We start from the raw sequence: 230686 nt of genomic DNA on the forward strand, positions 1-230686 counted from the left end.
CAGTCCGTTACGATTAGTGCGACGGTGACGGGAGCCTCCGGCACGCCGACAGGTACCTTGACCTTCATGGACGGCGGCACGGTGCTGGATACCGTTCCGATGACGGTCGGCGCCGCAACCTACTCGACGACGCAATTCGCGGTAGGGACGCATTCCATCACCGTAACGTACAGTGGAAATGCCGAGTTTGAGGGCAGCGCCTCTGCACCGCTCGCGCAGACGGTAACTGCCGAAGATTCCGGCAGCTCCGACGACGACGGCTCCGGCGGCAGCGGCGGCGGAAGCGAACCGACGACGGGAACGTCGCCGATTCCAACGACACCAACAGCGCCAACGGTGCCGAAGACGCCTGAACAGCCGAGCGCGCCGAAACCGGAAGAGGCCGGGGAAATCCCGCAAGACCCGAACGATATCTTTAGAAGTCAGGTCGTTCGCGCGGACAGCAACGTCATTGCAGGAGTTCAAGCGAGAACGGCGGAAATCTTAGAAAACGGCGGGAGGTTCGCAGCCATCCAATACAATGATATCGGTGAACACTGGTCCATCCCGAACGTCGAAAAGCTGACGAAGCTCGGCGTCATTCACGGGTACCCGAACGGCGGCTTCGAGCCGGATGCGGTCATTACGCGTGCCGAATTCGCCGCGATGATCGACAGAGGCTTCGTGGATATGGCTAGCAGGAACGTTGAGATCAATGAAGAAGATTTCGCGGCATACAGCGATATCGAGGGGCATTGGTCTTCCGATAACTTGAAGCAGCTTGTAGCCGTCGGCGTCATGACAGGTTACGAGGACGGCACGCTCCGCCCGGAACAGACGATCACGCGCCAAGAGATGGCCCTTATGATCACTCGGGTACTGAACGCTTACATTCTGAACCGCGATACATCGGATGTAGCCTTCAGCGACTTGGACGGCGCGTATGGCGCGGAAGCGATTAAGAAGGCTGCGGCATTGGGCATTTTCACAGGGAAAACGGAACAACGCTTCGACCCGCATGCGGGTGCGACGCGCGCCGAATCCCTTCAGACGATCATCAACACGTATACGTTAAGCCCGGCCATCAAGGAAGCGCTGGACAGCTTGAACTGAACGACAGAAAACCACCCATCGGGTGGTTTTCTGCGTTATCAAGTATTGGTTTTGCTGATGCCCCGAACCTGCTCGATATCCATTCCAGTGAGTTCGGCGATCAGTGCAAGCTCGAAACCCTTTTCCAACATGTTCTTCGCTACATCGATCTTACCTTGTTCCACGCCTTTCTCCATGCCCTTCTCCATGCCTTCCTCCAGCCCTTTCGCGACTCCGTCCGCAATAAGGCTGTTTCGTTCCATGAGCGAATGCTCCCGGGCTTCATACAACCGATAGGTCTCTTCGTCGCCGCTTAAGCGGAGCAAGAGTTCTTCGGTTTTCTTCAGGTCGGGGTCTCTCTCGATCAGCTCCCGCCGTTCATGCTCCGGCATGTTTTCCGTCAGATACAGCAGCCAGCGATGCAATGGATTGCTCATATCCTTCGCCATCCTCTCGAATTTAGGAAGTTCCAGAAAATGTACCGGCGGATGCGCCGGCGGAGCAAGGGAGCCCTTTCCTCCAGAACGTGACCGTCAATATTCAATGCGGCGCGACCAAACGAGTGTACACGATCTCGCTCGATCCGAACGCGAACTCGGGCTACAATCCGACGGTGTTCCTCGGCGACTTCACCAAAGACGGCATTAAGGACATCCTGGTCACGATCGACTCCGGGGGCTCGGGGGCGTTCACGTTCGACTACGTCTATTCGTTCGTGCATAATCAGGCTCGCAAGCTGTTCGACTTTAACGCGTACAACGAACAGAACCGGTATGTCGTTAAATTTATAGACGGCTACAGGCTGAGAGTGACGAGCTTGGCGACGAAGACCGACTACCTCATCGACATTAGCGGGCGGGGAGCCAACTACTTGTCGCAGCTGTACGACGCGAACGGCAAGCTGATCAAGCCGGTCCAGGGCGACGCGAACGCAGTGAGCGGCTTTTACCCGGTCGATATGGATCGGGACGGCCGGTATGAAATTCAGGCGTACCAACGTATCACCGGTCTCTACAACGCGGATTCGTTCGGTTACGTGATCAATACGCTGCAGTGGGACGGGAAGCAGTTCGCCATCTGGCAGCAATGGATGGCCATCTTCGGCAGCTCCGCAACCTGACCGCACTAGCGAACCGAGTGCGCTATTAGGGAAGTGCGGCTTCCTTAATAGCGTATTCGCTGCGCTATTTCCGCTTTATCCCTATCGAAAATGGTTGACCCACGCCCAGGGGTTTGAGACAATTATTCCCAAAACCCTCGTTAGCCTGTGGAGGTGGATCATGACGTTCTTGATAATCGCGACGGTGTTAGCCATCGCATATCTACTCATCGCCCGGTGGCTTCGTGCGGATCTGTTCCGCTGCCTGCTTGTCGTCTCGTTGCTCTCCCTGTTCGTCACGCTGCATCTAGGACTCAATTACGTCGGCAGCATGGCGGACAACCCCGAAGGCATCGGATTAACGAGCTCGTATTTGCTCTGGATCTTCGGCGACTCGAATTGGTCGACTTACCGGTTCGGCAACGCGTTCCGCATATCTAGTTGGATCTCGTTCGTGCTTCTCATCGCACTTGCAGGCACCGCCCTCGTCCGAAAACGGGATTAAACGCGACTGTGAACTACTCGTATTCGTAGCTGGTTTTTCGGTACCATTCGATCGCCTTCCGCTTGTAGCAGCCGTCGCGATATCGGCACCACTCGTCCATCAAGCAGAGAAGATTCGCCGTATCCCTAAACCTGCGCAAAGAGATCAAGACGACGGCCGGATCGACTTAAGGTAAGGGAGCGGCGCGTCGTCGGTGAACAGCACGTTCACAACTTGCTCATTGATCCCTAGCTTCAGCATACGTGCGGCCTTCCTTCCCACTATTCTACAGAAAATTTTGGGTCACGATAAAAAAGAAAGAGCTTGCCGCCGGCAGACTCTTCTAATCCTTCCCTCTATGATTTCCCTTAGCCCAAACCCGCCCCTCGCCGCTCATACGCTTCCAACTGCTCGTATACGTCCTTCTTTAGCTTCGCCAACGCCTGATGCTTCAGATGCTCCCTACGCCAGCAAAAGCCGAACAGCTGGTCGCGAAGGTCGTCTTCATCCCGGTACAACCCTTCTAACGTGTCGAGCACCTCTTTCCGCTTCAGGCGGGAGTACATATGGAACTTGCTCGCGACGTCGAACGCGTCACCGTTATGCCTCGAGTAAAAATCTCTTAACCCTAGTACATCGACGTTGTTCCGAATGATGGGTTCCTCCGTGAGCGTAACCGACAGATGCGCCGGATTCGTGAACGCATCCGCAATGTCGATATTGAATCCGAATCGAATGAGCGGATCCAGATCCGTCGAGCTATACGGCGACAAATCGAGTTCGGCGGTCCCCTTCGAATGGTTACAGTTGTAACAGGACGGCACCAAATTATAAAAGGACATCGCTAAAAACGGATACTTCGATTTATGAAAGAAATGGTCGAGCTGGCTCGTCCGTTTCGTCCCGCGGTTCGGCCGCTCCACATTGTCGATGTGATTCCGATTGCAAAACGGGCAGATGCGAATCCTCAACCGTTCCATCAACACGACTGCGTTATAGCCGTGATCGCCGATCGACCGGCCAGCTTCAGCGAAGATGGCGTACATGTTTTTCAGATCCACAATACAATCTGGATAACTATCCTGCTGTTCGCAGGTACGCCGAATTTCATCCAACTGCTCCACTCTCGCCGTAATGACGTATCGGAGGCTGTACCGCGGATCGCAATCCCGGAACCAACGATCGTACTCGTCCTCCGTGTACTCCCCTTTCTTCCGCAGCTGTTCGACGACGGCTTCGTAATGCTGTTGGGCAAATCGGTCCTGAGCCGCTTCATAAATATTAATCATCTCGATCCGCTCCACGACCGCCGCCTGTCGGCAGGTTCTCGTACATGTCCAACAGTCTTCCCGCGATGAGGGGCTCCCCGATCAGCCGGATGATAGATAACAACGACTTTGCCTCTTCTTCGGATAAGGTTACGCTTGGATCTCCCTGTAGTGCTCCCTCCCCGACATGTTCCAACGCTTTGAGCTTCGCGATCACATCGTTAATCTTCTGTCTCGCGAACTCGCCGATCGTCGTGTTCATGAAGAAGCCCGTCGCGAACATATCGTGAATGTTGCCGGCGAACGTGCTCTTCCCTTCCTCTACCCCATCCGTGACGACCGAATGAACGCCTTCGCGTTTCAAATACAACACGCTGGTCCGCGGCAAATCCGAAAGAAGGAAGGGCGAATGAGAAGTTAGGATAATCTGAATCCGGCGAGGATCGCCGTAGATGACGGATACGAACCGGATCAAGTGATCGATGAACCGACGCTGCCATTCCGGGTGCAGGTACAGCTCGCCCTCGTCGATCAGCAGCAGCACGCGGTCGGTCAACCGTTCGTTGCTGCCGTACGGCTGCCCGTCGGCCCGAGAATACAGCCTTGCGAAAAAATTCAAAAATGCCTTCTCCCCCGAGCTAAGCGGCCAATCGAAGTCCAAATACGCATACGCCCGATAGGAACGACGGTAATTCTTAATAAACTCGGACGACTCGCTTGACGCAAGTGCTTCGCTTTGGATCGGGATCATAAACGTAGGATCCGTCCAAAGCGCGTCATCCGTACCTCGATCGACACGGGCGTCGAAGTAATCCAGCATTTTCAGCTTATGGCGCAGCATCGCTTCGACTTCCGCATCTCGATTCCGGTTGATCATCGCCTGGAGGAACGTTCTCGCGAATTGCTGGAACGTCTTCTTGCCCGAATGCAGCGGTTCTAGGCTAAGGATCAGATCGTCGCTCTTCACCAGACGTTCGTCCGAGTAGACCGTCATCTCTTTAAAGAAGCTCCACAGTACAATGCGATAAGCCCGATAATGAAAAATCGTCTCCTTCGTTTCCCGCAGAACCCGATTCTCGTCCCGTCCTTGGATTCGCTGCCGAGACTCGTCAAGCTTGGTTTCGACGTATGCGTCGATCCGCTGGTAGGCGTCCGCGAACCGCCCCAGAGACTTCGCATCCTTGCCGTCGACGTCCCGGATCTTCACGATTAGGTGATTCGGAATTCGCACGGGAAGCGGCACTTTGAATTTCTCTGGGTACTCATGGACGAGCAGCACTTGCCGGTTCAAATCTTCGTCGCGGTGAACGTCGACGAGCGTTTGGCCCGGGACGTCCACGCCTTCGTCCATCCTCCGTTTCTTGTCCCCTCGAATCAAGTAATTCGTGGACAGATTGTAATAATTCGTCAGCCCGTCTTCCTCCGCATGGTCAAAGATGTTGGAGAAAAAGAGAACGGAGCTGTCAGGCAGCCGACGCGAGCTGTCCTGCCGTCGATAGCGCTGTTGGTTCAACAGGAAGCCGGACGGATCCTTGACGTCGTGGAGACGTATGGCCGTATCGTCGTATAAAATGATCGTTTCATCGTGCTCATTCCGAAGAACGACAAGCGCTTCAAAAACATCCTTCCCCTGCGCCCGTACGAGGTAGTTTTTAATGTAATTTAGGAAGCTCGTTTTCCCTGCCCCGTTCTGACCGACAATCGCGGAAATATGTGTCACGATGGCAAGATCCTTATTTTCCTTGTCGATCCGGAAGAAATCCGGTACGTACTCCGGGTTGGGTGACACCGACAGAACCCCGCTCCCCCAATCGAAATGAAACCGGCATTCGGCGGTTAGATGAAACCCTTGATGATGGAACGGTCCGTACCAACGAAACCAAATATATAAAAGCTCCATACGCAGCCTCACTCGCTTCTCATTAATAACAAATGGTATAACCGGCTATTCACTGTAATATGTGGTGATTGAATGTGCAATAGCAAAAGTGATTAAAACCGGTTTTCGTCTATAAATTCAATGTATTCCACTTTATCTTTGGCAATAGAATACTTTCTTTTGCTTTCAGAAGTACTTCTGCTATCTCCTAGTAAAAGATGCTTACTGTTGTTAGACTCTAGTATAAATAAACCATTAAGTATAGCTCCACTGGCAAGCCTGACGTTAACTCTTGTCTTGTTCACGCTTTCTTTTACTAGTGGTATGACAAAACTAAAATATAGACGTAATACAACATAAAAGAGGCAGATCAACCCAAGTAAGAAATAAAAATAAATTGGGTTGGTGTGTACCAATGATCGATAAATGTCAAAGGTTGTATTCTGTTGAGATGCATCAACTAACGACATAAGTTCGTAAGTAATTGAGCTGACGAATAAATAATAAAAAGTGCATAAGGTAGCAGTATGAGTAATTGCCAAAGTATACCGGTAGATCTTAATTTTCTTAAAAACCTTCAATACTTTGTTGTTAATACGGAGTTGGAACTTACTTGTAGGAAAGTGAACAAGATGTGCACCCAGTATAGACGTAATGACCAGAGGGATGAACATAATCCACAACTTATCGATTGTCGCAGTTGGTGTGAAGGCCAATGAGATACTAATAACCAGCAACAATGCTATAGATTCCTTAAAAATTTTTCGAAAAAGCCGTTGTTTGCTACCTTCCAATTCCTTATCAATCTTCGAGGCCCTAAAGAAATCAATCGCCCAGAAAAGAAATAAGATAATAACTATGAATATTGTAAATTTTCCTGAGGGCAACAATTTAAGAATTTCCAACATTATCGGTCTCTCCATTTTGATAAATTAGGTAGCCTCGTACATTTTACAACAGAGTCCGAGGACTCACGAATATTTTCCTAATCATAGAATTCACGAAATGAAACAAAAAAGGACCCGCAGCCGAACCAGATCCTCCAAAGTCGCTATAAAATGATACCCTTCCCGCTTAGTACGCCTGTATACCAAACTTCAGCAGCTTCTTCGGCAGGATATCGTCCAAGTTTTGGATATCCGCATCCTCGATCTCGATCAAGTTGAACCCATACTTGGCGTATATCTCGACCTTTTGGCGTTTACGCTCTTTGTAACGTTCGTCATTTTCCAAACCCCAGTACTCGATGTAAACCTTCCCTACCGGCAAGTAAAAGTCGCAATACACTTCCTCCTCGACCGGAAGCTTCCGTTCGTATGCGTGGACGATCTCGGACATATAGAGCCAGTTATCGATAAGCATCTCCGCTCGAGAACGAACGTAATGTCCATCTGCGGATCGGTGTTTCGCTTCGAATTTCTCCCGAAACCCAACGCTTGCTTGCGGGCTTGGATCCTTCTCCTCCTCTGCCGTCGACTCACCGTTAACGGATTGCATGGTCTCTAGCAGCCGCTTATTCGTAAGGATCCGCTCGTCCCAACAGACATATGGCACGCCGGATTGAGGATGTTCGAATTGTTTACCGCCGATGCTCTCGCCTAGTTTGGTGATGACCCAGCCTTTGACCCCTTTTTGCACTAACCCTAGTTCGGACAGAATCGGGTTCACCCGAAACTTGGATACCTGGAAATGCTTAGCCAAAGCCGTAGCGTTCATCAACTGCCCCTCGATATCCTCGTCGGTAAGGACGATCTCTTTCATTGATTCTTCCCAAGCGATATACACGCCGTGCTGGGGATGCGTCTTCACGACGCCGCCGACCTGCTTTCCATCGTCCGTCAGCGCCCAACTGTCCCCGTCTCTCTGGATATACCCTTTGGCCAACAATCGTTGAAACAAGTCTTTCGTCGGCATGGAGAGTTCTCTCGCAAGCGCAGACGTCGACAAATACTTCACAGACATGACTACATCCTCCGAAATTCATGAACTTGGAAAATGATTCCCACCCTAGTCTATCTTCTTTCCTAGTAGAAATCTACCAGTCATCCCGCCTGAGCTAAGGAAATCACCTTAGAAAGACACCGCGCACACCCACCGACGACTAACCACCCGCAATATGGAAAAAGGACCCGCCTCCCGGCAAGCCCTCCACGTTACTCCCCTATAATCTCAAGCAAATCCGCGGTCGATTCCGCCGACACGCGATAGATGTAGTGCGTCTCCTCCACATTCATGATCGTCGCATGCTCAAACCGCGCATCCAGCCACAGATGGTACGCCTCTGTCGAGCCATCGCGAGACGTTAGCCGCATGTCGTACTTCGGTTCAGCCACATTCACGATGCCGGGCTGCTTCTCCGCCTCATGAATCGCCTTCGCGATCCGCTCGATCGTCGCGGCCGACGACTCCCCTTCGTACGTGACGAACGGCTCCGGATAGAAGCTCCCGAATCCCCGTGACTCGCTGATTTCGACCTTCGCAACGGCCCCCGCCGGCGCGTCGGCCCCGCACCCTGCAAGAGCGACAACGATCAACAGCATACCGATAGAGCTAAGCCACCTGTTCATCCCATCCTTCGCCTCCTCTACATGGAACGAGGCTAAGGATCGATTTGTTGCAGAGCTTGCCCCCTACTTCCCCTCCAACCGCTCGAGCTTCGCCGCCGCCTCCAGCAGGAACACCCCGCTCAGTTGCACGGTCAAGTCGAGCGGCTCCTCATGCGGTCGATCCCATGCGGTGCCGAATAAGCCGACATCCTGTGTGCTGCCCTTCGCGAGCAGCGCGTCCGCGTTGTAGTAGATCGCGTCCCGGATGCGTTCGCTGCCGCCGGCTTCGTACAGGTTCGCAAGGTACCGGATCAGGATGCCCTTGAACAAGCCGCCGTCCCCGGTCCCCTCGCTCTTCATGACGCCCGTGGCGTCGTCCGAATGATGCTTCAGCGCGGCCGCAGCGGTCTTTTCCGCGTCCGCCAAGTAAGCTTCGTCGCCCGTGATCTTGTACAGCTCCACCGCCGCGCCGAGGAACGTCCCGTTGTTATACGTGAAGATCCAATCGCGATTGACGTTCAGCCGCCCGTCGTCCTCCAGCACGAGGCCGTCGTAGACGAGGCCGCTCGCCGGATCGACCAAATACGTCTTCTCCCAGTCGTAAATCTTCTTCGCCCAAGCGAGGTCCGCTTCGTCGCCGAAGCGATCGTACAAGCGAGCCGCGAGAATCGCCGCGGGGCCGTTCGAGCAAGCGTTACGGCTGTGGCGCTGATCCTTCTTCCACGCCATGCCGCCCAGCTCGTCTTCCCACCATGCCGTCTTAATATCGCCCCACAGCTTCAAGACGTACCCCTTCATCGTCTCGTCGCCCGTCGCGTCGTACAGCCGCAGCGCCGACAACGCCAGCCACTCCATGTCGTCGTAAAACCCGTTGTACAGCGACCCGTTGCGCTTGATGATGCTCTTAACAATCAAAGCCGCTTTCTCCGCATACGCCTCGTCGCCGGTGCGCTCGTAGGCGTCCACCATCGCGTCGACGGCATGCGCCTTCCACCAATAGTTAAGATGCCCTTCCCGCTCCTCGGCGTACGGATAGGCGTTGTTCATCCCCGAAGCGCCGTCGTTCCAGTAATGCTTCAGCAGGGCGTCCGCCGCCCATTGCGCGGCCGGTCCGTACCGGTCGTCCTCGCCCGGTTTCGAGCCGCAGCCTGCGAGGAACGCCCCGCCGATCAGGACGATGCTCATCATTTTCATAAGCTTCACTGTACCGTTCCCTTCCTAGAGATTACCCGACGATGCCGCTATGCTCGATCCCTTCGACCAAATACTTCTGCGCGAACAAATACATCACGATGAGCGGCGCGAGCACGAGCAGCGACATCGTGTTCGTCAGCGTCGAGGTGAGCGGCTGGCCCGACTTCAACCCGACGGTCGCCCCCTCCAGCATCAGCCCCTCGAAGCCGACGAGCAGCGAGTTCGACAGCAGCTTGATCTGGCTGAAAAACATGGAGGAGTAGAAGCTGTCCGTCCACTGCCAGGAGAAGGAGAACAACAGCACTGTAATCATCATGGAGGCGGAGAGCGGCAGAAGGATCGTCCCGAACGTGCGGAACAGCCCCGAGCCGTCCACGTACGCGGCCTCTTCCAGCTCCTTCGGAATGCCTTTGAAATATTGCCGCATGATTAAGATATAAAGCCCGTTCTTAAACCCGAAGCCGGTCAGGGACAGAATCGCGAGCGGCCAGATCGAGTCGATCAGGCGCACCGTGCCGCCCGAGATGGCGGACAGAATCCCATACAGATCGAAGAAGCTGAACTTCAAGTACAGCGAGATCATATACGTCTGCGGCGGGATGAGGATCGTAAACACGACGAGCGCGAAGACGAGCCCTCGGCCCTTGAAGCGGAAGCGCGCGAGCCCGTATCCGACGAACGTGCAGACGAGCATCTGCAGGACGCCGCATAGGACGGCGATGCCGAGCGTATTTTTCAACCCTTCGAAGTAGTTCGTATACTCGATCGCCGTACGATAATTGAACAGCGTCGGCTCCCGGGGGATGAATCGCACCGTGCCGTCGATCAAGTCCTGTTGGCTCATGAAACTGTTGGTCAGCTTGAACAGCAGCGGGTACAGGATCAGGAACGCGAGCCCGATCAGCAGCAAATACCGCACGATCGACCACGCGAGTCCGAGCCAGAACGCGGCGCTCGAAGCTTTGCCGCGCCACCGCCGGACCCACGCCGCCGGAACGACGGACGACGCCGTCTTGTTGGTCTGTATGACGCTCATCGCCATCACTCCTTGGATTGATAAAAGACGAATCGACTCGCAACGAGGCCGATGAGGGCGAGGAACACGCCCGCGACCAGGAAATACACCCACGCCATCGCCGACGCCGTGCCGTATTCGCCGATCCGCATGGACGCCGTAATGCCGTTCATGATCGCGTTCGTGCTGCCGGTGAACGAATCGATGACCGAATAGATGATGTTGACCAGGATGAGCGGGCTGAGCAGCGGGAACGTAATTTTCCAGAAGCATTCCCATCCCGAGCAGCCCTCGATCTTGGCCGCCTCGTAGATCGAGGACGAGATCGCCTGCAGGCCCGCCAGGAAAATCAAAATCTGAACGCCCGAGTGGTTGACGACGTTGTAGATGTTTTCCGCGGCGCCGACCGTCAGGTTGACGAGCGCGGGGCTGAAGTCGAACATCTGGTACATGTACCGCCGGAGCTCCAAGCCGCTGAACAGTCCGCCCGACATCGACTGCATCGTCGCGATGCCGTTGTCGATGCCTTGGACGCCTTGATACGCGTTCAGGACGGAGTTGCGCATATCCGCCTTGTCGATGATGCCGGTGGCGAGGATGACCGGAACGAAGAAGATCGCCCGGAACACCCCGCGGCCGCGCATCTTCTGATTGAGCAGCACGGCGATGAACAAGCTGTACATGACGAGAATCGGTATGTCGAACAGCATGTTGCGCACGGCGTCGAACAGCTGCCGGTTGAAGTTCGGGTCGACCCGCAGGATGTGGAAATAGTTATCCAGCCGGACGAATTCGGCCGTGTACCCGCCGAGCGGCTCCACTTTGACGTCCATGAAGCTGAATCGGAAGGAATCGATGAAGATCCCGAGAAACAGCAGAAGAAATCCGACGACGAACGGGCTGACGAACACCCATCCCATGAGATCCCGCTTCTCCGTTACCGTTCGTCTCCGCAGTCTTTGGATTCTTTGCAATCGTAGCATGTCGTGTATCCCTCCTCTCCGCTTACGGCGCCCATACCGCGTAATCGACCGGGCCGATCGTCGCGCCGTCGACCGACACCGCTTCGTCCCGGTAGTTGATGACGATCCGCTTGCCGTTCGCGAACGTCGTCCGGTACACGTCTTCGTCCAGCCGCTCGTGATCGACGATCGGCTCCCCCTGCACGTCGCGCAGCGCCTCGTCGACTTCCGCATAGATCGACGCCGCGTCTTCCTTCCACTCGTCGAAGGAGGATGCGTAGCGTTCGTTGAACAAATTCGCGTGCTTCAGCTCGCGGTTATCCCCCGCGTTCAGCTTGAAGTAGACGCCGCCGCCGGTTTCCAGCGTCTTCAGCACGGCGCGGCGCACGTCGTTCGTCAGATTGAGCGGCTCTCCGGCGTACCCGACGTACCCATGCAGCGCGATCTGCAGGAACGGCACGGCTTCGTCGGCGACGGCGAACGAGCTGTCTTCCGTCGGCAGGCGCAGGATATGGTCCGCATACGGGAACGTGTACGCGTTGCCGAAGTCGGTCATGATCGCGCCGTACTCCGACGACGCCTTCGCGAGAACGCTCGTCTGGTAGCCTTGGGCCTGTTGGCGGTTCGAGTCGCGGTTCGTTTTGAAATTCGAGTGCAGTCCTTCCCCGAGAGTCGACAAGGACATCGCGTCGATCCCCAAGGAGCGATAAGCTTTGGAAAACGATTCGTAATACCCGGGCAGCTTCCTCGGGTCGACGATCCATTCGTTGTTCTCGTACTCGAGCTCCGCCGGATTCAGATAAGCGTTGTAGCCGATCTTCTGAAACAGCGTCCGGATCGAATCCTGCTTCGGCGCAAACCCGTCGAACCAACGGTTGTCGGACACGTACAAGAAGTCGACGTCCGGAAATACTTGCGCGCCCGCGCGGCTCGCCTGCTCCGACAGCCGGCGCAGTCCCGCCGCGCCGCCTAACGCCTTCTCCGTCTTCATGTTCGAAGGCGCCGTATGGAAGAAGCCGCCGTTGTACCAGGCGGTATAGCGCAGCTTGAGGCTGCCGACGCCGCGCGCGGCCAGCTCCTCCAGCATCGTTCCGGCTTCCTCGAACGACGTGATCGCCATGCGGCTGACGACCGGGAAGCCCCACTTCCGCGTCATCGCCTCGACGGCGCCCATCGTCTCCAGGTAGAACGGGACCTGCGCCTCCGGCGACGCCGGCTTCAAGACGCCCCGGTCGACGAGCGTGTCGCGGTACGCCTTCGCCATGCCGACATAATTAGCGTCGTCGCCGGCGAGGAACACGTATCGCAGCGCGATGTCGCCGTCGTAGCCCGCTTTCTCGTAGACGATCCAGGGGGCTTGCTCGAAGGCGTTTTCGGCGATGTACGTATCTTTGTTCCGAATCGTGAAGGCGGCGTAGGCCGTGTTCCACGAATGGACGATACCGCCCGCCATGCCGTTGATTTCCGCGGTCGCGTCCCCTTCTTCGATGACGGCGAGCAGCGCGGCGTCGCCCCTCTTGATGCCGAACACCGGCGCGCGGAATTCCTGCTTGAAGCTGCCCCGGGGAGACTGGGTGAGCGCGCGGTCCGGACCGTACAGCTTGCCCGTCGTTAACAGCGTCGTCTTGCTGCCGTCGTTGTTGAAGCGCATCAAGGTGCCCGACCCGTCCGGGAGGAACAGGTACCCGTCTTCGCCGGTCTTGCCGGCGCCGAAATAACCCAGCAGCGACAGCCGCACGAGCTCGAACCGCTCCGTATCGTACTCAATGTCGCCGACCCGAAGCTTCGCGGTCAGCCCGTTCCCTTCGAGCGCGTAGTCGACGGCGAGCTTGAAGTACGGGAACGCGGCGTCGTCCCCGCTGTACCCGATCTTCTCGTACTCCGCTTCCAGCATCTCGTACGTGTACCCGGCTTCTTGAACGAGTCCCTCCAGCACGCGCTTGTCGCGGTCGTTCAGCGACGTCTTCAGCGAGTACACGCCCGTTCCTTCGTCGAGGATGTAATACGCCTGCGCCTGCCGCTTGCCCCGTTCGCTCTCGATCTTCTCCAAGATGAACATTTCGAAGCTCTCCTTCGTAATGCGCTGCGGCAGCAGCAGCCGCTGTTCCTCGCGGCCGAGCGTCATCTCCACCCGCATGCCGTTCGGCAGCTTCCCCCACTTCACTTGCCCGAGCTGCGCGGCATGCGCGTAGCTGTTCATCTCCGCTTCGCCTTCCTTGCCCTTCGTGCGGTACAGCAGTTCTACCTGCGACATCAGCTTCTGCTTGATGTCGTCGCTCGCCTTCGGATCTTCCGCCGCGTCGAGCGGATTCGAATAGAAGCGATGGCCCGACGCCTTATGCTCCACGGCGATGCCGCCGGTGCGGTTGTCGAAGAACAGGATCAAGTCGTCGTTCTCCGCGGCGGGCGCGAGTCCCGCTTCGGGGGAAGCGGGCTGCAGGGCGGGCGCCGACGCGGCCGGCTCCTCCTCCTCCGACTTCATGAGCGTCGGCTGCCATAGGAACAGGGCCGATCCCATTCCGATGGCGGTCAATAGGGCAACGATCCCTCTGGCTTTCATGCGGCCAACCTCCGATTTTCCCGGCTGTGCTACAGTCGGAACGTGATTTCGTCGACGATCGTCGCGAAGAACGTCTGCATTTTCTGCAAAATGTTAATGAACAACACGACGAGGAAGGCGACGAATCCCATGCCGACGACCGATATGGCGGACGTGTAGAAATTCTTGAACGGCGCGTAATCGTTCGTCACCATGACGCCGACGAAGATGAGCGCGAACGCCCAAGCGTAGGCGATCGTCGACAGCACGTTGACGAACTGCACCTCCTGCAGCGTCAAGACGTTGCTGAACAGCGCGGCGGGTACCTGGATGAGCACGATCGGCGTAAGCGCGTAGGCGGAGGCGATGAAAATATCCTTCAAGCTCCCCTCGCCGTCCATCAGCGTCGTCAGCCCCCAGTTGGCGCAAACCCACAGGACGAACGGGATCAACACCCGCAGCGCCGTGTCGTGCAGCTCGATGACGCGCCAGTCGGTCGGGAACAGCACGTATCCCCCGACCATCGTTCGCCAGACGTCGACGGCCATTACCAACGCTACGATCGTGACGGCCGCGCGGAAGCTGCCCCGCCGTTCGTGCTTCAAATCCCAGAAGCCGTCGAACGGGTGCACGATCAAGTGCAGCGCGTACAGCAGTTCTTCCTTGTACGTGCGCTTCCCCGCCTTCTTCCATCCGGCTGCGTTCACCCTTCGGGCGTACGCGAAAAACCGGGTCGCGAGCCAGATGAGCGCGGCCGCCGCGATCGGAATGAGCAGGATGATATTCCGCGCGACTTCCTTGCGGTACGCCGCGAACGCCTTGAAATATTGATCCCAGTCGTTCGCGAGCTTGTAGTTTTCCATCGCCTCGCGGTATTCCGCCTTGCGCATATGCGACATCGCCACGCCGGAGTAGGCGAGCTCGAAGCTCGGGTGCATCTTCAGCACCTCCCGCCAGGCGGCGATCGACGCGTCGTAGCTGCGCTCCTTCCGGTGGCGGATCGCCTCGGCGATCGCGTCGCCGTACGCCGTCCGCGCGAACACGGTGACCCGCGCCGTATTCGCGTCGAGCGCAAGCAGCTTCGCGCCTTGGTACGCGATCGCGACCGCCGCGCGGAAGACGCCGTTCTGGCTGCCGGTGCCGCCGAATGCGTACAGCAGGTTCCCTTCGCCGTCGTAGGTGAACAGCTTGTTCTGCGTCGCGTCCAGCGCCGTGTAGACGCCGTCCGCCGTCAACGCCGCGTCGATGAAGCGCGACACCGTCTCGGCCGTCTGCAGGTCGCCGGCCGGCGGGTATGCCCCGTTGCGCTTCAACACGTCGATGCCCGTGTTGTTGAGCCGCTTGATCGGTGCGTACTGGCTGCTGCGGTCGCGGTTGCGCATCGCTTGCAGCTGGTTTCTCGCGTTCAGTGCGCTGCTCGTCACGTACGCGAAGCCGAGCTCGTCGATCGCGATGTTGTTGTATTCGGTCGGCACGTTCTTGGCCGACCGGCTCCGCTGCGCGTCGGTCGTCACGAGCTCCCAGAACAGGTCGAGCGCCTTCGGCTCGACCTTCTCGGCGCCGACGAAGCCGTCGAAGCGGCCGTCCGCGTTCAGCGCGATGACCCCCATGTTCGTGCTCTTGGAGATGACGTACATACGGCCGGCCTGATCGACGCCGACGGCGCTCGGCTCGTAGATGAACCCCGCGGGCAGCACGTCCGCGTCAGGCGCCTCGAAGACGTTCAGGAGACTCCCGTCCGGACGGAGCGCCACGATTCTGGCGTTCTTCGCATCCGCGACGTACAGCGTCCCGTCGTCCGTCACGAAGAGGCCCGCCGGCGCGTTGAAGCCGTCCTCCGTTCCGTCCGCGCGCGCGAACGAGCGGATCTCCCGTTGGAACCGGTATTGTTCGTCCAGGACGACGATCCGGTGATTGCCCGTATCGGCGATATACACCCGGCCGTCCGGGCCCGTCACGAGATCCTGGGGCTGGTTGAGCCCCGTCCCGTCGGCGATGCCCATGTCGATCGCGCCGACGACCCGGTCGGGCACGTACGCGTCGGGGGACACGACGTAATTCCCTTCGTAGTCGTACGTGTACGTCTTATACGGCACCATCGCGGAAGCGGAACCGGCGCCGGCGCCGAGGAGCAGGCAGACGGCCGCGCCGGCTAAGATGCGCGTTTTCCACGTTTTCCAAACCATCCGTTCTCCCTCCTTCCCCTCGGCCTATTCCTTCATCCCCGACGCGGACATCGTCTCGATGATTTTCGATTGCGAAATAATGAACACGATGATCGGCACGATCATCATCATGACCGCGGCGGCCGACCCCGTGCCCGTCCGGGCGATGCCGCCGGCGAGAATTTGCGACAGCGCATAGTTCAGCGTCTTCAGCTCTTCGCTCTGGATGAATTGATTCGCGCCGATGCCCCACAGCCCTTGGATCGAGAAAATAATCAGCGTCAGCCACGCCGGCTTCACCATCGGCATCGCGATATGCCAGAAAATCTTCCATTCGCTCGCGCCGTCCATCCGGGCCGACTCGAGCACGGCGTCCGGGATCATCTGGTCCATGAATTGCTTCATTAAATACAACCCCAGAGAGGACGCGAACGCCGGGACGATCAGCGCGCTGTACGAGTCGATCCACCCGAGCGACGCGATAATGATGAAGTTCGGAATTTGCGTGACGGTGCCGCTGAACATGAGCGACAGCACGACGATAGAAAATAGGAACCCCTTGCCGGGAAACGTGTGTTTGGATAACACGTACGCGCATAACGACGCGAGCACGACGTGGCCGGCGGTGCCGACGGCGGTAATGAACGCCGTGTTGAACACGTACCGGCTGAACGGCACCCACGAATCGCTCATGACGACGAACAGATCGCGGAAGTTTTCGAGCGTCGGATGGTTCACCAGAAACCGCGGCGGGAAATACCATAACTCCTCCAGCGGCTTGATCGCGTTGGAGACGGCGTACACCATCGGCAGCACCATGAATAGTCCGAACGCCGTCAGAAATAAGTAGATGCCGAAGTCGGCGAAGTACGATCTACGGATTCCGTTCTTGCTTCGAGACAACTTGATGTGGATCATCGTTTACTCACCGACCTTCGACAGCAGCTTCTGTACGAGCTTGTTGGAGCCGATCATGATCAGGAACAGCACCGTGGCGATCGCGGAGGCGTATCCCATCTCGAACCGGACGGAGCCGTAATCCTCCAGATGGTTCACGATCGTGTGCGCCGCGTAATCGACGCTCGGCATGCCGCACAGCGCGGTCACGATCGCGCCCGAGCTGAACGCGCCGGTGATGCTCATGACCGCGCCGAACATGAGCTGCGGCTTCATGGAAGGCAGCGTCACGTACCACAGCTCCTGCCATCGGTTCCGGATCCCGTCCACCGCCGCGGCCTCGTACAGGCTGCGATCGATCCCCTGCAGGCCGGCGATGAACGACAGGAAGCTCGTGCCGACGCTGGTCCACAGGGCGACGAGGACGACGAGTCCCAGCATGTATTCGGGATTTTCGAACCAGAGAATCGGCGTCGAAATGAAGTTGTACCGGAGTAGCAGCGCGTTGGCGTACCCGTACGCGTCCTTGTTGAACAGCACGCCCCAGACCAGATAGATGTTGCCGGAGATCGACGGGGCGTAGAAAATCAAAGTCAGGAACGTCCGCCACGCTCTCGGCAGCTCGTTGATGAGCCACGCGAACACGAGACACATCGCATACCCGATCGGGCCGACCATGACCGCCATAAGGAACGTGTTGCCGATCGCCTTGACGAAGATGTCGTCGCCGAGAAACAGCCGAATATAATTGTCCATGCCGACGAACATCGGCGCCTCCAGCAGGTTGAACGACGTGAAGCCGAGCACCAGCGACACGAGCACGGGCAAGGCGGTGAACGTGAAAAACAGCAGCATATACGGCGCGGCGAACAAGTAGGATACCTTGTTTTTCTTCGCCGCCTTCCAGCCTTGCGCAAGCTTCCGGCCGAAAGCGCCTCGCGTTCTCCGGACGGCGGCCGGTCCGCCCATCGCGACGTCTCTATTCATCCTCGTCGCCCTCCAGACGGAATTCCTTCCGCTTCCGCGCGATCTCCTCGTCGGTTTCCCTCACGTAATCGAGCAGCGCCTCCGGATCTCCGTCGTTGTATGCCGCGGCGGCCGCGAAGCCGATGCTGCGAGTGACGTAATATCCTCCCGGCACTTCGGGCGTGCCGACGGCGTATGACCATTGCTCCATCAGGATGTCCGCCTCCCTCTCCGTCCACGGCATGCTCGCCAGCGCCTCCAGGTTCGCCGTCGCTTGCTTGGCCGACTTGCCGAGCACCGCTTCCATCTCCCTGCCGAACCGCGACTGGGTGTCGGCGCGCGTCCACCATTCCATAAAGCGCCATGCCGCTTCCTTGTCTTCGACGCCCTTCAGCATCATGACGGCGGTGCCCGTCGCCGGGGTCGCCCGATCGATCGTGCCGTCCGCCCGGACCGTGCCCGGCAGCGGCGCGAATTCCCACAGCCCTCGGATTTCCGGAGCGAAGGCGATCAGCTGGTTGTACGTCGTGTAATCGGCGATGCCGAGCGGCATCTCCCCGGTCCGGAACCGGTTCGCGAAGTCGTAATCTCGCGGGAACCGGTACGTCGTGAACAGCTCCGTCTGCTTCTGGAACGCTTCGACCGTGGCGTCCGCGTCGAGCGTGGATCGCGTGCGTCCCGCGTCGTACAGCTCAGCGCCGGTCTGATACAAGAAAATCTGAAGGCCCGTAATATCTTGGGGAAAGCCGATCTGCAGGTTTTGCTTCTGAATTTCCGGAACGATCCGGTAAAATTCGTCCCACGTCTCCGGCACCTCCAGCCCCAGCTCCAGCAAAATATCTTTCCGATAAAACAGCATCGGGAACGACTGCGTCTCGGGCAGCGCATACGTCTGGCCTTCGAACGTGTAAGGCACCATGGCGCTGGGGTGAAACCGGGAGGCGACCTCCTCGAAGTTCGGCATGTCGTGGATCGGCTGCACCGCGTTCCGCAGCGCGTATTGCACCGGATCCGCCACGGGATTGCCCATCGCGACGTCGGGTCCGGTGCCCGCGAGCACCGAAGGAAGCAGCGTCTGTTCCGGGATCAGCTTGAGCTTCACATGAATTCCGGTTTCGGGGGTGAACGCGTCGTTCAGCATCTCCCGGATGATCTGCGCTTGGTCGCGGCCGGACGTCAGCCACACCTCCACCTCGCGACCGCCGTCGCTCCCCTCCTGCACGGCCAGCGTGTTGTAATCGACGACGAACGACAGGAAGAAAGACTGAACTTCGAACAGAAGACTTGCGAAGAAGCTCGGCTCCGCCTGCGGCAGCGGCGCCGACGTCTGAACGACGCTGACGTAATCGAGCGTGAGCGGCTGCTCGCCGACCGTCAGAATCCACGTGCCGAGCGCGCCGATATTTTCCTTGAACGGAGCGAACGTCTTGGCGATTCGATCCTCGGGGTCCTCGACCATCTGCTCGAGCTGGAAGGCGATCTTGTCGAGCAGCACCGTCTGCTCGCCCTTCTGTCCGGTGAACGCTTCCATCTCGGCGGAGATGCGCCGCAGCTCCTCCGCGTTCTCGGCCATCGTCGCGATCGCGTCCGGAATGAGCTTCTTGAAGTCGTAGTCCCGGTACAAATCCGGCTCGGAGCCGGTAATCATGAGAATTTGCCGGTACGCGGCGTTCAGCTCGAACAAGCTGGCGTCGACCCGCTGCAGCACGTCGGCCAAGTCGCCTAACGTCACCTGGAACGTCAGCTCGTGTTCGCCCGCTTCGAGGTAGAACGCGTACTCCCGCCCGCCGTCGCCCAGCGCCTGCACCTGCCAGCGATTCCCGTAATTAAATCGCACCGCTTCGGCTTCTTCGAACGGCACCTTGCCGTCGATGAGCACTTTCCGGTTGACGTACATACCGGCCAGCAGCTGCTGTTTGAACCTCGTGACGATCTTGTATAAGCCGTCTTCCTCGACCGTGAACCGATACGTCACCCACTGCCCCGGCAGCTTCCACTTGTCGCCGCCGATGCTGTTGAGCCGCAGCTTCGCGGGATCCTGGGGCTCCGTCAGCGGCGACGACCGGTCGGCGATCGGATACAGCGTATTGTCCGACTTCTCGTAAGGGAGCTGCGCTTGGATTTTCACCGGCGCGGCGTCCGCCTCCCGGTAGCCTTGCGCCTCGTAGAACGCCGCCGCTTCCGCGTACGGCTTTGGCTTCTCCGCGGCGTACAGGCGGATGGAACGGATTACAGCCGGTTCTCTGACCGACTCTAGTCCGATCGTGTGCCGCCCCTCTTCGAGATACACCTGAAGCGGATCGTTATAGTAACCTAGCGAATCGTGCAAGAGCGTCGTTCTCCACCGCGGCGCTTCGGCTTGCCGCGGCCGGATGTCGTTCCCGTTCCCGTCTTGCGAGATAGCGCCCGTGTCTTTCCATATTCGCGACAGCCGGATCGTCTTCGCCTCGTCGTACGGGACGGCCCCGTCGACGTAGAGCATCCGCTCGATATCGTTGCCTTTGCCTTCCACGGGGTAGTACAACACTTCGACGTTGTACATGCCGCTCGCGGGAACGTCGACTTCCCATTCGATGATCCCGGTTTCTCCCGTTCGCACGGACTTGCCTTCCATGCCTTCGAACCGCTCAAAGATTTCTGTACTCGTCTCCGCCCGAACGAACGTATGCGCCTCGATCGTGAGGTCCGCTCGTCCGGCGCCTTGCTTCGCGTGCCGCTCGAGATAGTCCCCGTAGCTTTCTAGCTTCAGCAGCATCTCCCCGCTCGCCGCCGTTTCGTTCGCCGTCGCCGCGTTCGGCCATAGCATGAATGCCAATCCGATGGCCAACGCAACCCCCAACCGCCTCGCTATGACGTTTCCTTTCACCGTAACACCCTCCAACCTGCAAGGATTCGCCGCGCCGGAAGAGGCAAGGGGCGTTCCGTCGGTCGAAAACCCGCGTGCCGGACCGCCCCTTGTTCCGCTGCTGCGACTATTCCTTCTTCTCTTCCGGCTTCGGCTCCGGCTCCACGAATTCGCCCTTCAACCGGAGGACGAGCTCTTCGAGTCCGAGATTGACCGCTTCTTCGATTTCCGCCACTTGGGAGGCGGGCTCCAAATTTTGATCGTAGAAGCCGACGTTCGGAATGAGCGCGAGACCTTGGTGAACGTTGCCTTGCATCTGCTGCCCGATGAACGCGAGATCGGACACGCCGTAATTTTTCAGCTGCTTGATGATTTCGAGCGATTCGTCGTCTCTCAGCTGCGTGAAGGCGATTTCATCCAATCGGATTTGTTCCTCTTGTTGGGCTTTCCACGCCAGCGCCTCCAAAATGAGCCCCGTCTTATCCAGGTCTTTGTTCGTGACCGGGACGGCCATCGACGGCGCGTCATGGCTTACCCAGGAGAGATAGTCGTCCGTGTTGTTGCCCATCGGCATCGGCACGAAGCCGAAGTCGGCTTCCATCTCGTAGATCGGGTCGATGACGCCGCGTCCTCTGGAGTATGCGAGGAACAGCGCCTTCCCGTCTACGAACGCCTTCACGTAAGCGTCCATGTCTTCGCCTTCGTTCTTCGGGAAGAACGTGTCGCCGCGCTTCGTCATCTTCTTGATCATGTCGATCGTCTCGAACGCCTTCGGCGTATTGACCGCATACGTCAGCTTGCCGTCGGAAGCGGTTTCGATAATTTTATTGCCGGAGGCGAGGTACAGCGCGACGGCGATATCCCAATCATGTCCCGTTGCGAGGCCGTAGCGGTCGTTGCTGTCCATGACGCCGTCGCCGTTGGCGTCCCGCTTCGCCGCCTGCTCCATCTCCAGCATTTTCTCGAACGTCCATTGTTTATTGGCCACCAAATCGTACGGGTTTTCGAGGCCCAGCTCTTCGATAATGCTCTTGTTGAACGCGAGCACCCACACTTCGTCGCCTTGATTCGCGAACGGAGCGGCGACGCCGAACGTCCGGCCGTCGTACGTGAGCAGGTTCGACGTGTTGTATTCCTTCCAGTACGCGTTATCTAACTGCAAGTTCGGAATGGTGTTCATGTCGACGAGCCGCTTGCCGTTAATATGCCGCCCCAATTCCCAAGTCGGCGTCACGATGATGTCCGCGTACTTGTCGCCCGCCAGCACCGCCGCGCTGAACTCCTCCTCGGAATGCTTGCGCAGCTCGATCTTGACGTTATATGTCTCTTCGACCCAGCGAATCCGTTCGAGGATCGCGTTCGCGAGATCGGAGCTGCCCTCCGGCGGGAACCACCGGTTCGCGTTGTTGTCGGCGACGACGAACTTGTAACCGCCGAGATCCTGCACCGGCGGAGCGCCGTCGCCCTCCGCGGCCGGCTGTTCGGCCGTCTCTCCGGCCGGCTCCGCCGGGGGCTCTTCCGCCGGCTGCGAATCCGCCGGCTCCGGGGCCGGATCGGCTCCCGCGTCTCCCCCTCCGCCTCCCGTGCAACCGCTTGCAAGAACGGAAATCAATAATACCGCCGACAACAGCCACGCCCATTGTTTTTTCTTCGCCATAACCCCGTATCTCCCCTCGATACCAAAATTGTACTTAATTTGAAAATAACTCCATTAACTACACTTCATACACTAGCTCGCACGCAGTGATATGTCAACATATTATTTTTGCCTTTTTCCGCAATCTTCGTGTTGACTCAGGAAGGCCGAAACCCTTATTACACAAGGATTATGCGTAATATGAAGCAGGGCGAAAGCCTCCCCAGTCAATCGAACTTGATATGACAAGACGCTGCGATTACGCCCCTTCGGCTTGCCGAATCCGGCCGGCCGCTTCCAGCGCGGACATCGTCTCCAGCAGGATGATCCCGCTGAGCTGCGTGCTTAACTCCACTTCGCCGGACGTTCGCGCGTCCCATCGTTCCCCGAACAACGCCCCCTCGCCGTCGAACGCGTTGTCCCAAAGCGACGCCGCATTGGCGCCGATAACGCCGGCGATGTCGAGACCGTCCCCCGCCGTCAGCGCGAGCTCGCCGGCATACCGGACGAGAATGCCCTTGAACAGGCCGCCGTCCCCCTTGCCTTCCGCCGGGAACAAGCTCGTTCGATGTTCCGCGAGCTCCGCGACGGCCGCCCGCCAGGTGCGCGCGGCGTCCTCGAGATAGGCCCCGTCGCCCGTCAGACGGTGCAGCTCGACGGCGGCGCCGATAAAGACGCCTTGGCAGTACGTAAATTTCCAATCCTTATCGATTCTGCCATCCCCTAACCGATTCGCCCCGTCCCAGACGAAGCCGGTTTGCGGATCGACGAGGGTGCGCTTCACCCAATCGTAAATGCGCTTCGCCCAGGCCAGGTCGTCCTCGTCGCCGAACGCCGCGTACAGGCGCGCGGCCAATATCGCGGCGGGCGCGTTCGCCGGCGTATTTTTATAGTCGAGCTGCGTCTTCTGCCACGCGATGCCGCCCCCCACATGGTCGTTCCAGCCCGTCTTGATGTCCTCCCACAGCTCCAGCGCGGCAGCCTTGTAGGACTCCTCGCCCGTCGCTAAGAATGCGCGGAGCCAGCCGATCGCCATCCACTCCATGTCGTCGTACAAGTTGTTCGGCCAGGCGCCTCCGTTCCGCCGAAGCAGTCCCCGGTGCAGCGATGCGAGCCGTTCCCGATAGACGGCGGCCCCCGTTCGGTTCCAGCCGTCCGTCAACGTCTCCACCGCATGCGCCATCCACCAGTAATGGAAGATCGTGTTGCACGCGCCGTCCGGACACGGCGTCCGAATGTTGTACATTTCAATGTCTTCGTTCCAAAACTTCTCGTCCAGCTCGCGCTGGGCGCGTTCGGCTCTCGCTCCCCACATTCCCGTCATCCGAACCCTCCTCCTTCGTTACGTTCGAACGCGAACCCCGCAAATATCGAGCGCCAGCTCGCAAAACAGCATATTGGCCCAGGAAAACCATTCGCGCGTGTACCGGCTCGGATCGTCCTTGTGGAAGCCCTCGTGCATCATGCCCTTCCCCGCGTCGGTGCGAACCATCGCGTCGAGCTGCGCTTCTTTCTCCTCCGCCGTCGCGGCGGTCAGTCCCTGCATCGCGAGGCCGATATGCCAAATGTAATCCGTCGGCGTATGCGGACTTCCGACGCCCGCCGCGGCGGCGCCCCGGTAGAAGTACGGGTTCCGATCGCTCAACACGAACTCGCGCGTATTCCGGTAGATCGGGTCGTCCGCCGAGCAGTACCCGAGATACGGAATCGACAGCAGGCTCGGCACATTGGCGTCGTCCATCAGCGCATGCCGGCCCATGCCGTCGGTTTCGTACGCGAACATCTCCCCGAATTCCGGATGACGAACAATGCCGTGCGTTCGGATTCCCTCGTCGATGTCCGCCGCCAGCGCCGCCGCATCCGCCTCGAGCGCGGCATCCCGCAGCACGTCGCGCGCGATTTCCTGCACGTACCGAAGCGCGACGACCGCGAACATGTTCGAAGGGATCAAATAGCCGTACGTGCAAGCGTCGTCGCTCGGCCGAAAGCCGGACCAGGTCATGCCGGTATACGCGGTCGGCGCTCCCTTGCCGTCCCGGGTCAGCGTATCGGTGGCGGGGCAGTTCCGGCGTTGGAACCGGTAAGCCGAATCCGTCTCGTGACGCTGCTCCCTCTTCCACAACGCCAGGATCGTCCGTACGCCCTTTACGAAATCGCCTTGGAAGTGATCGGTTCGACCGCTGTTTTTCCAAAACAAATAACTGAGCTGGATCGGGTAACAGAGCGAATCGATCTCGTATTTTCTCTCCCATACCCAGGGGCTCATCTCGGTTTCGTCCGATTGGTGGCCTCTCCCGTCGGCGGATTCATTGAAAGCGTTCGCATAAGGATCCCGCAGCAAGCACTCGAACTGGCGGTCGATCAAGCCCTTGATCATGTCCGCCACGTCCCGATCGCTGGACGCGAGCAATAAATAAGGCCGCACCTGCGCGGCGGAGTCGCGAAGCCACATGGCGGGGATATCTCCCGTGATGACGAACGTCGTCCCGTCCGGCTTTCTTTGAATCGTCGTTTCCAATGTGTTGCGGATACAGGTTTCGAACATGCGCGCCGCCCTCGGCCGGTCCTTCATCGCGTCGGCAACGACCCTGACGAGGGGCTGCACGACGGCCGAGGCATCTTTCGTTATCTCCATGATCCGAACTCCTCCCTGAATCTTCCATACGACCTACTACACAACATACTATTTGCGATGTATCAATATGTCAATATACTAAATTACGACATGTTGCAGCGCCCTTCCGCAGCCGGAACGCGGTAACCCCGCCGCTTTATGAATTTAGTTGCCGAATCGCGAATAAAGTTTTATAGTTGATATATCAATGCATCGAAGCGAGGCAGGAAAACCTATGGACATCCCTCGGTACGAACGGATCTTCAACCACCTGTATCAGAAAATTAAAGAGGGCGAGCTGAAGGCAGGCGATCGCGTGCCGTCGGAGAAGGAGCTGGCGGTCCAGTTCAACGTCAGCCGCATCACGTCCAAGAAAGCGCTGGAGCTGCTGTCGCAGTATAAGCTCGTCGAGAGAATTCAGGGGAGAGGCTCCTTCGTCGCCGACGCGCCTCCGGATGTGCAGGACGTCGCGTCGGGGCGCCATGCCGACGGCGCGGAAGAGAAGCGCGACGACGACGAGTGGCGAACGGTCGGGCTCGTGCTGCCCGACTTCGCGGATTCGTTCGGGGCCGATCTCGTTCGGGGCATCGAGGAGCAATGCGCGTCGAACGGATGCCGGATGATGATCAAGCTTACGTACGACAACCGGGAGAACGAGCAGGAAGCCATCCGCTCCTTCGTTCGGTGGGGCGTCGACGGCTTGATCGTATTCCCCGGACACGGCGAACATTACAATTCCGAAATATTGCGGCTCGTGCTGGACCGCTTCCCTCTCGTCTTGGTCGACCGATATTTGAAGGGGATTCCCGCCAATGCCGTGTATACCGACAATTGGAAAGCGGCCTTCGACCTTACGAACCTATTGCTGGACAAGGGGTTCCGCGAAGTCGGCTTCTTATCCGTTCCGGCCGAAAACACGACCGCGGTCGAAGACCGGCTGAGGGGCTACACCGACGCCTGCATTCAGCGCGGCTGGACGCCCATGCCCGACCATCTCTTGACGAGCCTGTACAGCTCGTTGCCGCAATCGTTCGATACCGCCAACGTCCAGATCGACCTCGATACCGTGCGCCGGTTCGTGGACATGAATCCGGAGATGTCCGCCTTCGTCGTCGCCGAATACAATCTGGCCCTCGTTCTGCGGGAGGTTCTCCTGTCGAGGGGGAGCCGCATTCCCGACGACTTCCAGATCGTCTGCTTCGATTCGCCCGGACAGCCGCTCGGCCCGCCGCTGTTTACGCATGTGCGGCAGAACGAGCGGGAAATCGGGCGCAGGGCGGTCGAGGTGCTGATCGACCTGTTGAACCGCGAGGACACCGAGCTGCATCATATCGTCGGGCACGATATCGTGCTCGGCTCATCTACGAAGTGACCCCCGGGACGCTCGCGCCGGCGGCAAGAAGCCGGCGCGCGGCGGACTGGGATTCTAGCGAAAATCCCCCCCACTCTCCGTCCACGGCGCCACGGCGCCTCACCGACATTTTCCGACATTTCTCGCGCGTGAAAAACACTTGCCTCCGGGACTTCCGCACCATATAATGCGAATATCTTTTTCGAATACTGTGATAGATGTTTTCGTGCGTCTGGAACCATTTTCCCAATTCACCCCCCACTCATCACACCTCAACGTAAGGACGGGAATCATCATGAAGCTCAGCTCTAGGCGCAAGCGAACCAAGGAGATCAGTCTGCTGCTCAGCGGCGCGCTGCTCGTCACTCTTCCTCTAGGAAACTACCATGCCCATGCATCGTCCGTTTCCCCTCTGAAGAAGATTATCGTTTCGGAAAACGCATCCTGGATGCAACCCGCCCTCCAAGTCGACGGCATGACCGTCCGCGCGGACCTCGCAGGCCGGTTTCCGCTTCTCTCTTCCGCTGCCGTATTTACGGCGGATTCGTCCTCCCAAGACGTGCTGCAAGTTAGCGTCGTCGACGGTCATCTGAAGCTCGCCGTCCTCAAGGAAGGCACGGCGACGGTCACGGTCACCGGCAACGACGGGGTGCACCCGGCGATCGTCGACACGGTGCAGGTAACGATACATAAGCGCGGCGACATTACCGGCGACGGCACGATCGATCAGGCCGATTCGCTGTTCATCCAGCAGGTCGTGAAGGGGCTCGTCACGCCTTCCGCCGAAGATATGGAACGCCTCGACTTGAACGGGGACGGCAAGGTGACGTCGGCGGACGCGACCGCCGCGATGAGCTTGTATTTGTCGCAGAAGAAGGGAACCGTCCCGAACGAATACCATATGACGTTGACGGATGTGAACGATGCGCCGATCGCTTACGGCATCGCGTTCGCGGGCACGGCGGAGGTCGGGCAGACCGTGACCGGCAGCCACCATTACATAGACGCGGAGCAGGATGCCGAAGCGGCGACGGCGGTGCAGTGGTATCGCGGAACGCTCGCGGACGGCTCGGATCGCGAGGCGATCGCCGGCGCGACGTCCGCATCTTATACGCTGCAGATGGCCGACGGCGGCAAGTACTTGTTCTACGGCGTGACGCCGAAGGCTGCGACAGGGGTTCCGGCCGGGACGGCCGCGATCAGCGCGGGTACGCTCGTGCCGATCCCGGACACGACCGCGCCGACGATCCTCGGCGTAACGCCGCTCGACAACGCGACGGGCGTCGCGCTGGACGGCTCGCTCGCGATCGCGTTCGACGAGCCCGTCGCAGCCGTTGCGGGGAAGTACGCGAAGATCTACAAGAGCGCCGATCATACCGAGGTTGCCTCCTATGACGTTTCGGATGCGGCCCATGTCGTCGTGACGGGCGCCGATGTCGAAGTGAAAGGCTTATCGCTCGCAAGCCTTACGGAGTATTACGTGGCGGTCGAAGCCGGCGCGTTCCGGGATCTCGCCGGCAACCCGCACGCCGGGTTAAGCGGCCCGACGACGTGGAGCTTCGCGACGAAGGACGTCGTGGCGCCGACCGCGCTGCAGTTCGCGCCGGTCGGCGGCGACCCGAGCGCGCCGTACGTCGGTGCGCTGACGATCGCGTTCGACGAGCTCGTGACCGGCGTCGCCGGCAAGACCATTGCGGTGCGCCTCGCCGCGACCGACGCCGCGGTCGCGACGTACGACGCCGCCGATGCGGCGAAGGTCGCCGTGAGCGCGACTGTGTCGGGCAGCCGCGCGACGATCGCGAACCCGGGCCTCGCCGCAGGCACGGCGTACTACGTCGAAGTCGAAGCCGGCGCGTTCGTAGATGCCGCGGGCAACGGTTACGCGGGGATCTCGGGCAACACCGGATGGAGCTTCGAGACGGTGGACGACATCGCCCCGACAGTCGCGTCGGTCGCACCGAACGCGAATGCGGCCGGGGTAGCCGCGAACGCGCCGCTGACGATCGCGTTCGACGAAGCGGTCACGCCGGTCAGCGGCAATTCAGTGGTGCTGTACGACGCTTCGAACGACAGCGTCGTCGGTACGTTCGACGTCGGGGACTCCACCGTCGTCTCGCTCGCCGGGAAGACGGCGACGATCGCCGCCCCGGGCTTGTCCGAGAACAAGATGTATTATGTTGAGGTTCCCGCCGGCGCCTTCGTTGATGCAGCAGGCAATCCGTTCGCCGGCTTAATCGGGAAGGCGTCGTGGAGCTTTGCGACGGTGGACACGATCGCGCCGACAGTCGTCTCGACGCTGCCGGTCGATGACGCCGCGTCCGCCTCGGCGGGCATGGTACTCGCGATGATTTTCAGCGAGAAGGTCACCGCAGCGGCGGATAAGACGATTACGGTGTACGACGCGGCCGACGACTCCGTCCTGAAGACGTATCAGGCGAGCGAGATGTCGTTCGTCGGCTTGACCGGCACGCTGCAAAACCCGGGCTTAGCGGTCGGCAAGGACTACTATGTGCAGATGGATGCGGGCGCCTTCGAAGACTCGGCCGGCAATCCGATCGACGCGATCGAGGATAAGACGACGTGGAATTTCTCGACGTCCGTTCCGCTCAGCATCGATGTGACGCTCGACGCGAACAACGATCCGGTGGACGAAATCACTCTCGACGGCGCGGCGTTATATGTGACCGCGACCGGCGGAACGTTCAAGGAAGACTTGTCGGAAGCGGACTTCGCGGTCAACAATGCGCCGCCCGGAACGAGCGTCTTCGCCGCCGGGAAGTTACTTGACGACCAAGCCTTCCTCTTCTTGACGAATGACGGAACGGACTTCGACGTCGACTATAACGGCGTGACGATAACCGCGCTGGCGAGTGCTTTCGAGAACGGCACGGAGTCGGCGACGTCGAATACATTCGCCGTCCAACCTGTCATCGAGCCGAATTCGCTGATCGTCTCCGAAGTATTCGTCGGAAGCAGCAATGATAGATTTGCTATCGAGTTGTATTCGCCTGTCGAACTGACTGGTTACCAAATCGAGGTGTACCAATACGTTCCGAACCCGAGTCGGATCGAAGTTTCCGCGTTGACCGCGCCGACGATCAACGCAAACCGGACGTATCATATCATCAACAGTCTGTTCTACGACTTCATGGATTTATTCGACTATCGGATGAGCTTCATCTATGGCTACAACCTCGAAGTGCCTTCCACGTGGGCGGACGCGACGCTGAATGCGATCGTCGTGAAGAAGGACGGACAAGTCGTCGACATGGTCGGCGATCCTACGGCGACCGGTCCGAGACCGATCGTCGAGATGAACAAAACCAAAGTCCGCAGAGCCGACGTGCCCGGCGGGTCGAACGTCTATCGCCCGAACCAGTGGATCACGTATTCGAGCGCCCAGCTTCTTGAGCAATACGGCAAACACACGCAGCAATAAGCTGCTCCAGGGAGGAACTGATCTTGCTTACGAAGTTACATCATGCCAAGCTCCCGAGCTTGTTGCTCGCGTTATCCCTGTCGGCATCGGCGCTGCTGTCCCCCGCGACGGCTTCCGCCGATGCGGCCGATCTGATCGTTACGATCGGCGATGTCGCGGCGAAGGTCGACGACATGATTGAAGTCCCGGTCTCGATTTCGCAGCCGGCGGCCGGCGTCGCGTCCTACGGCATGGAGCTGAATTACGACGCCGCGGCGCTCGAAGTCGTCGACATCGTCCCGTCGTACGGCAACGCCTCGGATCCGGCCTGCTATGAGGATGCAGAGGGCTGTTTCTTTTCCGATTCCGAAAATGCTTCCGGCTGGCTCCGCGCCGCCTGGTTCGACGCCTCCGGCGGCGACGAGCCGATCGACGCCGCGATGGAGCTGTTCGTCGTCCGCTTCCACGTGAAGAACCCTCTCGCGCTCGGCGATAAACCGGTGACCGCGGCGAGAGGAACGCCCGGGGGCTTCTCGTTCACGGACCGGCACCTGACGTATCTGTATGCCGGCTTGAACGATGGCAACGTCGCCGTCCAGACGTCGAACAACGCCGATCTTGCGGCGCTGACGACGACCGCCGGCACGATCGCCTTCGCGGCGGACAAGACCGCGTACAACGCGAGAGTCGGCGACTCGACGAAATCCGTGACGGTAACGCCGACGACGGCGAATCGGTACGCGAGCGTCACCGTGAACGAGTCGTCCGCAACGAGCGGCCAAGCGGCCGGCGCCATCCCGCTGAAGTACGGCAAGAACGACATCGTCGTCGAGGTGACCGCGGCGGACGGGACGACGAAGAAAGCTTACACGTTGTCCGTCTACCGCGACGAAGACGCCCCGGCGGCAGCCGGAGCGCCGAAGCCGACGACGACCGACGCGACGATTCGCGTCAACGGCAAGGAAGAGTCCGCCGGCGTCGCGACCAAGAAGCAAGAGGGGACGCGCGTCGTCACCACGGTCGCCGTCGATCAGGCGAAGCTGGAGCAGAAGCTTGCCGCCGAAGGGCAGCGCAGCGTCGTGACGATTCCGGTCGCGGACGGCTCCGACGTCGTCGCCGGCGAGCTGAACGGCCAGATGGTCGCGAACATGGAGCAGAAGCAAGCGATTCTCGAAATCAAAACCGGCAGCGCCACCTACACGCTCCCGGCGCAGCAGATCAACATCCGCGCCGTGTCCGACAAGTTCGGTAAGGACGTAGCGTTGCAGGAAATTACCGTACGCATCGAAATCGCGAAGCCGTCGGAAGACACCGCGAAGCGGGTCGAAGCGTCCGCGGCGGCAGGCTCGTTCGAGCTCGTCGCGCCGCCGGTCGACTTCACCGTGCGCGGCACGTACAACGGCGCGACGGTGAACGTGGACCGCTTCAACGCCTACGTCGCGCGCTCGATCGCGATTCCGGAAGGCGTCGACCCGAGCCGCATTACGACCGGCGTCGTCGTCGACCCGGACGGCACGGTCCGCCATGTGCCGACCAAGGTCGAAGAAGTCGACGGCGTCTACTACGCGACGATCAACAGCCTCACGAACAGCACGTACTCCGTCGTCTACCATCCGGTCGCGTTCGCGGACGTCGCGACGCACTGGTCGAAAGACGCGGTGAACGACATCGGCTCCCGGATGGTGATCGAGGGCATCGGCGGCAACCGTTTCGCTCCGGATCGAGACGTCACCCGCGCCGAATTCGCCGCGATTCTGGTGCGCGCGCTCGGCCTCAAGGCCACAGGCGACGCCGAGGCTCCGTTCTCCGACATTGCGGCGTCGGACTGGTACCATGACGCCGTCGCGACGGCGCACGAATACGGCCTCGCGAACGGCTTCGAGGACGGCGCCTTCCGACCCGCGGAGAAGCTGAACCGCGAGCAGGCGATGGCCATGGTCGCGAAGGCGATGTCGATGACCGGCCTGAAGGACAAGCTGAAGCCTGCGGTGCCAGCCACGCTCCTGCTTCCGTTCGCGGACGCGGGCCTCGTCTCCGATTGGGCCAAGGCCGGCATCGCGGACAGCCTGCAAGCGGGCCTCGTCACCGGCCGCGGCGCCGACGAGCTCGCGCCGCAAGCGACTGTCACCCGCGCCGAAGTCGCGGTCCTGATCCGCCGCCTGCTGCAGCAATCCGAGCTGATTTAATTAGCGACATGAAGAAGCCGACGCCTCGCGCGTCGGCTTCTTTTTCCTGCAAAAGTGCATCTAATTCCTTCGCTTTCTCTCCACCGTGGCCGAATACCTGCGGAAATGCATTTATTTCGTCGCCGGAACACCCCAACGACCGAAAATAAATGCATTTTTGCAGCTAAGTCGGTATTTCCGGCCATGTTCCGAAGAAATACCTGCACTTTCGCAGGCAGGGCTTCATCATTACCATTTTCCCAAGAAAGAAATCAATGCCTCATGCATCTGCTCCGAGCCCCTGCCCAACCAGATCAGATGCCCCCAAGTATCCAGCAAGCGCAAGTCCGCACCGGGAATGTGCTTCAGCGCGTAATGCGCGTGGTCGACCGGTACGGCCTTGTCGTGCCGGCTATGGAGAATCAGCGTCGGGCAGGCGATCGATTGCAGATGCGAATCGCGAACCGTCCCGGTGCTTGCGAGGTCGATCATGAAGCCGCGCCCGGAGCGTTGCCGCCGATTCATGTCGCGGAACGACTCGAGATCGCCGTCTTTCATATAAGTTTTCACCTGAGCGTACGGAAGCTTGGTGAAGGAGGAGGCCATCTGCCGGAAAATGAACCCGGGCAACAAGCTGCTGAAAGCGCCGATCAGCTTCCAAGTGTATTTCTCCGTCGAAGGGCGGAATAACGCTTGCGCCGCCTTGTATTCCTTATCCTTAGGCGTCAGCCATTCCTTCGTGACCGCGGACTGGAGCGTCAAGCTTCTTACCCGTTCCGGGTATCGGGAGGCGAAGAGGATGCCGCTCGGTCCGCCGGCGGAGATGGCGATGACGTGAACCTTAACGATGCGGAGATGGTCCAGCAGTTGCACGTAAGCCTCGCACGCGGCTTCCAGATTCCGGCCGATCCCGGCGGAGGTGCGGCCGTACCCGGCTCGGGACGGCGTAATGACGGCATACCCGCTCTCGGCCAGCTCCTTCGTTCCGAACCGCTCGCGGCAATTGGAATACCCGCCGTGGAACACGAGTACCGGTTCCCCCCGGCCGACGACGGTGTACTCGATGCGAATGCCTTCTATGCCGAATAAATCGTAGACGCTATCCATCGACGTATTCATCTCTCCTTCGCTTGCCGCACATGCTCCGCCCGAAGCGCCGGATCGACGATGTTCGCCTGCATCATCGTCTCGCGAATCGCCGCGATCCGCGCCTCGTTCAGGAGCGGCTCTCCGTGGATCGCCTTCATCCGCAGCAGCTTCCGATGGATAAACTCGCTCAGCTCCACGTCGTACACGACGAGCTCGTCCGACTCGATCTTGCGCAGCGTCGGGTCGATGCCGAACCGGCACCGCATCGTGAACGACACCATGGAGATGAAGGTCAGCGGCGCATGAGCGGACAGCACCTGCTCCAGCGCCTTGATGTGCCCGTAGTTCTGCTTCAGCGGGTTGTACATCTTGAACCGCCCGCTCACCGTCCACTGCCGATCGTCGCGTCCGCCTCGGATTTCGCCGTTGTAGTTTTTCGTTTCAATGACGAAAATGCCGTACGGAGAAACGACCGCGTGATCGATCTGCGAATACCCGGTCCGCGACTTCGGATTGCGCACCATCAGGTCGGAAGCGTACCGGCATTCCTTCGGCAGCTGGTCGAGCTGAATGTTGATCTTATGCTCGCCGAGCTCGCCGATGCGCTCCGGCGCCACCTTCGGCTTCGCGGCGGCCCGCGGCCGGATCGCCGGCTTCTTCTGCGTCGCCTGGGCCGGCTTCGGCCCCAATCCCAACGCGCGTAATAACTTCGATAACATGCTTCCCGCTCCTCCGTCGGATCCATTGTAGTTAAGCTAGGAAATTATCCCTAGTCTACCGCTAATCGCTAGTAGAAATCTACCAAAACTGTTTCCTGTACAGCGGGAGCCAATCCGTCCATGACTCGGCGGAACCGCCGAATTCGAAAAAATGGGAGGGTCCACCGCAAGGCAGACCCTCCCCATTTTTCAGTTATTTCGTTGTTGAAACGAGGTAACGCCTTTACTGAACATTACACTGCCCAAGCCCGGGTGATGATGACGAGCAAAATGAAGAGTACCAAGATCGCTCCCGTGCTCGTGAATCCGCCGTAGCCTGCGCCGCCGCAGCCGACGCCTGCGTTTACGTATGCCATGTTCCTCACCTCCCCGCCTGCAGCGTCCGTTCTCATAGCACTAGTAGAACAAGAACGGCAGCAAGAACAGCAGGGCGATCGACGCCCATGCCAATCCGTAGCCGGGGTAGCCGTAACCAGGATATCCGTAGCCTGGATACCCGTAACCGAACGCCTTCGTTTTCGCTTTGGACGCCATGCGCTGCAGCTGCTTCTTCGCTACGGGAGCGCGCGTGGACAGCACGGAAGCGCCGGACCGGCTCCCGTTGATTTCGATGCCGTCCGCGCCGACGCGGCTGATCGTGCCGACGACTTGCGTTCCGTCATGCAGTACTGCGCATACCGTCTTGCCGACATAAGGACTGCACGTTTCAGGAGTGATGGGGTGAAGTCGTTTCAAAAGAGACCTCCTCCTTTCCGCAGTACTTCCCTTATGTATATCGATACGGAGCGCGGATTGACAAGGTACCCGCCCGGCCGAGCGAGAAATCAGCGGACGCCCGGGCGTTCGGGACGACCTCCGCGCATATGCTGTGGCAGGAAGGAGTCGGGTGCCATGGAGTATCATGAAATCATCGCCGCGACCGGCGCGGGCGCGGCACATCCCGGAGGGTTCGGCGGCACGCTGGACTTCCTCGCCGACGCCGAGGTCTCGCCGGGTCAGCGCGTGCTGGAGGTCGGCTGCGGGACGGGGCGGACGTCTTGCGCGCTGGCCGCGATGGGCTGCGCCGTGACGGCGGTCGACCGGAGCGAGGCGATGCTGGAGAAGGCGAAGCGGAGGGCGGCGCTGCTGGGCGCGACCATCGACTTCGTGCAAGGCGATCTTCGCGCGCTGCCGTTCGAGGCGGCCTCGTTCGACATCGTCTTCGCGGAATCGGTGACGGCATTCGCGCCGCCGGCGGAGGCGTACCGCGAGTACGCGCGGGTGCTGCGATCGGGAGGGCGCGTCTGGGATAGAGAGCTGTACAAGATCGAAGCCGACGCTCCGGAGCTGGACGCGGAGATGTACGCGTTATACGGCTCGGCGCCGCTGCCGACGAAGTCGGGCTGGCTCGAGTCGCTCAAGGCCGCGGGGTTCGTGCGCGTGGGCGTCTGGACGCCTCGAGACGGACGGCCGTTCGTCGTCGGCAGCGCGGAGCTGGAGGCGGACCCGTTGCAATTTATCGACCTCGACCGAGTGCTTCGCCCCGACGTCGCGGCGTTCACGGCGCGCAACGCCGCCTTCCTCCGGCGATTCGGCGAAGCGCTGTCGTACGGCGTGTTCATCGGGGAGAATCCGTAAGGGAATGTTTCCGGCGGGGACGTTCTCTCGTCCCTGAACGCGAAGAGGGGAGGATTCGCCGTTCGGCGAACCCTCCCCAGATATTCCTGTCACTTTTCTCTTATCTTATGAAGTTCCATATCATGCTTAGAAACCTGGTTGCGCAAATAATCGACGTCCGCGTTCGCGTTCCGGAGCTGACCCATGACCTCGAGATGCCTCAGCCGGTTCGCCTCGCTCTCCGATGCGACCCGCTGCTCCAGCCCGTCGAAGCGCTGTTCCAGTCCGTCGAAGCGCTGTTCCAGTCCGTCGAACCGCTGCTCCAATCCCAGAACAGCTTTATTATTTTGAGCAACCATCTGAATCAACTGAACGATGTGGTTCTCGATGCGCTCCAACCGCTCTTCGCTCATCCGAACGCCCCCCGGCCCGTAGTACTGGTATTATACCACCGGCCTCGGACGGGAACAACCGTTTGCATTTTGCAAAATAACCGTTACTGCTTGCTCATGAACGATGCTTCAAGCATTCGACGAGCATCAGCAGCGTCATCGACTGGCCGTACGGCATCGGGCAGACCGGGATGCCGCGGTAATAGTCGAGGTCGCGGCCAAGGCCGGTGCCATAGGAGACGCCTTGCACGGTGCCGTTCTCATCGATTTGGCCCATGACGCCTTGCGCCGCCTTCCAGCCGACGGCGGCGTAGATCTCCGGCAAGTAGCCGAGGCGCACCGCCTTTAGGATTCCATACGCGAAGGCTGCCGTCGCGGACGTCTCCTCGTACGTAGTCGGGTCCGTCAGCAGCGTATGCCACAGTCCGCTGTCCGCTTGAAGCGCCGATAGCGTCTTCGCCTGCCGCTCGAGCGAGCCGAGCAGGAACTGCTTGACGCCGAGCGGCAGATCGACGATGTCGAGGTAATCGACCAAGCCCGCCGTATACCAAGCGTTGCCGCGGCCCCAGAGCGCCCCGGCGTAGTAGCTCTTGTCCGCGAACGACCAGCCGTGGAAGAACAGCCCCGTCACCGGATCGGTCAAATATTTCAGATGGACGAGAAATTGGCGAACGCTCTCCTGCACGCAATCGTCGCGGCCGAGCAGCACCCCCATACGCGCCGTGAACAGCACGGTCATGTACAGCGTATCGTCCCACAGCTCTCCTTCGTTCGTCCGCCCCGAGACGATGTGCTGGAAGCCGCCTTCCTCCGTGCGGGGCAGCTCGTTCATCGCGTAATCGAGCCACTCCAGGCAGAGCTCCCGGAAATCCTCCCGCCCCGTCTCCTCGACGAGAAAGCTCAGCGTCAGCATCGGACACATCGTATTGATGTTCTTCTCCGGCACCGTCCCGGCCGCCAGATGGCGGTCGAACCAGGAGGTCAAGAAGTCGAGCAGCTCGGGCTTGCCGCTTTCTTTGTAGTACAAGTATAGCGAGAACAGGGCGACCCCCTGCGGCCACTCCCAGTTCTCCATGGAGATGATGCCGATCGGGATCCCGTCTTCGTTCCGGTCCGACTTCAGATGCTGCAGCTGATGGACGATTCTATCGATCCGCTCTTGTACGTCCGCGACTTGGAGCTGCAAGGGCGCGCTCATGGCGTCACCTCCGTCTGCCCCGTCGCCGCGATGCTGCGTTCCGTCAGCTCGCGAATCGGCGCGGGACGGACCGGCGCGGCGATGCGCATGCCGTCCGCCTCGAGCGTGCACGTCTCGCCGTCCGTCGCGGCGACGTACGGCGCCGTCGACGCGCCGAGCGCGAACTGACCGGCGACGATCGCCCGCTCGAGCGCCGCGAGGCGAATGTCCTGCGCCTCCCCTTCGTACAAGATCACGTCGACGCCGATCGTGCCGTTCTCCCGCGCGATCTCATATCGGATCGCATGCCCTCCGAACGCGGCCGCACCCAGATCGACCGTAATCGGCAGCTCGCCGATTCGGCCGACGCAGCGCGGAAGCGCCCCGTCCCGCGGGAGCCAATCCGCCTCGACCGACTCGATCGCGCCGCCGATTTCGAAGCGCAGCCGCAGGTCCTTCGCGCGGATCGTCCCGTCCCGGATGAGATGCAGGTTCGGATGCCGGTCGCCGCCGTCGGTAGCGAAGTGCACCGCGAACAGCGCGCGACCGTCCCGCTGGGCGGCGAGCAGCCAAGCGCCGGTGTAATCGTAGCCGTCATGCAGCGCGCGCAGATGCACGTAGACCGGGCCGGACGGCGTCGCGGCGTACGCCAACAGGCTCCGGCGCTGGTTCCATAGATCGCCGTGACTGACCGTCGCGAGGCTGTAGTCCTCGGTCGCGTACGTGACGGCGTATCGCTGCTTGCCGCCCGCGTCTACGAGCAGCGGCTGAACTAAGCTCGAGGTGCGCGGCTCGACGAAGCGAGAGACGAACTTGTCCGGGCAGCGAATCCGATTCCCGTACCACATCGTGTGGTAGTGGAACGCTTCTTCGGGCAGCCACGTCACCCGGCCCTCTAGCGCATGCTGCAGAAACGACAGCACGTGCGGCTGCAGCAGCTCCGAGTACGCGCGCGCGTGCGGGCCGGACCACTGTCCGGTGCGCGGATGAAACCGCTCGGCTACAATCGCCCACGCGACGTCGAGCAGCTCTTCCGCCAATCGACGCGCAACGGGACTGCCGGTCTCCGTGAGGATGCTCGACAGCTCCTCGATCGCGACCGTCGTGTACGTCGGACTGTTGAACTCTTGGAACGTCCCGCTCTCCATCGTGTAGTCGTAGAAGCGCTGAAGCCGCGCGAGCCCGTACGCCTCCACGTCGGCGTCGCCGAGCCATTCGCCCGCGCACAGCGTCACGAACGCGCCCATGATGGCGATGTTCGTGTAATGCGGGCCGACGTTGCGCCGGATGATCGCCTGGCAGGCGTTGCGCACCGCCTGCTCGATCGAACCGCGAAGCGCCTCCGGCAGCGTGCCGCTATGGCGCTTCAGCGTTAACAACAACGGCTTGCCGATGAAGTCCGCCCAGTTCCAATCCGGCGGCGCCATCTGCGTCAGCGGCTCTTCGTAAAACCAAGACCAGATGCCGAACGTCTTGTTCTCGGGATTCGTGTCCTGCGCCTCCACGAGCCGCGTCAATACCTCGAACGCGCGCTCCCGATGTTGCGGAAGACCGCCGTCCAGCAGCGCGAGGGCGTAATACGCCGCCGTCCGCGTTCGATGGACTTCGCCGATGTCCTCCGTAAGCGTCGTATGGTAGCCCGGACTGGTAAACGGCTCCGTCACCGCCCGCATCGCGGCGTTATACGCCGCCTCTTGTCGCTCCAGTTCCCGCAGCAGCAGATCGTGTTCGTTCATTCGTCGTCCCCTCCGTCGGTGTCCAAAATCCGAAACAAGCGAGCGTCTCCCGCCTCGACCCGCATCCGGCTTGCATTCGCTTCCCGATGCTCCTCCGTCCCAAGCTCCGACAACAACCCGCTCCCGTAAGGCAGCCGCAGCTCCGTCTCGACCGCTTCGTCCGCGACATTCCAGACGAACAAGTACCCCGCGCCGTCCGCGCCCCGGACCGCGACCGCCCGCAGCGCGGCGGCGCCGCACCGAACCGCGACCGCCCCGCCGCCCGCGGCGAACGCCCGGGTGACGTCATGCGTCTCGCTGGATCGGACGACCGCGCCGACGTCGAAGTACGGCTCGCCGGCTTCCCGCCGCGTCAACCCCAGCTCCGCGTCGATGCACAGCGCGTCCGCGTACAGCGTGCCGAGCCCGTCGTCATGCCCCCGATCGGCGTATCGCTTCGGGGCGATATTGCGCCGGCCCGGGCGATACAGCGTAAGCCCGCCGCCGTAGACGGCGACGACGCCGATCGCGTCCTCGACGTTCGCCCACGCCGAATCGAGCGACAGCGTCTCCTCCCGCGAATGACCTGCCCCCTCTACGACTCGCGTCCCGCTCTCCGCGTGCAGCGTCCGCCGCCCGCCGTTGAACAGGTCGTTCGGAATTTGCAGATGCAGGCTCATCACCGCCTCGGCATAGCTGCGCACCGGCGAGACGGCATGCTGCAGCACGATCATCGTCGTATCGTCCGGCAGCGCGGCGACCGCGGTTCGCTGCGCCGCGAGCCGCTCGCGCGGCATCCCTTCGCCGAGCAGCTTCTCGGTAAAGATATGATGCACGCCGCAGGTAAGAAATCCGCCGGGAAACTCGCGCTCCCGATGCGCGGCCACCTCGTGCACGGGATGATTGCCCAGCCCATGGATTCGCCCGGCCAAATTCCAGCGCCACTCCGCGAGGCTGCTGTCGCCCGGCGGCAGGCACAGCCCCTGCGGCTTCTCCGCCGCCTTCCACACCCAAGACGCGATCCGCTTCGGACTGCGGTGGAACGCCGCGCCGTGGAACGCGTCCGACCAGGCGAAGCGCTCCTCTCCCGCGGCATCCCCGACCGAGGCCGACGCCTCCCTTCCCCAGTACGCCCCCATCGAAAGCGTCACCGCCCGGTCCGACTCCAGCCGCGTATAATAGTAAGGCGACCGCCGGGCCAGCGTCCGGCAGCGCACGGACAAGTACGAACCGTCGCCGTTCGCCGCCTGCTCCCGCTCCACGAGCGAAAGCCAGCCCGACATCCAGCCTTTGCACCGTTCGCCCCATAGATCCTCCGCGAGCAGCCACGTCGGGATCATGTAATCTTGGCAGTACGTATACGGCACGCGCGTATCTCCTCCGATCCGGAGCAGCCTCCCGTCGGGGAACAACAATCGCTTCACCAGCTCCCACAGTTCGCGGGCCCGGTGGTACAGCGCCTCCGGCGGCCGCAAGCCCCGGCGCTTGAAGTCGAAATGCAGCATCGCGACGTTCGACAAGCAGATGACCATGTATCCGACGTTCAAATAGCCGTGATGATGGAGCGCGTACGAGGGGAAGAAGTTGTCCCCGACGAACCGGTCCATCACGCGCTTCCCGTCGACGACCGCTTCGTTCGACGCGTCCGCCGCGACGGAGATCGAGTTGATCAGCAGCCGCGAGCCCTGCTCCCGGTACGCCTCCGCCTGCGACAGGTCCGGATACAAGCTCGCGACGCGATGCAGCAGCGCTCCGTTCCACAGATTGCTCTCCGGCTTGTTCTTCCCGCTCGCGTTGTCCGGATGGCCGACGACCGGATACGACGAGAGCACCCAGTCCGCCTCCGAGACGAGCACGCGCCGAAGCATCGCGCGGTCGTCGTCCGTCAGCCGGTCCGCGATCGCCTCGACGCCGTGCATCATGCGCTCCACCCCGAGCGCGCTGATCCACGTATGCCCCCACTTCGTGCCGTCCGTGCAATGGAAGTCCCCCTCCAGATGCGACGCCAGCGAAAACCGGAGCGTCCCGAGCGCCAACGCGTGCAGCCGCTCCCGATCAAGCCCGCCCTCGATCTCCGGCAGCTCGGGCGCCGCGGCCAACGCCGCGAACGCCCCGAACGCCTTCTGATTCGTCTGGACGCCCCAGCTGCCGAACCCGGTGCCGTAGCACGTCAATTCCTCCCGCCCCGGCAGCCGAGTTGCGTCGCGGACCGCCGAAGCGGCCCAGCGCGCGAGCGACGAGACGCACCGTTCCGTCAAGCTACTCGATCTTGAACTCATAGATGTCCTTCGTCAAAATCCAATCCTCGGCATGATTCGCATACCAGTCGACGTACCAGTCGTCGACCTGCTTGCCGCCGGCCTTTTCCCAGAACGCTTGGGAATCCGCCGCCGCTTGCTCGACGGTAACCTTGCTACCGCCGATCAGCGCCTGCTGCATGAAGCTCTTCATCTGCTCCGCCGTGTTCGTCACGATCAGCTGCAGATCCTTCGGCAGCGTCGGCATCTGCTCGACGTGCGTCAGATCCGCCATCGGCGTCTCCGGATTCAGGTAAGCCGCATCCGCTTGTTTAATGATTTCAAGGTATTCCGCATCGACCGGATCTTCCGGATTCAGCTGATTTTTGAAATGCGCGCATTCGCCGAACAACGCGGCGGACACCAGCATCCGATAGTCGGCCGTCCAACTTTGCTCTTTCTTGTTCTTCTCCGTATCGATCGGCGTCGGACAGCCGTTGTCGCCCGCCTTGTAATGCTCGCCTTCGATACCGTATTGCAGGGTCGTCATCGTCGATTCGCGGACGAGGAAGTCGACGTACTTCATGACCGCGACCGGATCCTTCGCGTTCGCGTTGATCGCCGCCGTCGCCTGCACCGGGTTGCCGATGACCGGACTGAATCGGCCGAATTCGCTCGCCGGCAGCGGGATCGCCATGACCTTCGCGTCCGGGAAATTCGCCTTGAGCGCCGTGAACGTCGCGTACGCCTCGCCGCCGTTCGCCCCGTAGAAGCCAAGCTTTCCGTTGATGAAGTCCTGCTTCGCCTTCTCGCTGTTCTTATCCGTGAGGAAGTCCTTGTCGATCAGGCCGTTGTCGTACAGCTTCTTCACGAAATTGTGTTTCGCGATGTTGTTTTCCGTCGTCTTGACCAGGCCGCCGTCTACCGCCTTATAGCCGACGTTCTGGAATATCTCGTTGAGGATCGCGTCGCCGACCGCCGTAACGCCCATCGCGAGCGTATCCGCTTGGCCGTTGCCGTCCGGATCCCGCTTCACGAACGCTTCCGCCGCCGCGTACAGCTCCTCCGTCGTTTGCGGAATGCCGAGTCCGAGCTTGTCGAGCCAATCCTTGCGCACGAAGAAAATATGGTTCGTAAGCAGGCCGTTCAGCCGCCCGAATTCGTACATGTTGCCGTCCTCGCGCGTCGCGACTTTCCTTAGGAGCGGATACTTCTCGAGCAGCGCCTTATACTCGACGCTGTGCTCTTCGATCAGATCGTTGAGCGGCATCAGCTGCTTCTGGCTGATCAATTCGTTCCGATACGCCGTATCGTATTCGAAGATGAGATCCGGCGCGGAGCCGGAGGCGAACATGACGTTGAACTTCTCTTTGGATTCCCAGCGCGGGACGGGGACGAACTTCACGTCCGCCGGCCCGTTCTCGACCAGCCACTTCGTCCAACGATTGTTGTCCGCCGTGCCTTCCTCCGGCGGAATCGATCCCCGGTCGTAGATCGACGCCGTAATGCTGCCTCGCGCCTCCGGCGCCGCATCTCCCGTCTTGCCTTCGCCGGCCGTCGACGTTCCGCCGCTCTCCTTCGGAGGAGCCGCCTCCCCGCCGCCCCCGTTGGAGCAGCCCGCCGCGAGCAAAGACGCCGTTATTACAAGCGCTGTCGCCGTTACCCATCTCGCACGTGTTTCCATAGAAATCCCCCTAATCCATATTGAAGTGCCTTCCCGTTACCCTTTGATCGCGCCGATCATGACGCCCTTGACGAAGTATTTCTGCAGGAACGGATAGATGACGAGCATCGGCACGAGCATGACGATGACGCCCGCGGATTTGATCGTCTCCGGCGTCATGTTCATGATGTCCTCCGGCTGCAGGTTCGCAAGCTCCTGCAGCATGGACTGGCTTCGAATCATCTGCTGCACCATGACGGTCAAGTTGTACTTCGACGGATCGTTCATGAACAGCAGCACGTTCATGAACTGATTCCAGAAGCCGACCGCGTAAAACAACGTCAATGCGGCGAGCACCGGCAGCGACAGCGGCAGCACGATGCGCAGCAGCAGCCGCCACTCGTTGCAGCCGTCGATGCGGGCGGCCTCCTCCATCTCGAGCGGCATGCTCTCGAAGTACGTTTTCAACACCAGCATATTGAATACGCTTACCAATCCCGGCAGCCATATCGCGCCGTACGAGTTCAGCAGGCCGAGCGACTTGATGACGAGGTAATGCGGAATGATGCCGCCCGAGAACAGCATCGTAAAGACGATCGCCAAGGTGAAGAAGCGCCTGCCGTACATGTCCCGGCGCGACAGCGGATACGCGGCGATGATCGTACACGCCATACTCAGCGCCGTACCGACGACGGTAAGGATGACGTTGTTCTTGAAGGCGTTCACGACATCGGTGCCGACGATGAGATTGCGATACGACTCGATCGTTACGTTGACCGGCCAAAATACGACGCGTCCGGACACGACGGCCTGCGCGTCGCTGAGCGACAGCGCCAAAATATGAATCATCGGCAGGATGCAGCTGAGCCCGATCAAGGCTAGGATCGCGTAGTTGACGCCGTAAAACACCTTTTCCCCGAATGTAGCTTTCATGTTGCCGCCCCTCCTACCATAAGCCCTGCCCGAACCGGCGGGCTACGGCGTTCGTCATGAGCACCAGAATGAGGCCGATGATCGATTCGAAGAAGCCCATCGCCGCGGTCAAGCTGAATTGCAAGCGCTGCAAGCCGATTTTGTACGTGTACGTACTGATGACTTCGGACATCGAGAAGACGGCCGAGTTTTGAAGCGTATACACCTGGTCGAACCCGACCTCCATCACGTTGCCGACCGATAGGATGAAGACGATGACGATCGTCGGCGCGATGCCCGGCAGCGTAATGTGCGCGATCTGCCGGAACTTGTTCGCTCCGTCGATGCTCGCGGATTCGTACAGGCTCGGGTCGATCGACGACAGCGCCGCGAGATAGATGATCGCGCCCCAGCCTGCTCCCTTCCAGATGCCCGATCCGATGAAGATCGTCAGCCACGAGCCCTGCTCGTACAAGAAGGCGATCGGCTCGCCCAGCCATGGGGCCAACAGGTCGTTAATGACGCCCTCGGTCGCGAAGATCGTGATCACCATGCCGGAGACGATGACCCAAGATAAGAAATGCGGCAAATACACGAACGTCTGCACCCACCGCTTGAACCACATCCGCCGCGCTTCGTTCAGAAGAATGGCCAGGATAATCGGGAACGGGAAGCCGATCAGCAAGCTTAACACGCTGAGCACGAACGTATTGCGGATGATTTGCAGCGTCTGCGGATTGCTGAACAGCGTCTCGAATTGCCCGAACCCGACCCAAGGACTTCCGAACACGCCGTCCGCGAAGTTGTAGTCCTTGAACGCGATGACGAGGCCTCCCATCGGCGCGTATTTGAATATGGCGAAATACGCGATCACGGGGATGAACATGAGAAAATAAGGAATGTTTTGTTGAAGCCGTTTCCGGTCGACCTTACGCTCTAGCTGCAATGGGGTGCGACGTCCAGCGGTCTCCTCGGCCGTATCCAAGCGCATGTCACCTCTCTTCGGGAAGATGGAATGTCGATCGATCTGGTTCCCACTATAGCCCCGGGCTCCGTCGACCGGCAATCCGCATCTTTCTCGGCGGTTGCACAATATTCGGATCACGCCGGATGCACCATTTTCTTATGCTGCGCACTTTTCGGCTCAGGACGGCGGCGCCGCCTGCTTCCGGTAATCTCCCGGCGTGAGGCCGACGATCTTCTTAAACATGCGGATGAACGAAAAGGAATGCGTATATCCGACCCGCAGCGCGATCTCCTGAATCGACAGCGTCGTCGCGGCGAGCAGCTCCTTCGCTTGCTCCATGCGGACGCCCGCCAAGTACTCGACGAACTTCTCGCCGAATTCCTCCTTGAATAAGTGGCTCACGTATTTGGGGTTTAAATCGAACGCATCGCTTAAATGGTTAAGAGACAAATCCGGATTGCTGAAGTTGTCCGCGATATACCGCCGAACCTCCTTCATCGTCGACGAGTACGTGCGCTCCTCCCGCAGCGCGGCCATCCGGCGCTGCGCGTCGGTCAAGATGCCGCCAAGCCCCGTTCGCAGCTCCTCGAACGTATCGAAATGCTTCAGCAGCCGATGAATCCGCGGCGCCGCCTCCTCCGACCAGATGCGCTGGTAATCGGCGTTCAGCTCCGACAGCTCGCGGGACAGCTGATACACCAAGTAGTTGACCTGATGCAGCAGTTCCTCCTTCGGCGACGCGCCGGTTCGCAGCTCTTCGACGAAGCGCTCGTAATGCGTCTCCCACTCCGGCTCCCCGAGCTTGAACGATTGGGTCAGCCCGCGGAAGTCCGCCATGCCGCCGCGGCTCGCGGCGTCCGACGGATCGGGCGCCTCCCAATGGCCGATGACCCGGCAGTTGCCGAGCGTCATCTTATACTGCAGCGCATGGAGCGCTTGCTCGTATGACGCGCTGATGTCCTCGGCGCGGGCGACGACGTCCCCGAGTCCGATCGTCACCTGGAAATCCACGTTGCTCTGAATCCACGTCACGATGCCCTGCGCGAGCATCGCCACGTCCTCCGTCGTCTGTCCTTCCTTCAGCTGCAGGAACGCGCTCCACTTGTTCGCCGTCAGCCATTCGCCGAAGATGTGCGCCCCATGCTGCAGCGCGATTTCGTGCGCGACGTTGCCGAGCAGAAATTTCAGCAGCGATTGGTCCCGCTTCGTGTACCGCTCGCAAAATTCCATATATCGATCGATCTCGACGACGAGGACGGCCGCCCTGACGCGGGGCGCGTTCCAGCCGTACCGCTCGGCTTTGTCCGGCCACGCCCGCTCCGACACCGTGTCGTAGTCGCCTTCGAGCGTATCCTTCACCCACTGCCGCTTGCTCGACTGCAGATGCTCTTCCCGCTGGCCGAGCAGCTCGTCGGATTGCTCGATCATCTGGTCGAGCGCCGTCTCGATGAACGCGAACTCGTCCTTCCCGCCGTTCCTTAGCAGCTGTTCCGCCTTCAACTGCGCATACCCGTGCACCCGTTCGGTCAGCGAAGCGAGCGGGCGGTAATTGCGCTTGGAAATATAGGTAATGTAGAAGACGGCCGCGATAATCGCCGCGAGACCGCTCGACAGAAGCACGTTATTAAAGGAAGACGCGAATCGGTAAAACGCGCCGCCCCGAATCTGGCTCTTCATAATCCACCCGGTATAATCGGACTGCGCCTCGGTGAACGTTCGCCCCGTCGGCAGCGGCTCCAAGCCGGTCGCGAACAGCGTGTCGCCCGCACGGTCCACGAGCAAAGCCTGCAGGAAGCCGGAGTCGAACATCTCCTGCACGAGCTGCCGCACCGATTGGCCCCGCACGTTGACGACGAGCACGCCCTGATCGCCCGCCGGCACCGGGTACGGCTTAACGAGCGTAACGACGTCGGTCGCGTTCTGATTCGTTAACTCCTTATAAGGACGGAGGCTCGTCCATCGCGAGCCGTCGCCCGTCTCGAGATACGATTCGACGAACGCCCGATCCTCGAAGCGCGAGAGCGGCAGTGCCGCGTCGACGCTCAGCACCGTCTCGTCCTCCCATCGGACCATGTACATGGAGTGAATCATCGGGAATTGGGTGACGATGTCCCGCAGCTTGTCCGAAGGACGAACCATCCGGTGGAACGGCTCGTCCCAGAGCGTCTCGTTATAGAAATTCTGTATGCCGTCGGTCGTCATCAATTCCTTGATCATCATCTGTTCGATCGACCGCAGCGAGTGGTCTACGACCTCGAGCGTATGCGCCGCCGCCCCGCGGTTCACCGTCACCGCCGCCTCGCGGGTAATTTCGCCCACGCTGAAGAAGAACACCGCGATGAGGAAGGAGATGACGATGAAGAAGACCGGCAGGTAGGAGAACAACAGCTTATAGAACCACGATTTTCGCATTCCGATTCCTCCGTCGAGCGATTGTCCCCCAAGTGTACCATGGGAGAAGCTGGATGCCATCCGCTTCCGTATGCACACTTTTCCGATCCATGCACATCATTCCCTTCCGTCCGCGAAAAACGAGAAAGGCCCGCCTCTCGGCGGACCCTCGCGTATGATTCCCCTATTATCGCTTTATACGCCCCATTCCTTCCGGGCTTCGCTCAGCGGCTTGGGCGGCGTCTTCCCCCACGCGTAATGCGCCTTCGGCTTCCGGCCGACCCACCGCTCGTCTACGGGCTCGGAAGCGCGCTGGTACCGCGTATCGCTGCTGATCCGGTACCGGTTCGTCTCGTTGTTGAACGACGCGTGCATCAGAAACATGCCGAAGATAAGCGCGTCCCCCGCGCGGAACGACGTCGACGCCCAGACGCCTCCGAACTTCTCGATCAACTCGACCGGATCCTCCGTGAAGAAGCCGGTCGCCACGTTGTCCCGATCGACGTCCATCCGGCCGTAGCTTTGCTTGACGGCTTCGTAATGCTGCGAGCCGAGCAGCAGCGCCAGCGTCCCTTGCTCGGGCGGGATGTCGCCGAACGGCGTCCACATCGTGTAGACGTCCTTCGTGCCTCTGCCCATATAGACGATATCGTAATGCGCGCCCGTGTTGGCGCCGTTCGCGATGGCCCGCGGCCACTTGTAGTCGTACGTCAGCGCCTTCTCTCCGAACAGCTCGTCGAAAAACCGCATCGTCCGCTCGCTGCTCACGACGTCGATGAACGTAGGAAAGCGTTCGACAAGCTCCTCCGCGCCGCCGCCCCACATCCCGCTCTTGTTGTCCGGGTGAATGACGCCCTCTTCGACGGGGGCTTGCGGGTCGAGCCGCCCCATCGTCTGCAGCGCCGCAAGAAACTCTCCCCTAGCTTTCAGCACCCGTTCCCGATCGTGGAAGTTCCGAATAAGTAAATACCCGTCCTCCCGCAGCCTCCTCCGCAGCGCTTCGACATCGCCGAGCACGTCGTTCGACTCCTTCAGCTCTACGACGTCGGTCCCCCACGTCAATTCAACCTGGCCCATCTTCGTTTTCATCGCCGCACCCCTTCGCGTGTTCCTGCCTCTATCATAAGCGTATGGGGAAGAGACGTCTTTGCGGGAAAGTCGATACCTTTTACTCGAAAATGGACCGGTCCGCCCCGCCCGACCGGTTCAGCGTCAGCGTCGCCTTCCATTCCGTCGGCGCCAGGCCGGTCTCCTTCTTGAACCAAGCGGAGAAGGCGTGGACGGTCGCGTAGCCGACGGCTTCGCCGACCTCCTGCACGCTGTGGCTCGTCGAGCTGAGCATCCATTTCGCCTCCGACACTCTACACTGCTGTTGGAACTGCTTCGGCGTCATGCCGTACGCCCGATAGAATTGCCTGCGGAAGCCGTCCTCGCTCAAGCCGCACAGGCTCGCCAGCATCCCTACGGACAGCCGGTCCCGGAAGCGCTGTCGAATCGATTCCGCCGCCCGCGCGACCGACAGCACCTCCCGCCCGGCGGCGCCGTCGCTTTCGGACAAGAACACCAAGAACAGCTGCAGCCATGTCGAATACACCGCCTCGGGGTCTTTCGCCGGAGCCGACAAGACGCGGAGCCATAGGCGAAACAACGCTTCGTACCGCTCCCGATGCGCGGGCGACAGCCGAATGTCGGCGTACGGCTTCCCCGCGAGCAGCGCTTCGAACATCGCCAGCTGGACGCCTTCGGCCCCCTCCGTCAAGATGACGCCGAAGCGGATCGGCGTGACGGCATGGAAGGAATGCAGCGTGCCGGGCCGGATGCACACGACCTGCCCGCCTTCGACGGACATCTCCTCGGCCTCCGTGCGAAACCGGCCGCTCCCCTCCATAATGAACGTGATTTCCAAGCTGTCGTGACGGTACATGCGATCGTCCTGCCACCGCTCGTCATGCGTGCCTATGAAACTCTTCATCCGGATCGGCACTTCGCATCGCCCCTTCAAGCCGGCGCCGCGGGGAACGACAGCGTCGCCGCGGTCCCCTGCGGGCTCGACTCGATCTGAATGTCTCCGTTCATATCCTGCACGATCTGCTTGCAGATGAACAGCCCGAGTCCGTTGCCCGTCGGCTTCGTCGTCAGGAAGGGCGTGAACAGCTGCCCTTGCAGCTCGGCCGGGATTCCGGGTCCCGTATCGCGAATGCCGACGAACACCTTCCCGCCGGCCGACCAGGAAGAGAGATGCAGGCTGCCGCCCTCGTTCATCGCCTCGATCCCGTTCTTGCATAGATTCAAGACGACTTGCTTCAGCAGATCGCTCTTGGCCATTATGTCGGGAACGTCTTCCATATGCAGCAGCACTTGAATCGACTTGATGTTCGCCTCGACATGCAGGAGCGGGACCATCTCCTGCAGCAGCTTCGGGACTGAGACGGGCTCGTAACGGATTTCCTTCGGCTTCCGCAGCCATAACATCTCGGTGACGAGCCCGTTCACGCGAGACAGCTCCGCCATCGCCATGTCGATGTATTCGCGGCCCTTGGCGTTGCCGCTTCGATCGAACAGTTCGCCCGCGAGCTGAACGAAGCCCTTGATCGCCGTAAGCGGATTCCGGATTTCGTGCGCGGCTCCCGCGGCGAGCTGGCCCAAGACCGAGCTCATCTCGGAACGTTGGAGCAGCGTCTCCAGCTTTCGCTTCTCGGTGATGTCGATGGCGGCGCCGACGACGCCTTTGATGCGGTCGTTTTCGTAATAGGGAGACATAAGCTTGTGGAGGACGACGCCGCCGACCTCGATTTCGAACTCGGTATGCTCTCCGTTCAGCGCCCTCCGGATATGCGGCTCCGCGACGGCGTAAATCTCGGGAGGGAACAGCTCCGGTACGGTTCGCCCATAGATCGCTTCCGTCGTCAGTCCCATCGCTTCGGCGATCTTGCCCTCGGACAACGTATAGACGAGCATCCCGTTCTCGTCCTTCTCGAGGCGGAAGACGAGATTCGGCAGCGACTTAAGCGCTTGCCGCAGATCGTCCAGCAGCTCTATATGAAGCGACTCCTTCATCTGTACTCGATCTTTGGTAATGTCTCTGGCGACGGTTAAGATGCACTGCACGCCAAGGATCTCGACGCACTGCAGATTCAGCAGCGCGTGATGGATATTCCCGGCTTCGTCCAAGAAGTCGGATTCGAAATTTCTGACTGTGCCCCGCTCCTTTAACATGAGGACCAGTTCCTTCCGATCGGAAGGGTTCGCCCATAGATCGAACGTCCGGCCGATAATATCTTCTCTGCGAAAGCCGACGACTTCGAAGAACGCATCGTTCGCATAGAGGCAGAGGCCCTCCTCGAACGTGGTGATGCTGATAATTTCCGAACTCAACGTGAAAATCCGGTGTAACAAAGACTCAAACAAAGCGGGATTCTTGGCGACGCGAAACTCCAGCTCGAATGATCGCAGTAAGCTTGCTTGATCCATTGGTCCATCCCCGCAGTCTGTCTGATATGCGATTTTCCTTATGACCTTTTCTACCCCATCGAAAAGGATTCCTGCCCAGCGGCAAAAAAGCGCAGAATCTCGTAGCGAGACGCTGCGCTTGATGTATGTGTTCGCAGAGAATTAGCTGCGGTTCCCCTACTTGTACAACGCCAGCCAGTCCCGCAGCTGATCCCGCATCTTCTCCCGCACCGACTTCGGCTCGAGAATTTCCGCGGACGGGCCGTATTGGAGAATCCAGCGGAGGAATTCCTTTTCGTTATTGACCGTCACTTCGAACGTCATGCTGCCGTCCTTATGATCCTTCATCCGCGGATGGACGAACAGCTCCTCCTCTTTCACGTATCGGGCGATGTCGGCGCTGAAGCGCACCTTGAACGTAATGTTCTTGTCGCCCTGCTCGATCGACCATGTGTTCTTCAGATGCTTCTTGATGCTGAAGTCGCCTTTGTCGAACAGCTCCTCGGTCACTTCGACCTTCCGGAAGCGGCTGATCCGGAACGTGCGAATGCCCTGCTTCGAGTGGCAATACCCGATCAAGTAAAACCGCTGATCCCGCGGCACCAAGTAATACGGGTCGATCCTTCGCTCCGTCGTCTCGTCGCGGGACATCGTGTGGTAGACGGTGTCGATCGTCCGGTGTTCGAGAATGGCGCGGATGATCGGCTGCAGGAAGTTCGGACTCTCCTTCCGGTACGCCGGCGTGCCCATCTGGATAATGTCCGCGATGTCCTCGATGATGTGATGCCGCCGCGACTTCTCCTTGCGGTGCGCGGCCATCACCTTGTCGTATGCGGTCTCGAACCCGGGCGGCAGCTTCTCCTTGTCAAGCAGCGACGGCAGCATCGAGAAGACGAGCGATTCCTGCTCGGTGAAGTTGAGCGGCGTCATCGCGAATCGGCCCATGAACCGATAGCCGGTTCCCTTCCCTTCGTTGGTGACGGGCGCGATCAAGTAAATCAGCTCCATATCCCGGTAGATGGTGCGGACGTCGACCTCGCATTTGAAGGCGAGATCGTTCGCGGAGATGCCCGGATTGGCTTGAATCGCCGTCAGGATGTTGAAGATGCGGATCAGCTTATCGCTCATGCGCGGTCCTCCTTCGCGGTCTGGAATACGATTGTATTCGACGCCGTTGCCGCCCCCTCCTGCTTGGACTGTCGCTCCCCCTCCGGGTAACCGGGCCGGGCTGCAGACGCCGACGCCGTGCGTCCTTAAGATTCAGCTGCTGCCCAAGCGCATCGACGTGTTTCCGCGCATCTTCATGGCGCCGGAAGCGGAGTGGGCGGAATTCGATCCGGATCTCATGATCGGGCCGATGGCGGACAATGACGCTGGCATGATCGTTCGGGATGCGGTAAAGTTAGGGAAAGACGCCGTTAGTTCGGCGACCAGATCGCTAAGAGATCGCCGGGGACGGAAGCTGGACCCGCTGCGGCTCGGCAATCAGGTCGTATTCGCGAACGAACGGCTGGAAGACAGCTTGCGGCTCGTCGGCTATTATCTCCGTTCGGAAGGTAGGTTGAAGTACCATGACAATCAGCACGTACGAAGAGCTTGACCGATTCGGGCAAGGCATGGTGGAGCATCTTGTCGGGCGTCTTCGGTACGGCCCTGACGACGCCGTCCGCCTCCTGCGCGAGTACGCGCCCGTTCTGGAGCTGCTCGGGAAGCATTACAACTGCGAGGATTACGCGGAGCGGATCCACGAGGCGCATGCGAACGGCTTGACGCCGGAACGATGGATCGAGCGCATCCGGGAGCTGGAGCGGCCCGCCTCGCGCAACGCGAAGAAGGCGACGACCAAGAAGGAGACCCGAGGTTTCCTGCAATAAGCTTTGCAGCCCGCCGGATCATGCGTCCGGCGGGCTTTCTTTACTTCGATCGGTTTCGAACAGCCGGCCTTCGTCCGGTATGAACGGGAAAATCTCCCGTCTACTTCGTTTGTGTGCAGACGTTCCCGCAATCGGACGGGAAAAGCTCCCGTTTATTTCGCATCGTTCTGCGAAAATGAACCGAATTGGCTTGATAGAAGGGAGCTTTTCCCGTTCGACGGGCCTAATCGAGTCGATTCGCGCTCATGGACGGGAGGATTTCCCGTCCGCATGAACGTCCCCTACATCGCCTTGCCGCGCCCGCGGCCGGCCTTCGCCGCCCGGCGCCTCCGCACCCACCACCAAGCCGCCAACTCCGCCGCGACCCAACCGACCGCGAGTATCGCGACCAGAACCGACCGGTCGAGGTCCGGGAACGCGTAGCCGTACAGCAGCATCGCGACGACCGCGAACAGCCCGCGAACGAGCTTCGCGACCTGCCGCCCTTCCGCCTTATACGTGCGTGCCAATCAATTCCCCCCTCTCCTCTTGGAACAAGCGCCCCGCCTACGAATTCGGCGCCATCTTATGCAGCTGGTCGTTCTCGTAAATATGCGTCCCAGGCGAGTACATCTGCGCCGCGCGCAGCATGACGGCCGCGACGTCGCGCGCCTCGATCGGGCGGTACTTGACCAGCGACCCGCGGAAGACGAAGGCGAGCGGACGCGACAACAGCGCGGCGACGCGTTCGCCGAACCGGAACTGCCGCCGGTCGCCGAGCAGGAGCGACGGCCGGACGATCGACGTCATCGGCAGCTGCAGCGCGCGAACCGCCGCTTCCGTCTCGCCCTTCACCCGGCTGTAGAAAATCTTCGACGCCGGATCCGCCCCCATCGACGAGACGAGCACGTATCGGCGCGCGCCGGCCGCCTTCGCGAGCCGCGCGGCCGCTACCGGGTAGTCGTAGTCGACTTCGCGGAACCGCGCCTGCGATCCCGCCTGCTTGATCGTCGTCCCGAGCGCGCAGAACACGTCCTCCGCGCCCGCGAACGCCGCGCCGGACATCGCCGCGAAGTCGGCGAGCACGACTTGCTTGAGCTTCGCCCGCTCCGGCAGCGGCCGGCGCACGATCGCCGTCACCTCGCCGTACGCCGGCGACGCGAGCAGCTTGTCCAACAGCTGCGCCCCGACGAGTCCGGTGGCGCCGAGAAGCACTGCCTTTTTCAAATTAGGTTCCATGGTGGGTCGTCCTCCCGCATTTCCGTGTACCCCCATCGTATCGGAAAAAAACGCCGAAAGAAAGAGCCGCCGGCCCCGGCGGCTCTCCCGAAAGTTATCGATGCAGCTCTTCGAACGGCACCGGCAGCTCCCGGCCTTCGGCCGCCGACTTCTCCGTCGTCTCGATGACGGCGATGTTGCGAAGCGATTGCTCCGGCGTCACGATCAGCTTCGCTCCGCGATACAGATGATCCGCGACGTTCGCATAATACGATTCGCCTCGGCTCTTGGCGGTCGCCACCTTCGTCTCCACCTTCACGCCGGAGAGATCGGTATAGAGCGTCAGCTCCCCGTCGAAAATGTTCCCGTCCACGATCCCGCCTTTCGTCCCGAGCAGCCGGACATGCGGCTTGCCCGCGTGCGCGATGCTCGAGATTTGAACGTTGATCGTGGCGCCGTTTTCCATATAGATGGTGCTGTCCACGTGGTCCTCGTTCGTATACTCGTGCCACACGAGGTTCTGCACGACGCCGCGCACCGAACGGATGCCGCCCGGGACGACGCCGAGCGCATAATCGATCAGATGCGCGCCCCAATCGTACAATGCCCCGCCGGAGATCGCCTTCACGGACCGCCACCAATCGTTCGGCTTGCCGTACCCGCCGAACGCCAGCTCGATGTGGAAGACGTCGCCGATGATGCCTCTCCCGATCAGGTCCTTCAGCGTCAAGTACCAGCCGTCCCAACGGCGGTTATGATACACCGACAGCATCTTCCCCTTCTCGCGGGCGAGCATCGTCATCGCGTAGCCGTCCGCCGCGGCGATACACATCGGCTTCTCCAGGATGCAGTGCTTCCCGGCTTGCAAGATGCGCATGCCGAGCTCCGCGTGCGTATTGTGCGGCGTAATGACCGTAATCAGGTCGATGTCGTCCCGCGCCAGCAGGTCGTCGGGATTCGTATACGTATCGATGTCCGGGAAGTCCGCCTTCGCTTGCGCGGCCCGGCCCGCGTCCAGATCGCACGCCGCCGCGAACGCGATCCCGTTCTCCATCATCTGCATCGCATGCTGCTTGCCCATGTTGAATGCGCCGCCGTATCCGATGACCGCTCCTCGAAGCTGCGTTGTCATGGTCGATTGTTCACGCTCCGTTTTTTCGAATGTCGATTTCGTATTGCGTCGTTTCGTTCTTACTGTACCAGAGCGAGGCGCGCCGTTCCATGACTAGGATGGCAACGACTTGTACAATCTTGCTACATGTTCGCAAGAAACCGCAAGTCCGAAACTGTAATAAGTCGGTAAGGTAACTGTACAAACGGGACGCATATACTAATGGAAAGAGGGCAATCGAGGAGGCGGTCTCGCGTGCGAGCGAACTTGTGGCGAGGGTGGAATACGGCGGCGTATGTGGCGGTGCTTCTGGCGAACGGACTTGCGAACGCCATTCCGATCGGGGGAAGGACGACCGGCGAGGTGTCGGCGATGTTCCCGGTTTTGGCGACGCCAGCTTCGTATGCGTTTACAATTTGGGGCGCGATCTATGCGCTGCTGGGCGTCTTCGTGCTGCTCCAATGGCGGCCAGGCTGGCGGGAGCTGTCCGTCTTCCGGCGCATCGGGCCTTGGTTCGTCGTAAGCTGCGCGTTCAATATCGCTTGGCTGCTGTGCTGGCACTACTTGTACATTCGTTCGAGCGTCTTCCTCATCCTCGGGCTGCTGCTTTCGCTGCTCCCGATCTACCTCGCGACGCGACGCGTGGACGGCTCGCCGCGCGACGACGCGGGGCTGACGTCGAAGCTGTTCGTGCAGCTTCCCTTCAGCCTGTATACGGCTTGGATCGCGGTCGCTTCCGGCGTCAACGGAATAGTCGGGCTCAAGGCGTCCGGCGGGAACGGTTGGGGGCTCGAAGCGTATTGGACGATGCTGTTGCTCCTCGTCGCGGCGGGTATCGCGTACGCCGCGTTCCGCCGGTACCGCGACACCCCCTTCGTCCTGACGGTCGTCTGGGCATTCGTCGCGATCGGCGTCGAGCAGCAAGGCGCGGCGCCGATCGTCGCATGGATCGCTTGGCTGCTGGCGGGGGTGCTGCTCTTGCTCGCGCTGCGGATCGTGCCGGCGCGGCGGCGGCGGCGGTAGAGTTGCGGGTCCCGCTCGGGGGCGCACGGCCGGTTGCAATAGCCGGCGCCCCCCAGCCCGTCTCCCCTCTCCCGTGGTTCCTTGTCCTCGGTTTCCTTTCGCTCAGCTGTGGGCCGCCCCCGTCCCTTCTCTCCTGCGGTTCCTTGTCCTCGGTTTCCTTTCGCTCAGCTGTGCGCCGCCTTCGTCCCTTCTCTTCTGCGGTTCCTTGTCCTCGGTTTCCTTTCGCTCAGCTGTGGGCCGCCCCCGTCCCTTCTCTCCTGCGGTTCCTTGTCCTCTGTTTCCTTTCGCTCAGCCGCCGGCAGCCTCTGTCCCTTCTCTCCTGCGGTTCCTTGTCCTCGGTTTCCTTTCGCTCAGCTGTGGGCCGCCCTCGTCCCTTCCTGCGGTTCCTTGTCCTCGGTTTCCTTTCGCTCAGCCGCCGGCCGCCTCCGTCCCTTCTCTCCTGCGGTTCCTTGTCCTCGGTTTCCCTTCGCTCAGCCGCCGGCCGCCTCCGCCCCTTCTCTCCTGCGGTTCCTTGTCCTCGGTTTCCCTTCGCTCAGCTGTGGGCCGCCCCCGTCCCTTCTCTCCTGCGGTTCCTTGTCCTCGGTTTCCTTTCGCTCAGCTGTGCGCCGCCTTCGTCCCTTCTCTCCTGCAGTACCTTGTCCTAGGTTTCTAGCGAAGTCCAGCTGAGCGAAGGGAATCCCAGGAGAAGGAGTCGCAGACCACACACCGCCCACTCCTCCTCCAAAAAAATACGCCCGGTCGCAGGACCGAGCGAAACCTTCCGACTTACGTAAGCTCCGGCCAGCCCTCGCTTAAAGGGAGCAGCCGCGCGGGTTCCGTCGGCGCTCCTTCGGGCAAGCTGCACATGAGCTCGAGGTGGTTGCCGTCGGGATCGTAGAAGTACACCGACGCGTTCTGTTGATGCGGCCGCATGAGCGGCTCGCGGACGTCGACCCCGCCGAAGGCGTCGACGGCGATGCCCCGCTCGGCGAGCCAGCCGACGGCGGCGCGCAAGTCGTCGAAGTCGACGCGGAAGGCGATGTGCCGGCCGTTCGACGGCGCAGTGGACGGCTCCCGGTTCGTGCGGAAATCGTCCTTCGCCCAAAGGCCTAACCAGCTCGACCGCTTCTCGATCCAGAGGAACGCAACGTCGTCGGATTGGACGGCAAGCTCGAGGCCGAGCGATTCGTAGAACGCGATAGAACGCTGCAAGTCCGACACCGGCAGATGCGTCTCGTATAAGCCCTTGATCATCGCGCCGTCACCCCTTTCAGCGCCGTCGTCAGCGCTACGAGCTGGTCGAGCGCCCGCTCGACCCGCGTCCGCATCCCTTCGTCGGCCGGCGAGCCGTCCGCGTTGAACCACTGGCGGCCGCCGATCGATACCCACTCCGGGCTGTTGATGCCGTGCAAGCCGCGTACGATGCCTTGCAGATGCGTCAGCGAGCTGACGCCGACGGCGCCGCCCGACGAGCTGACGGACAATACGGGCTTGCCGCCTATCTCGCTCGCTCCGAGGTAATCGAGCGCATTCTTGAGCGCCCCCGAGACGGAACCGTGATACTCGGGCGTCCCGAACACGAGGCCGTCGGCACCCTGCACGGCGGCGATCAGCCGCCTCGCGTTCGGGTGCGCTTCGGCGTCGTCCGGGGAGAAGATCGGCAGCGGCGACTCGTACACGTCGAACAGCGTCGCCTCGACGCCTCGCGCCTTCAGCCGTTCTTTCATATATCGGAGCAGCTTCGTGCTCGAAGCGTCCTTCCGGTTGCTGCCTGCCAACAATACAATGTTCGTGTTCGTCATTTTCGCTCATTCCTTCGTCATTGGGTTGGTTGAATTTCCTTATCTCCACTATACGAAGGATCCATACTTGCCACATCGGCTGGAAGGCGTAGCCGGCGATCATCCATTGGTCTTAGGACTCTACGAGACCGTTCTTCACGGCGTACAGCGCCGCTTGCGTCCGATCGGCGACGCCGAGCTTGCTCAGCAGGCTGCTGACGTGCGTCTTCACGGTTTTTTCCGCGATGCCGCAGGCGGCCGCAATCTCCTTATTACTATAGCCTCGGGCAAGGAAGGACAAAATTTCCGCCTCCCGCGGCGTGAGCGCGTCCGGGGACGCCGGACCGGTCGGGGCGGCGGCTGGCGCGGCCGGATGATCCTGCGTCGCGGCGACGTGCGACATGAGCTGAGCCGCGGCGGCCGGGTGCAGCTGCGGCCGGCCTGCATGAGCGCCTCGAATCGCGTTCGCGATGTCGGCGGGGTCCGCGTCCTTCAACAAATACCCGTTCGCGCCGGCCTTGATGGCCGACAACACATGATCCTGCTCGGAAAACGACGTCAACACGATAATCCTCGCCTTCGCGTCCATCGCCCGGATGTCCCGCGTCGCCTCGATCCCGTTTTTCTCCGGCATGAACAGGTCCATCAAGATAACATCTGGCTTCAGCTCGGCCGCGCGGCTTACCGCTTCGACGCCGTTCGCCGCTTCGCCGACGATGTCGAGGTCGTTCTGCATGCCCAGATAGAAAACAAGCCCCTGCCGCACGATCGCATGATCGTCGACGAGGAGCACGCGGATGGCGGATTTCGATGCCGCGGCCGCTTCCTTACCCGAATCGTTCGTTCCGCTCATGGCTTCTCCCCTCCTCGTTCCGCCGCCGGCAGCGGCAGTCGGACGCGCACGTCCGTTCCGTATCCCGGTCGGCTGTCGACCGTGGCCGCGCCGCCGGCCGATTCCGCCCGCTCCCGCATCGTCGTCATGCCGAAGCCGTAGCCGTCCGCGTCGTCGTTCCGGAACCCGTTCCCGCGATCCGACACCGTCATGACGACGGCGCCCGGCTCGAACGCGAGCGCGATCGACGCCCGGTCGACGCCGGCGTGCTTCACCACGTTATTGAGCGCCTCCTGCCCGATGCGCCACAGCGCCAGCTCGACGCGTTCCGGCAGCTGTCGCAGCGCGCCCGCGTCGCAGGACACCGTCACGCCGATCGAGGCGCCGTAGCGGGTCAGCCCCGTCAGCAGCCCTTCCTCGAGGCCGGCCGGCCGCAGCTGCCGAATCATGCCGCGCATCTCGGCCAGCGCCTCGCGCGACAGACGGCCGATCTCCGTCGCCGCCCGCCGCACGCCCGCGGGCGATTCCGCCAGCGCGGCCTCGAGCCCTTTGGCGTGCAGCTGCAGCGAAAACAGCATTTGCGACACCGAATCGTGCAGGTCGCGGGCGATCCGGTTGCGCTCCTCCCAACGGGCGAGCGTCTTGCCCTGCTCCTGCAGCCTCGCGTTCTCGTAGGTGAGCGCCGCATGCGCCGACAGCGCGGAGAGCACCTCCGCGTCGACGCCGTCGAACGCCGCTTCGGTCGAGCTGCCCGCGACGAGCACGCCGATCGGCCGCCCCTGCAGCACGAGCGGCACGGCGGCGCCCGCGCGGATCGGCGCGCCCGACGGAAGCAGCCCCGGATCGACCGGCGCCGCGAGCCGCTTCGTCTCCAGCGTCTCGAGGACGTCGTCGAGCAGCGCGCACGAATGGCCGGGCGCCCCGCACGAAGGCACGCGCACCTCTCCCGCGTCGTACGAGGCGTGCAGGAAGAGCCCCTGCGACTCCCGCATCCATAGCGAGACGTTCGACCAGCCGAACGTCTCGCCCGCGACGCGCACGATGCTGGCCGCGATGCGTTCCGGCTTCGGCTCGACGACCGCGCGCAGCTCGCTCGCGGCCGCGCCGAGCCGCTCGAACCGCGCGGCGCGCTTGCGCTCCTCGCCGTACAGCCGGATGCGGTGCGACGCCGTGCCGATCTGCAGCGCGACCGATTGCAGCAGGCTCAGCTCCTCGTCGCTGAACGCCGTCTTGCCCGGCGCGCCGACGTTCAGGATGCCGAACAAGTCGTCGCCCGACCGGAGCGGAATCGTCGCATGATGCGTCAGCCCGCCGGTGTCGCCGCGCTTGTGCAGGATCGCGTCCTCGATGCGCTTGCAGTTCAAAATATTCGCGGCTCGGTGCAAACGCCCGTCGCGGAACCGGTCGACGCACCAGCAGGTGCCGCTCCGCATCGGCCGCTTGGCGTCCCGCGCGAGCGCCGGGGGCAACCCGACGTCGGCCGCGCAGCGCAGCGCTCCGGTCTTCCGAGGTTCGATGAGGAACACCCATCCCGTCGAGAGGCCCGTCAGCTCGAGCACCTTATCCAGCACGGCGTCCAGCATCTGCGTCATATCGTACGTGCCGTTGATCGTCTCCGCGATGTCCCGCAGCAGCTCCGCCTCGCGCACGCGCGCGTCGTCCCGCATCTCCATCCCTCGTCTCCTATGTATCGCAATCGTAACCGAAACTGATGCTACTCGACCCGCGCCTCGCCTCGACGCTCTTGCTCCAAGCACCTCGCGCAAAACGTTCCCCGCGCGCCGAACCACCGCCACGCAAGCGCCGTTACCGCGCTCAGCCGCTCCTCCTCCTGCCGAACCCGAACTTCCGTAACGTAAGCATCAACCATAGCCGTTCTCTCCCCTTCTGTCATCGATGCTTTCAGTATGGGGGAACCCCGTTACATGCGCGTCGGAAAAAGGACGGAGCCCGCCCTCGGCCTTTGGTCTTACGACCGGCTCGACGGCGGGCAGCTACTGTAAGCGCGTATTCGCGCTTAGCCGCGCTCGAACGCGATCCGCAGCCGCTCGATCGCCTGCTCCCGGCTTTCCATGTTGGACCAATACAGCTTCAATTCGTTCCGCATCCGCTCCAGCTCCTTGAGCGGCAAGCCCAAATCCGCGATGTGAGCGAACGTCGGCACGATATCCCGATACATGTGGAAATGCGGCGGCCGATACATCGCTTCCTTCCCCTGCCACTCGGCGGCCTTCTTATGGCTCGGAATCGTGAGCGTGCCGCGCCGAATGCCGAGCTGGACGTCGTACGAGAGCAAGTAGCGAACGAGCGCCATCGCCGCGTCCTTCGCCTTCGAGGCTTTGTTCACGGCGAGGCCGATGCTGAGCAGCAGCGTCTTCGCGTTGCGATGCGCGGGCAGCGGAGCCAGGTCGTAGCGGAAGCCCGCCGCCTTCAGCGAGTTCAAGCTGTAATAGGTCGTCATCATCATCGACACCTTCTGCTGGAGAAACAGCGACTCGGTATCCGAGTCGGTCTCCGACAGGAACGCCGGCAGCGTTCCCGGGTCGTAGTGCAGCCGCCGGCCGAGCTCCAGCCCGTCCCACAGCCTGTCGTCGCCGAAATCCGGCGGCGGAGCGCCGAGGTCGTCCCGGCGGAACGACGCTCCGCTTTGCAGCAGGAAGATCGGCCAACGATTGCCGGACAACAGATGGAAGTGGAAGCCGTATCGCTCCCGGCCGTCGCGGAGCGCCGCCGAATGCGACAGCAGGTCGTCCCACGTCCAGCTGCTGTCCGGCTCCGGCACGCCTCGCTCCTCGAAGTGCTCCTTATTGTAGCAGAGCACCACGGGGGAGGCGACGAACGGCTGTACGTGAAGCTCGCCGCCGCTCCGCTTGAAGGCGCGGGTGAGGAAAGGGTACAGCTCCTTGTTTTCCTCCATCGGCTCGAAGATGCGCTCGCGCCCGCCGTCGAGACAATGCTGGTAATTATGGTTATTGATCGTCACGGCGTCAAGAAGACCATTCTCGAAATATTCGGGAACGGTCTCCAAGAAGCCGCTATAGTAGATAGGCACCATCTGAACGCGAATATGCGGATGCAGCTTATAGAAGCCTTCCAGCATCTCCTGCAAGTTCGTCTCGTGCAGCATCGAAGCGTAATAGCCGAACCGGACGGTGATCGTCCCCGCCTCGTTCGGATCGCGGACGCGGTTGCCGACCCGCGGCACCTTCTCGATCAGCGACTCGCCGACGAGCTGCTCGAGTCCCTGGCGTACGGAGTTCTTGCTTAAGGAAAACTGCTCCGCGAGCGTCAGCTCCGACGGCAAATAATCGCCGGGCGGGCGGCGGCCCGTAATAATGTCTTCGCGCAGCGCCGAAACCATCTCGCCGAGCCGATGACGGAACGTCTTCCGGCTTACCTTGTTGTCCATTGTCCGAATCTCCAACCTTCTAGAGAGTAAGGCCGCGGAACGTCGCTCCGCGGCCTCGAATCCAATACCCTTACGGTTCCAGCAGCGCCGTTGCGACCAACGCCAGATCGGCGATGTCGATGACGCCGTCGCGATTCACGTCCAGCGAGCGATGATCCGCCGCGGGAGCGCCGATGCGGCGAGCGACCGCGACCAGATCGTCCATCGCGACTTTGCCGTCTCCGTTCACGTCTTCCAATCGTTCCACGACTTCGTACGCAGCAACGACATCCGAATCGAGCGCGAACAGCGCGCCGGTCGTCTCCGCGTCGTCCCGCGCGAGCGTCGATTCGCCGCCGAGCAGCGCGAACGAGGTTCCCCCAGTCTTGCCGGTCGGTCGGAACGTCAGGCTCGCGACGACGTCACCGTCGCCGATCGCGCCGGCGCCGAGCTTCGTCGCGACGATCCATGCTTTGCCGCCGTCCTGCTTCCAGGTCAAGTAGCCGCCGCCGTTCGCCAGCCCTTCCCCTTCGACGACCGTATCCAGCGTAAAGTATGCCGGGTCGTACGTCAGCGAAAGCTTCGCGGCATACAGCCGATCCGTCTCCTCCGCGACGATGTCGAGCGTCACCGGCCGCGTCTTCGCGCCGGCCGAATCGTTCAAGACGAGCGCCAGCTTGCCCGGCGCGCCGTCGGCGTCGCCCAAGTCGTCAGGGGACCGCAGCGCGACGTCGTCGTAATAAGCGGTAATTACATTCCATCTAGAGCTGTACAGCATGATGCGGGCCTGAACGGCCTCCGCCGGCGCGACGCCCGTCACCTCGACCTTGTGCCATTGGTTCGGAACATCGCTGCCGAGCAAGCTGAACTCGTACCCGAGCTCCTTGCCGGCCGCGTCGTAGAAATACAGCATCAGCGCCGCATCGTCCGGATCGCCTTCCGTCATATTGATATTAACACTAGCGGTATACGTTTTTCCAGATTTTACTGCAATCGGATCGCTCAGCAATCCGCCCGATGCCTCCCGGGACGCATCCGCGATTTTCGCGCTGCGGGCGCCGGATCGGCTCTTCTCGTCCGTCACGCCGAAGACGAGGCCGTTCGGATACGGATTCGTCCAGCCGGGAATCGTTCCGCCGCTGCCGATCGTCTCGAAGCCGCCGTTCGTCACCGGAAGGTTCCGTTCGACCGGATCCGTCGGGCCGCCGCCGCCGTCGTTCGTCACCGGAATTTTCATCAGATGCGCTCCCGCCGTGTAGTAGATCTGCTCTATGCCGCTTGCGTCCGCAGCGATCGCCATAAAGTTGATTTCCTGCCCGTTCGGCGTCAGCTGCACGAAGTCCATCGTCTCCGGATCGACGACCGTCATCCGGTCCGCGAGGTCGACGTACAAGAGGCCGTCCTCGCCCCAGCGCGGGTGATACGGACGCCAGAAGCCGTAGTTTTTCACGTCCGGATAAATATTTTTGTAGTCGACGATTTCATAAGTGGAAGGATCCATCTTGAAAACGACCCCGTCCGCATTGCCCCACACCATGCCGTCCGGACCGATCGTAAGGCCGGTAATCATCGGCGGCTTGTCGAGCTCCGGGATGTCGAGCGTGAACTCCGCCACCTTCTTTTCCGCGGCGACGTCCCATACGAACATCTTCGCTTCCGTCTCCGTCGGCGTCACGCCGAGGCCGCCGTAGATGTTGGACCCGCCGTAGATAAGGCCGTCCCGATAGACGAGACCCGTGATGCTCTGGTTGTGGATGACGTTCGCATACACCTTCTTCTCGCCGGTCGCCGGATCGTAGATCGTCAGAGCCCCGCCCAGCTTGCCGTACGTCGGGATCGTCCCGACGATCAGCTTGCCGGCCCCCGTCGTCATCATGTACGGACGGTCTTGGTCCGAGCCGATCGCGAACAGCTGCTGAGCGACAGGCGCCCCCGGGCCGATCTTGCTGCGATAAATCAAGCCGCCCGGATACACGCCGTAGTACATGTAGTCGCCGAGCGCGACGATGCCTTCCGCCTGGCCGATCGAGAAGTTCACCTTGCTGTCCGTCACCGGATCGTACACGGCCCCGAGGCCGCCCGGATAACCGCTCATATAGAGCTTGCCGTCCGGCCCCGGCTCCAGCTGATGCAGCGGATTCGGCGCGCCCGCGACGACGGGCGGCCGGTCCTTCCGAATGCCGGCTTCGACATTCAACAGAACCGTCTTGCCGTCGCTCGTCATCGTGACGATCGACTCGCCCGGGAGTTGCGGGTCGTCCGGGAACGCGATCCACTCCGCGCCGCGCAGCGAGCTGCCGAAGCTGATGCCGGTCGAACGCGCCTGGAACGTCGTTAGGTCGAGCTCCGCCAGCTGGCGGTTCACGATCAAGTACAGCTTGCCGTTTCTCGACTCCAGCTCGTTCCAGCCGAACACCGCGCCGCCGAGCTGGCGGCCGATGCGGTGGGGGAGCCAGGTTTCGTTTTCCAAATCGTAAATCAGCAGCTCGTTCAAGTCCCCGGCGAAACGCACCAACAAATAGCCGTCGACCTCGGCCATGTCGTACGCGAACGGCACGTCGGCCGGCGCGACGCCGAGAATGCCCGCCACCGGGTCCGAGATGACCGTCTTCTCGCCGGTGTCGACGTTCAGCTTCACGACCGCCCCGGTCGTGCCGATGCCCGCGTAGATGTGCCCTTCGTAATACGCCATCGAACGCACGTATTCTTGACCCGGCGCCATCGAGCCGTAATCCCGGAACGTCTTCGCGACCGGATCGAACTTAAACACCTTGCCGCTTTGGAACGTACCCCCGTACACATTGCCGCGCTCGTCCGTCGTCATCGCCCACAGCGATTTCTCGCCGGGCGCCGGATCGCCGTGATTCGTCGCCCGCTTCGTGACGGGAGAGTAGCTCCACAGCACCGGCGTATTGCCGGACGTCGTGCCCGCGATATATACCGTGCCGTCGGGCGCGATCGCATGACGCCACGTCGTATGCATCCCGGTCAGCTCGATTGCGCGCAGCAGCGTATTGGTCCGAACGTCGATCACATTGAAAATGGCGTTCTCCGACGTCACCGTCGTATATGCCGTCTCCTTCCCGTCCTCCATGCCGAACACCGCGTCGTTGATCGACACTCTCGTGATCGGAACGCTTACGCTGACCGGCTCGCCGAACCGCTTCCCGCCCAAGGACCCGGCGGCCGCAGCCGCCGAGCCCGCGGACGGAAGCAGCGAGGCCGCGAGCAGCGCGCCGGCGACGAGCGCCGTCGCGAATCGAAACTTGTTTCGCGTCATGCCGCTTCCTCCTTCGTCATTCGAGCGCTCCCATCGCGACGAGCGCAACGTCCGCGACGTCGATCTTCCCGTCCCGATTCACGTCGTACATCGCGTCGTACGCGCCGCCGACGCGCTTCGCCACCGCCACCAAGTCGGCGAGATCGACCTTGCCGTCCCGATTGACGTCGCGGAAGTCCTTCACGATCTTCACCTGCGCCGCGATCGGCTGCTCCGGCGACACCGTCTCGCCCGTCTCGTCGGCGTCGATCTTCGCCAGCTCCGAGGCCGTCGTCAGCGTAATCGCCGAGTCGCCCTCCGTCAACGCGCGGAGCCGGATCGTCGCGATGTCGACGAGATCGCCGCTCACGGAGCGGTCGCCCGTATGCGTCGCGATCAACCGCACGACGCCCGGCGTATCGGCGTCGAGTTGGAAGAACGTCTCTTGGCCGTTCTTGAAGCCGTCGCCGATCGCCGCGTCCTCCACCGCGAAGCGCGCGGGATCGTACGTCACGACCGCTTTCGCCGCGTACAGCTCGTTCGCGTCCTCCGCTTGCACCGTCACCGGGAGGATAGCGCCTTCCTGCACCGTATCCGTCGGAACGGCGAGGCGGAACGCGCCGGCGGCGGCGTTGTCGCCCGGGAACTTGCCGATCACGTTAAAGTGATCGTAGTACGACGTCGTCGTGTACAGCAGCGAGACCGATGCGAACACCCGGATCGTCGCCGCGTTCGCCGGCGCCGTGCCCGTCAGCTTGATCTCCTGCCACTGATCGAGCCCCGTCGTCACGTGCTGGATCAGATCGCCGCCCGTCTGGACGCCGTTCGCGTCGTAGAAGCGCGCGAGGAAGCTGGTCCGACCGGTGTCGATGTACAGCTGCACGGACGCCGTGTACGCCTCGTTCGGCAGCACCGGAATCGGCTCGCTGCCGACGGCGATCGACTCGTTCGTCATCGTATCCGTCACTTTGAGGCTATGGCTGCCGCTGAACGCTTGTTCTTCGCTCAGCGAGAACGAGGTGTTCGCCGAAGGCGTCAAAATATTGCTCCAGCCCGGAATCGCGCCGCCCGAGAGCGGCCGCTCGAAGCTGCCGTTGAAGACGTTCAGCGCCGGCTCCGCCGGCGGCTCGGCGCTTCGCGGCGTCACCGGAATTTTCATCAGTTTCGTCGAGCTCGCGTAATAGATGTCGTTATCGTCGCCGATCGTAAACAGCGGCGTGTTGACACCTAACGCGTCGAATGCCAGCGTCTCCGGGTCGACGACCGTCAGCTTGCCGTACAAATCCGTATACAGCAATCCGTCGGCGCCCCAACGGAGATGAATCGGACGCCACATGCCGTAGTCGACGACGTTCGGATAAATCTCCTTGCTCTTCACGACTTGCTGCGTATCCGGGTTCACCGCGAAGATCGTGCCGTTCGCCGCGGCCCAGAGCAGGCCGTCCGGCCCGAACGTGAGGCCGCTGATCATCGTCGGCGCCTTGCCCGGCAGCGCCGGCGTAAACTCGGCGAGCTTCCGCTTCGTCGCCGCGTCCCACACGAACATCTTGGCCGACGCCGACGTCGGATCGGAGTCGAGTCCGCCCAAGATCGTCGTCGAACCGTAAATCTTCCCGTCCTTATGCGCCAAACCGACGATGCTTTGGTCCTGCACGACGTTGCGGAACACTTGGAACGTCTTCGCGACGGAATCGTATTCCACCAATGCGCCGCCCAGCTTGCCGTAGTCCGGGATCGTGCCGAGATACAGCTTGCTGCCCACCGTCAGGTTTACGTACGGCCGGTCCTGCTCCTCGCCGATCGCAAACAGATGCGCCGGATTGGAAGCGTCGATCGGCTTCGAGATGTCCAGTCCGTAGATGTTCGCCTTCGGGTACGTGTTGAAGAACACTTGATTGCCGATGTGCCCGATGCTTTCCGGTTGGCCCATCGGGAACACGGTCGTTTGACCCGTTGCGGGATCGAAGATCGCCCCGGAGCCGCCCGGATAGCCGCCCATGTAGAGTCGGCCGTCGGGACCCTTTTCGAGCGAGTGAATCGGAATGGCTTGGCCCGCGACGATCGCCGGCTTCTCATAGTACTTCTCCGTCTCGATATTGAAGAAGCCGACCTTGCCGTCGAAGCGCATATTGACGAGCGTCGGTCCCGGCAGGAGCGGATCGTTCGCGATCGTCGCCCAGCCGCCGCCCTTCATCGAGAAGTCCTGCGCCATGGCCGTATCCCGCGTCTGGAACGTCGCGAGGTCGAGCTCGACCAGCTTGTTGCCGCCCGCCGCGTTCCGCTTGAAATACGCCTTGCCGTTCATCGGCGGCGAGACGCGGTTGCCGTGGAAGCCCGGGAACTGCTCGGGACGCCACGTTTCTTGAACCGTGTCGTAGACGATCAACGTGCTGATGCCGCCGCCGCTCAAATGCGCGAACAGGTAGTCGTCCACGACGTCCAGCTGGTACACGAACGGATAATTGTCGTACGTGACGCCCGTGACGGTCGGCAGCGGAATATCCGCCTTCGCGCCCGTCGCCGGATCCAGCTTCACGAGGCCGCCCTTCGTGCCGAGCCCCGCGTACAGCGACCCGTCGTGGTACGCGAGCGAACGCACGTAGTTCGCCGTCTCGGACATGCGCCCGTAGTCGCTGAATCGCTTCGCCGCCGGATCGTACTTCCAGACGATCGCGTTCGGATACGTCCCGCCGTACACGTTGCCGGCTTCGTCGACGCTCAGACCGTAGATCGCGGTTTCGCCGGCGCGAATGAGGCCGAGCGGCTCGATCTCCTTCGTCTGCGGCGAATACCGATACAGCCGGCCGCCGCTCGATGCGACGTAGACGTCGCCGTCCGGCGCGATGACATGGGACCAACTGTCCTTGCCTTCCGGAAGGGAAAGCGCTCTCATCACCTCATACGTGTCGAGGTTAAGGACATAGAACTGCGCCGGCTCGCCGGCGAGCGTCGTATACATCACGTTGGCGCCGTCCTCTTGGCCGACGACGCTGTCGTAAATCGCGATGGACGTCGCCGATTGAATCGGCGTCGCGACTTCGACCGGCGCGCCGTATTCGGTTCCGGTGGCCGCCTTCGCCTTCGGCACGTACAAGACGGAGAGCAGCATGGCGGCGGTCAGTATGATCGCGGAAAATCTAGAAATCCGGAATGAGTTCATCGTCGCGCTCCTTTCATTTTCCATTCCCTTTGCCGTTTCCATTGCCGTTTCCATTTCCGTTGCCGCCTTGTTTCACTTCGATCGTCAGCGGCTCCGACGCTTGCAGCGCGACCGGCACGAGATCGTTGTACCCGGCCTCGTTCGCGTACGTCTCGGTGGACACGCCCTTCAAGCTCCGCAGCTCGATTCGCGCGTCTCCTTCCTCCTTCGCTTCGAAGACGAACGTCATCAATGGAACCCGAGCCTTGTAGCCGATGTCCGCCATCTTCTTACGAAGCAGCGGATAAATCGGGGTTTCCCCTTCCTCGCAAGATTCGCATCCATTCTGAAAATGACTATACGCATCCGACGCCTTGCTCGACAGAAGCTCCAGCTTCTCGGGATCGTACGACAACGCGAACTGCACGCCGTACAAGTCTGTGACGCGCTTGACCGCGACCGTCACCGTCACGGCGTCCCCCGCCTTGACCTTGTCCTTCGACGCCGTCAGCACCGCCTCCGCCGTCTCGGCGCGAGCCGAGGCGACGGCAGCGAACAGCGCGAGGCCGATCGCGATCCAGAGAAGCAGCGCGGGCCATGCCTTCTTCGCCAAAAAAATCCCTCCTTTCCTCTTCGCTTGTCCGTTCGAAGCCATTCCCGTCGATCGATATTGCTTCCTTTGCCCACCTCCTATGGTTCTCTTCTGGTACACAACATATGGGACGACTTGCCACAAAATCATTAATCCCATAAATTGGTTCATATCTGGTTCATATTTATATTACGAACCATCGCAAACGCAGTCAATAACCTGGGATTAATAGACTTATTAAGGATAAAAGGAAAAATATGGCGAATGGGGTCGATATTTCGTACCGCTTGTCGAAGCGGGGAGGGGGAGGCTATCAGGGGAGACGAGCCGCTGGAGTCAGCGGCCGTCCGGTACATGTCCGGAGAGGACGAATTCGAATTGGCGCCGCAATTCGTTCAGCATCTCCGGGTACGATCTTGCATCGTCCATGAGGAAGACGGAGTACGCCGCGAGCGTCAGCCCGCAGACGCACTCCGTCGCGAGCGCGGCGTCGAACGTACGCAGCTCGGCGGGGAGGGCCTCCTTCCGCTTCGCGAAGAACGCCCCGATCCGGTCCGCGAGCCGCCGATCGAACGCCGTCAAGCCGGCGATCTCCTTCGGGCGCCCGCCGTAAAACAGCGACATAAACTCCCGCTGAAGCGGCTTCTCCATCTCCGCGAGCCCTCGTAAATTCGCGTCGACGATGGCCGCCGCCGCCGCCGCCCAACCGGCAGGGTCCTGCCCCGGCGGCGACGCGGGCGTCTCCGGGAGCTCGGACGGAGGCGGCAGCATCGCCGCGAGGAACAGCTCCGCCTTCGTCGGGAAGTAGTTGAACAGCGTCCCTTCCGCGATGCCGACCGCCTTCGCGACGTCCGACGTTTTCGCGGCCGCGTATCCCCGCTCGGCGAAGGCCGACCGCGCCGCCGCCAGCAGTCTCGTTTTCGTCTCTTCCTTTTTCTTCTCGCGTAAGCTCATGCCGGTCGATAAGGCTCCTCTCTCACCATGTGTCCGTATACGATCTTTATAAACAGCAGCGGCGCCAGCCACTCGAAGCCCGGAACGGGGGCGATGCCGTAGAAGTTAATCAGCGTCGCCAGCAGAATCGCCAGGAACGACGCCGGCCGCTGCAAGTAGAGCGGCGTCCGCAGGACGACGGCGACCGAAAGCATCAGCAGCGCATACCAGACAAGGCCGTACGTCGCCCATCGATCCGCATCGAACAGCAGCGCGACTAGAATCGTATGCACGTGCGCCGAGCCGAACCGTACGGGATGCTTCAATACGACGCCCAGCTTTCCTTCGCTCTGCTTCGGCGGCGTATGATAGAACCGCTTGCACGAATTCAGCGCGTTCGAGACGAGTCCGCCGCCGACGTCGAAGGCGAGCGCCAGCGCGACCGCCAGCTGCAGCCAGCTCCACCCGTAATCTCGGGTCGATGCTAATAAAAGCACGACGACCGGAACGATGCAGGCCGAGCCGAGCGCCAGCGTCCGCTCCGCGCGGGTCGCCCCCGTCCCGGAAGAAAAGTCCGGCTTTCCTTCGTATTCCCATTCGATGCGCGACGGCGCATTACGCATCCGCAATCCCTCCCGAAAATAAATGAGTTCACTCATTTATGAGTATACTCATTTTCAAGGCAGCCATCTACCCCCGCCTTGCCGGGACGACCCGTCAAGGGATACAATAAAGTTCGAATACCAATTAGGAGGCAGTCCCATATGAAGAAGCAGATCCAACTGGACCCGCATCGCGGCCAATGGCGCCGCAAACCGATCACGCAAGTACAACCTAATAAGAAAAAGGAACAGCGCCGCACGTTTTGCCGAAAGAGAGGCAATGACGACGGCGCTGTTCGTTTGTTTCGGGAAATGCCCGTGTACCCGGCTCTTAGGGAACACGATGTTGATGTTCCCTACCTAACTCACATACGACCCGCGCCTCCCGTCCCGCCGGATCCCCGCTTGATTCATCCCGCTTCCAATTCGTCGGACAACGTCTCCCAATGCGCTTCGATCCAATGCATCTCCTCGATGAACCGCCCCAAGAGCTGTCGCAGCTCGCTCTGGACGCGAATTTCGGTCCGGTACCACCAAGCGGATTCGATCAAATAAATCATGCGCATCGCGCGGGAGAGCATGCCGAACGGCGCCGCCGTCCATTCGCGATACCCTTCCAGGAACGCCCGAACGGCGTCCGTCCGCATCCGCCCGTCAGACAACGCGCCGGACAGCACCGCCCGGGCCGCGTCGATCTCCGGATAGGCGAACGTCATCCGGTCGAAATCGACGATGCCGGCGAGCTTCGGTCCCCGGAACAATAGGTTATCCGTCCATAAATCCCAATGCAGCCAGCCGACCGGCGCCTCGTCGAACGAGCGGAAATCCAACCGTTCCACGACGGACCGGGACCGACTCAGCCACTCCAGCACCGTCTCGTCTCCCGCCGCCGCCGCGTTCTCTCGATTCGACTCCCACGAAATCAAGTAAGCTTGCTTGTCCGGCGTCCAGACCGGCCGCTCGAGCGGCGGTTCGGACCGCAGCCACGCGTGCATTCGCCCGGCCGCGAGGCCGAGCTCGTACATCTGGGCTTCGCTCATGCACCCGGCCCGCACGGTGGCGCCGTCCGTCCAATCGTGCACCGCGAAGAGCAGGCCGGACGAGGTTTCCTGCAGAAGCCGTCCCTCGTGCGCATGTACCGCCGGGCACGCTCCCTCGGCTTCGTGCAGGCCGCGCTGCAGCCGCAGCGTCGTCTCGATCGCGCTTCTCCGCTCGGGCCGCTCGTGCAGCTTGTACCGGTCCGGGTGGTACACCTTCACGAACAGCGGACCTTCGCTCGTCTCGGCTTTCCATTTGGCGTTGAGCCAGCCCGAATCGATCTCCGTCAGCTCCGTCCCCGTTCGGCCGAAGCGCCGCTTCAGCTCTGCGGTTATCTCCTCGGCCCACCTACGCTTCGTCGCTTCCGTCATCGGATGAGCTCCCCTCCAATTCCTCCGGCGTCGGGGGCTCGAACAACGGAATCCATGACTTCAACATCGCCTCGGGCAAGGCGAACGTAGCCGGAGGAAGCGCGGCGTTCCTCGCCGCCAGACGCGCCAACAGCGTCTCCTCGGACGCCTCGGCGTAATGGATGCGGAAGTCCGCTCCCAACGCCGCCGCGCGCTGCCGCATCTCGTCGCGCTGCGCGCGCGCCCAAAACCCGAAGTCCAAGATAACGTCCACGCCCAGCGCCAAGACGCGCTCCGCGACGTTCCACTGCAGCGCCTCGACCGTATCGTGCCTGGCGTCGTGGTCCAAGTCGTCGAGATCTTGGCCGAACAAGCGCGTGTGCCATTCGTCGGGCGTGAGGCGAAGCGCCGAGTAGGTACGTTCCAGCCGCCGCGCCAGCGTCGTCTTCCCGCTGCACGGAAGCCCGACCATAAGATGCAAAGTCGCCATCGTCCAATCGCCCCCTCGGATTTACGCTACTCTTTCACATGGGCGTCCGGCGCTTTGTCCCCCACCAAGTTCAAGACGACGCCATGCTCCAGCAGCGCCTTCAGCCCGCAAAGCACCATCGTGTATCCGCCCATGGAATCGATCGCTTGGTTCGCGATCTCGTCCCCGTTCCCCGTAAATCCCGAATTCATAATCGTGACGAACGTTTCCCGCTCCGACCGCGGCGCGAACGTCCACTCGGTCGTCGTGCCGTCCGCCGATTCGATCAGGATGCGCCGATTCGGCTCGAGCGCCTTCACCAGAACGTCGTCCCCGACGCCGTACATCTCCCAATCCCACCGAACGCGCTTGCCTTCTTCCAGTCTCCCGCTGCTTTTCGTGAACCAGAACTTGGTCGTGACGTTCGGATCGACGAACGCCTCGAACACCTCTTCCGCCGGCTTTCGAATCAACATCTCCGCCTTCGCGACGGGGTCTTGAATGAGAATAATCATAATCCATTCTCCTTTCGTTTATGAGGACCGAGGAGCCCACAGCATGACGGACACCCCGACGATACATATCGCCGCGCCGATCCAATCGTACAGGTCCGGCGTCTTCTTGTCGATCAACCACCCCCACAACACCGCTGCCACGATGAAAACGCCGCCGTACGCCGCATACACGCGCCCGAAGCTCGGAAAGCTCTGGAACGTCGGGAGCACCCCGTATCCGATCAACACGATGCTGCCTAAGACGCCGTACCATACCGGCTTGGCTTCTCGCAGCCACAGCCACACCAAGTAGCCGCCGCCGATCTCGGCCAACCCGGCCGCCAGGAACAACCCGATCGCCGTTATCGCCGCTCCCCCCTTTCGACGCACTTCCTAATACCAAAATACCCCATATCGCCGCCGGTAGCAAAGCAAAAAAACAGCCGCCGCTTGTCCGTCAGGACCGGCGGGGCTGCTCGCTCTCTTATATAACGAATCGAAATTAACTCCTGCTTTTTCTCCCGTATACGAAATACAGCGTCGCCGCGGACATGATCATCAGCACGACGGAGTAGACCAGGGTCAGCGCCTTCGTATCGCCGAGCGCCTGCGCGTCCGTGCTGTTCTTGATCACGATGCCGAGCGGTTGGTACAACGGGTGGTACAAGAAGACGGTCAGGTCGTAATCCGCCAAGATGCCGTTGAAGTTCAGCGCCAGCACCGCAAGCGTCGAAGGCAGAATGATCGGCAGCAGCACGCGCCGGAACGTATAGAACGCCTTCGCGCCTAGATTTTTCGCCGCATCCTCCAAGTTGCCGTCGATGCTGAAGAACGAGGCTTTCACCATCCGCAGCGTGAACGGGATGTGTACGATGACATAGGCGATGAACAGCAGCCAGACCGAACCGACGAGCACCGCGTTGCCGATGATCCAGCGCGGCACGCCGAAGGTGACGATCAGACCGATCGCGATCAGCGTGGACGGCAGCATCCATGGAATCAGCAGCGCATATTCGAGCAGATTCGTCCAGAAGTTCTTATATTTATGCAGGATCCTCGAGGCGATGAGCGCCACCGCCACGACGCCGACGGATGCGGCCGCCGCATAGCAGATGCTGACCAAATAAGGCTTGAACGCGGCCATGCTCGAGAAGACGGTAACGTAATTGTCGAGCGTGAACTTGTCGAACGACAGCGTCCCCGTCGAGATGCTCTTCGCGTCCGTGAACGAGAAGAGGACGATGAGGATGACCGGGATGACGTAGATCAAGAACAACGCGTACGCCAACACATGCGCGACGACGTTCGCCGCCTTGTTGTTTATTTTCTGCTTGACCATCTCCGATTTCACCTTGGACACCGACATGAAGTTGCCGTTGTTTTCGAATTTGATCATGACGGACAGCAGAACGAGCGTCGCCAGCCCGAGAATGAGCGCAAGCAGCGCGGCCAGATCTCGGGAGGTCATGCTTTTGGAAAAGGTCAGGATCATCGGCGTAATCGTCTGGAACTCGGTTCCGCCTAAGATGAGCGGGGCCGACGTAGCGGCTAACCCCGTCAAGAACAACAGAATCGTCAAGGCGAAGATCGTCGGCTTCAATACCGGCAGCACGACGCGCCGCAAAATGTAGAAAGAAGACGCCCCCATATTTCTGGCGGCTTCGATCGTTTGGAAATCCACCTTGCGGATGGCGTTACTGAGAAAGAGCACGTGATTGGACGTACACGCGAACGTCATGACGAACAAGACGGCCCAATAGCCATGGAACCAGGTCGGATCGAAGGACGGAAACACCGCCGACAACACCTTCGTCATAAAGCCGGTTTCGCCGTAAATCAGCTTATAGCCGGATACCAGGACGACGCCGCTGTAGATCAAGGTCGTGAAGTACCCGAGTCTCAGCAGCTTGGCGCCCTTGATGTCGAAGTATTCCACGATCAACACAAGGAAGACGCCGACGATGTTGACCGTGAAGATCAACGACACCGCCAAAATAAAGCTATTATATAAGCTCCTCATCGCGCGCTGCGAGGACAGCAGCTTCTCGATCGGCTCCAGAGAAAATCTGCCTTCGCCGAAGAAAATTTCATAGTATACGTTCAAATTCGGATAGATCAAGAACGCTGCGACGAACCAAGCGATGACGCCATATAAAATCAGTGTCGACGCACGGACGGACGTTAGAGCTTTTTTCATTTTCTGCACCACGTTCGACGCTTCCCCCCTAGTACTGCAAAATATCCCTAGTGTTTATATAGAGGTCAATCTCGTCACCCACCTTGTGTCGATCCAACCCGCTTTCGGTCCGAACGGTCTTCAGCGTCCCGCCGCCGGCGATTTCGATCGAATACTTGGTGTACAAGCCGTAAAACTCTTGATCCGCGATCTTGCCCTTCAGCCGCACCTCGCCGCCCTTCTCGGGGATCGGGGAGAGGCTCACCTTCTCGTTCCGGATGTAAGCCTTCTTCCCGGGTTCGACGTATTGCTTCAGCGCGCTGTTCTCGACGACTTCCGCCGGAATGCGGTTAATGTCGCCGATGAAGTTGCAGACGAACTCCGTCTTCGACTCGTTGTAGATTTCGCGCGGCGTGCCGACCTGCTCGACGACGCCCTTGTTGAAGACGGCGATTCGGTCGGAGAGCGTCAACGCCTCTTCCTGATCGTGCGTCACGTAGATCGTCGTAATGCCGAACTTCTTCTGCAGCTCCTTCAGCTCGTTACGCAGCTGCACTCTCAGCTTGGCGTCCAGGTTGGATAACGGCTCGTCCAACGCGAGAATGCTCGGCTTCAGCACGAGCGCCCGCGCGATCGCGACGCGCTGCTGCTGCCCGCCGGACAGCTCGGACACCTTCTTCTTCAGCTGCTCGTCGCTCAGGTCCACCTTCCGGGCGATCTCCTTCACCTGCGCGTCGATCTCGCTCTTCGACGCCTTCTTGACCCGAAGGCCGAAGGCGATGTTCTCGTACACGTTGAGCGTCGGGAACAAGGCATAGCTTTGGAACACCATGCTGATATCCCGCTTCTCGATAGGGACGTCGGTAATGTCCTTCCCCTTCAAGAAGATGCCGCCGTCCGTCGGCTTGATGAATCCGACCAGGCTGCGAAGGATCGTCGTCTTCCCGCAGCCGGACGGACCGAGGAACGTGAAGAACTCTCCTTCTTTAATGTTCAAATTCAAGTTTTTGATGGCGTGGAAGTCGCCGAATTTGATTTGAATATCTTTGAATGTAATCATGACAGCTCCCTCGGAAAATGAATTTGCGTTCCTTAACGTAACAGACTGCGGAACGGGACGAACCCGCTCCAGCAGTCTGTTAGTGGCGCCTGCATGCTTATTTCATGATCTCGAGTTCGATCTTCTCGACCCAGCTGCCCACGTTGTCCGAGATGAAGCCCCAATCGAACGCTTGGGCCTTCAACGAGGCGTACAGCGCTTTGACTTCTTCGTTCGCTTGCTCCGCCGCTTTCGTGTTGGCCGGCATCGCGTTGAATTGAGCGGCGAATTCGCCTTGCACTTCCGCCGTGCCCATCCACTCGACGAACCGCTGCGCCGTGTCGATCTTCTTCGTGCCGTTAACGATGCCCGCGTGCTCGACGATCATCGGTACGCCGACTTCCGGGCTTACCGTGCCGGCCGCTACGCCGTACTGCTCCGTCTTCTTCTTGAGCGTGCCGGAGACGATCGTCCCGATCGGCGTCTTGCCGCTGGCGATGTTCGCGTACGTATCTTCGCCTTCGACCGCGCCTACGCCGTTGTCGTACAGCTTCTTGATTTCGTCCCAGCCCGCTTGCGCGATGCCGTATTCGCCGTTCGCGTCTTGGTAGCGCGTCAGGATGCCGGCGACGACGAGCTGCGGCGTAATTTGACCGAGCATCGTAGGCGCTTCGTATTTGCCTTGGAATTCCGGGTTGTTGCCGAGGTCCAGCCAATCTTTCGGCGCCTTGTCCGCCGAGATGATGTCAGGGTTGTACCCGAGCAGGATCGCTTGCTTCACCAGACCGTGGTAGTAGCCTTCCGGATCGTTCAGGCCCGCTTCCACGTCGGCCGCCCATGCCGGCACGTATTGGATCAGAACGTTTTCCTTCTTAAGGTTTTCATACAGCATGTTGTTCAGGCCGAACACGACGTCCGCCACCGGATTGTTCTTTTCGGCGATCAACCGGTTCGTGAGGTCCGCGCCGCCCGCGCCGACGATCTCGATTTCGAAGCCGGCCGCTTTCGCTTTCTCGACGAGCCAATCGCCCCGGCCGTCCGAATTGGCGTTCGTGTACACGATGAGCTTCTCGTTCTTCGCCGGTTGTTCCGCGGCAGGCTGCTCGGCCGGTTGCTGCGCGGCAGGCTGTTCCGCCGATGCGTTGTTCGTATCTTGCTCCTCGTTCGCGTTGCCGCCCCCGCAAGCTGCAAGTACAAGGCTAAGAGTCAAAATGGATGCCGTTAATAAGGACTTTTTCATGATTGTCGTCTCTCCTTTAAATGGTTATATATGTAAAATCAATCCATCGTACGCCGTAATGATCCCGGCTGGATTGAATACTTCCTCGAACTCCCCATGAAGCAGCTTGGAATTATGGCTGAAATGCGTGACGACGATCTTGCCTTCCCGCTGTAAGATGTCGCGATTTCGGAACTCGCGCTGCGCTTCCAGCACCGTTTCGATGCACATATGGTTCCTGTCGCGCGCGTTGCCGGTATAGCCGTGCGTACAATCGAGAATGGCGCAATCCATCTGTTTGCCCTGTAACCAGGTCCAAGTGGCGTCCGGGAACCAGCCCGAATCATGCCCGTACAACAGTCTCTTTCCGTTCTTTTCCACCGCGTACAAATAGCAAGTTTCCATCTTGTCGTGATCCGCGAGCAGCGGCGTCACCAATGCGTCTCCTACGGAAATCGTCTCGAACGGACGAAGCAAATGGAATGCGTATCTCGCCCCTTCGAAGCGTCCGATGGCCTTCCGCGTATGGTACATGACCGCATCGTTCCCGTAGATGTGCATCGGATGCTCCAGGCCGTGCGCGATGCCTTCCCTGCGACACTCGAGATCGGCCGCGTTCAGGTGGTCGGAGTGCGTGTGGGTCACCAGCATATGCTCGATCAAGCTGTAATCGATGTTGTCTCGGAGCGCTTGCATGTACGAATCGGGCGAATAATCGAATTTGATCGTATCGTCGACGATGGCCGAGCTTCGCGTGCGGATGTTTTTCCCGCCCAGCTCCCGCGCTTTGTTGCAATACTGGCAGCGGCAGAACGCATTCGGAAACCCTTCGGCGGCCGCAGTACCTAGAAAATGAATTTTCATCTCGTTGTTTCCCCTTGTCTTCCGGCTCGAGCGATCGGCCTAGCGCACCGACTTTCGCTCTACGATCGTCGTTTGAATTTTGATAGTAAGCGGTTTCTCGTTCGAATGGTGGATGCGCTTCATCAGGAGATCCGTCGCCGCGCGGGCGAGCTTCTCCGTGTCCTGCCTTACGGTCGTAAGCGGAATCGGCGTTAACGCCGATAACTGAATATCGGAGAACCCGACGATGGACAGCCGTTCCGGAACCGAAATCCCCATATGCAATGCCGTAAATAAGGTTGAAATCGCCAAATGGTCATCCCCGCACATCACGGCCGTCATTTGCGGATTGTCCTGAATGAAACGCTCTTGTTCAGGGTCGCTCTCGTTGATCCGGTTCGGGTCGCAGGATACGCTTCTAAAGTGAATGAATTGAGTTTTCACAGGAATCGCATGGTCGAGCATCGCCTGGATATAACCTTGATACCGCTCCTCCCTGCTGGTGATATTATCGATCGCATTGGAGGTGTAACCGATTTCACGATGCCCTTTCTCAATCAAATATTTCGCCATGTGGTAAGATCCCTGATAGTGATCGTGGTACACGCAATCGATCTGAACCTCGCGGAAAATTCGATCGATAATGACGATCGGAATGTTCTGAAGCTTCAATCTCAGCACATGGTCGCTGCAAGTTTTGCGCCCCTGCGGAAACAACACGATGCCGCCGATACCGCCCTCGACAAGCTTCTGCAGGCTGCGATCCTCGTCGTCCTTATCCTTGCTGATGATCAGAACGAGATCGAAGCCGTGCTTCCGCACTTCCGTCTCCGCCGCCGTAATAATTTCCGAAGTGTAATCGGAAATATGAGGCAAGATGAGCGCGACCTGACCGTGTAATTTCCCCTCTTGCGGTACATCCGGTTCTTTCTCCTTCGCGACTTCTCCGGCGTAAGGCGCTCCGTCCTGCCGTCCGGAAAGGAAGGTCCCCCTTCTAGGCAGTCGGTACACAATCCCCTGCTCGGCTAACCGTTCCAGCGCCAGCTTGCTCGTCATGCGGCTTACGCCGAACAGCTTGGCGAGCTCTCCTTCCGAAGGGATCGGATCATGCGGCTGAAGGTTACGGCTCTGGATGATGCCGATGACCTCGTCGGCAACCTTCAGGTACAGTTGATTCGTTTTGGTCGGATGGTTATCTTTGATATGAGACCACCTCTCTTACAACGAATGTAATCTATGTCACTGACATATTCAATGACATATTTTATTGAGTTATTGTAAATGCAGGAGCGCTCGTCTCATCTCGTCCATGGATATGTTAGTGATATGCTTGCGCGTGCGATACTGAAGCGTTACGCCGCGGAGATACTATCATCGGAGGAAATCGGAAAGGGAGGTTCGCGGACCATGTTCGATCCGACGATATTCGATAATTGGAAGGTCGTGCTCGAAGGGGCGCTGTACGATTTGGATCGGGAAGGAGCGGCGGAGGTGATCGGACGGGAGGATCTCGTCGACCTCGCGACGATGTCCCGTTCGTTCCGGATCGGCGTACGACGGACCGGGGGCGGCTGCCGCGCGGAGATTCGATTGACGTCGGGGCTCGCCGACTTCGCCGCGGAGCGATACGAGCTGCGGCTGACGGAGCTCGGGGCCCCCGGCATCCGCCTGGAGCTGCGGTTCACGCTGCCGGGCGAGCGCATTCGCGGGGCGAAGGCGTTGCACGACGCCTTGGTTCCGCTCTGGGGCGCGGAGGCGGAGGTGTGCCACCGCGTCCGCATCGAGCTCGACCCGGCCGCGCCGCCGGACGCCGCCGCCGCGTCCGGCGGCAGCGCCTACGAGATCGACGTCCTCTTCCACGAGAAGCGCGACGAAGATCGTATCGGCGACGTGGACGAGCTGCTGAAGCGTCTGCTCGCCTCGCTCGACGCGATCGAGGACGGCGAAGCGTGACGCGCGGCCGAAATGCGGCCGGCCCTATGCCTTCGCCGAAAAGCCGATATTGCGCAGCCAATCCGCGCAAGCGCCGGTCCAACCGCGCGCGAACGGATGGTCCGTCGCGAGGCCGAGGCCGTGGTTGCCCTTCGCGTAGACGTGCAGGTCGAACGGCACCTTATGCTTATGCAGCGCCGATGCGAACAGAAGACTGTTCTCGACCGGAACGGCGTCTTCGTCGGACGTATGCCAGAGGAACGTCTGCGGCGTATCGTCCGTCACCTGCTCGTCGTTGCAGAGCGAGTCGAGCAGCGCCGGGTCCGGATCGTCCCCGAGCAGGTTGCGGCGGGAGCCCGTATGCGCGGACGGCTCCTTCAGCGTAATGACCGCGTAGCAGAGCACGAGCGCGTCCGGACGGCACGACATCCGCTCGATCGGATCCGTCGCATCCGGCCGGCCGCGGTCGTAATGCGTTCCCGCCGTCGCGGTCAGATGGCCGCCGGCGGAGAAGCCGAGGATGCCGACCCGGTTCGGGTCGATCCCGTAGACGTCCGCGTCGTGGCGGATCGTGCGGATCGCGCGCTGCGCGTCCAACAGCGCCGCCGGGTACCGATACGGGGCGACCCGATACCGAAGCACGAACGCGGAGATGCCGAGGCCGTTCAGCCATCGCGCGATCGGGTCTCCTTCATGCTCCGCGCGCATGCCGTAGCCGCCGCCCGGAACGACGACGACCGCCGCGTTCCCCTTGCCTTCTACGAGGTACGGCGTAATCGCCGGTTTATCCTCGTCCGTGTCGCCCGCCGCAAGCGGCGCGCCTTCCGGCCATAACAATCTGATTTCCATCGGTTCCTGCGTCCGATTCGTTGTCGCTTCTCCCATGCTCGGATCCTCCTGACGAATGTGCAATCGCTTTCCCTTCACCTTACCAAAAGAGCGACGCTTGTTTCAACGAAAGGCAGGCGGTATGGCGTCGAGTTCGCGCAGCATGAGCAAAACCAGCCGCAATCGTTCAGCTGAGCGAAGGTCAATCCAGGAGAAGGAGCGCGGGAACAAGCACCTTCCTCCTCATGGAATGCTTCTAAAAAAAGGAGGGACGCGGGCGTCCCTCCTTCAAACCAATAAGCTTCCTACAAGGCGCTTCCGCCGAAAATGAACCGGTATTCCCAATGCTTATTATCGATGCTGTCGATCCGGACGCCGCCGGAATCTTTGGAATATGTATGCAGCATTTTCCCATTGCCGAGATAGATGCTTACGTGCGTAATGCGCTGCTTGCTTTTCGTCAACCCTTTGTAATCCGATGCGCTAGAGCCTCTGTACGACATGAAGAACATCAGATCGCCCGGCTTCAGCTTGCTCCAGCTCGTCGTCGTCTCGCCGCGCTCCTTCACGTAATCGCCTTGATCCCGCGAATTCGACGGGAGCGCGATGCGCGCGCCGTCCTTGAAGGCTTGTCTGACGAAGTCGGAGCAATCGAACGTCCTGGTCGACGAGCGGCTAGAACCGTACTCGTACGGCGTGCCGAGATATTCCTTGCCCGCGTCGATGATCCGCCGCGCCAGCTTGCTCGCCGAAGCGGGCGAGACGGGAGCGCTCGGCGCCGAGGCGTTCGACGTTCTCATGTCCGCCGAAGACGAATCGACGATGTCGACATATTCGTCGGACGACGAGACGTATCCGACCCGGCCGTCCTCGTCTCTCACCTTGTACCAGTAATCGTTCGGCTCGGACAAGATGACGAGCCGCTCGCCCTCGTCCACGTAGCGGATTCGGTCCGAAGACGTCGACGGACTTTCTCTGAGCGAGACGGAGCTGACCGCTTCCGCCGTCGCCGCATCCGCGACCCCTGCCGATCCGACCGTCCCGCCGACGACCAACCCTGCCGATAAGAGCGCTTGCATAGCAATATGCAGTTTCTTCATAGTATGTATGTACCTCCCGTATATTCTAGTTGCTACTATCGAATGATTTCATGATATACGGAAAGGTTGCACTTTGTATGCCTGTAAATGTTGGAACGAAAAAAAGGCCCCAGGACGCTCAACGTCCCGAGGCTTCGGCGTGCGGGGATTAGTATGCCCCGCCTACGATCGTACGGCTGATGATAACCAACAAAATGAACAAGACCAAGATCGCGCCCGTGGAAGTGAATGCACCGCCAACTGCTGTCATGATCGCCTCACCTCCTTCTGCTTACCCCTTTAGGGTATGCATCCGGCGGAGGCGCCGCACCGGACATTCGCCCGACTTTCACTGGGCGGGCGAAGCGTCGCGGAGGCCCCACAGCCCGAGACCCGCTTCTCGCGCCCGGCGCTCCGCGGCGAGCAGCGCATCCGCGCGACGTACGTTCGGCGGAATCGTCAGCACCGTCGCGTACCCCTCCGCCACGAGCTTCTCATTCACGAACGTGCCGTCCTCGAGGTAGACGTACGCGAGCAGCCGGTCGAATCGATCCCGCTCGGCCGCGTCCAGCTCGAGGCACGCGTTCGCGCCCGTCAGCAGCTTCTTCGCGTACTCGCTCGCTTCCTTCCCGTACGGCTCCACCGGCGAGTCCGGCTTCACCGTCTCGGGCGTGTCGATCCCGAGCATGCGCACGGTATCGTCCCGTTTCGCGCCGACGTCGATCTTGAACGTGTCGCCGTCGACGACCCGCGTCACGGGATAACACGCCCGCTCCGCGGCAGCGTCCGTCCCCGCGTCCTCGGCGCAGCCTCCAAGCGCCAAGCCCAGCGCGGCGATGGCCGCCAGGGCGGCACCCTTTTCCCAAAAACCGAAAGTCTTCCCCATCTACCCCGTCTCGCTCCTCCGGTCGATGCTTTGAACATAATGATACAACGCCAAGGTGAGCAGCTGAAGCGTGAAATAGACGATCGAGGAATAGTCGAAGTCGTACCCGTTCTTATACTCGAAGACGCCGAACCGGGCGCCGACGCCTTCGAGAAACATCCCGAACGCGGTCCAGACGAGCACGTAGAACGGGGCGAATCGCCTCGGGACCTTCAACCAGTCGTACATATATAAGAACAAGTAACCGAACGGACCGTACATAATGTAGGTGACGAAATCGATGAACTCGAAATCTTTCGTATCGTTGATGTCGTAGAAGTCGATGGGCACGCCCGCCAGCGCATGGTCGAACACGACGCCGAAATACGCCCCGAACAGAACGAACAAGATCGTGGCGCTCCGGTCGAACCGTCGAGGCAGCCGCCACGTCAGAAGGACGCCCGCGGTCGTCACTAAGACGACGAACCATTCGTTCGCGCTCCAGTTCATGTTACGAGACCTCCCTCCTAGAACGCGTATAACGCAAGAACCACTGCGCCGCGAGGCAGGCGACGAGAACCAACGCGACGTCCAGTCCGAACATATGCCATGCGTTGACGCGTTTCAGCTCGAGCCAGCCCTGCGACATCGCGATCTGAAGCAGAACGACGCGGGCGAGAACGACGCCAACGACGCCGCTCCACTTCGTCAGACGACTCCGGCCGAGGATCCACCACGTCGCGGCGATCAAGTAGAGGACGGGCCTCAAGACGGTACGGATGAAAATATGATGCATAAACGGTTCCATCCGCTTCGGCAGCGAAATCCAGTCGAGCGACATCGCCGCGGTCGTAAACAACAGCGACTCCAGGATCGACATGAGCAGGAAGACGAATAGGAGAATGTCCGTAGGCAGCCGCCGCTTCTGCGACCAGACGACGGCGAAGACGGTCCAGGAGCCCAGCAACAAGATCGTAAAGTGCATATTTCCAAGCCACTGCACCGGCTATGCCTCGCTTTCTCCGAAAATTTCTCCATTATCATGCCCACTTCCAAGATTCGACAAACGTAATATTCGTTGTGCTGCGGGGGCGGGCCGTTTTATAATCAAGGAATGACTGCGAAACTATGAAAAAAAGGTGCGATCCATGAGCATATTGACCGTAACGAATTTATCCCACGGCTTCGGGGACCGGGCGATCTTCAACGACGTCTCGTTCCGGCTGTTGAAGGGAGAGCATATCGGCCTGATCGGCGCGAACGGCGAAGGCAAGTCGACGTTCATGAACATCGTGACGGGCAAGCTCGAGCCGGACGCGGGCAAGGTCGAATGGGCGCGCAACGTCCGCGTCGGCTATCTCGACCAGCACGCCGCGCTCAACAAAGGCGCGACGATCCGCGATGTGCTGAAGACCGCGTTCAAGTATTTGTTCGACATGGAGGCGGAGATCAACCGGCTGTACGAAGCGATGGCCGAAGCGACGCCGGAAGAGATGGAGCGGATGCTCGAGGACGTCGGCACGTTCCAAGACACGCTGACGACGAACGACTTCTACGTCATCGACGCGAAGATCGAGGAGATCGCCCGCGGCCTCGGGCTCGACGACATCGGGCTCGACCGCGACGTGCACGATCTGTCCGGCGGCCAACGGACGAAGGTGCTGCTCGCGAAGCTGCTGCTCGAGAAGCCGGATATTTTGCTGCTCGACGAGCCGACGAACTACCTGGACGAGAAGCATATCGAATGGCTGAAGCGATACTTGCAAGAATACGAGAATGCCTTCGTGCTCATCTCCCACGACATTCCGTTCCTTAACAGCGTCGTCAACTTGATCTATCACATGGCGAATCAGGAGCTTACCCGCTACGTCGGCGACTACGACCACTTCGTCTCCGTCTACGAAGCGAAGCAGCAGCAGCTCGAGTCGGCCTACAAGCGGCAGCAGCAGGAGATCGAAGATCTCAAGGACTTCGTCGCGCGCAACAAAGCACGGGTGTCGACGCGGAACATGGCGATGTCGCGCCAGAAGAAGCTCGACAAGATGGACGTCATCGAGCTCGCCAAGGAGAAGCCGAAGCCGCAGTTCAACTTCAAGGAAGCCCGTACGTCGGGGAAATTGATTTTCGAGACGCGCGGCCTCGTCATCGGGTACGAAGAGCCGCTATCGCGGCCGCTCGACCTGCGCATGGAGCGCGGGCAGAAGGTCGCTCTCGTCGGCGCCAACGGCATCGGGAAGACGACGCTGCTGCGCAGCATTCTCGGCGAAATCCGCCCGCTGTCCGGCGACGTCGAGAAGGGGGATTACCTGCACATCGGCTATTTCGAGCAGGAGGTTAAGTCGTCGAACGGCAATACGTGCATCGACGAGGTATGGGGCGAGTTTCCGACGATGTCCCAGTTCGAGGTGCGCGCGGCGCTGGCGAAGTGCGGCTTAACGACGAAGCATATCGAGAGCAAGATCGACGTCTTAAGCGGCGGGGAAAAGGCGAAGGTCCGATTGTGCAAGCTGATCAACCGCGAGACGAACGTGCTCGTGCTCGACGAGCCGACGAACCATCTGGACGTCGACGCGAAGGAAGAGCTGAAGCGTGCGTTGATCGCGTATAAGGGCAGCATTTTGCTCATTTCGCACGAACCGGAATTTTACCGCGACGTCGCGACGGACGTTTGGAATTGCGAGTCGTGGACGACGAAGGTGTTCTAATGGAGCCGGGCGAGGTTCGACTCGACGTCGTGCGGCTCGTAGAGGAGCTCGCGGCGAACGCGTGGGCGCCGTATACGGTGCAGGCGCTCGGAGGTTGGCGGCTTCGAGCGACGTTCGGCGTCACGAAGCGGGCCAACAGCGCGTGGACGGTCGGCGCGACGCCGGACGGCGACTGGCTCGACGCCGTCGAGCGGTTTTATCGCCGGCGGGGGATGCCGTCCTGCTTCTACCTCAGCGACGCGACGCCGGACGGCATCGACGACGCGCTCGCGGCGGCCGGATACGAGAAGCTGTTCCCGTGTTTCTTCATGACGGGCTCCGCGTCCGAGACATCGGCGCGCTTCCCGGCGGACGACCGCTTCGAAGCGCGGTACGCGGACGAGGCCGGCGACGATTGGATCGCCGACTTCATCCGGCTCGAAGGCTTCGAGCCGGCCCGCGCCGCCGCGTACGCGCATATCTTCCGCGCGATCGGCCCGGCGAAGACGTTCCTGCGCCTGACGAGCCGGGACGGCGACACCGTCGCCCTCGCCACGGCCGTCGCCGAGCGCGGGCACGCCGGCCTCAGCAACGTCGTCGTCGCCCCCGCGTTCCGGCGGCAGGGCGCCGCGGCGCAGCTGCTGCGGGCGCTCGCCGCGTGGGCGGACGCCGAAGGCGCGCGAACGCTGTGGCTCCAGGTGCTCGAAGACAACGCCCCCGCGATCGCGCTGTACCGCAAGGCCGGCTTCGACGTCCTATCGCGGTGCCATTACCGACAAAAAAAGCTATGATCGAAAATGATCGATCATAGCTTTTTTTACGTCCATATGCTCCCTTGGCCTGCATAAATACAATTATTTCTCCCAATGTTTGCCCGGAATCCCTTAATAGCTGCATGTCTGCATCTATTCTTCGCTTCCGAAGGCAAACACCTCCGGATTACCTGCGCTTTAGCAGGTATTCGGCCATTTCTAGCCTTTTCCCCACCGAATACCTGTACTTTTGCAGCTCATTGGCGCGAGCACGAAGTCTGCTCCCCGCTCCGCGAGTTCAGCCCTTGTTTTCCGCGTCCAGCGCCGCTTGGATCAAAGCGTCGAACGCGACATCGTCCTCCTCGAGGAACGCTTCGACTTCGTCGATTCTCTCCTCGCTCCCCGACTCCGCCGCGAAATGAAGCCCATACTCCCATTCCTTGCCCTTCTTGCTGAACAGCGTAATTTCGTATTCCTGCGGATGCCCTTCCACGCGGAAGCGCACGTTGCCGACGTACCCTTCTTCCGGGTCGTGACGCAGCCCGGCCGCGCCGATGTCGATTTTCATTCGTCGTTCCCTCCTTGTTTTTCGTCGGATGCAGGCGCCGTTACCGGCCTCGGCACGATCGGCAGCCGCACGCTGAACATCGTGCCGAGCGGACCGGACGTGACGCCGATGCTTCCTTGGTGCCGCTCCATGATGCTATAGCATAACGCCAGCCCCAACCCCGTCCCGTGATCCTTCGTCGTGAAGAACGGCGTCCCGAGCCGCTCGAGCACCTCGTCCGGGATGCCCGGGCCTTCGTCGATGACGTCGATGACGGCCGCGCCGTTGTCGGCGTGCGTCCGAATCGTCAACCGGCCGCCGGGCTCCATCGCCTCCAGCCCGTTCTTCGCGAGATTGAGGATGACCTGCCGCATCTCGTTCGCGTCCGCGCGGAGCCAGACGTCGTCCGCGTCGTGACGCACCTCCACCTGCTTCTCCGCCATGACGGCCACCGCCTGCAGCAACGGAGACAACGAATCGACGAGCTCCTGCACGGCCAGCACGTCGAAGTGGCTCGTCTTGTTGCCGGCCAGCGACAAGTATTCCGTAATGATCGTGTTCGCGCGAAGCAGCTCCGACAGCATCAGATCGATATGCTCCTTCGACATCGGCGTCTCGCTTTTGCGCCAAATTTGCAGAAACCCCTGAATCGTCGTCATCGGATTGCGGATTTCATGCGCGATGCCGGCCGCCATCTCCCCGATCAGGTTGAGCCGGTCGAGTCGGTTCAAGTGACGCTGCAGCGCGACCCGCTCCGAGATGTCCGTAATGACGATCAGCTCGCACGCCTCCTCGTTCACCTCGAGCACCTGGGACGACAGCAGCCCGAAGCGCTGCTCCCCGTCGCGCGTCGTGAACTCGATCTGCACGGAATCGCTTTCGCGGCTTTCCGTCGTTCGGATGCGGATCGCTTCGTCGCGCAGCGCGTTCATCCGCTCCACGCCGTAGCCCGTCGCCTTCTCCCATGCGTTGTTCACGTCGAGATACTTGCCGTCGTGCAGCCGACGGATGGCGATCAGATTCGGGTTCGTATAGAAAATGGTCCGAAACCGCCGATGCGACCGGTAAATTTCCTGATTCGCGTCGCGAAGCTGCGCGGTCCGCTCCTCGACCGTCTGCTCCAGCACCCGCTGATGCTGCAGCAGCTTCCGCTCCGCCTCGACGAGCCGTTGATTGACGCGTTCGATCTCCAGGTTGCGGCGCTGCAGCAGCGCGTGCTTCTGCTTCAGCTCCCGCTGGTATCGATGCATGCGAACGAAATTTTCGACCTTCCAGCGCAGGACGTCCGGATCGAACGGCTTGAATACGTAGTCGATCGAGCCCGTCAAATATCCTTGTTTCACATTGGACTTAGATTTATACGTCGCGGTGATGAAGATAATCGGCACCTCGCGGAGTTCCTTCCGCTCCCGCATCAGCATCGCCGTTTCGTACCCGTCCATGCCCGGCATATGCACGTCCATCAAGACGAGGGCCAGCCGGCTCAAGTCCGAATGCAGCACGTGCCGCAGCGCGTCCTCGCCCGACGTTTTGCCGACCAGGCAATACTCGGACGAATCGAGCGCGGCTTTCAGCGCCAATAAATTTTCCGGTCGATCGTCGACCATCAAGATGTCAACCCGGTCGTTCGCGGGGGCGATGCCTTCGTAGTCGTATATCCCTCGTTCGTTCATGCGATTCGTCCCTCAGATCCCTTCCGTAATCGCTCGTTCCTCATACAGCCTTATATAATCGGTGGGCCGCGTCCAGCTCCTCCCAATCGGTTCGTTGGAGCACCGCTTCCCTCATGCCCAGCGCCAGCGTGCCGCCCGGCGTCATGCTTTCGCGGAACAGCCGCAGCGCGCGGGCTTGCAGCTGCGCATTGAAATAAATCAAGACGTTCCGACACAAGATCAAGTGAAATTCGTTAAACGAATGATCCGTCGCCAAGTTATGTCTCGCGAAGACGATATGCTTCCGCAGCGACGGATCGAAGCAAGCGTCGTCTCCGTCCACGGCGTAATATTCGGAGAACGGCTGGCGGCCTTCCGCGCGCAAGTAATTGCTCGTATATTGCTTCATCCGGCCGACCGGATACGAGCCGAGGCGCGCCCGTTCGAGCAGCTCCTCGTTCATGTCGGTCGCATAGATCGTGCCGCGTCCTTCGAGGCCTTCCTCCCGCAGCATGATGGCCATCGAATACGCTTCTTCCCCCGTGGCGCAGCCCGCATGCCAGATTCGGAAGCTCGGCAGCCTCGCGAGCTGCGGCAGGACGCGGCGGCGCAGCTCGCGGAACACGTCCGGATCGCGGAACATCTCCGTCACGGGGATGCTGAAATCCTGGAGCAACCGATCCATCGCGTCCGCATCGCGCAGCACGAGCGACTGCAGCGCCGAGACCGTCCCGAGCCGCTCCGCTTCCATGCGATGCCTCGCCCGCCTCCGGATGGAGCCGAGCGCGTATTGGCGGAAGTCGTAGCCGTACACTCGATAGATGCCCTCGAGCAGCAGCTCGACCTCCACTTTCTCCACCGCGTCGACCGCCGATCCGGGGGTAGCGGCCCCGTCCCGGGCGATCATGCCGTCTCTCCGCCCGAGCCGTCCATCCATACGCGCAGCAGGGATAACAGCTTGTCCAGCTTGACGGGCTTGCTCAGGTAATCGTTCGCGCCGGCTTCGAGACACAGCTCGCGGTCTTGCTTCATCGCCTTCGCCGTCAGCGCGATGACGGGCAGCTTCTCGAATCGGGCGTCGGCGCGAATCGCCCGCGTCGCCTCGTAGCCGTCGATGCCCGGCATCATCATATCCATCAGCACGAGGTCGATGTCCGGTTCCTCGTTCAGCTTGGCCAGCGCGGCGCCGCCGTCTTCGGCGAACGTCACGCGATACCGCTGCTCCAACAGCGCTGCGGAGAGCGCATAGACGTTCCGGATATCGTCGTCGACGAGCAAAATCTTGCCGCGGCAGTTCTCGGCCCCGTCTTCCTCGACGGTCCCCGACGGGACGCGCGGCTCCGCCGAAGCCGTCGCGGCGGCGGCTTCCCGCCGCGCCGCCCGGTCCAGCCGCTTCATCGGGATCGTCGCCGTGAACGCGCTTCCGCTTCCTTCGACGCTCTCCAGACGGATCGCGCCTCCGAGAATCGTCGCCAGCTCCTTCGAGATCGACAGCCCGAGGCCCGTGCCGCCGTATTTGCGCGTCGTCTTGCCGTCCGCCTGCCGGAACGCTTCGAAGATGAGACCGTGCTTGTCGGCCGGAATGCCGATCCCCGTATCGCGCACTTGGAACGAGACGTTCACGGTCTTGGCGCCGTCCGACGTCTCCCCGGAGGACGCCTCTTCCGAGAAGACGCGGAGCGACACGGTGCCGGTCTCCGTAAATTTGAACGCGTTCGAGAGCAGATTGTTCACGATCTGCTGCAGCATTCTCGGATCCCCGACAAATTCGGCGTCGGCCAACGTCGGGTCCGTCCGCACGTCGAACGCGAGCCCTTTCTTCTCGGCCACGCCGCGGAACTGCCGCTCCGCGGCGTTCGCGAATTCATCCAGCGAGAACGATTCCATGGACGGCTCCATCTGACCGGCTTCGATCTTCGACAAGTCGAGCACGTCGTTGATCAACCCGAGCAGCTCGTTGCCCGAATACAGAATCGTCTGCGCGTACTCCCGCTGCTTCCCGGACAGCCTTCCCTCCGCGTCGTCCGCGAGCATCTGCGCCAAGATGAGCAAGCTGTTCATCGGCGTCCGCAGCTCGTGCGAGATGTTGGCGAGGAACTCCGACTTGAATTGCGAGCTCGCCTGCAGCTCTCCCGCTTGCTTCTCCAGCTCCACGCGGATCTGATCGAGCTCGAGGCTTCGCTGCTCGGAGTAGCGGAATTGCTCGGCGAGCTTCTCGTTCAACGAGCGCAGCTCCTCTTGCTGCTGCTGAAGCTCCTCCGACTGCGTCTGAAGCTCCTCGACGTACGTCTGAGATTCGGACAGCAGCGCTTGCACGCGCATGTTACTGGAGAGGGCGCGCAGCGAAACGCCGATCCCGCCGCTCGTCAGCTCGGTCAGGAATTCGCGGACGACGCGCTCGAGCGGCGCGAAGCCGCCGAGCTCCAGCACCGCGACGATGCGATCCTCGAAGCGGATCGGCAGCAGCGTGACGTACGCGGCGTCGCCCTCGCCGAGGCCGGAGACGACCTTCAGGTAGTGCGGCGGCGCCGCCCGCTCGATGACCGCTCCGTCGGCCGCGCATTGTCCGACGAGCCCCTGCCCTCGCTCGAAGACGCGCTCCCGCGCGGCCTCCGCGGGGTCGAGCGCGTATGCGGCGATGCGCGCGAACCGATCCGGCATGCCGTCCGGATCCGCAAAATAGAGCGCGCCCGCCACGGCGCCGGTCGTCGGCACGACGTGGGCCAAGAACCGTTCCCCGAACGCCTTGATCTCCCTAGCGCCTTGCGTGGCGTTCATAACGCCGGCGACGTTCGATTTGACCCAGTTTTGCTCCTCCAGCCATCGGCTGTTCGCCGCTTCTTGCCTCGTGTGCTCCTCGAGCGCATCCGCCATCCGGTTATACGCAGCCGCGATGACCCCCATCTCGTCGGAGGCGCTCGTCTTCATCCGCGGCAGCGCCGCCGCCGAATCGAGCGCTTGCACCTCGTTCATGACGTCGGAGATTTTGCGAATGCTGCGCACCGAACTGCGGACGACGCCGAGCGCCGTCACGCCGCACAGGATCAGCAGCATCGCCACGCCGCCCCACATGACGGCTTGTCCTTGGCGATGCTGCTCGCCCGTCGTCTCGACGCGGCTCATCATAAGCTCTTCTTGGTATTCGATGAATAACGTCAAGCTGGCTTGCAGCGCGGCGCCCTTCGGCTGGATGTCGGCGCGCAGCATCGCCTCCGCGGCCGACGTATCGCCCTCGGAAGCGAGCCGGATATACCGGTCGGTCATCGCCTCGTATTCCGTATATAGACGCGCGGTTTCTCCATAATGCTGCTTCCCCTGAGCCGTCTCGATCATCGGGGCGAGACGCTCGTTAATGGACCGCAACGACTCCCGCGCTCCATAGATCGTCCGCAGCGCCTCGTCCGGCTCCTCGTCCATGAGAAGATTCGTTAACCCTTCGTTCATGGCGCCGAGCGTAAATTGAACTTCATGAGTCAACTGTACCTTCGTATAAAGGTCGTGCCCGATTTCGTTCGTATTGCCGTTCATCTCCATCATAATGCTCGCGACCGCCCCTACGAACAGGGCGATAAAGATGAAGATCGATACGAAGCCCAAATAAATGCGCTGTCGAATATTCAACCGAAGTCCTCCAACACGTTCATATTTCGTCCCTTGCTTCCTTGATTACCATATCATATCTTTCGGACGGTCGGGAGTACGTTCACAGGTTGACTTGGAAGATCTTCGACGCCAGCTCCGAGCCGTTCGCGACGATCGCCGCGACGTGCTCTCCGGGGTAATGCTTGCGCGTCGTCATGTCGCGGAACGACTGGCGGAACGACATGGACGTCTCGCCCGGCGGAAACTCCCGCTCGGACAGCTTGAACAGCTTCCGCGAGCGGGAGCCGTTCGCCTTGACGTAGTCGATGGCGTATTCGACGCGCAGCTTCCGCGGCGCGGGTCCATCGACCGAGAGGACGAAGGACGCTTCGAAGACGCCCCCCGCGGCGACGCCCGTCGACGTCTCGAACCGCTCGACGCGCACGCCGCCCGCGTCGCCGACGCCGAACAGCGCGAGCGCCTCCGGGACGCACTTCTTCAGCAGCGTCCGGCAGGCGTGCTTCGCGATCCAATCCGTATGCGGATGCTCGCCCAGCCAGCTTCTCGCGATGTCGAGCGCCAGCGCCGGGTGATCCTTCGAGACGTCGTTCAGGTTGTTCGCCACGCTGCGGCGCACGTATTCCGACGGGTCGCGCTTCAGCGCCTCCAGTATCGGCACGATCGGCGACGGATCGCGCTTGAACGCCGCGAGCGCCATGCCCCACGGCAGGCGCGGCCGGCAGCCCTCGCTGGCGAGACGGCGCACGTGCTCGTCGTCGCTCTTCGCCCATTCGCGCATCGCCGCCAGCGTCCGTTCCCGGTACTTGACGAGGTACGGCCGCACCGCGAATTCGCTGCTCGAATACTTCGTCAGCCGGGCGAGCGCCGGAATCGACCGCTCCGGGTCGTCCAGTCCGTATACCTCGACGAAATCCGGGAACATCATATACGGGAACCCGCTGCCGCACCGTTCCGCCGCGTCCAAGACGACGTCCAGCGCGTCCTCGTAGGCCGCCGGCAGCCCGGGACGCAGCGCCTCCGCGCCGCGCCGCATCCGCTGCTTCAACGCAAGGGACTCCCAATCGGGGGCGAACACCCGTCCGAGGAACGCCTCGACGTCGAACGGCGGGTACGCCTCCGCCACCTTCGCGGCCATCCCTTCGAAAAATACCCGCGAATACATCTCCTTCAACGCATCCGCCATTCGCCGGACGCCTCCTCTACTCTTCGTACGCGCGTATACACTCCAGGAACGCGCCGCCGTATTTCGCGACCTTGTTTTCGCCGACGCCCTTGATGCCGAGCAGCGCCTCCTCGGTCCGCGGCAGCTTCGCGCACATCTCGCGCAGCGTCGCGTCGTGGAAAATCGTAAACGGCGGCACCTTCGCCTTGTCCGCGAGCGCCTTGCGCACGCGGCGCAGCTCGTCGAACAGATCGCCGCGCCCTTCGAACGACGCGTCGTCGCCCGACGCGGAGGCGGCGTCGACTTTCGTTATTTTCTGGAACACCCGCTCCTGCCCTTCGAGCACCGCGACGGCGCGATTCGTCAGCGCGACGGTCGGGTACTGCCCGTCCGACATGACAAGGTAGCCGTCCGCCACGAACACGTTCAGCAAGTTGACGAGATCTTTCTCTTTGTACTGCTTCAGCGCGCCGTACGTCGGCAGCCGGTCGAAGCCGAACTGGCGCACCTTCGCGTCGTTCGCGCCGCGCAGCACCTTCACGGTCAGGTTAATGCCGAACCGCTGCCGCATCCGAGCGACGCAAGAGAACGTCTTCTGCGCCTCCTCCGTCACGTCGACCGCCTCGCGGTCGTCCGTGCAGACGCCGCAACGTCCGCAGGCCGGGACGTCCTCGCCGCCGAAGTAGCGCACGATATGCCGCTGCAGGCAATCCGTCGTATGGCAGTAGTCGATCATCGCCTTCAGGTTGGAATATTCGATGCGCTTGCGCTCTTCGTCGAATTCGTTCTGCTCGATGAGAAACTTCTGCGTCACGATGTCCTGCGGCCCGTACAGCAGCACGCATTCGCTCGGTTCGCCGTCCCGGCCGGCGCGTCCCGCTTCCTGGTAGTATGACTCTATATTCTTAGGCAGGTTATAGTGAACGACGTACCGGACGTTCGACTTGTCGATGCCCATGCCGAACGCGTTCGTCGCGACCATCCATTTGAGATCGTCGTATTGGAACAACTCCTGATTCCGCTGCCGCTCCTCGTCCGACAAGCCCGCATGATATCGGCCGACCTTCAGGCCCAGCCGTTCGAGGAAGCGCTGCGTCTCCTCGACCTCCTTGCGCGTAGAGGCGTAGACGATGCCGGACTCGTTCTTCCGGCTCCGCACGTACCGCTCCAGATATTCCTTCTTGTTGACGCCTTTGACGACCGAGAAGGTGAGGTTGTCCCGCGAATAGCCCGTCGTCACCCGGAACGGATCGTTCATATGCAGATGCGTCACGATGTCCGCCTTGACGGCGTCGGTCGCCGTCGCGGTGAACGCCGCCACGACCGGCCGCTTCCGGAGCCGGCCGACGAGCCGACCGACGTTCATGTAGCTCGGGCGGAAGTCGTGTCCCCACTGCGACACGCAATGCGCCTCGTCGACGGCGAGCAGCGGGATGGGCAGCTCTTCGAGCAGCGACAAGAACCGCTCCGACTCGAGCCGCTCCGGCGCGACGTAGACGAGCGTGTATTTGCCGGCCTTGATGTCCCGGAACCGCTCCCGCAGCTCCTCCGCGTTCAGCGTGCTGTTGATGAACGTCGTCGGGATGCCGATCTGCTGCAGCGTGTCGACCTGATCCTTCATCAGCGAGATGAGCGGCGACACGACGAGCGTCACGCCGGGCAGCATCGCCGCGGGAATTTGATAACAGACCGACTTCCCCGCGCCGGTCGGCATAACGCCGAGAACGTCCCGGCCCTGCAGGATGCTCGAAATCAGCTCTTCCTGCCCGCTCTTGAACGAGTCGTAGCCGAAATACTTTTTCAAAAATACTGTCGATTGCGTAGCGATCATAATGTCTCCTTATATAACAGATCCGGCTCGAGACGCGCGGCCTCGGCCCGATCCGCCGCTTGCGGTTGATTTCGTACGAAAGCCGTCTCTTTCCGTTCGTCCGACACCTTGCATTATACCGTCCGAACGTATGTGCCGTAAATCGTTTCCCCCGAATTTCCCGACGCGCGGAGCCGCGGATTGGGTTACTCACGGGGGCCGGTTTGCGTTATAATAACGTTTAACGAGGTGATGGTTGATGGAAGAGCAAGAGCTTTGTCCGAGATTCGAGCGCGGCATGCAAATCATCAGCAAGCGATGGTCCGGACTGATCGTCCATCGGCTGATGCAAGGACCGCAGCGCTTCTGCAACATCGAGTCGGGATTGCCCAGCTTAAGCGGCCGCGTGCTGTCCGAACGGTTGAAGGAGCTGGAGCAGGAGGGCATCGTGCATCGGGCCGTGTATCCGGAGACGCCGGTGCGCATCGAATATTCGCTGACGCCGAAGGGACGAGCGCTCGAGCCCATCTTCCGCGAAATCGAGAAGTGGGCCGGAGATTGGGTGGAAGAAGCGCCGGACGACTACGAGCCGTAGGCCTCGGCCAACCGGCGCGTCGCCGTCCGCATCGCTTCGCGCAGCTCGGCCGGTTCGAGCAGCTCCACGCCTTCTCCTCCGAGTCGAAGCAAGCATTCCACGGCGTATTCCATCGTCTCCAGATTCATCGCGACCGCGATCCGCTCCCCCGCCGGTTCCGCTTCCTCCACGCTCGCGTACCGCATCGCCTTCAGCCGTTCGTACGCCGGCCGCGTCAACAGCAGCCGCGCCGCATATTTCGGCAGCCGCTCCCGGAACGTCCGAATCGAAGACGTCCAATACGTCTCCAGATCGAAGTCCGGCGGACGCTCGAACGTCTCCCCCGTCTCCCGCAGCGACTCCACCCGCGACACCCGATACGTTCTCAGCGCTCCGCCCGTCGATCCGACGACGTACCATGCGTTCCCCTTCGCCACGAGCCCGTACGGCAGCAGCTCCCGTTCCGCGTCGTCCCGGCCGTACCGAATGCGCAGCGCCCATCCGTTCCACACGGCGTCGTACAACGCCGGCAGATGCGGCAGCGACTCGAACGATTCGCGCCAGCCCGCGCCGTCGATATGAATCCGCTCCCGCACCGTCGACGCGTTCGATCCGTTCCCGGCGCTCGCCGCGTGCAGCAGCCGGTCCCACGTCTCCCGAAATTCCCGCTCCCGTCCGAGCTCCGCGAACAGCCGCGCCGAGCCCGACTGCGACAAGAGCAGCCGCTCGACGTCGTCCCGCTTCAGCCCGTTGAACCGCGCGCGGAATCCTTCCGCAAGCCGCCATCCGCCGCCGTAGCCGCGTTCCGCGTACACCGGCACGCCCGAGCCCGCGAGCGCTTCGAGATCCCGCGTCACCGTCCGGGTCGACACCTCAAGCTTCGCCGCCAACTCCCGCACCGTCAGCGTTGCCCCCTGCTGCAGCGCGAACAAGATCGACAGCATACGATCCGCTCTCATGACGCGCCACCCTTTCGTTTTCTTTTTATTGTACCACAGGAATAAGACAGAGGTTGACATATTCGTGGCGGTATTCTATCGATCGTAGGATCCATCATAAGAACGAAGGAGTCGATTCGGAAAATGACAACCCGACCGCTGCAAGGACGCGTCGCCGTCGTCGCGGGCGCGACGAGAGGCGCCGGACGCGGCATCGCGATCAAGCTGGGAGAGGCGGGCGCAACCGTCTATGTTACGGGACGTTCGTCCAGGGAAGGAAGCTCCGACGTCGGACGGTCGGAGACGATCGAGGAGACGGCGGAGCTCGTCGCCGCCGCGGGCGGCGTCGGCATCGCGGTCCGGACGGACCACACCGCGCCGGAGCAGGTGGAGGCGCTGTTCCGGCGCGTGGAGAAAGAGCAGGAGGGACGGCTCGACCTGCTCGTGAACGATGTGTGGGGATGCGAGCAGTATATCGACTTCGAGCGCAAGTTTTGGGAGCAGCCGCTGTCGAACGCGCTGATCATGCAGGAGCGCGCCGTTCGCTCGCATCTGATTACGAGCTATTACGGCGTGCCGCTCATGGTCGCGCGCCGAAGCGGTCTCGTCATCGAAATCACGGACGGCGTCGACTACTCGGTCCGCGAAGGGGCCGGCGTCGGGTACAGCGTGGCGAAGGTCGGGAACATCCACTTGGCTGCGGCGCTCGCCTCGGAATTGAAGCCGTACGGCGTAACGGCGATCTCGCTGACGCCCGGCTTCCTTCGCTCCGAGCAGATGCTCGACCACTTCGGCGTGACGGCCGAGACGTGGCGCGACGCGCCGGACCCGCACTTCCGGGTCGTCTCCGAGACGCCGGCGTACATCGGCGCCGCCGTCGTCGCGCTCGCGAGCGATCCCGCCTTGTTCGAGAAGACGGGACAGGCGTTCAGCACGTGGCGCTGCGCCGACGAATACGGCATCCGCGACGCGGACGGCTCCCAGCCGCATTGGGGAAACTACTACGCTAGCATTCGTGATAATACGAAATAAGACCCTTCAACCAACTTAGGTCGACCGCCTCGCCCGTATCCGCCTGCATCGCCCGGCGAAGCTCCTCGGCTTCGCCGGGCGGACGGCGGCCCTCCCGCTTGCCCAGCCAATCGTGGTAGTACAGCAGCCGCTCGTACTGCCCGATGTGCTTCTCCTTAAGATGGTCGTCGATCGCGGCCGTCACTTCCTCCACCATCCGAAGCCAGAAGCCGAACCGGTCCTCCGAGAGACGCATCATCGGCTTCAACTCGATCTGAAGCCCCGTATCGTATTCGTCGGTGCTCCGTCCGAACGCGTGCCCGACGCCGTTGCGCATCTTCCGCAGCTCGTTCAGCTCCTTCGTGTATTCCTTCAGCTTCGCCGGCGCCGTTCCGAACAGCCGCTCGTAATGCTGAATGCGGGTATTCCAATCCCCCTTGGTGAAATGCACCGCATACTCCGAATAATTGTACCCGGGACGCGACTTGAGCAGCGTCACGCCGTCGATGGCGCCCGGCGCCCCGATGATGAGCCCCGGATTCGATTCGATCGCGAGGGCGCTGATATTCCGAAGATAAATTTCCATATACGAGTTCACGGCGACCGACGCGGATAAGCGGACCCAGTTGTTGAAGTCCTTGAAATCCTTTTCCCAACGTTCCAACGTCGGCGCGATTCGCTTCTGATGCTTGCGCGGCACGGTAAACACCGTCGTCGGGCGGAGACGCTTGTCCGCCTTCTTCACGATGTCCGTCGTTCGCTTCGCCGCGAGCATGTGCGACCAATACAAGCTGTTGATTTCGCTGTGATGCTTCGTGAACAACCGATGCGAAAACGTGCTGCCCGGAGCGCTTTGCCATCTGGAGAACATAACCGAATCCTCTTATCCCAGTTAGAAGTGTGTTTTCCAGTATGCCCTGGATTCGTCCGCGTTATTTCCGGCAAGTCGGGCGGACAAGCGGAATATATATGAATGAGAAAGGAGGGAGAAGCATGGAACGCAACTTTACCTTCTATGTGCTGTTGGTCGCGATCGGCGGCGTGTTCGCGTTTTTGCCGCGCAGCGCGTTCGGCTTGTTCGAGCTGTTTTTCGGTTCCGGGGCGGGATTGTTCGTATCGTTCCTCGACTACGGCGTCGGACTGCTCGGCGTCGGCCTCATCGGCTACGTGCTTTACAAGCTCCTGAAGAAGCGCGCTTAAGGGCTCTGCCATATCTTTTTTCCGAATCCGCATGTCGCAACGTACATAAATATGTTACACTCGAATGTAATATGCCACTTTTTTTCGAAGACAAGGACGGAGGAGAGATATAAGCATGGCTAAAGCTAAGATGCGCTCGGACATGATCAAGCGCGGGTTCGACCGTGCGCCGCATAGAAGCTTGCTTCGGGCGGCAGGCGTGAAGGAAGAAGATTTCGACAAACCGTTCATCGCGGTGTGCAATTCATATATCGACATCGTCCCGGGACACGTCCATCTGCAAGAATTCGGCAAGATCGTGAAGGACGCGATTCGCGAAGCGGGCGGCGTTCCGTTCGAATTCAACACGATCGGCGTCGACGACGGCATCGCGATGGGCCATATCGGCATGCGGTACTCGCTGCCGTCCCGCGAAATCATCGCCGATTCGCTCGAGACGGTTGTCTCGGCGCACTGGTTCGACGGCATGGTTTGTATCCCGAACTGCGATAAGATCACGCCCGGAATGATGATGGGCGCGCTTCGCGTCAACATCCCGACCGTATTCGTCTCCGGCGGCCCGATGAAGGCCGGCAAGACGTCCGACGGCCGCTCGATCTCGCTGTCGTCCGTCTTCGAAGGCGTCGGCGCTTATCAAGCGGGCAAGATCGACGAGAAGAGCCTTACCGAGCTCGAGCAATACGGCTGCCCGACGTGCGGCTCCTGCTCCGGCATGTTCACGGCGAACTCCATGAACTGCCTCGCGGAAGCGCTGGGCCTCGCGCTCCCGGGCAACGGCACGATCCTTGCGGTCGCGCCGGAGCGTCGCGAGTTCGTGCGAAAATCCGCCGCGCAGCTTATGGAACTCATTAAGATGGACCTCAAGCCGCGCGACATCGTGACGATCGAGACGATCGACAACGCGTTCGCGCTCGACATGGCGCTCGGCGGCTCCACGAACACCGTCTTGCACACGCTCGCGCTCGCGCAAGAAGCCGGCTTCGACTACCCGATCGAACGCATCAACGAAGTCGCCGAGCGCGTGCCGCATCTGGCGAAGATCGCTCCTGCGTCCGACTGGCACATCGAAGACGTGCATTTGGCCGGCGGCGTCAGCGCCGTGCTGAACGAGCTGCTGAAGAAAGAAGGCGCGCTGCATCCGGATCAGATGACGGTCACGGGGAAGACGCTCCGCGAGAGCGTCGCAGGCTGCGACATCCTGAATAAGGAAGTCATTCGCCCGATCGACAACCCGCACAGCGAGCGCGGCGGCCTCGCCGTCTTGTTCGGCAACCTGGCTCCGGAAGGCGCGATCATCAAGGTCGGCGCGGTCGACAAGTCCGTCGGCGGCTACCATCGCGGCCCGGCCATCTGCTTCGACTCGCAGGAAGACGCGCTTGCCGGCATCGCGAACGGCAAGGTGAAGGAAGGCCATGTCGTCGTTATCCGCTACGAAGGTCCGAAGGGCGGCCCCGGCATGCCGGAGATGCTCGCTCCGACGTCGCAGATCGTCGGCATGGGTCTCGGCGCCAAGGTCGGCCTCATCACCGACGGCCGCTTCTCGGGCGCGTCCCGCGGCATCTCGATCGGCCACATCTCGCCGGAAGCGGCGGAGGGCGGTCCGATCGCGTTCGTCCACGACGGCGACATGATCGAGCTCGACCTGAACAACCGTTCGATCAAGCTCGAAGTAAGCGACGAAGAGCTCGAAGCTCGCCGCCAGTCCGAATGGAAGGAATTCGAGCCGAAAGTGCGCACAGGCTACCTGGCGCGCTACTCCAAGCTCGTCACCAACGCTTCCATGGGCGGCGTTATGAAAATCTAATTACTATGCTCTCTGAACCGTCGACGGCTTCGCGCCTCGGCGGTTCTTTCTTTTTCGATCGCGTCTTACCGGTTCTCTTATTCACGATTCGGTCTCCACCGGCCTCGATCTCACCGTTTCCCACCGCTTCAGCAGCGCCGGACCCCACTCCTCTCCGTGCCGTCTTTATAAGCTGTTTCCTTCTGCACAGGCGCGCGCCGTCCCGTTGCTTCCCGGTCTGTTCTCTCCTGCGTTCCTTTTTAAATTGATGACTCCAACTCAGGTACAAGCTCACTCTTTCTCGTTCCACGTTGGCCTAGCGCTATACTCTCCCCATGCTTCTTTCTAAGTTGATTCCTCCAACTCAGGTACATGCATACTCCTTCCTCGTTACTCCATGTACCTAGCACTATACTCTCCCCATGCTTCTTTCTAAGTTGAATTCCTCCAACTCAGGTACATGCATACCTCTTCCTCGTTCCTCCATGTTCTAGCACTATACTCTCCCCATGCTTCTTTCTAAGTTGATTCCTCCAACTCAGGTACATGCATACTTCTTCCTCGTTCCTCCATGTACTAGCGCTATACTCTCCCCTTGCTTCTTTCTAAGTTGATTCCTCCTGTTCAGGACCCAAACCATTACCTCAAATTACATTTATAGGAATTTTAAATCCCTGACTAAAGGAAATTACCATAGAAAAGACTGCGGACACACTACCTCCCCCATACCTCGACCGGAACCATCCGATCCTGAGCAGAGGAAATCACCTTAGAAAAGAGCGCCGACACACTACCTCCCCCCATACCTCAACCGGAACCATCCGATCCTGAACAGAGGAAATCACCTCAGAAAAGAGCCTCGTCCCCTCTAACCTCCCCCACACCTCAACCGGAAACATCCGATCCTGAGCAGAGGAAATCACTTTAGAAAAGAGCGCGGACCCACTACCTCCCCCACACCTCAACCGGAAACATCCGATCCTGAGCAGAGGAAATCACTTTAGAAAAGAGCGCGGACCCACTACCTCCCCCACACCTCAACCGGAAACATCCGATCCTGAGCAGAGGAAATCACTTTAGAAAAGAGCGCGGACCCACTACCTCCCCCACACCTCAACCGAAACCATCTAATCCTGAGCAGAGGAAATCACCTTAGAAAAGAGCGCCGACACACTACCTCCCCCTATACCTCAACCGGAACCATCCGATCCTGAGCAGAGGAAATCACCTTAGAAAAGACCGCCGACACACTACCTCCCCCATACCTCAACCGGAAACATCCGATCCTGAGCAGAGGAAATCACCTTAGAAAAGACCGCGGACCCACTACCTCCCCCATACCTCAACCGGAACCATCCGATCCTGAGCAGAGGAAATCACCTTAGAAAAGACCGCCGACACACTACCTCCCCCAACAACACGACAAAAGAGAAATCACCTTAGAAAACGGCACAGTCTCTCTACAGCAACAAAAAGAGGCTGCCGCGACCGCGACAGCCTTGGTTCATATATCGCTTACCCCTCTACCGAAACCTCATCCCGCCAACGATGCGCCGGCTCCCAGCCGAGCAGCCGCTTCGCCTTGGAGCTGTCGAGCAGCGTCTCGTACCCTTCGAGCGGCGCGCGGATATCCGTTACTTTCGGGTAACGCGCGGCGAGCAGCTCCCGCGTCTTAACGTCCATGCTCGTCTCGTCGTTCGCCAAGTTCAAGGCCACGGCGCCGAGCCCTTCGGCTTCGACGGCGAGCCGGCAGGCGACGGCCGCGTCTCGCGCGTCGATGTAACTCCACAGGATGACGTCCCGCTCTTCCGGCCGATGGATGAAGCTCGGGAAGTTCGCGTACATCACAGGCGTAATGACGTTGCCGAAGCGGAAGGAGACGACCTGCATCCCCGTCCGGCGCCAGAACATATCGGCGGTTTGCTCGTTCACGATTTTGGACAAGCCGTAGCTGTCCTCCGGCTGCTGCGGATGCGCCTCGTCGATCGGTACGTACAGCGGCTCGCGCCGTTTCAACGGAAATACGAGCCCGTAAGACGACTCCGACGAGGCGAGGACCGCTTTGCGGATACCGAGTCCCGCCGCCGCCTCGAGCACGTTGTACGTCGTCATGACGTTGTTGCGGAACGTGCGCTCGTTCGAATGCGTATACGCCTGCGGGATCGCCGCCAGATGCACGACCGCGTCCGCGCCCTGCAGCGCGCCGTACACTTCCCCTAAGTTTTCCAAGTCGACGACGACGGTCCGCACGCCCGGCTCCTCCGACCGACGAACGTCCGCATTGACGACATCGTATCCTTGCTGCAGAAACTCCTTGACGACCCAGACGCCGAGCAGTCCGCTGCCCCCGGTAACGACGACGCGCTTCTTCATGTCAGCCTCTCCTCTCGCTTAATACGGTCCGCGAATCGCCGGACGCACCGAAGCCTCGTAGAACGCGCGAAGCCGCTCCCGCTCCTGCGGCGTAAAGCCCGGCGCTTCGAGCGCGGACAAGTTTTGCTGCACCTGCCGCGTATCTTTGAAGCCCGGGATGACGCAGCTGATGTCGCCGTTTTCCAAAATCCAACGCAGCGCCGCGCTGGCCATCGATCCGCGCCCTTCCCCGATCCACGCGAGCTCGCGCGCGAGCGCCACGCCCTTCTCGAACGGAAGCCCCGCGAACGTCTCGCCGACGTTGAAGCTGTCGCCGTTCCGGTTGAAGCTGCGATGGTCGTCCGCCGCGAACGTCGAGCTCTCGGTAAACTTGCCGGTAAGCAAGCCGCTCGCCAGAGGCAGACGAACCAAGATGCCCACGCCCTGCGCCTTCGCCTGCGGGAACAGCTCCTCCTCAGGCTTCTGCCGGAACAGGTTATAGATGACCTGCAGCGCCTTCACGCCCGGATATTGCAAGCAGAGCAGGCCTTCTTCCACGCTCTCCACGCTGACGCCGTACTCCCGTACCTTGCCTTCCGCCTTCAATCGATCCAGCGCCTCGAACACGGAACCGTCGCGAAGCACGTCGATCGGCGGGCAATGCACCTGATACAAGTCGATGCGCTCCCGCTCCAGCCGCTTCAGGCTCGCTTCGCAGAACGCGCGGACGGACGCCTCCGAATACGTGTCCGCATCGTGGATATCGCCAGATCGGCAAAACTTCGTCGCGATCAGAACGCGGTCTTCCTTGCCCTTCGTCGCCTGCGCCAGCAGCCGCTCGCTGTGGCCGTCGCCGTACACGTCCGCCGTATCGAAGAAGTTGACGCCGGCTTCCATCGCCGCCTCCAGCGCGCGAAGCGACTCCTCGTCGCTCACGCTGCCCCAAGAGCCGCCGATCGCCCATGTGCCGAAGCTCATCTCGCTCACATGCATGTCCGTGTTTCCGAGTTGCCGATAGTTCATCGGGACTTCACGCTCCTTTTCTACCCTTACTATAACTCATTCCCACAGAACGCGAAAACGCGCCGCCGGAACGAATCCCGTCGGCACGCGAATCGCGGGCGAAGCGGTTAGCCCTTGACGGCGCCCTGCGTCAGACCTGCGATGAACTGCTTGCTGAAGGCGATCGCCGCGGCGAGCAGCGGCAGCGTCGCGAGGAACGTCCCCGCCATAATCATCGCATTGTCGCGATAATACACGCGGTTCAGGTTGCGCAGCGCGATCTGAATCGTCTGGATCTCCGCATCCTTCAGCACGACCGACGGCCAGAGGAAGTCGTTCCACACGCCCATGAACGTCAAGATGCCGAGGGACGCGAGCGCCGGCCGGATCGTCGGCAGCGCGATGCGCGAATACGTCTGGAAGTTCGTGCAGCCGTCCATGCGTGCCGATTCGATCAATTCGTTATGCACCGTCGAATCGATATACTGCTTCAGCCAGAAGATGCCGAACGCGCCGACGAGACCGGGAACGATGACCGCCTTCAGATCGTTGATCCAGCCGAGGTTCGACATGATGATGTACGTCGGCACGAGCCCGAGCTGCCCGGGAATCATCAGCGTCGCGACGATGAACCCGAACAACCAGGAACTCCCTCTAAACTTCAGCTTGGAAAAGGCGAACGCGGCGAGCGAACCGAAGAACAGCGTGGACGCCGTCACGAGCGACGCGACCATGATCGTGTTCCAGAGCGCCAGGAAAAACGGGATTTCGTTGAACACCTTCGTAATGTTCTCGATATACAAGCCGCCCGGCGCGAGCGCCGGCGGAAACCGGTTCGTGTCGGCGGTCGTGCGCGATCCGATGACGAACATCCAATAGAAGGGGAAGATCGACAACAGGAAAAAGATGGTGATCGACACGTATAACGCGATGCGTCCAATAGCTTTCATGAGCCTCTCCCCTCCTTAGTTGGCCGACTGAATCTTGCGCGTCAGATACATGTTGAAGAACGAGAACGCGATGATGATGAGGAACATGAGCCATGCGATCGCGGAGGCGTAGCCGAACGAATTTTTCGTGAAGGCGGTGTCGTACAGGTACAGCACCATCGTCAGCACTTGTCCCTGCGAGCCGCCCTGCGCCCCTTGATACAAGAGCGGTTCGACGAATAGCTGCATGCCCCCGATCGTCGACATGACGACGGTGAACAAGATCATCGGGCGAATCATCGGAATCGTAATGTGGAAAAATTGCTGCGTCTTCGACGCGCCGTCGATCGTCGCGGCTTCGTACAAGTCGCCGGGAATCGACTGCAGCGCCGCCAAATAAATGATTGCGTTATATCCAGTCCAACGCCACATGACCATGATCGACAAGACGAGCTGCGCGCCGTAGTACGATGCGCCCCAGTCGGTATTTTCCAGGCCGAACAACGAATTCAAGGCGTAGTTCAACAGCCCGTAGTTGTACCCGAAGATGCTCGTGAAGACGATCGCGACCGCGACGAGCGAGGTGACGTTCGGAACGAATAAGCCCACTCGGAAAAACTGCTTGAACTTCAAGACGTTCGAGTTCAAGATGTTCGCGATGACGAGCGCGAAGAACAATTGCGGCACGGTCGACAGGATCCAGATGCTGAAGGTGTTGCCGACGGACTTCCAGAAGCGAGGGTCGTCCGTAATCAACCATACGTAGTTTTGAAGCCCGATAAACTCTTTGTCGCCGAGGATGTTCCAAGAGAAGAAGGAGATATACCCGGACCACAGCACCGGAAATACCGTGAATACACCGAAGATGAGGAAAAACGGCGAGATGTACAAATACCCGGACAGATGGTCTTTGAAGCTCTGCGTTCTCCACGGTTTCCGCCGCTCTACGGTCGATGAGGCCAGGGTGGCGTCGGTTTTCAAGGACATCGTCAATGCCTCCTTGTCAGATTCGTCGTCGGAATGGACTCGAACCGACCTCCCCTGAGGTCGGTCGGCTCAAGACCGGAAACCGGTGCGCTAGACCGCGATTATTGTCTCAAGTCGCGCTCGATTTGCTCCATGGCCGTCTTCCAAGCTTCGTCCGGATTCGTGCCGTTCTTCTCGACTTCGCCGATCGCGTTCGTGAGCGGCGTGTCGACGATGATATATTTCGGTCCGTAGTAGACCGGCGTTACTTTCTTCGCGGCGTCGGAGAAAATCTTGCCTACCGGCGCGCCGCTGAAGAAGTCGTCCGTGAAGTCCAGAATCGCCGGGTCGTCGTAGATGCTAGGCGTCGAAGGGAAGTTGCCGTTGCTCTTGAACATCGCGAGCTGGCCTTCCGGCGACAGAATCGTCTTGATGAGATCGAACGCTTCTTGCGGATGCTTGCTTTCCTTCGGAATCGTGAGGAACGAACCGCCCCAGTTGCCGCTGCCTTCCGGCATCGCCGCCGCGTCCCATTTGCCCGCGGAATCCGGCGCGTTCGACTTCATGAAGCCCATCATCCAAGCCGGCGCCATCTGTACCGCGAAGTCGCCGTTGTTCATGCCTGCGCCCCACTCCGGAGACCATTGCGCGATCTTCGCCGTCATGCCTTCTTGCGCCAAGCTCGTCGCGAGCGAGTACGCGCGCTTCACGGCCGGGTTGCTGTCGACGATTAGCTTGCCTTGGTCGTCGAAGTAGTGCTCCGTCGCTTGACCGACGACGACGTCGAATACGGAGTTCGCCGCGTCGACCATCGGCTTGCCGGTTTTCGCTTTGATCGTTCTTCCGACTTCTACGAAATCTTCCCACGTCGAGAACAGCTTCGACACTTCGTCGCGGTTCGTCGGGAGACCCGCTTGCTCGAACAAGTCCGTGCGGTACATCGCGACCATCGGGCCGACGTCCGTCGGGATGCCGTAGATGAAGCTGCCGTCTTGGCTGGAAGCCTGCACCTTTTTCCACTCGAGGTAGTCGCCCATGATATCGTTCGCGCCGAAGTCCGCGAGGTTGTGGAACTTGCTCTCGTCGGCCTTGAACTGGTCGATGTAGCCGATCTCGACGAGCGCGATGTCCGGCGCGCCGCTGCCCGCCGCAAGCGCCGTCACGAGACCGTTATGGTGGTCGGCGTACTCTTGCTGCTGGATATTCAGCTTAATGTTGTGCGCCTTCGCGTACTCTTCCATGTACGGCTCCATGCCCGTACCGGTGAACAACCATACGTTCAGCTCGATCGGTTCGCCGCCGGAGCCGCCGCCCGAGGATGCCGTATCCGTGCCGCCGGAGGAACCCGACGTATTCGTACCGCCGCCGCCCGAGCCGGACGAGCACGCGGCCATCGTAACGACCGTGGTCAAAGACAAAAGAAGAATAGCCCAACGTTTCATTCTCAAATCCCCCTGTGTCATATGGTTAGACCGTTTCGCCAGGTCCGCTTGTAAGCGGTTGCGTTGGCCTTGACTTAAAGATACGGGAAAGGAGTCGAGAAACCCATGGGGCCATTCTTCTTTTTCTTGTCGGATTTTCAGATGTTCGCTTTCGTACGATAATCGTAGGGGCTCATGCCCTCGAGCGTCTTGAACATGCGGCTGAAGTGGGCTTGATCCGCGTACCCGACCTGCTCGCAGATCGCGTAAATTTTCAAATTCGTCTCGCGGAGCAGCTGCTTCGCCTTCGTCATGCGCGCCTTCGTCAGATGATGCGTGAACGTCGAGCCCGTCTGGGACTTAAACAAGCTGCTTAAATAATTCGGGCTCACGTAGAGCGACTCCGCGATCGAGGTCAACGTCAGATCCTCGGCGTAACGGTCCTGGATGAGCTCGAGCGCGCTCCGTACGATCCGATGCACCTGCTCCTCGGGCGGAGGCGACGGCTCGGGTTCGGGCTCGAATTCGGGCTCCTGCGGCGCGCCTAACGTCTTTAAGCTCGCAAGATACAGCGCCTTAATGTCTTGCAGCTGCGCGGAGACGCCGCCGAACGAGCCGACGACGTCGAGCTTGACGACGCGCTTCGCGACGTCCGGCACCGTGTCCGCCAGCGCTTCGAGCGCCGCGTCCTCGATCAAGGGCTCCCCGTCCTTGCCGGACACGAACAGCACGGCCGTCACCGCTTGATCCGAGACGACGACGACGGGAGCGCCGAACGGCGCGAAGACGTCCTCGATCACGTTCTTCAGCGAGAACCGCGCCGTCCGCTCCCGGTCGCCTTCCGCCGAGACGGAGAACGACAACAACGCGAAGCGATCGAACGGAGGGAATAACGATTCGTCGTAATACGGCAGCGGCAGCTCGTAGAACAAGTCTTGCACCCGCTTCTCGAGCAGGCTTCTCGAACGGAGCTTGTCGACGACCTTGGACGCGTTCCGCCGCCCGAGCTCCTCCTCCACTTGCGCGATGACGCGCCGCAGATGATCGATCGAGACGGGCTTGAGCAAATACTCCTTGACGTTATAGCGTATCGCTTCCTGCGCGTATTGGAAGTCGGCGTATCCGGTCAGCATGACGACGATCGTCTCCGGCCAGCGCTCCTGTATCGTATGGGACAGCTCCAGACCGTTCACCGCCGGCATGCGAATGTCGGTGACGACGAGATCGTACGCCTCCGCTTCGAGCATGTGAATCGCGTCCTCGCCGTCCTCGGCTTCGAAGATCGAGTGGCTCGGCTCCAGGTGCGCGATCATTCGCGCCATCGAGGTGCGGACGAGCGGTTCGTCGTCGACGAGCATGATTTTCATTTCGTCATCCTTACTCCCTTCTCCCATGGCTCCAGCCTCAGCTGCTTCTGGATCAGCGACATCGCCTCGTTCCACGCTTCGTCCGGCGTCGATCTCTGCTCCTCCACCGCGTCCAGCGCCGCCTCCATGATTTGCGTCACGACGTGCTGCTTGGAGCCTTCGTACATCGGGCGCACCTCCTTCGCGATGTCCGAGAAGATGCGACCGACCGGCGCGTCCTTGAAGAACGGGTCCGTCTTGTTTCGGATCGCCGGATCTTCGTAGATGCCCGGCGTGGACGGGAAGTTGTTCAGCGTCTTGTATAGCGTCAGCTGCTGCCGCGGGTCCGTCAGCCAGCGGATGAACGCGAACGCTTCCTCCTTGTGCAGGCTCATCTTCGGAATCGTCAGGTACGAGCCGCCCCAATTCCCGCTGCCTTCGGGCAAGTACGTAATATCCCAGGCGCCCTCCGCGCCGGGCGCGTTCGTCTTGATGTCGTTGAGCATCCACGACGGGGACAGGATCGTCGCGAACTCTCCTCCGGCGATCCCGCGCGCCCACTCCGGCGACCACGTCGTCTCGTACGCGGACAGCCCGAGCTCGGAAGCGCGCACGGCGACGTTCCAGGCCTCCTTCACGGCGGGGTTCGTCTCGATGATGAGCTCGCCGGTGTCCGGATCGAAGTATTGGACGTCCGCTTGGAACAACACCATGCGGTATAACGTCCGAATCTGATCGATCATCGGCTTTCCGGTCTTCTCCTTAATGCGCTTGCCGACTTCGAGGAAGTCCTCCCACGTGGACATCGCCTCGGCCAACCGCTCCCGCTCCGTCGGGAGGCCCGCCGCCTCGTACAGCTTCGGATTGTAGACGACGGCGACGGGGCCGATGTCGGTCGGCAGGCCGTACACGAACGAGCCGTCGGCGTTCGTCGCCTGCTTCCACTTCCAGCTCAAATATTCGCCCGCGATATCGAAGGCGCCGAGCGGCCCGAGATTTTCGAAGTAATCCGGGAATTTCTTGAACCGCTCCATGAAGCTGACCTCGATCAAGCTGACGTCGGGCGCTCCGTACCCGCTGGCGAACGCCGTCTGGAGATTATTATGCACATCCTCGTACGTGGAATGGATCAGATTGATGTTCACGTTCGGGTGTTGTTCCTCGTACTGCTCGACCAACGACTCGAGGCCGGTGGAGCCGTACAGCCACATGTTCAGTTCGAGGGTCTCCTCCGACTGCCGGTTCTCGGGCAGCTCGGAGACGTTAATGCGCGGCTGCAGCGACACGCAGCCCGCCAGAGCCGCGCACGTCAGCAGCGCGCCGATCCCATGCAAGCTACGACGGCGAATCGTTCGCATCTTCCGCTCCTCCTTCTCTCGGCAGCTCGCTTAAAGCCGGGACGACGATGTCGACGCGCAGGCCGCCCAGCTCGCCCGCGCTAAGCTTCAGCCCGTAGTCCGTGCCGTACGTGAGGCCGATCCGATGCCGCAGGTTGGACAGGCCGATGCCGCTGTGCATCAGCTCGTTCGCTTCCAGCCGAGCATTCTGGGACATGACCTCTTCGATCGTCTCCGGCGACATGCCGATGCCGTTGTCCTCGACCGTGAAGCGCAGCTGCGTCCCTTCCCGGAAGCCCCGGATCCGGATCATCCACGGACGTCCCTTGACCTGTTCGAGACCGTGCGTGATCGCGTTTTCGACGAGCGGCTGAAGCAGCATCTTCATCACGCGTTCCTTCAGAATGGACGGATCGACGTCCACCTCCGTCTGCAGCTTGTCGCCGTATCTCGCGCGCGAGATCATGATGAATCGGTTCAGCTGGGCGACGTCGTCCTCGACGGAGACGAGATCGGACCCCGGCTGGATACTGTACCGGAGCAGGTCGCTCAGCTGCAGCACCATGTCGGCGATCTTGAACTGCCCTTCGTTCATGAGCGTCCAGTATATCGTATTTAACGAGTTATATAGAAAATGGGGCCGGAACTGCGCCTTCAACGCGACGATCTGGGCTTGCTTCTCGCTGATCTGCTTCTCGGACAAGTCCTTGATCGTCTGATCGAGCCGCCCGATCATCTGGTTATAGCTGTCGTACAGCATCGCGGTTTCCCGATTGCCGCTGACGCGGCCGAAGGGACGGACGAACCCTTTCTCCAGGCGCGTCAGCCGCTTCGCGAGAATCGCGATCGGCCGCGCGAGCGTCCAGGCGAAGATCGAGGTGAACAGGAACGCCGCAAGCAGCCCCGCGGCCCCGATGACCGTAATGCTGCGTTGAATGCTGCGCAGGTCGGCGACCGCTTCGTCCGCGCCGATGAACGCCGCCACGCGCCACCCGCTGTACTCGGAATGCGCATGCGACACGTAGACGCTCTCGCCGTCCGACTCCCACTCGAACATGCTCTTCGGGTGGTCCTGCAGCTGACCGAGGAGCGACGGTTCCATCTTGACGCCGATTTCCGTCTCGTCCGAGGAATAGACGATCGTCCCGAACGCGTCGACGATGACGATCTTTCCCGACGTGCCGAGGTTGATCTCCCCGACGAGCCGCTCCAAGGAATCGACGGGCAGCACGATGAATAAGTTGCCGAGCTTCTCGAGCCGTTCCCAATCGTTGATTTGGCGCGCGCCGACGAAGACGGGGAATTCCCCGTACCGCCAAGCGGTAGAGGCGACCCAGATCATACGCCCTTTGTTCGGCGCGAGACGGTCGAACCACGGCAGCGCGTCGGCCATCTGCGCTTCCGTCTGTTGGAGCATGGAGATGATTGTATTAGAGGTATAGAAGTCGCCGGTCAGATTCGTCACGTGAAGCACGGAGTCGACCGCGATATACCGGATTTGCTGGCTCATGAACTGCGTGAGCTCCAGCTCGCTGATTTCCCCGGGCAAGCCGTTGTTGGCGCGGAGCAGGTAGTTTTGCAGCGTCGGACTGAACGCGATCAGCTGCGTCGCCTTATCGTATTCCTGCAGATTGACGTCGACCTTGCCGCTTAATTGGTTGACCGATTCGTTCAAGTAGATCGCCGTCTTCCCGAGCACGACCTCCGCCGAATTCCGGTAGGAGTAGTAGCCCGTCACCGACAAAACGATGAGCAAGATCGCGGAAAATCCGACGATCAGCTGTACGACGATCGGCACTCTTGCGTTCATGGGAACCCCTGCCTCTCGATGATTCCGCTTACATAGCGTCTCGAGACCTTATCATAGCAGGACGCGAAGATAAAAAAAAGACCGCCGGTCGGCGATCCTTGTGAATGAATAGGGATTAACGGTTGATATAGTCCATGATCAGTCCGGCGGTTTCCTCGATCGCCCGATTCGAGACGTCGATAATATGACAGCCGTAGTTTCGCATGACGTCGTTCGCGTAACGCAGCTCCGCCGCGACCCGGGCGGGATCGGCGTACAGCGCGCCGAACGGCAGCCCGACGACCTTCAGACGCTCCTGCCGGATCTTCGCGATCGCTTCGGCCTCCATCGTCAGCCCGATCAACCGGCCCGGCGGCACCCGGCGCAGCTCGTCGGGCAGCCGCGCCTCGGGCACGAGCGGCAAATTCGCCACCTTGTAGCCCTTATGCGCAAGGTAGATGCTGAGCGGCGTCTTGGACGTGCGGGAGACGCCGAGAATGACGATGTCCGCCGCGCGCATCGACTCCGGCTCCCGGCCGTCGTCGCACCGGACGGCGAACTCGATCGCTTCGACGCGTCTGAAATATTCGTCGTCGAGCACGTGCAGCAGGCCCGGCACCCGCTTCGGCGCGTCGTTGAACGTATCGACGTACGCCTGAATCATCGGCCCCATAATGTCCACCGTCCGCACGCCGAGCCGCAGCGATTCGGTCCGCATCGCCTCCCGCAGCTCCGGCTGCACGAGCGTGTACGCGACGAACCCGCGCGACGCCGCCGCCTCCGCCAGCAAGGCGACGATTTCGCCCTCCGTCCGGACGTTGCCGACCCGCTTGATCTTCGCCTGCTCCCGTTGGAATTGGCGGAACGTCGCGCGGGCGACCGCCTCCGCCGTCTCGCCGACGGAATCCGAGCAGACGTATACCCAGCCTTCGTTCTGTTCGTTCAACCGGACTCCCCCCGCTTATGTAGGTTACCGCTGCAAATTCGCCTTGGCGACGGCCCACTCGTGGATTTCATACGTGCGGGCGTTGTGCACGATATACGGATCGTTAACCGCCCACGCCTTGACCTCTTCCTCGGACTCCGCCTCGTACACGAGCATGCCGCCCCAGCCGTCCACGAACCGGCCGTATGCCGTCAATACGCCTTCGTTATACTTCCGCTCCAAGTAATCGAGATGCGCCTGTCGATGCTCCGCGCTCTTCTCCGCGTCCAGCATCGGCAAAAATACGACGTACAGCTTCTTCATAAGTCGAATCTCCCTTTCGTTATATAAGCTATTCTCGTTCCTAATTGGACTATACCTGAACCCGCCACGAAAAAAAAGACGAACCGCGGAACGCATCGCTTTGGCGGCGCGTTCCGCGGTTCGTTCGGCGGTTCGTTATCGTTAATGGACCGGATCGGTTTCGAACAGGAGCTCGTCGATCTTCACGTTCTCGTGCATCACGGACAAGTTAAGGGATTTGTACTCCTTCTCCTTGTCCAACTCGCGCATGAGCAGCGTCGCGACGATCTCGCGTTCCTCTTCCTCTACCGGATCGCGGAAGTCGATGAAGCCGGACAGCTGCCGATTCGCGATGTCGACCGTGGCGGTGCCGATCGGCAGTCCGCCGTGGCGCTGATTATAAATTTCGTACGTCAGCATGTCGCCGTCGTCTCTCGCGAGCGTCACGGTATAGTCGCTCTCGTCGTCCCTCATGGCGGCATCTTCTTCGTACGCGTCGTCGTCGGCCAAATCCTCGTGCGTCAGCTCGATGCGCTCCAGCTCCTCGCCGGCGTGCAGCACCCGGATATCGAACGTATCGATCTCGTCCTCGTCGAAATCCGACACGATGAGGTCGGTGACCGCTTCGATCTCGTCCTCGCCCGGAAGGAACATAAACCGGATTTCTCCGAAGCAGTCCGTTCCGTGCGTGCTGAACACCGCCTCGGCCAACCATTCCATCTCTTGATCGTACACGTGGTACTCTATTTTATTGCGGGTTTCGTTCACGACGACGAGCTCGTAATACGCGGCCTTCCGGCCGGCCGGCGTCCGCATCTCGATATGATCGAGATTGTCCGCGTCCTCGTCGCCTAGCGGCTCGTATTCGTCGGCGTCGAACCCTGCGACGTCTTCGTACGCGTCCTCGTCTTCCTCGGCGTCCGCCAGCAGGTCGTAATCCTCGGCGTCGTCCATCTCTTTCCAGCGCCCCGCCTCGTCGCGGCTCGTCGCGATGATATGATCGTAGGCGCTGTTCGTAACGACGACGTCGCAATCGACGGCGCGCACCGCGAGAATGAGGTCCTGGATGTAATTCCGGACGAACTGCACCACCTCGCGCTTGTCCGATTCGGTCATGGACGCTCGGTCGAGCTGCACGGCCCCGCCGATGCGATCGCGCTCGCGGTAGACGAGGGTCATATTGCCGGCGTACCGTCCGTTCAATAATATGTCGTGGATCTCTCCTCCCGACGTCTTCAGATCGGGCCTCAGCATGATCGTGGTCATGGCGCATTCCCTCCGGGATACAGGTATTGGCAGCGACTGCTTATGCAATCATTGTGTAGATTGTCCTGTTTGCGGCGACCCCATACGGAGATTTTCCAATTCCTCGTCCGTCAGCTCCCGGACCGCCCCGAGCGGCAGCTCCGGATCGAGCGACAGACTTCCCATCGACAATCGCTTAAGGTAGACGACCTTCTTGCCCACCGCTTCGAACATCCGCTTCACCTGATGGAATTTCCCTTCGGTGATCGTCAGCTCGATCCGCGACGTCGGCCCGCTCTCCAGTACGACCAGCTTCGCCGGAAGCGTGACGTAGCCGTCGTCGAGCGTCACCCCGCGGGCGAACGCCTCGCCGTCCTCGGACTTGACGACGCCCGCCACGTCCGCGTAATACGTCTTCGGCACGTGCTTCTTCGGCGACAGCAGCCGATGCGCCAGTTGGCCGTCGTTCGTCAGGAGCAGCAGCCCTTCCGTATCTTTGTCGAGGCGGCCGACCGGGAACGGCTCGAACGCCGCCTGTTCGGGAGACAGCAGGTCGACCACCGTGCGGTCGCGATTGTCCTCCGTCGCGGAGACGACGCCCGCCGGCTTGTGCAGCATCAGGTAGATGAACTCCCGATATCGGACGACGGCGCCGTCGAAGACGACTTCGTCCTTCGCCGGATCCACGGTCTCCCCGCTGTCCTTCGCCTTCCGTCCGTTGACCGCGATGCGGCCTTCCTTCGCGTATTTCCGGATTTCGCTTCTCGACCCGTATCCCAGATGGCTTAACATTTTATCCAGCCGCAGCTTCGTGCCCATAGCTTCCCGTTCCCTTCTTTTGTCACCGAACGGTCGATAGTGGTCCGTCCGCGAATATAGTATAATGGTTTCTAAATAACTCTCAAATTTGAAGAGGTGACCTTAATGAGCAAGAAAGCATCCGCTTCCCGAGGGGGCGGACCGAAACAGAAGAACGTATCCCGCAAGCTGATTTTGTACTTTACGGTGTTCGCCGTCTTGATCGTCGCGCTCGTCGTCGTCAATCAGCAAGCGAACAAGGCGAGCAGCGACAACGTGTACGGCATCCCGACGTCGCAGCTGTCGCCGCAGACGGTCGATCTGCTGGACGATCCGAATTACCAGAACATCATCCTGCCGGACGAGCTGGATCGGAAAATCGCCGATAAGGAATCGTTCTTCCTTTATTATTTCTCCTCCACGTGCCCGTATTGCATGCAGACGACGCCGCTGCTCAACCCGATCATCGAGGATGCCGGGGTGAACGTCCCGCAGTTCAACCTCGACGTATACAACGACGGCTTCGGCAAGTACAACATCGTCTATACGCCGACGTTGATCTATTACGAGAACGGCGTGGAGAAGGAACGCATCGAAGGCGGCTTCGGCGCCGAAAACAACGAAGCGAAGTTCGCAGACTTCTTCGCTCGGAATAAAGGTGCGGCTCAGTCATGATGACGCGGCTGCTCCCGGTCTTCCGGCTGCCGCGGCGAGCGCTCCCGCTGACGGCGCTCGCGCTGCTCCTGTTCGTCGTCTTGTCCGGCTGCGCGTCGACGGCGGGCGAGGAGCACGCGGATCATAGCGGCGGACATGCCGCCCACGGTCTCCCGGACAATATCGAGGTCACGGCGTCGCCGGACGTCCTTCCGGCGTTCCTCGACGATTATACCGATACGACAAGGGACTTCTACTCGCAGGTGTACGACCACATGGACGTCCTGAAGGAACTGAACTGCTATTGCGGATGCATGGAATATAACGACCCGCACGACTCGTTGTTCCGCTGCTTCATCGCCGGCGTCGACGACGACGGCGTGCATTGGACCGACCACGGCGGCTCCTGCGGCATCTGCCTGATGGAAGTTCGCGACGCCATGAAGATGGCGGACGAAGGCAAGTCGATCGACGAAATCCGCCAGTTTATCGATTCGACGTACGGCGAAACCGCCGCCTCCACGTAAGAAGAGAGCCCCCGTTGCGCTGCTGGAAAGCGGCGACGGGGGCTTTTTCCATACCCATAAGTTATGCGTGCTCCTCTTCCTCGCCCGGTACGAACGCTTCGACCGCCGCGACGAGCGCGGGATCGACGATGTCGATATCCAAGTCTCGAAAAGGGAACGGCGTCTCCTCATGCCGCAGCAGCCTCTCCAAGTGCGATTTCGCGTCCGCGAGGAGCCGATCGAGACGAATGCCGAGCACGATCGCTTCGTTGCCTTCCAGCTTGCGAATCGCCGCCGACAGCAGCTTGACGCCGCCGTCGATGTTGCCGTTGCGGTGATGGTATAAGCCGACCGCGACCTGGAGCAGTCCTTGGTACAGCGGGTCCCGCGCCTCCTCGAGCCACAGCTGCTCCATGACCTCGTGGCACTCGAAGTAGTCCCGCTCCCGGTTGAAGTACGCGACGAAGGCGACGTATAACGGGTCGTAGGCCGGGGATGCGCCGCCTCCCGCTCCGGTCCCCGCCGTCGTCACGATCGATTCTCCTTCTTCGCCAGCAGCAACGCGGCCTGGACTTGCTCCGACAGCTCCCGCAGCCGCCAAGGATCGTCCTCGACGCCCCACAGCTCGCTGAAGCGGTTTTGGAATTGCTGCGCTTCCTTCGCCCGGTTATAGAAGTACAGCTGCTGGATGTCGTTCAGCACCTGGCTGACGCGCGACGATTGATCCTCGAACAGCTTCTGCGCTTCGACGATTTCCTCGCGGATTTGCGACATCTCTTCGTCCAGCTTGAACGCCGCTTCGGCGGCGCTCTGCAGCCGGTCTCGAATGTGCTCGGGCAGGTTGCCCCGGAACTTGTAGCTGAGCGAATGCTCGATCGTCGCCCAGAAATTCATCGCGAGCGTGCGGATTTGCAGCTCCGCCAAGATCGCCTTCATGCCGAGCGCCGTCTGCACCGGGTATTCGACGATGATATGGTAGCTGCGGTATCCGCTCGGTTTATTGTTCTTGATGTAATCCTTCTCGTAGAGCACCCGCATATCCTTGCGAGCCCGAATCAACTCCGCCAACTGATCGATGTCGGCGACGAACTGGCACATGATGCGGATGCCCGCGATATCCTCGATGCCCGTCTCCAGCTTATCCATCGGCACGTTCAGCCGCTTCGCCTTCTCCAAGATGCTGGAGACCCGCTTCACGCGTCCCGTCACGAATTCGATCGGCGAATATTCCTCGCGCTTCTTCATCTCGACGCGCATCGTCTTGAACTTTACTTTCAACTCTTCCACGGCTTGATCGTAGGGGATCAGAAATTTACCCCAGTCTCTTCCGTCCATCCGTCGCCACCTCCTGTCGCCGTCCGGGCGTACGTTCGCCCCTCGTTATCGGCCTACCGCTTCGGAGACGCTTCGAAACCCGTCCGCCAGCGCCAGCGTCCGCACGCCTTCGGCCAACCGGCGAACCAAGCCCGGGCCTTCGTAAATGAGCGCCGTGTACACTTGCACCAACGAGGCGCCGGCCCGTATCTTTTCATATGCGTCCTCGGGGGTAAAAATGCCGCCCGACCCGATGATCGGGAGTCCTCCTTGCGTCTCGCGATAGACGTCCCGGATGACTTCCGTGGAGCGCTGACGGAGGGGCTTGCCGCTGAGGCCTCCCGCTTCGTTCCCATGCGGATGCGATGCGACCGGTTCGCGGGCCAACGTCGTATTCGTCGCCACCAAGCCGTCGACCCCAGACGCGACGACCGCCGCCACCGTATCGGCGAGCTGCTCGTCCGTCAGGTCCGGCGCGATCTTGACGAGCACCGGCTTCTTCGCCGCGCCGGGCCGCGCCGTCGACAGCGTATCGCGGGCCGCCGCCACCGCCTGCAGCAGCGCGCGCATCTCGTCGCCCTGCTGCAAGCTGCGCAGGCCGGGCGTATTCGGCGAGCTGACGTTCACCACGAACGCGTCGCCATGCTCGTACAACGTCTTCAGATTGCTGACGTAATCGTCCGCCGCCATCTCGTTCGGCGTCGTCTTGTTCTTGCCGATATTGACGAACAGCGGCACCGGCATCCGGGCGCGAGCGAGACTCGCCGCCATCGCCTCCGCGCCGACGTTATTGAAGCCCATCCGATTGATGAGCGCTTCGTGCTCCTTCAGACGGAACAACCGCGGCTGTTCGTTGCCGGGCTGTCCGACGGGCGTCACCGTTCCGACTTCCACGAAGCCGAAGCCCATGGCCGCGAACGCTTCCGCCGCGGTGCCGTTCTTGTCGAGTCCGGCGGACAAGCCGATCGGATTCGGAAACTTCAGACCGCATACTTCGGTCGCTAGCTCGGCGAATTTCGGCACGCCGTACATCGCGTGCAACGCCCCCAAGGCGCCCGGCACGCGCGTCGCCGCCGTCAGTCCGCCGATAGTCAGATGATGCGCCCGCTCCGGATCGAGACGAAACAGCACCGATTTGGCGATGGAATATAACATATGGCTTCTACCCGCTTTCTCCGACTCTTTTCCCTATCTTCTTAGTGTAAAAGTTTTTCCAAGAAAAAGAAAGCGGCGCGTTCCCCTCGTTGAAAAGGTAGTCGAAACCGTTTACAATGAGAGTACAGTACAACCTACCACCCATCCGAAGGAGAGAAGAGGCTATGGCCAAGCGCAAGACGCTCCAGCCGCTGCGGAAACCGAAGAAGGAAGAAGGCAATCCCAAGGCGCTTAAGATTGCCGGCATCTCGCTCGGCGTACTGCTCGTACTCTTGATCGCGCTTATCATTTTCGTGAACAATTAATTTCGGCTATATAGAGCCGCCGCCAGGCGGGACACGGTCCGTCGAACGGGTTTCGTTCGGCGGACTTTTTTTTGCGTTCGAGGGAGCGGCGACTTCGGCCGTCGCATGGCGCCCCTCCCCCCTCCCTGCACGTCGTCTGCATCTGCGTCCCCCGCCTCGCTCCCCGGCCTACATTTGCACCCCTTTTAACCTCAAAAAGTGAGACATGACTTCATCCTGCGTCATTCCTCCCCACCTTGGCCTACGGCAGGCGGCGGGGGATCGAGCATTGTTACGTCATAGTGCTAATTCTGCATCGGCATGGTGCAAAATCTGCACCACAATGCAGCATTTTAGGCCGTTCATGTGCCTGACGGGCGGCGGGGGATCGAGCATTGTTGCGTCATAGTGCTAATTCTGCATCGGTATGGTGCAAAATCTGCACCCCATTGCAGCATTTTAGGTCGTTCATGTACCTAGCGGGCAGCGGTGGTTCGAGCATTGTTGCGTCATAGTGCTAATTCTGCATCGGTATGGTGCAAAATCTGCACCACATTGCAGTATTTTGGTCGTTCAAGTGTCTGGCGGGCGGCGGGGGATCGAGCATTGTTGCGTCATAGTGCTAATTCTGCATCGGTATGGTGCAAAATCTGCACCACAATGCAGCATTTTAGGCCGTTCATGTGACTGGCGGGCGGCGGGGGATCGAGCATTGTTGCGTCATAGTGCTAATTCTGCATCGGTATGGTGCAAAATCTGCACCACAATGCAGCATTTTAGGACGTTCATGTGACTGGCGAGCGGCGGTGGTTCGAGCATTGTTGCGTCATAGTGCAAATTCTGCATCGGTATGGTGCAAAATCTGCACCACAATGCAGCAAGTAAGACTGTTCATGTCTCTGGCGGCCGCTGTGGCGCTTGCCGCCTCGACGCCGCCTCCCGCCGAACAACAAAAAGAGGCCGCCCCATCCGCTAGGGGCGACCCTCTCGCTTGCTACTCTCTCAAGATGACCGTCGTCGACGCGCCGTGCCAATCGACGTCGACGCCGACCTGCTCGGCGAAAAATCGAACCGGCACGTACGTGCGGCCGTCCGCGACGTACGGCGCCGCGTCGATCTCCGTCGTCGTCGTCACGCCGTCCGCCGTCTGCCGCACTTCGAGGGCGCCGATCGTAAGTCGAATCGTGCCGTTCGCGCCGGACAAGACGATATCGTTGCCTTCGAACGCGACTTCATAGCCCATCGCTTCCGCGATCGCCCGCACCGGCACCATCGTCCGGTTCGAACGAAGCTCCGGCTTCGCATCGAACGCGACCGTTTCGTTGTTGTACAACACGCGGATATCGCCGTTCGCCGCCCAGCCGTTCGGAAGCTCGTAAAACTCGATTTTACGAATCTTGTTATTGTACGTGTCCGAAACGTACAAGCTGCCGTCCGCGCCGATCGCGACGTCGGACGGATAATCGACCATCGCTCTCTGATCGATGCCGTTCGCGACGCCGTAATCTCCGTCGACGTTGCCGACGACCGTAACGACCTTGCCGTCCTTCAAATATCGGATGCTGTGGTTTAAGCTGTCCGCGATGTACAGACCGCCTTCCGCGTCCACCGCCAGCCCCTTCGGGCTGTAGAATCTGGCGTCGGCGGCCGCTCCGTCGACGTAGAAGCCTTCAACGTACAACGCGTCCTTCGCATACCGGCCGCCGCCGGCGACCGTCGTCACCGTACCCGCGGCGAAGTCGATATACCGAATGCGCTGATTGCCGGTGTCGCTCACATACAGATTCCCTTGGGCGTCCAGCGCCAGACCCGTCGGTTCGTTGAACAACGCCTCCGCGATCGGTCCGTCCTTGAAGTCGCCCGCATCCTCGACGACGCCTTCGAACGCCTCGATCGCCCGCTTGGACAGCGCGTTCAGCGTCGTCACGTTGCCTGACGCGTCGATCTTGCGGATCGCATGATTCAGCGTATCCGCTACATAGACGGCGCCGTCTCTCGCGACCGCGACGTCCGACGGCGAATCGAACGCCGCTTCCGCTCCCGCGCCGTCCTTATAGCCGAGCACGCCTTGGCCCGCGACGGTCGACACTGCGCCGTTCGCGGCGATCTTCCGTATCGCGTGATTGCCCTTGTCCGCCACGTAGACGTTGCCGCTCGCGTCGGCCGCCAGCCCCGCCGGACTCGAGAAGAAGCTCAGATCGCGAGCGCCGTCTTGCAGCGCGCCCGCCGGCAAGCCCGCGTCGTCGAACAAGACCGTAACCTCCACGCCGGCGTAGCCGGACACGCTCCCGCCTTTAATCTGGCGGATGCGGTGGTTGCCGGTATCGGCGACGAGCAAAGATCCGTCTCTTAGCGCCAACACCGCGCCCGGATGCCGGAACGACGCTTCCGCGGCCGCCCCGTTCAGCTCGTCGAATTCCCCGCTTCCCGCGACGTCGAACGACTCGATCAAGGGCCGGCCTTCCGGCGAATAGATCGCCGCGCTCGCGCCGGCCGCCCCTCCGAAGAGAAGCGCCGCCGCCAGGCTGCTAAGACTTAAGGTTCGAATGATTTTCATATGATCTCCTTATGAGTCCTTAGTAAGAGAAAGAAAACGTTTCTGCAGGCACGTAAGACGTCCCGTCTTCGAACACGAATTGCGCATAGACGAATTGGAACATCTCCGGATCGCCGATGCCGGACGGTTTCGTAAACCTGAGCGTCGCCATCGTCTCTTCGTTGTCGAACTCGACGGCGGCTCCGGTGCCGAACAACGTTAAGGAATAAATTTGCTCGCGCAGTTCCTTCCCGGTACCGTCCACGCCGTCGACGTAACGGAGCACTTCGGCCGTCTGGGCGGCAGGGAATTTCGTCGCATGATACGTTGCGTTCGTCGAAAGCGCCGGGCTTACGGTTCTTCCGCTGACGAAATGAAGCTGCATGCCGTACAGCTTCTTCGTCCCCGTGAAGTTGTCGAGCTTCACGGCGATATCGAAGCCGTTCGTCGTATCCGTCTTCGCCAGCGTCAACTCCGGAGAAGCCGGCGTCGGCGAGACGATGTTGTGCGTAAACGTCTTTTCGTTCCCGACGTATAGCGCCGATTCACTAGGTTTATAGACCGCTCTATACGTCTTCGTCGTCGGCGCCGTCGCGTTCGGCGTCAATGTGAACGAAGTCGCTCCCGAGACAAGCGTATTCTCGCCGATCTTCAAGGAACTATCGTACAACTCGACCGTTCCTACCGGCGTTCCGGTGCCCGGCGAAGTCGCGGCGACGGTAACGCCGAGCGTGAACGTCGCGCCGATCTCGGACGAAGTCGGCGCATCGACAGTCACCGTCGTCGCGCTCTTCACCTTCAGCGTCTGCGAGAAGGACGTGCTCCTCTCAAGCGAGCTCGTTCCCGGATAGATGGCGTTCACTGCGTACGTGCCCATCGGGAACGCCGTCAAGCTTTGCGCCGCCGTCAAGGTCAGCACGGCCTTGCCGCCGGACGTCGTCGCCGTCCCGATCGACGTCGAGCCCTTGCGGAACGTCACCGTAGCGCCGTCCGGAACCGCCGAACCGTTGCTGTTATTTTTCACGTTGGCGGTAATCGTAATGGCCTCTCCTACGACCAGCTCGCTCTTGCTCAGCTCGACCGTCGTCGTCGTCGCGGTCCGGTCGTCCGACGACGAGCCCGACTGCGTAGGCTGCGTCGGCGTCGTCGGGGCTTTCCCGGTCTCTTGCTGCTGCTTCTCTTGCTCCTTCTGTTCCAAGCGCTGCTGAAGCGCATCGCGCTGCTGCTGGGACAACTGCTCCAGAAGACGGTCCGCGGCTTCCTGCTTCTTCTGCTCTTGCGCTTGTTGGTTCGCTTGCTGCAGCTGCTGCGCCGCTTGTTGAATTTGTTGAATCAGCGATGCGTTATTGTTCGTGACTTCCGTCTTCTTCTCTTCCTTCTGCTGCACCTGCTGCTGCTTCTTCTCTTCCGCTTGCTGCCGCTGCCGCTGGCGCTGCCGCTCCGCCGCGGGATCGACGCCCGCCGTCCGGTCGATCGGCGGCACGTCCCGGTTCAAGTCGTATTGCCGATCCTGAATCGAGATGTCCCGGTTGGCGGCCGCGGCGATGTCTTGCGCCTCCGTCTCGTCAAGCGTTCCCGAATCCACGGCCGTCTTCAGAATGTTGAACAAAGCATTCTCGACGTTGGACTTATATTTATCGAGAGCTTCCTGCTCTTGCAAGCTCAGCGTGCCATTGGGATTCGCGTCCCCGCCGCCCGAGAAGCCGCCGATGATCTCGTCGTTCTCCTGATCGATCAATGCTTTATTTTTCAGCAGCGCCTCGATGACGCTCTTGTCCGCCTGCTTGACGATGTCCGACGGATCCACGTACGACACGCCGGCTTTCGGCGGCGCATCCGGATACACGGTGACCTGCTGCGCAGGGAGCACCAGCGTGGAATCCCGTTGTCCGGGATTGCCCGCTTCGACGCGGCCGGCGCTGACGAACATCGTCGGAAGGCCCGTAATCGGATCGATCGAAACCATAAAGTGCGTGCCCCGCACGCCCATGACCGCCGTCGGCGTTTCTACCTTATATGTACTGCTGGAGCCCGTAATCTTCTCTACCTTGTTATACATCGAACCGGCCCATGTCTTCACGGCCGTATCGCTGCCGCCCGCCTTGTCCTTCAACTTGGACAGCGCGCCGCTCCAATTTTCCCCTAACACCACTTCGTCGTCTCGGTCGGCGACCTTCAGCGTCACGCTGCCGCCCTTCTCGACCTTCAGTTTATCGCCTTCGTTCAGGCCCATACCGTCGAATACTCGAATCTCCTTCGTCCCGCCGGCCTTCGTCACCTTCACGGTTCCGGTCACGTCGGTCACCAAGGCGAATCGCGTAGACGCGCCGAGGGCCGTACCGCCGAACATGCCGAACACAAGGGTGAAAACCAATAACGTTATTGCCCATTGCTTCGCTCTTCTCACAGTTTCGTCCTCCTACCCTATCGGCGTTGAATATGGAACGCCCATCCTTCATTTTACGGTGTTAAAGACAAGTCCGCAATATAATCTTTGCACGCAAAAAACCTTCCCCCGCTTGAACGGAGGAAGGTTTATCATCGATATGGAGCCTCGAAAATCAGTTGTCGAACGGGCTGTCTTGGATCTTGATCGAGTCCGTCGGGCAACCGTCGGATGCGTCTTGAAGATCGTCGTACAGGTCTTCCGGAATTTCCGTAACGCCGCGGTTGTTGTCGCCGTCGTAGATCACTTCGGCCAAACCTTCGTCGTCGTAATCGTAAATGTCCGGGGCAGTCGCACCGCAAGCGCCGCACGCGATGCAGGTTTCTTTATCTACCCACGTGTACTTTGCCATGAATAATTCCTCCCTATTCTCATCCCTTGGTTGCAAGCCTCATTTGTCATCATAATACAACCCGGCCCAAAATTCAAACGATATCGGACGAATCCCCTCGCAGGAACCGGCGTTCCAGCTCGTCGACCAGGTCGTCGAGTTCATGAAAGTAGTATACCGGTAAGCCCGCGTCGTTATCTTTGGAAAACGACCCCTTCGTCACGGCGGCGACGACCGGCGCAAGCGCGTCCGTCAGCAGCGCGGCTTGTTCTTCCGTGCGGAACACGAACACCTTCGGCGCGCCGGAACGGATCATGCCGTCGGCGACGACGACGTCGAACCGTCGGTCCGGATCGAAAGCTCCGTCCGCGGGACCTTCCGAACCGGCGACGAATCGGACCTCGGCGGCGCCGGCGATCGCGAACTTCTCGCGAATCGCGTCGTCCTCCGCGTCCGCTTCCACGACCGAAAGAACTTCCAATCCTCTATTATGAAAATAACGCGTCACCTGCGATGCCAATGTCGTCTTCCCGCTGTCCGGATGCCCGACGAACGCGATGACCGGGGTCTCTTTTTCGCTCATTCCTCTTCGTTCCCTTCCAGATGATCCATCTGCAGCGAGGTGCCTCGTTCCTTCTTATTTCGGATGCGGGAAGCCGGATCGTCGCCGAGCATGCCCGCCGTCAAGATGGCGCTCTCTCCGTACTTGTCCCGAATGCGGTCCATAACGGTCGTCAACTCCGCCTTCTTCGGCTGCTCCCGATACTCGAACAGATCGAGCTGCATCGGCACGTCCTCCTTCTCGCGCAAGTTTTGACAGGCGACGCCGAGCAGCCGCGCCGGCGCGCGGTCGGGCCAATGCTTCTCGAACAACGCGCAAGCCGCCCGATGCACGACCGCCGCCTCGTCCGTCGGGGCCGGCAGCGTGACGGCTCGCGTGATCGTCTTCATGTCCGGCCGGCGAATCGTGATCTGAACGGTGGAGGCGATCAGCCCCTTGCGCCGGAGCCGCCGCGTCACCTGATCCGCCAAATTCAGCAGCACCCTCCGCGCCTCGTTCGGCTCCGTGACGTCCTCCGGCAGCGTCACCGTATGGCCGACCGACTTCGCCTGCTCCCGCTCGGCGTTCACCGGCGCGTCGTCCCGCCCGTTGGCGGCGCGCTTCAGCCAATGGCCGTTCACGCCGAAGTGCGTGACGAGGAACGCTTCCTCGGCTTCGGCCAACGCGCCGAGCGTCCGGATGCCGAGCCGTTCCAGCTTCGCGGCCGTCTTCGAGCCGATGCCGTGCAGCTCGTCGCAGGGCCGAGGCCAAAGCGCCTTCGGCACGTCCCGCAGCCGCAGCACCGTCAGCCCGTTCGGCTTCTTCATATCGGACGCCGTCTTCGCCAGCAGCTTGTTCGGCGCGACGCCGATCGAGCACGGGAGGCCGAGCTCCTCGCGGATGCGCCGCTGCAGCTCGCCCGCGATCGCGAGAGGCGGACCGAACTGCTTGGAGCCGGTAATATCGACGTAGCATTCGTCGATCGACACCGGCTCGACGAGCGGCGACACGCTCTCCACGATGCGCAGGAACGCAAGCGAATAGCTGCGATACAAGTCGAAGTCGGGCTTCAGCAGAATCAGCCCGGGACACAAACGCGTCGCCTCCCGGACGGTCATGCCGGTCTTGACGCCTCTCGCCCGCGCCGGATACGACGACGTCACGACGATGCCCTTGCGCGCCTCCGCGCTGCCCGCGACCGCCGTCGGCTTGCCGCGGTACAGCTCCGGCTCCGCCGCCTCGTGCACGGAGCAATAGAAGGCGTTCATGTCGATATGCAATATAACTCTCCCGCTCTTGGGATATGCGTCTTCGTTGACCATCATCTCACCCTAACCTGCAAACGAACGGCTCCTCCAGGCTGCTGATTTCAGCATACTCGCGGGCCCGCCGCCCGGTCAAGCGCGCGCCCTTCGCGCAAAAAGGATATTCCAACCTTGCAAACCGTGCTATAATATTCGAAATCGCTGCAAATACGGAAACTTGGATAAGCAAGGGAGGACGCCGGAATGCCGCAACAAGTAACGATCTTCGACACGACGTTACGCGATGGGACCCAAGGCGAGGGAGTCAGTCTTACCGTCGAAGACAAGTTGAAAATCGCCGCCAAGTTGGACGACTTGGGCATTCATTATATCGAAGGCGGATGGCCGGGAAGCAACGGGAAAGACATCGAATTTTTCAAGCGGGTCGCTTCGCTTTCCCTGAAGCACGCGAAGGTGACCGCGTTCGGCAGCACGCGCCGCAAGGGCGTGAAGCCCGAAGAGGACGGCAACCTGAAGGCCATTCTCGAATCGGGCGTTCGCGTCGCCACGATCTTCGGCAAGTCTTGGGACTTCCAGGTGACGACGGCGCTGCAGACGACGCTGGAAGAGAACGAAGCGATGATTTACGATTCCGTCCGCTACTTGAAGGAGCAAGGGCTCGAAGTCATCTACGACGCCGAGCACTTCTTCGACGGCTACAAGAACAATAGAGATTACGCGCTCGGGACGATTCGCAAGGCGGAAGCGGCTGGCGCCGACTGGATCGTCCTGTGCGATACGAACGGCGGCTCGATGCCCGGCGAAATTGCGGCGATCGTCGCCGACGTCGTCGCCTCCGTGAAGACGCCGATCGGCATCCACGCGCACAACGACTGCGAGCTCGGCGTCGCCAACTCGCTCGCGGCGGTGCAAGCCGGCGCCAGACAAGTCCAAGGCACGTTCAACGGCCTCGGCGAGCGGTGCGGGAACGCGAACCTCGTATCCGTCATCCCGAACCTGCAGCTGAAGCTCGGCGGCTACCGCTGCGTCTCCGACGAACAGCTCGCGACGCTGACGAGCGCGGCGAGGTACGTCAGCGAGATCGCCAACGTCGGCATGCCGGTCAACCAGCCGTACGTCGGCAGCGCGGCGTTCGCGCACAAGGGCGGCATCCACGTCTCGGCGGTGCTTCGGCACTCGAAGACGTACGAGCACATCGAGCCGGAGCTCGTCGGCAACCGCCAACGAGTGCTCGTCTCGGAGCTCGCCGGCCAGAGCAATCTCGTGTTCAAGGCGCAGGAGATGAACCTCGACTTCGACCTCGAGAACGAATCGACGAAGCGGCTCATCCAGACGATCAAGGATATGGAGCATCGCGGGTATCAATTCGAAGGGGCCGACGCTTCGCTCGAGCTGCTCATCCGCAAAGCTTACGACAAGCAGGAGAACGTCTTTACGATCGAGTCGTTCAAGCTGCTCGTCGAGAAGACCGGCGACAATCCGGTCGCGTCCGAAGCGATCGTCAAGGTGAAGGTCCACGGCGAGACGGTGTATACGGCGGCGGAAGGCAACGGGCCGGTTAACGCGCTCGACAACGCGCTGCGCAAGGCGCTTGAGACGTATTACCCGGACATCCGCGACATTCACCTTACGGATTATAAGGTGCGCGTCATTAACGAGAAGGATGCGACCGCGGCGAAGGTGCGAGTCTTAATCGAATCGTCCGACTTCGATGCGAGCTGGAACACCGTCGGCGTCAGCGAGAACGTCATCGAAGCGAGCTGGGAAGCGATTCTCGACAGCATTCGGTACGCGCTGATCGGACGCACGGTCGTGCTGGACAATCGCGAAGAGAAGCACGAACGCATCGGCATCGTGAACCATTAACCGCATAAACACGAGGAAGGCCGTCTTTCGGAGCGCGATTCGCTCCCCGAAGGACGGCCTCTTTGTTTAGCTTTCCAGCAGCTTCTTCAATCGACGTTCGAATTCCTCGTGCCCCGGAAGACCGACCACGATATCCTGTACGACGCCTCGCCGATCGATAAAGAACGACGTCGGGTACCCAGGCACTTGGTACAGCTTGAACGCGGCGCTCTTCTCGTCGAGCAGCGTCGGGAATTCGTATTTGTATTGTTTCACGAACGCTTGCACGCTCGTCATTTCGTCGTATTCGAGTCCGTTCACGCCATAGATGTCGAGTCGGTCCTTGTACTTCTCGTACAAATCCGACAAGATCGGCGCCTCCATCCGGCACGGATCGCACCAAGACGCCCAGAAGTTGACGATGACGGGCTTCTCCCGTTCGCCTCTGCCGATACCGAGCGTCCCGCCGTCGAGCGTCTTCAGCTCGAACGAAGGGGCCAAATAACCGATCTTCGGCGCTTCTTCCGTCGGCAGCGCGGCCGTCTGCGCCGTCGCGAACTGCTGAATGATCGCGAGTCCCGCGAGCAGGATGACGATCGCGAGCGCGAGCACCGTTTTCCTCATGTGATCCCACCCTTTCCTTCCATATATATTACCCGTTTCTTCGGAAAACTTCCAACCCCTCGGCCCCGCCCGGATTGCCAACGGTTTCCCCGAATGCCGCCTTCCTGCCCCGGGCACATTAGGATCATTCTTCTTTCAGAGGAGTCGATTCGGAAGTGGAAAAGACGAAGACGCGCAAGCTGAACATCACGTTCCAGAGCGATGTGGAAGCGGAAGAACATCCGCGCGAAGCCGCGTCCAAGGGCGGAGGCGGCAAGGCGGGAGCCAAGGGCAAGATCTGGGAATTCATCGCGATCGCCAGCATTCCCCTAGTGCTCGTCCTGGGCAACTCGATGCTGGTGCCGATCCTGCCCGACATGCAGCGCGAGATGAATATCAGCGATTTCAAGAGCAGCTTGGTCATTACGCTGTTCTCGGTTACCGCCGGCGTCTTCATTCCCGTGGTCGGATATTTGTCCGACCGTTTCGGACGGAAGGCCATCATCATCCCGGCGCTGATCGTATACGGGTCGGCGGGCGTTCTTGCGGGCTTCGGCGCGGTATGGGGATCTTACAGCGTGGTCATCTGGGCGCGGGCGCTGCAAGGACTCGGGGCGGCCGGGACGGCGCCGATCGCGATGGCGCTCGTCGGGGACATGTATAACGGCGCGACGGAATCGAAGGTGCTCGGGCTGACGGAAGCGTCCAACGGGTTCGGCAAGGTCATCAGTCCGATTCTCGGCGCCTCGTTGGCGTTGATCGTATGGCACGCGCCGTTCTTCGCGTTCCCGATTTTCTGCGTCCTGTCGCTGCTCGCCGTGATGTTCCTGATCAAGGAGCCGAAGGAGAAGACGAGCAAGAAGGAACCGGTCGGACAATATTTGCGCACGGTCGGCTCGATTATTAAGGAAAAGGGTCGTTGGCTCGTGACGTCGTTTTTCGCGGGCAGCCTCGCCTTGTTTACCTTGTTCGGCATTTTGTTTTATTTGTCCGAAATATTGGAGGAGAAGCCGTATAACCTCGACGGCGTCATCAAGGGACTCGTGCTCGCCATCCCGCTCGCGGGACTCGTCATCACCTCGTACACGACGGGCGCCGTCATTAAGAAGAACGGGACGCTGATGCGTTGGCTCATGAATATCGGACTGACGCTGTCCACCGTGTCGCTCGGATTAACGCTCGTCTGGAACAAGGAGCACCTGATCATGTTCATGAGTCTCATTACCCTAAGCAGCGTAGGAACCGGCTTGCTGCTTCCGTGTCTCAATACGATGATCACCGGTTCCGTCCAGAAGAGCCAGCGGGGGATGATCACCTCGATCTACAACAGCCTTCGGTTTCTCGGGGTCGCCGCCGGTCCGCCGTTAATCGGATACTTAATGGAACAGAACGAAAACATCGTCTTCATCATGCTTTCCGCGTTGGCGCTAATTGCGCTCTGCCTCGTGTTTTTCCTCGTCAGGCCCGAGCCGAACATCGCACGCAAGCCTCAGAAAGCATAAGATACAGGAAGAGCCCCTCATCGGCCGGGATCGACCGAACGGAGGGGCTTCGTTTTCGCGATGGAGCGTCTTACGTTTGGCTTAAATACGCGTATAATTCCCCGAGCGTATGGATGTTCCGATCCTGCACGCGCCTTAGGAACGACACCCAAAGGCGCGCGGTCATGCGGGAATCCTCCAACGCGTGGTGGCGGACCGTCACCGGGATGCCGTGCTCCTCGAGCAGCGCGTCCAGCGAATAGTCCTGCCGCTTCGGCTCCAGCCACTTCGCGATCATGATCGTGTCCAGCACCCGGTGCGTCATGTGTACCTTCGAGGTTCGCCATAACGCCGCATTCAAGAATTGCTTGTCGTGCGCCGATGCATGCGCCACGAGAATGCGCCGATCCACGAATTCGAAAAACCGCCGCAGTCCGTCCATCACGCTCGGCGCCTCGCGGACATCGTCCGCCGTTATGCCCGTCAGCGTCTCGATGTTCGGAGGAATCGAACGCTCCGGGTTGACGAGCGTATAGAACGTCTCCTCCTCGCGGATTTCGTCGCCCTTCACCGCGATCGCCCCGAACGACAAAATTTCGTCCCCGCCGCCCGCATGGAACCCCGTCGTCTCGAGGTCGAACACGACGACCTCGACCTCGGATAACGGCGTCTCCATAATGAAGTCCTTCCGCTGCCGCTTCATGACCTGCCGAAGGAACGCCATCTGCTGCGCGTTCTGCGGATTAAAGACGGAGTTGATCGCCGGCGTGATGCCGCCCATCTTATACAGAGACCACATGCCCGTCGGGGGTCGATTCTGATCCTTCATAGATGCCCCTCCGTACCGAACGTCTTCTTCACCCTGCGCTGCAGCTCCGCGCCGACGCGCAAGGCGTCCTTCAACTCTCGCTTCACGTCTTTCGTGAGCAGCTTCGCGGATAAAACGCCTCTCGTCGTATACTTGCCGTCCTCGATGCGGAACGGCGTCATCGCCCGGAACTTCAGCACCGTGCGGAACGCCTCCTTCCAATCCCGAACCAGATCGGGCCGCATGCCCTCGCACTGCGCGAGCGCGTCGATCCGCTCCAGCGTCGACGTCGCCGGAATGCGATGCGCGAGGGAGAGCAGCCGAATCGCATTCACCATCGGAATGTAAGCGCCGTATTTGATGTCGATGCCGCCGGCGTCCTCCCCGTACGGCTCCGTCAGCAGATTGCCGAGGAACCCGACCAATACCTTATAACGCAAGGTGTTCTGAACCATGCGAGGCAATATCGTCGAACGATGCGCCTCGATCCGGCTCGCGAGCTCGGTTCGCAGCGCGGACGCCAGAAATTCATTGCCGTAGATCGGACGCGCGTCGGCCATGATCAACAGATGCCGCACCGTCTCGAACTCGGGCGTCTCGATCCACGAATGCAGCGTCTCTCGCCAGGCGGTCGTCGTTCGGCGCCAGGCCGGATTCGTAACGAGCACGCCGCCTTCGCAAGGCGGGTATCCGACCGTCTCGAGCGAAGCGCGGAACGCTTCGCCGAGCTCGCCCATGTACCGTTCCGCCTCCGCGGGATCGGCCCCCGACTTCGGCTCGTAGACGATCCCGTTATCCTGATCGCTCCACAGCGTCTGCTCTTTCCTTCCTCCGCTGCCGAAGAGCAACACCGCAAACGAAGAAACGGGCGGAACGCCCGGATAGGACGCTCGAACCCGTTCTTCGGCAATGGCTAACGATCTGCGGATGAAGGCGTCGTGCAGCCGGTTGATCGTCTCCGCCGCTTCGACGCCGCCCGTCATAGAGGCGCCGAATGCATCGTGGACGTCGTCTCTGAGCGATCGCAGGTCGGCCAAGGCCGACGCTTGCGACGCTTCGCGCTCTTTTTCCAACCACTGATGCATGCCGGCGCCAGCTCCTTGTCGTTGAAATCGTCGCGTACCTTCCCGGCGAATCAGCCGTTGAGGGTCGTCTTTTTCATTTGCTCAGGATAACCGTACACGCCGTGCTCGCTGAGGTCAAGACCGACGATCTCTTGCTCTTCCGTGACGCGGAGGCCGACGATCGCTTTAATGATGAGGAGCAAAATGTAAGATACTACGAAGGCGAACAGACCGGATATGACGACGCCGTAGAATTGAACCCACAGCTGGCTGAAGCTGCCCGAGTAGATCAGACCCGCTTCGCCGACGCCGACGCGCTCGACGAGCGCCGGGGAAGCGAAGATCCCGTTGGAGAGCGTGCCCCAGATCCCGACGACGCCGTGTACGGACAATGCGTAGATCGGATCGTCGATCTTCAGCTTCTCGAACATCTTCATGCTGCCGTATACCAATACGCCTGCGATCAAACCGATGACGACCGCAGCCCAAGGATCGACGAACGCGCAAGACGCGGTGATGGCGACCAAGCCGGCGAGCGTACCGTTCAGCGTCGTTGTGATGTCCGCCTTCCCCGTGGACAGCCAGGAGATGAACATAGCCGCTACGGCGCCTGCGCCCGTCGCGATGATCGTCGTGAAGCCGACGTAACCGAGGAAGCCGTCGCCTACGGACAACGTCGAACCTGCGTTAAATCCGAACCAGCCAACCCACAGGAGCAATACGCCGAGGGCCGTGAATACTTGGTTGTGACCGTGAATTTCGTTGGCCGTACCGTCTTTGTTGAACTTGCCGATCCGCGGCTTGAGCAGCATCGTCGCCGCAAGAGCGGCTGCGGCGCCCGTCAAGTGAACGACGGTGGAACCGGCGAAGTCCTGCTTGTGGCCCGTCAACCAGCCGCCGCCCCAGATCCAGTGCGCGATGATCGGATACACCAGCGCCGTGAACAAGATCGAGAACAAGACGTAGACCGACAGTTTGGCGCGTTCCGCGAAGCCGCCGAAGGCGATCGTCAGGGAGATCATCGCGAACGCGAGCTGGAACAAGAAATCGATGGAAGCCGGATACCCTTCTTCGGCGCCGATCGGCGGGGAGAAGAAGAAGCTGCCGGTGGCGAAGAAGGCGTTGGAGTTTTCGCCCCAGATGAAGCCGTACCCGACCGCCCAGAACACCAGCGTGCCGAGGCCGACCGTAAAGATCGTCTTGCCTGCGACGTGACCGGCGTTCTTCATTCGAGTGGAGCCCGTCTCGAGAAGAATAAAGCCGCCCTGCATCAGAAGCACTAAGATGAATGATAACATCAACCAAATCGTGTTGAGACCCATGTCAAGCATCGTGCTCGACGGCCCTTCGGACGCGAAGGCGAGCGTCGGGAACAATAAGCTCATCGCGCCAACTGCAGTCAGTACCTTTTTCAACACAGCGACCACTCCTCGTTTGTGTTAATTAATCTAACACGTTTTGAAAACCTTAATGTCATTATAAGCAGGAAGTACTACATTGACAATAGTTTTTTTCAAATTCACAAAAAACTTAACATGGATAACATAGAAGCCTTTTTAATGCACTCCTCAATATAATATGTGTGAGGTAAATTTACATTCCAGGCTTGGCCGGGTCGTTCACAAATTTGTCCCGCCTTTTCGAAACCATAACGTTTGACTGTATGCTTTCGGGTTCGTTATCATAGAAATAATGTAAGATAACCGATTTCTAGTGCGAGGTGATGCAGGTGGGGATAAGAAGCTTTTCAAAATCGGGGAATTGGCGGCGCTCTGCGAGGTTAGCCCTCGTACGATCGATTACTACACGAAGATCGGTCTGATCGAACCGACCGAACGCTCCACGACCAATTATCGCCTGTACGGAAACGAAACCTTGCAGCAGCTGAAACGTATCGAATGGTTGAAGCAGCAGAAGCTTTCATTAGAAGAGATTAAAGATCTGTTGCTGAAGAACGGGAAGGTATCGTCCGAGGAAGCCGTGACCGATCGACTTACGGCGCTTCAGCTGCATATGATGCAGCTCGAACGCGAAGCGAAGGCGATCGCGCCGATTCTCGAGCAGCTGAAGCCGAAGCAGGCGCGCAACTTGCTCAAGTCGTTGTCGCCCCAGACGGCTGCATGCATCGAAGCTTTGCTGCTGTTGATCGGCAAGGGTCCATTGATGTAACCGGCGATTCCGCGTCCCGTCGGTGGGTTACTGTATATTTTAGAAACGGAGGGTTTCACGACATGTTCTTTCACCCCATGGATTTCCTGATCATCATCGCGTTCTTCGTCTCGATCTGGGCGCAGTTCCGCGTGAAGGGCACGTTCAAGAAGTGGTCGTCCGTCGGCATCAGCAGCGGCTTGACCGGATACGAAGCGGCCCGCCGCATGCTCGACAACAACGGCTTGCACGACGTTCCGATCGAACCGGTCCGCGGCGTGCTGTCGGATCACTACGACCCGATCCACCGCGTCGTCCGGTTGTCCGAGCCGGTGTATTACGAGAGCTCCGTATCCGCCGTGTCCGTCGCTTGCCACGAAGTCGGCCATGCCATTCAACACAAGTACGCTTATCCGGCGTTGGTGCTCCGTCACCGGATGTTCCCGCTCGTGAATTTCACGTCGGGCGTCGCGCCGCTGCTGCTGATCGCCGGCTTCATCTTCGGGGCCATGAATCTCGTGCTGATCGGTATCATCTTCTTCTCGGCCGCCGTCGCGTTCCAGCTCGTCACGCTGCCGGTCGAATTTAACGCCAGCTCCCGGGCCCGCGAATTGATGGTGTCCGAAGGGTTCATCTCGAACGAAGAGGAACGCGGCGTCGCGAAGGTGCTGAACGCCGCTGCGCTGACGTACGTCGCCGCCGCGCTCATTTCCTTGCTCGAGCTGGTGAAGTTCGTCATGATCTTCCTCGGCAGCAACAACGACGAATAAAAACCGCTTTCCTTAAAGAAGGGGCTGTCCCAAAAGTCGTAAAACGACTTAGGGGCGGCTCCTTCTTTTTACAATCATGCTCTTAGCGGGAGGGGGTACGGGGTTCCGGCTCGCGCTTCTGTAAAACGAAAAACTCCGCAGCGAGGAATGAAGGGAACTGTCTGTCCGCCGCATGGTCGAGGTGGAGAGTGTATTTGGATTCCGGCGTTTCCTGCTTCGAAGCTTGCCACAAGCGAGCTTGGAGGTCGGGTGGCTTTCACTCGCCCATAACCTCCTTAAGCGAACAGCAATAAGCCAAAAAGCGAAAACGGTCGGTCAGGAATAGACCTCCTGCCCGACCGTTTTCAAGTTTTTCATAGGAAGTGGATTTTACCCACTTTTGGGACAGCCCATTCTTTTTTCATGTCAGGGAAGGCGATTCTTCGTATCCATATGTCGTATGACGAAATTGCGGAACGCCTCGGCGACGAGCGGCAGCTTCTCCCCTCGCCGGCGAATCAGCCCGATCGTACGCAGCACCTGCGGCTCCGTCACCCGCACGCTCACCGGCATCATGGGGCTCGTCTCGATGAGCGCCATCTCCGGCAGCAGACTGACGCCGAGGCCGGCGGCCACGAGTCCGCGGATCGTATCCATCTCCTCGCCCTCGAAGCCTATGCGCGGAGAGAACCCCGCCTTCCGGCACGCTTCCAGCACGATCGAACGCAATGAATAGCTCTCGCTGAACATGACGAACGAGTCGTCCTTCAGCTGCTCCAGCCGAATCGTCGTATGTCGCGCCAACAGGTGGTTAGGCGGCAGAATGATCTTCAGCTCCTCCGTCAGCAGCAGCTCCCCTTCCACTTCCTCGCGCTCCTTCGGGAACGGGGAGATGAAGGCGAGATCGATCTCTCCCTCGAGCAATTCCCGAATGAGCACGTGATACGTGCCTTGCTTCAGCACGAATTTCACGTTCGGATGCTCGGCTCGATATTCCGCGATGACGCTCGGCAGCAGATGGATGCCGAGGCTGTGCGGGAAGCCGATGCGGATTTCGCCCGCTTCCGGATTCATGAACTCCTGCAGGTCGAGCACCGCCCGATCGAGATCGGTCAGAATCGTCTCCGCGCGGCTCATGAACAGCTTGCCGGCCGGCGTCAGCTGCAGGTTCCGCCCCTTCGGCGAAAACAGCGCCACGCCCAGCTCCTCCTCGAGCTGATGGATCTGACGGCTGACCGCGGATTGCGCGACGCGCAGCGACTCCGCGGCGTGCGTCACGTGCTCGAGGCGCGCCACGGTAATGAAGTATTGCAATTGTCGCAGCTCCATGTCAGCGATACCGTCCTTGCAATACTTTGGTGTACAGCCCGTTCAGAATCAAGCCGCCGACGAACCCGCCCAAGTGCGCGTACAAATTCACGTGCGGCACGACGATGGAGTAGACGACGCCCACGATCAGGATCGTCTGGATCGTCTTCTTCGACTGCGGATCCATCGCTTTGCGGTGGAAGATCATGTAGTACACGTACGCGCCGAAGATGCCGTAGACGGCGCCGCTGGCGCCGAGCGAGAATACTTCGCCGGCATAGAAGTTCGTGAAGATGTTGCCCATGACGGCGGAAAATAAAAACAACACCGCGTACCGCATCGGTCCGAGCGCCCGTTCCAGCGGCGGCGCGAACACGAAAATCGCGAAGCCGTTGAACAGAAGATGTCCGAAGTCGGCATGCAGGAACGCCGACGATATATAACGCCAATATTCGGGAACGATGCCCTGCTCCAGACTCTTCACGAATCCGCCGAATATTTGCTTCAAAATCGGTGCCGGCACGCCGTACGCCGACGCCGCGGCGGCGAATCCGACATGCGCGACGACGCAAATCGCGAGGATGATCGTGTTTACGGGATAAAAGCGAATATATTCGCGAAAGTTTTCGTACCTAAGAAACATAAGGGGTATCGGCTCCTCTCCCGTCGTTGGACTTTGCCTTTCCCACCATTATATAATATAAAAGGTGTTTACAAGAAATGTCGATGAGGAGGAATTATGAAATGGCAGTCGAAAGAACCGGAGTAGCTACGCTGAAGGGCAACCCGCTGACGTTGGTGGGTCCCGAATTGAAAGCGGGCGACCAAGCTCCCGATTTCACCGTAAATAAAAGTCTCGTCGATTCCGCATCCCTGAAGGATTTCGCGGGCAAAATCAAGCTCGTCAGCGTCGTTCCTTCGATCGACACGGGCGTATGCGACGCGCAGACGCGCCGCTTCAACGAAGAAGCGTCGAAGCTCGGCGACAACGTCGTCGTCATTACGATCTCCAACGACCTGCCGATGGCGCAAGGCCGCTGGTGCGGGGCCGCCGGCATCGACAAAGTCACGATGCTGTCGGATTACAAGAACGTCTCCTTCGGCGACGCGTACGGCGTACATATCAAGGAACTGCGCCTCTTGATGCGTTCGATCTTCGTCATCGATCAGAACGACAAGATCGCTTACGTCGAATACTTGTCCGAGATGACCGAGCATCCGAATTACGAAGCGGCGTTGGAAGCCGTCCGCGCGCTGCAATAAATTTCTGCCATAGGCCGTCCCGTCCGCGGGGCGGTTTTTTTTTGCGCAAAAAAAAAGAAGGCCGCAGCCCTCTTCCTAGTTCGAGATTTTATGTTCCTTCAGCTTCGCGTCGATCGACTTGAAGATGTCCAGGATCGTACGGTAGTTCGAGCCGAGATCGCCTAGCGAGCCGCGCGACGCCGAATAGATGTCGATAGCGGATTTCAACGGGTTGAGCGAAAATACCGTCAACGTGATATCCTGCACTCGTCCGGTGACCGTTCGCTTCTCGAGCACGATCTCCCCGACGTTCTTCACCTCATGCAGCAGCTTATACCCCGGTTTCTTCTTGAGGATCGAGATGACCTCTTCCCACAGCTTATCGCGAGACAGCTTATAGTACCTCGTCTTCAATTCCGGCCGGGTCGCTTTCTCCCCCGTCTGCTCGTGACTGCGGATCAGTCCGATGAGCGTTCTCTTTAACAAAACCGTTCCCCCCTTGGTTCTCCGCACCCGTTGCCAAACTACTTTAACCATCTTACCACTACTTGGCACGATCCGGCAAACCGGAATCCGGAAAAAAATCGGCGACGAACGTCGACAAGAGGCTCCGCTACATACAGAAAATGTGTTTCCCGATCCGTTTAATCTGCGGCCGGCTCCAAATCCACTTCGACGTCGCGGTCACCGGATTGAAATAATACATCGCGCCGCCGGACGGGTCCCAGCCGTTCAACGCGTCGTTGACGGCCTTGTGCGCCGACTCGTTCGGCTCGAGCCAAATTTGACCGTCGTCGACCGCGGTGAACGCCCCCGGTTGGAAGACGACGCCCGAGATCGTGTTCGGGAACGCCGGGTTGTTAATGCGGTTGAGCACGACGGCGGCGACGGCGACTTGCCCTTCGTACGGCTCCCCGCGCGCTTCGCCGTGGACGGTTCGCGCGAGGATCATCAGGTCCTCGCGGCTGAAGCCGGACGTCGACTTCGTCGGCGACCCGGCGCTCGCGTTGCGCCTCGGCGCGCTGCCGCCGGCGACGTATTCGGCCAAGTACGAAGAGTTCCACCCTTTCGTTGCGTTGCCCAGCTTCAGCTTCGTCTGCGGGCCGACCCGTCCGTCCGCCGGCAGGCCGAACTCGCGTTGGAAGCCGACGACCGCCGTTCGCGTGCCGCTGCCGAAGCTGCCGTCGACGATGCCCCCATAGAACCCTAGGAACCGCAGCCGCGACTGCAGCTCCGCGACGTCGTCCCCGGTATCGCCCTGCTCCATGATCCAATACCATTCCGCGAACGAAAGAATCGGCTGCGGCGCGACGGCGACGCCGGCCGCGAGCAGCGCGGCGCACATCGCCACCTTAACCAACCAAAAAAGGCGGCCTCTCGGCCGCCGCGAACGTTCCTGTTCCTTCATCAGTTCCGCCTCCCGAGTCATGCTGTCGTCCCCTTAGTATGTAAAAATCGGGCGAACGTATGCATGATTCAAGGCACAAAAAAACCCGCCTATGCCGTTGGAAATCTGTTTCGAAACCTGCTATCGCAGGTGGGTGTCCGCAGCGCGCTTTTGACGTCCCTTCGCGAGGGCATGCCAGCCACGACGACCATATGAGACTCCCGGGAAACAATCATTGGTTCAAAACAAATATTCCGTAACGTACATCGCAGGTTGTTTTGTTGTAGCTTTATTATATCCATATCCGGAGGGAAAGTAAACGGAACATCCCGGTACTTTCGCTCGAATTTACCGGCCGGCTTGACCGTTCTCCGCATCGGCCTCCGCCGCCGCTTGTTCCGCCTGCTCCGCGCGCTTCGCCTCGAGCTCTTCCTGCTTCGTCATGATCTTGCGGAAGCCGTTGTGGAAGTGCCAGAACGTCACGATCGCGATCAGGCTGCCCGTGAAGAACGGCAGCAGGAACGTAAATTGGAAAATGCTGATGTACAGCACGACGACGTTCGAGACGCCGATCAGCACCGTACGAACCGGTTGACCGATCGTAATGAGCAGCGCGTTCTTGATTAATTGAAGCGTCTTCATATGCAGGTGCACGATAATGCAGAAGAAGTTGAACACCGCGAGGAACGCCATGACCGTCAGCGCGATGAACAAGTACGCCAGCAGACCGGTATACCCCGTCTGTCCCGCATAGAAGCGGAAATTAAAAAACAGGACGGTCAGCAGCACCATAAAGAAAATGCCGCCGATCATGCTCTGTAGATAATTCTCCTTATACGACCGGAAGAACGTCTTCAGCAGCGGGACGTCCCCGTCTCCCGTCACCCACTTGCGCGCGAGCGCGAACATCGCGGACGTCGACGGAAACAGCGTGAACGGCGCGAGGACGGCGATCGCCAGCAAGAACGCCTGAACCTGCTGTTCGTCCGTCGCGACGAACAAGTTCAGCACGAAGAAAAATACAGGGAACGCCGTAACAATCCACAATACGTTGGTCACCGACAAGCGCATGATCCACTCCGAGATGCGATAAAACCCGCCCATCAGTCCGCGAAATTCCACGTAGCAACCTCTCCTGCCAAGTTTTCTTCTATCATACACTTCGTGAAGGGCGAGTCACAAGGGAATGTCCGAAAAAGCGGAAAAGAAACCGCTCCGGGAAAACTCCGGAGCGGTTTCGTTCCCTGCTTCTTATTGATCCCCGCCGCCGTCGTCGCTGCGGGAACGCGTGCCCGCGCCGACCGGACGACGTCCGCCGTAGTTCGGACGGTCGCCGTACCCGCCGTTGCCGCCGTTCCGGCTGCTGCCGCCGCCATAGCCGCCGCGATCGCCGCCGCCGTACCCGCCGCGATCGCCGCCGCCGCCGTAACGGCGCTCGCCGCCGCCACCGCCGCCGTAGCGACGCTCGCCGCCGCCGCTGCGACCGCCGTAGCCGCCGCCGCCGTACCCGCCGCCTACGCGGCGACCGGAGCCGCGTACGTCCGGCTTGCGCTTCTTCGCGCGAATCGGATCTTCCGGCGTGAGCGCGACTTCGACGTCTTTCTTCTCGCCGCCCGTGAGCAGCTTCATCGCCGCCGCGATCAAGTGCACGCTGTCGAATTGCTCCAGCATCTGAATCGCCGTGCCCTTGAATTCGTTGAAATCTTCGTTCTGCACGATTTCAAGGATGCGCTCCGCCACGATCTTCTGCTTGCCTTCGATCGCCTCGGCGATCGTCGGCACGTTCCGCTTCGGAATCTTATGGCGCGTAATCTTCTCGATGAAGTGCAGGTGGTCGATCTCGCGAGGCGTGACGAACGACCAAGCGGTGCCTTCCTTGCCGGCGCGGCCCGTACGGCCGATCCGGTGCACGTAGGATTCCGGATCCTGCGGCAAATCGAAATTGATGACGTGCGTGACGCCCGAGACGTCGAGGCCGCGCGCCGCGACGTCCGTCGCCACGAGCACGTCGATGCTTCCGTCGCGGAACTTCCGCATGACGGCGTCGCGCATGTTCTGGGACAGGTCGCCGTGCAGACCGTCCGCGGAATAGCCGCGCTTCTGCAGCGCCTCGGACAGCTCGTCGACGCGGCGCTTCGTCCGGCCGAAGATGATCGCGAGCTCCGGCGACTCCATGTCGAGCAAGCGGCACAGCGCGTCGAATTTACCGCGTTCGTGCACCTCGATGTAAGACTGCTGGATGAGCGGCGCGCTCACTTGCTTCGGAACGACCGAGACGTGCTTCGGATTTTTCAAGAACTGCTGCGCAAGTCGCTGAATGTTCGACGGCATCGTCGCCGAAAACAGCATCGTCTGCCGCTCTTCGGGCACGGACGTAAGGATCGCCTGGATATCCTCCAAGAAGCCCATGTCGAGCATCTCGTCGGCTTCGTCGAGCACGACGAAACGAACGTCGTCGAGCTTCAGCGTTTTCCGATTAATGTGATCCTGCAGACGCCCCGGCGTACCGATGACGACTTGCGGCCCAGGCCGCTTCTTCAACGCCCGGATTTGCCGGCCGATGTCTTGACCGCCGTAGATCGGCAGCGTGTTGATCCCTTTAAACCGTGCCAGCTTGCCGATTTCGTCGGCGACCTGGATCGCGAGTTCCCGCGTCGGACACATGATGAGAGCGGCGACCTTCTCTTCGGACGGGTCGATCGTCTGGATGAGCGGAATCGCGAACGCCGCCGTCTTCCCCGTGCCGGTTTGCGCTTGGCCGATCAAGTCGCGGCCTTCGAGCGCGATCGGAATCGCCTTCTCCTGGATCGGGGTCGACTCCTCGAACCCCATCTCCGTGATGGCCCTAAGGACTTTCGCCTCCAGGCCGAATTCGCTGAACGTTTTCAAATTTGCTTCAAACTCCTTTACCAATATGGTCTGCGAACGATACTCTTAAGCCGCTTCAGACCAGACACGCAGGTACTTCTCCCTCGAGCCGAATTTCCATTAGACCGGGCACACTACCCGAAAAAAAAGCATTTTCCTATGCGGAAAATACTAGCGCACTTAAGAATATAACCCCTATTATAGCATATGAAAAGTTTTCATTTCCAGTTTGGCGGAATGGGAAACGTCTCATAATAATTCTAGAGGTGACATTCAAGTGACGACACGGGCAAGAACGGTTCGGGAGTGCCTATCCATCATCGGCGGGGCCGTCCTGATCGCGGCAGGTTTCAACGGGTTCCTGATCCCCCACCAGCTGTTAAGCGGCGGAGTGTCCGGCATCTCCATGCTGATCGGATACGTTGCGCATTGGAATATCGGATGGTTATATCTTGTGTTAAATCTGCCCCTTTTTATTTGGGGGTGGGTGCTTATCGGCAAGCGCTTCGTGGTCCTCAGCTTCCTCTCCGTCATCGCGACCGTCGTCGCGATGCAGCTCATCCCCGAGACCCGGTTCAATCAGGACCCGACGATCGCGTCCGTCTTCGGCGGCGTCCTCGTCGGCATCGGCACGGGCTTGTCGTTCCGCGCGGGAGGCTCGACGGGCGGCTTCGATATCATCGGCTCTATCGTGCTGCGCAAGTACGATTTCCCTTTAGGCGAGTTTCTATTCGGACTTAACGGGGTCGTCATCGTCGCGCTAGGGCTCATGGAACGCAATTGGGATTTGGCATTATATTCGACCGTCTCGATCTTTGTCACCGGCAAGGTGATCGACGTCGTGCATACGAGGCATGTGAAAATCACGGCGTTCATCGTCTCGACCAAGAAAGACGAGATGCTCGCGAAGCTGTTGGCCGTGCCGCGCGGCGTCACCGTCATCAAGACCCAGGGCGGATATTCCCAGAGCGATAACCACATGCTCATGACGGTAACGACGCGATACGAGCTTCAAGGATTGCTGAAGACGGTGCGCGACATCGACCCGAACGCGTTCGTCAATATGGTCGAAACGGTAGGCGTCATGGGCTTGTTCCGCAGAGAATAACGTTCACGAATCCGCCTTGAATGACATGCGCCTGACGTCATCGCGTAGGCTCCAGGGGATTTTTTCGCGCCGCCGGGACTAACCATAGGTCAATAAAGGGATGAAAATGAGGAAAAGGCGAACGTTATCTTTAAGTCATTCGGAAACATTCGTGTTTTCCCCGGATTTTTTCTCGAATGCTGTCGACTTTCCGTTCTTGTAAAAGAAAAAATGTATAGTATAATAACCACTGTACAAATCATTGTTGTTCCCATTGCATGACCAACGAATCAGGAGGTGTGAACCACTCTTTTTCGCATAATTGCTTACATACCAGCGAATGATGTAGGTAGCTTTTTCGGGAACGACTCCAACTCATGTGCTTAACCAAAATTTTTATAATTTCTAAACGGGGGTAATGGATTCAATGAAAAAATGGCTTTCGCTTACGATGATTTTCACGCTCGCGGCGACGATGCTCGCGGCTTGCGGCGGCGGCAACGCCGAGCAACCGGCGGACGAGACGCCTGCGGCGGAGCAGCCTGCGGCCGAGACGCCGGCAGCCGAAACTCCTGCGGCCGAACAACCGGCGAAGAGCGACATCAAGATCGGTATGGTCACGGACTTCGGCGGCGTTAACGATAACTCGTTCAACCAGTCCGCTTGGGAAGGCTTGAAGGCATTCGGGGACGCATCCGGAATTGAATACAACTATTTGCAATCTGCGCAAGATTCGGATTACATTCCGAACCTGAACCAATTCGTACAAGAAGGTTGGGACCTTATCTGGGGGATCGGCTTCCTGCTGCAAGACGCGATGCTCGAAGTCGCGAACCAAAACCCGGACGCGAAATTCGCGATCATCGACGGCGTCGTCGACGCTCCGAACGTCGCATCCGTCACGTTCAAAGAGCATGAGGGCGCGTTCCTCGTCGGCGTCGTCGCCGGTCTCATGACCGAGTCGAACAAGATCGGCTTCGTCGGCGGCATCGACATTCCGGTCATCCAGCGCTTCGAAGCGGGCTTCCGCGAAGGCATCAAAGCGGTGAACCCGGACGCGGAAGTCATCGAGAACTACACTGGCTCCTTCGCGGCCGCGGACCAAGGCAAAGCGGCTGCCGCCACGATGTACAACCAAGGCGCGGACATCATCTTCCACGCGGCCGGCGCGACGGGCGACGGCGTATTTAACGAAGCGCAAGAGCAAAAGGCCGCAGGCAAGAACGTCTGGGTCATCGGCGTAGACAAGGACCAATCGATCACGTTCGGCAACGAAATCACGCTCACGTCGATGATGAAGCGCGTCGATCAAGCGATGCAGACGGTTTCCCAATCGCTCGTAGACGGTTCCTTCACGCCGGGCATCGTCAACCTCGGCATCGCGGAGAACGGCGTCGGCCTTCCGGAGAACAACCCGAACGTTCCGGCGGACGTGCTCGCGAAGGTGCAAGAGTTCAGCGACAAGATCAAGAACGGCGAAATCGTCGTACCGGAAACGCCGGTTGAATAAGCGACGCCGGTACGCAATTCCATAAGCATCCATCAAACGAGAAGGCTAGTTTGCGCTAGCCTTTTTGTTTGTTACAATGGCTTCACAGGTACCGCGTTACGAATCGATTCTTGTATGTTCTAGGGGTGAAACTCGAATGGCCCAAACGCCGAATTTCGTAGTCGAGATGATCGGCATTACGAAGCGGTTTCCCGGGATCGTCGCGAACGACGATATCCACCTGCGCGTGAAGAAGGGCAGCATCCACGCGCTGCTCGGCGAGAACGGCGCCGGCAAGTCGACGCTGATGAACATCTTGTTCGGCTTGTATCAGCCCGACGAAGGCGAAATCCGGATCAACGAAAAGCCGGTCGCCATTACGAATCCGAACGTCGCCGGCGAGCTCGGCATCGGCATGGTGCACCAGCACTTCATGCTCGTCCATAACTTTACCGTCACGGAAAACATCATGTTAGGCGCGGAGAAGACGAAGAACGGCATTCAGCTCGACCAGCGCAAAGCCGCCGAGGAAGTGCGGGCGCTGTCGCAGAAATACGGCCTCGCCGTCGATCCCGACGCCCTGATCGAGGACATCTCCGTCGGACAGCAGCAACGCGTGGAAATTTTGAAAACGTTGTATCGCGGCGCCGACATTCTCATTTTCGACGAACCGACCGCCGTCCTTACCCCGCAAGAAATCCAGGAACTGCTGGCGATCATGAAGTCGCTGGTCGCTTCGGGCAAGACGATTATCCTCATTACGCATAAGCTCAAGGAAATCATGCAGGTTTGCGACACGGTAACGATCATTCGGCGCGGCAAGGTCGTCGATTCGCTGCCCGTCGCGGGAAGCAATCCCGACGAATTGGCCGAGAAGATGGTCGGCCGCGAAGTCAGCTTCCAGGTTCAGAAGAAGGACACGGTTTATACCGAGACGATGCTCGAGGCGCGGAACGTCACGCTCGCCGACGATCGCGGCGTTAAAGCGTTGGACGGGCTGTCGTTCGAGCTGCGCGCGGGCGAAATTTTCGGCATCGCGGGCGTCGACGGCAACGGCCAGAAGGAGCTCGTCGAAGTGCTTACGGGACTGTCGAAGCCGACCGGCGGCGAAGTGCTGCTCAAGGGGAAGCCGATCGCCGGCGCCTCTCCTCGCTCGATTTCCGAAGCGGGCGTCGGATACATTCCGGAGGACCGCCACAAGCGCGGCCTCGTGCTCGACTTCGACATCGGGGAGAACATGGCGCTGAAGGATTATTACGCGCCGAAGTTTTTGAAGTCCGGCCTGCTCCAGTACGGCCGAATTTACGAGAAGGCGCGGGAGCTTATCCGCCAGTTCGACGTGCGTACGCCCGACGAACGGACGAAGGCGCGCGCGCTCTCCGGCGGCAATCAGCAGAAGATCATCATCGCCCGCGAGGTCGACGCGAATCCGGACGTGCTGATCGCCGCCCAGCCGACGCGGGGGCTCGACGTCGGCGCGATCGAATTCATTCACCGCCGTCTCGTCGAGCAGCGGGACCAAGGCAAGGCGGTCCTGCTTATCTCGCTCGAGCTGGAAGAGATCATGTCGCTGTCCGACCGAATCGGCGTCATCTATGAAGGGAAGCTGGTCGGCATCGTCGAGCCGTCGAAGACGGACGAGAAGGAGCTCGGTCTCATGATGGCCGGCGCGAACGCGAAGGAGGGAGCGGCGCGATGAACGCGAAAGAACGTAATACCGACGTCTTCTTCCTGCCGCTGATCGCCATCGTCCTCGGCCTCGCGCTCGGCGCGGTCATCATGCTGCTAGGCGGCTACGATCCGATCGCCGCTTACCGGGCGCTGCTCAATAAGGCGTTCGGCAGCATGTACAACTTCGGGGAGACGATCCGCCAAATTACGCCGCTCATCCTGACGGGTCTCGCCGTCGCCTTCGCGTTCCGAACGGGCCTGTTCAACATCGGCGCCGAAGGACAGTTTCTCGTCGGCTCGTTGGCGTCGCTCTACGTCGGCGTCGAATGGACGTTCCTGCCGACGGTGCTGCACGCCGCCGCGGCCGTCGCCGCCGGCGCGCTCGCGGGCGCGTTCTGGGGCGCCCTCGTCGGCTACGCCAAGGCGAAGCGCGGCGTTCACGAGGTCATCACGTCGATCATGCTGAACTGGATCGCGCTCTTCTTCGTGAATTACATGGTCAAGACGTTCTTCCTGCCGGCCGGCCAGCAGCGTTCGGTCGCCGTCGCGGAGACGTCGTACTTGAACATTCCGTTCGTCACCGAGCTGTTCAGCAACGCGCGGCTTAGCTTCGGCTTCGTCATCGCCCTGCTCTGCGCCGTGTTCTTCCATTATTACTTGTTCCGGACGAAGGGCGGCTTCGAGCTGCGAGCGGTCGGCTTCAATCGGCACGCCGCGCAGTACGCCGGCATGAACGTCAACGGCGGCATCGTCCGGGCGATGGCGATCAGCGGCGCGTTCGCCGGCATCGCCGGCGCCGTCGAGGTGCTCGGCGTGTTCCATTACCAGTCCGTGCTTACGGTATCGCCGGGGTACGGCTTCCAAGGCATCGCCGTCGCCATGATCGGCGGCACGGCCGCGTTCGGCACCGTGCTAGGCGCCGTCCTGATGGGCATCCTAACGTTCGGAGCGGCCGGCATGAAGTTCGGCGCGAACGTACCGCCGGAGCTCGTCAACATCGTCATCGCGTTGATTATCTTCTTCCTGGCGGCGAGCGGCATCATCAAGCCGGTGACGCGTTGGTTTCGCGCCCGGAAGCAGCGGAAGGAGGCGGCCTAGATGAGCGGCTGGGACATCGGCAGCGACTTAATTCATATCACCCTCGTGTACGCTACGGCGCTTATGTTCGGCGCGCTCGGCGGCCTCTGGTCCGAACGATCCGGCGTCGTCAACATCGCCATCGAAGGCATGATGACGATCGGCGCCTTCACCGGCGCGGTCGTCACCTACTTCGCCGGCTCGCCGTGGATCGGCTTCATCGCCGCGGCCGTCGCGGGCGCGATCTTCGCGCTGCCGCATGCCGTCGCGTCCGTCACGTATAAGGCCGATCAGACGATCAGCGGGGTGGCGCTCAACTTCCTCGCGGTCGGACTCGGCTTATACCTGACGAAGCTGATTTTCGACGGCCAGGGCCAATCGCCGAACCTGGCGAGCGGCGGCACGAGCTTAATGATCGCGAAAGTGCAAATCCCGTTCCTATCGGACATCCCGTTTTTCGGGCACGCCTTCTTCGAAGCGTACCCGACGACGTACATCGTCCTCGCGCTCATGCTCGTCACATGGTATATCTTGTTCAAGACGCCGTGGGGCCTTCGGATCCGCGCCGTCGGGGAACACCCGAAGGCGGCCGATACAGCCGGCGTGAACGTCTACCTCGTCCGTTATATGGCCGTGCTGACGAGCGGCGCGTTCGCCGCCATGGGCGGCGCGACGCTGGCGCTCACGACGACGGCGAGCTTCTCGCATTCGACGGTGGCGGGCCAAGGCTACATCGCTCTGGCGGCGCTCATCTTCGGAAAGTGGCATCCGATCGGCGCCGTCGCGGCCGCAGCCTTCTTCGGCGTCGTGACCGCCGTCAAATTCTTGCTTCCGTACATCGGGCTCGGACACGTGCCGCTGGACATCATCTCCATGCTGCCGTACGCGCTGACCTTGATCGTGCTCGTGTCCTTCATCGGACGCGCCACGGCGCCGCTGGCGTCGGGCGTGCCGTACGAGAAGGGCTCCCGGTAACGTTAGTAAGGGGGCTGTCCCAAAAGTGGGTAAAATCCACTTACGAGTAGCCATCCACCTATGAAAAAACTTGAAAACGGTCGGTCAGGAGTGTTCTATTCCTGACCGACCGTTTTCTCACTTTTGGCAAGCAGGAAACGCCGGAATTACCGGTTGTTTTTCATTTCTTTGGTTGGCGGCGGGGAGCGATTTCTTTGCGTTTTTCTCACATTTCCTTGCTGTTCCAATTGGGTTTAACGACGACAGGCGGCTCATTCGGTTTTACGGAAGCGCGAGCCGGAACCCGCCCTTAAGTCATTTTACGACTTTTGGGACAGCCCCCTATTATTTCACGGCATAACGCCGACCTCCGAGTGGAACATTGAACATATGTCGTACACTCAGAAGGAGGACGCAAGCATGCTGCTTCGATTTCTCTTGAAGGCATTATTGAACGGCGTCATCGTCGTTCCGCTCTTGCTCTGGTTCGGTACGGTGATGTTCTGGGAAGCGGTCGCCGCGGCCGTCGTCTTAACCGTCATCGCCTATTTCATCGGCGACCGCGTCATTCTGCCGGCGACGAACAACTTGACGGCGACGATCGCGGACTTCGGACTGACGTACGTATACGTCTGGATGGTGGGCGCGTTCCTCGGCTGGAACGTATCGCTCGGCGAAACGTTCTGGATCGCCCTCGGCGTCGCGGCCGTAGAGCTGCTGTTTCACACGATGCTGCCGCAGAACGATTCCCCGCGGGTTAAGATTTGACGCAGCGAGGGCCTGTCTCCATGTTGGAGACAGGCCCTTGCTTCATGTAACGGGAAAAGCTCCCTCTAAATAAGACTCATCCCTGCAAAAAAACACATTACCGGGAAAAGCTCCCTCTATATCGACTCTTGGCCACTGTTTTTATAAGAACTCCCAGATTTACACGGAGCTTTTCCCGCTAAGTCCCACGACTGCCTCGCCGGAGCGTGCCCCGCTGCGCCGCATGCGTAAGCAGGAAGGCGACGCCCGCGATTCCCGCGACGACGGCCCCGATCATATAAGCGGATTCGTACCCGCCCCATCCTTCGATCCACCCCCCGAGCGTCCCGCTCGCCAGTCCCGTCACGCCGACGAACATCGCCGAGAGAATCGATTGGCCCGTCGAGCGGAACTCGTTCGGCACGATGCGGACGACGTAAGCGACCGCCGACACCCAGAACACGGCGTACGTGATCGAGTGGCTCGCCTGCATGACGAGCAGCAGCAGAGGATCGGTCGCCAGCGCGTAGACGATCCACCGGACGACGTACAGCAGCCCGACGACGCCGATAAGCGCCAGCTCGTGCACCTTGTGCAAGTACCGGTGCAGCAGCGCGAACGTCGGCACCTCGCTTAACGCGGCGATCGACCACGCCAATCCGACCATCTGCTCGCTCGCGCCCAGATCGCTCATATGGAGCCCGAGGAAGCCGTCGTTCATCCGATGCGGCAGCATCATCACGAAGACGAGCAAGAGGAACCAGAGCAACGGGCGGCTCCGGACGACGGTCGACAGCGACCGCAGCGTAATCGGCGGAGCGGACGCCTTCACATCCTTCAGCAGCGCGGCCAGGAGCATCGGGAACAGCCAGACCCCCCAATAAATCCACTTCAGATTGTCGACGCCGCCGATCGCGACCAGAATCGCCCCGGACAACGCCGCGAATATCGAAAATCCGATCGACCCCCACATGCGCACCGTGCCGTAGCTGACGCCGGCGTCGGTCGCCGAACGAATCGTCAGGGAGTCTAACAGCGGCGACGACGGCATAAGAAAGAAATACAGCAACGTCGTAAACAACAACGTGATCGGGAAGCCCGTTACGGTGAACAAGCCGATGCTGCATAGAAGCTGCAGCGACCATAACAGCAGGAGCACCCACTTCACGGTTTGGAACCGGTCGCTGACGTACCCCCACACCGGCTGGGCGACGATCGCTACGAACGGGCCGACCATAAGCAACAGACCGACCTCTACGGCGGTATATCCTTTGAAGGCGAAGTATAACGGCAAGTACGGCAGCAGCACGGCGTTAGAGCAATAGTAGAGCGCATTGAGCGCCTTCACGATGGCTAGTTGTCTGTTCAAGTCGGTCCATCCTATCCGCTGGTCATTTTCCATACATCCCTACATCCTACTCCATTCTCGAAAAAAAGAGAAGTTGCCCGCCCAACATTCGACGCCGTGGGACAAAAAACCACTGTGCCCCGCTCGAACCGTGTCATATAATGGGGACAGTGAACATTGGGGGAGTGCGTTGACATGGAAAGTATCATTGCCGTATTGCTGCTGCTGCTCGGCGGCGGCGCCGCGCAGACGAGCGCGTTGGAGCCGTCGCTGGACGACTGGATCCGGGCGACGGAGCAGGCGAGACAAGCGGCCGTTCACGCGGAGACCGGCTCGTCCGGCATTCCGATGATCGAGAAGGACGACCCCCAACCGGACGCCCCCGTCGTGAAGGGGGTATATGCGACCGCCCACAGCGCCGGCGGCGCGCGTCTCGAGACGCTGCTTACGCTCATCGACGACACCGAGCTCAACAGCCTCGTCATCGACGTGAAAGACGACTACGGTTACATTACGTACCCGACGCAAGACCCCGTGCTGCTCGAGATCGGCACCGCGAAGAACATTATCCGCGATCCTTCCGCCCTGCTTTCCCGTCTGGCGGAGCATGAGGCGTATCCGATCGCGCGCATCGTCGTGTTCAAGGATTCGGTGTTGGCCGAGAAGCGGCCGGACCTGTCGTTCGTGACGCCCGAAGGCGCCGTCTGGAAAAACGGACGCGGCGAGTCGTTCGTCAATCCGTACCGGAAGGAAGTATGGGAGTACAACGTGCAGGTGGCGAAGGAAGCCGCGAAGCTCGGTTTTAAAGAAATCCAGTTCGATTACGTGCGGTTCCCGGAAGGCTTCGAGAACAAGGCGGACGTCCTCGCCTACCATAAGGACGAACGCAAGCGGATCGAGGTCGTCGCCGACTTCGTGAAATACGCGCGGGAGCAGCTGTCGCCGTTGGGCGTCCGCGTCTCCGTCGACATCTTCGGGTACGCCGCGTCGGTTCCGGCCGCCGAAGGGATCGGGCAAGATTTCGAGCTCATCTCGAAATACGTGGACGTCATCTCGCCGATGGTATACCCGAGCCATTACTCGACCGGCTGGTTCGGCTCGAACGTTCCGGACGCGGCGCCGTACGTCACGATCGACGGCGCGATGAAGGATACGTTCAAGAAGCTGGAGCCGCTGGGTCCTTTTCAACCGATCGTACGGCCTTGGATCCAAGATTTCACCGCGTCGTGGGTGAAGGGCTACATTAAATACGGCAAGAAGGAAGTCGAAGAGCAGATTCGAGCGCTGAAGGATAACGGCATCGAAGAATTTATGCTGTGGAACGCGGTCAACCGCTACACCGAAGGCGTCGACTACGACTTGGAATAATCGAACGGACGGCGCTTCCCCCGCTTGATTGCGGCGAGGGGGGCGCCGTTCGGTTTGCCGCCGCGAACCGGGGTTACGAACCGGATCGGTAATAAGACGCCTTCGTCCCCCATTTCGAGCGAATCGGGCGGAGGCTTTCCCGTTCGTATGCCGATATTCGGGCCGTCGATGGAAGGGATGTTTTCCCGTTCAAGCCCCCCGCCCGGAGCCGATTCTGCTATAATGGAGAAATTGTATTCATTCAATAGTATACCAACGAGTAAGGGAGCGAGACGTACCGATGGGAGAAACCGCCGCAGCCGTAACGACACCGAATGCCTCCGCCCCGGGGACGAAGTCCGGCATTCCGACGATGAGCAGCCTCATGCGATTTTTCATCCCGCTCGGCTTCGCCGCCTGTCTCGTCAGCATCACCCACTCCATCATCCACTCCACGCTCTCGAAGGCGTCGAATCCAGAGATCGCCATCGCGGCGTACGCGCTCGGGGCGAGCTTGTTCGGCTTAACCGAGCGGCCGGCGGTGCTCGTTCGCCAGACCTGCTCCGCGCTCGTGCGCGACCGCGTGTCGTTCCGGGCGATGTCGGGCGTCACGTGGATCTTGATCGCGGCGACCGTCGCGTTCGGCGCGCTGATCTGCTACACGCCGGTCGGCGCCTTCGTATTTCGCGACGTATACGGCGTCGACGAAAGTCTCGTGCCGGCGATCGTGTCTGGCTACCAGTTCTTCATGTGGGTCAGCGTCTTCTCGGCGCTCCGTTGTTTGTACCACGGCGTCATCATTAGCCAGATGCGCACGAAGTGGGTGACGATCGGCATGATCGTCCGGCTCGCCGGCATGTTCGCGTTGTCGCAATATTTCGTTCGCACCGATACGGTCACCGGCGGCTGGGTCGGCGCGTTCATCTTCGCCGCCGGCATGCTGATCGAAGCCGGCGTCTGTTATTGGGAAGGCCGCACGCTGACGCGGAAGCTGCCGGAGCGCGTCGAGGACCACGGCATCACGTCCAAACGCCATATATTCGGCTTCTACCGGCCGCTGTTGTATTCGTCCTTCATCGTCATCGCCGTCGCTCCGGCGACGAACGCGCTGCTCGGCAAGACGCTCGACGTCGAACTGTCCATCGCCTCGTTCGCCGTAGCCTCCAGCGTGTTCGGCGTTATCATGAGCGTATTCACGTACATTCATCAGATCGTGTTGAATTTCTATCCGTCGTCGCCGCGGCTCGTCTTCCGCTTCCAACGATTCGTCGGCTTCGCGCCGGGACTGCTGACGGCGGCGATCTTCTTCACTCCGGCCGGCGCCTTCCTGCTGGACGAGGTCATGGGGCTGACCGGTCGGCTGCTGCCGGCGACGCTCGACGTCATGAAGGTGTACGCGCTGCTCGCCCTCGTCCTGCCGTGGGTCGACTTCGGCAACGGCTTCCTGATGCTGTTCCGCCGCACGCACGTCTTCATGTGGTCCCAAGCCGCCAACACCGCGGCCTCGCTGACCGTGCTCGTCTCGCTCGTCTTCTTCCTCCCGGAGTGGAACGGCGTCATCGGGCCGCTCGTCTTGACCGCCGGGTCCGCCGCCGAGCTGACGGTCGTCGCGACCGCGCTGTACCGCGCCCGCTGGGACATCGGGTGGGCGCGCCCCGCGCGCGGCAAGTAACCGACATATTTCTCCCCGTACTCTGGCAAAGCTAGTGTGGGGGGAATGCATCATGAGCAGACAGTTGCAGACGGACGCCCAGTTCGAGCGCGCGCTTCGTTCGCGGGCTTCCGTATACGCGAAGGACAAGCTTGGAGGCAATCTCGACTTCGTCGGCGCGCTGGACGCGTTCAATCCGATTTACGTGACCGTCTCCGGAGCCCGGCTGTTCCGCGGCGATTTCGAATTCGCGACGATCCATTCTCGCTAACGCCCCGCATGCCCCCGTTCTCCGCCGAGGACGAGGGCATTCGCCTGTCCGCGGCGGTCTCTGCCTTCATATCCTATAGCGAGCTACGACATAGGAAGAAGGAGACGAGGGGATCATCATGGAAAACGGGTTGAACCGTCGAGACCGCCATGCGATTCGCGATTGGATCGATACGCTGTCCGTCGCGCCGGGCGCCGGGAATCGGAAGGCTCCGGCGCTCGGGTACCCGTTGCTCGGCGCCGGCAAACATCGATTCGTCTTTGATATCGGAGACGGCCGCATTTTGAAGGTGGCCCGGGTGCCGAAAGGGATCGATTGCAACGCGCAGGAGGCGTCGCTGTATCGAAGAGCGCCGAGCGCGCTGCGAAAACATCTGTGCCCCGTGACGGCGGCCGGTCATGGCTGGGTCGTCATGAAGAAGATGACCCGGCCCGTGCCGAGCGGGCGCGTCTGCGATCGACAGCTGAAACGCGTCAGGGAGCTCGCCGACCGGTACGGCATCGCTATCTCGGACATCGTCGATCGGCGGACCGGCCGGCCGAGGCGGAACAACGTCCGCCTCGCGAAGGACGGCCGCGTCGTCCTCATCGACTACGCCAACGTGTACGCGGAGCGAAACCAGCTGGTCGCGTTCTTCCGCCGGGCGTTCGGCCGCTGATCCCGGACCGAAAAAAACAGGCCCCGCGTTCCGCTCGTTACGTTCGAGCGGCCGCGGGGCCTTCCTGCGTTTATTGCGATAATCGAAGCGCCAAATCGTACAAGTCCTTGTTGAACGGCTTCTTCGTGCTGACGACCTTCTCGATGTCGGTGGCGACGAGCTCGTTCTGGATGACGCCGACCGCCTTGCCGGAGTCGCCCGCGATCAAGCGGCGCACCGCGAAGTCGCCTAAGCGGCTTGCGAGAATTCGATCGTTGTGCGTCGGCGAGCCGCCGCGTTGGATATGACCGAGAACGGTCACCCGGCATTCGATGCCGCTCGATTCGGTGATGCGGTTGGCGATGTCTTCGCCCTTGCCCACGCCTTCGGCGACGAGGATGATGCTGTGCCGCTTGCCGCCGGCGAAGTGATGCTTCATCGAAGCCGAAATTTGGTCGAGATCGAACGGCATCTCCGGCACGAGGATCGCTTCGGCGCCGCTCGCAAGGCCCGCGTACAACGCGATATCGCCGCAATGGCGGCCCATGACCTCGACGACGGACGAACGTTCGTGCGACGTCATCGTATCGCGCAGCTTGTTCACCGCGTCGACGACGATGCCGACCGCCGTGTCGAAGCCGATCGTGATATCGGTGAACGGGATATCGTTGTCGATCGTGCCCGGGAGCCCCATCGTCTTGATGCCCTGCAGCCGAAGCTTGTTCGCGCCTTGATACGAGCCGTCGCCGCCGATGACGACGAGGCCGTCGATGCCGCGCTTGCGCAAGTTTTCCGCGCCGATCTGCTGCCCTTCGAGCGTCATGAACTCCTTCGAACGAGCCGTCTGCAGAATCGTGCCGCCTCGCTGAATGATATCGCCGACGCTGCGCAAATCCATCTCGCGGATGTCGTCGTGAATCAATCCGTGGTAGCCCCGCTGCACCGCGTACACCTTCAATCCGTGGAACAGCGCGCTGCGCACGACCGCTCGAACGGCCGCGTTCATCCCTTGGGAGTCTCCTCCGCTCGTTAATACCGCAATCGATTGTACAGACATGGTCTCTGCCATCCTTCCTTACCTCTGTTTAAGATCTGGCGTCTTGAATTTGCGGCCGGTCGATGCCTTGCCGCTTGCGGATCCATACGCTGTTCGCCCAGAAGAACATCCGCGTCAACGGGCTGTTCCGCATCAGCCGCTTCGTGACGCCGGCGACGTCCTCCTGCCGCCTCACCTTCGGATCCGATAAATACAACGCGAGCAGCCCTTCGACGATCATGCCGTGAAACCGCCGGTCGTCGAGCTCCCGTACGCGTTCCCTAGCCGTTCCGGCGATCCATTCGATGCGCTCCGCCGTCCGGCGGGCGTCGTCGAAATACTCGCAGAAGTTGAGGTCGCCCCCGATTCGATCCTCTTCCATGTCGATCAAGTAATCGAGCAGGATGTGAAGACCGCAGACGTACGGAAAATAGGCGTTCCGGGCGCGCTCCGCGCGCCCTTCCGTAACGCCCTCGCCCGCCGCGACGGCGAACAAATAAAACATGCCCAGCGTGGAGCCGGTCGCCGCGGCGAACTCGTTCCAGCCGAGCTCGGGGCACTTGTCCCGATGCGACGACCACCAGCCGGTCAGCGCCGGCTCGCGGTCCTCCCGGCGGATGTGCTTATGCACCTGCAAGTCGCCATACAGGCCGACCAGCTCCTTCACGTACGGCTTGACCGCGTCGTACGACGGCAGCGTCGCGATATTGTCGCGGCACGTCTCGACGAGGCGGCGCAAATATCCGCCGTCCTCCCGTTCCGCGCGCAGCTCGTAATAATCCGACAGCGGCAGCTCCGGGTCGACCGCTTCGTGCATCGCGAGATGCAGCTGGCGGAAGTCCGCCGCATCCATCGACGTCGACCGATCGCATAGGTTGTCCAAGTAATCGCTGATCGTCTGCAGCGCCACGATGAGCGGGATGAGGGCGCTCCGGCGCTCGGGACGCAATAGCGCGTAGACGGAGCCTCCTTCGCAATGGAACCGTTTCGTCGACAGGCTGGCGATCGCCTGCGTTCGCAGCTCCGCGTCGGGAATCGCGGATGCCTCCTCCGTCCACCGGTCCAGCTCCCGGGCGACTTCCGGGAGTACCTGCCGGTATACACGCAGCATGAGCGAGAGCGGCCCTCGCGGCGCGGCGCCCGCTTCGCGTCCGGAATCAATCAAGCGACGTACCTCCGAAGCATTGATGCAAGCAGTAGCGAGCGACGGCGGTCATCTCGGCGCGCTGCAGCCGCTCGAGCTTCCCGATTTCGGCCGCGTCGCCCCCTTGCAGGGCGCGTTCCACCGCCCGATTGAAGGCGGACGGATCCCAGCCGCCGCGGGCGACGAACGCTCCGCCGCCCTCCGCGAGCGCCGCTTCGCGGGCGATGTCCGCGTAACACGGATGCGCGCCGACGCGGCGAAACCAATAGTCCGCGTTCCAATAATCGCCTTCCATCCGATGCATAATGCCGTGAAGCAGACTGCCCGTCGGCGAATGCAGCTCCTGCGACAACGCATGGGAGCCGTCCAGATCGTCGTTCCACAGCAGCAGCGCGGAGCGAAGCGCCCTCGCCTCCGGCGCGTCCCCCGGGGTCAGCCGACGAATCGCAGCGGAAACCGCCTCGTCCGGCGGCCGCTTAGGCGACAGCTCCTGCGGCGGCTCACGGTCTGCGAGCGCGGAAATCAAGCCGCGCGCTTCCTCTATGCTCATGCGTACGCCTCCGTCCGTCCGGAAAATTCTCCAACCAGTATAGCTAATGATGGGCTTTCACCGCAACGTCTTGGTTTAAGCGGAAATATAAATGCAAATCGTTGATGCGGCTCGCCCGCTCCGCGATATCCCACGTCAAAGCGCAGACGACTTCGAAGTTTTCCTCGTCGTCGAGCCGCGCCTGCAGAGCGACGATTTCCCGCTCGAAGGCGAAGATGCGGTCCGGGATCGCACCGCGCACCGTCTCCCAATAATACAGTATGGCCGACTGCTCCGCCGCGGTAAACTCGGTCCATTCCCGCCGCAGCTCCGGCGTCGGGATTCCGAGGCGAGCGTCGAACGCGAAATGCGCTTCCGGCGCGAAAGGCTCCATGGTCTCCCTCCTTCTCCGCTGATTCCGCAATCGTTGTTATCCATCATATCACGTTCGATCGTCCGACAGAAGCGCGCTTGACGCCCTGTCACAGAACGTTATAATTGTGATATGGTATTAGTACCAACTACTAAAAATATGAAACCGTGAGGCGTGAATTTTTAATGTCCTATCCTTTAATTAAAGCCAACATGCACGAACGCAGAAGCGTGCGGAAATATACGGACGCGCCGGTCTCCGTCGAGGACATCCAAGAAATTATCGACTGCGCCCGCTACGCCCCGAGCGATACGAACTCTCAGACGTGGGAATTCGTCGTCGTGCTGAACCGCGAGAAGATCGCGCGCATCGAAGAGCTGACGTGGGAGGCGTTGAACCGCCGCGCGGCGGAAGCGACCGAGCGCGGGCTCGAGAAGGAAGCGCGCTTGCTCGTTCGTTCTTTCGGTCCGTACGCGACCGCGTTCCGGGACGCGCCGGCGCTGATCGTCTGCCTCGCCACGCCGTACGCGTCCAAGTTCCGCGAGAAAATCTTCGATCCGATCGGGCTCGTTCCCGACGAGGTATGGCGCGAAGAAGGCATCAAGTCGAGCTGCCTCGCCTCGCAAAACCTGATGCTCGCCGCGCATGCCCGAGGTCTCGCCACCTGCCCGATGACCGGTCCCGTCTTGCTCGCGGAGGAGGCGCTGAAGGAATACCTCGGCATTCGCGACGAAGCGCAGGTCAACATGGTCATCGCGCTTGGGGTACCGGCGGATACGCCCGCCAAGCTGCCGCGCAAGCCGGTGGAAGACATTCTTACGATTATCGAGTAAGACGGCAAGAAACCGTCCGGGACCATTCCCGGGCGGTTTCTTCATGTTCGGGCCTATGCATCGGAACCCCTTACCCGAACTAGGCGCACATGTGCGGTTATAGGCGGAAGATTCCGCTAATGTCGACCGTTAGGCGGCGGGTCAGCCGTTGCCGCTCGCCGGCTTGCGGATCGACAACAGCCGCGTCGAGCCGGGAATGAACGTCAATCGGGACGGCGGCAGCCGGACGGCGGCGCCCGCCGACTCGAACTCTCGAACGATGTCGTCCAAGCCCGGATACCGCTCGTGCTTCAACGTATACAACGGATAAATCCGGACCTCGCCCCCCGGTCGCGTAACGCGGTACAGCTCCCTTAATGCGTCGCGGTGAAACTCGATTCCGAATTGTTCTTCATATAAGAAGAGGAAATGGCTGCACAACGTCAACGCGAACGCGTCGTCTTCGAACGGAAGGCGCGGCAGCGAAGCGGCCGTATACGACCCAGTCCCGGCTTCCGCTTCCGCCCGGTAATCCGCGATGAACCGCTCGAGCGACGCTTCCCGTTTCGCCCGGTGCGCTTCCGGCGAACCGTAGAACGTCCAGTCGAACCGATCTCTCGCCCGCTCCAGCTTCGCGGTCGACGACGCGATCTCCTCCGCGCTCTCCGCGTAGAGCGCCTCCGCGGATTTCGCGTAGCGCGGATCCGCGGACACGACCCGCGCCCCGCGCAGGCGCGCCTCCGCCGCGAACGACGACGCGCCGCCGGCGACGTCTAGCGTCGGCCCGCGGAAGGGCGCATCGCCCTCCAGCGCGAACATCGCCTCGTATTCCCGGTACGAGCGGCACGTCACGGCTACCCCCGTCTGCGGGTAGAAGGCTTCCTTTTTCCCATGATTCCCATGATTCCCTTGTTTCGCTTGGCTCATCTTCCTCATCTCTCCTCGCTCGGCTCTTCCCGGCCGCCTCCGCGACCGGCTTGACGGTATTGTAGCATAGGCGTTTGCATTTAGGGCACATTTTTTGTATGATGGCGCGGAAAGGGTGATGGACGGACATGGCGACGAAAAAGGTGCAGATCTGGAAGCGCGACAAGTGGAATATGATCAACGCCGAAGTGCGCGGGCGCGAGATCGAGGTTATCGAAATCAGCGATCAGTGGGGCGAGGAATCTCGGACTTTTTACAGCCGCGCGGAGCTGAAGCATTGGGTGGAGCAGCGCTTCGCGCCGGAGCGATTCAACGGCACGGAGGAAGAGCGCGCGCACATCGTCGAGCAATTCGAGGGTTTGTGACACATACATGGGAAAAGGCTGCCCGAAACGCGACGCCGCGCTTCGGACAGCCTTTTTCCATTTATACTTTGAATCGTCCGACCTGCTCCTGCAGCTCCGAAGCCATCTGGCTCAGATGGGACGAAGACGACTTCATCTCCTCCATCGTCGCCAGCTGCTCCTCGGTCGCCGCCGACACGTGCTGCGTGCCGGCCGCCGCTTGCTCGGCCACCTCGGCGATCTCCCGGAAGCTGTTCAACATCGCTTGGAACTGCCCCATGATCGCATCCAAATCCTCGGTGACGGACGCCGTGTCCGTCTCGACGCGAGCGGCCGAATCGGCGATCTCGCCGAACGCCGCCACGGACGCGTTCACGCTGTCCATCCCTTCCCGCAGTTGGACGGTCGCGCTCGTCATCGAACGCGACGCCTCGGCGATGCCGCCGCGAATGCCTTCCACGTGGACGGCGACCTCCTTCGCCGACGCGCTCGACTGCTCGGCGAGCCTCCGCACCTCGTCGGCGACGACCGCGAAGCCGAGGCCGTGCTCGCCGGCGCGAGCCGCCTCGATCGCCGCGTTCAGGGCGAGCAGGTTCGTCTGCGACGCGATGTCGGTAATGAGGCGCATGACGCTGCCGATCTTCTCCGACTTGTCGCCGAGCCCGCCGATGACGGTAGACAGCCCGTCGATGGCGCGCCCGAGCTCGTCCATCTTCGCGCGCAGCTCGTCCATCCGCCCGAGCCCGTCCCGCGACTGCTCCGCCGTCGCGACGGCGGTTTCCTTCATGCGGTGCATATTGCCGTTCATGCGCTCCGCCGCCGCCGCGATGTCGTCGGCCAGAGCGACCGCGCCGCGCACGCCTTCCGCTTGGCGCTCCGAGCCGACGGCCAGCTGCTGCGCCACTTCCGTAATCATCTCGCTCGATTGGCCGGTCTGCTCCGCGCTCGCCGTCAGCTGCTGCGAGGAAGCGGCGACCAGCTCGCTCGACGCCGCGACCTGCCGCAGCACCTCGCGCTGCGCTTCGAGCATGCCGCGGAACGAGCGGGCGAGATCGCCGAGCTCGTCCTTCGTCGCGATGTCGACGTTCACCGTCAAGTCGCCTTTCGAGGCGACGTTCATCATGTATTGCAGTCGCTTGACCGGATAGTTGATCAATCGGGACAGCCAGAGCCCGATCGCGATCGTGATCGCGGCCGCGACGACGATAATCGTCACGATCAGCGCGATCGATCCCGTATACGCCTGACCGAGCCGCTCGTTCGTCCGTTCGGCGTTCGCCGCGTTCTTCTCGGCCCATTGCGCTAGAATCTCATTGATTCGGTCCAGCTTCGGCTCGGCGTTCTGTTTAAAGTAGCGGAACGCGCGATCGGTGTTGCCCGAACGCTCCAGCTCCAAATTGAGCGCTTCTTGACTGGCGGCGCGGTATTCCGCGAGAAGGCCGTCCAGCTGTCGGACGAGCTCCGCCTCCTCCGCGTCCAGATGACTTGCTTTCAGGTTGGCGAACGCTTCGTCGAACTTCGCGTTCCGCTCTTCCGTTTCCTTCACCATTTCCTTCTGTTCGATGGGATCGTACGCCACCATAATATGGTACATATTCGCCTCGACGGCGCGCGAATGCGCGCGAGCTTCGTTGATCCACTTGATCGGAAGCACCCGTTCGTCGTACATCTCCTTGACGCCCGAATACGTGACGCCCGTCTGCGCGACGCCGATCACGCCCACGACTACCGTAAACAAGACCGACGCGGCGATAAGCGATAAGAGCTTATAAAACAACTTCAGGTCGGACACGAACGCCAACCGTTTCAGGACGCGCTGCAGCAACGAAAGATCATCCCTTTTCCTTTATGTAATCAGGCCTCCAAGCCTAGACCTATATTACCACGGTTTTCTTGAACAGTGGTGAAAAAACGAAAAAAACGCCTCACACGACGTGTAAGGCGCTCCAAGGTTTTCCATATATCGATCGTTCTACAGCTTCGTGTGCGGCAGCACGGTCGGCTCGGTCGCGACGTCGATCAGGAGCGGCGTCCCGACCCGGGTCGGATCGAATGCCGTCGCAAGCGCGGCGCGGAACGCCGCCTCGTCGTCGGCGCGCATGCCGAAGCCTCCGCATGCCGTCGCTATGGCGGAGAAATCCGGATTGTCGAGCTTCGCCTGCGACGCGTCGAGCCCGGCGAGCCGCATCCGGTTGTACTCGATCGCGTACGACCCGTTGTTCAGGACGACGAGCGCGATCGGCAGCCCCAGCTTCGCCGCCGTCTTGAATTCGATCAGCGTCTGCTGCACGCCGCCGTCGCCGGCGACCGCGACGATCGGGCGGCCGGACGATGCGAGTCCGGCCGCGATCGCCGCCGGCAAGGCGAAGCCCAGCGTCCGCAGCGTGCCCGAGACGAGCAGCCGCTGCCCGCGGTTTTCGAACGCGCGCCCCCACCACAGCGAGTGGTCTCCGGTGTCGAGCGCGACGATCGCTTCGGGCGGGATCGCCTCCGACAGCAGCTTCATGATCCGCGGCGGCGTCATCGGCGTCCCGGTCTGATCCGCCTCCGCCTCGAGTCGCTTCATCCAGTCCATGCGCAAATCCGTGACGCGCCGCTGCCATGCCGCCATGCGCTTCTCGTCGCGCGCGAGCGTCTTCGCGAACCCGGCGAACCGCGGCATGATGTCCGCTAGATCGCCGACGAGACCGCGGACGATGCCGTGACCGATGCCGATGTTCTCGCGGATCGCATCGATCTGGACGACGCGCGCGGTCGGCGGCGTATATTCGTCCGGCCACCAGGTCGCGCCGCAGACGACGACGAGGTCGCTCTCCGCCATCGCGACGCTCGCCGCCTCGCTGCCCGCGAGGCCGAAGCCGCCGACGAACAGATTGTGCCCGTTCGGGAACACATGCTTCGCCGGCAGCGTCGTCGCCACCGCGGCGCCGAGCGCCTCGGCGAGGGCGAGCGTCTCGCGCTCGACGCCTTCCACCCCGCGCCCGAGCAGCAGCATCGGCCGCTCCGCCTCCGCGATCAAGCGGAACGTCGCTTCGACGTCCTCGGCCGGCGCGAGCAGTGGCTGGTGCAGATGCGCCGTATACGGCAGCGGCGCGCCCTTGACCGGTTCGAGGAACATCTTCTTCGGAACCGACAGATGCGTGACCGCGCCGCGAACCGAGCTGAGCGTCAGGCACCGCTGCAGCATCTCCGGCAGCGCATCCGGGTGCGCCAGCAGCTCGCTGAACGCGGCGAACGGAGCGACGGTCAGCTGCTGCTGCAAGTACTGCTTCGCGCTCGTGCCGATCTTCGCTTCGTCGACTTGCCCCGTAATGGCCAACACGCCGGCATGGTCGGCATACGCGTCCGCGAGGCCGTTCATCATATTCGTGAGGCCCGGACCGCACGTGCCGAGCACGACGCCGACCCGCCCGGTCAGCTTCGCCTCGGCCGCCGCCGCGAGCGCCGCGGCGTTCTCGTCGAGGAAAGGAACATATTGGATTTTCCCATGCTTTGCTATATCATCTAAGAAGAACAAATTCGCGTCTCCGAGCACGCCGTAGATGCGTTCGACTCCCCAAGCGGACAGCTGCTCCAAGAGGAATCGGCCGACCGTCAGACCGGCGTCCGGCTTCTTCGCGTCGGCGTTGACGGGTTCGTTCTGCAATCGATCGATCGTGCGTTCTAACAGCGTTGGCGCCATGCGTTCACTTTCCTTTCATGTTTTGGGTAGTGTACCCGGAAAGCGAGGTTTGAACCCCCTATGCAATCGTCCGGCGCGCTCGCGGTGTTTCTGGTCGTCTCCTTCTGCCTCGCCGCGGTCGTCATCCTGAAGCGCGAGTCGATTCCCGACCCGCTCCGCCGCCCGATCGCGGTCTCGACGCTCGTCATGATCGTCGCCGCGTTCGTTATGCTGCTCGTCACATTTTTTACGATGGGTTCGGAATAAGCTATAATATGGTAACCCTTGGCGCATACTAGCCGAATGGACTTCCGCAACGAAGGGGGCATTCGCGCGATGCGCCGAACTCGCATTCGGCTTTTCGCGTCGGTCTCGGCGCTTGCCGCGGCCGCCGCTTTATGTTTCTTACCAATACATACTTGGAGGGATACGATGGCTACGACGACGACGACAACCGCGCTTCCGAAGCGCGCCGACATGCCGGCCGAGCATCTGTGGAAATTGGAGGACTTGTATCCGTCGCAGGACGCTTGGAACAAGGAATACGAAGAAGTGAAAGGACTGCTCGGCGAAGCGGCCGCCTTCCAAGGCAAGCTGACGGACGCCGCCGCGCTGAAGAGCTGCTTCGAGCTCGAGGATAAGATTTCGCTGCTGACCGAGCGGCTCTACGTGTACTCCAACATGCGCCACCATCAGGACATGGCCGATCAAACCTATCAAGCGTTGTCCGACAAGGCGAAGAAGCTGTCCGTCGACGTCGGCGAAGCGCTCTCCTTCGTCACGCCGGAAATTTTGTCGCTCTCCGAGGAGCAGCTGAAGGGCTTTATCGCCGATCCGACCCTCGCGCCGTATAAGCATACGCTCGAGGAGATGCTCCGCCAGAAGCCGCACATCCTGTCCAAGGCGGAGGAAGCGCTTCTTGCGCAGGTGGGGAGCATTTCGCAGGCGCCGGGGAACATTTTCGGAATGATCAACAACGCGGACATGAAGTTCCCGACCATCAAGAACGACAAAGGCGAGGACGTCGAGCTGACGCACGGCCGGTACATTCAATTCCTGGAGAGCCGCAACCGCGAGGTCCGGGCGAATGCCTTCAAAGCGATGTACGCCACCTACGCCAAGCAAAAAAACACGCTCGCCGCCACGCTCGCCGCGAACGTCACGAAGAACCAGTTCTACGCGAAGGCGCGCAAGTATCCGTCGGCGCTAGAAGCGTCGTTGTACGGCGATAACATTCCGAAGGACGTCTACACGAACTTGATCGCGACGATTCACGAATCGCTGCCGTTGCTGCAGCGGTACCTCGAGCTCCGCAAGAAGCTGCTCGGCGTCGACGAATTGCATATGTACGACCTGTTCACCCCGCTCGTCGAAGAAGTCGACATGGAGATTTCGTACGAAGGAGCCAAGGCGAAGGTGTTGGATTCCCTGAAGCCGCTCGGCGACGACTACTTGAAGAACCTGCAAGCGGGCTTCGAAGAGGGCTGGATCGACGTGTACGAGAACGAAGGCAAGCGGTCCGGCGCGTACTCGTGGGGCGCTTACGGCACGCATCCGTACGTGCTGCTGAACCACAAGGATAACCTCAACTCGATGTTCACGCTGACGCACGAGATGGGTCACGCGCTCCACTCGCATTACTCGGATACGAACTTGTCGTACCGCGACGCGCAGTATACGATCTTCCTCGCGGAGGTCGCGTCGACTTTGAATGAAGCGTTGTTGATGGACTACATGCTCAAGAAGACGACCGACCCGAAGGAGAAAATGTACCTGCTCACCTACTACGCGGACCAATTCCGCACGACGGTGTTCCGCCAGACGATGTTCGCCGAATTCGAAATGATCATTCACGACAAGTCGGAGGCGGGCGAATCGCTGACGCCGCAGGCGCTCAGCGAAATTTACTACGAGTTGAATAAAAAGTATCACGGATTCGACGGCATGATCGTCGATCAGGACATCGAGATGGAATGGGCGCGCATCCCGCACTTCTATACGAGCTTCTACGTGTACAAGTACGCGACGGGCTTCTCCGCGGCGACGTCGTTCGCGAAGCAAATTCTCGACGAAGGCCAGCCGGCCGTCGACCGCTACCTCGGCTTCCTGAAGAGCGGCGGCAGCGACTTCTCGATCAACATTTTGAAGAAGGCGGGCGTCGACATGTCCTCGCCGGCCCCGATCCGCGACGCGATGGAAGTGTTCCGCGGGTTGGTGGAAGAGATGGAGCAGTACGTGAAGTAGTTTGTTCGGCATGCAGAGGCCCCGCGCGATCGGTTGCGATCGCACGGGGCTTTTTTTGCGCCTGCCGGCGCCTCCGCGGCGGTTTACCCTCACATATGCGCTTATCTCCGCCGTTTCCCCCGCCAACCGCCGCTTTAACCTCGCATGTGCGCTTATCTCCGCCGTTTCCCCTGCCAACCGCCGCTTTAACCTCACATTCGCGCGTATCTCTGCCGTTTTCCCTGCCAACCGCCGCTTTAACCTCACATTCGCGCTTATCTCTGCCGTTTCGCCTGCCAACCGCCGCTTTACGCTAAGAGCAAAATGACCTTCCTCGCTAGACGTCCTCTTGGTCATACCTTTCGAGGATGCTCCTTACTGCAACCTCCCGGCGCAACATCCCGTCCATAAGAGAAAGGATTCGCACGTATAGGAGGTATGACTATGAACCTACACAAGATCTCGGCGCTCGCCCTCTCGGCCGCGCTGGCGGCGAGCCTTGCCGGATGCGGAGCGAACGGCACCGCCCCGGCGGAGGGCGAGGCGCGGCAATCGGCGCCGACCGTCACCCCTTCCCCGAACGGCGGCGAACCGACGGCTCCCTTGCAACAAGCCCGCTTCGCGCCGGCAGACGTCGACCCGCGGCTCGTCGAAGCGCAGACGCGCTTCGCGTTCGACGTCTATCGCGAGCTGTCGGCGAAGGAAGCGGGCAACCGCTTCTTCTCCCCGATCAGCCTCTCCATCGCGCTCGCGATGACGATGAACGGCGCCGAGGGCGAGACGCTCGACGCGATGAAGCGCACGCTGTCGCTTGACTCGCTTGAAGACGACGAGATCCAGGCCGGCTACGAGGCGTTGGCCGACGTATTGATGCGCGGCACGGACGGCATACAGGTTGCGCTCGCCAACTCTTTATGGGCCGATGAAGGCGTGCCGTTCCGCGAGGCGTTCCTCGAGACGAATCGCGCCCGGTACGACGCGGCCGTCGAGACGTTGGACCTGCAATCCGCGGAAGCGACGGCGCGGATCAACGGTTGGGTTCGGGAGAAGACCAACGGCAAAATCGACAAGCTGTTGGAGGAGCCTTTGGCCGAAGATTCGATCTTGCTGCTGCTGAACGCGATCTACTTCGACGCCAACTGGGCTTCCCCGTTTCGGGAGGATCGGACTACCGTCCGTCCGTTCGACGGCCCGAACGGCGACGTCGACGCGTCGATGATGTTCCAAGAAGCGACGCTCCCGTATTTGGACGGCGACGGTTTCCAAGCCGTGCGTCTCCCTTACGCGGGCCGCGAGGCCAGCATGGTCGTCTTCGTTCCCGACGAGGGCGTCGCGCTGGACGACTGGATGAAGTCGATGGACGCCGCGCAGTGGAACCGACATATGAACGCGTTCGCGCCGACTCACGGCGTCGTCGGCCTGCCCAAGTTCAAAATGGAACAGAACCTCCCGTTGAACGACGCTCTCGACAATCTCGGCATGGGCGTCGCGTTCGATGACAAGGCCGCCGACTTCTCGCGGATGACCGAATTAACCGGGAACAACGCCGTATTTCTCAAGCAAGTCCAGCAAAAGGTCTTCGTCGACGTCCAGGAGCAAGGCACCGTCGCCGCCGCGGTCACCAGCGTCGAGGCCGGCGTCACCTCCGCCCCGGTCGTCTCGTTCGAGCTCGAGGCGAATCGACCTTTCTTCTTCGCGATTCGGGACGATCGAACCGGCGCGATCCTGTTTATGGGCGCCGTTTACGACCCGACGGCATCCTAACGACGATAAAGAGACCGTCCGGCATACCTAAGCCGGACGGTCTTCTTGACCTGTCGCTGCTCAACTTTTGACACCATTTCGCGCTCCCGCCCGGTTTTCCGCCGCTCTTCGCACGCCCACTGCCTGCCGACGCCCTCCCTCTCACCTTGCCCCGTACCAAACTACTCAAATTTTGATCCCTTTCTCGCCAACTGCTCAACTTTTGACACCATTTCGCGCTCGCGCCCGGTTTTCCGCCGCTCTCCGTCCGCCCACTACCCGCCGACGCCATCCATCGCAACTTGACCCGTATCAAACTACTCAAATTTTGATCTCTTTCTCGCGAACTGCTCAAATTTTGACGCCGTTTCGCGCTCCCGCCCGCACCAACGGAAAAAGAGGTTGCCCCTCGCCTCCTAGACGGGGACAACCTCTCCTGAATGAAACCTTACTTTACTGTCGCGTACGAGGACGCGATCGCACCGTTGACGCGCTGCCGCGCGCGAAGCAACCGCGCCGGGTCCGGCGCGCCCATCCGGAACGAGATGCCTTCCTCGCCGCCGAGCTCCTCCTCCGCGATCGCCAGCGCGGCGTCTCGGCCGATCCGGGACTCGAGCAGCTCGAGCGCTCGCAAATCCTGCAGCGCCTCCCGGAACACTTCCCAGCGGATCGAATCGATCGGACCGTCCGCGCCCGGATAGACGACGAACGCGTCGCCGGACGGGAACGCGCCGCCCGCGTCGGTCACGCGGAACGGGTCGATCTCCCGCTTGGAATATTGGGAGTACCAGAAGTTATACCCCCATTGCAGGAAGCCCGCGATCCGGAATTTGTACAGCTGAACGCCGAGCACCCGGTTGCGGGACGACGGCATCGCGAAAAACCGGTTGGCGACCCCGTCTCGGTTCTGGCTGCAGCAATAGTACGTCCAGAGCGGTTCGACGCCGGCCGCAAGGAACGGCTCGATGTGATTGTTCGCCGGCACCGGGATCGGGACGAGCCCTTGCTCGTAGAAGCTGTAGTCCGACAGCGCCTCGAAAAACGCGAAGCCGTCCAGATGCCGCATCAGCACCTGCTTCGCCGCGCGATAAAACTCCAGATTGTCCGGGATCGGTTCGTCGGACACGTGGAAGTAGACGTTCTTCTCCAGCCCGTTCTCCTTCAAATACGCCACTAACGCCGGAAGGAACTGATCCAAGAAGCGCCCGTACGCCTCGCCGGCCGCTTCCGTGTCCCAGCCGAAGATGCGCTTCTCTACCCCGTCGCGCACGGCGACGATCTTCGGCGCGTGCTTCGCCCCCCACTGCGTGAACAGATGGGACATCTCGAAGTGCCGGATGCCGACCCGATGGCATGTCGCGACCCAACGGTCCAGCCGCGCGAAGTCGAACCGGTACTCGCCGTCGCCGGTCTCCTCGACGCCGACCAGCTGCATCGTCGGTCGTTCGCCGCCGATCGCCGTATCGAGCGGCGGCGTGAAGAGCGGCGTCAATATCATATTGATGCCGTGGCTGTAAGCATTCGCCAAATACGTCTCGAGCAACCGCCAATGCGCCTCGTCGAACGCCTCGACCCCGTACCGCGTCGCGATGCAGTCGGCGTGGAACCACTCCGTATGCAGCAGCCGCTGCTCCGGCAGCTCCGCGCGCACGACCGTAAGCTCGAACCTCTCGGCCCCGAGCTCGCCCCCCTCGGCGTCCGTCAAGACGATCTCGATCGGGAACGCAGCCTCCGGCCCGTTGCCCGCAAGCGCGCTTGCCTCCGCTTCCGCCAGCGCCGGCAGCGTCACCGTCACCCACAGCGATCGCCATTGCTTCGGCAAGGCGCGCAGGTCGTCGCCCGCCGGAAACAGCGGATCCGGGTACAGTCCCGGCGTCGTCCGCAGGTACCCCTCGTCCGGATTCGAATACGCCGGCAGATCGGAAGGCGACAGGCCGACGGCGCGAACGGCGATATAAGGCTCAAGCGGCGAAGCCGCGCGAATGCGAAGCGCCGGGAGCAGCGTTTCGGAACGGTACGCGACTTGGAAGCTGAACGTCTCCCCCCACAGCGCGGAGCCTTCCCGCACCGGCGCGTCGGTCAGCGCCTCGTCGGCGAATACCTTGCTTAACGAGCTGAGACATCTGGTTTCGAACATGATTCCATCCCCTTCGAGTTCGTCGGTTTCCTGCTCTCATCGTAGCAAGCCCGACTTCCCGCCACAATCCGAAAATCGTAACCGAACTATAACGATATTGACCTTTCGTTTGTGCGTCGCCGCTTTTCGGGTACTCATTTTCCGCCGATCATGCTACAATTTCATCACCGCATTGACCTGCAACGAACGATGAAGGGAGCCCTCTCGAAAATGAAACAAGGCGCCTACGCCTTCCGCTACGCCGAAGCCGTTCCGTTCCTGCGGCTCGACTCGATCGGCTGGCAATACACCGACGATCCCGGCTACGGGCATCACGGCATGACGAGGCCCGATCGCGGGCATGTCATTTTCCAATATACGCTTAGCGGCGAAGGGAAGCTGCGATACGGCGGCGAAACCTGGTCCGTGCCTCCCGGCTCGGGCATTCTCGTGACCGTGCCCGGCGATTACCGATATTATTGGGAAAAGGACTCCGGAGCCCCCTGGGAGTTCCTCTGGATCAATATGGCCGGCGAAGACGCGGCCCGGCTCGCGGAACGCATCCGCGAACGGCACGGCCCCGTCGTTCGGCTGTCTCCCCGTTCCCGCGCGATCCGAAGAGGCTGGGAGCTGTACCGGACCGTCTCGGAGGACCGGGTCACGGACGCCGTCGAGCTGTCGACGCAAGCGTACGGATTCCTCGTCTCCATGCTCGAGCAGGAAGCGGCGGACGCGCCGGCGCCCGATCTGCCGGCGCCGCTGCGCAAGGCGACGCGCCTCATGAAGGAGCGGTTCCGCGAGCCGCTCGGCCTCGAGGAGATCGCCGCCCATAGCGGCGTATCCGCGGCGTACTTGTGCCGCTTGTTCCAAAGCCGGCTCGGCGTCTCGCCGCTCGAATACATGCGTCGCCGGCGCGTGGAAGCGGCCGTTACGCTGCTGCGGCGCACCGACGAGAGCGTCTCGCGCATCGGCGAGCTGTGCGGCTTCGAGAGCCCCAGCTACTTCGGCAAGGTGTTCCGCCAATACCTCGGCCTCTCCCCGCGCCAGTTCCGGAACGACACGAACGATCACCCGTACGAGACGTTATTTCTGGAGTAAGCCGGCCTCCGGATTACAATTCCAACTCGTCGATACCGGCGCAAATCGATTGCTCGTTCCATTGGGGATTCATGTAGCCGAAGGGAGAGTTCAGGCTCGGAAGGAGGGTCCCATCGTATCCGGGCGCCTCCCGCGCGCCCGCGCAGGCATCCTCGCGGCTTTCGCCCGATTCGACACGCGCGAGCAGCGCCAACCGAAAGCGGGCGAACTGTTCCACCGCGGCCTCGAACGACGCTTCCAGCTCCGGATCCGCGCCGCCCTCGACCACTCCGTCCTTCGCGTCGAACGCATAGCCGGCATAACTCGCATCGTCCAGCTCGATCGCTTCGGCAAGCAGCCGCTTCGCCCGCTCGGTTTGACCTAGCGCCTCCGCCCATAACGCGTCGATCAGACGGTGGTAGGACGTCGGCGACGCTGCGAACGTTCGATCGACATGCGCGAGCGCGCCGTCCGCGACGACGTATTCGTCCGTATATTCTCGCTGCCACGGCCCCGCGCCCGCCGAACCGATCATGCCGCCGAACAAGGACAACCGCCCGTCCTTCGCCACGATGTCGGATGCGTTCGGCATTTCGGCCGTTCCGTCGATCGCGCTCAGCGCTCCGTCCGCCCATGACGACACCGTATAGGACGCAAGCGACGTATGCGCGCCGACCTGGAAAGAAGCCCATACGAGGTCGGGACGTCCGTCTCCCGTCAGCTCCGCGATCGTCGCGAGCTTCGCCCGGCCGTAGCTCTCGTCCGGGAATTCAAAGCCCTGAAGCTCGTAATTTCCGCCTACGTACGCGATAACGCCTCCGTAGGCGGCCCGTCGGATCGATTCCTCTGTTCCAGCGAGCTTAATGTCTTGGAACATTACATAAACCCACTCGTTCGCGACGCCGTCCGCATCAAGATCCTCCCGAACGACCGTCGCCGGCTCCTGCTGCACATCGTGTGCCGCCGCGAATGCCTTCGCGCGTTCCTCGACTTCGTCCGGCGGCGTCCTCTCATCGTTCAGGACCGCGGTCAGCGCCTCCGGCAATGGAAGCTCTTGACGATCGAGGGACTCCGCCGGCTGCGTCGGCGGCACCTCCGTCTCGGAGACTGTCGTGTCGGACGTCCCCGCCGTTACGGCGTTCGTCTCTCCTTCCCCCTCCCATCGATCCGCCATGACGGCGGAAAGCGCCACGGCGAGCGCTCCGATAAAGATCAACCCTCTTTTCAACAACAAGACCAGCGCTCCTTCATCATTCCGTTTGTCATCATTGTAGACGCGTCGACCTTGCCGGAAGGTTCCGCCCGACCCTCATAATCGTTATTTTTCATTTTTGCCTTAACTCAGGAAGGACCTAACGGCAACTTCCGCGATGGAGAAGGGATCTTCCGAAGTTCGGTCTCCTGAGTTAAAGACAATTTCAAAAAAGCGAGAAGAAGCAGGGGACTAAAAAACGCCGCCTTGCGAGTCGAGCTCGCAAAACGGCGTTGCATGGAGAAGGTACCGAAAGTTACTTATTCATCTGGTGCACGCTGTGACCGAGCGCGCCTTCCGCCGCTTCCATGACGATCTCGCCGAGCGTCGGATGCGCGTGAATCGTCAGCGCGATGTCCTCGAGCGTCGCGCCCATCTCGATCGCGAGGCCGAGCTCGGCGATCAGGTTGGACGCCTCCGGTCCGACGATCTGCGAACCGACGACGACGCCCGTATCCTTGTCGGCGACGATCTTCACGTACCCGTCGGCGTTGTCGAGCGCCAGGGAGCGGCCGTTCGCGCCGAACGAGAAGCGGCCCGTTAACACATTAAAGCCCTTCTCTTTCGCTTCCGTCTCGGACAACCCGACGCTCGCGATCTCCGGATCGGAGAACACGACGGCCGGGATGACCTTGTAGTCGATCACGCTGTCCATGCCCGCGATCGCTTCCGCGGCGACCTTGCCTTCGTACGACGCTTTATGCGCGAGCGCGAGGCCCGGGACGATGTCGCCGATCGCGTACACGTGCTCGAGGCTCGTGCGGCATTGGTCGTCGACCTCGATCACGCCGCGGTCGCTCATCTTCACGCCGATCGACTCGAGGCCGATGTCGTTCGTGTTCGGCCGGCGGCCGACCGTGACGAGCACGTACTCGGCCGTGACCGACTTCTCCTCTTCGCCGACTTTGAACGTTACGGTGACGTCCTTGTCGGTCTGCTCGGACTTCTGCGCGAGCGCTCCGTTGTAGATGTCTACTTCGAGCTTCTTCAGGTTTTTCACGACGAGCTGGCTCAGCTGCTTCTCGAAGCCCGGCAAAATATGATCCGCGCCCTCGAGAATCGTCACCTTCGAGCCGAACTTCGCGAACGTCTGGCCGAGCTCGACGCCGATGTAGCCGCCGCCGATGACGACCAGGCTCTTCGGAATTTCCGTCAGCGCAAGCGCCTCGTCGGAGGACAAGATGCGTCCGCCGAACGGGAACGGCTTCAGCTCGATCGGGCGGGAGCCCGTCGCGATGACGCAGTGCTTGAACTCGTACCGCGTCGTGTTGTCGTCGCCGCTCGTGACCGTCACGATGTTAGGCGCGTTGAAGAACGCTTCGCCGGAGACGATTTCGACTTTATGCCCTTTGAGCAGCGAACCGACGCCGCCCGTCAGCTTATTGACGACGGATTGCTTCCATTCTTGCACCTTGGAGAAGTCTACCTTCACGTCCAAGGCCGTAATGCCGATGTGGTCGCTGTGTTTCGCCTGCTCGTAGCGGTGCGCCGCGGAGATCAGCGCCTTGGACGGGATGCAGCCGCGGTTGAGGCAGACGCCGCCGACTTCGCGGCGGTCGACGATGACGACCTTCTTGCCGAGCTGCGCGGCCCGGATCGCGGCGACGTAACCGCCGGGGCCCGCGCCGATGACGATGACGTCGACTTCCGTACTGAACGTTCCGACTACCATCTCGCGTTACACCTCCATGATCAAGAGCTCCGGATCTTCCAGGAGACGCTTGATGTGATTCATCGCGTTTTGCGCCGTGGCGCCGTCGATGAGGCGATGATCGAAGCTGAGCGACAGCGCCATCACTTGACCGATGACGATTTCGCCGTTCTTGACGACCGGCTTCTCGGAGATGCGGCCCGTACCGAGGATCGCCACTTCCGGGAAGTTGATGACCGGCGTGAAGAACATACCGCCCGCGGAACCGATATTCGTGATGGAGAACGTGCTGCCCTTCATCTCGTTCGGCGCCAGCTTGCCGTCGCGTCCGCGCGTCGCGAGATCGCGGATTTCGCCTGCGATGCTGTAAATATTCTTGCGATCGGCGTCGTGCACGACCGGCACGATGAGACCGTTGTCGGTGTCCGTCGCGATGCCGATGTTGTAGTACTTCTTGTAGACGATCTCGTTCGCCGCTTCGTCTAACGTCGAGTTGAGGATCGGGTACTCGCGAAGCGCCGCGATGAGCGCTTTGACGATGAACGGCAGGTACGTCAGCTTGACGCCGCGCTTCTCCGCCATCGCCTTCGCGCGGCCGCGAAGCTCGACGAGCGCCGTCACGTCGACTTCGTCCATGATCGTAACGTGCGGAGCCGTGTACACCGACTTGACCATCGCGGCCGCGATCGCCTTGCGGATGCCCTTGAACGGCACGCGCTCTTCGACGCGCTCGCCCGTAACGACGGTCTTCGCGGCGGCCGCAGCCGCCGGAACGCCCGCTTCCGCAGCCGCGGACGGAGCCGCCGCCGCAGGCGCCGCGGCGCCCGGAACGAACCCTAGTACGTCTTCCTTCGTAATGCGGCCGTGCTTGCCCGTCGGCTTCACTTGACCGAGGTCGACGCCCTTCTCGCGCGCCAGCTTGCGCACGCTCGGCGTCGCCAAGACGGCGCCCGGGGCGACGACGTTGCCCGGCGTACCTGCGGCTGCCGCCGCCGCCTTCGGCGCTTCCGCCGCAGCGGCCGGGGCCGGCGCCGCAGGCGCAGGAGCCGCCGCCGGAGCCGGAGCCGGCGCTTCGCCGTGGCCGCCGCCATGCGCGGACACCGGCAGCTCGCCTTCCGCGTCGATGACCGCGAGCAGGTCGCCGACGACCGCTACGGTGCCTTCCGACACCTTCACTTCTTTCACGACGCCGGTGACCGGCGAAGGCACTTCGACGACCGCCTTGTCGTTCTGCACTTCCATCAAGATGTCGTCTTCCTTGATCGTGTCGCCGGGCTTCACGTGCCACTTCACGATTTCACCTTCGTGAAGTCCTTCGCCGAGCTCCGGCATCCGATATTCGAACGTTGCCATACGGATTGCGCGCCTCCTTTTCCTTATATTAGAAGTCCAGTACTTGATTCAATCCTTCGATGACGCGCTTCGGATTCGGCAGCCATTCGTCCTCGATCTGTCCGAAGGCGACGACCGTATCCGGAGCCGCGACGCGGAGCACCGGCGCTTCCAGATGGAGAATCGCTTTCTCGTTGATTTGAGCGATGATTTCCGCCGCGGCGCCCGCCGTCTTCTGCGCTTCCTGCACGACGATCGCGCGGTTCGTCTTCTTGATCGATTCGACGATCGTCTCGATGTCGATCGGCATGATCGTGCGCAGGTCGATGACCTCGACGCTCACGCCTCGCGACTTCTCGATTTCTTCCGCCGCTTTAAGCGAAGTGTGGACCATCGCGCCGTACGTAATGATCGTGACGTGCTTGCCTTCCTTCACGACGTTCGCCTTGCCGATCGGCACCGTGTATTCGCCTTCCGGCACTTCGGCGCGGAACGAACGGTACAGCTTCAGATGCTCCATGAAGAAGACCGGATCGTTGTCGCGGATCGCCGAAATCATAAGACCCTTCGCGTCGTAAGGATTGGATGGAATAACGACCTTGATGCCCGGCGTCTGCAGGAACAAGCCCTCGAGGCTGTCCACGTGCAGCTCCGGCGCCTTGACGCCGCCGCCGAACGGCGTGCGGAATACGATCGGCGCTTGGTACGCGCCGCCGGAACGATAGCGCATGCGCGCCGCTTGCGATACGATCTGGTCCATCACTTCGAACACGAAGCCGATGAACTGAACTTCCGCGACCGGGCGGAAGCCCTGCACCGCGAGGCCGACGGCGAGGCCGCCGATGCCCGATTCCGCGAGCGGCGTATCGAATACGCGCGTCTCGCCGAATTCCTTCTGCAGCCCTTCCGTCGCGCGGAATACGCCCCCGACGTGGCCTACGTCTTCCCCGAACAACAATACCTTCGGATCGCGAGCGAGTTCGACTCTAAGGCCGTCGCGAATCGCTTCGATCAATGTCATGTTTGCCATGCTTATTTCTCTCCTCCCGCGCTATACAACTCGATTTGCTCGCGGATATGAACCGGAGGCTCTTCGAACATGCTCTCGAGCAAGCCCGCGATCGTCATCTTGTCGACGGATTCCGCGCGCTTGATTTGCTCCGCCACGTGCTCCTTCGCTTCTTCGACCGTCTTGCTCTCGTCTTCCTCGGACCAGAGGCCCTTGGACTCGAGGTAGCGGCGGAAGCGGACGAGCGGATCCTTCACTTCCCATTCGCCCTGCTCGTCTTTCGTCCGATACTTCGTCGGGTCGTCGCCGGACATCGAGTGCGGGCCGAACCGGTACGTGATCGCTTCGATCAACGTCGGGCGGCCTTCCAGCGCGTGTTCGCGCGCTTCCCGCACCGCGGCCGTCACCGCGAGCACGTCCATGCCGTCGACCTGCACGCCGCGGATGCCCGCAGCGACGGCCTTCTGAGCGATCGTGCCGGCCGCCGTCTGCTTCGAGATCGGCGTCGAAATCGCGTATTGGTTGTTTTGCACGAAGAAGATCGCAGGCAGCTGGAACGCGCCGGCGAAGTTCATGCCTTCGTAGAAGTCGCCCTGCGAGGAGCCGCCGTCGCCCGTGTACGTAATCGCGACGTTCTTCTTGCCCTTCAGCTTGAGGCCCATCGCCACGCCCGCCGCTTCGACGATTTGCGCGCCGATGATGATCTGCGGCATGAGCACGTGAACGTCCTCCGGAATTTGTCCGCCGTGCTGGTGGCCTCTCGAATAGAGGAACGCCTGATACATCGGAAGACCGTGCCAGACGATCTGCGGCATATCGCGGTAACCCGGGCAGATGAAGTCTTCCTTCTCCAGCACGAACTCGCTCCCGATCATCGCCGCTTCCTGGCCGGATACCGGCGCGTAGAAGCCGAGACGGCCTTGGCGGTTGAGGCTTACCGCGCGCTGGTCCCAGACGCGGGTGAACGCCATGCGGCGCATCAGTTCGCGAAGCTGCTCGTTCGTAAACTTCGGCAGCATCTCTTCGTTAACGATCTTGCCTTCCGGCGATAACACTTGCAACGGCTCGATCTTGTCGAGCTTCACTTCGTAAGCGCGATTCATGGTTTTGCTGCTCACGTGGTGGTACACCTCGCTTAATAGTATATGAAACAGTTACTTGCATCAGGGATTACTGATGATGAAACAGCGTTAATAAATTATATAATACAATTTTCGAATTGGCTACTTTTCACGCGATAAAATTGATTTTTGCTGTTATAATAACAATATTGCAACAAATAATACAGATGGAACAACAGTGAAACAGAAGGAGTGAACCGCATGGCCGCGAACGAATACGCCCGCCGCACCGTGCTGAAAGAAACGGTATTTTCCCAGGCGCTGGGCAAGGAACGATCGCTTCGGGTGTTCTTGCCGCCGGGCTACAACGAGCTGGTGTCGCACCGCGTCGTCTACTGTCAGGACGGGGAGGAATGCTTCAACTTCGGACGCATCGCGACGCATGCGACGCGGCTCATTCTGGACGAAGGGTTCGAGCCGTTCCTCGTCGTCGGCGTCGATGTCGACATGCCGAACCGGACCGACGAATACGCGCCGGACGGAAGCCGGTTCGGGGCGTACAGCCGCTTTTTCCTCGAGGAACTGATACCGTTCGTCGAATCGCGTTACCCCGTCCGCACGGGCGCCGGGGATCGGGTGCTGGTCGGCGACTCGCTGGGCGGCACGGTCTCCTTACATCTTTCCCTACAAGTTCCTCATTCCATTCAGCGCGTGGTGGCATTGTCGGGGGCGTTCCTTGACTCCTCGCTGTCCGCGATCGAATCGGCGGGGGCGGAGGAGCTGTCTTGGCTGCGGCTGTATCAGCTGATCGGTACGGAAGAGACGGCGGTGGCGACGAGCCGGGGGACGTTCGATTTTCTCGAGGCGAACCGTCGGATGAGAACGTTGCTTGAGGCGAAAGGCGCGGACGTGCGTTACGTGGAAAAGGCCGGCAAGCATATTTGGGGCTTCTGGCAAGACGAACTCCCCGAAGCGCTCCGTTGGGCGCTCGGGGAGTAGCGGACTTCTATGTCGGAGCTTTCGATCAAGCCTCTTCCCACAACCGGCGGACGTTGTCCATGGCGATCTTCGAAGCCGTCTTGCACTCTTCCATGCCTTCGAACTCGACCGTAATGTTGCCGTCGTAGCCCGACGCCTTGATAAGCTTTACGATTTTGCGGATCGGAAGATCGCCGTGTCCGACGATCGCTCCGCGCAGGAAGTTGTCGTTCGCCGTCCGGAACCAGACGCCGTCGCCCGGATGCTCGTCGTACGGCCGGAGATAGAAGTCCTTGAAATGAATCAAGGAAGCGTACGGCAGATTTTTCATGACGCCGATGACCGGATCCTCGTCGACGCACAGGAAGTTGCCGATGTCGAGCGTCGTCTTGAAGTTCGGACGGTCGACCGCCTGCAGCACGCGCTGGACGCGGTCGCTCGCCTGCACGCTGAAGCCGTGGTTTTCGATCGTCGTCGTGATGCCGAACTGCGCGGCGTAATCGGCGATGAGGCGGGTTCCTCTCACGATCAGCGGCAGGCTCTCCTCGAACCATCGGATCGTCATCTGTTCCTTCGGCAGCGTGAACGCGGTCACGTCGTGACGCATATGCTTCACGCCCATGCGATGGACGACGTCGACGTGGCGTTTCACCCGCGCGATCTCCGCATCGAACGCCTCTTCCGTGTCCTGCACGAAGTTGGCGGGCATCGAATAGTTGGACAGCTCGATGCCGGCCGCTTTCGCCCTCTCGCGGATCGCGTCGGCGAGCTCGTGATTGTCCTCGACCGTATACCCGTACGGCACCATCTCCATATGCTCCCCGCCGTTCGCCGCGATCCAATCGACGACGTCCAAGACGGTCATCTCCCCGGACTTCAAGGCGTTCAGCAAGCTGTACGTGCTTAATCCGACCTTCATGCTTCGCCACTCTCCCTTTTTTGAAAATGATACGCGATTTCGCGTTATAAATTCCGATACATCGCGTCGAGCAGCCGCCCCGACGGGTCGCATTTGTACTCCCAGAACATGATGCCGGCCAGCCCTTCGCGCTTGACGTAATCGCATTTATGCTCCAGCGACTCCTCGTCGTCGTACGTGATGAACGTGCTTCCGTCGAATAAGTACGGCGCCTTCGCTTCGTCGTCCCAATAGCGGACGAAGCCGTTCTTATCGATGTACCGCTCGGCCAATTCGCCGTAGTCGGGACCGTACCCGCCCGAGCCGGGGGTCATCTGAAGCAGTCCCCGGTTGACGTTCGGGACGTCCTTCCACATACGGGAATAGAACGCCGCGCCGATCGCCAGCTTCTCCCGCGGCACGCCGGCCCGCTCGAACAACCGAACCGACGCGTCGACGCTGATGCGGAACAGATCGCCCGTAGGCGTATATAAATTCGTATGATGGCCCGTTAACGTCTGGAAGCCGCCCCGCATGTCGTACGTCATCAGCTGCACGTAATCGAGGTACCGCTGTACCTCGTCCATCTCGGTCCCGTCGACGTAATATTGATCGGCGCCCGCGGCGATCGTCAGCATGTACGCCCCGCCGTCCTCCGCAGCCTTCCGGTCGAACGCTTCGCGCATGTCCCGCAGCAGCAGCGTGAAGTTGCGCTTGTCGTCCGGAGAGGCGGCGATGCCGGCTTCGGCGTAACACGGATATTCCCAATCGAGGTCGATGCCGTCGAACGGGAATCGCGTCAGGACATCGATCGCCGATTCCGCCATCCGGCGCCGGCCGGCCTCCGTCGAAGCCGCTTCGGAGAAGCCGCCGGCGCTCCAGCCGCCGACGGAGAGCAGAATCTTAAGGGACGGATGCTCCCGCTTCAGCCGTTCAAGCTCGCGCAGATGCTCCAGATGGTCGATGCGGATTTCGTCGTCCCGCACATGGCCGAACGCGACGTTCATATGCGTCAGCTTCCGCGCGGCGTCGGCCGTCAAGTCGGGCAGTGCGCGGTCCCCTACGTATCCGATGAGGTAACTCATGCCCTCTTCCCTCCTTCCCCGTCCAATAAGCCCTTCCCCATCGCGCGCAGGACGAGCTGCGCGAATAGACTGTTCGACCAAGCGAACCAAGAGCGGGTGAATTTCGCCGGGTCGTCGGCGTGGAACCCTTCGTGCATATAGCCGGTGTCGGCGTCGGTCGCCTCCAGCACGGCGATCGTATCCAGCATCTCCGCGTCGCCCGCGGCAGTCAGTCCTTGCATCGACAGCGCCATCGGCCAGATGTAGCCCGGCGGCGTGTGCGGGCTGCCGATCCCCTTGGCCGCGGTCCCTTCATAATAGAAAGGATTTTCCCAGCTCAGGATGAACCGCCGCGTGTTCCGATACGTCTCGTCGTTCGCGTCGGCGTACCCGAGATACGGAATCGACAGCAGGCTCGGCGTTCCGGCGTCGTCCATGAGCGCGTAGTTGCCGAAGCCGTCGGTCTCGTACGCGTAGATCTTCCCGTAGACCGGGTGGCGGTACGTGCCGTACAGCTCGATCCCGTGGCGGACGTCGTCCTCGAGCCTCTTCATCTCGCCGACGAACGCTTCGTCCCGGTACACCCAGCGCGCGATGTCCTGCAACTGGGCGAGCGAGACGGCCGCGAACATGTTCGCCGGGATGTTGTAATGGAACTCGCAGGCGTCGTCGCTCGGCCGGAAGCCGGACCAGATCATGCCGGTATAGTTGACCGGCATGCCGAGACCTTCGTTGCGCAGCGTATCGATCGCCGGACAGTTCCGGCGCATGAACCGGTACGGGGAGCGTTCGAAGTGGCGCTGTTCCGTTTTCCAGACGTCTACGATGTTCCGCATCGCGAGCTTGAACGATTCGTCGAAAATGTCCGTCAAGCCCGTTTCCTTCCAATACACATAGGCGAGCCGCACCGTAAAGCAGAGCGAGTCGAGCTCGAACTTCCGCTCCCATACCCACGGGGACATGTCGGTTTCGTCGTTCGCGTCCCAATGCCAGTCGTTCGCGGCTTCGTTGAACGCGTTCGCGTACGGGTCGATGTTGATGTACATCGCATGGCGCCGGACGAGGCCGGCGACGATGCGCGCAAGCTCCGGGTCGTCCTTCGCGAGCGGCACGTAATGGATGACCTGCTCGACCGAGTCGCGCAGCCACATCGCGGGGATGTCGCCCGTAATGACGAACGTCGTGCCGTCGTCCATCCGCTTCGTCGTCGTCTCCAGCGTGTTCGGGAAGCAGTTGCGGAAGAGCCGCTGCAGCTTCGGGCGGCCGGCCAGTTTTTCATCCGCCTCCGCCAGCGTCCGCCGAATCGCGTCCGGGAGCTCTAGGTGGGGGATGTTCGCTTTCGGCAGTCTGAATTGTTCCATGGGTTCGTGTTCCTCCTACACCGCTGTTTCCGGCGAAACGAGCTTCACCGTCTTGATTTCGAACGGGGCGAACGACAGCTCGAACGCGCCCTCGCGATGCGCCAGCGCCTCGAGGTCGTCCTCCAGCAAGTTGACGACGGACGCCTTCGCGAACGGCTGCGCCCACTGCACGCGGACCGTCTCCCGGCCGCCCGACGATTCGTAGAACCGCAGGATCGTGCCCGAGCAGTCTTCGGCCGCCTTGATCGCGTCGAGCACGACGTGTTCGGCGTCGAGGCGGATCCACGCATGCTCCGAAGGCAAAGCGCCGGCATGCGCGGAAGCTTCGATCGCGACCGCCGGATGGTTCAGCTCCATCGCGCGGCGCGCGACGTGCGCGTCCCGCCAATCGCCTGCGTGCGGCAGCAGCGAATACGTGAACTCGTGCTCGCCTTGGTCCGCGTTCAAGTCCGGCCACGTCGGCGCGCGGAGCAGGCTGAGGCGCATCGTCCGACCCTTGATGTCGTAGCCGTATTTGCAATCGTTCAGCAAGCTCACGCCGCCGTTCCGCTCGGATACGTCCGCCCACCGGTGGCCGCATACTTCGAATTGCGCCCGCTCCCAGCTCGTGTTCGTATGCGTCGGGCGCTCCAGGGCGCCGAACGGAATTTCGTACGCGGCCTTCGCGGCGACGAGGTCGACGGGGAAGGCGACCTTCAGCAGCTTGTGGCGCTCCGCCCAAGACACCTTCGTCTTGAAGTCCACCCGCCGCGAATGGCGGTACAGCACGACGTCCTGACGGACGACGGAGTCGTTCAGCTTCCAGCGGAAGCGAAGCACGTCCTGCGTCTCGCCCCGCAACGCGACCTCCTTCGAGATCAGCTCGACGCCGCCCGCGCGCTGCGCTTCGAAGCGAGGATCGATGTCCCACGCATCCCAATACGTCGGCTTGTCGTGGAACAGCTGCAGCTCGTTCGCCTTGTCGCCCGGACGCAGCCACTCCCGCTTCGCGTCCTTGTCGTACCACCGGACGATCTCCCCGGCATCGTTGAATTCGAGCGTGTAGAAATCCATCTCCCACGCGAGAGGGAACGCGTTGTCCGCCCCGTCGTCCGCAGCCGCCGCCTCGGGCGCCGGGCGAAGCCAGATCGTCTTGTGCCCGAACGCCGGGATCGCCGGCACATATACCGACAGCGTGCGCGATTCGCCCTCGACGCGCAGGTCGGACGCAAGACGTTCGCCTTGCGCGTCATATGCGGCAAGGCCGGCGAGCGCCGCGTCGCCCGCGATGTCGACGACGTCGCCGCGCGCCCAGCCGAGTCCGTTGAACACGACGTACGGCTGCCCTTCGCCGCGCGTGTCGACGTCGTCCGCAATCGCCTCGATCCCCCCCTTCAGCGCTCCGTCTCCCAAGGCGAACGCTTCCTCGTACTCCGCCGCGGACGTAACGTACGCCTCCGGAATCGACGTCCCCGGTATAATGTCGTGGAACTGGTTCAAGAGGATCAGCTTCCAGCCCGCGTCGAGCCGCTCTTTCGCCTCGCGGCCGGCCGCGCCGGCGAACCGTCCCCACAGCTCCGCCTCGCGGTACAACGCCTCGGCTTTGCGGTTGCTGCGCTTATTGCGCGCGTGCGTCGTGTACGTCCCGCGGTGCAGCTCGAGGTACAGATCGCCGTGCCACTGCGGCAGCCGCGGCCGGCGCTTCCCTACACTATCGAAGAAGGCCGCGGCCGTGCTGAACCGGCTGACCGGCTGGCCGACCGCGAGCTCCGCGCGCCGGACGAATTCGACCATCTCGTCCGTCACGCCGCCGCCCCCGTCGCCGTGCCCGTACAGCAGCATTTGCTCCGGATGAACGTCCTTCTGTTTGTAAGACTTCCAGTGCTCGTCGACGTCCTTCGGCCGCGTATGCTCGTTCAGTCCGTGGTTGAGGTAGGCGACGACGGACGTGCCGTCGATGCCGACCCAGTCGAACAGATCGTACGGGAACGGGTTCGTGTCGTTCCAGTTCAGCTTCGTCGTCATGAAGTACGGAATGTCGGCGAGCTTCAATATTTGCGGCAGCGACGCGCAGTATCCGAACGTATCCGGCAGCCACTCGATGTTGGAACGCTTGCCGAACTCCGCTTCGTAAAATCGTTGTCCGTATAAGATTTGGCGGACGAGCGACTCGCCGCTCGGGATGTTGAGGTCCGGCTCGACCCACATGCCGCCGACGAGCTCCCAGCGGCCTTCCGCGACGCGCGCCTTGATCTTTTCATACAATTCCGGGTACCGCTCCTTCGCGAACGCGTACAGCTGCGGCTGCCTCTGCGAATACGTGAACTCGGGGTATTCCTCCATCAACGTGCATACGGTAGAAAACGTCCGACTCGTCTTGCGCACCGTCTCCCGCACCGGCCACAGCCAGGCGACGTCGATATGCGACTGTCCGACCATGTGCATAAAGCCGTCGCGCGCATCCTCCGGCGCTTCCTCGCGCACCTTCGCGAGGAGCGCCTCTTCGAACGACCGCACCCATGAGCCGTCCGACCAGCGCTCCGGCTCGGCGTACATCGCGTCCATCGCGTCGTGGATCACGCGTACGAGCCGCCCCCGCGTCAGATCCTGCTCCGGCTGCGCCCGCAGCGCCTCGGCCAGCACGGCCACGCTATATTTCAGGCTCCGCAGCGGCGCGTTGACGCGGACCAGCGCCGCGCGGACGCCGCGGATCGGCGGCTGGATGACGGCTTGCCGGTTCAGCGGATCGTGCGGCTCGGGGATCGGATCGTACAGCTCGATCTCGAGCTTCGGCGACGATCCGACCCGCTCCGGCGGCAGCGGCACGAACGTATGGTTCCGGTCGAGCCCGTGGTACGGCACGCCGTCGACGCGCAGCAGCCCTTCGCCGCCTCCCTCGAAGACGAGGCCGACGGGGTCGCCGGTCCACGTCGCGGGGATGTCGACGGTTTTGCTCATGAAGTACGTCGTGCCGTGCTTGCCGTCCAACGCGCCGATCGGCTGTACGCCGGCGTTCGCCTCGTCGAGCTCGTATTCGCCGGGGCGGATATAGCGGGCTCGCTGCAGATGCCATTCCGGCAGCTCGACGACGTCCAGCCACATCTTCTCGGTTAGATCGGTCAGGAATCTATGGATGCGAATCATAGCGATTTCTCCTCCGTTACAAATAGGCTGCAAGCCGTCAGATCGCGCGAGTGGCGGCCGACGAGCAGCCGGAACTCGCCGGGCTCGACGACGGGCTTCAAGTTCTTGTCGAGCAGCTGCAGCTGCTCCGGTCCGACGCGGAACGTTACGGTTTGCGTCTCGCCCGGCGCAAGGCGTATCTTACGGAAGCCCTTGAGCGCGATCTCGGGCCGCGTCACCGACGCCGTCACGTCAGACACGTACAGCTGGACGACCTCGTCGCCGGCGACGGCGCCGGCGTTCGTCACGTCGACGCTGACCGTCGCTTCGCCGCTTGGCGCGATCCGCTCCGGCGAGACGCGGACGTTGTCGTATGTGAACTCGGTGTAGCTGAGCCCGAAGCCGAACGGATACGCCGGTTCGAGGTCCGTCTCGAGGTACCGCTTGCCCCGCGTGCGCTTCGAATGGTAGTACGCCGGCAGCTGACCGACGTCTTTCGGAATCGTCACCGTCAGCCGTCCGGACGGATTCGCATCGCCGAACAACAGGTCCGCGATCGCGTTGCCGCCCTCCTGTCCCGGATACCATGCCTCGAGAATCGCGTGCGCGTTCTCGTCGATCCACGGCTCCGCGATCGGACGGCCGTTGATGTAGACGACGATGACGGGCTTGCCGAGCTTGTGGATTTCCTTCGCCAGCTCGAGCTGGACGCCCATCAGGTTCAGCGTGGAGCGGTCGATGCCTTCGCCGCATTCCATATCGTTCCACGGGTTATCCGACACGACCGAAGCGCCTGTCTTCAGGTCGATCGTCCCTTCGCCGAAATCGCGCGCGCTGGACCCGCCGAGCACGAGCACGACGGCGTCCGCTTCCGCGGCGCACGCGAGCGCCGGCTCGAAGCCTTCCTTGGAGTCGCCTTTAATGCGGCAGCCCGGCGCGTACGGCACGCGATCTTCCCCGAGCTTCGCGCGAACGCCGTCCAGCACGGTGACGATCTGGCCGCGCGGCTGCGGCGACGTGTAGTCCCCGAGCTGATTGTACGTATGGTTCGCGTTCGGCCCGATGACCGCGACTTTGCCGACGGACTTGCTGAGCGGCAGCGCGCCGTCTTCGTTCTTCAGCAGGACGACGCCTTCCGTCGCGAGGCGTCTCGCGAGCCGCACATGCGCCTCGGAGCCGATCGAGCGCTCGGCGAGGTCGGGGTCGGCGTACGGCCGCTCGAACAAGCCGAGCCGGAACTTCATCTCCAGCACGCGGCGGACGGCGGCGTCGAGGTCATTTTCCGAGAGAAGCCCTTGTTCTATCGCCGAATTCAGATGCTTGCGGAACATGAAGCCCGACATCTCCATATCGACGCCCGCCCGCAGCGATTGCGCCACCGCCTCTTCCCCGTTCGCCGCCGTGTTGTGGCCGTGAACGAGCATCTGGATCGCGCCGAAGTCGGTAATGACGAAGCCGTCGAAGCCCCATTCCTTGCGCAGCAGGTCGTTCAGCAAGTACGCATCGGAGGTGCAGGGCACGCCGTCGATCTCGTTGTACGCCGTCATGACGGAGGCGGCGCCCGCCTCGACCGCTTTCTTGAACGGGTACAGGTCGATTTCGTGCAGCTCGCGTGCGCCCATATGAACGGGCGCCGCGTTGCGGCCGCCCTCCGAGCTGCCGTATGCCGCGAAATGCTTCAGCGTCGCGACCATCGTGCGGTCGCTGTCGAGCGAATCGCCCTGCAGCCCTTTCATCGCTTGGACCGCGTACTCGCCGATCAAATACGGATCCTCCGCGAAGCATTCCTCGGTCCGGCCCCATCGCGGGTCGCGCACGACGTCGAGCACCGGGGAATACGTCGCCGCGCCGCCTTGGCTGCGCGTCTCGAGCGCGGTCGCTTCGCACATCTCGCGGTACAGCTCCGGATTCCACGCGCTGCCGACCGACAGCGGCACCGGGAACACCGTCGCGCCGATCGCCATATGCCCGTGCGAGCACTCCTCGCCGAACAGGATCGGGATGCCGAGGCGCGAGTTTTCGATCGCGTACCGTTGGATTTCGTTCGTGGCGATCGCGCCTTGTCTCGGCGACAGTCCGGTTTCGAGCGTCACCTCCGTCCACGGATCGGCGCGAAGCGCCCCGTAGAGCGAGCCGACGCCGCCCGCTGCGATGTCTTCCTTGAACGAATCCGTCACCGACACGGTGCCGTCCGCTTCCTTCTTATACGTCTTCCAGCCCATCGGCTGCACGAGCTGGCCGATCTTCTCTTCCCGCGTCATCCGGCCGAGCAAGTCGTCGAGGCGCTCCTTTATCGGCAGCGAGGCGTCTTTATATTTCATTGCGCGCATACAAAACCTCCGGAAATCGATATTGTTATTTTTGTTATGTTATTATACAATAACGTTATCATAACCCCAGTCTATACCTACGCGGCGAGACACGTCAACCGCTTTGTTATGATAGTTTTTTTCAATTGTTATGCTCGTTATCATTCCATTCGAATCAGGAGAATTCCAATGCCTAGGAAAGTATCGATCCAGACGATCGCCGACCAGCTCGGCTTATCCAAATACGCCGTCTCCCGAGCGCTCAGCGGGAAGTCCGGCGTCAGCCAAGCGACGCGAGAACGCGTGCTGAAGCTCGCCGAGACGCTAGGATACGGGCTGCCGGCGCAGAAGGCGAAGCCGCCCGCTTCCGGAACGGCCTCCTTCGTGCTTGTCTGCATCAACCAGTCGAACCGGGGCGACCCTTCCTATTGGCAGCGCGTGCTGGAGGGCATTATCGCCGGTTGCCGGGAGAAGGGATGGCAGCATGCCATCGTTTCCCAACCCCTATCGTTTCCGAAGGGGTCCGCGCTTAGCCCGCAGGAGACGATCGCGCCGCATCTGGATTGGAACGGATGCCTCGGGCTCGTCGTGTTGGGCGCTTACCCGTACTCCGCGCTCCAGCTGATGGCTCGCACCGGCAAGCCCCTCGTGCTTCTCGATCATAACGAACCGATGCTGGACTGCGATGCGGTCAACCACGCCAACATCGACGCGGGCATGACCGTCGCGCACCACCTGATCGCGGCGCGGCGCTGCCGAAGCATCGTCTACCTCGGCGACGACGGCCGGTCGACGAGCTTCTCCGAGCGGCGCATCGGCGTCCGCATCGCGGCGGAGCGGTACGGCGACGAAAGAACGAAGCTTCGGGAATGGGAGCTCCCTTACGAGGAGGGGGGATGGTTGGAGGAAGCGCAGGCGCGCTTCGAACGACTGGCGCCGGAGGAACGGCCGGACGGCTGGATTTGCGCCAACGACGACATCGCCATTCGGTGGATGCGGAAGCTGCAGGAGCTCGGCGTCTCGATTCCGGAGCAGACGCTCGTGACCGGCATCGACAACGTCGAAGGCGCCGCCCATGCGTCCCCGCGGTTGACGACGGTCAACCTATGCAAGGAAGAATTGGGCGCTCGCGCCGTCGAAGCGCTGCAGCGCAGAATCGAACGGCCGGGCTCCCCCGCCGAACGCATTCAGTTGCGCTCTGCGTTCATTCCGCGGGATTCCGCGTAGCGCGGGGGCCGCATAAGAAAAACTCGTCCGTCGACGAGTCCTTAGGGTTCGAGCGTTTGCATGATCCGAGCAGGGGGGGGGCGGGCCATACGCTCCGGTATGCCCCACCACTGACCAGCGTTAGCGCAATACAGCTTTCCAAGTGTCGTACGACCGACAGATGAACCGAAGGCCAGACGCGAAGGGCAGGCGGTATGGCGTTGAGTTCGCGCAATCGTCCAGCTGAGCGAAGGTCATTCCAGGAGAAGGAGCACGGGAACAAGCGCACTTCCTCCTCGTGGAATGCTTCAAACTTTTATACTTTCTGACTAACCGACGGTTCTTTGCGTTCGAGCGTATGCACCATGCGCGCCTGTAATGGAGAAAACCAATGTTCCCTATTTGCGCTCCCTCTCTCGAATTCGCCAAAGGTGTTCCTATCACAGCTGCTTCCGGTAATCGCTCGGCGACACGCCCACAACGTTCTTGAACGCCCGATTGAACGAGTTGTAGTTCGTGTACCCGACCTCCTCGCTGATTTCCTGAATCGGTTTGTCCGTTTCCTGCATCAGCTGCTTGGCTTTCTCGATGCGTTGGCTGATGAGCAAGTCGAGGAATTTCTCCCCGATCTCGTCCTTGAAGAGCTTGCTCAAATATTTCGGATTGATGTCGAATTTATCGCTCAGATAGTTCAGCGACAAATCCGGATTGCCGTAGTTTTCCTCGATGTACTTCCGGATTTGCAAAATCAAGCTCCGATGCCCCTTCGACTGCCGAATCGTCTGCATCTGCTCCGCAAGGTCGCGGAACACGTCCAGGCACCGTTCCCGAAGATCGTCCACGGTTTCCCAATCCTCGAGCCGGCGCAGAAGCCGATCCAACGATTCCGCCCACAGCTCCTGATACTCGCGGGATAGGTCCGCGAACTCCCGCTCGTAGTGCTGCACCAGAAGCTGCATCGTGTTGACGATTTCCTGCCGCGACAAGACGGATTCGGCGATCTGCCGGAACAGCCGGTCGAAGTGCGCTTCCCACTCTTCGTCGGACAGGCGCATCGCCTGCACGAACAGGGAGATCGTCTTGAGCAGCTCGAACAGATCGTTATGCGGTTCCGGCGCGTCGTCGCGCAGAATGACGCGGTTCATGCCGAGCGCCGCTTTGAATTCCATGGCATACGCGGCTTCCTTGAAGGAGAATCGAAGCCCCTCGAGATCGGATGCCGCCAGTCCGACGCCGACCGTCACCGTCAGATTCAGATTTTGCTCCACCCAATCCTTATAGCTCGCGAACAGCTTTTTCTCCAACTCCTCGGCCTCCCGGTCGTCGGACAGCCAAACGATCGCGTAGAGCCGCCGGTCCGAAATCCATTCCGCCCATGCATCCGTCCCTTCTTGCTGGGCTACCTCTTGGAGCACGCTGGACAAGATGAACTTCAGCAACGACTGATCCTGCCGGTGGTACTCTTCCGTAAATTTGCGGTAGCGGTCTATCTCCACGACGGCCACCGTCCAGCGATCGCCGAGAACCGGGAGATTGAGCTTCTTCATCTCCGCCTTCCATTCAGCCTCGTCGTACCGCTTCGTCCCTTCCAACAATTCTTGGAAAAAGTACTTCTTCTGCAATATCAAATTATCCGCGTATTGCTGCTGGTACTGCTTCGTCTGCTGCATCATGCCCTCGAGCGTCGTATGGATGAAGCGCAGCTCGTTCCCTTGCGCTTGTCCTCCGTTCGATTTCTTCTGCGTCGCGAACGTCTCGATCAGCGTGACGATTTGCTCGATCGGCTTGTAATTCCGGCGGGTGACGTATACGACCCACGCCACGCCGATGAAGACGACCGCGATCGCGACGGCGAACCATACGTTATAGAACTGCAGCGCGAACTTCACCACTTTGCCGTTGTTGAGGCCCGTCTGGACTTTCCAGCCGGTGTAGCTCGACGTGAACTCCGAGAAGATCTCTCCGGCTCCGGAGCCGCGGCTCGCTTCGCCGGTCGCCGCCTCGTTCCACAGCCGTTCCCCCGACGGACCCAGCACATCCACGAACGTATATCCCGGATCGTACATCCGCGTTATCGAGCTCTTGAGCGAAGCAAGCCCGACGTTGACGACCACGAGCCCGTCCGCATCGGCGCCCATGGGGCGGACCAGGGTGACGACGGGGACCCCGGCCTCCGAGCTGAACGCTTGGAAATTCCGCGCCCCGGTCCACTTCTGCGCGTTCCGCTTCCGGCTCTCCTCGATGAACGCCGCGTCCGGGAACGCGTCGATCGGCACCGTCTTCCCGTTGCTCAGCACCGTCCCGTCATGGTACCGAACCAAATAAATCGAATGAATCAACGGGAAGTCGATCTTCAGCTCGTCGATGACGTCGACCGCTTGGATCGCGTCGAGGACGGGATTGCCGAGGCCCGGCGCAAAGTAATTTTTCAAATTTTGGTTCGTCAACATCTCGCGGAGCACCTTGTAATCGATCGAGCGCAGCGAGTTGTCCAAATACTGCACGACCTGGGACGCCAGAAATTCGTTCGCCTTGAGCGCTTCCCTGCGATTTTGTTCGTTGAACGCTTGGATGAACAAGAAAAAGAGAATCGAAGTCACGATAAAAAAGACGGGCAGGTAAGACAAGAGCAACCGCCGAAACCAACTTGCATTCATCATCGAAAATCCCCCGCGAACGTTTATATGAAGGCGACCGCCTTATCTCGCTTCTTTCATGCTATGAACCAAGGATAACATGGATCGGGGAATAACGAAAAAACGAAACCGTCCCCGGTCATGTCTGACCGAGGAGCAGTCTCGTCGAATCCGAATCGGCTTGCGGAAGCCCGCCCGGCCGCTTACTTCGATTCTTTCTCGATCGCGCGCTGGTAAATCTCGAGGTATGTCTTCAGATTCAAGCCGTCGAAGCCCTTCACGTAGGCGTCCCAATCTTTCTCGATGCTCTTGCTGCCGATGATGAATTGCGCCATGTTGGACTGAACGTAGTCCTTAATCGCCGTCGTCAGCTGCGCCGCCGTCTCGGTGTCCTCCGGCAGGATAAAGACGTTCGTCGGATATACTTCCTTCGGCGCGTAAGGCGCGTACAGGTTCGTCGCCTGCGCGAGACGCGTGCCGTAGCCTTCCGCCGCCAACGGATCCTGACCTTCCGCGAACAAATCCCGGAACGTCTTGGACAAGTCGTGCGCGCCGATCTGAGACCAGCTTTCGTTGACGACCACGTTCGGGTCGCGTTCCGGCAAGTTATAGTAGCTGTACTTCGCCGGCTGTCCGTCGATGTTCTTCTCGTCCGGCTCGGCCTTCTTCCAGCCTTTCCCTTCCGTCGGTCCGTACTCCGCGTACAACGCGCCTTCCTCGCTAAACATGTAATCCACGATTTGAATCGCCGCGATCTGCTGCGCTTCCGTCGCTTTGTTCGTGATGGCGAATTCGAATTCGCCGACGCTTTGGGTTACCCCTGCAAGCTGCACGCCGTTCGGACCTTGGAGCGGAGCGACGATATCCCAGTGCTGGTGACGCGTGATCGTCTTGTCGTACGTGTTCACCAAGTAGCTGACCAGCGCCGTCGTGATCGAACCGACGACTTCGTCGCCTTCCTTGTTGCCGAGCTGGCCGACCGCTTGATCGTTCTGCGTGAACGAAGCCGGATCGACGAGTCCTTCCGCGTACAGCTTGTGCATGTACTCGAGACCTTGCTTCCACTCGTCCTTGTTCGCGGCGAAGTCGACCTTGCCGTCGTTCACGATGAGGTATTTGTCGTTGTCGTTATAGATGAATGCGTTCATCAAATAGGCGTCGATGTTGCCGTTCCATACGTATTTGTTCGGCGCGCCCGTGAGCGGAATTTCGTCCGCCTTGCCGTTGCCGTTCGGATCTTGTTCCTTGAACGCTTTCAATACCGTATACAGCTCGTCGGTCGTCGTCGGCTTCTCCAAGCCGAGCTTCTCGAGCCATTCCGTGTTGATCCAGTACTTCTGCGCGTACGTGCAGTGGTAACACTCGTTGAAAATCGGGAGCGCGTAGATGTTGCCGTCCGGCGCCGTGATCGCGTCTTTGAAATACGGCTTCTCCTCCATGATCTTGGTCAGGTTCGGGCCGTGCTCCGCGATCAAGTCGTTCAGCGGAAGGAAGACGCCTTGCTTGCCGTAGTTTTGAAGATCGGACGTCGTGAATTTGCCGTGGAGGAACACCTCCGGGTAGTCGCCGCTCGCGAGAAGCAGCTGTCTCCGGTCCTGCAGCGCGTCCGTCGGCGCCAAGTCCCACTTCAGCTTGACATTGAATTTATTTTCGATAAATCGCGTGAACTCGTTTTCTTCCATCGGCGCTTTGCCCTGCGGCGCGAAGAACGTCATTTCTACGGGACCCGCGTTTTCGCTCGTCTCTCCGCTTCCCGTGCCGCTTCCTTGCGACGCTCCATCCGTACCTCCGTTGCCGCCGCCGCAAGCGGAAACCATCGCGGCGGCCGCAACCACCGTCGCTAACATCGAAACCCACTTTTTCAACGTTGACTCCTCCTTTTTCATATACGAAGCATCCTGCCGTGTCACCTTACTATATAGAGCCCGTCTACCGAAAGCAAAGACGTCCGTCACCTCCTTTCCATTGCTTCCTAACGGGAATGACAACCCGATTTATCCTTTCAGGGAACCGATCATAACGCCTTTGACGAAGTGCTTCTGCACGAACGGATACATGATCAGCACCGGAATGCTCGCGACGACGATGAGCGCGTATTTCAGCACCTGCTCGAAGCCCTGATCTCGCAGCTGTTGGCTCGTATTGGCGAGCATCTGCGGATCGGCCGCGTTCAAGATGAGCAGGTTGCGAAGCACGTACTGCAGCGGGAACAGACTTTCGGACCGCAAGTAGATGAGCGCGTCGAAGTAGGCGTTCCAATGTCCGACCGCGTACATGAGCGTCATGACGGCGATGATCGGCGCGGACAACGGAAGCACGACGCTGACCAGGTAGCGGAGGTCGCGGCATCCGTCCATCTGCGCGGCTTCGCCCAGCTCTTCCGGGATCGAGGTCTGGAAGAACGTTCTGGCGACGATGACTTGGAATACCGCCATCGCCCCCGGAAGCCACATCGCCCAGCGGGTGTCGAGCAGCTCCAGATCCTTCACTAGCAAGTACGTCGGGATGAGGCCGCCGTCGAAGAACATGGTGATCATGAGCAGGATGATGAGAAAGCCTCGGCCGTAGAACGTCTTCTTGGAGATCGGATACGCGATCATGATCGTCAGCGCGACGTTGATGATCGTGCCGAACACGGTATAGATGATCGTGTTGTAGTATCCCATCATCAGCTGCGTGCTTCGGAAGATCGAAGCGTACGCTTTGAGATTGAACTCTACCGGCAGTAGCCACACCTGTCCGGCGATGACCGCTCGCGACGAGCTGAAGGACGAGCTGACGATATAGAGCAGCGGGTAGAGCACGACCAACAGAATCAGCGTCAGAAACAAGTAGTTGAAAGCCATGAAGACGCGGTCGCCGAGCGGGTCTTTGATCCGGTTTTGACGTAATAGCATAACTGCTCCCCCCTTACCACAAGCTGTTTTCGGAAACTCTGCGAGAGATCGAGTTGACGATCACGAGCAGGATCAAGTTGATGATCGAGTTGAACAAGCCGACGGCGGACGAGAAGCTGAAGTTCGCTCCGATCAAGCCGACTTTGTACACGTACGTCGAGATCACCTCGGAAGCGCTCGTGTTCAGCGGGTTCTGCATCAAATAAATTTTCTCGAAGCCGACGCCCATAATGCTCCCGAGACTGAGGATCAACATGATGATCGTAATCGGGACGAGAGCCGGGATGTCGATGTGCCATATTTTCCGAAGCCTCGACGCCCCGTCCATGCGAGCGGCTTCGTAGAGCGACGGATCGACGCTGGCGAGCGCCGCGATATAGATGATCGAGGAGTACCCCATGCCCTGCCAGACGCCCGACCACACATAGATCGATTTGAAGTATTCCGGAATGCCCATGAAGTTCGTCATCGGCAGCCCGAAAAACGCGAAGAGCCGATCGACGACGCCGACGTGCGGCGACAGCATCAAGATGATGATGGACACCATGACGACCGTCGAGATGAAGTGCGGGGCGTACGTGACCATCTGCACCGTTTTCTTAAAATACCCGTTGCGCAATTCGTTCAACGCGAGCGCCAATAGAATCGGTACGGGGAAGCCCGCCAGCAGCGAGTAGACGCTGATGCCGATCGTGTTTTTGATCAGCAGCCAGAAGTTCGGCGATTGGAAGAAGGTGACGAAATGCTTCAGCCCGACCCATTCGCTGCCCCAGATGCCTTGAATGACGCTGTAATTTTTGAACGCGATTTGCACGCCCGCCATCGGTATATATTTGAAGATGAGCAGGTACAAAACCGGCGGCACCACCAGCAAGTACAGCTCCCAATGCCGTTTGAAACTCTTGACGAGGGGGCTCTCCTTCTTCTTCGCGACCCGGTTCATTTCGTTCCGGAAATTCGCTTGCGCTTGTATGGGTTCCGTTGTTTGACTCATCCCCGTCACTCCCTCTCCCTAATCCGCGGTGTTCTCTTGCGATTGTCCGGCTCGTTCGTCCGACTGCCCGGTTGCCCGGTTGTCCCGTCAAGCGAACCGGCTTGCAACGTATCGTAACGCGGGTCGGCCGCGGCGTTCAATTTGTAATTTTCCCGTACCTCTCGTTATTCCGAAAACCTTGATTCCCTAGGGGAAAATGGCGCTAATCCGGCCGGTTCGCAATTTTCTCCCGGTTGCAAAAAATCCTCGAAGGGCTCGCAGCCCCTCGAGGATTCGGTGTTTCGCGTACTATTTGGAGAACAGTCGGAACGCGTGCGCGATCGGCGCCTCGTCCGCGACGGCGCTTGCCGGCAGCGTCACCTTGAGGCCGCCTTGAACGGCTTCGAACGGAATCGTCTCGTTCGTTCCGACGAGCTCGATCCGCTCCACCGGGCCCGGAAACGGGATGACTTGCTGCCCTTCCGCCTCCGCCCGCTCGTTCTTATACAATCGGAAGGCGTACTTCACGTCGCCCTTGGACGTGAACGCCCACTCCCCGGTGAAGTGCGGCTCGCAGATGCGAGTGCCGTAGATGCCTTCGCCGTACGTCGCGAGCCATGCGCCCAGCTCCTTCATGCCGCGGATGGCGCCTTTCGGGAGACGACCGTCCGGCTGCGGGCCGACGTTGAGGGCGAGATTGCCGCCCTTGGCGACGACCTCGAGCAGGATATGCGCGAGCTGTCGTCCCGTCTTATACTTGTCTTCGAACCCGAAGGAGAACGACGTGCCGAGCGTAATGCAGCTTTCCCACGGGATGTTCATCGCGCGCTCGGGAATCGTCTGCTCCGGCGTCACGATGTTCTCGTAAGGACCGCCGACCGTCCGGTCCGCGACGAGCAGCCAAGGCTGGTGCTTGCGGTTTTTCTCCACGACCTCGCCGAGGCGGATGTCCTGGCCGTACCGGCCCGCGCGCACCCAGCCGGCATCGAGCCACAGACAGTCGATGCGGCCGTATTTCGTCAGCAGCTCCGTGATCTGCTCATGGGTGAACTCGACGAACTTCTCCCACAGCCACGGGTATTCTTCAGGATTGTACGACGGCCCCCGCCACATATGTCGGCCTCGCTCCATTCCCGGCGCCCAATAATACGGCGTATGCCAGTCGGCCTTGGAGAAATACGCGGAGATGGCGAGCCCCTTGTCCCGGAACGCGTCGAACAGCTGCTTGCAGATGTCGGCGTATTTATGCGTATGGAACGGCGTCTCCGGTCCCGTAATGCGATAATCGGTCGTATGCGTGTCCCACATGCAGAAGCCGTCGTGGTGCTTCGTCGTGAACAAGAAATATTTGAAGCCGTTGTCGGCCGCGAGCGACGCCCACTCCTCCGGCTGGAATCGGATCGGGTTGAACGTCTTGTTCAGATCGAAGTATTGGCGCTTGAACTCCTCCATGTCGTCGATCCAATCGATATCGTTCCGGGACCATTCGTCTCCGTCTTGGTCGCTTAGCGCCCACGATTCGACGAGGCCGAGCTGCGAATACGGCCCCCAATGCATCATCAGGCCCAGCTTCTGATCCTTGAACCACTCGAGCCGCTCGAGCAGGAGCGGATCCTCCGGCTTCACCCATTCGTCTTCTTTGCTGAAATTGTGAACGCCGGTTTGGACGACTTGTTCCTCTTGCGGTTGTCCTTGCTCCGTCGTTTCGCTCATCGTCGTTCGCCCTCCTTAGAAAATAGTTACGCTTCCGGAACATCGATAGAGATGCACACCCTCACGTATATCGCTTCCCCGCGAATCGCGCAATTGACAAAAATCGCGCGCTTGTCTATTTTCCGTATGCCCAAATTCGTAAGCTTCCCTAATTTCCTACCGGGACGTCCAGCGCCGGCTCGTCGACGAACGTTACCGACGGACGATCGCCGGCGGCTCCGTGCAGCTCGAAGATCGCGATCTCGTTCGCGCCCGTTCGAAGCAGCGGGCCGGGCACGTACAACGATCGCTGAGGTCCCCGATTCCAATAGCGCCCTAGGTTGAAGCCGTTGACGAAGGCGACGCCCTTCGTCCAGCCGTCCAGCCGGAGGAACGTGTCCTTCGCTTCCTCCGCGCGGAAGGTGCCGCGGTAGAAGGCAGGCGTCTCCGATCCGACTCCGTCGCTAGGTTCGAGCGGGAGCGGCTCGAAGCGAAGCCCGGACAAATCCTCGAGCGGCAGGCAATGAATCGTCCAGTCGAATAAAAATTGGAAGCCGTGGCGAACGCCCTCCGTAATGCCCTTCGGGTCCTTCAGATACGGACCGTAATTAATCCGCCCCATATTCTCGACGAGGATCGAGAGCGTCGCGCCTCCCGCCGGCACCGCGAACGACACCGTCTTCCCGGCGTCGCCCCGCTCGAGGACGCCCTGCAGCTCGCCGTCCAAAAATACGAGCGCCCGGTCGCGCACCTCCTGCACGACCAGCTCCTGCCGCTCCCGCGGTCCCGTCATCGTCGTGCTGTATAAGATGAACCCGTAATCCTGCCCCAGCTTCTCCATCGGCTCGGGGCACGCCGTTCGGATCGGCGCCGCCAGCCGGTCCGCCTGCGCGAGCAGCTTCGCTCGTTCCGTCATCGGCACGCGGCCGTACGCCTTCCGTTCGATCGGCGCCGGCAGCGGCGGGAAGCTCGCGTCCGGGACGCGCCGCGCGATCGCCTCGCGCACCGCATGAAACTTCGCCGTCGGCTCGCCCGATTCGCTCAGCGGCGAGTCGTAATCGTAGCTCGTGATCGTCGGCTCGTACCGGTCCTTCTCCTGGCAATTCGCCCCGTTGTAGAACCCGAAATTCGTCCCGCCGTGGAACATGTAGAAGTTCACGGACGCGCCTTCCTCCAGCATGTCCTCGAGCACGCGGGCGGCGTCCGCCGCGTCGCGCGTATGATGCCGCTCGCCCCAGTGGTCGAACCAGCCGTTCCAGAACTCCATGCACATGAGCGGCTCGCCGTCTCGGTATTCGCGAAGCTTCGCGAAGGCGTCCTTCGCCCCGGAGCCGAAGTTGACGGTCGCGAGCGCCCCCGGCACCGAACCGGCTTGCAGCATCGCGTCCGTCGGCCCGTCCGACGTGAACAGCGGCACGTCGACGCCGCGGCGGACGAAACTTTGGCGCAAGTGCTCCAAGTACGCGGCGTCGTTGCCGTAGCTGCCGTATTCGTTCTCGATCTGCACCATGACGATCGGACCGCCGTTCGTGCAGAGGAGCGGCGTCAACCTCGGAAGAAGCGCGTCGTAGTATGCGTCTACCCGTTCCAGAAACTTCGGATCGGCGCAGCGCAGCCTCACGTTCGCATCCGCGAGCAGCCACGACGGCAGTCCGCCGAATTCCCACTCGGCGCAAATGTACGGGCTCGGGCGGACGATGACGAATAGGCCGAGCTCGGCGGCGATCCGGATGAATCGCTCCAGATCGGCCATCCCGTCGAACCGGAACTCGCCGGGCTTCGGCTCATGCAAATTCCACGGCACGTACGTCTCTACCGTATTGAGGCCGCAAGCCTTCAGCTTCCGGAGCCGATCCTCCCAATACTCGGGCACGATGCGGAAATAATGGATCGCCCCGGACAGCAGCCTCACCGGTTTTCCGTCGTACACGAACGCCTTGCCCCTAATATCGAACGTCGCCATGACGCGTACCTCCCTCAGCTTTCGGACTGCAATACACTTCGAACGCCGAAATCGTAGGACACCATCTCGATTCCTCGATCGTCAGCCGGATGTTCCTCGCGGTTACGGGCGGGAAGCGGCAAATCCGCTTATACCCGACGATCGTGCCGCGCGTCAATTCCTTCCATTCCGCGCCGTCGGCGTATTCGAGCGAGAAGCGCTCGATGCGCTGTCCCGACCGAATATGCTCCATGAGCACGATATGGTCGAACGTCCGCACCTCCGGCAGCTCGACCTCTATCGCCGCCCGTTCCGTCCCCTCGCGCGGCCGCCAGAACGTCTCGCGGTTCGCCTCCGTCGCGCGGCCCGCCGCGTGCGCCTCGTCCGCTTCCTCCGTCGCGCGCGCGTTCGCGCCCGCCGCCAAGTTGTGGCGGAACGTCGCCCGCAGCGCGTCGCCCAGCTCCTTCAGCCGCGCCGCGTCCCGCTCGTGCACGAGACCGCGCGGGTCCGGCGGCACGTTCAGCAGGAAGCTGCCGTTGCCCCCGACCGAGCCGTAATAGACTCGAAGCAGCTCCTCCAGCGACTTCACTTGATCGTCCTCGGCCGCGTGATAAAACCAGCCGGGCCGGATCGACGTGTTCACCTCGGCGGGATACCAGATCAGCCGGTCGTGCCCGGCGATCACGTCGCGGCTCCCGAGGTCCGCGTCCATCGTGTCGACCCGCTTCGCGAATTCGCGGTCGTCCGCCTGTTGGGACCGCTCTTGAATTTTCTCGTTGTCCTGCAGAGGCGCCGGCACGACGCTCCACTCCGAAGCCCGCGTATGCCCCGCCTCATTGCCGCACCACCGGACGTCCGGCCCGCACACCGAGATGACGGCCCCCGGCTGCAGCTCGCGGATGAGCGCGTAATAGCCGTCCCAATCGTACACTTGCCGCTTCCCGTTCGGCCCTTCGCCGCATGCGCCGTCGAACCAGACGCAGAACAAGTCCCCGTAATTCGTAAGAAGCTCTCTCAGCTGATGTTTGAAAAAGTCGTTATACGCCGGAGAATCCCCATAACTCGGCTCATGCCGATCCCACGGCGATACGTAGACGCCGAAGCGAATCCCGCCCCTGCGGCAAGCGTCGGCGACTTCCTTCACGACGTCGCCTTCCCCGTTCCGCCACGGGCTGCTCGCCACCGTGTGGTTCGTGTATCGGCTCGGCCAGAGACAGAAGCCGTCGTGATGCTTGCACGTCAGAATGAGTCCGCGCATGCCCGCGGATTTCACCGCTTCGACCCATTGGTCGGCGTTCAGCTCCTTCGGATCGAAGATCGCCGGATCCTCGTCGCCCGCCCCCCATTCCCGGTCCGTGAACGTATTGACGGTGAAATGAATGAAAGCGTAAAACTCAAGCTCCTGCCATGCGAGTTGACGCTCCGACGGCGCGACGCGCGCCGCCGCTTCGATGCTTTCGCGAGTTACCATTCTTTAGTCCCATCCTTTCCAACGCTTCTCTCTTCATCTTAAGAAGCGCACCGCCGCTCCCGCCATCGACGAACCGTCCGAGTTTTTGACCTTTTGTGCCGAAGCGGTATTATGATAAGAAGCAAGAAAAATCGCGTAAGGTTGGAATCCCATGAATTTGGACGTCGTCTTTCCGAATATTACAAGCACGCTGCAAATTACCGGCTGCCACTTCGGCTTCAAGCCGTCCGGCTGGAGTTATCCGAAGCACCATCATCACTTATACGAAGTGTTCCATTGCCGCGAAGGCGAAGTCTGCGTGTCGCTCGGCCGGGACGCGCTCGTCCTGCGCCCGGGCGACTGGCTGCTTCTTCGGGCCGGCGTCCGTCACGCGATCGATAATCGCACGAACGGCGAAGTCGCCTTCTTTAACATTCACTTCGACTTGGACGATCACGACCTGCGGAAACGGCTCGGCGGCGCCGATTATACGGTGATCCCGTCCCCGGACGCCGCCGCGGCCGATCTTCCCGCTTACCTGGCGGAGATCGAAGCGTTGATGTCGGAACAGCTGCGGCGCTCCCCCGTCGATCCGGCGGGGACGGAGCGACGGTTGCCGCTCGCCTCGGGTCAACGCATCGTCCTGCAAGCTTACATTCTGCTGATCGTGAACGAGATGATCCGCCGGCAAGGCGAATCCGGCCGCGGCGCCCGCTCGGAAGGCGCCAAAGACCCGACGTTTTACGAGGCGGACATGGCCCACCGAATCGAAGAACGTCTGGAGCGACTAGTTTCGTCGGACGGCTCCATCTCGCAAATCGCCGAAGCGTTGAACGTAAGCCGCAGTCAGTGCACGAAGATCTTCACGAAAATTTACGGCATCCCGCCCCGGCAATACGTGACGCAGCTGAAGTTGTCCAAGGCGAAGGAGCTGCTCGTCGGCACGAACCGTACCGTGGAGGATATCGCGAACGAACTGGGCTTTCACTCGGCCAGCCACTTCTCGAGGCAGTTCCGCCGCGGCACGGGCATGTCTCCGAACCAGTTCCGTCCCCGCCATATGACGTGAAGAAGGGCTGTCCCAAAAACGCTTAAATGACGAGGGGCAGCTCTTTCTTTAGCATTCACGCTCTTTACGGGAGTGGGGTACGGCTTCCGGCCGCTCTTGAACGTCGTGTTCTCTAGATTCGATTGGAAGGATACAACACGATGTTCAAAAGGCGGACGTAAACTCCTTCACCCTTACCCCACTCCCTCGCGCTTCTGTAAATCGAACGAGCTGCCCGACGTCATAAATTCCGGTTCGGAACAGCAAAGAAATCAAAAAGAAGGGGCTATTCCCGTTTCGGGACAGCCCCTTCTTGCGTCGGTCGGCGACGGCGCGTTCTTCATCCGCCGTACCGTTCTATGTACTGCGCCGTCAACCGGCGCAGCTGCTCCACCTCCAGACGCTCCGTCGCCGTAAGCGTCCGCCCCGGCTGCGTCCGGCTGCCCTCCTGCCGAAACACGCCCTCCAGCATCAGGTAATACTTCGCATTCGTCGGGTACGACTGTCTTTCGATCAGCGCGGAGAGGCTTAGAAAATCGGACAGCTTCTCGGCCTCCTCGCCAAACTCCCACCAACGCGCCGTCAGCGTCGCGTACAGCTCCGGATGGAAATTCGCCATCACGCCGCTGTAGCCGACGGCGCCCAGCCGCAGCGACTCGAGCAGCGTGGCCGAATTCGCGTTGAACAGCCGGAGCTCGGTGCCGCGAACGGTTTCCAGCTTCGCCCGAATATTGTCGATGTCGCAGCTTGTATCCTTGAGGAAGCGGAAGCGGCCGTATTCCGCGCAACGGCCCAGCGTCTCGGCGGACAGCACGCGCTTATACGGATAAGGACATTCGTACAGGCCGAGCGTCGCGCTCGCCGGAATGCGCTCGAGCAGCCATTCCAGCCGCTCGAGCCACACCTCGTCGGATTCGTCCTGACGCGCGAGTCGATTCGTGATCAGCACCACCGCATCGACGCCGGTCTCGGCCATCGCCTGCAATTCCTCGACCTGATCACCCGGCGCGTCGGAGACGTGCCCGGAGGCGATGACGGGAAAGCGGCCGGCGGACGCTCGCTTTACGAAAGAAGCGAGCGCCGTGCGCTCGGCAAGGCTAAGGAAAAACATCTCGCTCGATTGACATACCGCGAACAAGCCGCGAACTCCGCGCGCCGCGTACCATTCGACCTGCCGCTCGACCGACTCGTAGTCGATACCGTTCCGCTCGTCGAACGGCGTCACCATCGTCGGCCAAACGCCGCCGTCGATTGTCTGCTTCATCGAATGCTCCCTCCCGTCATTCCGACAATGTCAGCTTCCAGAAGGCGATCCGATCCCGCTTCCACGTGTAGGTCAAGTACAGCGTATCGCCCTCGGCCACGATCGCGGGGTAGGAATACTCCCCCGGCTCGTTCTCCAAGACGAACTCGTCCCCCCACGTCTCGCCGTAGTCGGTCGAAAACCGAACGACGAGCGGCGTGCGCGGGCTATCCGTCGCGTAGCCCGCGATCGGATTGAACACGAGCGCGAGCGCGCCGGATTCCGTCGAAGCGAGGTCGATGCCGCTGTTGTTGTTCGGCAGCGGCGTCGGGTACGCCATGGACCATGTTCGCCCCGCGTCGTCCGAGTCGCTTCGGAAGATGCGTCCTTCGGTGCTGCGGAGCAGCATATGCACTCGCCGGTCGTCGGAGCGCCACAGCGTCGGCTGGATCAATCCCCTCGCGAACCAATGATCCGCGCCTACGTACGTCGACAAGTCCATCGGCACGAGCGCGCTCCGCATCCAGGTCGCCCCGCCGTCCTCGGACCGATCGACGAACGCCTCCCAGATTTGCTTGCCCGGCGCATCGGGGTCGTGTCGTTCGATCGAGGCCGGCGCTAGGATCGTCCCGTCCGGCAGCGCGATCGGCTTGTTGCGTACGGGCCCGCGGCCCCCGACGTCGCCCGGCACCAGCTCCGACGGCGGCGTCCACGTGCGGCCGCCGTCCTCGGACCGCATGGCGCGAGTGAACCAATCCGTAATTTCGTGTCCGACTTTATAGAAGAGCGTCACCCGATCGCCCTGCGCGAACAACACCGGATTCCAGTGCGCGATCCCTTCTTCGTCGGCGGCTTTGTACGGCGCCGACCAGACCCCGTCGGCGCTTCGCCGCGACATCCAGATGGCGACGTCGCTCGCCTTCTCGTGCGCGCCCGCGAACCATGCCGCCAGCGCCTCCCCGTTCGGCAGCGCGGCGATCGTCGAAGCGTGACTGCTTCGGAACGGCTGGCCTTCCTCGAAAATATATTGCTTCTCGAACGCGATGTTCGTCATGAATGGGATTCCCTCCGTGCGGCGAGTCGGCCGCTATGCTCGCAGCCGCTGCCGGTATTCATTCGGGGACGTGCCCTCGAGCTTCTTGAACGTCCTCAGGAACGTCGTTCGATTGTAGAAGCCGACGCGCTCCGAAATGTCTTGAATCGCCATGCCGCTGCTCTTCAGCAGCTCCTTCGCGAGCTGAATGCGCAGCTCGCTGATATAGTCGGTCAAGTTCATGTTGTAGTGTTCTTTGAACACCCTCGACACGTACTTGACGGATACCTCCATCTTGTCGGCGATATGCTCGAGATGAAGATCGTTGGTGTAGTTTTCTTCGATGTATGCTTTGATCGTCTGCGCCAATTGGCTCGACTTTTGCGTTTGCTTCGGTCCGAGATGCGTCTCGATCATGCGATGCATATAGGAGACCAGCAGGCGCTGCCGTTCTTCCAGCTCTTGCTCGTTCGCGAACGGACCCGAGTTCGTCAATGCCGTCCGCTCGGATTCGCTCGCCAACCGGTCGGCGTCGATGCCGCGTTCCATCGCGAACCGGGTCGCCGTATGATACATCTCGCCGATGAGCCCGCTGCGGGCGAACAAAGCATGACCCGACTTCCGCAGCAGCTCGTCGACCGCATGCTCCACTTCTTCCTTGCTCCCGAATCGCAATGCCTTCAAGAGCTTGTTCTCGTCCGCGTACGAATACGGAACGTCTTGGGCATCGTTCGGGGAAGCGGCGCAGGCGACCCGCGAAGGGTCCTCGGGAGGAAGCGTCCGCAGCGCGGCCATCGCCCCGCGGTACGATTTCGCGATGCCGTCGAGTCCCGCGAACGGCTGGCCGATCCCGATGCGGATATGATAATATTGCCGGTCGTATTCGAACGTCCGGATGAACTCCGCGACGCCCGCCTTGAACCGTTCCGTCTCCTCGTCCGTCCGGACGTTCGCGATCGCGACGTACAGATGATCGTTGGATTCCAAGACGTGCAGCGGGGCGTACTCCGACAAATACCCTTGGATCAGGTTTTTCATTTTATTTTCGATCACGATGCGCTCGACGTCCTGTACGTCCCGGAAGAACGTGTCTTTGAATTCGAACGTAATCGCGCAGCATAAATACCCGTCCTTCTTAAAGTTCAATTGCGTCTGCAAGATGCGCACGAGCTCCTCGTCCCGCTTGCGGTTCCGATCCGATCCGCGAACGATCTGCAGCAACGCGTGATCCGCGTATTCGCGCGCCATCGACTGCCATTCGTCGAGATACCGGCCGCGGTACGACATCCACTGCCGAATGCCGTCCCCGACCGCGTACAGATCGTTCGGGCGCTTCGGTTCGGCGTCGTCCCGCTGCTGTCGGTTGTCTTCCTCTAAATACACTTCTACGATTCTTCGGATCGGTTTATAAATTTTCAACGAAAAGAGAAGGGCGAACGCGGTACCGATGACGCATAACGCGATGCTGATGACGGTAATCAACCGAAGAATGCCTTGCGCTTGGCTCCGAAACGCCTGAAGCGGCGTGATCGCGCGATACGTCCAGCCGAACGTGCTCGTCGACACCGCCGATACGATGTAGCGTTCGCCGTCGATCCGCACCTCGGCGTTCTCGACCGAACGGGCGCTGGCGGAACCGGCGTCCCCGCCCCAATCGCGCGCGTTCGCGAATCGCTCGTCGGTGGACAGCACCACGTTACCGTCGCCGTCCGTCACGACGACCTCCGTCGCTCCCTGATCCAGCACGGGTTGCAGCGCGCGCACGACGTTCGCGACGGGGACGTCCGCGACCAACACCGCGCGATTTTTGCCGGATCGATTGCGCACGAGCAGCGAGAAAGCTTCCGTCGCTTGGAAACTCGTCGTCACGCGGGACGGCTCGACGATCTCGAGAGACCGGTCGGAGTCGAGCGTCGCGAGCCAGTCCTCGGCATCCATACCGTCGTACCGGCGGAATTTTTCGAAGAACGCCCGAAAGTCGTTCGCGCCGTCGCTCGTCATCACATACGTTCCGTCGGCGTATACGAATAGCTCCTCCGCGAATTGGTTCACGTGAAATCTCGTGCGATCGATGCTCTCGAACAATTCATGGAGGTCCGACCGGTCTTCCTCCGATGCCCAGGTCGACGTTCGGAGCAGCCTCCTGACGGCGGGATCGCCATAGAAGTTAACGCCCGCTTCGTAGATCGTCTTCCAATAGTTCTCTACCGTATGGCTGGAGGAGGTTAAATGCAGTTCGATTTTCTCGGTATACTCTCGCTTAAGTTCGTTGACGAAGTTGACGTAACTGATCCATCCGAGCAATACGACGGGGATGATCAACGACAAGAAGGAGAGGAGGATGTTCAGAAACATCTTGTTGACCCTGAATACGTCGACCCAACGCTTCACGCGTCTCCCCCTCCCCCGTTATCGATCGTCTATGCAGGCTACGACGCCCGCTGCAACGCCTCGTTGTAGATCGCTTCCATCTCGTCGGCGCCCGCGTCGGTCAGCTGCTTCGCCCATGCGTCGAAGTCGCTCAACGGCTTCGTGCCGATAATGAATTTTACTACATCCTCCGTCAATATGGACAGCTTCGACGAAATGTCCTTCAGCCGTTCCGTCTCGTCCTCCGTGAACACCGGAGCCAAGCTAGGCGCGTAGTAAGCCCCCGGGTCCGCGGCGAGCTCGTCGCCCCATCGAACCAAGTCGGGGGAGGAGCCTTGCACCATCGGGCCTTCGTCCACGCGGACCGAGAGCGCCAACAGACCGAGTCCGATCTCGGACATCATCGTGCGCACCGGGTCGCCGGAAGCGCTGTACTTGTCGATGACCGACTGCATGATCGCCGGCTTGCCGCCCGCGATTTCGTACGTTTCCCCTTCGACGCCGTAATTCGTCGCTAGCGTGCCTTCCGGTCCGTACATCCAATCGAACATGCGCATCAGCGCTTCCGGATTTTTCGTTTTCGAGCTTACGACATAGTTGTCCACGAGCCAGCCTTTCGGGTACAGCCAGCCTTTCGTTTCGCCCTTGGCGTTGCGCAAGTACGGAATGAGATCGAACTTCGCGTCCGGATCGACCTCCTGCAGCGCTTTGTTGTAGTTCACCGCGAACGAGTTGTTGTCGTAATAGAAGAGCGATTTTCCCGTGCTCAGCTTTTCGTCCCAGTTTTGCTTCGTGTTGATCGCGAAGTCCGGATCGAGAATTTTTTCCGCGTACAGCTTGTTCAAATACGTTAACACGTCCTTGAATTCCGGCTTGTTCTGGCCGTAGAAATACCGGTTTTCCTCGTCGTCGTACGTGATGCCGTAGCCGCTGCCCATGCCGAGCGAGAACGCGTCCATGAACGACATGCCCCGCGCGGAGAACGGATACGATTCCGGGTACGCCGCCTTCATCGCTTTCAGCGCGTCGTACAATTCGTCGAACGTGGTCGGCGTATTCAGGCCCAGCTCTTCCAAGACGTCGGTGCGGATCAGCAGCGCCTTGCCGCCTTGAATCTTATAGCTTTCCGTGATCGGGAACGAGTACAGCTTGCCGTCGACGTACAGCTTTTTGATTTCCGGGTTTTCCTCGATAACTTTCTTAAAATTCGGCATCGAATCGAGGTAATCGGATACGGCGACGAACATGCCCGTGTTCGCGTATCTGACGACCTCCGACGCTTCCACGCCCATAATGTCCGGGATGTTGTTCGTGGACAAGAGCGCGCTCTTCTTATCCGAATAGTTGCTGCCCGGCACCGGCTCCAACTCGATCGTCACGCCCGTTCGTTTTTGAATTTCTTTCAGCACCGGCGTATCCGTCATAATCGCCTGAGCCGGGTTTTCGCCCCGCATCCAGCGAACGGTTACCTCTTCCCGAGCCGGCTCCGCTTCGGCCGCTCCCGGCGCGGCGGTCGATCCGCCGCTTGTCGGCTCGCCCGTCTTCGGGGCCGTCGCGTCGCCGGAGGAGCAGGCGACCGCGAGGAGGGACGTAAGAAATATGACGCACAATAAGAATGCCAATCGGTTCCGCTTCCTGTTCAAAGTCAACTTCTCCCTTCGAATATGTGGTTTATGTTGATGCCTCCCGACCCGATCGATGTCGGCGGAGAACAACGAACCCGTTGCGTTACCCTTTCAACGAACCGATCATGACGCCCTTGACGAAATACTTCTGGATGAACGGATATACCAAGAGGATCGGAACGACGGCGACGATGATGACGGCGTACTTGATGTTCGTCGCGGTGACGGCGCTGTAGATGCCGCCGATTTCTTGGGTTTGCCCGGACATCTCCCCGAGCACGACCATATTCCGAAGGATGATCTGCAGCGGAAACTTATCCTTGTCGTCAAGGTAAATCATGGCTCCGAAGAAACTGTTCCAATGGCCGACGGCATAAAACAACCCCATCGTCGCCATAATCGCCTTCGACAACGGCAGCGTGATTCGGATCAGCGACACCAGCTCGTTCGCGCCGTCCATCTCGGCGGATTCGTACAGCTCGTTGGGAATGCCTTGGAAAAAGGTGCGCATGATGATCATGTTCCACACGCTGATCGCTCCGGGGAGTACGAGCGCCCACATCGTGTTCAGCAACCCGAGCTTCTGCACGAGCAAATAAGAAGGAATCAGTCCGCCGCTGAAAAACATCGTAATGACGATGAGCAGCGTGAAGAAGCCTCTGCCGTAAAAATGCGGCTTCGACAACGGATAAGCGCACATCGCCGTGCAAACGACGTTGATCGTCGTGCCCACGACCGTATATACAATCGTGTTCGCATACGACCGAAGGATCGACGGATCCTCGAATAGCAGACTATAGGTGCTCCAATTCATCTTGATCGGCCAGAAGGCCACCTCGCCGCGCATGACCGCGTTTCCGTCGCTGACGGACACGATAAAGATGTAGTAAATCGGATAAAACGTGACGAACACTAACGCCAGCATGAGGGCGATATTCGCCAAGTCGAACAGCTTGCTTCCCGCGTCGTCGGTCTTCACGGATCGCATCCCCCTTACCATAGACTCGTCTCGCTGACTTTCCTGCTAATGTAGTTCCCTATGGTCAGGAAGAACAGCGCGACGACGGAATTAAACAGGCCGACGGCCGTCGCGTAGCTGAAATCGGTCGAGACTAGACCTCTTCGATACACATAGGTGGAGATGATGTCCGACGTATCGAAGTTCGCGCCGTTTTGCAGCAGCAGCACCTTCTCGAACGATACCGACATAATCGCCCCGATGCTGAATAACAGCATGATGACGATCGTCGGGGCGATGCCGGGCAGCGTCACGTGCCGCATCTGCTTCCACCGGTTCGCTCCGTCGATCTTCGCCGCGTCGTACAGCTGCGGATCGATGGCGGTCAGCGCGGCCAGATAGATGATCGAGCCCCAACCGATTCCTTGCCAGATTCCCGAGCCGATGTAAATCGTGCGGAACCATTCCGGGATCATGAGAAAATGAATGTTTTCGATGCCGAAGAAACCTAACGCTTGGTTGACGAGCCCGTCGTACGACAAGAAGTTGACCAGAATGCCGCAGACGACGACGGTCGATAAGAAGTGCGGCATGTACGACACGGTTTGGACGAAGCGCTTGAATTTCTCGTAACGCAGCTCGTTCAATAACAAGGCCAGCACGATCGGCGCCGGGAACGCGAACGCGATTTGATACAAGCCGATCAAGAGCGTATTGCGCAAGATTTTGTAAAAATACGGGTCGGATAGAAACTCTTGAAAATACGCGAGTCCGACCCACTCGCTGCCGAGGATGCCGTCGAATACGCTGTAGTCCTTGAACGCGATCAGGATGCCGAACATCGGAATGTAATCGAACGTTAGGAAATACAGCAGCGGAATCGCAAACATCAAATAGTAATATTTGCTTTTTTTCATTAGCGTCCAGGATATGCCCTTCGCCGGTTGCCGGCGATCGGGGACGCGGCGGACGATGATCGTCTCCTTCAAGCGGTCGCCCCTCCAGTCCGATTTGGTGTCGATCGATTGAATTGAACGATACTCGATTCGGACGGAGCGTACCAGTGTCAATATGGATCGCGCGATGCATTTGTCCCACGGCGCGGCCGCGATGCATTTCGCCCACAGAGGCGAATTTCCCACGTCGCCGAGAGCGGCGCCGTCGACGTCTTTCGCCGACGCCTCTATTTTCGCGAAGCGCGAAAAACCCTTGCCCGTCGGGCAAGGGTCGCGATTCATTTCCGTATCAGTGCAGGGTAAAGACCGCTCGATTGGCGCCGACGACGAGGCCGGCATCGTTTCGAATCTCCTTCGGCGTCAACCGGTACATCCGATCGATCGTCTCTCGGTTGTCGTACCCGAGCTGCTCCAGGACGGAAGCGATGACGATCGGCCATTCGTCCTCGGAGCCGTCCAGCACCTTCAAGGCGACCGCGAGACGTTCCTTCCGGAGTCCGAAGCCGTATACGCCTTTGGCGCCGCCCTTCGCGACGATGTTCGGATCCTTCAATAGGTTGGAGCAAATGAACCAGGATGCCGACACCATATCGGATTGCGCGTTCATGACCCGCCCGATCTCCGTCGCCGCCCGCCTCGATGCTTCGTCCGGAAGCAGATCCGGGCATGCCAGCTTCAAGAACATCGCAGCGATGCTTCGGAGCGGCAGCGCGAACACCGGGAAGCCGCAGCCGTCCGTGCCGAGCCGAATGTCCGCTTCCTTGACGCCAGAGAACATCGAGACGGCCTGCAATATTTCGCGTTGCGCCGGATGCGAAGGATCCTCGTACCCCGCCGTGTCGTATCCCATCGCCTTGCACAGCGCCAATACGCCCAGATGTTTGCCGGAGCAGTTATGGTATAAGCGCCGCTTGGACTTCCCGGCCGACACCAGCGCATCCCGCGCCTGCGCGCTTAAGGGGTACGTCTCCGCGCAAACCAAGCATTCCTCCGCGACGCCGATTTTCGCGAGCATGGATTCGAGCGCTTCCACATGGGAAGCCTCGGCGCGGTGCGAGGCCGTCAGCAGCGTCTTCTCCCGATCCGTCAACCCGAATTTCTCGTCGATGCCGCGCACGAACGCCGGAATCGCTTGGAACGGCTTCGCCGCCGATCGCATGTAAGCGACCCAGTCCGGGTCTCCCGCGCGCAGAACGACCTTCCCGGTATCGTCCATGACGCAGACGTGACCGTAATGAATGTTTTCCAGCGTTGCGCCGCGATATTCTTCTACCAATCGTACTTCCATGTCCGGTGTCTCCCTCTCGTTCGACCTATTCGCCGAGTCTCTCCCTTAGTTATAATCGGGATCGCCTTCGCGCCGCAATGGACGAAAATCGCGGACTTCGCGATTTTCTACGAGCCGAGATTCCGACGCGCCGCGCGCATTCGCTCCGGATCGATCGGACGATCGAAGCTGCCGTTCTCGCGGACGCCCGAGCCGAAATGCACCTCGCGCACGCCGGCGGACGCGGCGAAGGAACCGACGGTGTCCGGCTTCAAGCCGTGACCGGCCAGAATGCGGAGACCTAATTCATCCGCGAGAGAGGAGAGGCGGCGAATTTGCGGAATCGCCTCCGGCGCGGGGCGCTTCCCTCCCGAGGTCAACACTCGCTTGATTTGCGGATATAACGCCAAAGTCCGCAAGGCGGCTTCCTGATCTTCGATTTCGTCGAACGCCCGGTGGAACGTCATATCCAAGCCGCCCGCTTCCTCCAGGATTCGTTCCAGCCCGGCCCTGTCGATATCGCCTTCTTCGGTCAACGCCCCGAAGACGAAGCCGGCCGCCCCGGCTTCGCGAATGACGTTCAGATCTCGAAGGAGAACCTGGTAATCCTCCTCGCCGTATACGAACGATTGACTGTGGGGCCGCAGCATGACGTTCACGGGGATACTCGCCGTTCGAACCGCGCGTTCGATCAACCCGGCGCTCGGCGTAAGTCCGCCCTCCGCGATCCCCGTCACCAACTCGATGCGGTTCGCCCCGAACTTGCAGGCCGCTTCGACATCGCCCGCGCGGATCGCGATCACTTCGATAATCATACGCTTCTTCCTTTCTTATCGTCCTCGTCGCCCGTTGCGCGCGGGTCGTAGCGGGCGCGCAGCGCGGCGGCGATGTCCCGAGCGGCGGACGCGCCGGCGGGCGGCATCGGCGCAGCAATGCCGAACGACGCCGCGAGCGAGCGCAGCCAGGTCTCGGCGCCCGGGAAGCCCGGATGCAGCTCGGTCAAGCTGCCCATGACGCCGGCGCGCACGTCGAGCCCCGCGCCGCCCGCGCGGCGGTAAAACTCGCGCACGAGCGCCGCGCGCGCCGCGGCGTCGCCCTCGGCGTTAACGAACGCCTGCACCGAGTAGGCGCGCTGCTGCCGCCGCTGCGCCAGCCCGCAAAACTTGCGCCCGCCGACGCTAAGGTCGTATTCGCCGGGGCAGTACGAGCCTTCGACCTCGCCCGTGTCGAACGCGACCCCGAACGGCTCCAGCGTGCCGGCGAGCAGTCCCGCCATCAGCCGGAAGTCGGCGTTCATATCGAGCTTGCCCGGCGCGCCGCGCCGGACGAGCGTCACGTTCACGACGCCGAGATCGAGCGGCACCGCGGCGCCGCCGGAATTGCGTACCATGACGCGGTAGCCTTCCTCCCGCTCCAGCCAATCCATCGCGGCGGCCGCGTTCGGCAGGCGGCTGTCGCGCAGCCCCAACACGAAAGCCCGTTCATGCCGCCACAGATGGACGGCCGGAACGGGCACGCGGTCTTCGCCCGCCTCGCGGCACAGCCACTCCTCGCAGGCGAACGGGTAATAAATATCTTCGGTCGAAGGCAGATGCGAATGCGAAATGAACATAGAATCGAGGCCCTCTCTCTCTGTCGGCGGCTGCCGGCAGACGTAAGTGCCCCTATTGTAACGGCCAAGCGAGCCGCGCGCAAGCGGGAGGCGCATGCGCGTCGGCGTACGCCGCGAACGCGCGGCCGATGCGCAGCAGCGCCCCGTGCACCTCCCACGCGGACCGCCCCGACGCCACGGCCGCGACGCCGTACCGCGCCAGCGCGCTTACGCCGCAGCGAAGGCCGTCGGCGCCGCTGTGCGTCAGCGCCGACGCTTCGCCGGCCATCGCCTCCGCCGCCCCGCGGCCCGCGAACGGCCCGAAGGCGTACAGCGCGCCGACGTGCGTGTCGCGCTCGAACGCGCCGATCGATTGAAGCGACTGCTCGGACGGCGCGAACCGCACCCGCGACGCCGCCGCGACGCGCCCCTGCGCGGTCACGAGCAGGTCGCTCTCGTACGAGCGGTAGCGGAACGCCTCGCCGGGCTCGCCGTAATGCACGCGTCCCGCGCACAGCGTGTCGAACAAGAGCAGCGTCGCGTTGTCCGCGAGCTCGACGCGCGTCCGGGACGCGAACGCCGCGTCCGCGTACAGCATCGTCGGCTGCGGGGCGTAGACGAGCGACGCCCCCGAGCCGACGGCGATCGTCGTCGTCTGCCTTGCGCCGAACCGCGGGGACGGGTGCGCCTTCGCGTACGACTGCGTCGTCACGCCGACGCTGCAGCCGTCCCCGACCGACCACGCCAACGCGTAGTCGTCTCCGTCCATCAGCCCCGGCGACACGTCCATGACGGTCGCCGAAACGCCGCCGTCCGTCCCTTCGACCGGGAACGTCTTCGTCAGCTTCAGCGGCGACGTGAAGTACGCGTCCGTCAACGCCGTCCGCGAGCCGCGCAGACGGAAGTCCGCCCGCAGCTCGGACGAGACGCCGACGCCGACGGCCTTAGGCGCGTAAAGCATCCTCGTACTGATGCTCCACCCAGTGCACGAGCCGGTCGAGCCCCTCGCCGCTGAACAAGTTCGTAAACACGTAGGGCCGTTCGCCGCGCATCCGCTTCGTGTCTTCCTCCATCACCGTAAGCGAAGCGCGCACATGCGGGGCGAGGTCGATTTTGTTGATGACGAGGTAGTCCGAGCGCATAATGCCGGGCCCGCCTTTGCGCGGAATTTTCTCGCCCTGCGCCACATCGATAATGTAGATGAACCGATCCACCAATTCCGGGGAAAAGGCCGCCGCCAAATTGTCCCCGCCGCTCTCGATGAAAATCATGTCGAGCTTGGGGAATCGCTCCTCCAGCTCCTGAATCGCTTCGAAATTCATCGACGCATCCTCCCGGATCGCCGTGTGCGGACAGCCGCCCGTCTCCACGCCGATAATGCGTTCCTCCGGCAGCACCTCGGTGTTCGCCAGAATGCGCGCATCTTCCTTCGTATAGATGTCGTTCGTAATGACCGCGATGCTGTACTTGCCGTTCAGGCTCCGAGCGAGCCGCTCCACGAGCGCCGTCTTGCCCGAGCCGACCGGCCCCCCGATGCCGATGCGCAGCGGGCGGGCGACGGCGACGTTCGTCGGCGCCCACTCGGGGTGATGGTGATGGTTTTGTCCTTGGCACATAGCGGATTCCTCCTAAAGTTGTATTGGGCGTTGCGTTGTTCCTCAAGACATGAATAACCGGCTGTATAACCCTTCGTGCCGCATCATGTACCCGTCCATCGCCGGCATCGCCGAATAATACGCCTCGGGATCGTCGTCTCGCACCGCCGCCCACGCCTCGCCGACGACCGGCAGCAGCGACGCGAGCAGCGACTGCGCCTCCGTCTGCCCGATCGACATGAGCCGCAGCGCCGTATTCGTCGCGAGCGTGGCGCACGCGTAGAGATACCCTTCCGCCGCCTCGTCTTCGGAGACGCCGAGTCGATAAGCGACGTACCCGTGCACCGTCGGATGCGCGCCGGGGCACGCCTCCTCGCGCACGGCGCGCTCCAGCGGCGCCCACTCCAGCGCCGGATGCATGGCGGCGGCGAGCCGCAGCAGCCGCCGGCCCATCTTCAGCGCGCCGTCGCGCGACTCGAAGGCGAGGCGCGACGCGTGCTGCCTCTCGTCCAGCGCCCAGACGCGCTCCCACTCGCCGGCCGCGGCGCCCCAGCGGTATACCGCCTTGACGGCGGCGAGGTCCATCGGCGCCCACGACTGCCGCAGCATGGCGGCGATGTAGTCGCCGACGTCGGCGCGCGTCGCGACGACGCCTTCCTGCACGGCCGTCTCGAGGCCGAACGAGTGGGAGAAGGCGCCGATCGGCAGCGCCGAGTCGAGCAGCTGCGCGAACGCCCAGCGGCTCAAAACAAGAAGTACCGCTGCGCCATCGGCAGCGTCTCCGCGGGCTCGCACGTAAGATGCTCGCCGTCAACCCGAACCTCGTACGTCTCCGGGTTCACCTCGATGAGCGGCGTCTCGCCGTTGTGGATCATGTCCGCCTTCCCCACGTCGCGGCACCGCCGCACCGGCTCCACCCGCTTCTGCAGCCCCAGCTCCCGATGCACGCCCGCGTCGTACGCCGCTTGCGAGACGAACGTAATGCTCGTGGCGTACCGCATCTTGCCGAAGGCGCCGAACATCGGCCGCCCCCACACCGGCTGCGGCGTCGGGATCGACGCGTTCGGGTCGCCCATCTGCGCCCAAGCGATGCCGCCGCCCTTCAGCACCATGTCCGGCTTCACGCCGAAGTACGCAGGACTCCACAGAACGAGGTCCGCGAACTTGCCCGGCTCGATCGAGCCGACCAGATGCGACATGCCGTGCGCGATCGCCGGGTTGATCGTGTACTTCGCGACGTATCGCTTGATCCGGCCGTTGTCGACGCCCTCGGCGTCGCCGAGCGCCGTCAGGGGGCCGAACTGCTTCTTCATCTTGTCCGCCGTCTGCCACGTTCGAATGAGCACCTCGCCGACGCGGCCCATCGCCTGCGAGTCCGACGAAATCATGCTGAACACGCCGCGGTCGTGCAGGATGTCCTCCGCCGCGATCGTCTCCGGCCGGATTCGCGAATCCGCGAACGCCACGTCCTCGGGGATCGAGGCGTCGAGATGATGGCATACCATCAGCATGTCGAGATGCTCCTCGATCGTGTTGACCGTGAACGGGCGCGTCGGGTTCGTCGACGACGGCAGCACGTTCGGCAGCGACGCGATCTTAATAATGTCCGGGGCGTGCCCGCCGCCGGCGCCTTCCGTATGGTACGTGTGAATCGTGCGTCCGCGAATCGCGGCGATCGTATCCTCCACGAAGCCGGATTCGTTCAGCGTGTCCGTATGGATCGCCACCTGCACGTCGTACGCGTCCGCCACCCGCAGACACGCGTCGATCGCCGCCGGCGTCGTGCCCCAATCCTCGTGCAGCTTCAGCCCGATCGCGCCCGCTTCGATCTGCTCCCGCAGCGGCTCCTCGAAGGAGGCGTTGCCTTTGCCTAAGAAGCCTAAGTTCATCGGGAACGCTTCGGCCGCCTCCAGCATCCGGTGCATATGCCATGCGCCCGGCGTCACCGTCGTCGCGTTCGTGCCCGTCGCCGGTCCCGTGCCGCCGCCGAGCATCGTCGTCACGCCCGAGGCGAGCGCCTCGTCGATCTGCTGCGGACAGATGAAGTGGATATGGCTGTCGATGCCGCCCGCGGTGACGATCTTGCCTTCGCCCGCGATGACCTCCGTCGAGGCGCCGACGACGAGCCTCGGGTCGACCCCGTCCATCATGTCGGGATTGCCGGCCTTGCCGACGGCGACGATGCGCCCGTCGCGGATGCCGATATCCCCTTTCACGATGCCCCAATGATCGATGACCGTCGCGTTCGTAATGACGGTATCCAGCACGCCGTCGTGCGCGCGCGTCGCCCGGGACGATTGCCCCATCCCGTCGCGAATCGTCTTGCCGCCGCCGAATTTGATTTCGTCGCCATAGACGGTGAAGTCTTTCTCGATGACCGCCCACAAATCCGTGTCGGCCAGACGGACGGCGTCGCCCGTCGTCGGCCCGAACATGTTCGCGTAGGCGGCGCGGTTCATCTTCGTCACGAGCCGGCTCCCTCCCACGCTTCAAGCCTCGCCGCAACGAAGTCCGGCAGCGGCTCGCCGGCGATCGCGGGTCCGGCCGCGATGCCGCTCATGCCGTAGGCGAGCCGCGAGCCGCCGATCGCGACGAGCGTCACAGGCTTCTCCTCGCCCGGCTCGAACCGGACGGCCGAGCCGGACGGAATGAGAAGCCGCATGCCGTACGCCTTCAGCCGATCGAACAGCAGCGCCCGGTTCACCTCGAAGAAATGCGCATGCGAGCCGACCTGCACCGGCCGGTCGCCCGTGTTCATTACCGTAATCACCGTTCGCGTTCTGCCGGCGACGAGCTCGACGTCGCCCGCCGCCGCGCGAATTTCCCCTGGGACCAGCATGACTCGTTCCTCCTCATCGAATCGGGTCGTGTACCGTCACGAGCTTCGTTCCGTCCGGGAACGTCGCTTCGACCTGCACCTCGTGCACGATGTCCGGCACGCCCTCCATCACCTGCTCTCGCGTCAGCACCTTCGCTCCCATCTGCATCAGCTGCGCCACCGTCAGCCCGTCCCGGGCGCCCTCCAGCAGCTCCGACGTAATGAGCGCCGTCGCCTCGGGCACGTTCAGCTTCACGCCGCGCGCCAGTCGGCGTCTCGCGACGTCGGCGGCCATCGTGACGAGCAGCTTCTCCTTTTCCCTCTCCGTCAAATGCACGTCGATCGCCTCCTACACCGTCAAGTGTCGATGAATGATGCTTTCGTCCAGCTCCTCGATGGCGCCCTGCGCGACGATCGTGCCCTTATCGAGCACGAGGAACGCGTCGGCCGCCTCCCGGGCGAACGTCACGCTCTGCTCGACGAGCAGCACGGCGAGCCCTTCGGCGCGCAGCTCGCCGATCAAGCGGGCGATGTCCATCACGATGTTCGGCTGGATGCCCTCCGTCGGCTCGTCGAGCAGCAGCATCGCAGGCTCCGACACGAGCGCCCGCGCGAACGCAAGCTGCTGCTGCTGCCCGCCGGAGAGGTCCCCGCCGCGGCGCGAACGCATCTCGTACAGCGCCGGGAACCGCTCGTAGACGGCCGCCGGCACGCCGGCGCGCCTTCGCTTCGGGTTCGCCTCGAGCCCGAGCAGCACGTTCTCCTCCACGGTCAGCTGCGGGAAAATTTCGCGTCCCTGCGGCACGTACCCGATCCCGCCGCGGGCGCGCCGGGACGGCGGCTCGCCGATCAGCTCGTCGCCGTTCCACCGAACGGAGCCGCGCTTCGCCCGGATAACGCCCATGATCGTCTTCAACAGGGTCGTCTTGCCGACCCCGTTCCTTCCCATCAAGCAGGTGACGCGGCCGGGCGCCAGCGAGAAGCCGACGTCGCGCACCACCATGCTCTCTCCGTATCCCGATTCCAATCCGCTGACCGTCAACATGCGCCGTTCACCCCGCCATCTTTCCTAAATACACTTCGGCCACCCGCTCGTCGCGCTGCACCTCGGCCATCGTGCCTTCCGTCAGCAGCGTCCCCTCGTGCATGACCGTCACCTTCGAGGAGAATTGCCGGACGAAATCCATATCGTGCTCGACGACGACGACGCTGCGATTTTTGATGATCTCTTGCAGCAGCCGTCCGGTCTTCTCGGTTTCCTCGTCCGTCATGCCCGCCACCGGCTCATCCAGCAGCAGCACCTGAGGTTCGGCCAAGAGAATCATGCCGATCTCGAGCCACTGCTTCTCGCCGTGCGACAGCGCCCCCGCCTTCCAGCCGGCCTTGCCCGCGAGCCCGACCATCCGCAGCGCTTCGTCGATGCGCTCCCGCTGCTCGGCCTCAAGCTTCGCGAACAGGAGCGAGAACACGTCCCGCTTCTGCTTCAGCGCGATCTCCAGGTTCTCCCACACCGTGAGCGCGGCGAAGACGGACGGCGCCTGGAACTTCCGCCCGATGCCGCAGGAGGCGATGCCGTGCTCCTTCAGCCGGGTCAGATCGATGTCCGCTTCGCCTTGATGGAACAGCACGCTGCCGCTCTTCGGCTTCACCTTGCCGCAGATCGCGTCCAACATCGTCGTCTTGCCGGCCCCGTTCGGACCGATGAGGAACCGAAGCTCCCCGTGCGCCAGCGAGAAATCCATCTCCCGCAGCGCGTAAAATCCGTCAAAGCTGACGCTCACCTTCCGGCACGACAGGACGATACGGGATTCGATCATGACGCTTCCCCCTTCTTCGAATGAAGTCGACCGCCGAGCCGAACAGCCCGACGAGCCCCCGCGGCAGAAACACGACGACAACAATGAACAACGCCCCGAGGAAAATGAGCCACCCGTCCGGATACGCTTCGCTGATCAGACTCTTGGACCAGTTGAGCGCGAGCGTCCCGACGACCGCTCCGATCAAGGTGCCTCGGCCGCCGGCCGCCACCCACAACACCATCTCGATCGACGGCACGATGCCCATCATCGACGGGGAGATGATCCCGACGTGAAACACGAACAGCACCCCGGCGAGACCCGCGAACGCGCCCGACAGCGCGAACGCGAACGACTGGAACACCGCGGGATCGTAGCCGAAGAAGCGCACTCGGTTTTCCCCGTCGCGGATCGCCTCGAGCACGCGCGCGAGCCGCGTCGACACGAGCCAGCGGCACAGGACGAAGCTGCCGATCAGCACCGCCGCGGTGATGTAATACAGCGCCGTCTTCACGTTCGGGTCGCTGAGCGAAAATCCGAGCACGGTCTTGAACGACGTAATGCCGTTCGTACCGCCGGTATACCCCTGCTGCCCGACGAACAGCGTCACCGCGATAATGACGAGCGCCTGCGTCAGAATCGTGAAGTACACGCCGCGCACCCGGTTGCGGAACGTAAACCAGCCGAGCGCGAAGGCGAGCAGCGCCGGGAGCGCGATCGCCGCGGCCAGCGCGAAGCCGAAGCTGCCGAACGGCGCCCAGAACGCAGGCAGCTTGTCGATCCCGCTCCAGCTCATGAAGTCGGGCAGCTTCCCGCCCGTCGCCTCTAACTTCAAATACATCGCCATGCTATAAGCCCCTACTCCGAAAAAGACTCCCTGCCCCAAGCTCAAAATTCCCGTATACCCCCACAACAGGTCCAAGCCGAGCGCCAGTATCGCGAACGCTAAAAACTTGGACAGCAGGTTCAGCCGGAAATCCGACAGAAACATCGGGGCGATCAAGAGCAAGACGACGGCGACGCCGTACGCCGCGAGCAGCCACGGCTTCGGGATCCGCCGGCCGAGCCCCGTTCCTTTGCTAAGCATGCGTCATCCCCCTCTACTGTCCGTCGAGCGCCCGCGTCTTCATCGCGACGAAGCCGCGCGGGCGCCACTGCAGGAACGCTACGACGAGCGCGAATACGAGCACCTTGCCGAGCGACGCCGACGTCCACGATTCGAACATCGTGCTCGTAATGCCGATGCCGGCGGCGCCGACGACGGTGCCGATCAGCTTGCCGACGCCGCCGAGCACGACGACCATGAACGCGTCGACGATGTAATACGTGCCGAGCGACGGCCCGATCGGCCCGAGCAGCGACAGCGCGCAGCCCGCGACGCCGGCGATGCCGGCCCCGATGGCGAAGCTCGCCGCGTCGACGCGCCGCGTCGAGACGCCGAGGCAGGCGGCCATGTCGCGATTTTGCATGACGGCCCGCATGTTGCGGCCGGCGCGCGAGCGATAGATGTAGAAATACATCGCGGTGAGCACCGCGAGGACGAGCGCGATGATGAACAATCGCTTATACGTCAGAACGAGACCCGATCCGATGTCGAGCCCGCCGTTCAGCCAGGACGGGCTCGTCACCGCGACGTTCGGGGCGCCGAACACGCTGCGCGCCGCTTGCTGCAGCACCATGCCGACGCCCCATGTCGCGAGCAGGCTGTCGAGCGGCCGGCCGTAGAGGAATCGGATCAGCCCGATCTCCATCAGCCAGCCGACGAACGCCGCCGCCGCGAACGACAGCGGCAGCGCCAAGACGAAATACCAGTCGAACGACGCCTTCGGCGCGTACGCGAGGAAGGCGTGCTGCACGACGTACGCCGTATACGCGCCGATCATGATCAGCTCGCCGTGCGCCATGTTGATGACGTTCATCAGCCCGAAGGTGACGGCGAGGCCCAGCGCGACGAGCAGTAAAATCGAGCTGACGCTGATGCCGTTAAACAGCTGAAGGATCCATACTTCCATCATTCACACTCCTTCTTGCGCGAGTTGGACAAGAAGGGCGGCGAAGATCCGCCGCCCGGCCATTATGCTTCCTTCCGCTTCCGAACGTTCCGCTTCTCCTTGCGGCTCGTCACTCGCCTTCGCTTAAAGATGCCGCCCACTCGTAGCCCTTCAGGTACGGGTCCGGCTTCACCGGCTCCGGCGTGCTGTAGATTTCCTTAATCATGCCGTCCGTCTGCACTTCGCCGATGCGTACGGGCTTATAGATGTGCTGCGTCTCGCCGTCGATCGTCACGAGACCTTCCGGCGCGTCGAACGTCAATCCCGCGGCCGCTTCCTTCACCTTATCGACGTCCGTCGAACCGGCCTTCTCGACCGCCGCCGCCCACAGGTACACCGCGATGTAGCCCGCTTCCGCCGGATCGCTCGTTACGCGGTCTTCGCCGTAAGCCGCCTTGTACGCCTCGACGAACGCCTTGTTCTCCTCCGTCTCCGTCGTCTGGTAATAATTCCAAGCCGTCAGATGCCCTTCCAGCACGTCGGGCCCGATGCCGCGAACCTCTTCCTCCGCGACCGAGACGGACAGCGTCGTGATGTCGTCGGCGCCGATGCCTGCATCCTTCAACTGCTTGAAGAACGCCACGTTGCTGTCGCCGTTGAGCGTGTTATACACGATATCCGGCTTCGCCGCTTGAATTTTGCTGATGACCGTCGAATAGTCCGTATGGCCGAGCGGCGTATACTCTTCGCCTACAAGCGTGCCGCCCTCCGCTTCGAGCTGCGCCTTGATGATCTTGTTCGCCGTTCTCGGGAACACGTAGTCCGAGCCGAGCAGGAAGAACGACTTCCCGCGGTTTTCCAGCAGCCACGTGACCGACGGCACGATCTGCTGGTTCGTCGTCGCGCCGGTGTACATTATGTTCGGCGATTGCTCCAGCCCTTCGTATTGCACCGGGTACCAGAGCAAGCCGTTCAGCTCCTCGAACACCGGCAGCATCGCCTTCCGGCTCGCCGACGTCCAGCCGCCGAACACCGTCGCCACGCCGTCGCTCGAAATGAGCTTTCTCGCCTTCTCCGCGAACGTCGGCCAGTCGGACGCGCCGTCCTCGATGACCGGTTCGATTTGCTTGCCTAATACGCCGCCCTTTTCGTTAATCTCCTTGATCGCCAGCAGCTCCGAGTCGTGGACCGATACTTCGCTGATCGCCATCGTCCCGCTCAGACTGTGCAAGATGCCGACTTTAATCGTCTCCCCCGTCTCGTTAGATGTCGTAGAACCCCCGGTGCCGCTCTCCGTCGTCGTCGAAGCCCCCGTCGCGCATGCCGTCAGTACCATAGCGGCCGCAACGAACGACGACGCCAACATAGACAACCTTCTCTTCATATCTACACCACTCCCCGATGGTTTCCGAACGATTCTTCTCTGTATGTGGCGAATCGTTCGTTAGCCAAATTATAGAAGCGCTCGAACTTACATGTCAATATAATTTACACAGAAATAATTTATTACCTTATAAACATAACATATACATTACATATAGATTGATTTTTAACTATTCGTCACGTAAACTCACAAAAAAAAAGCCCGAGCGCCGCAACGCTCGAGCTTTTTCGAAGCCTATTCCGAATGAATCTTACATTAGTCTTTGTCGACCAGATCCCGCTGCAGATACTCTTCCAGTACGTTCGTCACGTGGAAAATCGTGTGCCCGAGGTCGTTGATGTTTTCCACCGAATGCTCGCACTGCGGCCCGTACGCCATGTCCTCGTCGTAGTGGGATAATCGCTGCTCGATTTCCGGCTCTGACAACCCTTCCTGCACCTGCCGCTCTCGGATCGTATTCCGGTCCGCGTACAGGAAGATGCGGACGACGACGTCGCCGTACAGCTCCCGCAGAATGTCCGCGCCGTGGCGGTTGAGAATGAGGTAAACGCTTCCCTTCTCGAACGCGGAAGAAATATCCGCTTCCTTAACGCCGTACCGGTATCCGTCGATCGTCAGATGCTCCACGAATTGACCCGACGCCGCCGCTTCCCGGAATTCCGCCTCGCTGACGAAGTTGTAATCCTGCCCATCCTCTTCGATCGGCCGCCTGCCCCGCGTCGTATACGAGATGACCTTCCTGACGCCAAGGGTAAGGCCGACCGCGTCCGCCACGGACTTGCGTCCCGATCCGTCGGGCCCCGTAAACACGAAAATATACTTGCCGTCCGAATTCGCCATTCGCGCCACCTCCATGGTTAGTCTTTATGCGTAATCCTATCATATAATGATACGTCTAAATATTCAAAAAATTTTTTCGTTTCGAAAAAACCGTCGATAAACCGCGCTCTCTCTGCTAAAATAAGGTTGCTATTTAACAGGATAAAGCAACCAGCCGGAGAGGTGCCGACGCATGCATGATGAATACGAATTAGAAGTCGTCAAGATGAAGCAAGACCTGTCGTCCGAGCAGATGCTTAGCGTCATCTTCGAATACACGGCCAAGATCGCGAACGAACGCATTCTCGACAACGTGTTGATCCTCATGGCGAACATGGGCCGCGAGATGGTCGTAGCCGACCGTTGCTCGGTCTGGCTCATCGACGAGCGGACCGAAGAGCTGTTCACGACGGTCGCGCACGGCGTCAAAGAAATTCGGATCCCGCTGAATTCCGGTCTCGTCGGCATGTCGATCTCCTCCGGCGAAGCGATCTTCATCGACGACGCCTACACCAACGTACCGTACCGGGACGTCCTGCTGAGCGGCGCCATCGCCGTCGACAAGCGAACCGGCTATCATACGAAGGCGCTCATGGTCGTGCCGTTCCGGAACAACGAAGGGCGCATCATCGGAGCGTATCAAGCGATTAACAAGCTGACGGAAGCGGAAGTATTTTCGAACAAAGATCTCGAGTACTTGAAGCTGGCCGCCTCCTACTCCGGGAAGTCGATCGAATCCGTTATGCTGCAGCAGGAAATCGAAGAGACGCAGAAGGAAATCATCTTCACGATGGGCGAGATCGGCGAGAGCCGTTCGAAGGAGACGGGCAACCACGTCAAGCGCGTCGCGGAGTATTCCTACATACTGGCGCTCGGCATGGGCATCTCCCAAGAAGACGCCGAGAAGCTGAAGCTCGCGTCGCCGATGCACGACATCGGCAAGGTCGCGATTCCCGACGCCGTCCTGAAGAAGCCCGGCAAGCTGACGGACGAGGAATACGACGTCATGAAGACGCATACGACCATCGGATACAATCTTTTGAAAAATTCGCGCCGCGAGCTGCTGAAGATCGCCGCCGTCGTCGCTTCCCAGCACCACGAGAAGTGGAACGGCCGCGGCTACCCGAACGGACTGAAGGGCGAAGAAATCCACGTGTACGGTCGGATCACCGCGATCGCGGACGTGTTCGACGCCTTGGGCAGCGAGCGCGTATACAAGAAGGCTTGGGAGCTGGACCGCATCTTGAACTTGTTCAAGGAAGAGCGCGGCCAGCACTTCGACCCGAAGGTCGTCGACGCGTTTTTCGAGCAATTGCCCGCCATTTTGAAAATACGCGACGCTTACCAGGACGCCATTCCCGAAGCATCTGCGTAAACGAAGAAGCGAGGCCTCCATTCCATTTCGGAGCGCCTCGCTTCTTCGTTGTCCTCGCGTCCCGCTACTTCATCGAGATCGTGCAAGCGCCGACCGTTCGGCCTTCCAGAACGAGCTCCAGCGCGTCGCCGTCCGCGACCGGACCGACGCCCGCCGGCGTGCCCGTGAAGATGACGTCGCCTTCGTCGAGTCCGTAGTTCATACCCAGGTGATCGACCAGCGTCTGCAGCGAGAAGATCATCTCGCGCGCGAAGCCGCGCTGCGCCGTCTCGCCGTTCTTCTTTAGCAGAAACTCGACGTCTTGAATCGCGGCCGCTCCGGGGAATGGCATCCATTCGCAGATCGGCGCCGAATGGCGGAAGCCCTTGGCCGCGAGCCACGGCTGCCCCTTGCTCTTCAGCGCGGATTGCACGTCCCGAAGCGTGAAGTCCAGCCCGAGCGTCATCCGGTCGACCAAGTCGTCGACGCTTGCCCCCGGCTCGTACGCCTTAGCGACGCGAAGCACGATCTCCGCTTCGTGATGCACTTCGCCGACGCCCGCCGGCATCGGAACGGTTCCCTCGAACGGCACGAGCGCATGCGTCGGTTTCAGAAATACGATCGGCGACTTCGGCACCTCGTTGCCGAGCTCCTTCGCGTGCATCGCGTAATTGCGCCCGATGCAGTATACATTGCGGTATTTCATATCGTGGCGGTCTCCTCTATGTACGACGTTCCTCGTTTGCGTTCGTCATCGTCACTCGTCGTCCGGCTCGATCTTCCCTTCGGCGTCGACCGACGCTCCCACGGACAGCTGATCGAGCCGAGCCAGCAGCTCCTTCGTCCGCTCCGGCGGCATCGGCTGCGGCTGCGGCGTATCCGCGAAGTACGGCGTCAGCTTCAGGCTGCAATCGCCGCCCTCGCCGCATTCCGCCTCCAGAATCGCGGCTTCGTACGTCAGCGGATCTTTGGATTTCGTGAAGATGAAGTTGCCCAAGCTGTACGCGATCCATCCGCCGCCGTACCGTTCGAACCCTTGCAGTACGTGCGGGTGCGACCCGACGACCAGATCCGCGCCGGCGTCGACGAACCGGCGGCCGAGGTCGACCTGCTTCTCCGGATGCGGCTCCTGCGCGCGCTCCTCGCCCCAATGCGCCATGACGACGACGAGATCCGCTTCTTCGGCGGCCTTCTTGATCGCCTTGACGGGCTCAGTATAATCGTACGTCTCCGCCAGCCCGAGACTATTTTTCCCGACCTTCCACGATACGTCCGGAACGACCCGCGTGAAGCCGAACACCGCGATGCGCAGCCCGTTCTTCTCGACGTAAACAGGCGTATACGCCTCGTCCATCGTCTCTCCGGCGCCGACGTGCAACAATTCGCTCTCTTCGAGATGCTTCATCGTATCGCGTAGCGCGTCCGGGCCGAAATCGAGCGTATGATTGTTCGCCAGGTTGACGAGATCGAAGCCCGCTTCCTTGAACGCGGGCAGCGCGTCCGGATCGCTGCGGAATTCGTATTGCTTCTTCCCCGGCTTCTCTCCGCCGAGCGACGTGACCGACGTTTCCAAATTCGCGATCGCCAGATCCGCGCCCTGCAGCTGCCCCTTCACATGCGTATACGGGTAATCGAAGCCGTGACGCTCTAGCAGCGTACCGACGTACTCTCCAAGCAGCACGTCGCCGACGAAGGCGAGCTTCACGCGTCCGCCGTCGCCGCCCGCGCCGGGCGTCTCGGTCTCCGGCGTCTCCGATCCGGGCCCTGCTCCCGGCTCCGTCGCTTCTCCGTCCGTCGACGTCTCCTGGCCCGCCGTTCCTTCGCCGTCGTCGCCCATCTCGTCTGCCGGCTCCTCCGGCGCAGCCGCTTCGTCGTCCGGCGCCTCGCTCTCGCCGGGCGTCGGCCCCGCGGCGCTCTCCTGCATCGGCCGCCCATCCGCGGTGTCCCCGCCCGAGTTCGACGCCCACACGTTCCAGGCGACGACGACGCCGACGGCGACCAACAACACCGCGTTCAACGCCGCGAGCTTGCGCCTTCGGGACGACGCCCGACGGCGGCGCATCGTTTCCGTTCTTGTTCGACTCATGCCAACCTGCTCCTTCTCCCCCCATTGCATCCTGTCATTATAACACAAAAGGAGAGCGTCCGGATGGGGCGCTCTCCCTACTTGGGCAATTATTGGTTCATGTAATGACCGGTCATCTGCGGCATATTCATCGCGTTCGGCGACATGCCGGCTTGGCCCGCTTGCATCGCTTGGTTGGAGTTCATGCGCTGCTGCATCTGACCCTGCATCCCGCCTTGCGCACCTTGCGCGGCTTGTCCGCCGTAGGCCGGCATGCCGCTCTGCATCTGGCCTGCCATTCCTTCTTCCATCATCAGCCCTTGGTTGTTCATCGGCAGGAACGAGTGGAGCATCGTCTTCGCCGTATGATCGTGAATCGTCGGCACTTGATACGTACCCTGCTGATTCATGAAGAGGAACGTCTCGTACGCTTGGTTGAAGCACGTGATCGCGCCGTTCATGAACATCTGGCGCAACGTCGGGTCGGTCACTTCGAGGCCGCGTTGAATGTGGCAAGTCGCGGAAGCTTTATGCGCCGCGAGAAGAGCCGAAGCGATCATCGTGTCGTTGAAGCGGCCCGTGCGCTGAGGAGCGACCGGCTGCGGGTTGCGCAAGCCGTATTTGAGCCGTTCCATGTTGGCGTCCGGCTGCGCGAACGGCGCCGGCATCCCTTGACGCGCGCTGAAATCGTGAGTGTACGCCACCATATTGTCGTACGCGGCGATCGCCATATCCATCTGGCGGCGAATCATCGAGCGAAGCTGTTCGTCTTGGGCTTCTTGCTCGTACAACGCCATATGGTTGATTAAATTCATCTTCTCCGACAAAATCTCCGAAACTTCCATCACTTCATGGGCACCGAATTTCACGGATTGGTCAGCTCCTTAACGATGTATAGCGCGAAACGCGCGGCATCCATTACGGTTCCCGTCGATTGGCAAATTTATGCATCGGATTTATTGTGTATAATGTAAAGGTCCGTATTCCCGGAACGGAGGACCCCCATGGAGCGTTGGAAAATCAATTTGGCCGTACTCTGGTTCGGTCAGTTTCTCGTCATGTCCGGCATGTCGATGATCATGCCGTTCATCTCTCTATACGTGCAGGAAGAATTAGGCGTCTCCGACCCGGCGCAAGTCGCCTGGTGGGCGAACGCGATCTTCGCCTCCAACTTCATTACGTCGTTCATCGCGCAGCCGCTATGGGGCGGGTTGGCCGACCGATACGGCCGCAAGATCATGCTGCTGCGCTCCGGATTCGGCATGGCGATCGTCATGCTGCTCATGGGCTTCGCGACGAGCGCTTGGCAGCTGCTCGCCCTTCGCATGTTGAACGGCGTCATCTCGGGCTACGTCCCCGCCGCCACCGCGTTAATGTCCGCCTCCGCGCCGAAGGAGCGGATGGGCTTCGCCATGGGCACGCTGCAGTCCGGCGCCGTCGCCGGTACGATCCTGGGCCCGTTCATCGGCGGCGTGCTCGCCGAGTGGGTCGGGTATCGGCCTATCTTCTATATCACAGGCAGCTTGCTGCTGCTCGCCAGTCTTCTCGCTTGGGCGGTCGTAAAGGAAAACTTCGTGCGGGACGGCTCCTCGCGCAAAGGCGCCGCCGTCTCCCTCGGCGACAGCTTCCGCCGGTTGATCAAGGCTCCGCAAATTCCGGCCCTGTTCGCGGTGACCGTCGGCATCCAAGTTGCGATGCTCAGTTCCCTGCTGCTGATCCCGCTATTCGTTCAAGAGCTGCACGGGACTGTGAGGCTTGCCTTCTACGCCGGTCTCGTCGGCTCCATCACAGGCTTCGCCAATATGGCGGCATCGCCGCTGCTCGGACGCTTCGCCGATCGCGTCGGCTACGAGAAGGTGCTGACCGTCTGCTTGATCGGCGCGGCGCTCTCCTTCATCCCGCAGGCGTTCGTCGATAACATCTGGCAGCTGATCGCGAGCCGGTTCCTGCTGGGGCTGTTCATGGGCGGCATGCTGCCGTCGGTGAACGCGCTGCTGCGCGTCTATACGCCCGACGGCATGGAAAGCCGCGCTTTCGGCTTCAACAGCAGCTTCCTCAGCCTCGGCAACATCCTCGGACCGATGATCGGGGGCGCCTTGGCGGGCTGGATCGGCATCCGCGGCATCTTCTTCTTCGCCTGCGTCATGCTTCTGACGAACGCCGCGTGGACGTGGGTTACGCTGCGGAAGAAGCGCGGCTCCTCCGCTCCCGGATAATGTCGCGGAGCGGCGGCGCCTCGATACAGGCGATCACGTTCAACAGAAAGCAGGACCTTCGCGCTTGGAAGAAAATCTTCTTGATCTCATGACGTTCCTCCCATTCGTCGCGCGTAATTTTCCCTGGCCTCGGCGGTTCCCCCTCTTCGACGCACTCGTATTGCAGGACGGCTTCCTTCGGGAAGTCGGGCGAGGCCTCGATGTCCGGATGAAGAAAGATCGCTTCCATCGGGTGTCTCAGCTCCGAGGCGACCGTCCTGCAGTAGTAGTCGAGCGCATCCTGAATCTTGCTCAACATCGAACAGGCCGTCTTGTAAGAGACGCCCAGTCGCTCGCGAAGGAAGCTCGGATGGAGCAAGCGATTATCATTCACCCACTTGATCGCGTAAAACCACTTCTTGAGCGGCGTCCTCGTCCGATGAAAGATCGTACCGGCCGTAATCGACACCTGGTACCTGCAGCTCGGCCTCGAGCATTCCATTAAACCCCGTTTCTCGACGGGATAACTAAGACGCTCGTAGCAACGCGGACAGCTAAAGCCTTGCGGCCACCGCTTCCGGACGACGTACTGCCGGCATACTTCCTCCGTCGGGAACACTTGCTCCATATCGAACCTTCCGTTCCATACGTCCCAATCGTCGATCGCATACGCCTTCGTCCACGCATCATCCATTGCATTCGCCGCGCAAGCCTCGGCCGTCCCGACCTCCACGATTGCCGCCTTTGCCGCCTTTGCCGCCCCCATCCGAGCCCCTCCCGGTTCCCCGTTTTCCCCATTATATCGAACATTCGTTCCCATTTCAATGCATTTTTTCACCCCCTCCCCTGTTCCTCCTGTCTTTTTCGTTCTTGTCCTTAACTCAGGAGGATCAGTGTCGGTAACTTTCCTTTTCCTACGCGGAAATCGCTTTTTCCGACTTCCTGAGTTAAAGCAAAAAATAAAAAAGGCATGAGGGAGGAGGAGGGGCTAAGGCAGGTTTCCGGTAGAACGGCTTGGGCGATGGAAGCGAGTTGGCGGCAGCAAAGCGCGGATGGCGGCAACGGGAGTACGGAAACGCAGCGGGTCCGGAAGGAGACGCAATTGCGGGAGGGAAGCGCGGCTAGGGTCGACAGAACGCAGAACGCAGAACGCAGCCGGCGGTCCCGGCGCGGGGGATGGGCGGGAACAACAACGGAGGGCCGTATAACGGAAAAAGCCGCGCCGAAGCGCGGCCGCGATGGCCCTCACACGATGCGGGCGATGGACAGTCCGTCGTAAGCCGGCAGGATGACGCCCTGCAGACGCGGATCTGTCGCGATTCGCTCGTTGAAGACGCGCATCGCGCGAACCGACGGCGACGTCGACTCTTCTTCCACGATTCTACCCTTCAGCAGCACGTTGTCGCCGACGACGATCGCGCCGGGGCGGCCGAGCTTTAACGCCCAGTCTAAGTAATTAGGGTAATTGCCCTTGTCCGCGTCGATGAAGAAGAAGTCGAAGGTTTTCCCTTCCGAGGCGAGCGTCTCGAGATTCGCGAGCGCCTCGCCGACGCGGTACTCGACGACGTCGCCGAAGCCGGCCGCGGTTAGGTTCGCCTTCGCCAGCTCCGCATATTCGGGCTTCAGCTCCAAGGACGTCAACGTGCCGCCGGGGCGCAAGCCGCGTGCGAGACAGATGCCGCTATAGCCGGCGAGCGCGCCGATCTCGAGCGCGGCGGAGGCGCCCGACGAGGCGGCGAGCAGCGTTAACAGACGCCCGTACCCCGGCTTGACCGAGATGTCCGGCATATTTCTCTCCTTGATCGAGGCGAGCGCCCGTTCGAGATCGGGGTCTCCTTTCCCTCCAAACAGCGCTTCCGCGTATTGTTCCGCACGTTCCACGCGCATCCCTCCTTCATCCACTCTTCAGACTCCAGTATACCCTATGCCGTCTGTCGATTTCGACCGGACGCCGAAGGACCTCTTCGGGAGAAGCCGCATAAGATATGCGTAAAGCCGCGGAAGGGGTACGAACAACATGAGTGTGTTAGGGATCATGACGAATGCCTCCCGAAATCCGCAGAAATACACGGTTTACGCGAAAGCGGCGGAGCGTCTCGGATTCGAAGCTACGCTGCTGTTCGAACCTAGCGACGTGGATTTATACCGCCGCCGGGTAGAGGCGTACTGCTATCGCGGGGGGGCGTGGCGGAGGCGGCGCTGCTCGCTGCCCGATATCGCGCACGATATGGGCTTCTACACGGAGCCGAACGCGATTCGTCGCGTGAAACGCATCAAGTCGAGTCGAAGCGGCATTCCGTTCACGGGGTATGCGCTCGGTCACAAATGGACGCTTCACGAGAAGCTGCTGCAGACGGGGTACGCAAAGTACGTGCCGGAAACCGCGCTTCTGCGGTCGCCGGACGCCGCGGTTCGGCTCGCCGCCCGCTACGGCGCCGTCATGGTAAAGCCCCGAGACGGCAAGCAGGGCAAGGGGATCGTCAAGATCAGCCGCGCTCCGGGCGAATCGAATCGGTTCCGGTGGCAGGAGCGCAACGCGATCGACGGCCCGCTCGCGCCCGCCGCTCTGGCGGAACGGCTGCGGAGGCGCTTCCGCCCGGCCTCTGCCGTCGTTCAGCGGTGGATGGATATTCGAAGCCCGAGGGGCGGAGTTTACGATATAAGAGCGCTCGTCCAGAAGACGGAAGGCGACGAGTGGCTACTCGCGGAGATGGCGGTGCGGGAGAGCGGGATGGGGCGGATCGCGTCGAACGTGTCCGGCGGAGGCGCGGTCCGGCGCGCGGCGGAGTTCATCGGCCGGATGTACGGCGAAGGCGAAGCGGAGCGGATCGTCGCGGAATGCCGCAGCATCGCGGACGGTTTGCCGAACGCGCTGGAAGCGGTCTACGGCAGGCGGTTCGTCGAGCTGGGCATCGATCTGGCGGTCGAGAAGGGCGGTTGCGTGCGCATCATCGAAGTGAATATCAAGCCGGGAAAAAAAATCGTCCGCGCGCTATCGGGAGAGATAGCCTACGCGGACGCTCTGATACGGCCGATTCGTTACGCCAAGTGGCTTAGTGATCGCCGTGATTGCCTTGGGAAGGGTTCGTGATGACGAATCCTTCTTCCGGCGTGTACAGGTAGTCGATGATCACGCCGTCCAGGAATTTGTCGCCGTTCTTGAGGATCACGTCGATCCCCTTGTCCGTCTCGACGACGACGTCGTCTTCGCCGGGCGTGTCCAATCCGAGTCCGTAGTGCGCGTGGTCGCCGTGCGCGTGCGTCACGTAGACGCGCAGCTTCAACTCTTTGTTTTCCTCGGACTCCATCTCTTTCAGCAACATCTTCGCTGCATTGCGCGTAATCTTGCACTTCATGCCCGTCTACTCCTTCGACTTCCGCGGATATTTGTTCTCGATTCGATGCAAAAACCAATTCGACAAAAAAAGCGTCACCGCGATATCGTCCAGAGGGACGTACGGGAGAACGTCCGGCAGCACCCAGTACAGCGCCGCCGGGACAAGCAAGAACGCCTTCTCGCGTAGCGGAATGTCGGAATCGCGCAAGTACATGATCGTCCGGGTTACAAGCCTCGCCCATGTTGAAAGCTTGAGCCACTTCTTCATCGGTGGACGAACCTCTCCTTCGCTGCCGCGAATCGAAACATGCTTATAGTGTATCAGTTGCCCCCGGCATATGCCAACAGCAGCTCGAGCAGAAGCGCGGACGTCTCCTCGTACATGCCCGGCAGCTGGTCCAGCGGCAGCGGATTCGCGCCGAAGCCGGCTTCGACCGTAAATCCGGGGCGGCCGAAGCGGTGGATGAACCAATCCTTGTAGCCCGCGTCGCTCCCCGTAAGCTTTACGGCCTCGTAGCCGCTGACGGCCGAGAGCCGCGCCGCGAGCGTCTCGGACTCCGGCGGCTCCGCGTCGCGGTAATTCCAATAGATTTCGCGTCCTTGCGTATGAAGCGCGACGACGGCGTCGAACGACGTCGCTTCCGTGAAGCGGGCGATCGCCTGCGCCTCGGGCTCCGTCAGCGGCGCTTCGCCCGTGTAGTCGCGCGGCCCCGGCCCTGCGACGTCGCGGCGATCCCGCTCGACCTCCCAGTACGCCGGGAATTGATCATTGAGATCGACCCCGCGCGCGTTGGCCTTCCAGCCGGAAAAATCTTCGCTTCCGCCGTTCCAGGCGAGCAGCGCTTCGCGATGCGGATGGTCCGCTTCGGCGCCCCGCAAGACGAGCTCGACGCCGTCGGGATTGACCATCGGCGCCGTCCAGAGCGTGACGCGGGAGAACAGCTCCGCCGCGTCGCGGCCCAGGAACGGCGTTCCGTCCCGCAGCGCGCGCGCCGCTTCTTCGACGAACCGCATCGCGATCGGCGTCGTAATCCAC

At 61.0% G+C, this 230686-nt stretch carries 202 protein-coding genes, 1 other RNA gene and 1 pseudogene (2 of these 204 running past the window's edge); 48 read left to right on the forward strand and 156 right to left on the reverse strand.

The window, feature by feature from the left end; all coding sequences use genetic code 11:
* Positions 1–1092, forward strand: partial view of an Ig-like domain repeat protein gene (locus tag FE782_RS01980; protein ID WP_138191954.1) — the final stretch only. It extends 1362 nt beyond the left edge of the window; 1092 of the gene's 2454 nt are visible here — the last part of the coding sequence; the start codon falls outside the window, past its left edge; the stop codon is at positions 1090–1092.
* Positions 1093–1130: 38 nt separating this feature from the next.
* On the opposite strand, the gene FE782_RS01985 is transcribed toward FE782_RS01980, so the two are convergent.
* A complete protein-coding gene (locus FE782_RS01985; RefSeq protein ID WP_274388687.1) occupies positions 1131–1544 on the reverse strand; it encodes an Rpn family recombination-promoting nuclease/putative transposase in 414 nt (137 codons plus the stop codon).
* A gap of 89 nt (positions 1545–1633) precedes the next feature.
* On the opposite strand from FE782_RS01985, the gene FE782_RS01990 reads away from it, so the two are divergent.
* Both FE782_RS01990 and FE782_RS01995 read left to right on the forward strand, forming a co-directional pair.
* On the forward strand, positions 1634–2191 hold the full coding sequence (locus tag FE782_RS01990) for a YybI family spore inner coat protein (protein WP_202914465.1): 558 nt from the start codon (positions 1634–1636) through the stop codon (positions 2189–2191).
* Between the two features lie 160 nt (positions 2192–2351).
* Positions 2352–2675: a hypothetical protein gene (locus tag FE782_RS01995; protein WP_138191958.1), complete on the forward strand. Its 324-nt coding sequence runs from the start codon at positions 2352–2354 to the stop codon at positions 2673–2675.
* Positions 2676–3022: 347 nt separating this feature from the next.
* Here the strand turns inward: FE782_RS01995 and FE782_RS02000 are convergent, their stop codons facing one another.
* The 16 genes from FE782_RS02000 to FE782_RS02075 all read right to left on the reverse strand — a co-directional run bounded on the left by FE782_RS02000 (position 3023) and on the right by FE782_RS02075 (position 25201).
* The gene (locus tag FE782_RS02000; protein ID WP_138191960.1) at positions 3023–3943 is read right to left on the reverse strand and encodes a hypothetical protein; all 921 of its coding nucleotides are present in this window, start codon (positions 3941–3943) and stop codon (positions 3023–3025) included.
* Positions 3936–5822 carry an AAA family ATPase gene (locus FE782_RS02005; RefSeq protein WP_138191962.1) on the reverse strand — a complete coding sequence of 629 codons (1887 nt, stop codon included), beginning with the start codon at positions 5820–5822 and terminating at the stop codon, positions 3936–3938. Before FE782_RS02005 ends, FE782_RS02000 begins: the two co-directional genes overlap by 8 nt.
* A gap of 92 nt (positions 5823–5914) precedes the next feature.
* Complete coding sequence (locus FE782_RS02010; RefSeq protein ID WP_138191964.1) at positions 5915–6709, reverse strand: hypothetical protein; 795 nt, start codon at positions 6707–6709, stop codon at positions 5915–5917.
* Positions 6710–6875: 166 nt separating this feature from the next.
* Positions 6876–7763: a glycerol kinase gene (locus FE782_RS02015; RefSeq protein WP_138191966.1), complete on the reverse strand. Its 888-nt coding sequence runs from the start codon at positions 7761–7763 to the stop codon at positions 6876–6878.
* Positions 7764–7954: 191 nt separating this feature from the next.
* Positions 7955–8368, reverse strand: a complete 414-nt coding sequence (locus tag FE782_RS02020) for a YhfM domain-containing protein (protein ID WP_138191968.1) — start codon at positions 8366–8368, stop codon at positions 7955–7957.
* A 63-nt stretch (positions 8369–8431) separates the two neighbouring features.
* Positions 8432–9541 (reverse strand): glycoside hydrolase family 76 protein, encoded by a 1110-nt coding sequence (locus FE782_RS02025; RefSeq protein WP_238392321.1) that lies wholly within the window; start codon positions 9539–9541, stop codon positions 8432–8434.
* A 31-nt stretch (positions 9542–9572) separates the two neighbouring features.
* Positions 9573–10577, reverse strand: a complete 1005-nt coding sequence (locus FE782_RS02030) for a carbohydrate ABC transporter permease (protein WP_158299209.1) — start codon at positions 10575–10577, stop codon at positions 9573–9575.
* Between the two features lie 5 nt (positions 10578–10582).
* Positions 10583–11539 (reverse strand): carbohydrate ABC transporter permease, encoded by a 957-nt coding sequence (locus FE782_RS02035; protein ID WP_158299210.1) that lies wholly within the window; start codon positions 11537–11539, stop codon positions 10583–10585.
* 22 nt (positions 11540–11561) lie between these two features.
* Complete coding sequence (locus FE782_RS32180) at positions 11562–14078, reverse strand: DUF5696 domain-containing protein (protein ID WP_158299211.1); 2517 nt, start codon at positions 14076–14078, stop codon at positions 11562–11564.
* 29 nt (positions 14079–14107) lie between these two features.
* Positions 14108–16243 (reverse strand): YIP1 family protein, encoded by a 2136-nt coding sequence (locus FE782_RS02040; RefSeq protein WP_138191975.1) that lies wholly within the window; start codon positions 16241–16243, stop codon positions 14108–14110.
* A gap of 24 nt (positions 16244–16267) precedes the next feature.
* Entirely contained in the window at positions 16268–17140 is an 873-nt protein-coding gene (locus tag FE782_RS02045) for a carbohydrate ABC transporter permease (protein WP_138191977.1), read from the reverse strand.
* A gap of 3 nt (positions 17141–17143) precedes the next feature.
* On the reverse strand, positions 17144–18106 hold the full coding sequence (locus FE782_RS02050) for a carbohydrate ABC transporter permease (RefSeq protein ID WP_238392306.1): 963 nt from the start codon (positions 18104–18106) through the stop codon (positions 17144–17146).
* Positions 18099–20951, reverse strand: coding sequence for an extracellular solute-binding protein (locus FE782_RS02055; RefSeq protein WP_138191979.1), 2853 nt, complete (start codon positions 20949–20951; stop codon positions 18099–18101). The genes FE782_RS02050 and FE782_RS02055 overlap by 8 nt, the downstream gene beginning before the upstream one ends.
* Before the next feature lie 106 nt (positions 20952–21057).
* Entirely contained in the window at positions 21058–22587 is a 1530-nt protein-coding gene (locus FE782_RS02060; RefSeq protein ID WP_158299212.1) for an ABC transporter substrate-binding protein, read from the reverse strand.
* Positions 22588–22825: 238 nt separating this feature from the next.
* Positions 22826–23890 carry a glycoside hydrolase family 76 protein gene (locus FE782_RS02070; RefSeq protein ID WP_138191985.1) on the reverse strand — a complete coding sequence of 355 codons (1065 nt, stop codon included), beginning with the start codon at positions 23888–23890 and terminating at the stop codon, positions 22826–22828.
* 18 nt (positions 23891–23908) lie between these two features.
* The gene (locus FE782_RS02075; protein WP_138191987.1) at positions 23909–25201 is read right to left on the reverse strand and encodes a glycoside hydrolase family 125 protein; all 1293 of its coding nucleotides are present in this window, start codon (positions 25199–25201) and stop codon (positions 23909–23911) included.
* A 214-nt stretch (positions 25202–25415) separates the two neighbouring features.
* Here FE782_RS02075 and FE782_RS02080 point away from each other — a divergent pair, with 214 nt between their 5' ends.
* The 3 genes from FE782_RS02080 (at position 25416) to FE782_RS02090 (ending at position 32135) form a co-directional block, all read left to right on the forward strand.
* Complete coding sequence (locus FE782_RS02080; protein WP_158299213.1) at positions 25416–26552, forward strand: GntR family transcriptional regulator; 1137 nt, start codon at positions 25416–25418, stop codon at positions 26550–26552.
* A 274-nt stretch (positions 26553–26826) separates the two neighbouring features.
* Positions 26827–29970: an Ig-like domain-containing protein gene (locus FE782_RS02085; protein WP_158299214.1), complete on the forward strand. Its 3144-nt coding sequence runs from the start codon at positions 26827–26829 to the stop codon at positions 29968–29970.
* A gap of 23 nt (positions 29971–29993) precedes the next feature.
* Positions 29994–32135, forward strand: coding sequence for an S-layer homology domain-containing protein (locus tag FE782_RS02090; RefSeq protein ID WP_138191993.1), 2142 nt, complete (start codon positions 29994–29996; stop codon positions 32133–32135).
* 228 nt (positions 32136–32363) lie between these two features.
* Here FE782_RS02090 and FE782_RS02095 read toward each other — a convergent pair whose 3' ends face one another.
* The 4 genes from FE782_RS02095 to FE782_RS02105 form a co-directional block, all read right to left on the reverse strand.
* Positions 32364–33221 carry an alpha/beta fold hydrolase gene (locus tag FE782_RS02095; protein ID WP_138191995.1) on the reverse strand — a complete coding sequence of 286 codons (858 nt, stop codon included), beginning with the start codon at positions 33219–33221 and terminating at the stop codon, positions 32364–32366.
* Positions 33222–33229: 8 nt separating this feature from the next.
* Positions 33230–33922 carry a nuclease-related domain-containing protein gene (locus FE782_RS02100; protein WP_138191998.1) on the reverse strand — a complete coding sequence of 231 codons (693 nt, stop codon included), beginning with the start codon at positions 33920–33922 and terminating at the stop codon, positions 33230–33232.
* Between the two features lie 233 nt (positions 33923–34155).
* Positions 34156–34278: a hypothetical protein gene (locus tag FE782_RS33075; RefSeq protein ID WP_274388672.1), complete on the reverse strand. Its 123-nt coding sequence runs from the start codon at positions 34276–34278 to the stop codon at positions 34156–34158.
* A 40-nt stretch (positions 34279–34318) separates the two neighbouring features.
* Positions 34319–34657, reverse strand: coding sequence for a hypothetical protein (locus FE782_RS02105; protein WP_138192000.1), 339 nt, complete (start codon positions 34655–34657; stop codon positions 34319–34321).
* A gap of 156 nt (positions 34658–34813) precedes the next feature.
* Here FE782_RS02105 and FE782_RS02110 point away from each other — a divergent pair, with 156 nt between their 5' ends.
* Positions 34814–35539, forward strand: a complete 726-nt coding sequence (locus FE782_RS02110; protein ID WP_158299215.1) for a class I SAM-dependent methyltransferase — start codon at positions 34814–34816, stop codon at positions 35537–35539.
* Between the two features lie 89 nt (positions 35540–35628).
* Here the strand turns inward: FE782_RS02110 and FE782_RS02115 are convergent, their stop codons facing one another.
* From FE782_RS02115 to FE782_RS02170, 12 genes are all read right to left on the reverse strand, one after another.
* Positions 35629–35931, reverse strand: a complete 303-nt coding sequence (locus tag FE782_RS02115) for a hypothetical protein (RefSeq protein WP_138192004.1) — start codon at positions 35929–35931, stop codon at positions 35629–35631.
* A 94-nt stretch (positions 35932–36025) separates the two neighbouring features.
* Positions 36026–37108: a beta-galactosidase BglB gene (gene bglB / locus FE782_RS02120; protein WP_138192006.1), complete on the reverse strand. Its 1083-nt coding sequence runs from the start codon at positions 37106–37108 to the stop codon at positions 36026–36028.
* A complete protein-coding gene (locus FE782_RS02125) occupies positions 37105–38823 on the reverse strand; it encodes a DUF8769 domain-containing protein (RefSeq protein ID WP_138192008.1) in 1719 nt (572 codons plus the stop codon). The genes bglB and FE782_RS02125 overlap by 4 nt, the downstream gene beginning before the upstream one ends.
* A complete protein-coding gene (locus FE782_RS02130) occupies positions 38820–41081 on the reverse strand; it encodes a hypothetical protein (RefSeq protein ID WP_138192010.1) in 2262 nt (753 codons plus the stop codon). Before FE782_RS02130 ends, FE782_RS02125 begins: the two co-directional genes overlap by 4 nt.
* Positions 41062–42723, reverse strand: a complete 1662-nt coding sequence (locus FE782_RS02135; RefSeq protein ID WP_138192012.1) for an extracellular solute-binding protein — start codon at positions 42721–42723, stop codon at positions 41062–41064. Before FE782_RS02135 ends, FE782_RS02130 begins: the two co-directional genes overlap by 20 nt.
* A gap of 36 nt (positions 42724–42759) precedes the next feature.
* Positions 42760–43635 carry a carbohydrate ABC transporter permease gene (locus tag FE782_RS02140; protein ID WP_138192014.1) on the reverse strand — a complete coding sequence of 292 codons (876 nt, stop codon included), beginning with the start codon at positions 43633–43635 and terminating at the stop codon, positions 42760–42762.
* Positions 43636–43648: 13 nt separating this feature from the next.
* Complete coding sequence (locus tag FE782_RS02145; RefSeq protein ID WP_138192016.1) at positions 43649–44605, reverse strand: ABC transporter permease; 957 nt, start codon at positions 44603–44605, stop codon at positions 43649–43651.
* A 153-nt stretch (positions 44606–44758) separates the two neighbouring features.
* Complete coding sequence (locus tag FE782_RS02150) at positions 44759–46993, reverse strand: helix-turn-helix domain-containing protein (protein ID WP_158299216.1); 2235 nt, start codon at positions 46991–46993, stop codon at positions 44759–44761.
* Between the two features lie 174 nt (positions 46994–47167).
* Positions 47168–48061: a phytanoyl-CoA dioxygenase family protein gene (locus FE782_RS02155; RefSeq protein WP_138192019.1), complete on the reverse strand. Its 894-nt coding sequence runs from the start codon at positions 48059–48061 to the stop codon at positions 47168–47170.
* Positions 48062–48140: 79 nt separating this feature from the next.
* Positions 48141–48944: a helix-turn-helix domain-containing protein gene (locus FE782_RS02160; protein ID WP_138192021.1), complete on the reverse strand. Its 804-nt coding sequence runs from the start codon at positions 48942–48944 to the stop codon at positions 48141–48143.
* Positions 48945–48970: 26 nt separating this feature from the next.
* On the reverse strand, positions 48971–50443 hold the full coding sequence (locus tag FE782_RS02165; protein WP_138192023.1) for a PAS domain-containing sensor histidine kinase: 1473 nt from the start codon (positions 50441–50443) through the stop codon (positions 48971–48973).
* Between the two features lie 156 nt (positions 50444–50599).
* Positions 50600–51550, reverse strand: coding sequence for a helix-turn-helix transcriptional regulator (locus FE782_RS02170; protein ID WP_138192025.1), 951 nt, complete (start codon positions 51548–51550; stop codon positions 50600–50602).
* Here FE782_RS02170 and FE782_RS02175 point away from each other — a divergent pair.
* Both FE782_RS02175 and FE782_RS02180 read left to right on the forward strand, forming a co-directional pair.
* Positions 51528–52022, forward strand: coding sequence for a hypothetical protein (locus tag FE782_RS02175; RefSeq protein ID WP_138192027.1), 495 nt, complete (start codon positions 51528–51530; stop codon positions 52020–52022). The genes FE782_RS02170 and FE782_RS02175 overlap by 23 nt on opposite strands.
* Positions 51994–52296 (forward strand): hypothetical protein, encoded by a 303-nt coding sequence (locus tag FE782_RS02180; RefSeq protein ID WP_138192029.1) that lies wholly within the window; start codon positions 51994–51996, stop codon positions 52294–52296. Before FE782_RS02175 ends, FE782_RS02180 begins: the two co-directional genes overlap by 29 nt.
* A gap of 281 nt (positions 52297–52577) precedes the next feature.
* On the opposite strand, the gene FE782_RS02185 is transcribed toward FE782_RS02180, so the two are convergent.
* From FE782_RS02185 to FE782_RS02195, 3 genes are all read right to left on the reverse strand, one after another.
* Positions 52578–52805 carry a hypothetical protein gene (locus tag FE782_RS02185; RefSeq protein WP_138192031.1) on the reverse strand — a complete coding sequence of 76 codons (228 nt, stop codon included), beginning with the start codon at positions 52803–52805 and terminating at the stop codon, positions 52578–52580.
* Between the two features lie 37 nt (positions 52806–52842).
* A complete protein-coding gene (locus tag FE782_RS02190; protein ID WP_138192033.1) occupies positions 52843–53514 on the reverse strand; it encodes an NAD(P)H-binding protein in 672 nt (223 codons plus the stop codon).
* A 94-nt stretch (positions 53515–53608) separates the two neighbouring features.
* The gene (locus FE782_RS02195) at positions 53609–54625 is read right to left on the reverse strand and encodes a Gfo/Idh/MocA family protein (protein ID WP_138192035.1); all 1017 of its coding nucleotides are present in this window, start codon (positions 54623–54625) and stop codon (positions 53609–53611) included.
* 234 nt (positions 54626–54859) lie between these two features.
* On the opposite strand from FE782_RS02195, the gene FE782_RS02200 reads away from it, so the two are divergent.
* Positions 54860–55627 carry a TspO-related membrane protein gene (locus tag FE782_RS02200; RefSeq protein ID WP_138192037.1) on the forward strand — a complete coding sequence of 256 codons (768 nt, stop codon included), beginning with the start codon at positions 54860–54862 and terminating at the stop codon, positions 55625–55627.
* Between the two features lie 765 nt (positions 55628–56392).
* Here the strand turns inward: FE782_RS02200 and FE782_RS02205 are convergent.
* The 20 genes from FE782_RS02205 to FE782_RS02295 form a co-directional block, all read right to left on the reverse strand.
* Positions 56393–56860 carry a VOC family protein gene (locus FE782_RS02205; RefSeq protein WP_138192039.1) on the reverse strand — a complete coding sequence of 156 codons (468 nt, stop codon included), beginning with the start codon at positions 56858–56860 and terminating at the stop codon, positions 56393–56395.
* Positions 56857–57408, reverse strand: coding sequence for an NADPH-dependent FMN reductase (locus FE782_RS02210; protein ID WP_138192041.1), 552 nt, complete (start codon positions 57406–57408; stop codon positions 56857–56859). The genes FE782_RS02205 and FE782_RS02210 overlap by 4 nt, the downstream gene beginning before the upstream one ends.
* Positions 57409–57520: 112 nt before the next feature.
* Positions 57521–58240: a response regulator gene (locus tag FE782_RS02215; protein ID WP_138192044.1), complete on the reverse strand. Its 720-nt coding sequence runs from the start codon at positions 58238–58240 to the stop codon at positions 57521–57523.
* Entirely contained in the window at positions 58237–59892 is a 1656-nt protein-coding gene (locus FE782_RS02220) for a GAF domain-containing sensor histidine kinase (protein WP_238392307.1), read from the reverse strand. Before FE782_RS02220 ends, FE782_RS02215 begins: the two co-directional genes overlap by 4 nt.
* Positions 59893–59933: 41 nt before the next feature.
* Positions 59934–60089, reverse strand: a complete 156-nt coding sequence (locus FE782_RS32185) for a hypothetical protein (protein WP_158299218.1) — start codon at positions 60087–60089, stop codon at positions 59934–59936.
* A gap of 147 nt (positions 60090–60236) precedes the next feature.
* A complete protein-coding gene (locus FE782_RS02225; RefSeq protein ID WP_138192046.1) occupies positions 60237–61628 on the reverse strand; it encodes an extracellular solute-binding protein in 1392 nt (463 codons plus the stop codon).
* Positions 61629–61698: 70 nt separating this feature from the next.
* Positions 61699–64887, reverse strand: coding sequence for a dockerin type I domain-containing protein (locus tag FE782_RS02230; protein ID WP_138192048.1), 3189 nt, complete (start codon positions 64885–64887; stop codon positions 61699–61701).
* A gap of 16 nt (positions 64888–64903) precedes the next feature.
* Entirely contained in the window at positions 64904–68026 is a 3123-nt protein-coding gene (locus tag FE782_RS02235; RefSeq protein WP_158299219.1) for a cohesin domain-containing protein, read from the reverse strand.
* Between the two features lie 13 nt (positions 68027–68039).
* Positions 68040–68618, reverse strand: coding sequence for a cohesin domain-containing protein (locus FE782_RS02240; protein ID WP_158299220.1), 579 nt, complete (start codon positions 68616–68618; stop codon positions 68040–68042).
* 315 nt (positions 68619–68933) lie between these two features.
* Positions 68934–69551: a TetR/AcrR family transcriptional regulator gene (locus FE782_RS02245; protein ID WP_138192054.1), complete on the reverse strand. Its 618-nt coding sequence runs from the start codon at positions 69549–69551 to the stop codon at positions 68934–68936.
* On the reverse strand, positions 69548–70153 hold the full coding sequence (locus FE782_RS02250) for a hypothetical protein (RefSeq protein WP_138192056.1): 606 nt from the start codon (positions 70151–70153) through the stop codon (positions 69548–69550). Before FE782_RS02250 ends, FE782_RS02245 begins: the two co-directional genes overlap by 4 nt.
* 389 nt (positions 70154–70542) lie before the next feature.
* Positions 70543–71541, reverse strand: a complete 999-nt coding sequence (locus FE782_RS02255; protein ID WP_138192057.1) for a phosphotransferase enzyme family protein — start codon at positions 71539–71541, stop codon at positions 70543–70545.
* Positions 71519–72010, reverse strand: a complete 492-nt coding sequence (locus FE782_RS02260) for a P-loop nucleotide/nucleoside kinase family protein (protein WP_202914466.1) — start codon at positions 72008–72010, stop codon at positions 71519–71521. The genes FE782_RS02255 and FE782_RS02260 overlap by 23 nt, the downstream gene beginning before the upstream one ends.
* Positions 72011–72036: 26 nt before the next feature.
* The gene (locus FE782_RS02265) at positions 72037–72504 is read right to left on the reverse strand and encodes an SRPBCC family protein (protein ID WP_138192059.1); all 468 of its coding nucleotides are present in this window, start codon (positions 72502–72504) and stop codon (positions 72037–72039) included.
* Positions 72505–72522: 18 nt separating this feature from the next.
* Complete coding sequence (locus tag FE782_RS02270) at positions 72523–72849, reverse strand: YnfA family protein (protein WP_138192420.1); 327 nt, start codon at positions 72847–72849, stop codon at positions 72523–72525.
* A gap of 136 nt (positions 72850–72985) precedes the next feature.
* Complete coding sequence (locus FE782_RS02275) at positions 72986–74680, reverse strand: ABC transporter permease (protein WP_138192061.1); 1695 nt, start codon at positions 74678–74680, stop codon at positions 72986–72988.
* A gap of 28 nt (positions 74681–74708) precedes the next feature.
* Positions 74709–75719, reverse strand: a complete 1011-nt coding sequence (locus tag FE782_RS02280; protein WP_138192063.1) for an ABC transporter ATP-binding protein — start codon at positions 75717–75719, stop codon at positions 74709–74711.
* Positions 75720–75816: 97 nt separating this feature from the next.
* Positions 75817–76938, reverse strand: coding sequence for an extracellular solute-binding protein (locus tag FE782_RS02285; protein ID WP_138192065.1), 1122 nt, complete (start codon positions 76936–76938; stop codon positions 75817–75819).
* Between the two features lie 24 nt (positions 76939–76962).
* A complete protein-coding gene (locus tag FE782_RS02290; RefSeq protein WP_138192067.1) occupies positions 76963–77781 on the reverse strand; it encodes an MBL fold metallo-hydrolase in 819 nt (272 codons plus the stop codon).
* A gap of 39 nt (positions 77782–77820) precedes the next feature.
* Positions 77821–78963 (reverse strand): GntR family transcriptional regulator, encoded by a 1143-nt coding sequence (locus tag FE782_RS02295; RefSeq protein WP_138192069.1) that lies wholly within the window; start codon positions 78961–78963, stop codon positions 77821–77823.
* 204 nt (positions 78964–79167) lie between these two features.
* Here FE782_RS02295 and FE782_RS02300 point away from each other — a divergent pair, with 204 nt between their 5' ends.
* A complete protein-coding gene (locus FE782_RS02300) occupies positions 79168–79713 on the forward strand; it encodes a hypothetical protein (protein ID WP_138192071.1) in 546 nt (181 codons plus the stop codon).
* Positions 79714–79737: 24 nt separating this feature from the next.
* Here the strand turns inward: FE782_RS02300 and FE782_RS02305 are convergent, their stop codons facing one another.
* From FE782_RS02305 to FE782_RS02330, 6 genes are all read right to left on the reverse strand, one after another.
* A complete protein-coding gene (locus tag FE782_RS02305; RefSeq protein ID WP_439116411.1) occupies positions 79738–80577 on the reverse strand; it encodes an alpha/beta hydrolase in 840 nt (279 codons plus the stop codon).
* Between the two features lie 248 nt (positions 80578–80825).
* Positions 80826–81620 (reverse strand): C40 family peptidase, encoded by a 795-nt coding sequence (locus FE782_RS02310; protein ID WP_138192073.1) that lies wholly within the window; start codon positions 81618–81620, stop codon positions 80826–80828.
* Positions 81621–81768: 148 nt separating this feature from the next.
* A complete protein-coding gene (locus FE782_RS02315) occupies positions 81769–81870 on the reverse strand; it encodes a sporulation protein YjcZ (protein WP_138192075.1) in 102 nt (33 codons plus the stop codon).
* 78 nt (positions 81871–81948) lie between these two features.
* Positions 81949–82485, reverse strand: a complete 537-nt coding sequence (locus FE782_RS02320) for a thermonuclease family protein (protein WP_138192077.1) — start codon at positions 82483–82485, stop codon at positions 81949–81951.
* On the reverse strand, positions 82486–82974 hold the full coding sequence (locus tag FE782_RS02325; RefSeq protein ID WP_138192079.1) for a hypothetical protein: 489 nt from the start codon (positions 82972–82974) through the stop codon (positions 82486–82488).
* Between the two features lies 1 nt (position 82975).
* Entirely contained in the window at positions 82976–83467 is a 492-nt protein-coding gene (locus tag FE782_RS02330; protein ID WP_138192082.1) for a hypothetical protein, read from the reverse strand.
* 145 nt (positions 83468–83612) lie between these two features.
* Here FE782_RS02330 and FE782_RS02335 point away from each other — a divergent pair, with 145 nt between their 5' ends.
* Positions 83613–85169 (forward strand): ABC-F family ATP-binding cassette domain-containing protein, encoded by a 1557-nt coding sequence (locus FE782_RS02335; RefSeq protein ID WP_138192084.1) that lies wholly within the window; start codon positions 83613–83615, stop codon positions 85167–85169.
* Entirely contained in the window at positions 85169–85939 is a 771-nt protein-coding gene (locus FE782_RS02340) for a GNAT family N-acetyltransferase (protein WP_138192086.1), read from the forward strand. Before FE782_RS02335 ends, FE782_RS02340 begins: the two co-directional genes overlap by 1 nt.
* A 259-nt stretch (positions 85940–86198) precedes the next feature.
* On the opposite strand, the gene FE782_RS02345 is transcribed toward FE782_RS02340, so the two are convergent.
* The 6 genes from FE782_RS02345 to recQ form a co-directional block, all read right to left on the reverse strand.
* Positions 86199–86468, reverse strand: a complete 270-nt coding sequence (locus tag FE782_RS02345) for a hypothetical protein (protein WP_138192088.1) — start codon at positions 86466–86468, stop codon at positions 86199–86201.
* On the reverse strand, positions 86465–88120 hold the full coding sequence (locus FE782_RS02350; protein WP_138192090.1) for an ATP-binding protein: 1656 nt from the start codon (positions 88118–88120) through the stop codon (positions 86465–86467). The genes FE782_RS02345 and FE782_RS02350 overlap by 4 nt, the downstream gene beginning before the upstream one ends.
* 40 nt (positions 88121–88160) lie before the next feature.
* The gene (locus tag FE782_RS02355) at positions 88161–89006 is read right to left on the reverse strand and encodes a CheR family methyltransferase (RefSeq protein ID WP_138192092.1); all 846 of its coding nucleotides are present in this window, start codon (positions 89004–89006) and stop codon (positions 88161–88163) included.
* Positions 89003–91720, reverse strand: a complete 2718-nt coding sequence (locus tag FE782_RS02360) for a response regulator (protein ID WP_138192094.1) — start codon at positions 91718–91720, stop codon at positions 89003–89005. Before FE782_RS02360 ends, FE782_RS02355 begins: the two co-directional genes overlap by 4 nt.
* Positions 91721–91802: 82 nt before the next feature.
* Positions 91803–92885, reverse strand: coding sequence for a DNA alkylation repair protein (locus tag FE782_RS02365; RefSeq protein WP_138192096.1), 1083 nt, complete (start codon positions 92883–92885; stop codon positions 91803–91805).
* Between the two features lie 16 nt (positions 92886–92901).
* Positions 92902–94695, reverse strand: coding sequence for a DNA helicase RecQ (gene recQ, locus FE782_RS02370; protein ID WP_138192098.1), 1794 nt, complete (start codon positions 94693–94695; stop codon positions 92902–92904).
* 238 nt (positions 94696–94933) lie between these two features.
* On the opposite strand from recQ, the gene FE782_RS02375 reads away from it, so the two are divergent.
* Positions 94934–95269: a winged helix-turn-helix transcriptional regulator gene (locus FE782_RS02375; RefSeq protein WP_138192100.1), complete on the forward strand. Its 336-nt coding sequence runs from the start codon at positions 94934–94936 to the stop codon at positions 95267–95269.
* On the opposite strand, the gene FE782_RS02380 is transcribed toward FE782_RS02375, so the two are convergent.
* Positions 95257–96207, reverse strand: coding sequence for a helix-turn-helix transcriptional regulator (locus FE782_RS02380; RefSeq protein WP_158299221.1), 951 nt, complete (start codon positions 96205–96207; stop codon positions 95257–95259). The two genes, FE782_RS02375 and FE782_RS02380, sit on opposite strands and share 13 nt — an antisense overlap.
* A gap of 123 nt (positions 96208–96330) precedes the next feature.
* Here FE782_RS02380 and FE782_RS02385 point away from each other — a divergent pair, with 123 nt between their 5' ends.
* Positions 96331–97218, forward strand: a complete 888-nt coding sequence (locus FE782_RS02385) for an SDR family oxidoreductase (protein ID WP_138192104.1) — start codon at positions 96331–96333, stop codon at positions 97216–97218.
* On the opposite strand, the gene FE782_RS02390 is transcribed toward FE782_RS02385, so the two are convergent.
* The gene (locus FE782_RS02390; protein ID WP_138192106.1) at positions 97193–98068 is read right to left on the reverse strand and encodes a hypothetical protein; all 876 of its coding nucleotides are present in this window, start codon (positions 98066–98068) and stop codon (positions 97193–97195) included. The genes FE782_RS02385 and FE782_RS02390 overlap by 26 nt on opposite strands.
* A gap of 122 nt (positions 98069–98190) precedes the next feature.
* On the opposite strand from FE782_RS02390, the gene FE782_RS02395 reads away from it, so the two are divergent.
* Complete coding sequence (locus tag FE782_RS02395; RefSeq protein WP_138192108.1) at positions 98191–98397, forward strand: hypothetical protein; 207 nt, start codon at positions 98191–98193, stop codon at positions 98395–98397.
* Positions 98398–98512: 115 nt separating this feature from the next.
* Positions 98513–100201, forward strand: coding sequence for a dihydroxy-acid dehydratase (gene ilvD, locus FE782_RS02400; protein WP_138192110.1), 1689 nt, complete (start codon positions 98513–98515; stop codon positions 100199–100201).
* A 1494-nt stretch (positions 100202–101695) separates the two neighbouring features.
* Here ilvD and FE782_RS02405 read toward each other — a convergent pair.
* The 12 genes from FE782_RS02405 to FE782_RS02460 all read right to left on the reverse strand — a co-directional run bounded on the left by FE782_RS02405 (position 101696) and on the right by FE782_RS02460 (position 114614).
* Positions 101696–102553 carry an NAD-dependent epimerase/dehydratase family protein gene (locus tag FE782_RS02405; RefSeq protein WP_138192112.1) on the reverse strand — a complete coding sequence of 286 codons (858 nt, stop codon included), beginning with the start codon at positions 102551–102553 and terminating at the stop codon, positions 101696–101698.
* Positions 102554–102571: 18 nt separating this feature from the next.
* Complete coding sequence (locus FE782_RS02410; RefSeq protein ID WP_138192114.1) at positions 102572–103555, reverse strand: aldo/keto reductase; 984 nt, start codon at positions 103553–103555, stop codon at positions 102572–102574.
* Positions 103556–103662: 107 nt separating this feature from the next.
* Positions 103663–104484 (reverse strand): carbohydrate ABC transporter permease, encoded by an 822-nt coding sequence (locus FE782_RS02415; RefSeq protein ID WP_138192116.1) that lies wholly within the window; start codon positions 104482–104484, stop codon positions 103663–103665.
* Between the two features lie 15 nt (positions 104485–104499).
* On the reverse strand, positions 104500–105450 hold the full coding sequence (locus tag FE782_RS02420; protein ID WP_138192118.1) for a carbohydrate ABC transporter permease: 951 nt from the start codon (positions 105448–105450) through the stop codon (positions 104500–104502).
* A gap of 101 nt (positions 105451–105551) precedes the next feature.
* A complete protein-coding gene (locus FE782_RS02425) occupies positions 105552–106871 on the reverse strand; it encodes an ABC transporter substrate-binding protein (RefSeq protein WP_158299222.1) in 1320 nt (439 codons plus the stop codon).
* Positions 106872–107008: 137 nt separating this feature from the next.
* Positions 107009–108217, reverse strand: coding sequence for a response regulator transcription factor (locus tag FE782_RS02430; protein WP_158299223.1), 1209 nt, complete (start codon positions 108215–108217; stop codon positions 107009–107011).
* Entirely contained in the window at positions 108214–109554 is a 1341-nt protein-coding gene (locus FE782_RS02435; RefSeq protein ID WP_138192124.1) for an ABC transporter substrate-binding protein, read from the reverse strand. Before FE782_RS02435 ends, FE782_RS02430 begins: the two co-directional genes overlap by 4 nt.
* Positions 109532–111343 carry a cache domain-containing sensor histidine kinase gene (locus FE782_RS02440; protein ID WP_138192129.1) on the reverse strand — a complete coding sequence of 604 codons (1812 nt, stop codon included), beginning with the start codon at positions 111341–111343 and terminating at the stop codon, positions 109532–109534. The genes FE782_RS02435 and FE782_RS02440 overlap by 23 nt, the downstream gene beginning before the upstream one ends.
* A gap of 115 nt (positions 111344–111458) precedes the next feature.
* Positions 111459–112268, reverse strand: a complete 810-nt coding sequence (locus FE782_RS02445) for a pyruvate, water dikinase regulatory protein (RefSeq protein WP_138192131.1) — start codon at positions 112266–112268, stop codon at positions 111459–111461.
* A gap of 24 nt (positions 112269–112292) precedes the next feature.
* On the reverse strand, positions 112293–112571 hold the full coding sequence (locus FE782_RS02450) for a YciI family protein (protein WP_138192133.1): 279 nt from the start codon (positions 112569–112571) through the stop codon (positions 112293–112295).
* A gap of 141 nt (positions 112572–112712) precedes the next feature.
* On the reverse strand, positions 112713–113816 hold the full coding sequence (locus FE782_RS02455; protein ID WP_138192135.1) for a P-loop NTPase family protein: 1104 nt from the start codon (positions 113814–113816) through the stop codon (positions 112713–112715).
* 48 nt (positions 113817–113864) lie between these two features.
* Complete coding sequence (locus FE782_RS02460; protein ID WP_138192137.1) at positions 113865–114614, reverse strand: pseudouridine synthase; 750 nt, start codon at positions 114612–114614, stop codon at positions 113865–113867.
* Between the two features lie 105 nt (positions 114615–114719).
* Between FE782_RS02460 and FE782_RS02465 the strand changes: the two genes are divergently transcribed.
* Entirely contained in the window at positions 114720–115268 is a 549-nt protein-coding gene (locus tag FE782_RS02465; protein ID WP_138192139.1) for a thioredoxin family protein, read from the forward strand.
* The gene (locus FE782_RS02470) at positions 115265–115774 is read left to right on the forward strand and encodes a PCYCGC motif-containing (lipo)protein (protein WP_138192141.1); all 510 of its coding nucleotides are present in this window, start codon (positions 115265–115267) and stop codon (positions 115772–115774) included. The genes FE782_RS02465 and FE782_RS02470 overlap by 4 nt, the downstream gene beginning before the upstream one ends.
* Positions 115775–115835: 61 nt before the next feature.
* Here the strand turns inward: FE782_RS02470 and FE782_RS02475 are convergent, their stop codons facing one another.
* Genes FE782_RS02475 through FE782_RS02485 form a run of 3 tightly spaced genes read right to left on the reverse strand, consistent with a single transcriptional unit; the run spans position 115836 to position 118222 of the window.
* Entirely contained in the window at positions 115836–116285 is a 450-nt protein-coding gene (locus FE782_RS02475) for a DUF309 domain-containing protein (RefSeq protein WP_138192143.1), read from the reverse strand.
* Positions 116282–117088: a GTP diphosphokinase gene (gene yjbM, locus FE782_RS02480; protein WP_138192145.1), complete on the reverse strand. Its 807-nt coding sequence runs from the start codon at positions 117086–117088 to the stop codon at positions 116282–116284. Before yjbM ends, FE782_RS02475 begins: the two co-directional genes overlap by 4 nt.
* 45 nt (positions 117089–117133) lie before the next feature.
* Complete coding sequence (locus FE782_RS02485) at positions 117134–118222, reverse strand: quinone-dependent dihydroorotate dehydrogenase (RefSeq protein WP_138192147.1); 1089 nt, start codon at positions 118220–118222, stop codon at positions 117134–117136.
* A gap of 164 nt (positions 118223–118386) precedes the next feature.
* On the opposite strand from FE782_RS02485, the gene FE782_RS32190 reads away from it, so the two are divergent.
* Positions 118387–118527, forward strand: coding sequence for a hypothetical protein (locus FE782_RS32190; protein WP_158299224.1), 141 nt, complete (start codon positions 118387–118389; stop codon positions 118525–118527).
* A gap of 973 nt (positions 118528–119500) precedes the next feature.
* Here FE782_RS32190 and FE782_RS02490 read toward each other — a convergent pair.
* The 5 genes from FE782_RS02490 to FE782_RS02510 all read right to left on the reverse strand — a co-directional run bounded on the left by FE782_RS02490 (position 119501) and on the right by FE782_RS02510 (position 125685).
* Positions 119501–121063 (reverse strand): stalk domain-containing protein, encoded by a 1563-nt coding sequence (locus FE782_RS02490; RefSeq protein WP_138192149.1) that lies wholly within the window; start codon positions 121061–121063, stop codon positions 119501–119503.
* A 19-nt stretch (positions 121064–121082) separates the two neighbouring features.
* Positions 121083–123449 carry an Ig-like domain repeat protein gene (locus FE782_RS02495; RefSeq protein ID WP_138192151.1) on the reverse strand — a complete coding sequence of 789 codons (2367 nt, stop codon included), beginning with the start codon at positions 123447–123449 and terminating at the stop codon, positions 121083–121085.
* A 154-nt stretch (positions 123450–123603) separates the two neighbouring features.
* Positions 123604–123840: a ferredoxin gene (locus FE782_RS02500; RefSeq protein WP_138192153.1), complete on the reverse strand. Its 237-nt coding sequence runs from the start codon at positions 123838–123840 to the stop codon at positions 123604–123606.
* Positions 123841–123913: 73 nt separating this feature from the next.
* Positions 123914–124402 carry a molybdopterin-guanine dinucleotide biosynthesis protein B gene (locus tag FE782_RS02505; RefSeq protein ID WP_138192155.1) on the reverse strand — a complete coding sequence of 163 codons (489 nt, stop codon included), beginning with the start codon at positions 124400–124402 and terminating at the stop codon, positions 123914–123916.
* Positions 124399–125685 (reverse strand): DNA polymerase IV, encoded by a 1287-nt coding sequence (locus tag FE782_RS02510; protein WP_138192157.1) that lies wholly within the window; start codon positions 125683–125685, stop codon positions 124399–124401. Before FE782_RS02510 ends, FE782_RS02505 begins: the two co-directional genes overlap by 4 nt.
* Before the next feature lie 183 nt (positions 125686–125868).
* Here FE782_RS02510 and cimA point away from each other — a divergent pair, with 183 nt between their 5' ends.
* Positions 125869–127491 (forward strand): citramalate synthase, encoded by a 1623-nt coding sequence (gene cimA, locus FE782_RS02515; RefSeq protein ID WP_138192159.1) that lies wholly within the window; start codon positions 125869–125871, stop codon positions 127489–127491.
* A gap of 66 nt (positions 127492–127557) precedes the next feature.
* On the opposite strand, the gene FE782_RS02520 is transcribed toward cimA, so the two are convergent.
* On the reverse strand, positions 127558–128094 hold the full coding sequence (locus FE782_RS02520; RefSeq protein WP_138192161.1) for a TlpA family protein disulfide reductase: 537 nt from the start codon (positions 128092–128094) through the stop codon (positions 127558–127560).
* Between the two features lie 155 nt (positions 128095–128249).
* Here FE782_RS02520 and FE782_RS02525 point away from each other — a divergent pair, with 155 nt between their 5' ends.
* The gene (locus tag FE782_RS02525) at positions 128250–129575 is read left to right on the forward strand and encodes an MFS transporter (protein WP_138192163.1); all 1326 of its coding nucleotides are present in this window, start codon (positions 128250–128252) and stop codon (positions 129573–129575) included.
* A gap of 70 nt (positions 129576–129645) precedes the next feature.
* On the opposite strand, the gene FE782_RS02530 is transcribed toward FE782_RS02525, so the two are convergent.
* From FE782_RS02530 to FE782_RS02540, 3 genes are read right to left on the reverse strand one after another with little or no spacing between them, the layout of a single operon-like run.
* Positions 129646–130383 carry an exonuclease domain-containing protein gene (locus FE782_RS02530; protein WP_138192165.1) on the reverse strand — a complete coding sequence of 246 codons (738 nt, stop codon included), beginning with the start codon at positions 130381–130383 and terminating at the stop codon, positions 129646–129648.
* The gene (locus FE782_RS02535) at positions 130380–131447 is read right to left on the reverse strand and encodes a DUF294 nucleotidyltransferase-like domain-containing protein (protein ID WP_138192167.1); all 1068 of its coding nucleotides are present in this window, start codon (positions 131445–131447) and stop codon (positions 130380–130382) included. The genes FE782_RS02530 and FE782_RS02535 overlap by 4 nt, the downstream gene beginning before the upstream one ends.
* A 50-nt stretch (positions 131448–131497) precedes the next feature.
* Positions 131498–132844 (reverse strand): ammonium transporter, encoded by a 1347-nt coding sequence (locus FE782_RS02540; RefSeq protein WP_238392308.1) that lies wholly within the window; start codon positions 132842–132844, stop codon positions 131498–131500.
* 295 nt (positions 132845–133139) lie between these two features.
* Here FE782_RS02540 and FE782_RS02545 point away from each other — a divergent pair, with 295 nt between their 5' ends.
* The 3 genes and pseudogenes from FE782_RS02545 to FE782_RS33395 all read left to right on the forward strand — a co-directional run.
* On the forward strand, positions 133140–133595 hold the full coding sequence (locus FE782_RS02545) for a MerR family transcriptional regulator (protein ID WP_138192169.1): 456 nt from the start codon (positions 133140–133142) through the stop codon (positions 133593–133595).
* A gap of 62 nt (positions 133596–133657) precedes the next feature.
* Entirely contained in the window at positions 133658–134344 is a 687-nt protein-coding gene (locus tag FE782_RS02550; RefSeq protein ID WP_138192171.1) for a zinc metallopeptidase, read from the forward strand.
* Between the two features lie 157 nt (positions 134345–134501).
* Positions 134502–134669: pseudogene (locus FE782_RS33395) on the forward strand (IS1182 family transposase); the annotation flags it as partial.
* An 80-nt stretch (positions 134670–134749) separates the two neighbouring features.
* Here FE782_RS33395 and gltC read toward each other — a convergent pair.
* Both gltC and FE782_RS02565 read right to left on the reverse strand, forming a co-directional pair.
* On the reverse strand, positions 134750–135652 hold the full coding sequence (gene gltC, locus FE782_RS02560) for a glutamate biosynthesis transcriptional regulator GltC (RefSeq protein WP_138192173.1): 903 nt from the start codon (positions 135650–135652) through the stop codon (positions 134750–134752).
* Position 135653: 1 nt separating this feature from the next.
* Complete coding sequence (locus FE782_RS02565; protein ID WP_138192175.1) at positions 135654–136274, reverse strand: rhomboid family intramembrane serine protease; 621 nt, start codon at positions 136272–136274, stop codon at positions 135654–135656.
* A 101-nt stretch (positions 136275–136375) separates the two neighbouring features.
* On the opposite strand from FE782_RS02565, the gene tpx reads away from it, so the two are divergent.
* Positions 136376–136894, forward strand: coding sequence for a thiol peroxidase (gene tpx / locus FE782_RS02570; RefSeq protein ID WP_138192177.1), 519 nt, complete (start codon positions 136376–136378; stop codon positions 136892–136894).
* 75 nt (positions 136895–136969) lie between these two features.
* On the opposite strand, the gene FE782_RS02575 is transcribed toward tpx, so the two are convergent.
* The 5 genes from FE782_RS02575 to cshA form a co-directional block, all read right to left on the reverse strand.
* Positions 136970–137359 carry a DUF1499 domain-containing protein gene (locus FE782_RS02575; RefSeq protein ID WP_138192179.1) on the reverse strand — a complete coding sequence of 130 codons (390 nt, stop codon included), beginning with the start codon at positions 137357–137359 and terminating at the stop codon, positions 136970–136972.
* A gap of 127 nt (positions 137360–137486) precedes the next feature.
* Positions 137487–138281, reverse strand: coding sequence for a spore cortex-lytic enzyme (sleB, locus tag FE782_RS02580; RefSeq protein ID WP_238392309.1), 795 nt, complete (start codon positions 138279–138281; stop codon positions 137487–137489).
* Positions 138282–138359: 78 nt separating this feature from the next.
* A non-coding RNA gene (gene ssrS, locus FE782_RS02585) (6S RNA) lies at positions 138360–138538 on the reverse strand.
* Positions 138539–138608: 70 nt separating this feature from the next.
* Positions 138609–139382, reverse strand: a complete 774-nt coding sequence (locus tag FE782_RS02590) for a YesL family protein (protein WP_138192181.1) — start codon at positions 139380–139382, stop codon at positions 138609–138611.
* A 129-nt stretch (positions 139383–139511) separates the two neighbouring features.
* Positions 139512–141149: a degradosome RNA helicase CshA gene (gene cshA, locus FE782_RS02595; RefSeq protein ID WP_138192183.1), complete on the reverse strand. Its 1638-nt coding sequence runs from the start codon at positions 141147–141149 to the stop codon at positions 139512–139514.
* Between the two features lie 256 nt (positions 141150–141405).
* Here cshA and FE782_RS02600 point away from each other — a divergent pair, with 256 nt between their 5' ends.
* The 6 genes from FE782_RS02600 (at position 141406) to FE782_RS02625 (ending at position 148174) form a co-directional block, all read left to right on the forward strand.
* Positions 141406–142236, forward strand: a complete 831-nt coding sequence (locus tag FE782_RS02600) for a YitT family protein (RefSeq protein ID WP_138192185.1) — start codon at positions 141406–141408, stop codon at positions 142234–142236.
* Between the two features lie 406 nt (positions 142237–142642).
* Positions 142643–143725 (forward strand): BMP family ABC transporter substrate-binding protein, encoded by a 1083-nt coding sequence (locus tag FE782_RS02605; protein WP_138192187.1) that lies wholly within the window; start codon positions 142643–142645, stop codon positions 143723–143725.
* Between the two features lie 136 nt (positions 143726–143861).
* Positions 143862–145403: an ABC transporter ATP-binding protein gene (locus FE782_RS02610; protein ID WP_138192189.1), complete on the forward strand. Its 1542-nt coding sequence runs from the start codon at positions 143862–143864 to the stop codon at positions 145401–145403.
* A complete protein-coding gene (locus FE782_RS02615; protein ID WP_138192191.1) occupies positions 145400–146473 on the forward strand; it encodes an ABC transporter permease in 1074 nt (357 codons plus the stop codon). Before FE782_RS02610 ends, FE782_RS02615 begins: the two co-directional genes overlap by 4 nt.
* Entirely contained in the window at positions 146474–147427 is a 954-nt protein-coding gene (locus tag FE782_RS02620; RefSeq protein WP_138192193.1) for an ABC transporter permease, read from the forward strand.
* Positions 147428–147826: 399 nt separating this feature from the next.
* A complete protein-coding gene (locus tag FE782_RS02625) occupies positions 147827–148174 on the forward strand; it encodes a DUF2512 family protein (protein ID WP_158299225.1) in 348 nt (115 codons plus the stop codon).
* A 178-nt stretch (positions 148175–148352) separates the two neighbouring features.
* On the opposite strand, the gene FE782_RS02630 is transcribed toward FE782_RS02625, so the two are convergent.
* The gene (locus FE782_RS02630) at positions 148353–149522 is read right to left on the reverse strand and encodes an MFS transporter (protein WP_138192197.1); all 1170 of its coding nucleotides are present in this window, start codon (positions 149520–149522) and stop codon (positions 148353–148355) included.
* A 174-nt stretch (positions 149523–149696) separates the two neighbouring features.
* Here FE782_RS02630 and FE782_RS02635 point away from each other — a divergent pair, with 174 nt between their 5' ends.
* From FE782_RS02635 to FE782_RS02650, 4 genes are all read left to right on the forward strand, one after another.
* A complete protein-coding gene (locus tag FE782_RS02635; RefSeq protein ID WP_138192199.1) occupies positions 149697–150869 on the forward strand; it encodes a putative glycoside hydrolase in 1173 nt (390 codons plus the stop codon).
* A 280-nt stretch (positions 150870–151149) separates the two neighbouring features.
* On the forward strand, positions 151150–152520 hold the full coding sequence (locus FE782_RS02640; protein ID WP_138192201.1) for a multi antimicrobial extrusion protein MatE: 1371 nt from the start codon (positions 151150–151152) through the stop codon (positions 152518–152520).
* Between the two features lie 52 nt (positions 152521–152572).
* Positions 152573–152770: a hypothetical protein gene (locus FE782_RS02645; protein ID WP_138192203.1), complete on the forward strand. Its 198-nt coding sequence runs from the start codon at positions 152573–152575 to the stop codon at positions 152768–152770.
* A 118-nt stretch (positions 152771–152888) separates the two neighbouring features.
* On the forward strand, positions 152889–153428 hold the full coding sequence (locus FE782_RS02650; protein WP_138192205.1) for a PIN domain-containing protein: 540 nt from the start codon (positions 152889–152891) through the stop codon (positions 153426–153428).
* 70 nt (positions 153429–153498) lie between these two features.
* Here FE782_RS02650 and pfkA read toward each other — a convergent pair whose 3' ends face one another.
* Genes pfkA through FE782_RS02670 form a run of 4 tightly spaced genes read right to left on the reverse strand, consistent with a single transcriptional unit; the run spans position 153499 to position 156510 of the window.
* On the reverse strand, positions 153499–154464 hold the full coding sequence (gene pfkA / locus FE782_RS02655) for a 6-phosphofructokinase (protein WP_138192207.1): 966 nt from the start codon (positions 154462–154464) through the stop codon (positions 153499–153501).
* Positions 154465–154492: 28 nt separating this feature from the next.
* A complete protein-coding gene (locus tag FE782_RS02660) occupies positions 154493–155554 on the reverse strand; it encodes a tetraprenyl-beta-curcumene synthase family protein (RefSeq protein ID WP_138192426.1) in 1062 nt (353 codons plus the stop codon).
* A gap of 46 nt (positions 155555–155600) precedes the next feature.
* On the reverse strand, positions 155601–156137 hold the full coding sequence (locus FE782_RS02665) for a hypothetical protein (protein WP_138192209.1): 537 nt from the start codon (positions 156135–156137) through the stop codon (positions 155601–155603).
* 43 nt (positions 156138–156180) lie between these two features.
* A complete protein-coding gene (locus FE782_RS02670) occupies positions 156181–156510 on the reverse strand; it encodes a hypothetical protein (RefSeq protein ID WP_138192211.1) in 330 nt (109 codons plus the stop codon).
* A gap of 164 nt (positions 156511–156674) precedes the next feature.
* Here FE782_RS02670 and FE782_RS02675 point away from each other — a divergent pair, with 164 nt between their 5' ends.
* Positions 156675–157322 (forward strand): nitroreductase family protein, encoded by a 648-nt coding sequence (locus FE782_RS02675; RefSeq protein WP_138192214.1) that lies wholly within the window; start codon positions 156675–156677, stop codon positions 157320–157322.
* 141 nt (positions 157323–157463) lie between these two features.
* On the opposite strand, the gene FE782_RS02680 is transcribed toward FE782_RS02675, so the two are convergent.
* Positions 157464–158228: a class I SAM-dependent methyltransferase gene (locus tag FE782_RS02680; protein WP_138192216.1), complete on the reverse strand. Its 765-nt coding sequence runs from the start codon at positions 158226–158228 to the stop codon at positions 157464–157466.
* Positions 158229–158356: 128 nt separating this feature from the next.
* On the opposite strand from FE782_RS02680, the gene FE782_RS02685 reads away from it, so the two are divergent.
* Positions 158357–158593, forward strand: coding sequence for a hypothetical protein (locus FE782_RS02685; protein WP_138192218.1), 237 nt, complete (start codon positions 158357–158359; stop codon positions 158591–158593).
* Between the two features lie 61 nt (positions 158594–158654).
* On the opposite strand, the gene FE782_RS02690 is transcribed toward FE782_RS02685, so the two are convergent.
* Together FE782_RS02690 and FE782_RS02695 are read right to left on the reverse strand one after the other, a co-directional pair.
* A complete protein-coding gene (locus FE782_RS02690) occupies positions 158655–160397 on the reverse strand; it encodes a methyl-accepting chemotaxis protein (protein ID WP_138192220.1) in 1743 nt (580 codons plus the stop codon).
* 147 nt (positions 160398–160544) lie between these two features.
* On the reverse strand, positions 160545–162254 hold the full coding sequence (locus FE782_RS02695) for a thiamine pyrophosphate-binding protein (RefSeq protein ID WP_138192222.1): 1710 nt from the start codon (positions 162252–162254) through the stop codon (positions 160545–160547).
* 60 nt (positions 162255–162314) lie between these two features.
* Between FE782_RS02695 and FE782_RS02700 the strand changes: the two genes are divergently transcribed.
* The 3 genes from FE782_RS02700 to FE782_RS02710 all read left to right on the forward strand — a co-directional run bounded on the left by FE782_RS02700 (position 162315) and on the right by FE782_RS02710 (position 166220).
* Complete coding sequence (locus FE782_RS02700; protein ID WP_138192224.1) at positions 162315–162500, forward strand: hypothetical protein; 186 nt, start codon at positions 162315–162317, stop codon at positions 162498–162500.
* 165 nt (positions 162501–162665) lie between these two features.
* Positions 162666–164477, forward strand: a complete 1812-nt coding sequence (pepF, locus tag FE782_RS02705; protein WP_138192226.1) for an oligoendopeptidase F — start codon at positions 162666–162668, stop codon at positions 164475–164477.
* A gap of 423 nt (positions 164478–164900) precedes the next feature.
* Entirely contained in the window at positions 164901–166220 is a 1320-nt protein-coding gene (locus FE782_RS02710) for a serpin family protein (protein ID WP_158299226.1), read from the forward strand.
* A 427-nt stretch (positions 166221–166647) separates the two neighbouring features.
* Here the strand turns inward: FE782_RS02710 and FE782_RS02715 are convergent, their stop codons facing one another.
* Positions 166648–168336: a DUF4091 domain-containing protein gene (locus FE782_RS02715; protein WP_138192230.1), complete on the reverse strand. Its 1689-nt coding sequence runs from the start codon at positions 168334–168336 to the stop codon at positions 166648–166650.
* A gap of 210 nt (positions 168337–168546) precedes the next feature.
* Between FE782_RS02715 and FE782_RS02720 the strand changes: the two genes are divergently transcribed.
* Entirely contained in the window at positions 168547–169413 is an 867-nt protein-coding gene (locus tag FE782_RS02720) for an AraC family transcriptional regulator (protein ID WP_158299227.1), read from the forward strand.
* 13 nt (positions 169414–169426) lie between these two features.
* On the opposite strand, the gene FE782_RS02725 is transcribed toward FE782_RS02720, so the two are convergent.
* The 5 genes from FE782_RS02725 to pdhA form a co-directional block, all read right to left on the reverse strand.
* Positions 169427–170626, reverse strand: coding sequence for a hypothetical protein (locus FE782_RS02725; RefSeq protein ID WP_138192234.1), 1200 nt, complete (start codon positions 170624–170626; stop codon positions 169427–169429).
* Between the two features lie 274 nt (positions 170627–170900).
* Complete coding sequence (lpdA, locus tag FE782_RS02730; protein WP_138192236.1) at positions 170901–172316, reverse strand: dihydrolipoyl dehydrogenase; 1416 nt, start codon at positions 172314–172316, stop codon at positions 170901–170903.
* Between the two features lie 6 nt (positions 172317–172322).
* Positions 172323–173648 carry a dihydrolipoamide acetyltransferase family protein gene (locus FE782_RS02735; protein WP_138192238.1) on the reverse strand — a complete coding sequence of 442 codons (1326 nt, stop codon included), beginning with the start codon at positions 173646–173648 and terminating at the stop codon, positions 172323–172325.
* A gap of 28 nt (positions 173649–173676) precedes the next feature.
* Positions 173677–174657 (reverse strand): alpha-ketoacid dehydrogenase subunit beta, encoded by a 981-nt coding sequence (locus tag FE782_RS02740; RefSeq protein WP_138192240.1) that lies wholly within the window; start codon positions 174655–174657, stop codon positions 173677–173679.
* A 2-nt stretch (positions 174658–174659) separates the two neighbouring features.
* Complete coding sequence (pdhA, locus tag FE782_RS02745) at positions 174660–175739, reverse strand: pyruvate dehydrogenase (acetyl-transferring) E1 component subunit alpha (protein ID WP_138192428.1); 1080 nt, start codon at positions 175737–175739, stop codon at positions 174660–174662.
* 219 nt (positions 175740–175958) lie between these two features.
* Here pdhA and FE782_RS02750 point away from each other — a divergent pair, with 219 nt between their 5' ends.
* Complete coding sequence (locus FE782_RS02750) at positions 175959–176696, forward strand: alpha/beta hydrolase (protein ID WP_138192242.1); 738 nt, start codon at positions 175959–175961, stop codon at positions 176694–176696.
* A 25-nt stretch (positions 176697–176721) separates the two neighbouring features.
* Here FE782_RS02750 and FE782_RS02755 read toward each other — a convergent pair whose 3' ends face one another.
* From FE782_RS02755 to FE782_RS02775, 5 genes are read right to left on the reverse strand one after another with little or no spacing between them, the layout of a single operon-like run.
* Positions 176722–177594, reverse strand: a complete 873-nt coding sequence (locus tag FE782_RS02755) for a sugar phosphate isomerase/epimerase family protein (protein WP_138192244.1) — start codon at positions 177592–177594, stop codon at positions 176722–176724.
* Between the two features lie 44 nt (positions 177595–177638).
* Positions 177639–178658 (reverse strand): glycoside hydrolase family 18 protein, encoded by a 1020-nt coding sequence (locus tag FE782_RS02760; RefSeq protein WP_138192246.1) that lies wholly within the window; start codon positions 178656–178658, stop codon positions 177639–177641.
* Positions 178655–179998 (reverse strand): glycoside hydrolase family 125 protein, encoded by a 1344-nt coding sequence (locus FE782_RS02765; RefSeq protein WP_138192248.1) that lies wholly within the window; start codon positions 179996–179998, stop codon positions 178655–178657. Before FE782_RS02765 ends, FE782_RS02760 begins: the two co-directional genes overlap by 4 nt.
* A 15-nt stretch (positions 179999–180013) precedes the next feature.
* On the reverse strand, positions 180014–183121 hold the full coding sequence (locus tag FE782_RS02770; RefSeq protein ID WP_138192250.1) for an alpha-mannosidase: 3108 nt from the start codon (positions 183119–183121) through the stop codon (positions 180014–180016).
* A complete protein-coding gene (locus tag FE782_RS02775) occupies positions 183118–185421 on the reverse strand; it encodes a glycoside hydrolase family 3 N-terminal domain-containing protein (RefSeq protein WP_138192430.1) in 2304 nt (767 codons plus the stop codon). Before FE782_RS02775 ends, FE782_RS02770 begins: the two co-directional genes overlap by 4 nt.
* Before the next feature lie 177 nt (positions 185422–185598).
* Here FE782_RS02775 and FE782_RS02780 point away from each other — a divergent pair, with 177 nt between their 5' ends.
* Positions 185599–186636: a LacI family DNA-binding transcriptional regulator gene (locus tag FE782_RS02780; protein ID WP_158299228.1), complete on the forward strand. Its 1038-nt coding sequence runs from the start codon at positions 185599–185601 to the stop codon at positions 186634–186636.
* 419 nt (positions 186637–187055) lie between these two features.
* Here FE782_RS02780 and FE782_RS02785 read toward each other — a convergent pair whose 3' ends face one another.
* The 7 genes from FE782_RS02785 to FE782_RS02815 all read right to left on the reverse strand — a co-directional run bounded on the left by FE782_RS02785 (position 187056) and on the right by FE782_RS02815 (position 198226).
* Positions 187056–189275: a helix-turn-helix domain-containing protein gene (locus FE782_RS02785; RefSeq protein ID WP_138192254.1), complete on the reverse strand. Its 2220-nt coding sequence runs from the start codon at positions 189273–189275 to the stop codon at positions 187056–187058.
* Positions 189276–189454: 179 nt separating this feature from the next.
* Positions 189455–191116, reverse strand: a complete 1662-nt coding sequence (locus FE782_RS02790; protein ID WP_338016878.1) for a type 2 periplasmic-binding domain-containing protein — start codon at positions 191114–191116, stop codon at positions 189455–189457.
* Between the two features lie 129 nt (positions 191117–191245).
* Complete coding sequence (locus FE782_RS02795) at positions 191246–192148, reverse strand: carbohydrate ABC transporter permease (RefSeq protein WP_138192258.1); 903 nt, start codon at positions 192146–192148, stop codon at positions 191246–191248.
* A gap of 13 nt (positions 192149–192161) precedes the next feature.
* Complete coding sequence (locus FE782_RS02800) at positions 192162–193142, reverse strand: ABC transporter permease (RefSeq protein ID WP_138192260.1); 981 nt, start codon at positions 193140–193142, stop codon at positions 192162–192164.
* Positions 193143–193430: 288 nt separating this feature from the next.
* A complete protein-coding gene (locus tag FE782_RS02805) occupies positions 193431–194834 on the reverse strand; it encodes an alpha-L-fucosidase (protein ID WP_138192262.1) in 1404 nt (467 codons plus the stop codon).
* A 148-nt stretch (positions 194835–194982) separates the two neighbouring features.
* A complete protein-coding gene (locus tag FE782_RS02810) occupies positions 194983–196776 on the reverse strand; it encodes a glycoside hydrolase family 35 protein (protein ID WP_138192264.1) in 1794 nt (597 codons plus the stop codon).
* Positions 196757–198226 carry an alpha-L-fucosidase gene (locus FE782_RS02815; protein ID WP_138192266.1) on the reverse strand — a complete coding sequence of 490 codons (1470 nt, stop codon included), beginning with the start codon at positions 198224–198226 and terminating at the stop codon, positions 196757–196759. The genes FE782_RS02810 and FE782_RS02815 overlap by 20 nt, the downstream gene beginning before the upstream one ends.
* A 151-nt stretch (positions 198227–198377) precedes the next feature.
* On the opposite strand from FE782_RS02815, the gene FE782_RS02820 reads away from it, so the two are divergent.
* The gene (locus FE782_RS02820) at positions 198378–199274 is read left to right on the forward strand and encodes an AraC family transcriptional regulator (RefSeq protein ID WP_138192268.1); all 897 of its coding nucleotides are present in this window, start codon (positions 198378–198380) and stop codon (positions 199272–199274) included.
* A gap of 319 nt (positions 199275–199593) precedes the next feature.
* Here the strand turns inward: FE782_RS02820 and FE782_RS02825 are convergent, their stop codons facing one another.
* From FE782_RS02825 to FE782_RS02925, 21 genes are all read right to left on the reverse strand, one after another.
* On the reverse strand, positions 199594–200517 hold the full coding sequence (locus FE782_RS02825; RefSeq protein WP_138192270.1) for a dihydrodipicolinate synthase family protein: 924 nt from the start codon (positions 200515–200517) through the stop codon (positions 199594–199596).
* Between the two features lie 16 nt (positions 200518–200533).
* A complete protein-coding gene (locus FE782_RS02830; RefSeq protein ID WP_138192273.1) occupies positions 200534–201550 on the reverse strand; it encodes a sialidase family protein in 1017 nt (338 codons plus the stop codon).
* 33 nt (positions 201551–201583) lie between these two features.
* Positions 201584–203920, reverse strand: coding sequence for a helix-turn-helix domain-containing protein (locus FE782_RS02835; protein ID WP_138192275.1), 2337 nt, complete (start codon positions 203918–203920; stop codon positions 201584–201586).
* A 38-nt stretch (positions 203921–203958) separates the two neighbouring features.
* Positions 203959–205521, reverse strand: coding sequence for an extracellular solute-binding protein (locus FE782_RS02840; protein ID WP_138192278.1), 1563 nt, complete (start codon positions 205519–205521; stop codon positions 203959–203961).
* Between the two features lie 106 nt (positions 205522–205627).
* On the reverse strand, positions 205628–206512 hold the full coding sequence (locus tag FE782_RS02845) for a carbohydrate ABC transporter permease (protein ID WP_138192280.1): 885 nt from the start codon (positions 206510–206512) through the stop codon (positions 205628–205630).
* A 5-nt stretch (positions 206513–206517) separates the two neighbouring features.
* Positions 206518–207471, reverse strand: coding sequence for an ABC transporter permease (locus FE782_RS02850; protein ID WP_238392310.1), 954 nt, complete (start codon positions 207469–207471; stop codon positions 206518–206520).
* Positions 207472–207727: 256 nt separating this feature from the next.
* On the reverse strand, positions 207728–208726 hold the full coding sequence (locus FE782_RS02855) for an asparaginase (RefSeq protein ID WP_138192282.1): 999 nt from the start codon (positions 208724–208726) through the stop codon (positions 207728–207730).
* Between the two features lie 107 nt (positions 208727–208833).
* A complete protein-coding gene (locus FE782_RS02860) occupies positions 208834–209520 on the reverse strand; it encodes a copper homeostasis protein CutC (RefSeq protein ID WP_138192285.1) in 687 nt (228 codons plus the stop codon).
* Complete coding sequence (locus FE782_RS02865) at positions 209517–210317, reverse strand: lipoyl protein ligase domain-containing protein (RefSeq protein WP_138192286.1); 801 nt, start codon at positions 210315–210317, stop codon at positions 209517–209519. The genes FE782_RS02860 and FE782_RS02865 overlap by 4 nt, the downstream gene beginning before the upstream one ends.
* Positions 210318–210369: 52 nt before the next feature.
* Complete coding sequence (locus tag FE782_RS02870) at positions 210370–211257, reverse strand: urease accessory protein UreD (protein ID WP_138192288.1); 888 nt, start codon at positions 211255–211257, stop codon at positions 210370–210372.
* Complete coding sequence (gene ureG, locus FE782_RS02875) at positions 211241–211912, reverse strand: urease accessory protein UreG (protein WP_138192290.1); 672 nt, start codon at positions 211910–211912, stop codon at positions 211241–211243. Before ureG ends, FE782_RS02870 begins: the two co-directional genes overlap by 17 nt.
* 42 nt (positions 211913–211954) lie before the next feature.
* The gene (locus FE782_RS02880) at positions 211955–212638 is read right to left on the reverse strand and encodes an urease accessory protein UreF (RefSeq protein ID WP_138192292.1); all 684 of its coding nucleotides are present in this window, start codon (positions 212636–212638) and stop codon (positions 211955–211957) included.
* The gene (ureC, locus tag FE782_RS02885) at positions 212635–214350 is read right to left on the reverse strand and encodes an urease subunit alpha (protein WP_439116416.1); all 1716 of its coding nucleotides are present in this window, start codon (positions 214348–214350) and stop codon (positions 212635–212637) included. The genes FE782_RS02880 and ureC overlap by 4 nt, the downstream gene beginning before the upstream one ends.
* A 5-nt stretch (positions 214351–214355) precedes the next feature.
* The gene (locus tag FE782_RS02890; protein WP_439116412.1) at positions 214356–214730 is read right to left on the reverse strand and encodes an urease subunit beta; all 375 of its coding nucleotides are present in this window, start codon (positions 214728–214730) and stop codon (positions 214356–214358) included.
* Positions 214731–214743: 13 nt separating this feature from the next.
* The gene (locus tag FE782_RS02895) at positions 214744–215046 is read right to left on the reverse strand and encodes an urease subunit gamma (RefSeq protein ID WP_138192296.1); all 303 of its coding nucleotides are present in this window, start codon (positions 215044–215046) and stop codon (positions 214744–214746) included.
* Positions 215047–215058: 12 nt separating this feature from the next.
* Entirely contained in the window at positions 215059–215754 is a 696-nt protein-coding gene (gene urtE, locus FE782_RS02900) for an urea ABC transporter ATP-binding subunit UrtE (RefSeq protein ID WP_138192298.1), read from the reverse strand.
* 7 nt (positions 215755–215761) lie between these two features.
* Positions 215762–216526: an urea ABC transporter ATP-binding protein UrtD gene (urtD, locus tag FE782_RS02905; RefSeq protein WP_138192300.1), complete on the reverse strand. Its 765-nt coding sequence runs from the start codon at positions 216524–216526 to the stop codon at positions 215762–215764.
* Positions 216474–217592 (reverse strand): urea ABC transporter permease subunit UrtC, encoded by a 1119-nt coding sequence (gene urtC / locus FE782_RS02910; RefSeq protein ID WP_138192302.1) that lies wholly within the window; start codon positions 217590–217592, stop codon positions 216474–216476. Before urtC ends, urtD begins: the two co-directional genes overlap by 53 nt.
* 13 nt (positions 217593–217605) lie before the next feature.
* Positions 217606–218517, reverse strand: coding sequence for an urea ABC transporter permease subunit UrtB (gene urtB / locus FE782_RS02915; RefSeq protein WP_138192304.1), 912 nt, complete (start codon positions 218515–218517; stop codon positions 217606–217608).
* 109 nt (positions 218518–218626) lie between these two features.
* Positions 218627–219880 (reverse strand): urea ABC transporter substrate-binding protein, encoded by a 1254-nt coding sequence (gene urtA, locus FE782_RS02920; protein WP_138192306.1) that lies wholly within the window; start codon positions 219878–219880, stop codon positions 218627–218629.
* A 255-nt stretch (positions 219881–220135) separates the two neighbouring features.
* On the reverse strand, positions 220136–220720 hold the full coding sequence (locus FE782_RS02925; RefSeq protein ID WP_138192308.1) for a guanylate kinase: 585 nt from the start codon (positions 220718–220720) through the stop codon (positions 220136–220138).
* A gap of 172 nt (positions 220721–220892) precedes the next feature.
* Between FE782_RS02925 and FE782_RS02930 the strand changes: the two genes are divergently transcribed.
* Positions 220893–222074, forward strand: a complete 1182-nt coding sequence (locus FE782_RS02930) for an HD domain-containing phosphohydrolase (protein WP_138192309.1) — start codon at positions 220893–220895, stop codon at positions 222072–222074.
* Between the two features lie 64 nt (positions 222075–222138).
* Here FE782_RS02930 and FE782_RS02935 read toward each other — a convergent pair whose 3' ends face one another.
* From FE782_RS02935 to FE782_RS02945, 3 genes are all read right to left on the reverse strand, one after another.
* Positions 222139–222759, reverse strand: a complete 621-nt coding sequence (locus FE782_RS02935; RefSeq protein WP_138192311.1) for a fumarylacetoacetate hydrolase family protein — start codon at positions 222757–222759, stop codon at positions 222139–222141.
* Between the two features lie 51 nt (positions 222760–222810).
* The gene (locus FE782_RS02940; RefSeq protein WP_158299229.1) at positions 222811–224139 is read right to left on the reverse strand and encodes a CapA family protein; all 1329 of its coding nucleotides are present in this window, start codon (positions 224137–224139) and stop codon (positions 222811–222813) included.
* Between the two features lie 89 nt (positions 224140–224228).
* Complete coding sequence (locus tag FE782_RS02945) at positions 224229–224987, reverse strand: spore coat protein (RefSeq protein WP_138192315.1); 759 nt, start codon at positions 224985–224987, stop codon at positions 224229–224231.
* Positions 224988–225122: 135 nt separating this feature from the next.
* On the opposite strand from FE782_RS02945, the gene FE782_RS02950 reads away from it, so the two are divergent.
* Positions 225123–226334, forward strand: coding sequence for an MFS transporter (locus FE782_RS02950; protein ID WP_138192317.1), 1212 nt, complete (start codon positions 225123–225125; stop codon positions 226332–226334).
* Here the strand turns inward: FE782_RS02950 and FE782_RS02955 are convergent.
* Together FE782_RS02955 and FE782_RS02960 are read right to left on the reverse strand one after the other, a co-directional pair.
* The gene (locus FE782_RS02955) at positions 226294–227079 is read right to left on the reverse strand and encodes a transposase (RefSeq protein WP_138192319.1); all 786 of its coding nucleotides are present in this window, start codon (positions 227077–227079) and stop codon (positions 226294–226296) included. The two genes, FE782_RS02950 and FE782_RS02955, sit on opposite strands and share 41 nt — an antisense overlap.
* A 479-nt stretch (positions 227080–227558) precedes the next feature.
* Positions 227559–228200 (reverse strand): O-methyltransferase, encoded by a 642-nt coding sequence (locus FE782_RS02960; RefSeq protein ID WP_138192321.1) that lies wholly within the window; start codon positions 228198–228200, stop codon positions 227559–227561.
* A 130-nt stretch (positions 228201–228330) separates the two neighbouring features.
* Here FE782_RS02960 and FE782_RS02965 point away from each other — a divergent pair, with 130 nt between their 5' ends.
* Positions 228331–229404 (forward strand): YheC/YheD family endospore coat-associated protein, encoded by a 1074-nt coding sequence (locus tag FE782_RS02965; protein ID WP_138192323.1) that lies wholly within the window; start codon positions 228331–228333, stop codon positions 229402–229404.
* Here FE782_RS02965 and FE782_RS02970 read toward each other — a convergent pair.
* The 3 genes in view from FE782_RS02970 to FE782_RS02980 are tightly spaced (at most 53 nt apart) and all read right to left on the reverse strand, a layout consistent with a single transcriptional unit that may run on beyond the window.
* A complete protein-coding gene (locus FE782_RS02970; protein ID WP_138192325.1) occupies positions 229367–229669 on the reverse strand; it encodes a HesB/IscA family protein in 303 nt (100 codons plus the stop codon). The two genes, FE782_RS02965 and FE782_RS02970, sit on opposite strands and share 38 nt — an antisense overlap.
* A 6-nt stretch (positions 229670–229675) precedes the next feature.
* Positions 229676–229918 (reverse strand): hypothetical protein, encoded by a 243-nt coding sequence (locus FE782_RS02975; protein WP_138192327.1) that lies wholly within the window; start codon positions 229916–229918, stop codon positions 229676–229678.
* Between the two features lie 53 nt (positions 229919–229971).
* Positions 229972–230686, reverse strand: the 3' portion of a protein-coding gene (locus tag FE782_RS02980; protein WP_138192329.1) for a M14 family metallopeptidase. It continues 206 nt past the right edge of the window; only the last 715 of its 921 coding nucleotides appear in the window; its start codon lies off the right edge, out of view; the stop codon is at positions 229972–229974.

The sequence above is a fragment of the Paenibacillus antri genome, from assembly GCF_005765165.1.
GTDB lineage: Bacteria > Bacillota > Bacilli > Paenibacillales > YIM-B00363 > Paenibacillus_AE > Paenibacillus_AE antri.

What these genes read in the sequence shown, in the direction of transcription:
- FE782_RS01995 (WP_138191958.1), top strand. Translation starts at nt 2,352, where the DNA reads ATGACGTTCTTGATAATCGCGACGGTGTTAGCCATCGCATATCTACTC.
- FE782_RS02000 (WP_138191960.1), bottom strand. Translation starts at nt 3,943, where the DNA reads ATGATTAATATTTATGAAGCGGCTCAGGACCGATTTGCCCAACAGCAT.
- FE782_RS02005 (WP_138191962.1), bottom strand. Translation starts at nt 5,822, where the DNA reads ATGGAGCTTTTATATATTTGGTTTCGTTGGTACGGACCGTTCCATCAT.
- FE782_RS02010 (WP_138191964.1), bottom strand. Translation starts at nt 6,709, where the DNA reads ATGTTGGAAATTCTTAAATTGTTGCCCTCAGGAAAATTTACAATATTC.
- FE782_RS02015 (WP_138191966.1), bottom strand. Translation starts at nt 7,763, where the DNA reads ATGTCTGTGAAGTATTTGTCGACGTCTGCGCTTGCGAGAGAACTCTCC.
- FE782_RS02020 (WP_138191968.1), bottom strand. Translation starts at nt 8,368, where the DNA reads ATGAACAGGTGGCTTAGCTCTATCGGTATGCTGTTGATCGTTGTCGCT.
- FE782_RS02025 (WP_238392321.1), bottom strand. Translation starts at nt 9,541, where the DNA reads ATGAAAATGATGAGCATCGTCCTGATCGGCGGGGCGTTCCTCGCAGGC.
- FE782_RS02030 (WP_158299209.1), bottom strand. Translation starts at nt 10,577, where the DNA reads ATGAGCGTCATACAGACCAACAAGACGGCGTCGTCCGTCGTTCCGGCG.
- FE782_RS02035 (WP_158299210.1), bottom strand. Translation starts at nt 11,539, where the DNA reads ATGCTACGATTGCAAAGAATCCAAAGACTGCGGAGACGAACGGTAACG.
- FE782_RS32180 (WP_158299211.1), bottom strand. Translation starts at nt 14,078, where the DNA reads ATGAAAGCCAGAGGGATCGTTGCCCTATTGACCGCCATCGGAATGGGA.
- FE782_RS02040 (WP_138191975.1), bottom strand. Translation starts at nt 16,243, where the DNA reads ATGGTTTGGAAAACGTGGAAAACGCGCATCTTAGCCGGCGCGGCCGTC.
- FE782_RS02045 (WP_138191977.1), bottom strand. Translation starts at nt 17,140, where the DNA reads ATGATCCACATCAAGTTGTCTCGAAGCAAGAACGGAATCCGTAGATCG.
- FE782_RS02050 (WP_238392306.1), bottom strand. Translation starts at nt 18,106, where the DNA reads ATGAATAGAGACGTCGCGATGGGCGGACCGGCCGCCGTCCGGAGAACG.
- FE782_RS02060 (WP_158299212.1), bottom strand. Translation starts at nt 22,587, where the DNA reads ATGGCGAAGAAAAAACAATGGGCGTGGCTGTTGTCGGCGGTATTATTG.
- FE782_RS02070 (WP_138191985.1), bottom strand. Translation starts at nt 23,890, where the DNA reads ATGACGGGAATGTGGGGAGCGAGAGCCGAACGCGCCCAGCGCGAGCTG.
- FE782_RS02075 (WP_138191987.1), bottom strand. Translation starts at nt 25,201, where the DNA reads ATGGAGATAACGAAAGATGCCTCGGCCGTCGTGCAGCCCCTCGTCAGG.
- FE782_RS02080 (WP_158299213.1), top strand. Translation starts at nt 25,416, where the DNA reads ATGGACATCCCTCGGTACGAACGGATCTTCAACCACCTGTATCAGAAA.
- FE782_RS02085 (WP_158299214.1), top strand. Translation starts at nt 26,827, where the DNA reads ATGAAGCTCAGCTCTAGGCGCAAGCGAACCAAGGAGATCAGTCTGCTG.
- FE782_RS02095 (WP_138191995.1), bottom strand. Translation starts at nt 33,221, where the DNA reads ATGGATAGCGTCTACGATTTATTCGGCATAGAAGGCATTCGCATCGAG.
- FE782_RS02100 (WP_138191998.1), bottom strand. Translation starts at nt 33,922, where the DNA reads ATGTTATCGAAGTTATTACGCGCGTTGGGATTGGGGCCGAAGCCGGCC.
- FE782_RS33075 (WP_274388672.1), bottom strand. Translation starts at nt 34,278, where the DNA reads ATGGCATACGTAAACGCAGGCGTCGGCTGCGGCGGCGCAGGCTACGGC.
- FE782_RS02110 (WP_158299215.1), top strand. Translation starts at nt 34,814, where the DNA reads ATGGAGTATCATGAAATCATCGCCGCGACCGGCGCGGGCGCGGCACAT.
- FE782_RS02115 (WP_138192004.1), bottom strand. Translation starts at nt 35,931, where the DNA reads ATGAGCGAAGAGCGGTTGGAGCGCATCGAGAACCACATCGTTCAGTTG.
- bglB (WP_138192006.1), bottom strand. Translation starts at nt 37,108, where the DNA reads ATGAGCGCGCCCTTGCAGCTCCAAGTCGCGGACGTACAAGAGCGGATC.
- FE782_RS02125 (WP_138192008.1), bottom strand. Translation starts at nt 38,823, where the DNA reads ATGAACGAACACGATCTGCTGCTGCGGGAACTGGAGCGACAAGAGGCG.
- FE782_RS02130 (WP_138192010.1), bottom strand. Translation starts at nt 41,081, where the DNA reads ATGAGTTCAAGATCGAGTAGCTTGACGGAACGGTGCGTCTCGTCGCTC.
- FE782_RS02135 (WP_138192012.1), bottom strand. Translation starts at nt 42,723, where the DNA reads ATGGAAACACGTGCGAGATGGGTAACGGCGACAGCGCTTGTAATAACG.
- FE782_RS02140 (WP_138192014.1), bottom strand. Translation starts at nt 43,635, where the DNA reads ATGAAAGCTACATTCGGGGAAAAGGTGTTTTACGGCGTCAACTACGCG.
- FE782_RS02145 (WP_138192016.1), bottom strand. Translation starts at nt 44,605, where the DNA reads ATGCGCTTGGATACGGCCGAGGAGACCGCTGGACGTCGCACCCCATTG.
- FE782_RS02150 (WP_158299216.1), bottom strand. Translation starts at nt 46,993, where the DNA reads ATGCGAAAATCGTGGTTCTATAAGCTGTTGTTCTCCTACCTGCCGGTC.
- FE782_RS02155 (WP_138192019.1), bottom strand. Translation starts at nt 48,061, where the DNA reads ATGAAAACGAAGATGGGCCAGGTTGAATTGACGTGGGGGACCGACGTC.
- FE782_RS02160 (WP_138192021.1), bottom strand. Translation starts at nt 48,944, where the DNA reads ATGAAGAGTTTCATAGGCACGCATGACGAGCGGTGGCAGGACGATCGC.
- FE782_RS02165 (WP_138192023.1), bottom strand. Translation starts at nt 50,443, where the DNA reads ATGGATCAAGCAAGCTTACTGCGATCATTCGAGCTGGAGTTTCGCGTC.
- FE782_RS02175 (WP_138192027.1), top strand. Translation starts at nt 51,528, where the DNA reads ATGCGGATCAGCTTATCGCTCATGCGCGGTCCTCCTTCGCGGTCTGGA.
- FE782_RS02170 (WP_138192025.1), bottom strand. Translation starts at nt 51,550, where the DNA reads ATGAGCGATAAGCTGATCCGCATCTTCAACATCCTGACGGCGATTCAA.
- FE782_RS02180 (WP_138192029.1), top strand. Translation starts at nt 51,994, where the DNA reads ATGACAATCAGCACGTACGAAGAGCTTGACCGATTCGGGCAAGGCATG.
- FE782_RS02190 (WP_138192033.1), bottom strand. Translation starts at nt 53,514, where the DNA reads ATGGAACCTAATTTGAAAAAGGCAGTGCTTCTCGGCGCCACCGGACTC.
- FE782_RS02195 (WP_138192035.1), bottom strand. Translation starts at nt 54,625, where the DNA reads ATGACAACGCAGCTTCGAGGAGCGGTCATCGGATACGGCGGCGCATTC.
- FE782_RS02205 (WP_138192039.1), bottom strand. Translation starts at nt 56,860, where the DNA reads ATGATCAAGGGCTTATACGAGACGCATCTGCCGGTGTCGGACTTGCAG.
- FE782_RS02210 (WP_138192041.1), bottom strand. Translation starts at nt 57,408, where the DNA reads ATGACGAACACGAACATTGTATTGTTGGCAGGCAGCAACCGGAAGGAC.
- FE782_RS02215 (WP_138192044.1), bottom strand. Translation starts at nt 58,240, where the DNA reads ATGAGCGGAACGAACGATTCGGGTAAGGAAGCGGCCGCGGCATCGAAA.
- FE782_RS02220 (WP_238392307.1), bottom strand. Translation starts at nt 59,892, where the DNA reads ATGGAGATGCGGGACGACGCGCGCGTGCGCGAGGCGGAGCTGCTGCGG.
- FE782_RS32185 (WP_158299218.1), bottom strand. Translation starts at nt 60,089, where the DNA reads ATGGTTGATGCTTACGTTACGGAAGTTCGGGTTCGGCAGGAGGAGGAG.
- FE782_RS02225 (WP_138192046.1), bottom strand. Translation starts at nt 61,628, where the DNA reads ATGGACAACAAGGTAAGCCGGAAGACGTTCCGTCATCGGCTCGGCGAG.
- FE782_RS02230 (WP_138192048.1), bottom strand. Translation starts at nt 64,887, where the DNA reads ATGACGCGAAACAAGTTTCGATTCGCGACGGCGCTCGTCGCCGGCGCG.
- FE782_RS02235 (WP_158299219.1), bottom strand. Translation starts at nt 68,026, where the DNA reads ATGAACTCATTCCGGATTTCTAGATTTTCCGCGATCATACTGACCGCC.
- FE782_RS02245 (WP_138192054.1), bottom strand. Translation starts at nt 69,551, where the DNA reads ATGAGCTTACGCGAGAAGAAAAAGGAAGAGACGAAAACGAGACTGCTG.
- FE782_RS02250 (WP_138192056.1), bottom strand. Translation starts at nt 70,153, where the DNA reads ATGCGTAATGCGCCGTCGCGCATCGAATGGGAATACGAAGGAAAGCCG.
- FE782_RS02255 (WP_138192057.1), bottom strand. Translation starts at nt 71,541, where the DNA reads ATGACGGAAGCGACGAAGCGTAGGTGGGCCGAGGAGATAACCGCAGAG.
- FE782_RS02260 (WP_202914466.1), bottom strand. Translation starts at nt 72,010, where the DNA reads ATGGCGACTTTGCATCTTATGGTCGGGCTTCCGTGCAGCGGGAAGACG.
- FE782_RS02265 (WP_138192059.1), bottom strand. Translation starts at nt 72,504, where the DNA reads ATGATTATTCTCATTCAAGACCCCGTCGCGAAGGCGGAGATGTTGATT.
- FE782_RS02275 (WP_138192061.1), bottom strand. Translation starts at nt 74,680, where the DNA reads ATGAAAAAAGCTCTAACGTCCGTCCGTGCGTCGACACTGATTTTATAT.
- FE782_RS02280 (WP_138192063.1), bottom strand. Translation starts at nt 75,719, where the DNA reads ATGATTACATTCAAAGATATTCAAATCAAATTCGGCGACTTCCACGCC.
- FE782_RS02285 (WP_138192065.1), bottom strand. Translation starts at nt 76,938, where the DNA reads ATGAAAAAGTCCTTATTAACGGCATCCATTTTGACTCTTAGCCTTGTA.
- FE782_RS02290 (WP_138192067.1), bottom strand. Translation starts at nt 77,781, where the DNA reads ATGAAAATTCATTTTCTAGGTACTGCGGCCGCCGAAGGGTTTCCGAAT.
- FE782_RS02300 (WP_138192071.1), top strand. Translation starts at nt 79,168, where the DNA reads ATGTTCGATCCGACGATATTCGATAATTGGAAGGTCGTGCTCGAAGGG.
- FE782_RS02305 (WP_439116411.1), bottom strand. Translation starts at nt 80,577, where the DNA reads ATGGGAGAAGCGACAACGAATCGGACGCAGGAACCGATGGAAATCAGA.
- FE782_RS02310 (WP_138192073.1), bottom strand. Translation starts at nt 81,620, where the DNA reads ATGAAGAAACTGCATATTGCTATGCAAGCGCTCTTATCGGCAGGGTTG.
- FE782_RS02315 (WP_138192075.1), bottom strand. Translation starts at nt 81,870, where the DNA reads ATGACAGCAGTTGGCGGTGCATTCACTTCCACGGGCGCGATCTTGGTC.
- FE782_RS02320 (WP_138192077.1), bottom strand. Translation starts at nt 82,485, where the DNA reads ATGGGGAAGACTTTCGGTTTTTGGGAAAAGGGTGCCGCCCTGGCGGCC.
- FE782_RS02325 (WP_138192079.1), bottom strand. Translation starts at nt 82,974, where the DNA reads ATGAACTGGAGCGCGAACGAATGGTTCGTCGTCTTAGTGACGACCGCG.
- FE782_RS02335 (WP_138192084.1), top strand. Translation starts at nt 83,613, where the DNA reads ATGAGCATATTGACCGTAACGAATTTATCCCACGGCTTCGGGGACCGG.
- FE782_RS02340 (WP_138192086.1), top strand. Translation starts at nt 85,169, where the DNA reads ATGGAGCCGGGCGAGGTTCGACTCGACGTCGTGCGGCTCGTAGAGGAG.
- FE782_RS02345 (WP_138192088.1), bottom strand. Translation starts at nt 86,468, where the DNA reads ATGAAAATCGACATCGGCGCGGCCGGGCTGCGTCACGACCCGGAAGAA.
- FE782_RS02350 (WP_138192090.1), bottom strand. Translation starts at nt 88,120, where the DNA reads ATGAACGAACGAGGGATATACGACTACGAAGGCATCGCCCCCGCGAAC.
- FE782_RS02355 (WP_138192092.1), bottom strand. Translation starts at nt 89,006, where the DNA reads ATGATCGCCCGGGACGGGGCCGCTACCCCCGGATCGGCGGTCGACGCG.
- FE782_RS02365 (WP_138192096.1), bottom strand. Translation starts at nt 92,885, where the DNA reads ATGGCGGATGCGTTGAAGGAGATGTATTCGCGGGTATTTTTCGAAGGG.
- recQ (WP_138192098.1), bottom strand. Translation starts at nt 94,695, where the DNA reads ATGATCGCTACGCAATCGACAGTATTTTTGAAAAAGTATTTCGGCTAC.
- FE782_RS02375 (WP_138192100.1), top strand. Translation starts at nt 94,934, where the DNA reads ATGGAAGAGCAAGAGCTTTGTCCGAGATTCGAGCGCGGCATGCAAATC.
- FE782_RS02380 (WP_158299221.1), bottom strand. Translation starts at nt 96,207, where the DNA reads ATGAGAGCGGATCGTATGCTGTCGATCTTGTTCGCGCTGCAGCAGGGG.
- FE782_RS02385 (WP_138192104.1), top strand. Translation starts at nt 96,331, where the DNA reads ATGACAACCCGACCGCTGCAAGGACGCGTCGCCGTCGTCGCGGGCGCG.
- FE782_RS02390 (WP_138192106.1), bottom strand. Translation starts at nt 98,068, where the DNA reads ATGTTCTCCAGATGGCAAAGCGCTCCGGGCAGCACGTTTTCGCATCGG.
- FE782_RS02395 (WP_138192108.1), top strand. Translation starts at nt 98,191, where the DNA reads ATGGAACGCAACTTTACCTTCTATGTGCTGTTGGTCGCGATCGGCGGC.
- ilvD (WP_138192110.1), top strand. Translation starts at nt 98,513, where the DNA reads ATGGCTAAAGCTAAGATGCGCTCGGACATGATCAAGCGCGGGTTCGAC.
- FE782_RS02405 (WP_138192112.1), bottom strand. Translation starts at nt 102,553, where the DNA reads ATGAAGAAGCGCGTCGTCGTTACCGGGGGCAGCGGACTGCTCGGCGTC.
- FE782_RS02410 (WP_138192114.1), bottom strand. Translation starts at nt 103,555, where the DNA reads ATGAACTATCGGCAACTCGGAAACACGGACATGCATGTGAGCGAGATG.
- FE782_RS02415 (WP_138192116.1), bottom strand. Translation starts at nt 104,484, where the DNA reads ATGAAAGCTATTGGACGCATCGCGTTATACGTGTCGATCACCATCTTT.
- FE782_RS02420 (WP_138192118.1), bottom strand. Translation starts at nt 105,450, where the DNA reads ATGTCCTTGAAAACCGACGCCACCCTGGCCTCATCGACCGTAGAGCGG.
- FE782_RS02425 (WP_158299222.1), bottom strand. Translation starts at nt 106,871, where the DNA reads ATGAAACGTTGGGCTATTCTTCTTTTGTCTTTGACCACGGTCGTTACG.
- FE782_RS02430 (WP_158299223.1), bottom strand. Translation starts at nt 108,217, where the DNA reads ATGAAAATCATGCTCGTCGACGACGAACCGCTCGTCCGCACCTCGATG.
- FE782_RS02435 (WP_138192124.1), bottom strand. Translation starts at nt 109,554, where the DNA reads ATGCGAACGATTCGCCGTCGTAGCTTGCATGGGATCGGCGCGCTGCTG.
- FE782_RS02440 (WP_138192129.1), bottom strand. Translation starts at nt 111,343, where the DNA reads ATGAACGCAAGAGTGCCGATCGTCGTACAGCTGATCGTCGGATTTTCC.
- FE782_RS02450 (WP_138192133.1), bottom strand. Translation starts at nt 112,571, where the DNA reads ATGAAGAAGCTGTACGTCGTATTTTTGCCGATGCTGGACGCGGAGAAG.
- FE782_RS02455 (WP_138192135.1), bottom strand. Translation starts at nt 113,816, where the DNA reads ATGACCACGATCATGCTGAGGCCCGATCTGAAGACGTCGGGAGGAGAG.
- FE782_RS02460 (WP_138192137.1), bottom strand. Translation starts at nt 114,614, where the DNA reads ATGGGCACGAAGCTGCGGCTGGATAAAATGTTAAGCCATCTGGGATAC.
- FE782_RS02465 (WP_138192139.1), top strand. Translation starts at nt 114,720, where the DNA reads ATGAGCAAGAAAGCATCCGCTTCCCGAGGGGGCGGACCGAAACAGAAG.
- FE782_RS02470 (WP_138192141.1), top strand. Translation starts at nt 115,265, where the DNA reads ATGATGACGCGGCTGCTCCCGGTCTTCCGGCTGCCGCGGCGAGCGCTC.
- yjbM (WP_138192145.1), bottom strand. Translation starts at nt 117,088, where the DNA reads ATGGACGGAAGAGACTGGGGTAAATTTCTGATCCCCTACGATCAAGCC.
- FE782_RS02485 (WP_138192147.1), bottom strand. Translation starts at nt 118,222, where the DNA reads ATGTTATATTCCATCGCCAAATCGGTGCTGTTTCGTCTCGATCCGGAG.
- FE782_RS32190 (WP_158299224.1), top strand. Translation starts at nt 118,387, where the DNA reads ATGGCCAAGCGCAAGACGCTCCAGCCGCTGCGGAAACCGAAGAAGGAA.
- FE782_RS02490 (WP_138192149.1), bottom strand. Translation starts at nt 121,063, where the DNA reads ATGAAAATCATTCGAACCTTAAGTCTTAGCAGCCTGGCGGCGGCGCTT.
- FE782_RS02500 (WP_138192153.1), bottom strand. Translation starts at nt 123,840, where the DNA reads ATGGCAAAGTACACGTGGGTAGATAAAGAAACCTGCATCGCGTGCGGC.
- FE782_RS02505 (WP_138192155.1), bottom strand. Translation starts at nt 124,402, where the DNA reads ATGAGCGAAAAAGAGACCCCGGTCATCGCGTTCGTCGGGCATCCGGAC.
- FE782_RS02510 (WP_138192157.1), bottom strand. Translation starts at nt 125,685, where the DNA reads ATGATGGTCAACGAAGACGCATATCCCAAGAGCGGGAGAGTTATATTG.
- cimA (WP_138192159.1), top strand. Translation starts at nt 125,869, where the DNA reads ATGCCGCAACAAGTAACGATCTTCGACACGACGTTACGCGATGGGACC.
- FE782_RS02520 (WP_138192161.1), bottom strand. Translation starts at nt 128,094, where the DNA reads ATGAGGAAAACGGTGCTCGCGCTCGCGATCGTCATCCTGCTCGCGGGA.
- FE782_RS02530 (WP_138192165.1), bottom strand. Translation starts at nt 130,383, where the DNA reads ATGAAGGATCAGAATCGACCCCCGACGGGCATGTGGTCTCTGTATAAG.
- FE782_RS02535 (WP_138192167.1), bottom strand. Translation starts at nt 131,447, where the DNA reads ATGCATCAGTGGTTGGAAAAAGAGCGCGAAGCGTCGCAAGCGTCGGCC.
- FE782_RS02550 (WP_138192171.1), top strand. Translation starts at nt 133,658, where the DNA reads ATGTTCTTTCACCCCATGGATTTCCTGATCATCATCGCGTTCTTCGTC.
- gltC (WP_138192173.1), bottom strand. Translation starts at nt 135,652, where the DNA reads ATGGAGCTGCGACAATTGCAATACTTCATTACCGTGGCGCGCCTCGAG.
- FE782_RS02565 (WP_138192175.1), bottom strand. Translation starts at nt 136,274, where the DNA reads ATGTTTCTTAGGTACGAAAACTTTCGCGAATATATTCGCTTTTATCCC.
- tpx (WP_138192177.1), top strand. Translation starts at nt 136,376, where the DNA reads ATGGCAGTCGAAAGAACCGGAGTAGCTACGCTGAAGGGCAACCCGCTG.
- sleB (WP_238392309.1), bottom strand. Translation starts at nt 138,281, where the DNA reads ATGAAGGAACAGGAACGTTCGCGGCGGCCGAGAGGCCGCCTTTTTTGG.
- FE782_RS02605 (WP_138192187.1), top strand. Translation starts at nt 142,643, where the DNA reads ATGAAAAAATGGCTTTCGCTTACGATGATTTTCACGCTCGCGGCGACG.
- FE782_RS02610 (WP_138192189.1), top strand. Translation starts at nt 143,862, where the DNA reads ATGGCCCAAACGCCGAATTTCGTAGTCGAGATGATCGGCATTACGAAG.
- FE782_RS02615 (WP_138192191.1), top strand. Translation starts at nt 145,400, where the DNA reads ATGAACGCGAAAGAACGTAATACCGACGTCTTCTTCCTGCCGCTGATC.
- FE782_RS02620 (WP_138192193.1), top strand. Translation starts at nt 146,474, where the DNA reads ATGAGCGGCTGGGACATCGGCAGCGACTTAATTCATATCACCCTCGTG.
- FE782_RS02625 (WP_158299225.1), top strand. Translation starts at nt 147,827, where the DNA reads ATGCTGCTTCGATTTCTCTTGAAGGCATTATTGAACGGCGTCATCGTC.
- FE782_RS02635 (WP_138192199.1), top strand. Translation starts at nt 149,697, where the DNA reads ATGGAAAGTATCATTGCCGTATTGCTGCTGCTGCTCGGCGGCGGCGCC.
- FE782_RS02640 (WP_138192201.1), top strand. Translation starts at nt 151,150, where the DNA reads ATGGGAGAAACCGCCGCAGCCGTAACGACACCGAATGCCTCCGCCCCG.
- FE782_RS02645 (WP_138192203.1), top strand. Translation starts at nt 152,573, where the DNA reads ATGAGCAGACAGTTGCAGACGGACGCCCAGTTCGAGCGCGCGCTTCGT.
- FE782_RS02650 (WP_138192205.1), top strand. Translation starts at nt 152,889, where the DNA reads ATGGAAAACGGGTTGAACCGTCGAGACCGCCATGCGATTCGCGATTGG.
- pfkA (WP_138192207.1), bottom strand. Translation starts at nt 154,464, where the DNA reads ATGTCTGTACAATCGATTGCGGTATTAACGAGCGGAGGAGACTCCCAA.
- FE782_RS02660 (WP_138192426.1), bottom strand. Translation starts at nt 155,554, where the DNA reads ATGCTGCGTGTATACCGGCAGGTACTCCCGGAAGTCGCCCGGGAGCTG.
- FE782_RS02665 (WP_138192209.1), bottom strand. Translation starts at nt 156,137, where the DNA reads ATGAGCATAGAGGAAGCGCGCGGCTTGATTTCCGCGCTCGCAGACCGT.
- FE782_RS02670 (WP_138192211.1), bottom strand. Translation starts at nt 156,510, where the DNA reads ATGGAGCCTTTCGCGCCGGAAGCGCATTTCGCGTTCGACGCTCGCCTC.
- FE782_RS02675 (WP_138192214.1), top strand. Translation starts at nt 156,675, where the DNA reads ATGTCCTATCCTTTAATTAAAGCCAACATGCACGAACGCAGAAGCGTG.
- FE782_RS02680 (WP_138192216.1), bottom strand. Translation starts at nt 158,228, where the DNA reads ATGAGCCAAGCGAAACAAGGGAATCATGGGAATCATGGGAAAAAGGAA.
- FE782_RS02685 (WP_138192218.1), top strand. Translation starts at nt 158,357, where the DNA reads ATGGCGACGAAAAAGGTGCAGATCTGGAAGCGCGACAAGTGGAATATG.
- FE782_RS02695 (WP_138192222.1), bottom strand. Translation starts at nt 162,254, where the DNA reads ATGGCGCCAACGCTGTTAGAACGCACGATCGATCGATTGCAGAACGAA.
- FE782_RS02700 (WP_138192224.1), top strand. Translation starts at nt 162,315, where the DNA reads ATGCAATCGTCCGGCGCGCTCGCGGTGTTTCTGGTCGTCTCCTTCTGC.
- pepF (WP_138192226.1), top strand. Translation starts at nt 162,666, where the DNA reads ATGGCTACGACGACGACGACAACCGCGCTTCCGAAGCGCGCCGACATG.
- FE782_RS02710 (WP_158299226.1), top strand. Translation starts at nt 164,901, where the DNA reads ATGAACCTACACAAGATCTCGGCGCTCGCCCTCTCGGCCGCGCTGGCG.
- FE782_RS02715 (WP_138192230.1), bottom strand. Translation starts at nt 168,336, where the DNA reads ATGTTCGAAACCAGATGTCTCAGCTCGTTAAGCAAGGTATTCGCCGAC.
- FE782_RS02720 (WP_158299227.1), top strand. Translation starts at nt 168,547, where the DNA reads ATGAAACAAGGCGCCTACGCCTTCCGCTACGCCGAAGCCGTTCCGTTC.
- lpdA (WP_138192236.1), bottom strand. Translation starts at nt 172,316, where the DNA reads ATGGTAGTCGGAACGTTCAGTACGGAAGTCGACGTCATCGTCATCGGC.
- FE782_RS02735 (WP_138192238.1), bottom strand. Translation starts at nt 173,648, where the DNA reads ATGGCAACGTTCGAATATCGGATGCCGGAGCTCGGCGAAGGACTTCAC.
- FE782_RS02740 (WP_138192240.1), bottom strand. Translation starts at nt 174,657, where the DNA reads ATGGCAAACATGACATTGATCGAAGCGATTCGCGACGGCCTTAGAGTC.
- pdhA (WP_138192428.1), bottom strand. Translation starts at nt 175,739, where the DNA reads ATGAATCGCGCTTACGAAGTGAAGCTCGACAAGATCGAGCCGTTGCAA.
- FE782_RS02750 (WP_138192242.1), top strand. Translation starts at nt 175,959, where the DNA reads ATGGCCGCGAACGAATACGCCCGCCGCACCGTGCTGAAAGAAACGGTA.
- FE782_RS02755 (WP_138192244.1), bottom strand. Translation starts at nt 177,594, where the DNA reads ATGAAGGTCGGATTAAGCACGTACAGCTTGCTGAACGCCTTGAAGTCC.
- FE782_RS02760 (WP_138192246.1), bottom strand. Translation starts at nt 178,658, where the DNA reads ATGAGTTACCTCATCGGATACGTAGGGGACCGCGCACTGCCCGACTTG.
- FE782_RS02765 (WP_138192248.1), bottom strand. Translation starts at nt 179,998, where the DNA reads ATGGAACAATTCAGACTGCCGAAAGCGAACATCCCCCACCTAGAGCTC.
- FE782_RS02770 (WP_138192250.1), bottom strand. Translation starts at nt 183,121, where the DNA reads ATGATTCGCATCCATAGATTCCTGACCGATCTAACCGAGAAGATGTGG.
- FE782_RS02775 (WP_138192430.1), bottom strand. Translation starts at nt 185,421, where the DNA reads ATGAAATATAAAGACGCCTCGCTGCCGATAAAGGAGCGCCTCGACGAC.
- FE782_RS02780 (WP_158299228.1), top strand. Translation starts at nt 185,599, where the DNA reads ATGCCTAGGAAAGTATCGATCCAGACGATCGCCGACCAGCTCGGCTTA.
- FE782_RS02785 (WP_138192254.1), bottom strand. Translation starts at nt 189,275, where the DNA reads ATGATGAATGCAAGTTGGTTTCGGCGGTTGCTCTTGTCTTACCTGCCC.
- FE782_RS02795 (WP_138192258.1), bottom strand. Translation starts at nt 192,148, where the DNA reads ATGCTATTACGTCAAAACCGGATCAAAGACCCGCTCGGCGACCGCGTC.
- FE782_RS02800 (WP_138192260.1), bottom strand. Translation starts at nt 193,142, where the DNA reads ATGAGTCAAACAACGGAACCCATACAAGCGCAAGCGAATTTCCGGAAC.
- FE782_RS02805 (WP_138192262.1), bottom strand. Translation starts at nt 194,834, where the DNA reads ATGAGCGAAACGACGGAGCAAGGACAACCGCAAGAGGAACAAGTCGTC.
- FE782_RS02810 (WP_138192264.1), bottom strand. Translation starts at nt 196,776, where the DNA reads ATGGCGACGTTCGATATTAGGGGCAAGGCGTTCGTGTACGACGGAAAA.
- FE782_RS02815 (WP_138192266.1), bottom strand. Translation starts at nt 198,226, where the DNA reads ATGGTAACTCGCGAAAGCATCGAAGCGGCGGCGCGCGTCGCGCCGTCG.
- FE782_RS02820 (WP_138192268.1), top strand. Translation starts at nt 198,378, where the DNA reads ATGAATTTGGACGTCGTCTTTCCGAATATTACAAGCACGCTGCAAATT.
- FE782_RS02825 (WP_138192270.1), bottom strand. Translation starts at nt 200,517, where the DNA reads ATGAAGCAGACAATCGACGGCGGCGTTTGGCCGACGATGGTGACGCCG.
- FE782_RS02830 (WP_138192273.1), bottom strand. Translation starts at nt 201,550, where the DNA reads ATGACGAACATCGCGTTCGAGAAGCAATATATTTTCGAGGAAGGCCAG.
- FE782_RS02845 (WP_138192280.1), bottom strand. Translation starts at nt 206,512, where the DNA reads ATGCGATCCGTGAAGACCGACGACGCGGGAAGCAAGCTGTTCGACTTG.
- FE782_RS02855 (WP_138192282.1), bottom strand. Translation starts at nt 208,726, where the DNA reads ATGGAAGTACGATTGGTAGAAGAATATCGCGGCGCAACGCTGGAAAAC.
- FE782_RS02860 (WP_138192285.1), bottom strand. Translation starts at nt 209,520, where the DNA reads ATGATTATCGAAGTGATCGCGATCCGCGCGGGCGATGTCGAAGCGGCC.
- FE782_RS02865 (WP_138192286.1), bottom strand. Translation starts at nt 210,317, where the DNA reads ATGTTCATTTCGCATTCGCATCTGCCTTCGACCGAAGATATTTATTAC.
- FE782_RS02870 (WP_138192288.1), bottom strand. Translation starts at nt 211,257, where the DNA reads ATGCTTTACGCGCCTAAGGCCGTCGGCGTCGGCGTCTCGTCCGAGCTG.
- ureG (WP_138192290.1), bottom strand. Translation starts at nt 211,912, where the DNA reads ATGTGCCAAGGACAAAACCATCACCATCACCCCGAGTGGGCGCCGACG.
- ureC (WP_439116416.1), bottom strand. Translation starts at nt 214,350, where the DNA reads ATGAACCGCGCCGCCTACGCGAACATGTTCGGGCCGACGACGGGCGAC.
- FE782_RS02890 (WP_439116412.1), bottom strand. Translation starts at nt 214,730, where the DNA reads ATGCTGGTCCCAGGGGAAATTCGCGCGGCGGCGGGCGACGTCGAGCTC.
- urtE (WP_138192298.1), bottom strand. Translation starts at nt 215,754, where the DNA reads ATGTTGACGGTCAGCGGATTGGAATCGGGATACGGAGAGAGCATGGTG.
- urtD (WP_138192300.1), bottom strand. Translation starts at nt 216,526, where the DNA reads ATGATCGAATCCCGTATCGTCCTGTCGTGCCGGAAGGTGAGCGTCAGC.
- urtC (WP_138192302.1), bottom strand. Translation starts at nt 217,592, where the DNA reads ATGCTTAGCAAAGGAACGGGGCTCGGCCGGCGGATCCCGAAGCCGTGG.
- urtB (WP_138192304.1), bottom strand. Translation starts at nt 218,517, where the DNA reads ATGGAAGTATGGATCCTTCAGCTGTTTAACGGCATCAGCGTCAGCTCG.
- urtA (WP_138192306.1), bottom strand. Translation starts at nt 219,880, where the DNA reads ATGAAGAGAAGGTTGTCTATGTTGGCGTCGTCGTTCGTTGCGGCCGCT.
- FE782_RS02925 (WP_138192308.1), bottom strand. Translation starts at nt 220,720, where the DNA reads ATGGCGAATTCGGACGGCAAGTATATTTTCGTGTTTACGGGGCCCGAC.
- FE782_RS02930 (WP_138192309.1), top strand. Translation starts at nt 220,893, where the DNA reads ATGCATGATGAATACGAATTAGAAGTCGTCAAGATGAAGCAAGACCTG.
- FE782_RS02935 (WP_138192311.1), bottom strand. Translation starts at nt 222,759, where the DNA reads ATGAAATACCGCAATGTATACTGCATCGGGCGCAATTACGCGATGCAC.
- FE782_RS02940 (WP_158299229.1), bottom strand. Translation starts at nt 224,139, where the DNA reads ATGAGTCGAACAAGAACGGAAACGATGCGCCGCCGTCGGGCGTCGTCC.
- FE782_RS02950 (WP_138192317.1), top strand. Translation starts at nt 225,123, where the DNA reads ATGGAGCGTTGGAAAATCAATTTGGCCGTACTCTGGTTCGGTCAGTTT.
- FE782_RS02955 (WP_138192319.1), bottom strand. Translation starts at nt 227,079, where the DNA reads ATGGGGGCGGCAAAGGCGGCAAAGGCGGCAATCGTGGAGGTCGGGACG.
- FE782_RS02960 (WP_138192321.1), bottom strand. Translation starts at nt 228,200, where the DNA reads ATGCGCGTGGAACGTGCGGAACAATACGCGGAAGCGCTGTTTGGAGGG.
- FE782_RS02965 (WP_138192323.1), top strand. Translation starts at nt 228,331, where the DNA reads ATGAGTGTGTTAGGGATCATGACGAATGCCTCCCGAAATCCGCAGAAA.
- FE782_RS02970 (WP_138192325.1), bottom strand. Translation starts at nt 229,669, where the DNA reads ATGAAGTGCAAGATTACGCGCAATGCAGCGAAGATGTTGCTGAAAGAG.
- FE782_RS02975 (WP_138192327.1), bottom strand. Translation starts at nt 229,918, where the DNA reads ATGAAGAAGTGGCTCAAGCTTTCAACATGGGCGAGGCTTGTAACCCGG.